Genomic DNA, 223,015 nt, shown 5'->3' on the forward strand with positions numbered 1-223,015 from the left:
GCAGGGCACCGGGTTCCTCGGCGAGCACGCCGATGAGGTCTACCACCTCGACAAGGACGACGACCTGTACCTCGTCGGAACCAGCGAGGTCGCGCTCGCCGGGTACCACAAGGACGAGATCGTCGACCTGGCCGCCGGCGCCCTGCGCTACGCCGGCTGGTCGACCTGCTACCGCCGGGAGGCGGGTTCGTACGGCAAGGACACCCGCGGCATCATCCGCGTGCACCAGTTCAACAAGCTGGAGATGTTCGTCTACACCGATCCCGCGGATGCCGAGGCTGAGCACCTGCGCCTCGTCGCGCTGCAGGAGGAGATGCTGACCTCCCTCGGGCTGTCGTACCGTGTCATCGACGTCGCCGCGGGCGACCTCGGCTCGAGCGCCGCGCGCAAGTACGACATCGAGGCGTGGGTGCCGACGCAGAACGCCTTCCGCGAGCTGACCTCGACGTCGAACTGTACGACGTTCCAGGCGCGCCGGCTGGATGTGCGGCACCGTCCCGCGACGGACGGGGCCACGGGCAAGACGGAGCACGTCGCGACGCTGAACGGCACTCTCGCCACCACACGATGGATCGTCGCGCTGCTCGAGACCCACCAGCAGGAGGACGGATCCGTCCGCGTGCCGGAGGTGCTGCGGCCGTACCTGGGCGGGCTGGGAGTGCTCGAGCCGGTGGGCCGGAGCGCAACCGCGCAGGACGCGAAGTGAGCTCTCCCTGGCTCGTCGGGCTCGACGTCGACGGCACGATCATCCTGCAGGACGAGACGATGAGCCCCGGAGTGCCGGAGGCCGTCGCACGCGTGCGCGACGCCGGCCATGTGGTCACGATCGCGACCGGGCGCAGCTGGGCGGCGACCGAGCGCTGGGTCGATGAGCTCGAGATCGCCGCCGACTACGTCGTCTGCTCGAACGGCGCGGTCACGATGCGCCGCGTCACCGACGGCTGGGAGCGCTGGCACGTCGAGACGTTCGACCCCCGTCAGGTGCTGGAGCTGCTCACCGAACGCCTTCCCGAGGCCCACTACATGGTCGAGCTCGGCGATGGCACGCGGCTGTTCACGGGCGAGGTCGGCGACTGGACGCTCGAGGGCGGTCGCCAGGTGGAGATCGACGAGCTCGGCGCACTGCCGGTCTCGCGCGTCGTCGTGGTCTCGCCGGGGCACGATGAGGAGGACTTCCACCGCATCGTGACCGAGACCGGCCTCAACGAGGTCTCCTACGCGATCGGCTGGACCGCCTGGCTCGACATCGCGCCGCAGGGCGTCGACAAGGGCAGCGCGCTGGCGCGCGTGCACGCCGAACTCGGCATCGACGGCGGCAAGACGCTCGTCGTCGGCGACGGACGCAACGACGTCGGCATGTTCGAGTGGGCGCGTGGGCTCGGAGGACGCGCAGTCGCCATGGGGCAGGCGCCCGATGAGGTGAAGGATGCCGCCGGCGAGGTCACCGGAATCGTCGAGGACGGCGGCCTCGCGGACGCCCTCGACTCGCTGCTCGGGTATCCAGGGCTCGCCCAGGTCAGGGCGGGAGAATGAAAGCGGCTAGACTCGACCACTGATCGGCGGATTCATCCGTCGAGGAGGGTTGTCCGAGCGGCCGATGGAGCTGGTCTTGAAAACCAGTGGGCAGAGATGTCTCGTGGGTTCGAATCCCACACCCTCCGCAGAAGTGCTGGAGGCACCCTCCGCGTTTGAAAGGCACTGAGTGAGCGAGAAGATCCGTCGCCGTAGGACCGTGGCGCGCCACGGTCAGCTGCGGACCCCGGGCCCGATCAGCCAGCTGCTGAAGATCCTCGGCGTCGCGCTCGCCGTCGTGCTGGTGAGCGGCATCAGCGTCGGCGCATTCGTCGTCAGCGACCTGTACGGCACGGCCACGGCGGATGCCGTTGAACTCGACGGGCAGAAGTCGGTCCCGCCGGACATCAGCGAGTACGAGGGCGGCTTCGACCTTCTGCTGGTCGGCACCGACAGCTGCGAGGAGGAGTACGCCCACCTGTTCGGCAACCGCTGCTCCGGATCGGATGCCGGGGGCACTCTCAATGACGTGAACATCCTCATGCACGTCTCGGAGGAGCCCCGCCGGATCACTGCGGTGAGCTTCCCGCGCGATCTGATGCTGCCGATCCCCGAGTGCACTCGCGAAGACGGCAGCACGACCTCCGCGATGAGCAAGCAGCCGCTCAACACCGCATACAGCTATGGCGGGCTGAACTGCGTCGCCACGACCGTCTCCGCGCTGACCGGCCAGGACATCGAGTTCGCGGGAGCAGTCACCTTCGGCGGGGTGATCGAGATCACCGATGCGATCGGCGGCGTGGATGTCTGCCTCGCCAGCCCGATCCAGGATTACCACACCGGCCTCAACATGGATGCCGGCACCCACACCGTTTCCGGTCTGAAAGCTCTGCAGTTCCTGCGGACCCGTCACGGCGTCGGTGACGGCAGCGACCTCGGACGCATCGGCAACCAGCAGCAGTACATGTCGAGCCTCGCCCGCAAGCTCATCAGCGGCGAGGTGCTCGGCAACGTGCCGGTCATGCTGCGACTCGCTCACACCGCGCTGAGCAACCTCGAGGCCAGCACGTCGCTGACCAACCCGATGACGATCGTGCAGGTCGGCCTCGCGGTGAAGGATGTGCCGTTCGAGGACATCGTGTTCCTGCAGTATCCGACGTTCACAGACCCTGACAACGCCAACAAGGTCGTGCCGGATTCGGCGTCGGCCCTGGCGATGTGGGATGCGATCAACGCGAACCAGCAGCTGCAGGTCACGCATGAGAACACGGCGAACGACGGTGTCGTCGTGAAGGACGAGGCCTCCACCGAACCCCCGGAGGAGACCACGGAACCCGCCGCGCCGACCGAGGGCACTGAGGGCACTGAGGGCACCGAGACCCCTGCGCCGACCGAGGGCGTCACGCAACTCCCCGACTCGATCAGGGGAAACTCCGCGGCGCAGCAGACCTGCTCCAACGGCAACGTCCGCCAGTAGCGCGGACGGCGGCTCCCGCTCGGAGACGCCGGTCACGCAGGTGAGGTGAACTCGATCTCGGCGTTCTCGTCGTTCAGGACGATCACCGGCGTGAGAGGCGAGAGCCCGGCGGCGATGATCTTCGCCGTGTCGAAGCGTAGCAGGGGTGTGCCCGCGGTGACGTGAGCGTCCTTCTCGACCAGGGTCTCGAAGCCGTCGCCATCCATCTTCACCGTGTCGACGCCGACGTGGATGAGCAGCTCCGTGCCATCATCGAGCCGCAGCGCGACCGCATGGCTGGTCGGGAACACGCCCTCCACGACGCCATCCGCCGGGGCGATCACGAGGTCGCCGCTCGGGCGGATCGCGATCCCCGGGCCCATGATGCCCTCGGAGAACGTGGCATCCGGAACGTCGGCGAGAGGGACGATCGCGCCCTGAAGCGGTTGACGCACCCTGATCCTTCGACCGGTGGCGGGGGTTGGCGGCGCCTCGGTGAGCACCGCGGCGGCGGGTCCGGCGGGCGGGCCGGGGACGGGCTCGGCCGTGCCGGAGATCAGCCGTTCCATGGCATCCTTCACGAACTGCACGTTCAGGCCGTAGACGACCTGAACCGCGCGGCCGCCCGACTTCATCGTGCCCGCCGCTCCCGCGCGCTTGAGGGCTGCGGCATCCACCTTGTTGACGTCGGCGACCTCAAGACGCAGGCGCGTCGCGCAGTTCTCCAGCTCGGTGATGTTCTCCTTGCCTCCGAGCGCATCCAGGAAACGGCTGGCGGTCGCGAGGTAGGCGTCGTCGGGGCCCGAGGACGCGGCATCCATCGCATCGATCTCGTCGTCCTCGCGACCCGGCGTCTTCAGGTTGAAGCGCTTGATCACGAAGTAGAAGACGACGAAGTAGATGACGAACCAGAACGCGCCCAGCACGAGGATGAGCCAGGGATTCTGGGCCATCGGATTCGCCCAGCCCAGTACGAGGTCGATGAAGCCGCCGGAGAAGCCGAAGCCCATCCGCACGGGGAGGATCGCGGCGATCGCCATCGAGATGCCCATGAAGATCGCGTGGATGAGGTAGAGCAGCGGTGCGAGGAACATGAAGGCGAACTCGAGCGGCTCGGTCACGCCGACGAAGAACGACGAGATCGCGCCGGAGAGCAGGATGCCGTAGGCGATCTTCTTGCGCTTGGTCTTCGCCGTCAGATACATCGCGAGAGCCGCTCCCGGCAGGCCGAACATCATGACGGGGAAGAAGCCGGTCATGTACTGGCCGGTCACCCCGTAGGTCCCCTCGCCGGCCAGGAAATTGTTCAGGTCGTTGATGCCGGCGACGTCGAACCAGAACACCGAGTTCAGGGCATGGTGCAGGCCGACCGGGATCAGGAGCCGGTTGAGGAAGCCGTAGATGCCGGTGCCGACGGGGCCGAGGGTGACGATCCACTCACCGAAGGTGACCAGCCCGCCGTAGACGAACGGCCAGAGGAAGAAGAGCACGATCGCCAGGACGAGCGAGATGCCCGCCGTGACGATCGCGACGGAGCGCTTCCCGGAGAAGAACGACAGCGCGTCGGGCAGCTTGGTGTCCTTGAACCGGTCGTAGCACCACGCGCCGATCAGACCGCAGACGATGCCGACGAAGACGTTCTGCACCTTCAGGAACGCGGGATCGACCTCGTTGACGTCTCCAGCTCCGGTCAGCAGAGCCACGGTTTCGGGCTTCAGCAGCGTCGTCACCGTCAGCCAGGAGACGAGCCCTGCGAGGGCCGCGGTGCCGTCGGACTTGGTCGCCATGCCGAACGCGATGCCGACGGCGAACAGCAGCGCCATGTTGTCGAGCAGCGCGCCACCGGCCGCGCTCAGGAACGCCGAGGCGATGTTGTCGCCGGCGGCGGATTGGATCCAGTAGCCGATGCCGGACAGGATCGCCGCCACGGGGAGGACGGCGACCGGCAGCATGATCGACCGGCCCAGTCTCTGCAAGAACTTCATCTGACATCTCCTCGTCGAGAGCGGATTCCGTCGGGTCACGATACTCCCCGGCGGGCGCGAACGGGTGCTGCGCTCCGGATCTGTGGATGAATCGGGCGTTTGCGTGATCACGCAAGTTCTTGCGTACACTTGCCCCATGTCGAAGCGACTGGCAGAGGTGGCGCGCAAGGTCGGGGTGAGCGAGGCGACCGTGAGCCGCGTGCTGAATGAGAAGCCCGGCGTCTCCGAGGGGACGCGGCAGGCGGTCCTGACCGCACTCGACATCCTCGGCTATGAGCGGCCCACCAAGCTGCGCGGGGAGCGCGCCAGGCTCGTCGGCCTCGTGCTGCCCGAGCTGCAGAACCCGATCTTCCCCGCGCTCGCCGAGATCGTCGGAGGAGCGCTCACCCAGAACGGCTACACGCCTCTGCTGTGCACCCAGAACGCGGGCGGCGTGACCGAGGCCGACTACGTCGACCTTCTGCTGGCCCAGCAGGTGTCCGGCGTGATCTTCCTCGGCGGCAACTATACCCAGGCCGAAGCGCCGCACGCGCACTATGAACGGTTGCGCCAGGTGAAGCTGCCCACCGTGCTGGTCAACGCCCGCATCCCCGGGCTCGCGTTCCCCACGGTCTCGACGGACGACGCCGCAGCGGCGGAGCAGGCGGTGCTGCACGTGCACCAGCTGGGGCATCGCAGGATCGGGATGCTCCTCGGACCCACCGATCACCTCCCTTCGCAGCGCAAGCTGGACGCTGCGCGGCCGCTGCTGAAGAAGCTCGGTTCACCGCTCGAGGACGACATGGTCGTGCGCGGACTGTACTCGCTCGAGTCGGGGCAAGCCGGAGCGTCTCGCCTGATCGCCGCCGGGGCGACGGCGATCGTCTGCGCGAGCGACCCGATCGCGCTCGGGGCTGTGCGCGCGGCGCGCCGCGCGGGCCTGCGCGTTCCGGAGGACATCAGCGTCGTCGGCTTCGACGACTCCGCGCTGATGAGCTGCACCGAGCCACCGCTCACGACCGTGCGGCAGCCGATCGAGTCGATGGGCCGCACGGTCATCGAACTGCTGCTGTCGCAGATCGCCGGCACCAGCGAGAGCGGCGACGAGCTGCTGTTCGAGCCCGAGCTGGTGTTGCGCGCGTCCACGGCTCCGGTCGTCTGACGCCCTCACCACCACGCGGCGCGCCTTTCGGCGGGTCGCCGTTCGTGTGCCGTGGGCAGATCCAAAAATTGCAGCAAATAATAAAGATCTTGCGTTAGACCATTCGAGAAGCTACATTTCAAATCACCGAACGCACCGACGCTGAGGAGAGATGTGGACACCGAGGTCCTGACGAGCACGAGCGCTCGAACCGTTGTCATGCCGACCGACGCCGGATGGTGGCGGGACGCCGTCATCTATCAGCTCTACGTCCGCAGCTTCGCGGACGGCGACGGCGACGGCACGGGCGACCTCGCCGGTGTGCGCACCCGCCTCGGCTACCTCAAGGATCTCGGCGTCGACGCGATCTGGTTCAACCCCTGGTATCCGAGCCCGCTCGCCGACGGGGGCTATGACGTGCAGGACTACCGCGACATCGATCCGCGCTTCGGCACCCTCGCGCAGGCGGAGCACCTCATCGAAGAGGCCCTCGCCCTCGGCATCCGCTCGATCATCGACATCGTCCCGAACCACGTCTCCGACCGGCACGAGTGGTTCCAGCAGGCGCTGGCCGCCGGTCCCGGCAGCCCGGAACGGGAGCGGTTCTGGTTCCACCCGGGCCGGGGCGCGAACGGCGACGTGATCCCGACGGACTGGGTCTCCAGCTTCCAGGGCGAGACCTGGACCCGCACGACCGAGCCCGACGGGACGCCGGGGGAGTGGTATCTGCACCTGTTCACACCCGAGCAGCCGGACCTCAACTGGAACCACCCCGATGTCCGGCGTGAGCACGAGGACATCCTGCGATTCTGGTTCGACCGCGGCGTCGCGGGCGTCCGGATCGACTCCGCCGCGCTGCCCGTGAAGGATCCGGCGCTCCCCTTGCTTCCGGCCGCGCCGGCCGCGCCCGGCGAGCACCCCCACCTCGACCGCGACGGGCTGCACGACATCTACCGCGGCTGGCGCGCGGTGGCCGACGAGTACGAAGGCGAACGCGTGCTGGTCGGGGAGGTCTGGCTCGACGACGCCGAGCGCTTCGCCCGCTACCTCCGCCCTGACGAGATGCACACCGCGTTCAACTTCGACTTCATGACCCAGCCGTGGAGTGCGGCGGCGATGCGCGCATCGATCACCCGTACGCTTGCCGAGCACGCGCCGGTCGGAGCACCGGCGACCTGGGTGCTCTCCAACCACGACATCACGCGACCGGTCACGCGGTACGGACGCGCCGACTCCGGCTTCGCGTTCGATCGCAAGCGCTTCGGCACGCCGAGCGATCTGGAGCGCGGTACGCGGCGCGCTCGGGCGGCGGCGCTGCTCGTGGCGGCGCTGCCGGGAAGCCTCTACATCTATCAGGGCGACGAGCTCGGGCTCCCCGAGGTCGAGGTTCCGCGCGACGCCATCGAGGACCCGATGCACTTCCGTTCAGGCGGTGTCGATCCAGGGCGCGAAGGATGCCGCGTGCCCCTGCCATGGTCGGGAGACGCCTCGCCGTACGGATTCGGCGGCACGCCGTGGCTGCCCCAGCCGGCGGACTGGGCGAGCCTCAGCGCCGAGGCGCAGTCGGCGGATCCGGCATCCATGCTGAACCTCTACCGCGATGCCCTGCGCATCCGGCGGGAGCGTGACGATCTGCGCGGCGGAATGGCGTGGCTCGACCTCGGCGCCGATGTTCTGGCGTTCCGCCGCGGGGAGGCGACGATCAGCATGACGAACCTCGGCGCCGTCGCCGTGCCGCTGCCAGCGCACCGCTCCGTGATCCTCTCCAGCAGCGCGCTCGACGGCGCGACGCTGCCACCGGACTCCACGATCTGGCTCGCCCTCTGAGCCGGACGACGCAAGGAGAGCGTCCGCGCCGCGGTCGCCGACACACAGCACGAAAGGACCAGACAATGACGTTCATGATCCGACGGACCGCCCTCGGTGCGGTCGCGATGACATCGGCCGTGGCGCTGCTCGCCGGCTGCGCGGGCGCGGCCGACGATCCCGCCGAGGCCGATGGTCCGGTGACGATCCAGGTCGCGATCGATGCCGGCCTCGAGCCGGAGGCCAGGGAGACGTTCGACGCGCGCGTGGCCGAGTTCGAGGACGCGAACCCCGACGTCACCGTCGAGGCGCAGGAGTACACCTGGACCGGGACCACGTTCGCGGCCGAGCTCGCGGGCGGCACGCTGCCCGACGTGTTCCCGATCCCCTTCACGGACGGACGCGGGCTCATCGAGCGCGAGCAGATCGCCGACATCAGCGGCCTCGTCGCGGAGCTGCCCTACGCCGACCAGTTCAACCCGAACGTCGCCCAGGCGGGCGAGGACGCCGACGGCGACATGTGGGCCGTGCCGATCGCCGCGTACGGGCAGGGACTGCATTACAACCGCACGCTGTTCGAGGAGGCGGGCCTGGACCCCGACCAGCCGCCGACCAGCTGGGACGAGGTGCGCGAGTACGCGAAGAAGATCGCGGATGCCACCGGTCAGGCCGGCTACGCGACGATGACCTCCGGCAACACCGGCGGGTGGATCCTCACGACGACCGTGAACGCCTTCGGCGGGCGCACCGAGGACGCGGAGGGATCCGCGCCCGTGATCGACTCGGACGAGGTGGCGGAGGTGCTCGAGTATCTGCACGGGCTGCGCTGGGAAGACAACGCGATGGGGTCGAACTTCCTCTACGACTGGGGCACCATTAACCAGGACTTCGCGGCCGGACGGATCGGCATGTACATCTCCGGTGGCGGCAACTACCCGAACCTCGTGACCCAGAACGCGCTGAACCCGGACGACTACGGCCTGACGGTCCTGCCGCTGGAAGGCGCCGACCCCGGCGTGCTCGGCGGGGGAACGCTCGCGGCGGTCAATCCCAAGGCGACGGATGCCGAGCAGGCCGCCGCGGTCAGCTGGATCGATTTCTACTACATGGGCAAGATCACGAACGAGGAGGCCGCGAAGACCTCGGCGGAGCTGTCCGCGTCGCTGGATCAGCCTGTGGGGGCGCCGGAGCTGCCGGTGTTCGACCAGGAGCTGTTCGACCAGAACCGCGAGTGGATCTCTGAGTTCATCAACGTGCCGGTCGAGCAGATGGCGCCGTACACGGACCAGATCTTCGACCAGGCGATCCTGCCGGAGCCGCGCACGGCGACGCAGGAGGTGTACGCCGTGCTCGACATGGTCGTGCAGGCCGTGCTCACCGATGAGAACGCCGACATCGCCGCGCTCCTCGCCGACGCCCAGGCGCAGGCCGAGGGCATCTACGCCCAGGCCGAGTGATCGCTCGATGACGCAGATATCGCCCGTGTCGACGCCGCCGCGCGCCCCCGCGGCGGCGTCGACGATCGAGCAGTCCGCCGCGCCGAGTCCGAGGACCGCGCGGCGGACTCGGAAGTGGCTCGGCGGGGGCGGCGTGAGCACATTCGTCTTCCTGCTTCCGCTGCTGTTCAGCTTCGTGCTCTTCTCCTGGAAGCCGATCGTGGACTCCGCGGTGATGGCCTTCCAGAAGACGAACCTCATCACCGAGCCGGAGTGGGTGTGGTTCGACAACTTCGGTCGTGTGCTGGCCGACCCGCTGCTCGGCACCGCCGTGGTCAACACGCTGTACTTCGCCCTGCTCGCGCTGCTGCTCGGCTACCCCATCCCGCTCGCGGTCGCCGTGCTGATGAGCGAGGTGCGCAAGCGCCGCGGGCTCTACAGCGCGCTGGCGTACCTTCCAGTCGTCGTGCCGCCGGTGGTGTCGGCGCTGCTGTGGAAGTTCTTCTACGACGCATCTCCCACCGGGGTCTTCAACACGATCCTCGGATGGTTCGGTGCGGGTCCGCTGCCGTGGCTGCAGGACCAGGCGAGTGCGATGCCGTCGCTCGTGCTGTTCGCCACCTGGTCGGCGGCCGGAGGAACGATCATCATCTACCTGGCCGCCCTCGTCGGGGTTGCGCCGGAGCTCTACGACGCGGCCGAGGTCGACGGGGCAGGGGTGTGGCGGAAGGTGTGGCACGTCACGATGCCGCAGCTGCGCGGCGTGCTGCTCGTCACGTTCATCCTGCAGATCATCGGGACCGCGCAGGTGTTCCTGGAGCCGTTCCTGTTCACGGGCGGAGGACCGGCGAACTCGACCATGACCGTGCTGCTGCTCATCTACAAGTATGCGTTCCAGAACAGCCTCGGCGGCGACTACGGCGCCGCCACAGCGCTCAGCATCATGCTCGCGATCGTGCTGGCGATCTTCTCGGTGATCTACTTCCGTCTCACGCGCAGCTGGAGCACGTCATGAGTGCGGATCGCGGCATCCTGTCGTCCGCCGACTGGCGGCGTCCTCGTGTCCGTGCGGCGACGCGGGCGAGCCATGTCATCCTCCTCGTCTCGCTCTTCGTCGTGGGGTTGGGGCCGATCCTGTGGCTGGCGAAGTCGGCGATCACGCCGACGCAGGACACCCTGCGCACGCCGCTGGCGCTGTGGCCGAACGGGATGGACTGGGAGAACCTCATCACCGCCTGGTCGCGGGTGGAGATCGACCGGTTCTTCCTCAATACGGTCATCATCGCCGCCGGCGTGTGGGCAGTGCAGGTGCTCGTCGCGACGACCGCCGGTTACGCGCTCTCGGTGCTCCGGCCGCGCTACGGGAAGATCGTCGTCGCGCTGGTTCTGGCGACGCTGTTCGTGCCGAGCATCGTGCTGCTGGTGCCGCTGTACCTCACCATCGTCGATCCGCCGCTGCTCGGCGAGTCGATGATCAACACGTTCTGGGCGGTCTGGCTGCCGGCTGGCGCGAACGCGTTCAACGTGCTGCTGGTCATGCGATTCTTCGACTCGCTGCCGCGCGAGGTGTTCGAAGCCGCACGGATGGACGGTGCCGGCAACTACCGGATGTTCTGGTCCATCGTGCTGCCGATGTCGAAGCCGATCATCGGTGTGGTGTCGGTCTTCGCGGTGATCGGGGCGTGGAAGGACTTCCTCTGGCCGATGCTCGTCCTGCCCGACCCCGCGATCCAGCCGCTGTCGGTGCGGCTGCCCGCGCTGCAGCAGTTCATCGAGCTCGACGTGTTCCTCGCCGCTCTCGCGATCTCGACCGTGATCCCGATCGCGCTGTTCCTGGTCTTCCAGCGGCTTTTCCTCAACGGCGCCGGGATGGGTGGCGCGGTGAAGGGGTGAGTGGCGGTACTCCGCTCAGCGCGGGTCGAAGCGCACCGGCTCGTGCGTGCGGGCGACGAGGTTCCGCAGCTCCTCGAGGGTTGCGGGAGCGGCGCCGAGCGCACGCGCCTGCACGAGCACGTTGCCGAGCGCCGTCGCCTCGACGGGGCCGGCGAGCACCGGGAGCCCTGTGCGGTCGGCGGTCGCCTGGCAGAGCAGGCGGTTCAGAGACCCGCCCCCGACGAGGTGGATGCTGTCGAGCTCGCGCTCCGAGAGCTCAGCGGCCGTCTGCACGGCATCCGCGAACGCGACGGCGATGCTCTCCACGATTGTGCGGGCGAATGCGGGTCTGCCCTGCGGCACGGAGGATCCCTGCGCGCTCAGCACCGCCGCGATGCGCGCCGGCATGTCGCCCGGAGCGCTCAGCGACCGGTCGTTCGCGTCGAACAGCGCGATCTCACCCGTGACGGATGCCGCCGCATCCAGCAGCTCGGGCAGGTCGATCGTCACGCCATCCTCCGCCTCCCAGGCCCGAACCGTCTCACTGAGGAGCCAGAGACCGGTGACATTGTGCAGGAAACGGTAGCGGCCGTCGACGCCCAGTTCATGCGTGAAGTTCGCCTCGCGCGCGGCATCCGTCAGCACTGGCTCGGTGAGCTCCACGCCCACCAGGCCCCACGTCCCGCACGAGATGTAAGCCGAATCCGGCGAGGAGAGCGGCACGGCGACGACGGCGGATGCCGTGTCGTGCGAGCCGACCGCGATCACGGGAAGGTCCCTGCCGATCTGTGCAGCCAGCTCGGGGCGCAGCGTTCCGATCACCGTTCCGGGGTCGGCGAGCTCGGGCAGCAGGGCCGTATCGATGCCGAGGCGTTCGGCGAGTGCGAAATCCCACTCGCCGGTCTCGACCCCGAGCAGCCCCGTCGTCGACGCGTTCGTGCGCTCGGCGACGCTCGCACCGGTGAGGAGGTAGGCGATCAGGTCCGGAATGAGGAGGGCGGTGTCGGCATCCTTCATGCGCTCGTCGACGCGGTACTGGTACAGGGTGTTGAACGGCAGGAACTGCAGTCCGTTGCGCTGGTAGAGCTCTTCGAAGGGGGCGATCTCGTGCACCTCGGCGACGCTTGGCGCCGTGCGCTCGTCACGGTAGTGGAACGGCTGGACGAGCAGCTCTCCGCCCCGCAGCAGGCCGTAGTCGACGGCCCAGGAGTCGATGCCGATGCTCTCGATCGCCGGCTCCCGGCGCACGGCCTCAGCGAGGCCTTCGACGATGTGCCCGTAGAGGGCATCGAAGTCCCAGTGGAGACCGTCCTCGCGCTCCACCGGTCCGTTCGGGAACCGCGAGACGAGCTCGAGGTCGAGTGTGTCCGGGCCGACGCGGCCGATCATGACGCGGCCACTGGTGGCGCCGAGGTCGACGGCCGCGACGGCGCGGGGGGATTCGCCGTGTGATGCGGTTTCGACTCGTCGCTGCGCTCCTCGCTCAACCCGTTTCGTCTCGCTTCGCTCGCTCAACGACCCGTGGGGGGAAGACGCGTCATTCGTCATCGCAGGAACGCGGCGGCGACGCCAGAATCGACCGGGATGTGCAGTCCGGTCGTGCGGGACAGCTCGGGTCCGGTCAGCACGTACACGGCATCCGCGACGTTCTCGGGCACGACCTCGCGCTTGAGGATCGTGCGGTTCGCGTAGAACTGTCCGAGGTCCTCTTCGGCGACGCCGTAGGTGGCGGCGCGGTTCGCGCCCCAGCCGGAGGCGAAGATGCCCGAGCCGCGCACGACGCCGTCGGGGTTGATGCCGTTGACGCGGATGCCGTGCTCGCCGAGCTCGACGGCCAGCAGTCGCACCTGGTGCGCCTGGTCGGCCTTGGTCGCCGAGTAGGCGATGTTGTTCGGGCCGGCGAAGACGGAGTTCTTCGACGAGATGTAGATGATGTCGCCGCCGAGCTTCTGGTCGATGAGCACCCGTGCGGCGGCCTTGGAGACGAAGAAGGAACCCTTCGCCATGACGTCGTGCTGCAGGTCCCAGTCCTTCTCGGTGGTCTCGAGCAGCGGCTTCGACAGCGAGAGGCCGGCGTTGTTGACGACGAGGTCGACGCCGCCGAAGGCGAGGACGGCCTCGTTCAGCGCGGCTTGCACGGCGCCGGCATCCGCGACGTTCGCGGCGACGCCGATCGCGACGTCCGTGCTGCCGAGTTCGGCGGCTGCGGCCTGCGCCTTCTCCAGGTCGAGGTCGGCGACGACGACGCAGGCGCCCTCGGCGGCGAGGCGGGTGGCGATGGCCTTGCCGATGCCGGAGGCGGCACCAGTGACGAACGCGATGCGCCCCTGGTGTGACTTGGGCTTCGGCATCCGCTGCAGCTTCGCCTCCTCGAGCGCCCAGTACTCGATGTTGAACTTCTCGGCATCCGAGATGGGGGAGTAGGTCGACAGCGCCTCGGCGCTGCGCATGACGTTGATCGCGTTGACGTAGAACTCGCCTGCCACGCGAGCGGTCTGCTTGTTCGCGCCGTAGGAGTACATGCCCACGCCCGGCACCAGCACGATCAGCGGGTCCGCGCCGCGGATCGCGGGGGACTCGTCGGTCGCGTGCGCGTCGTAGTAGGCCTGGTAGTCGGCGCGGTACTCGGTGTGCAGCTCATGCAGGCGCGCGATCTGCTCGTCCAGCGTCGCCGTGGCCGGCAGATCGAGGATCAGCGGCTTGACCTTGGTGCGCAGAAAGTGGTCGGGGCAGCTCGTGCCGAGGGCTGCGAGGCCGGGGGCCTTCTCGGATGCCAGGAAGTCGAGGACGACGTCGGAGTCGGTGAAGTGGCCGACCATGGGCTTGTCGGTGGAGGCGATTCCGCGGATCGTGCCGGCCAGCGCTGCCGCACGCTCACGACGCTCGGCCTCGGGCAGGGCTTCGAAACCGGCGCGGATGCCGCCGAACGGGTCTGCCTTGCCGTTCTCGGCGATGTAGGCGGCTGCCGTGTCGATGATCCACAGCGAGTTCGCCTCGGCCTTCTCCGAGGTGTCGCCCCAGGCGGTGATGCCGTGGCCGCCGAGGATGCATCCGATCGCCTGCGGGTTCTTCGCCTTGATCGCGGCGATGTCGAGGCCCAGCTGGAAGCCGGGGCGGCGCCACGGCACCCACACGACCTTGTCGCCGAAGATCTTCGCGGTCAGCTCCTCGCCATCGGCCGCCGTCGCGATCGCGATGCCGGAGTCGGGGTGCAGGTGGTCGACGTGCGCGGCATCCACCAGCCCGTGCATGGCGGTGTCGATCGAGGGCGCGGCCCCGCCCTTGCCATGCAGGCAGTAATCGAACGCGGCGACCATCTCGTCTTCGCGCTCGATGCCCGGGTAGACGTCGACGAGCGCGCGCATGCGGTCCAGGCGCAGAACCGCGAGGCCCTGCTCCTTCAGCGTGCCGAGGTCTCCGCCGGAGCCCTTGACCCACATCAGCTCGACCGGCTGACCGGTGACCGGATCGATCTCCGTACCTTTGGCGGAGGTGTTGCCGCCGGCGTAGTTCGTGTTCTTGGGGTCGGAGCCCAGGCGGTTCGAGCGCTCGATGAGGGCTGCAGCGGTGTGGTTGGTCATCTCAGTCGTCTTTCGTGTATGGAAGGTCACGCAACGGTGGTGGTCTCGGCAGAAGCGCCGTAGCGCTCCTGCTCGATCTGCTCGAGGGTCTTGCCCTCGGTCTTGGGCGCCCAGATCGTGCCGATCAGCAGTGCGGCCACGAGCAGGCCGATGATCAGCATCCCGAGCGGGGCGAGGCCCCAGCTGGTCAGCAGCACGGGGAAGACGAGACTCAGCAGCCCCACCATCACGCGGGCGAGCATGAACAGCATCCCCTGGGCGCTGGCGCGGTACTTCGTCGCGAACAGCTCGGCGGTCCACAGCCCATAGAACGCCTGCGCGCCGAGACCGGCGGAGATGCCCCATGCGACGGCGAAGAACAGCAGCGAGCCGAGTCCGGGAGGGGCGAAGACGAGCACGACCCAGGCGATGACGCCCAGCAGGGCACCGCCGAAGTACAGCCAGCGCCGGCTGACGCGGTCGCCGTAGCGCATGAATCCGAAGTAGGTCGCGGCGGCGGTGAGGGTCCACACCAGCACCTGGAGCAGGTTCTGCTGCATCGGGTCGTGGAGGCCGGCAGCGTCGTAGACGCGCGGCTGGAAGATGCCGGCCTGTCCCGCGACGGTGTTCCACAGACCGTAGACGCCGAGCAGGAAGAGGAGCGCGCCGAGGTTGCGGCGATCGGACAGTAGCCCGCGCATCCCGGAGAACATCGAGACCTTGACGCCGTTGGCTCGATCCGATTCGCGCTGTTCCTTCCACCGCGTCGACTCCGGAAGGCCGCGTCGCACCCACCAGGTGACGGCTGCGATGACGAAGAGATGGAAGAAGATGATGCGGGATCCGACGATGCCGAGCGGGCCGAGCACCACGGCGAGAAGGAAGCCTATGGCCGGGCCGATCGACCAGGCCAGCTGAGCGGTGCCGACGTGCGCTGCGCGCTGCTCGCTGGGCGCCTCCTCGGCGATGTAGGTCCAGGATGCCGGGACGCCGGCACCGACCGCGATGCCCATGAGGATGACGCCGATGAGCAGCACAGCGAAGTTCGGCGAGAACGTCACCATCAACGCCCCGATCATGAACAGGATCAGGTCGTACGTGTAGATGAACTTGCGGCCGAGGCGGTCGCAGAGCGGGCCGCCGATCGCCGCGCCGATCGCGGCGCCGAAAGCGTTCGCGCTCAGGGCGGCGACGAGGCCGACGGCGGCGTCGTCGAACCCGAACTCCCCCTGCCACAGAGTCAGGCTCGTGGCGAGGGCGATGATCGCGCCGGCTTCGATGTAGTTCGACATCGCGACGGCGATGGTGGCCTTCCAGGCCGTCAGCGGACGCTTGCTTGTTGTGGTGTTGCTCATGGCTCTTCCTCGAATCCGTTCGCTCGTTCGGCGCTTATGCGCCCCAGCCGGCCTGGACGCCGCCGACCCGCTCCGCGGCGATCATCTGCTGGTATCCGGATGCCGCGTACGCGGCCATCGGGTCTGCAGCGAGGCCGCGCGACTCGCGCCACTCGGCCAGTGCCGGGCGCACGTCGGTGTAGAAGGCGTCCATGAACACGGCGTTGGCCGCGAGAACGTCGCCCGAGCGCTGGGCTGCGGTGAGAGCATCCTTGTCGACCAGCAGCGCACGCGCGGTCATCTCCTGGACGTTCAGCACCGAGCGGATCTGGCCGGGGATCTTGTCCTCGACGTTGTGGCACTGGTCGAGCATGAACGCCACGTCGGGGTTGTTGAGGCCGCCGCCGCGGACGACCTCGAACAGGATGCGGAACAGCTGGAACGGGTCAGCGGCGCCCACGATCAGGTCGTCGTCGGCGTAGAAGCGCGAGTTGAAGTCGAACGAGCCGAGCTTGCCCAGGCGCAGCAGCTGCATGACGATGAACTCGATGTTCGTGCCGGGGGCGTGGTGGCCGGTGTCCAGGCACACCATCGCCTTGTCGCCGAGTGCGCTGACCTGGGCGTAGGAGGTTCCCCAGTCCGGAACGTCGGTGTGGTAGAACGCCGGCTCGAAGAACTTGTACTCGAGCACGAGGCGCTGGTCGTCGCCGAGGCGCGCATAGATCTTCTGCAGCGACTCCTGCAGACGGTCCTGACGGCCGCGCAGATCGGCCTGGCCGGGGTAGTTGGAGCCCTCGGCGAGCCAGATCTTCAGGTCGCGCGAGCCTGTGGCATCCATCACGTCGATGCAGGCGAGGTGGTGGTCGATCGCCTTCTGGCGGATCGCGGCGTCCTCGTGGGTGAGGGCGCCGAACTTGTAGTCGTCGTCCTGGAAAGTGTTGGAGTTGACGGTGCCGAGCGAGACGCCGTGATCCTCGGCGTGCTTGCGCAGGTCGTCGAAGTCGGCCATGTCCCACGGGATGTGGAGCGCCACGACCGGTGCCAGGGCGGTGTGCTTGTGCACCTGCGCGGCATCCGCGATCTTCTCGAACGGGTCGCGCGGCGTGCCGGGCGTGCCGAACACCTTGAAACGGGTGCCCGAGTTCCCGAATGCCCAGGAGGGGAGCTCGATGGACTGCTTCTCGAGTTCCGCGAGGATTTCGGGGGTGAGAATGCTCATGGTCATTCGCTTTCGTCGTCGGATGCGGTGGCGGAGAGCTGCTCCGCGAGGTTGAAGACTTCGTTGAGAGGGGTGGCTGCCTGGTCGGGGCGACCGTCGAGGCCGACGAAGAAGCGGCTCATCTCGGCTTCCCAGCGCGTGGCTATCTCGGACTGCGCGAGGTACGCCTGAGCGGCCTCGTCGTCATCGGTCTCGTAGTAACCGATCAGGGTGCCGCCCTCTCCGAGGAAGAGGGAGTAGTTGCGTCGGCCGGCGGTAGCGATCTCGGCGAGCATCTCGGGCCAGACGGGGGAGTGCCACTCCAGGTACTCGTCCAGCAGGTCTGGTCGAACCTGCAGTTGGAAGCAGACGCGATGCGGTGTGGTCATCTTTGACGGACTCCTTGGCCGACGCGGATGCTGTGTGGCGGCATCCCTGGTGAATCGTTTCAAGGGTAGGCCGGGTCACGATCGCGCGCAAGTCGCGCCGGAGGCGTGAGCGGCGCGGTGGATGCCGTACACTCACGGTCAGCATGCAGTTGAGGAGGCCGCAGTGGCAGTGAGTGTGCGGGATGTCGCCGCCGCGGCATCCGTGTCTGTCGGCACGGTCTCGAACGTCCTGAACCAGCCCGACAAGGTCGCCGCGGTCACCGTCGCGCGGGTGCAGGCCGCGATCGAGGAACTCGGGTTCGTCCGCAACGACGCTGCTCGCCAGCTCCGCGCCGGTAGGAGTCGCAGCATCGGCATGGTCGTGCTCGACGCGGGCAACCCGTTCTTCGCGGCTGTCGCGCGCGGAGCGGAGGCGCGGGCAGAGCAGGACGGGCTGTCGGTGCTGCTCGGCAACAGCGATGAGAACGCGGCTCGGGAGGGCACCTATCTGGACCTGTTTCGCGAACAGCGGGTCAACGGCGTGCTCCTCACGCCGGCGGCACTCGTCGAGGAGCCCTTGCTGCGGCTGAGGCGGGCCGGAATTCCGGTGGTGCTCGTCGACCATGAGAGCGAGGACGCCATCACCTGCTCGGTAGCCGTCGATGACGTCGAGGGCGGGTACCTCGCGGCCGCGCATCTGCTGGAGCAGGGCCGGCGGAGGCTGCTGTTCCTCGGGGGCCCATCGTCGCTCGCGCAAGTCGCCCATCGCCTGGAGGGCGCACGTCGCGCGGTGACCGACGTGCCGGATGCCGTGCTCGAAGTGGTCGAGATGCCCGCGCTGACCGTGCTGAACGGTCGCGCCGCGGGTGAGGCCATCGCCGAGCGGGCGCCGGAGACGCGGCCGGATGCGATCTTCGCGGCGAACGATCTGCTGGCGGTGGGCCTGCTGCAGGGGCTCTCGATCTTCGGTTCCGTCCGCGTCCCGGAGGACATCGCCCTGATCGGCTACGACGACATCGACTTCGCGGCCTCCACGGTGGTGCCGCTCAGCTCGATCCGTCAGCCCGCCGAGCTCATCGGGCGCACCGCAGTGGAGCTGCTGCTCAAATCGATCGATGACCCGGCTGGCGCGTACGAGCGCCGAGTGCGCTTCCGGCCGGAGCTCGTCGTGCGCGAATCCACCGCCGGTTCCGGTGATTCGTTCGCAGCTGGCGCGAGCGGTTATGATGGCTGAGTGCATCCGCGCGCATTGCGCCGGATGCCTGGAGACGTCGCATAGTCAGGCCTAGTGCACCACCCTGCTAAGGTGGAGTCCCCTCACGGGGACCGAGGGTTCAAATCCCTCCGTCTCCGCAAAAAATCCCTGTTCAGGGTTCAGATCCCAAATCCTGGTGGATCGCTCGGGTCGCTCGGCGGGGCCGATTCTGGGCCCCAAGTGTACGTGGAGTGTACGCGATTTTGAGATTTGCTCTCCGCGGCCGCGAGCCGGTCCACGAAATCGCGGCGCTGCCCCTCGCCCAGTACGTGCGCGTATGTGGTGAGAACTGTCCTAGCCTCGTCGCCGAGATACTCTGCGACCTCGTTGATCGGCGTGCCCAGTCTCAGCCATGTTGAAGCGGCGAAGTGCCGAAGCGCGTGCCGGCGGAACCCGAGCGGAAACTTGCGTACCAGGTTGGCGGAGAACTGTCCGCCGAGCTGGTTAGTGAAGACATAGCTGCTAGTTGATTTTCCGGCGGCGTGAGCGTGGAAGATCTCGATCGCTCGCGGGGATAACGGGATCGATCGAGTGCCGCGCCAGGACTTTGGGGCCTTTTCCGCATACCCATCCGAGTGGGAACGTCCAACGTTGAGCTGTGTCAGCCCGTGCTCGCTGAGCCAGCTCACGCGCGCGGCTCGTGCTTCACCCCACCGGATACCGGTGAGGGACATGAACTCGAAGACGTCGGCGATATCAGACCGTCGCTCGCGGAGCAGGGCCAGTGTGGACGCGACCTGCTGCGGCGTAGGGATCTCGCCGAGACTGAGCGTTCGCTGCGCGGCCGTGCCGAGCTCCGGGATCTTCTTCATCGTCCGGACAGGATGAGGCTGGCGAAGCAAATCATGTTCAGCGGCGTACGTGAACAGGGCGCTGAGCGTCGTCCGCGCTCGCGCGACTGTTGCCGGGGCCTTTCCTGATTGCAGCTCGGCAACCAGATGCTCACGGACGTCTTCCGACTGGATCGACGACACCGGTCGGACTAAGAGTCGCTTCGACAGCGCGGCGAGGTTGTGGTTGTCCGTGTCGATCGTGTGCGGATTGCCGCTCGCGCGTGCGCGCTGGAACATCGCCACCAGTTCGCCCAAGCTGATCGACTTCGTCGGCGGCAGCGGGCGACCGGTGGTAAGCAAGTGCTTCTGCTCTCGTTCCCATGCCTCGGCTTCGCTCTTTCGATGGAAGGTCTTGGTGACGACTTGGACATTTCCGACCTTGACCCGGGCGAGGTATCTCGTCTTGCCCGCACTCGTCTTTCGCGTTTCGACACTCATGTCACGATGCCGGCGAGGCGCTCGACGTCGATCCGGCGATAGATGCGCTTGTGCTCAGTGATGTGCACTGGTGGCACGGGAGCTTTGCCATCGACGGCGAGGTGACGCAGCGTCGTGCGGTGGATGCCGAGGAGCAGTGCCGCTTCCTCTTCGGAATAGAACAGCGGGGCGAGCGCCGTGGTAGGTGTGGCGTCTGTCTCGGTGAGTTGGGTGTTATCCATCTGCCTGGCGGCCGACGTTGTACGTCATGCCCTCCAGGCGTCCCGCGTCGCGGGCCTTCCTGATCCAGTCGGATGCCGTGCGGTGCGGGATATCGAGCTCGACCTGTACGGCACGAACGGGTGGTGTGCCAGAAAGTGCGGCGGCGCCGTAGAGGATCTCGATGACCTCCATGCGCTCGTCCTTCGTCCCGCGCTTCACTGCTGCGGCTGCCATCCAGGGCGGGATGATCCTGCCTTCCGTAGAGGTGAGATCCGCGATCGAGGTCCAGCCCGCGTCGGGCTCGTCAGTGATCCGTACGGCGATGCAGTGCGGGATCGCGGCCTGGAGGATCGCGACGGACGCGGTGCGTCGCAGTGCCTGCTGATCGAAGTCGTCACGTGTCGCGCGGTTGATGATCGCGGTGACGATGTAACGGCCCTCGTTCGCGTTGTAATGCGCCTCGATTGTTGTCTCCACGCCGGCGTCGTCGTCGGTGGTTGTAGCGACGAATGCGGGGGCTATGCGCAGCGCGGACCCGACGGGCTGCGTTGCGGAGTGCCACGTCATCGTCTTGCCCTCGAGATTGTTCACGTCGACCTTCACCCCCTTAGTTTGTCTTACCGCGCCGGAGATTCGCAGATCCTTCTTGCCAAGTGTACGACTAAGGCGTTTACTTGTGTCAATACCCAGTTTCTATTCGCAAGATGGGGCGGCAATCATGACGGAACTGAGGATCATCTCTGCGGTGAACCAAAAGGGCGGGATGGGAAAGACAACGGTCACGATGCAACTTGCAGCTGCTCTGTCGCGCCGGCGCCGCGTACTCGTCGTCGACGTCGACCCCCAGCAGTCGACGGTGTGGTGGGCGGAGAACGCCGACCGCCGCCTTCCGTTCGACTTCGCCGGCAGGCAACATCCGAATGTGTTGGCGCGGCTGGAGCATCTCTCTGGCGACTACGACTTCGTGATCGTGGACACGCCCGGGAGCCTGGACGATCCGCGCACGCTCGATGTCGTCGTCGATGCGTCGCACCTCGTGATCGTGCCACTTGCGCCGGAACCACTCGCCGTCGAGCCGACGATGCGAACGATTGAGCGCGTGATCGAGCCCCGCGCTACCCGCTTCGAGGTGCTGCTCAATCGCATCGATCCTCGCGTGCGCGGCCAGCTGCACACGTGGACCCACCTGCTGGACGTCACGCTCGGCGTGCCCCGCTTCGACGCGTATCTCCGCCAGTACAAGACCCAGGCGGATGCACCGGTGCTCGGCAGCCTCGTGACGACGGTTCGGGACAACCGAAGAACGCAGGGAGCGATCTGGGACGTGACCCGTCTCGGGTACGAGGTTACGGAGCGGCTCAGTCCGCAACTTCAAGGGGCGTGGTGAGCCATGGCGCACGTGGACCTGGGTGCGAGGCTCACTGAGACGCGCGAGCGATTGCGACGTCAGGAGGGCGGACGGGAAGAGCCGACCGCGAAGTTCGCGCGTCTCACGCGGAAGGAGACGCGCGTTCGTGAGGACCAGTACGTCGATCTCTCACATCTGGCACGAGCCCTCATGCGAGACCGCGTCTCGCGCCGGGAACGGATCACCGAGAACACGCTGATCCGCGTCGCCATCGACCTGCTCCTCGCGCACCGTGATCAGCTTCGCGGCTCTGACGAGGGCGAGCTCCGCCGTTCGATGATGCCCGAAGTTCCGGAATTCCGGAGTTCGGCGGTTGCGGAGACTGGAACATCCGGCGTCCCGGACTCTCGAACGACGGATGCCCCAAACTCTCGACGTTCGGGCATCACAAACTCGCCGACTTTCGGACCTCGGAACTACGAGCCTCCGGAACCTGCCGGGTCCCGATACGGGAGGCGATTATGACGCAGGTCACCGTGTACTCGACCGGGCCCACGTGCCAGCGCTGCCGGCTCACGTGCCAGCGGCTCGACGCGCTCGGCATCCGGTACGACCTCGTGGACATCCACGATGAGCACAACGCCGCAGTCCGCAGGTTCCTGGTGGACGAGCTCGGATATCGTGAAGCGCCGATCGTCCAGGCGGGGGACTCGCGATGGGCCGGCTTCCGGCCGGATCTCATCGACGGCGTCGCTCGCGGGCTGGGCATCTCGTAGGTCCGAGACGAGAGTGAGAGGTGGGCAGCCCTGCCGGCTGCAAGAGGGTAGCGGACGGCACCCCGCTCCGTGCCGCGCTTTCGCGGCATATCCTCCCTCGCAGCGCTCAGTCCGGTATTCCACGACGCGGCACTGCGCGGCGCACCGTCCACTAGGAGTCGGCAGCTATCCGGCCGGGGCAGGAGTGCGGTCAGCTCAGCGCGAGATCGATGTCCCCGGCGTAGATGGGGTGACGACCGGCGCTGCGACATCAGGCGAGTCGTGACGGTCAGCGCGCTGCCTGAGCGCTGCGAGGCTCGATCGCAGGGAGGCCAGCTGGATGGGCACGACCTCGGATTCCGGCGGCACTGGAAGGTCGGGCACGACCTCCCGGATTGCGATCTCGTGGAGCTCGATGAGCGATTCGAGAGCAGCATCGGGAAGCGTGTGGAGCGATCGGGCGTAGTCGGTCATGTGGCGCAACTCGCTCAGCCATTGCGTCGCCTCGAGAGCGGTCATTTTCTCAGAACTCGCGGTGCGGAACGCGGCGGAAGCGTTTGGCATCGCGGATGCGTCTGCGCGGTCGGCGTCGAGTATCGTCTGTCCTCGACGACCGATCACCGTGAGGCGGTCAACGGCCGAGCCAGCTGCGGATGCTGCAACAAGCGCGTCGACATCGGCTATGTGCCGATCGTGCTCCGCCGGCGTGACGATATGAGATGCCTGGCGTCGCTGCATTCGTCGCAAGCCTCGCGAGCTGGTTGAGAGCAGGCTCTCGTCTCGACGCGTCGCAACGACGACGAAGTGCACCTGATAGCCGGAGTCGGTGAACCGCTGCGCAACGGCAAGTGCAGTCTCCGGTGAGCGAAAGGCGCCGTCGAGCAGCAGTGAGTATCGGCTGGTTCGCGCGTGGGCAATGCATGCCTGTAACCACAAGGCTGTGGCCTGCGACAGATCCTGCTGACCGACGGCAGAAGTGCGGAAGCCCGGGTCGAGGTAGCGCGGATGGAACGCTTGAAGCTCCTCACTCGAGACAGGGACGAGCTCACCACGGTGCGCGCGGCGTAACTGCGCGATTGCTCGTCCGGCGCCCGCCCCCGGAGCTCCCGCGAGCATGACAAGCGTTGGATGTGGGCTGGGCTGGATGCCGCCGAACACCGATCCCAGAACGAGCGACTCGCGGGCGGCCATCGGCTCTTGCGCGTCAGTCATGCGAAGGCCCTGCTTCCTCGCGCAACTCAGCTAGTTTCATGGCGACTTCGCCGCGATCGAAACCGTCGACATCGTTCAGCTCGGAGCGAAGCTGTGCGATCCGGTCGGCGATCTGCTCATCCTGACCGTCATCGGACGCGAGCAGATCCGCGACGGCAAGACGCGCCTCGTCGCGTAGGGCGTCGTAGAGCGCCGCATCATTCGCTCGCCAGAGCGAGGGGCGCTGGGGCATGTCGACTCCTCGTCTCGAGCTTACCAACGGTCCCGATGTCCGACGGACCTGCGGGAGCCAACGTGTCGCGTTGGCTCTCCACTGACTGGGGGCAATCGCTCTCGTTGAGTCGTTGTCACGGTTGTTTGAGCAGGTGTGCTCATCGTGCGAGCACGGTCTTCGATCGGTTTCCCTAATAGTGCCAGCGATGGCTCGTTCAGGAGTTGCGATCCATGGGGCGAATGACGTAATCTGAAGGAGCTCCGCACCGCGGAGTGGGGTTCGACAAGTTCGAACCAAGGGTATCTAGTAGCGACGCGTGGCTACAACCAGAGTCATTGGACCGTGAGCTCAACTCAAGTATTGCTCTGGCGCGCGACCCGTTTAGATATCGTTCGGTCCAACTAAATACTCAAAGTGTGCCCTAGGGACTTGCTCCTAGGGCACACTCGTATTTTGGCTGGTCACTGCCGAGGTCGGCTCGCTCGCAGGATGCTGAGCGCGACAGAACGGCGGTTCTTGCTCAGACCGCGAGAGTTTGTTGCCCGCAAGTAATTGCGCCGTGCGTTGCCGTTGGGCTGCGCGGCCAACCAGCGATAGATGCTCGGCCCAAATGCTTCGAGTTGACGATGACTCACGTTGGACGAGCGCACGACGGCCAGGACGACGCGTGTGGACGTTCTGGCGGTCGGATTCTGTCCTAGCCAGGACTGGACCAAGGACAAGGCTGTTGCAACCCGATCTCCGCGGAGTCCAGCCCAATCGATGAGCTCCACATAGAGGTAAGCCGTCGTCCAGTGCTCATTCTGAGCCTGAAGCCAACGCTCGACGTGATTCCAGAGGATTTCTTCGTGGACCCGGCTTGTCTCAACACGGAGCAGCGGTTGAAGAAGAAAAGTGGCATCTCGATGCTCACCGAACCGGTCTAGCCACCGTGAGACGCATGCCCAGAGCGTCGACAACTGCGCGTCATCAAGAATGTCCACCGAAGCGATTAGCCCGAGAAGGTGTCGCGAGTCGAGGCGAGCCGCGAGCGTTCCGAATCTCTCCGCAGCGAAAGGCCAGATGATCTTGAGCGCGATCGACGAGATTCGGGGGGAACTGAATGCTGCAAAAATCAGCTGTCTGATCTTGGCGTCGTGCTGATGGGCACTCAGCCATTCTTGGATACGCTCCCAGAGTTCTGTGGTTTGTGAGTCGGTTAGGTGACGGTACTCGACAAGCGCTATGAGCGAGTAGATGAGATGACGCTCACGAGTGAATCGCGTAAGCCAGGACGCGAGGTGCACCCAACCACTGTCGGGGATGCCCTCATCGGCGGCAGGGTTGCGTAAGACGGCTTGTAGGACGTATCCGCCGAATATGCCATTGTCCGTTGCCAGGAACTGCGAAGCCGCAGACCAGATCGCGCGTCGCATCGTCTCGGTTGTAGACCGATCGGCCAGTTCCTGAATCAGCTGGCCTGTTTCGTAGTCGGACGCAAGCTGCGGTGACTGTATGCAGTGCGTGAGCGCTGCCTCCGCGCGCCCAAGGGAGGCGGACGGGGTGGCGGGAAGCGCTGCGATCAACGTTCGCGCTAGACGGACGCTAGGTTGACCGTCGGGTGTCTGCTCGAGCCAAATGGTGGCACGGCCAACTATCTCCTCAGCATGGTCCTCCAGGATTGTTGGAGACTGCAACATCTTGCGAAGAAGGTGAGCCGCCGCCCCCGAGGAGCTTGTAGGTCCGTCGAGCCAATCGATCGCACGATCCCAGATGGTGCTAGGCAGTGCCCTTCCCGTAGTGGTTACGTACTCGACCGAGGCTTGAAGTACATAAGGCACCGAATCAGCTACGGTTCCATGCTTAAGCCATTTGAAGATCAGGTCGAACAGACGAGTCGCCCGAGCTGCGTCAAGAGCCTCCCATCTGAGCGCTGCCTGGAAGAGATGGCTGCCAGTGGAACCCGAGGCATGGAGAGGAAGCCATTTTTCGACGCACTCCCATAGGACTGCTGCAACACCTTCGCCGAGATAGCCCCATTTAAGGGCATCACTGAGCACGAGTCCGGCATCGAATCTATTTCCATGCTGCAGCAGCCACCTGCGGATGTGTGGCCAGATCCTTGGAGCGACGGGATCATCCTTTGGGCGGTCTCGCAGTGCCGCGCGTAGTACCCAACCCGAGTTCTCAGAATCCGTCGTTACAGCGAGCCAGGAGTCGACGAGATTCCAGATCCTCTCGGACCACGTTCGATGCGCCTGCTCCCATGCAATGAGCGGTTTCAGTAGGAATGAGGTGGCCTTGCTCCCGAGGTTAGCGGCCACCCAGCTCTCGACCGAGACGATCACAAACTCGTGGCGGTCTTGCTCAAGTCGCTTCGTCTTAAGCAGGCTCTCAAGTACGTATACGGCAGGAGGTTCCGTGCCGCGGGCTGACAACCAGTCAGCAACTAGCGGCCAGAGATCTGAGTCGAAGTCGCTGCTAGCGTTCTCGCTGCCGAGGAGCGACTCCAGTGCAAACGCTCCATCGATGTGGTGAGGGCGAGCCTGTATCCACGCGATGGTCAGACCCCAGGCATGGTCCCAGAGCTGCCGCGAGCGTTGCCGAAGCTCTGTCCGATCAACCACTGCGCTCAAGAGATGTATCGCGTGCTCGGTCTCCCCGAATGACTCTAGCCAACCTCGGATATAGTCACTGCACGTAGTCAGGTCCGAAGCTGAGAGCTCCGGGCGCCTGAGTAGGCGGCGCAAGGTGAAGTCGGCGGATACCTCGCCCCACCGCGGCTCTAGAGACTGAAGCGCTACGGACACTAGAGTCTCGCTGTCGACGGACGAGACGTCTTTCCGGGTGAGACACGCATTCATGACGAACTCGTCCACTGAACTACCCTGTTGGACGATCCATGCGACGGCTCGATCCGAGATGCTTGGAGAAACATCTTTCTCCAAGGATCTACACGCGACGAGCAAAGGCTCGGCTGCGAGCGGTGAATTCTCCACCGCTCCAAGCAACGAAGACCCAAGCGCGACCCAGCGACTCGTGAGGTCGTTCGACCAGAGCTCCGACTCCAGGATCTGCGCAGCAACTCGCGCGCTCCCAGCGGTATCCGCGCGAAGTGGCTCGGCGATTGCTTCGCTGGACTGCATAAGCCAGTGGGTCGCTCGAGATCGTAGCTCCACGATCGGCAGGTCCTGCGCGACGCGTTCGTCCAGGACGCGTTCGAGTGACGCAATCACGTTCGCGAACGGAGCGGGAGAGTTTAGGGCGGTTCTCAAGACCGTCGCGAGAGCCGACTCCCGAACGATCCCAGTGCTGTGGTGTAGCACGGCAGCTTCGAGGATCTTGTCCACGACAACGTCGTGTGCAGACGAGAGCTGGTGGTCCACGTCGATAAGCCAGCCAAGTTGACGTAGACGCTCGAGCGTGACTGCCACCAGTTCGCGGGATGCTCCTTCAACTGCGCACAGAGCGGTCTCGAGTAGAGCATCGGCGCTGGCGGGTGCCGACGCGAGGCAGACAGCCGCGACGAGCATGTGTGAGGGCAGTTCTTCGCCTGCGCTCGCTTGAGTAGGAAGTATGTCGTCCTCGAGCAGGCGGTCATCGAGCCAGGAGGCGATGTCTTCGGACACGAGCGCCGCAGGGAGATCGCCAGTTGTGACTACTTGCGCTTCCACGACTTGGCCGAGAAGGACGGCAAGAATTGGCCGATGGCTGCCCGTCAGGTCGAGCACCGTAGCGGCTCCGAACTTCGTCGTGGCCGACGGTGCAATCTCTCTAACGATCGCGAGGCAGACGTCTCTTGCGTCTTGCTCCGTGGGCGCCAGAAAGACCCTGCTGAAGCGGCTCATCCCGGCGTCATGCCTGTGACGCAGTTCCCATCCGGTACGACTCGTTGCCAGCAGTCTGAGGCGCGGTGAGCTCGAAGCCGCGTTCGCGATCTCTGTCAATGCGAGTAGGTCGAGCTCCCGCGCGAGATTGAGATAGTCGAGCAGTAGCAACACCGGCGCTGCTGCGGGGTCTCGCACGCGCTCGCTTATGGTGTCCGCGACGCGGGCCGCGTTGCCGCCCCGGACGTGTATGACGTCCCACCCAGATTCTGCAGCAATATCTCCCACCTCGAGGAGCGTTCGCGTCTTGCCGACCCCTCCGTGCCCGACGAGCAGCACTGAGCCCGTGCCGCCCTCGCTCAGCGACGACCATAGCGAATCTGGGCTCCACGGGGTGCCCTGTGGCGGCCTAACAAACCGAAGGTCCTCTGATGTCAGCCGGGACCGATACCCGCGCAACGAGGCGATGACCTCGTCATGATAGAGAAGCGACGACGGTAGGGGGCCACGACGTGCAGGAACTTCGATCTGCGCATGTACGCCTAATGCTTCGAGGGCGGTCGGAATTGCGATGGCATACAAGACATTCGCGAAGCCGGACGAACGTCCTCGCGCCGTTGCGGGTTGCTGTTCAACAAGGACGGCAACCGCCGAGTTGTCATCGTCGGCCGTGACGGCCGCGCCGGAGTATCCATGGAAGTCTTGGAGCGTTTGGTCCACCCGGAGTTGAAGGGCTGGCACCGAACGCCCGTACGCGTTTCTACGACTCCGGCGTACGGACGTGATGGTTCCGGTCAGATCGGGCCGCGCATCGCCCGGGGTAGCTTCCAGATGCCAGAGCTCCGCGGGGGAAGGTCTCCTTACGGGCGATACATCGAAGTCGCCGTCGACGTGCAGGATCGCGACGTCCAGATCGGCATCTCGTCGCGTGAAGATCACGGCGACGCGGGGTTCGTCGAGACCAAGTGAAACGCCGAGATCACCAGGCTGTGTATCGCCGACTACATGGCCTGCGGTGAGGAGGATGCGCGGAGCTACACAGATCGCCCGGCCGACCGGCCGTCCGCCGCGATAGACCTGCACGTGGCTAGCTCGAGGGGAGCCGAGGGGAGAAAGTGACGGATACTTCGAAGCTCGCTTCCGCGGCGATCGAGGAGATGATTACTGAACCCTCATAACCTAGCGATACTCCGAACGTTGCTTCGACCGACGCGAGATGCCATCCATCCGGGGTGGGAAGTTCGGGCAGGCTCTTCGCTAATGTGGCGACGCCAGCCTTAACTCCGCGTTGCACGTCGTCGATGCGCCCGGTAAGCCGCTCGATCGTGGAGTCCTCGGAGATGAGTCTTCCCTCCGCGTTGGTTGGGCGGACTTCGATGAGAACAGCTGTGTCCTCAGTGGCATTTTGGTTCTCTGCTCCCATTCGACTGACTCTAGCTCAAAGCCGAAATCACAGCCGCTCGCAAACGAACCGGTGAGCGGCGGCAACACTTCTGACTTGCAAGGGACACGAACAATGCACGCAGGCACTTTCTGTGAATCATCTGGCGTGTTAGGCAAACTCGGCGTACTCTGATGGCGTGCGAGGAGGACTCGAGCGCTGGAAACGTGGCGTCGGCTCGCGAGGAGTCGGCCAGGCGATGGACTACGCCTTGCGTGGCTCATGCGATTCCCATCTCCGATCTGCGGGCGCGACGGCCCTCGACGCCTACAGCGGTGTCGGCGACGCCACTGTCACACGGTTCACTGCCGAGCCCGGAGCCATCGAGCGCGATGAGCTCAACGCCGAGCAGCTCGCTCAGTGGATCGACGGCTGCGACCCAGCGTCGGGGGAGCGGCGCGGTCGTCAACTGGACTCCCCACACGCCGACCTGGTGCTAGACAGTACTGTCAATGCGCCGAAGTCGTTCAGCATTGCCGCGCTGATTCATCCGGAGCTCGCCGGCGAGTTCGAGGCGCTGCAGGATCGGCTTCGGGATCAGATCATTTCGACATGGCAGGTGGAGCTCAACGCGCGTCGGGGGGCCGGCGGGCGTGTCCGGGAGCAGCTCGCACGTATCGAAGTGGTGGAGCTGCAGCATCGCCGGTCGCGGGCGTTGGACCCACACATCCATCGTCATCTTTGGCTGGGGGTGAAGGTCCGAGGCGTTGACGGGAAGTGGTCGAACGTCGACTCGCGGGTGGCGATGCGTGTGCAGAACCTCGTGAACGCGGAAGGGGATCTCGCCGCGCGCACGGACCCGGCATGGGTGGCCGCGCTCGCTCGACACGGATACACGCTCGACGAGGATGGTGAGATCTCGCAGCTTGCGCATCTGGTGCGTCCGTTGTCGCGGCGGGCGAATCAGATCGAGGCGAACCGTGCCGTGGAGCTGGCGAAGTGGCGCGCCGCGCACCCGGGGGAGGAACCGAGTCACGATGTGCTGCAAAGAATCGACCGGTACGCGTGGGCCACGGGCCGACCGGTGAAACCGCACGACCTTGACGAGGGCGAATGGTCCCGGATTGTCACTGACGAGCTCGTACGCCTCGACCCGCATGTGCTCGACCGTCGTGTCCCCGTGTTCGCGCCACACAAGAGTCCGGAGGCTGTCGACAGAGGGCTGCTCGCTCGACGTGCCGTGGCAGATGCGGACGAGCGCTCGAAATCGAGCAACGGCCGCTTCAGCCTCCTCGACATCCGGGCCGGCGCCACACGCGCAGTCGCAGCCTCAGGCGTGACCGGTGACCGCGAGACTCTGCAGAGCCTCATTGATGACGTCGCATGGCGGGCGCTCGCGCACACCCGGGATCTGCTCCCCGATGCGTCAGGCAAGCCCGCTCACGTGAAGGCTTTCGTGACGAACCAGTTCGCGACGTTGAAGACCGAACTAGGCGAACGACTCTCGAGCCTCAGCATCGAAGGCGGGAGCGCGCCAGACGATCCACGCCATAGGGGCCGCACCCATCCACTGCTGCAGGGGAGCGGACTGGACCCTACGCAGTCCGCCGCGGCGACGGCCGTCGCCAGCACCCGTCGACTGGTCACGGTGACGGGACCGGCCGGCACCGGCAAGACGACTTTGCTGCGTGCGGCGCGCACCGTGCTGGAAGCAGAAGGCCGGCACATGCTGATCGTCGCCCCGACTCGGAAGGCGGCCGCGGTTGCCAGCCGCGAGGTCCGCACGGCCGGAACGAGCGTTCATGCGTTGCTCGCCGATCACGGATGGCGGTGGCGGAAAGACGATGCCGGGGCAGACGTCTGGTGGCGGCTGCACCCCGGTCAGCGCGACCCAGCGACCGGCGCGATCTTCCGAGGCCCACGACACCTGCCCCTGGACCCCCACGTGCGCATCGTCGTGGACGAGGCCGGGATGCTCGATCTGCACGCCGCCAACGCGCTCACGACGCTCGCCCTCGAGACCGGTGCCGGCATCGCCCTTGTCGGAGATCCACATCAAGCGACCCCGGTCGGGCACGCCGGCGCGATGGCGCTGGCCGAGCGTCGCGCCGGCACGACGGTGGAACTCTCCGGCGTGCACCGGTTCGAGGATCCCATGTACGCCGCATTGACGTTGTGCCTGCGGTCACCTCGGTCATCGGAGGATGCGGCGAACATCGCCGCCGAGCTGCAGCGGACAGGCCACGTTCGACGAGTCGATGATGCACTGGCCGCTCGCGACGCGCTCGTCGACGGATATTTGACGCGGCAGAGACACTCTCGAACGGTCGCGATTGTCACCGCGACGAACGAGGAAGCAGCCGACGTCAACGAGGCGATCCAGGAACAACGACTCGCCCGTGGTGAGATCGGCCTCGACCGGATCGCGGTGGGAAGTGACGAGCAGCGCATCCTCGAGGGGGACGTGGTCCAAACCCGCCGTAACGACCGCCTCGCCGGGATTGAGAACCGGGCCATTTGGATCGTCAGACGCATCGGTCCCGCTGCCCTTGAACTCCAGCGAGCGGACGACGCATCCGACATCCGCATGGTCACACGTGACTACGCCGCGGAACACGTTCACCTCGCCTATGCGACCACGGTGCACGGCATCCAGGGCGAGACTACCGACGCCGCCCTTGTCGGGCCCGGCGTCGACGCATCCGGACTGTATGTGGGCCTGACTCGTGGGCGTCGCCACAATGAAGCCATCGTGATCGCCTCAACGGACGCCGCAGCGCGGAAGATCGTCGCCGAGGAGATGCTGCGCGGCCTACCCGAACCGGATCTTGACGACGCCTCCCACGCTGCTCACCAGGACCTCGCCCGTGCGGCCCGCGACACCGACACCGACACGGACACCGCAGCAGACAACCACACGCACGCCCTGCGCGCGCCGAACGGAGAGGCAGCGGGGGAGAGAAGCTATCGCCGGCTGATCGCGCAGGTGGCGGCCTGGATCCTCGCCGCGCGCACGGCCTTGCTCCAGGCAACTGTCGCGGCCGCCGCCAACGACGCGCTTCTTCACGCCCGGCCCGCGCGCGACGATATCCCTCGTCACATCGAGCTCCCGCCGCAATCGCGTGAGGAGCTGGAGGAGCGGCTGCACCAGTACGAGCGTCTCGCAGCGGATCTCGAGTACGGGCGTGCCGTGTCTCCGCTGGACCGCAGGCGTGACGAAAGAGGCGACCCACGACTCGCGCCCGCCGCCCCGTATGCGACATCGATCGAAAGAGGAATCTGATGAAACTGGAAGACGCAGACCTGCTCCTACAGAGGGTCGCAACCATCGCGATCATGTACTACCCGGGGCTTCCCGCCGACGCCCCGGAGTACAAGCTCGACGATGACATCGACTGGTGCCTCGACGAGACTCCGCCCGGTGATGTATCCGCCGAGCTCCGCGATCTCATCGGGCGCACCGTCGTGGATCCAACGGCCCACCGCGAAGCCTTGACCGCGCTGGTCTACGGCAAGGTCCCCGACACGGATAACCCGGACTGATGTCCCATGGCCGCGAAAAGCGAAGAAGCGATCGCTCGGGCGAGAGCCCGGGCGAAGGCGTGGCGAGAAGCCAATCCCGAGCGGGTGGCGGCGTGGGGCAAGCAATATCGCGAAGCACACTCCGAGAAGATCGATGAGCAGAGACGGGCATGGCGGGACGGCAACCGTGAACAGATCGCGAGCCAACGGAAGGCTGCACGAGAAGCGAATCCCGAACGCGATCGTGAGACACAGCGTCGTGCCCGAGAGCGCCGACGCTCCCGCGAGCTCCGGCGTCTCGCGCACAACGCGCACAGCCGGCTCATGCGCGAGAGGGATCCGGAGGCGGCTCGCGAGCGCAGTCGGCGTTTCCGGGAGGAGCATCCGGACAAAGTTCGTGAGTATCAGCGTCGATACCGTGAACGACACCCAGAGCGCGCACGACAGAACCAAGCAATGGCCGCGCAACGGCATCGCGACGCGAACGCCGAAGCGATCCGGGAACGCCAACGATCCGCAGCAGCCGAGCGTCGGCAACAGCGGCCCGACGCATATCGCCAGTGGTATGAGCGCAACCTCGAGGAACAGCGCGCCCGCGGCCGAGAAGCATCCCGACTGCGCAGCCGACTAAAGAAAGCAGGGCTCCCCCCACGCAACATCCATCGCGCCTACGCGGCCGACCGGCGGGCCAACGACGCCGCGGCTGACAGGTACTTTCGGCGAGAACGCTCCGTTGAGGAGCTTGCGGTGATCGCTACGGAGCTCGAGCAGCGAGGAAACCTGCGCCTTCCGCGGTCAGTCAGGGAACTGCGACGCGATCTGATGGACGGTCCGCTCCCGGCCGCGTACTACCTGCAACAGTCGGTGGAGAATCGAGATCCTCGAGATGAGTCCGGCGACTTCACGTCGCAGCGGTATCTGACGGCATTGAAGCGGATGCGGAACCGGGAACTTGAGGCACTGCGAGAACAACACGAGCAAGGTCTCCAGAACATCCACGCCCAGCGTCCGCAGATCTACGAGCACCTGCAGCTACGGCGGCGCGCAGCGCTCAGAGAAGAGATCCAGATGGACTCGATTGCCCGAGTGGCCAGAGGGCTCAAACCGTATGACATCGACCACGAACTGCGAGTGCGACTGGACAAGGAGGTCACGCCCGTCGTCAATGCAAAACTCACCGAAGTGAAGGAGCATACGCTGCAACGGGTCGACGAGATACTTGCACGCTACGGGGAGGTTTCCGACCCGGCGGCGCCTTACCGGGCGCCGGGGGCGACACCAACGTCGGGGCCTGGCCTGCGGTGACGCCGATAGGTCTCGACGCGTGGTGCAGAAGGCTGCATCTCCCGTATGTCCTGAGGGTCGTTAGTCTGAAGCGCATGGGACTGTTCCGAAACGACCCACAGCGAGTACGACTCGAGTCGCAGGATGTTGAACTGAAAGCAACTCGGGCGCCGTGGAGCCTGTGGACCGACAGTTTCGGCAAGCTCGCCATTCGCGCGATCCAGATCATCGTCGTGGTCATCGTCGCGGTCGCGATCATCTTTGCGTTTCAGCAGCTCACGCTCGTTACGATTCCGCTCATGATCGCGCTGATCTTGGCGTGCGCATTCAATCCCGTGATGAGTTGGATGCGACAGCGCGGGGTGCCGTCGCTCCTGGCGACGGTGATCACACTTCTCGGGATCCTCGTGATCTTGGGGGCACTTGGTTGGCTGATCGTGTGGGCGGTTCGGGATCAGTGGGACGAGCTGTACTCCCAGGCGGAGGAAGGCTTCCAGCATCTACTCGCATGGCTGCAGACTTTGCCGTTCGATTTCCTCCAGCCCGATCAGATCGATGAGTGGGTCGACACGCTGGTCGGATTCCTGACCAGCGCCCAGTTCGGCTCAGGTGCCATCGCCGGCGTGAGCGCCGTCGCCAGCTTCGTCACCGGCCTCGTGCTGATGGTGACTGTCCTGTTCTTCTTTCTGAAGGACGGACCGCAGATGTGGGAGTTCTTGCTGCGCCCGTTCCAGGGTCAAAGCTACGTGCGAGCCCGCCGCGTCGGGGACAAGACCGTGAGCACCCTCGGCTCTTACGTGCGCGGCACCGCGACCGTCGCGGCCGTGGACGCTGTCGGGATCCTCATCGGCCTGCTCATCCTGCAGGTACCCCTCGCCATCCCTCTCGCTGTTCTGGTCTTCCTCCTCGCGTTCATCCCCATCGTCGGTGCGACAGTCGCCGGAATTCTCGCCGCGCTCGTAGCGCTGGTGGCCAATGGATGGGTGAACGCCCTCATCGTGGTCGGCATCGTGGTACTCGTCAACCAGCTGGAGGGCAACTTCCTGCAGCCCTTCCTGATGGGACGATCGATGCGGCTGCACGCGTTCGTCATCCTCGTCGCGCTGACAGTCGGAACAGTGCTCGGCGGAATCGTAGGGGCCGTTCTCGCCGTGCCGATCACCGCCGCCCTGTGGGGCGTGATCAAGGTCTGGGACGGACCGCAGCTCCCCGCACGCTGGGCTCGGCCGAAACAACCTGCAAACAGCTGAAGCGGAGACTGACCCCAACTTCTCGCCAGACTTGAGGTGGGAAGGCCTCGGGGCCTGGCATGCGCTGACGCCGACAGGTTTCGATGCTCGAAGGACCGAACCTGTGGCCTGAAGTCACGGCGTTGGCGGCGCGAGTACTTGTCACGTCTGCGAACGTGTCCCGGTGAGCCTACGGAGCGCGGATCCACGTTGCCCATGACGCGATGCAGATCAAGAGCTCCCATTGCCAAGCCGTGGTCGATCTTGCCGACGAGGATCACGAATGCCGCCTTCAGGAATCTCACGCTCGTACTCGTGCCAGCTCGGCCCAGTGCGTCGTCGCGCGCGGCGTCAGCATCCCCCGCTTCATCTGCCAGGACGGCCCGGGCCGGAACCCGCCGTAGCCGAGCCCCAGTGCATCCTTGCCGGCCTTCTTCTGCACGCCGTCGACGAGCGCCGCTATCCCGGCGTCCTCGTGTGGCTGTCGAAACGGCTCCAGCGGCAGATGCACGCCGGCCGGTAGGAGATCCGTGAGCATGAGTCCAGCGCGCGCGTAGCGCGTGCCGTCCTCGATCTGGTTGAGCAGTTGATGAGCTGCGCGCGTCAGCTCGACAGGATCGGCCGTGGGGAACGGGAGGCGGACCCGCACGCTCGGATAGTGCTTCTGCTCGGTCCAGTGGCTCGTGCCCGCGAAGGCGTCGACGCTGCGGGCGACCTGCGAGTGCCGTACCAGGCGCGCGGCGGCCTGCTGTGCATAGACCGATAGTGCCTGACGGATGCCGTCTCGTGTCGTGACTTTCTCCGAGAACGATCGCGACACGATGAGCTGATCCTTCTTGCCCGTTCGATCCTCTTCCGTGCCGATGCATGCGACTCCGCGCAGCTCCAGGGCCGTGCGCATCACCACGACGTTGAACCATTTCCGCGCCTGTACCGGATCGACCGTCGCCAGGTCCCAGATCGAGCGGACCCCGTACCCGTTCAGCCGCCGCTCCAGGCGGCCGGCGATGCCCCAGACCCCCGAGACAGGCAACGCCTCCATGAGCCGCTGTCGCCAGTCCGGTCGGGTCGCCGGCCAGACGCACACGCCGTCGAACACATCGATCTTCTTGGCCGTCCGATTCGCGAGCTTCGCCAGCGTGCGCGTCGGCGCGATCCCGACGCACACCGGTACGCCGATGAGGCGGCGCAGCGTGTCTCTGATATCGCGGCCGACGCGCGTCATGGCCTCCACGTCCGCCGCGGTGCGACGATCCACCGACAGGAATGCTTCGTCGATCGAGTACACGTCCAGCTCGTGCGTGAATCGGTCCAGGACCTCTACTGGTAGCACCGATTGTTGCTGAGTCGCGTATTCATCAGATGTCGACTGCTGTTTCGCCTTGTGGCGGAGGCTGATGCATCCGGCGATTGATCAGCCTGTGCTGTACAGTTCAGTGCATGCTGACTATTGCTTCTCGACTCGACGTCATGAACCGGCTCGGCCGGGCCATGGCGGATCCGACGCGTTCCCGGATCCTGATGACCCTGCTCGAGGGACCGAGCTACCCGGCGGTGCTCTCGCGTGAGCTGGAGCTGACTCGCTCGAACGTGTCGAACCACCTCACCTGCCTGCGCGACTGCGGCATCGTGGTCGCTGAGCCGGAGGGTCGCCAGACTAGGTATGAGATCGCTGATCCGCACCTCGCGGCCGCTCTCATCGCGCTGGTGGATGTGACTCTGGCTGTCGACGAGCACGCTCCGTGCGTGGACTCGTCGTGCACCTTTCCGGGTTGCTGCGGAGCGGGAGCAGACGCGTGAGCGCGGCATGCGGCTGCGAGCACGAGCCGACGACCACGGCAGTCGATGAGAGCGAGGAGAAGGAGCGGCCCTGGTGGAGGGACCGCGGGATCATGGTGCCGGTCTTCTCCGGTGTCGCGTTCCTCGCTGGTCTGATCCTTGAGTGGTCCGGCATGGAGATCCCGGCACTGGTGCTGTTCTGGGTCGGCTTGCTGCTGGGCGCGTCGACGTTCACGCCGGGCGCGATCCGGAAGCTGTTCAAGGGCAAGCTGGGCATCGGGCTGCTGATGACGATCAGCGCGGTCGGCGCAGTCGTCCTCGGCTACGTCGAAGAGGCTGCGGCGCTGGCGTTCCTCTACTCGATCGCAGAGGCGCTGGAGGACAAGGCGATGGACCGCGCCCGCGGCGGGCTGCGAGCGCTGCTGAAGCTGGTCCCCGACACCGCGACCGTGCGCCGCGACGGCGCTTCGGTGGAGATTGCGGCGAAGGACCTCGCGGTCGGGCAGGTCATGGTGGTTCGTCCCGGCGAGCGGATCGCGACCGACGGAGTCGTCCGTGCGGGGCGCTCCAGCCTGGACACCTCGGCGATCACGGGCGAGTCGATCCCGGTCGAGGTCGAGCCCGGCGACGCCGTGTCGGCCGGCGCGATCAACAGCGCCGGTGCGCTGGAGGTCGAGACGACGGCGGCGGGCACCGACAACTCGCTCACGACCATCGTGGAGCTGGTGGAGCAGGCGCAGGCGGAGAAGGGCGAGCGAGCGCGCCTCGCGGACCGGATCGCGCGCCCGCTGGTCCCGGGCGTGCTGGTCCTCGCGGCCCTGGTCGCCCTGGTCGGCTCGCTGTTCGGGGACCCGGAGCTGTGGATCACCCGAGCCCTCGTCGTCCTCGTCGCCGCCTCCCCGTGCGCGCTGGCGATCTCGGTGCCGCTGACGGTGGTCGCGGCGATCGGCGCGGCGAGCAAGTTCGGCGTGATCATCAAGTCCGGCGCGGTGTTCGAGCGCTTCGGCACGGTCCGCCACGTCGCCGTCGACAAGACCGGCACCCTCACCCGCAACGAGCCCGCCGTCACCGCGGTCCTCGCCGCGGACGGCGTGACCGACGCCCAGGCGCTGGCCTGGGCGGCCGCGCTGGAGCAGCACAGCACGCACCCGCTGGCCGCGGCGATCACCGCCGCAGCCCCCGGAGCCCAGGCTGCGGAGGGCGTGACCGAGCAGGCCGGGCACGGCATCGAGGGCAAGATCGACGGGACTCGGATCACCGTCGGCAGCCCCCGCTGGCTCGACGCCGGGGTGCTCGGCGACCAGGTCGCGGGCCTGGAGGAGCAGGGCATGACCGTTGTGATCGTGCACCGCGACGGGGCCCCTGTCGCCGCGATCGGCGTCCGCGACGAGCTGCGTCCCGAGGTCCCCGAAGTGGTGCGGACTCTCGCGGCGCAGGGCGTCGGGGTGACGATGCTCACCGGCGACAACGCCCGCACGGCACGGGCGCTGGCAGCGCAGGCCGGTATCAGCGACGTGCGCGCGGAACTGCGTCCCGAAGACAAAGCGACCGCGATCGGGGAGCTGTCAAAGGCGGGGTCGGTTGCAATGATCGGCGACGGCATCAACGACGCCCCCGCTCTGGCCGCCGCGGACATCGGCATCGCGATGGGCGCGACCGGCTCGGACGCGGCGATCGAGTCCGCCGACGTCGCGTTCACCGGCCACGACCTCCGCCTCATCCCGCGCGCGTTCGACCACGCCCGCCGCGGACGCCGCATCATCAACCAGAACATCGTCCTGTCGCTGCTGATCATCACCGCGCTGCTGCCGCTCGCGCTGTTCGGCGTCCTCGGACTCGCCGCTGTGGTGCTGGTCCACGAGATCGCCGAGGTCGTCGTGATCCTCAACGGACTCCGCGCCGCCCGCACGCGTACCCCACGGCTGGAGAGCTGATGCTTGCGACCATCGGCTCAGCGATCGGCTTGTTTGCTGCGACCAACATCGATGACATCGTCGTGCTGACCGTGCTGTTCCTGGCCTCCAGCCGAGGGAAGCCGCGACCGTGGCAGATCGTCGCAGGCCAGTACCTCGGGTTCATCACCCTCGTCGTGATCAGCGTGATCGCCGCGCTCGGCCTGACCATCGTCCCCGACGAATGGGTGGGCTTCCTCGGCCTGATCCCGCTCGGCATCGGCATCTGGACCCTCGTGCGGGGCCTGCGACGCAACGGTGACGACGATGACGACGACGAGAAGATCACCGCGGTCGGGCTGTGGGGCGTCGCCGGGATCACGATCGCCAACGGGGCCGACAACATCTCCCTCTACACGCCGATCTTCCGCACCAGTTCGCCCGGCGACGTCGTCGTCATGATCGCGGTGTTCCTCGTCCTCGTCGCCGTCTGGTGCGCTGCTGGACGCCTGATCGGAACCCACAAGGCCGTCACCGAAACGCTTGAACGCGTCGAGCACTGGCTCGTACCCGTCGTGTTCATCGGCCTGGGCCTGTTCATCCTGATCGATTCCGGCGTCATCGTCCGCCTCGTCGAGGTCCTCGCATGACCCCGGACGCGGCTGCCGATGCTGAGCTGACGTCGGGAGAGCGGCAGCAGAGGGGGCGTTGGCGGCTCACGGCGGGGGCACTCGCGCTCGGCGGGCTCGTCCTCCTGATCGATCAGGGGACGAAGGCATGGGCGGAGGCCACGCTCACAGTAAGTGAGCGCCTCCCGCTGATCGGCGACCTGCTGGGCCTGCAACTCGCTTACAACCCCGGCGCGGCGTTCTCCTTCGGTGAGGGTTCCACCTGGGTGTTCGCGCTGGTGGCCGTCGCGGCCACCGTCACCGCGATCGTGTTCGCGTTCCGTGTCCGACACCCCGGGTGGGCGATCGTGATCGGCGCGCTTGGCGGGGCCGCCGCCTCCCACGCCGGCGACAGGCTTTTCCGTGCTCCAGGGTTCGCCCAGGGGCACGTCGTGGACTTCCTCGCCTACGGGAACTGGTTCATCGGGAACGTCGCCGACGTCGTGATCGTCACCGCCGCGATCGCCGGAGCGCTTCTGATGATCCGCGGCAACGAGAACTGAGAGGACCATCATGGAGATCATCCTGCAGTATTTCAACGGCTGCCCCAACTGGGAGGTGCTCGACCAGCGGCTCGCTGAAGTAGTCAACGACCGATCCGATGTCAGGGTCATACGTCAGCTGGTCGAGACCCCCGAGGACGCCGTGCGCCTCGGGTTCCACGGCTCCCCAACCGTGCTCGTCGACGGCATCGACCCGTTCGCCGACGAGCGTACCCACGTCGGGCTCGCCTGCCGGATGTTCCGCACGCCAGCTGGGATCGCCGGGTCGCCGACCGTCGAGCAGTTGCGCGAAGCGATTTCCGGCCCGGGCGCTGACGTGTGATGCTCGTTCAGGCGTGGTCGGAACGGAGTGCCGGATAGTCGGACCAGTCACCGCCGGCGAGACGCGACCATGCGGCGGCGGACGAGGTCGTGATGCCGAGGAGATCCGAGACGATCCGGGGATGCATTTGCCGGGTGAGCTCGATGAGCGCTGTGGTGCGTGCGCTTCCCGCGAGCAGGCCTTCGGCGCGAAGACGACGGCTCAGCGGGCCCGGGGTGAGGTGATTGCCTGGGTTCCGGCCGGGGAACAGCCATCCTTCAGGATGGTGCTTCGCGGCGTCGGCGAGATCGCTGATGGCGTCGCCAAGGATCTCGGGGAGCCCGATCGGCTCGGCCCCGACGGTCAGCGTGACGGGCCGCGAGCTCGTATCGATCTGTGTCCGGGTGATCGTGACGATGCGGGTCAGCTGGATGCCGTAGAGCAGTACGAGGAGCCCGGCTGCCCGGGTCTTCGGGTCCATGCCGGCATCCGACAGGAACTTGCGAGCCATCTGCCATCGGTGGTCGGAGGCGTAGCTTCGCCCTTCGAGGCGATGGGCTCGGAACTCGACTCGGAGGGTGCTCATCCGGTGCCGTCGTAGCCAGCGAGTGAATGGTGCCAGCGCGTCACGCTGGCTCGGTGAATCAGTCAGATATGCGTCGAGCCGGCGCTGCGGATAGGTTGCCAGCGTCTCTTGCTGTGACCGAATCTCTCGAAGAAGCGCGGCGCAGTACTTCAGCGCGGCCCGTTGCCTTTGGAAGCCAGCGGCTGGACTCGAGGTGACGTCCCGTGGAGTGGTGGAGGTTCCGGCAGGGTCGCCCGCGTCGTAGACGTGGGTGAGCCATCGTGCGATGGTCAGTGAGAAGTACCGATCAAAGTTCTCTCTCACAGGAAGACACAAAGCACGATGGCTCTAGACCAGTCTGCCCTCCTCGAGCTGCTCGGGGAACTGAAACTCACCGATGTCACCGACCGGATCCGCGTCGCGACCGAAGCGCTCTACCAGGAGCTGATCGACGCGGAAGCGGCCGCGTTCATCGGCGCCGCCCCCTTCGAACGCACCCCGGACCGTGTGACGCAACGCAACGGCACCCGTCCCCGCACGCTCACGACGACAGCGGGCGAGTTGGAATTGCGGATCCCGAAGCTGCGACAGGGATCGTTCTTCCCGTCGTTGTTGGAGCGGCGCCGTCGCGTTGATCAGGCGCTGTTCGCGGTCGTGATGGAGGCGTATGTTCACGGCGTCTCCACCCGCAAGGTCGATGATCTGGTGAAGGCGCTCGGCGCGGACACCGGGATCTCGAAGTCCGAGGTGTCGCGGATCTGCGCGAACCTGGACGAGGACGTTGCCGCGTTCCGCGACCGGCCCCTCGCGGACACTTCCTACCCGTATGTGTTCCTCGACGCGACCTACTGCAAAGCCCGCGTCGGCCGGCGCGTGGTCTCCCAGGCGGTCGTCGTCGCGATCGGTGTCGCCGCCGACGGGCGCCGGGAAGTGCTCGGGTTCGAGGTCGGAGAAACAGAATCACAGCCGTTCTGGACGACGTTCCTGCGGTCATTGAAGGCTCGAGGGCTCGGCGGGGTCAAGCTGGTGATCTCCGACGCTCACACCGGCCTGATCTCCGCGATCGAGACGGTGTTCGCTGGCGCCAGCTGGCAACGCTGCCGGGTCCATTTCATGCGCAACGTGCTCTCGAACGTCCCGAAAGCGTCCGGTCCGATGGTCGCGTCGATCATCCGCACGATCTTCGCCCAACCCGACACCGAGCACGTGTTCGCACAGTTCCACGAGGTCGTGCGCATGCTGACCCGCTCACATCCGAAGATCGCGGACATGCTCGAAGACGCGAAGGACGACATCCTCGCGTTCTGCGGATTCCCACAGCAGCACTGGCGGCAGATCTGGTCCACGAACCCGCTCGAGCGGGTCAACAAGGAGATCAAACGACGCACCGACGTCGTCGGCACCTTCCCCAACCCCGCCGCGCTCCTGCGCCTCGCCGGGCACGTGCTGATCGAGCAGCACGACGAATGGGACGGCGCAGACCGCCGCTACTTCTCCGAACACTCCATGAAACTCCTCACCGCCATCGACGAGGAGGTGGCCATCCCAGAACTCAACGCGGCATAATCACAGAAGCTGATCCCGCACGGTGTCGAGAAACTCCACCATTCAGCGGGACGTCACCGGACTCGATGTACTGCGGGGTACCGCTCGGAAAGCCCGGGTGGACCGGAGGAGCTCCCAGGTGCAGTACCGGCGCAGGACCAGCCGGTCCTCGGCATGTTCGATGCCCGCCAACCATCCATCGAGCCAGTGGTCGAAGCGCGTGCCTTCGACATCGATCTCCGGAAGCACTCCTGAGCGGACCAGAAGCGAGAGGAGGAACGCTACCGACTGTCCCGACCGGGCTCGGGTGATGATCGCCTCGGCGGTGAGTGGCAGGGTTCCGTCCGCGATCTCGCGGAGCACCATCGCGCACTTGCTCTTGTGCATCCAGCGTTCGAGCGATGCGGCTTTGCTGTGGTGCGTGAGCAGATAGTCCGCAAGGGGGTGGAGGTCCGCGCGGATCTCTCCCGCGTCGTCGGCGAGCAACTGCTGGATCGCGACGGGCCGGCGGCACTCGACGCAGAGATGATGCTTGCGGATCTCCTCGATCGAGCCACACCCAGGGCAGGCCATCGTCACCGGAGCGCCCGCGCAGTCGGCGCAGACCTTCTGACCGTTCATGAAACCGGTCAAGAACACCCTGCGCCCGCACTCGGGACAGGGCTGCGGTCTACGCATCGCGTAATAGCAGCGTGCGCATACCCGTCGCCCGTCAAGGTGGGAGGCGACCCGGCCAGGTTCTCCGCAGAGACCGCAGGTCTTGATCGGTGCGGTATAACAGGCCAGGCAGACGAGTTCCGGGCGGCGGACGATGATGGTCGCGTGCTGCCTGCACCGCGAGCAGTCACCGAACGATCGAGGGTCGGCTCGCCAGCATTCGCGGCAGAAGCGCTGTCCGTCGATCGTGCGCTGCACGGGTCGGACCCGGCCACAGGAAGCGCAGGAGACGGACCTGGCGTTCCGCTCGCAACGAGAGCAGTGCCGACCACCGCTCGGCGTCTTGTGGGGCATTCTCACCGAGCGGCCGCAGGACTCGCACGTCGGCAGCACTACCCGGTCTGCTCCTTCTTCTACCAGCGCGCGGGCCAGATCCTGGACGGTCACAGGCACATTCGCATGCCGCCCCTCGAGGACCCCAGGCTGCTTGATCAGCGCGAGCTCAAGAAGCCGCTGCGTGAGGGGCACTGGCGCAACCGAATGCACGATCTCAGCGAGACGCTCGGGCAAGATCTCGGGAACGAGGGGACGCACGAGGTCGATAACTTCCGTGACTCTCGGCTGCTGCGGAGGCTTGGCCACCGTGGCTACTTCGTACGCGGACGGCGGATGGTTGCGCGGACAGGACGGAGATCACCGATCGACCCGCGCGTCGCTTCCTCGCCCACGGCCACCGGGGTCGATGCCTCTCGGCGAGCGATTGTCACGAGATCGTCGAGTGAGCACTCCAGCGCATCGCACAACGCCGCCAACACGTCGAGACGCACCCGCTGAGGCGGTTGCGTCACCAGCCGATACACCTGCTCCCTGGACAGGTCGATCCCGCGTTCCTCGAGCAGTGGCTTCAGCTTGGAGGTCTGGAAGATCCCGCGCGAAGCCATCACTCTGCGGAGATTCCATCCGGTGTCGAGCTCAACGGTCATCAGCTTCTCCTTCGATGAGGGCCTTCAGTGCTTCCGCGAGCACCCGGTTCTTGTAGTCCGAACTGACGGAGGCGTAGATCGAGGTCGTCGAGGCGTGCATGTGCCCGACCTGCTCCTGGACGAATCGATCGGCATAGCCGAACTCCAGCAAATGCGTGACGTAGGAATGCCGGAGGCTGTGCAGCGTCAGATCCTTCGACAGGCCAGCCTCGTCCCGCAGCTCCGCGAACCTCCGGTCGAGATACCCGGCGGACAGACGCGTGCGACGCTCGGTCACCCAGAGCGCGTCAAGGTCAACTCCGGGCGCGAAGCGTTCCCGGGCCTGCTCGAGCCATTGCTGCATGCCCGGCACCCACCAGTCGAACTCCGGCACCAGCAGCACCGTCCGCCGCCGCGGCGCACCACCTCCTGCAGCCTTCGCCCACCGCACGTGTATCGCGCCGTAACGCCCCCACTGGCGCATCTTTGCGTTGTGGTGCAGGTCGACGGTGTCGAGCATCACCGCCTCCGTGCGGCGCAACCCGAACGCGTAGACCGTCTTCAGCAGTTGTGCGTCACGCAACGCCCCGAGAGCGCCCTTCCGGCCCGACGCCACGAGCAGCTCGACGCGAGCGTCGGCGGTGTCGAACAGGCGCTCGATCTCGTCGTACGTGAACGGGCGGCGTTTCCCGTCCCCCTCGAACTCAAACCGGTGCGCGACCGTGTTCCACGGCAGACACACCTGGGACGGGACCTCACCGAACTCCCGGTCGCAGATCACCGCAGATGGTGGATGCAGTACGTCGCGACACCCCACACCTGGAGGTCGCTCAGCTCGGGCACAACGATGTCCGGGTGCTGCGCGTTTTCCGCCCGCAGGACCACGCCGGCCGGCGTGAGCTCCAAGCGCTTGACGGTCAGCTCCCCGTCAAGGACGGCCACGATAACGTCGCCGTGCTGCGGGAGCTTTGACCGGTCGACCAGCAGCTCATCCCCATCGCTGATGCCGGCACCGGTCATGGAATGCCCGGACGCGCGGACGATGAACGTCGCCGCCTGATCGTCGACGAGCATGTTCGTGAGGTCTATCGGGCCGTCGTAGTAGTCCTGCGCGGGAGAGGGGAACCCACACGCGACCGCGACCGGCGCGGCCATGATGGTCGCCACCGTGTCCGCATCGATCAGACGTGGCAGAGTCGCCAGCATCCCCGCCTCCCAAGCAATGAACATACAACCGATACTCCAGTATGCGCATTCTGTTCTAGCTTCGAAGATTTACCTGATGAGTGGGCAGGGAGTCGGGCGCGTCGCTACCTCACATTCGTGACCTCAGCGACCGGCACTTCGGGCCGCGCGCGCAGGTATCGGACGGCGTGACGAAACGAGCTGCCGGTGATGGCGGTGTCGGCGGATATCTCGACCACGAGCGGCTGTACAAGCGTGAGCTGCACCGATTCCCCGCGGGCCCGACTGAACCGGTCGACCGCGACAGGCTTCACGGACGCCGGCCACGGGTGCGTACCCGTCGGAGCCTCCAGCAGCTTGCCGAGCGTCCCTGATGCCGCAGCCGAAAGCGATGTAGAGCGGCCGACGATCCGCAGCTCCCCATCGATAGGCAGGCCGAGGACCAGTTCTCGAGGGCGGCCGCGTGATCCGATGACCGCGCCGCAGATCACGTCCAGAGTGTCACGATGCTTCACCTTCACCCACACGCGATCGCCACCCCTATAGGGCTGCGCTGCGCCCTTCACGACGAGCCCTTCAACGCCGGAAGGTGTCAGCGCCTCGAACCACTGGGCGGCCTCGACGGCATCCGCCGTCACGGGGGAGAGGTTCAGCGGCGGCGACCAGCCCGTCGCTAACTCTTCAAGCAGCATCCGCCGATCATCCAACGCCAGATCCCGGGCCTCGCGATCCGCGATCGCGAGGACGTCGAAAGCGACATACGACGCCGGTTCCAGCCGAGCCAGCGTGGCCGCTCTCGCCGCCCCAGCGCTTGTGCGGCGCAGCAGCGCATCGAAATCGAGACGGCCGTCGATCCACACGACGGCCTCGCCGTCCAGGACGACACCGGCTGGTAGCTGCGCCGCCGCAGCTACCAGTTCCGGGAAACCGCGGGTGAGGTTTTCCCTTGCCTCGACCACAGGGTTACCGCGTCGTCATCGACGACGAGCAGCATGCGGAACCCGTCCCACTTCGGTTCATACCGGGCGCCGCCGGGAAGTGAGTCGGCCGCAGGTAGTGACATGGCCGGCCGAGCTAACGCCACCCCCAGGGGCGGCCGCAGCTCGGCCGGCCCTGGGGCATATCAGCCCTTCACGTCGCGAGGATCATTGCCGTAGCTGTTGCGCTCGGCAATCTGCCCGCTCTCGTTCTTGATGATGTGCTCAACCTTGCGGCTTCGAGCGAGGTCGCGACCGGCGTCGATCGCCTCTTCCTTCGTGCGATGCGCGCCACCTTCGTTCGATGCAGCGCCGGTCACGCGGTTGTGCCACGCGCCGTCCTGGTGGAAGGTCTCAACGTCTCCAGTTGGCATGTTGCCTCCGATCGGTAATTGAGATCCCATCTTCACAACTGTGCACCTGCGCCAACAGCCCCTTGCCGAGTGGGTGCGCGCGCCGTTATCGGGGACTACTCGGCAAAGGGCAGGATCACTTGGCCAGTCTGCCCGTCCGATCAATCTGCCGTAAACGATCGTTTTTGACCGCGTCGCGCGGAGTGCGTCAAAACGTCCGCCGGAAACGTGGATCAAAACCGTCTTGCGGCAGACGTTTTCGGCGTGTTTTCCGGCTGCTCGCGAGCGCGAATTTCTACCGAGGGTCTACGGAGTCGATCGCATCTGTCATCGCGGCGAGGAAGCCGGTGATGTGCCGGTGTTGGCTTGGGGTGAGTTTCATCGCGGCGGCGTACATGCGGAGGTGCATGCCGTTCAGCGTGTCGCGGACCTCGGCATCGGCCGTCTCGGTGGCGCGGATCGATGCGCTGCGGTTGATCGCGAAGCCGGCGACGCGTTCGACGCGTCCGTCGCGCTGAAGCTTGTCCGCGAGTGCGTTCGTGTCGGCGGTCGTGATGCCGAGGTAGTGGGCGAGCTCGGCGGGTCGTGCGGTTCGATCCGCGCGGCGGAGGAGGAAGCGTAGAGCGAGCATCTCGTCTTCGGCCATCGACATCGCTTCTCGCGTGCGGCGGCGCATGGCGACCTCTGCGGCCCGGTAGGTGCGCAACGCTTCGAGGGTCTGGCGGGCGAGGGCTTTCGGCTCGGAGATCTCGTCTTGCCAGTAGGTGCGCGGTAGCGCGGGGGTCGGCGCCGCGGCGGGGAGTGGTTGCGTGGCCTCGGGGTCGAGGGGTCTGACGTCGGTCATGCCAGGGATAGGAAGAGCTTTTCGAGCTCGTCCGGGGTGCTGACGCCGTCGGCATCGGGATCAGTCATGCAGTCGCGAAGTGCCGTCGAGATGACGAGGAAGCCCGCCCGGTCGAGGGCTTTGGAGACGGCGGCGAGCTGCTGCACAACGTCACGGCAGTGCGCGTCGCTTTCCACGGCAGTGATGACCGCTGCGAGCTGGCCCTGAGCGCGCTTGAGACGGTTGACCACCTTCCGCTTGGCCTCGGCGTCGTGGGCAAACGGCTCAGTGGTGATCTCGGTTGCGCTCATTCTCGTTCCTTCCGTGGAGTTGACAATCACGATACCCCCTGGGGTATGCTGAGTCCACCCCGGACTGATACCCCCAGGGGTATTACAGATTGAGGATCACATGTGCAGAGCAACAAAGTGCCGGACCTGCGGGAAGACCACGTGGGCGGGATGCGGACAGCATGTCGCAGCCGTCCGCAAGAGCGTGCCCGCATCGGACTGGTGTAACGGCAACCACACCCGCGGCGAGGTCCAGGCCGCGCAGTCGCAGCGTGGTGGGTTCTTCTCCCGCCTGTTCGGGAAGTGACGGGCATGGCCACGATCGATCTGACCGGCGAGACCTTCGGCGGCACGGTTGCGAGCGAAGGCATCGTCCTCGTCGACTTCTGGGCGGCTTGGTGCGGGCCCTGCCGGGCGTTCGCCCCCGTGTTCGAGGCCGCGTCAGAGCGCCACCCCGACGTCGTCTTTGCGAAGGTCGACACCGAAGCGGAGGTCGGGCTCGCCACGGCGAACCGCATCACCTCCATTCCCACGCTCATGGTCATCCGTGACGGCGTCTTGGTTTACAAGCAGCCCGGCGCTCTCCCCGAACCTCAGCTCGAGCTCCTGATCAGCAAGGCCCGCGAGCTCGACATGGATGACGTGCGCCGGCAAATCGCCGAATCCCCCACCGCCGCCTGAAAAGGACCCCCTATGTGCGCACAGATCACCTGCTCAACCTGCGGTAAGCCCACCTGGGCCGGCTGCGGACAGCACATCGAACAAGCCCTCGCGGGCATCCCCAACGACGAGCGCTGCAGCTGCGCTCACTGACAGCGACCGAAAGCAGACCCATGCTCCTCGAACGTCTCTATGACGACGACCTCGCCCACGCCAGCTACGTCATCGGATGCCAGCGCACCGGTGAAGCGATCGTCGTCGACCCGCGCCGTGATGTGCAGGTCTACCTCGACCTCGCCGCGAAGAACGGCATGACCATCACTGCGGTCACCGAAACCCATATCCACGCGGACTACCTCTCCGGCACCCGCGAGCTCGCGGCCCGCACCGGAGCGACGATGTACGTCTCCGGCGAAGGTGGCCCTGACTGGCAGTACGGCTCCGGGTTCCAGGACGCCACCCGGATGATGCACGGCCACCGCATCGCTATCGGGAACATCACCATCGAGGCGGTCCACACTCCCGGGCACACCCCCGAGCACCTGTCCTTCCTCATCACCGACGGCGCCGCCTCCTCGGAGCCGGGCTACGTCCTCACGGGAGACTTCGTATTCGTCGGTGACGTCGGACGTCCTGACCTGCTCGATGAGGCCGCCAGCGGTGTCGATAGCCGGTTCGACGGTGCGCGCGACCTGTTCGCCAGCCTCCGCGACCAGTTCCTCACCCTGCCCGACTATGTGCAGGTTCTCCCGGCTCACGGCTCAGGGTCTGCGTGCGGCAAAGCCCTCGGCGCGGTCCCCAGCTCGACGGTCGGCTACGAACGCCGCTTCGCGTGGTGGGCGCCCTACCTCGAGGCCGGCGACGAGCAGGGCTTCATCGACGCGCTGCTGAACGATCAACCTGACGCGCACGCGTACTTCGCGCGCATGAAGCGGCAGAATCGTGTCGGCCCGGCCCTGCGCGGCCAGCTCGCCCCGCTCACCGAGTACTCCGCGCCCGAGCTTCGCGCCGGCATCGAGGCGGACCGGGTGATCGTGGTCGACACGCGCCACCACTCCCTTGTCCACGAGGGCACCGTGCCGGGCGCGCTGAACGTCCCCGGGGTCGCGAAGGCAGCCAGTTACGGCGCGTGGGTCTACAACCCCGAGGCCGAAACCCGCCCGCTTGTGCTGCTCATCGACTCAGCGAACACCGCAGCCCAGTTCCGGGACCACTTGCTGCGTGTCGGCATCGACCAGGTCGACGGGTTCATCACCACCCTCGAAGGCCTGCCCACGGTGCAGCCCAAGATGATCGCCCCGACCGACCTTGACCAGGTCGACGCGGCGCTTCTCCTCGACGTCCGCAACCGCACCGAGTACAACGCCGGACACATCCCCGACGCCGTGCAGCTCTCCGGAGGCCGAGCACTCTGGCACGCCGACGAACTGCCGGCCGGGAAGATTCTGACCTACTGCCAGAGCGGCGTCCGCAACAGCGTCGTCGCCAGCGCCCTCCGCCGCGCCGGGCACGACGTCATCGAAATCGAAGGCAGCTACAACGCCTGGGTCGCAGCCACCGCACCTCAGACCGCCCCGGCCTGACCAAGCTCGGGAGCTCGAGTGGATACGTTCATCGTCATCGCCATGATCCTCGCGGTCCTGGTCGGTGTCGCACTCGGGCTCCTCGGTGGCGGGGGCTCCATCCTTACCGTCCCCATCTTCACCCTCGTCCTCGGCATCGGAACGAGAGAGGCGATCGTCTCCTCCCTCTTCGTTGTTGCCGTCACCAGCGTGGTTTCCACCGCATTCCGCGTCCGTAGACGCGAGGTGCTGTGGAGGGTCGCTGCGGTCTTCGCGGCGACCGGTCTGCTCGGGGGAGTGGCGGGCGGGATGGTCGGCCGGTTCTTTCCGGAACCTGTGCTCACCGGCCTGTTCGCGGCGATCATGATCGTCACCGCGATCGCCATGATGCGGCGCCGACGAGAGCCCACCGAACCTCGTCAGACGCGGCCGATCACGCGAGCGATTCGAACGGTCGCCACCGGACTTGGTGTGGGCGTGCTCACGGGAGCCCTGGGCGCAGGCGGCGGGTTCCTCATCGTCCCCGCGCTCACCTTCCTTGGCCTCCCCATTGCCGCGGCCGTAGGGACATCGCTCCTGGTCATCGCCGTGAACTCTTCCGCTGGCTTCCTCACGCAGATCAGTGCCGTGGCCATCCAATGGCCCACCGTCGTCACCTTCACCGCCCTCGCCCTCGCCGGGTCATTCATCGGTCTAGCGCTCTCGCGCCGCCTCCCCTCCTCCGGCATCCGCACCGGGTTTGCGGTCCTCGTGCTGGCCGTGGGGCTGACCATGCTCACCACCCTCATCGTCCAAACCCTCTCCTCCTGACCGCCACAGAAAGCCCTCCATGCCCAACGCGTCCGACGCCGCGCCCCGCACAGGGGAACACGTCGACGGATACGAGGTGCCCGTCCTCAACGAGCACGCCATCCGTATCGCCGCCGGCATCCTCCTTGCCGCGGGCATCACCGCACTCACCATCACGCTCGCCTCGGACAACATCAGGCCGTTACAGACATTCGGGATGTTCTTCCTTCTCGACATGACCACCCGGATCCTCATCAGTAACCGGCTGTCCCTCACCCTCGCCCTCGGATGGGCGCTGACGCGCCGCCGCCGGCCTTACTGGGTCGGTGCGCCGCAGAAAGCCTTCGCGTGGTGGCTCGCACTCGGTCTCGCTGCCCTCTCTTGCCTAACCATGAGTGCCGGAATCGTCCCGTTCGCCGTGACCCTCGGCCTGTGTGGGATCTGCTTCACCCTCCTCTTTCTGGAAGCCGTTCTTGGATGGTGCGCGGGATGCGCACTGCACCAACGCTTCAGCCGGAAACCCACCCGCCACTGCGCCAACGGCGCCTGCGACCGATAACCACCACACCTCCACGAAAGGACGCACATGCGCCGCCTCGCCCTCACCACCCTCACCGTCATCGCCGCGATCACCCTCACGTCCTGCGCCGGCACATCCCCACCGCAGAACGACGTCGACCCCAGTGCGGTCATCATCGACGTGCGCACCCCCGCCGAGCACGCCAGTGGACACCTCGACGGCGCTCTCCTGCTGGATGTCACCGCAGGCGAGCTGCAAGCTGCACTGCCCGACCTCGACCCGGAAGCCGCCTACCTCATCTACTGCCGGTCGGGTAACCGCGCAGGCGCCGCAATCGATCTGATGAAGCAAGCCGGCTTCACCGACCTCCGCAACCTCGGCTCCCTCGAAGACGCTGCCAATGCGACGGGACTCCCCATCGTCCAGCCCTAAAACGTACGCGCTCGTCCCCCCGCGAGCGCGTACCCCGCGCGCCTCGCGCGCGCCCCGCGTCGCTTGAGCTCGTCTCGTGACGCACAGTCCGGGCGGGTCGCCCCCACGGCCCGCCCGGACTGCTCAATTTATGCTCCCGCACGGGATGACGCACACAACAGCGAGATACGTCGGGCTCAGGAGCTGCGTGATCGGCCTGGCCATCGTTGCGATAGCGAGGGCTGCGGTGAGAACTATCGGGAGGAAGGTGAGCGTGATGGCCACCGTCGCGTCGCCTCTACCTGTGGCGGAAAAGATCGGCGAACTGATCATCACGGCGGCGATCGCAGCGGCCGCGTAGATGGCCACATAACCGACGCCAACTAGCGCTCGCACAAGCCGCGCTCCCTGTGGGCGTGGTGGGACAGGCTCCGAGTGAACGTGACTCACTGGATTACCGCGCTCCGCTGTCCCCGCCATGGGCACCACTATCTCAGGTCGTGCTTCATGGGTGATTACGGCGTGATGCGCCGACTTCTCGGAACGGCTGGCGAGATGCTCGAGTACGCCTCGGCCCTGGGGCCGCGTCGTTCTCGTCGTGAACAGTTGTCACTTGCGGGTCGAGAGTGGGCCCGGCGGAGACGCACCCCGATCGTTATCTAGTGTGACGAAACGGTTCGGGTCGGTGCGGACATGAACTGAGTGTTCAGACACGATGGGAGCGCTCATGAAGATGATGTCCGACGACGAGTTGATCGGCGCCCTGCGGGCGGCCGACCCCGCATCGCTGGCGACCGTCTCCGACGGTGATGCGCTTCGGGCGGTGCGCCGCGCACGTCGCGAACGTAAGCGGCCACGCTGGGGGCTGATCACGGGGGCGATCGCTGCAACGCTTGTGCTGGGGATCCCCGCCGGTGCGGCTGCGGCAGGTTTCATGGCGCGGACGGGATGGTTCGGATCCCCGAACCCCGGCGACCATCGCGATCACTGCATCAGCGCTGAGGTCACCGAGTATGACTGTGGCGATGAGTGGATCGACCTGAGTGCGCCCGATCTCGACAAGGTCGTCGCATCGGTCTATCCCACGTGGATGCCGCTCGCGCCGGGAGTCACCCGCGAGGACCTGACCGCACGTGTCATCGGCATTTCGTCCGCTGACGCACTCACCCCGGTCACGTCGCTCCGACGTACCTACGAGTCGGAGTCATACAAGGATTGGCTGACCGCGTGGATCGCCGCGAATGACCGCGGTGACACCGCCGCGCAGGAGACCGCGTCTCGTGTCATCACGGAAGCAGCTGACTGGCCCGCGATCGTAGCAACTGACGGTGGCCGGATAACAGACATCATGCGAGCGTTTGCAGAGCGGATCGCAGCTGGCGACCGGGGAGCGGCACAGGCCGCGGCGGAATACGAGGGAGCTCCCGGGTGGGACGGAATCGACCGCCACGAGCTCACGGATGAGATTTTCGACGAGGTCTATGGGGACGGCCGATGACCGCGGCCAGAGCAGCCGGAAGCGAGCTGACGTCACCTGCTGATCAGTTTGCGAACGATGAGACCGTCGACTCCGCCAAGATTGGGGATCGGGCATTCGAGGAAGCAGTCGCGCCCCTCGTCCCGTTGCTTCTGAGGTACTTCGCTCGGCGCGTGACACCGACGGACGATGCCGCAGACTGCACGTCGGAGACACTCGCTGCGCTGTGGAAGCATCGCTCACGACTCCCGGCGGTAGATGACGAGCGTCGGGCGTGGGCGTACGGGATTGCTCGCAAGGTGCTCTCGAACCACCATCGCGGCAGAGCTCGTCGAGACCGGGCGGACGAGGCCCTGCGGGCCGCGGCCGCGGTGACATCAGTCGAGGACGTTCCGGATGAGGCGTTCATCGCGGCCGAGGCTTTGAAGCTCCTTCCCACACGCGATCAAGAACTCGTCCGGCTCGTTGTGTGGGAGGAGCTGTCGATCGCCGCCGCAGGAAGAGTGATGGGCGTCAATCCGGGGACGGCCCGCACCCGGTATGCGCGCGCACTCGGCAAACTCCGCCTCGCCTACAGGGCAATCGACTCATGACAGGCTGAGTTCCTGCCGAAAACGATCGTTATCGGCAGCCCCGCCGACGTCGACGACCAAGTGCACGACACGCCGAGAAATGACCCGCCGAAACCCCCTGCCGAAACCCAACCGCGCCGAAACATCGGCGGTACCGTTTTCGGCATGGCACACGAAGTCGGCTACGCCTGAGTCTCCAAGCGCGAGCAGAACCGCGCCCGTAGTGGCTCGCCTGTCTCGAGTACCTGCGTCCGGGGGTAGCCTCAAAGTGCGCCGCGTCGACCGTCTCGCTGGCAGTAAGCACATCCCGATCGAGACGTTGCAGGAGCTCGACGCCCGACAGGTGAACATCGTCAGCCTCACCGAGCCGACGATCGACACCGCGACACCGATGGGTCGCGTCCTCTACGGCATCGTCGCAGTGTTTGCGCAGCTCCGCGTCGACACCATCCGAGACAACACAACCCGCGGCCTGGATTACGCCCGCAGCCAGGGCCGCGTCGGCGGCCGGCCAAGCGTCACCATACCCGAGCGGATCGGAACAGCCGAGCGCATGCGGGCCGAGCAGTACAGCTGGGCGAGCATCTCCCGCGTGCTGGGAGTCGGAGCCACCAGCGTGCGCCGAGCCCTCAACCGATAACGGTATCTATCACCCCTGATAGAATGGCCTATCGGAGGTGGCCGCCATGACGATCGCGGAGGTTCCGCCCGAGGCGCGTGCGGCAGTGCTCGCGCGCCGCCGGAAGGAGATGGTCGAGCTGGACTACCGGCGCGAGCTGCGCCGCCTGGATCAGCACGGATACAGTCAGCGGGAGATTGCCAAGTGGCTCGGGATCGCGCAGCCGTCGGTGCTCAGCGCGCTCCGCACCGCGGCGAAGGTGACGATGCCGCTGGACGGATTCTCCGGCGCGACCCCCTACGAGATTTGCCAGCGCTACGCCGCCGATTTCATTGACCGGGCGAAGCTCGTCGACGAGCTCACGCGATTCCCCTACGTGAAGGGCGTGCAGACGGACGGGTATGACTCGCTGATCGTCGACCCGGACGGCACCTGGTCGGAGGTCGGAGACGCCGTACGCCGCGGGCTCATCGAGGACGAGGTCTACGAGGAAGTCTTCAACCGCCGACACGGTATCGCGGTGGCTCGTGCAGAGCACGCCGACACCTAGGCCACCGCGGCTCCTGCGCAGCGCCCCGATACCACTCTCCACAGCCCGTCAGGATTCCCTGTTGGGTAGTGGCGCAGTGTCCGGTTTGGCTGTGCTCGTTCAGGTTTCATTCGGTCGCGGATCCGCCGTCTCTCTTGGGGACGGTGAGGGTCGGCATCCGGGCACCTTCCTCTACTGGATTTCCTTCAGGGCTGAGTTGTGCGTACAACCAGGCCGGCTGCGACGAGCTCCTCGACCGCTGCGTGGATGTCCTTCGAGTCCTCGAACGCGTCCTCGAACGGGTTGAGTGGCTGACCTTGTTTCGAGAGCACTAGGGCATACAGTCCCTTGGCCGTGAGCGAGAGAGTCGGGTCGTTGAGGACGGCGTCGGGAATGGCCGAGTCGTTGGGGTCATCGCTTACCGGGCGCGGGCCGTATGCGGCGATCCATTCTTCGGCGTCTGGCATGGGCTTAGGGTACTGGTCGGCCGTTGGGATGTCATTGGTAAGCGGACGGGAGTACGATGACTCCCGTCCGCTTGGCTTGGTTGTTCAGCGGGTGACTCCGGTTCCGGCGTACGAGGCCGGTGCTGCTACCGGCCCCGAAGCGTCTGCTGCGGGGCCGTTAGCTTTTGGGGCGCGGTTGATGGTCGCGTCGGTGAACCGCAGGGATGCGCCGACGTTGTCGGCGACGACGTCGCGGGTCTCGCGTGTCTGGCCGCTGTCCTTGTCGGTGTAGGTGCCGAAGCGGAGGTCTCCGACGACGATCGCGGCGTCGCCCTTGTGGAGCGAGTCGGTCACGTGGCGGGCCTGCTGGTTGAACACGACGACCCGGTGAAAGACTGTGCCGGCGTCTTCCCATCGTCCGGTGTCCTCGTTGAGGCGGCGGTCGTTGACGGCGAGTGAGAAGCGGGCGTACTCGTTGCCTGATTCTCCGGTGCCGTGTTCCGGGTCGGCGGTGAGGTTGCCCTCCAGCGTGACCGGGATCTTGGTGGTCATCTTCGTTTTCCTTTCGTCGTGGACACCTGGTGGTGTCCTCATTGTGCGTGGGCCTGGCTGGTCCACGCCGTCCATTCCTGCTCGTCAGTGACGTCCGTCCAGGTGCGGGGTTTGGCGGGTTTGTGTCCGTTGTTGCATCCGCCCCCGTATGCCCTCGCGAGTCGGGGGGTGGCGATGGCGAGTCGTTCGTGCCAGCCGATGGGGCCGAATCCGGCGTCGCTGGAGTCGAACGCGGCGACGTGTGCGGTGTGGAGGGCGGAGAGTTCTTCGACGAGGTGGCTGTGCTTCCACCAGCAGGTGGGGACGACGCTGAGGGGGAGGTTGTAGCGGACCGTGAGCCACTCGACCCACGTCCGCAGAACGTTCCACCGCTCGGCGGCTTCGCCGGCTGTGAGCTCGCGCCAGTTGGTGACGAGCCCGCCGATCGGGGCGGATCCGCCGTACCGGGAGCGCGGGTCGAAGCCGCTGAGTTCCTGGGCGAGGAGCGCATCGACGTCTGCCGGGTCGAACTCGCTCATGATGCGTCCTTCACCGGGCGGAGCTTCACCTGCAGTACTTGCAGGGCGTGCATCGTTGCCTGCCGGCGTGTGCGGTGGGCGGCAAGAATGATGTCGCGATCGATCAGACGATGGAGCAGGTCGTGGCAGTACGGGTGGAGGGCGATGAGGTCATCATCGTCCTCCCACGCCTGCCACTCACCCCGGACGATCCGCACCCCGCGGTAGTCGAGATGGTGCAACTCGAGCTGCGTCTTCGTCCCGGCGATGTCGCATGCCGCGCATGGCACCTGGCCGGTGTTGGTGTGGTCGCGGAACCAGCGCTCTCGTCTGGCGAACCAGGCCCGGGAGCGGAGGAACTCGTCTCGGTACAGGTTTTTCAGGCCTGTGCGTCGTCTGTTGCTCATTCGTCGCTCACCGCCTCTGCCTGTTCGACTGGGTCCGCAGCCTGCGGCGGTGGCGGGGGCGCGGTGAATACGGCTTGCTGTTGTTGTTCGGTGTGGCGTTTGCCGTGCTGGATCTCGCGCGCATCGCGCCGTTCGTCCCAGCCGGTGAGGTCGAGGAGCACACCCCGGCGGTTGCGGTAGGCGAGGAGGCCGAGGGTTTGCGGCATCCGCCGGATCTCGTCGACCGACATCAGCGGCAACCGTTCTTGACGTTCGCTGGTGTGGTGACCGGTCTGGTCGCTGTCCCAGGACCGTTCGGTGCGCCGGGCATCGCGCGTGCCGAGCAGCGCTTCAACGTCCCGGAGGTGGGCGACGTGGGATGCGCCGCCGAGGAGGACTTTGGCGGTGGCTGCGGCCCAGATGGTGTCGGCTTCTGCGCGGGACCATGCTGTTTCTGCTTGGGAGAGGGCTTGGAGGACCACGAAGGTGCAGATGCCGCGGCCGCCGCCGTCGGCCATGACGCGGGGGAGGGCGCCCCAGCGGAACATGTTCGCGATCTCGTCGAGGATCAAGCCCAGCGGGTGCGCGAGCCGCGACCCGGGTGAGGCGAGCGCGCGTATGCGTGCGACCTCGACTATGTCATCCAGTAGCGCCCCGAGGAACCCGCCCATCGCGGACGCGCCGGAGGAAGACCCGACTAGGTAGAGCGTGTTCGCGGCGTCGAGGAACTCTTTCGGGTCGAAGACGGGATCGCCGCGGCCGGGCATCAGCGCGGCACGGATCTGTGGGACGGCGAGCGGGGCGACGGCGCCTTGGACGCCGAACCAGATCGAGGAGACGAGCTTCTCGTCCCCGCTGATGGTGGCTTCGAGGTTGTCGCCCCATCCGGGTGCTCCGTCGGAGCGGAGCACGTCGACGGCGGTACGGGCAAGGGCCGGGCTGGATCCCCAGTCATAGATGTCTTCGATGGTGCGGTCGCCGACGGCGGCGGCGTGGAGGAGCCGGGCGAGGACGACGCCGGAGGCTTGCGCCCATTCTCCGTTCGTGGTCGAGGCGCCCAGCGCGGTGCCGGTGATGATGGCATTGCCGCGCTGCATCGCCACGAGGGGATCTTCGCATCCGGCCAGCGGGCTGACCCGGAGTGGGTGGCGGATGCCGGAGAGTCCTTGGGGGTCGAAGACGTGGGTCTGGCCGCGGTGCTGGCGCATGTGCATTGTCGCGGTGAGGTTGTCGTTCGTGGTCGAGGTGGTGATGAGCGGGCCTGACCAGTCGAGGATCGCGGAGATGAGGACCCGGTATCCCTTGCCGGACCGGGGCGGGCCTTCGAGGGCGACGGAGTCTTCGATGGACACGTACACGTCTCGGCCGCGGGAGCGTCCGACCCGCCACCCCACATCCGTGGGCTTCGGGTGTTCCAGGTCGGGACGGAGCTGCCGGGCGCGACGCAGCACGGCGCGGGCGGAGAGGTGCTGGCGGATCTCGGATGCTGGCGCGAATCCGGGCCGGGTGCGCAGGTCGGCGATGAACGCCCGGTCCGATTCCCGGTACCGGCGGTAGAGAACGTACACCGAGACCCCGAGAGCTGTGAGCAGCAGTACCGCGAGAAGGTCGGCGACGCGGATCTGCCACACAGGCAGAGCGCACCCGGCGAGCCGGTACTGGGCCGGGTCGCCGGTGACGGCGAGGAGGAGGCCGGAGAACAGGCTGTTCGCTTCGGGCCGGACGCCGCACACCACCTGGGTGATGGATTCTGCGATGAAGGTGAAGGCAAGCGCCAGGATGAACGTTGCCGCCACGAGGACGGCGAGTGCCTTGCCGAACCAGCTGCTGTTCATAATGGTGTCCTGTTCAGTCCAACCCGGTTGCGACAGCTGCCGCGACGCGAAGCCAGGCGTCCTGCGTGGCCCGGCCGAGCGCGTCGAACCGCAACTGGCCGCTCTTGAGCGCCGGGTCGAACGGGATGGTCTCGACGACCCGTACCTGGTCCGAAAATCCGGCGGCGATGGTGTTGGTGGCGCGGCGGGAGCCTGATTCGGGGGTGGTGACGACCACGACGGCGTTCGTCGCCAATGCCGCCGAGTGCCGGTCACGCTGCCGCAGCGCGTCCAGGAGCAGGGAGGCGGACTCGGCGGACTCGGGGGAGGGGAGGGTGGGGATGACGAGTTGGTGTGAGTTGTCGACCATCCGGAGCCACCGGTCGGCGGACTCATCGTTGCCGGAGTCGAACACGGTGAGCCGGTAGTAGTGCACGGCGACCTGCAGCAGTAGGTCAAACTCGTCCTTCTCGATGCGCTGATGCGCGGCCAGCAGTTCCGGGTTGGAGCGGAGGACGTCGTAGCGATCGTCGGGCTGGTGATGCACGAACCGGGAGATATCGGAGACGGATGCGGTCGCGGCGAGGAGGTCGCGGGCTGCGGGGAGGAGGTCGCGGATCGTGGTGTCATAGAGCCCCTGCTCGGTGCGCCAGCCCAGCGTTCCGCGAGTGTCGTTGTTGTCCCAGGCGAGGACGTTGCCACCGCCGTATCGGGCGAAAACCGCCGCGACCATCGCGGACGTCATGGTCTTGCCGACACCGCCTTTGCCGTTGGCGACCGCGATGTTCCGATACCCGGCCCAATGCCGAGACACCCGACCGATCGCTTCGCGCCGTCGCTGCTGCGTCTTCGTCTCGGCGATCACGATGCCGGCGCGTGCGGCGAGTCCTCGCCATCCGATGCTCGCCTTTGGCGCGTCGCCGGCAGAGCGGATGAACGAATGTCGCGAACCCGAGGCATCCACTTCGGTGTTGACGTCGTACGGCTCAACTGGGGGAACGACAGGCTCCGGCTCCGCCACCTCGGGCGTGGTGGTCGCCGGCGCCATGTCGACTGGGGCGGCGGTGATGTCACCGGTTGCGCTGATGAGGAGGCGATGGTCACCGCGGTCCCCAGATGTGACCAGTTCGAGGGCGGTTCCGGTGCGCCTAGCTTCGTCGGTCGCGCGGCGCACGACGATGTGGCGGATGTCCTCGCCCGTGGTCGCGGAGATGGGTTCTGCGTCACCGTTGGGGGCGATGAAGGTGGCGTTCGGGCCGGTGACGGTCGCGTATGCGCGGGGTGTGGTGTCGGTGGTCATTGCAGTTCCTTCTGGGCGGTCAGCCATCCGTCGACCGAGGTGTCGTCGGGCCAGAGCGAGTCGACGACCGGGTTGTCGAGGTTGCGGAACTCGTCGTCGTAGCGGCTGTCGAGATCCATGGCGTCATCGGTCTTGAAGAGGTCGTACTCCCACTCGGTCGAGGTGGCGAACGCATCCACCAGGTAGGAGAACTGTCCGACGTAGGCGAGGAACTCGCCTTTGCGCAGTTGCCGGGCCATGGCGGCGTGCGCGGGTGGGATGCTCAGGCGCTGTTGGATGCTGGTGCCTTCTTGCTGGTTGATCCGGAAGATGAACTTGTTCTCGATATCGCCGGCGATCGAGTAAGCGAGGTTGCGTTCTTGAGAATCCGCTTCACCGACAGCGTCCAGATCGCCCATCTTGTGCAGGATCACGATGTTGCTGATTCCGTAGTGACGAGAAAGCTTCAACCACTGCTGATACATCTGCAACGACGCGAGCGAGGTCATGTCGCGCCACCCTTCCTCGCGAATGACATAGCGGGTTCGGCGTGCGCCGCGATCGGAGATCACGGCCTGATTCCACGCGGTCGTGCAGATCTGCGACAGCTGCGCGACCAGATCCCCCCGAGCGAACAACTCCGAGGTATCGACGACGACGATCGGGGCCGCATCATCGAAGCTCACGGTCGATTCGTCTTCGAAGAGCCCGGAGAGATCGCCGTTGACGAACCTGCGCAGGACGAAGCTGGGCTGGATGGCGCCCTGCGCAAGATGCCGATCCTGGTCGGTCTCCCGTGCCAGCGAGGTCAGTTCGACGTACACCCCGCGCAGGGTCGGCCGGTCGTTCGTGTGGACGATGCAGCGCTCGAGCGCTTCGAGGAGAGCGGCGTGCTCGACGGCGGTGAGGTGTGAGGCGGGGAGGGCGGCTTCCACGAGAGAGGTCAGGACGGTGATCCGGCGCTGCTTCACCATCTGCTCGTGCTGCTCGTTCGTGACACCGGTGCGACGCGGGCCCCGGTCGAGCGGGTTCAGGCGAGTGTCGTAGGCGCCACCGAGCCGGATGACGTTCCCGCCGGGGATCGCCTCGGCGACGGTGACCCATTCGCCTTTCGGGTCGGAGGGCACCACTGCTTGGTGCCCGAACGCCATCGACCGGGTCACGAGGGTCTTGATGACCGCGCTCTTCCCGGCCCGATAGGCACCGAGCACCAGGACGTTGGTCGAGAACGAACCGCGGTCGGTGCTGTCCGCGTAGGTCTCCCAGGGCGAGAAGTGCCAGAGCGAGTCGGCGTTGAGGTCCACACCGACGATCGGGCCCCGGTGCCCGAGTCCCGCGTCGGCGACGAACGGGTAGATGCCGGCGATGTGCTGCGAGGTCGCCTGATGGGGCGGAATCTGCAACGGGGCGAGGTTCCAATACCCGCCCTCGGCCAGTCCGGGGCCGAACGGGCCCGGAACAGCCGGCTCTGGGAGCCCGCGACCGCGGCGCGTGACCGGCGGCGGGGCATCGTGTCGCTCGTGGCGCGCGCTCTCCCTGCGGAGTGCGCGGCGTTCCCTTCGGGAGAGACCGTCGGGTTCGAAGACGAGGCCGCGCCGGGTCATTTCATCCCCAGGCCGATCGGGATCGCGTTGACCATGAGGGCTTCGGCTTGCTGGCAGTACAGGATCTGCGCTTCCATCTCGGCTTGTGCGAGAGCATTCCGCATTCCGGCCAGCGCCTGGTCGAGTTGCTCCTCATCGGGAGCGGTCACGGTGAGGTACCCTCCGTAGCGGAACTCTCCGTGACCGGCGACGAGTTCCTGCTCTTCCTTCTCCAGCGCCAGCCAGTCGGCGTCGTCGGCGGCGTTGCCGTCCGTGCCTCGTTTCGCGCGGAGCTTCTCGTTCCCGCGCCACACCTTCTTCTCATCCCGCACCCGCTTGAGTGCCTGCTTCAACGGGACCGGGGTAAGGACGAGGGAGAGGATGTGCGTGACGGCTTCCCCGGTGTGCGGGTGCCGAGCGAACACCAGAGGAGAGATGAAGCCGACGTGGGCATCAGATCGTGGCCATTCGTGGATCCACATCGTCGTATGCACACCGGAGTCGGTGCGAACCAACCGGTTGGAACCGGCCGGCTCCTCGAGGTACATCGGCCCGATCGCGAGCGGATCCACACCGAAGAGACTCTCGGTGCGGTTTTGCACGTTGGCAGCGAACTCGGGGTCGAACGCGATCCGTGCGAGGGCGGCGATCTCGCGCGGTGACAGCCAGGCGCGGACGTTGATCCTCGCGGTGGTCAGTGCATCGGCGAGGGTGCGGGTTTCGACGAGCGCGAGAGCTTGGGCACCGGTGCGGCCGCCGCCGAGTGCCCTGACCTGCGTGCCGAGGGCGACGAGATCGAGCGTGAACGTCAGGTAATTGCGATGCGCGACGGCAAACCGCTCGGAATCGTTCATGACGCGCTCATAATTCGCCGCCACAGGGGAGGTGCGATCGAGCACTCGATGCTCCGTGACAGTGTCGTAGTGCTCTCGTGCGCTGCGAATCGTCGTCGGCAGCGTTCGCTCCTGCAAGGTGATGCGCTTGACGCCGGGCCGCTGCGTGAACGATGCCAGGACTCGCGACCACTGCTGCGCGAGATCGAGGCGCTCGGGAGCGTTGTGCATGAGGAACCCTTGAACCTCGAGCTCCGCGGTCACCGAGACGGTGCGGCCTCGCGGGTCGTACACGCACGCGATCCCTTCGACGTTCCACAACTGGACTGACGCGCGCACGCCGGGCAGGTTCAACGTGCCGACCACATGGACATGCTCGGGACGGAAGACCTGTGTCGTGGCGCCCGTCGCGTGACGCGTCTGCTTCATCACCCACAGGCCGAACATCTTCGGTGCAGACAGCCCGTGGACGGTGATCACCGCGGCGATCCCGAGTGCCAGGTAGAGCGGGGCCGCGTAGAGAAGCCCGACCGGGCCGAATCGGTTGGTGAAGATCAGCACGATGACCGCTGCCGCGGCGATGCAGCCGAGCTGCCAGCCGTCCATGCCCAGGACGATCCCCTGGCGTGAGCGGCCAGGAAGCCGGACCGGGCGCTCTTCATTCAATGCAGCGGTCATGGCGTCTTCCTCTCAGGACGCGAAGATGCCGGCGTTGCCGACGGCGTGGGACGGGATGCGGCCGGCGCGCCGCTTGAGACGGGCTTCGCGCTCGGCGCGGTACGGCTCCGTGCTGGGCTGCCGGCCCCGGTGGGACGCTGCGTGCTGGAACGGGACGGCTTGGCCGCGGTTGCGGATGCGGCGCCGCGGGCGGCTCCTGCTGCGGGGATTCCGGCGGGCATGCCAGCCAATCGTGACGGCATCCGACCAGCAGAGCGCGCCGCGCTCGTGGCGACCCGGCCCGCAGAGCTGCCGATGCGCGAGCCGATGCTGTCGGTGGCCGATGCCCCGACGAAACTGAACAGGCCAAAAACCGCCAGGGGCGCGAATGCGGCGAGGACGAGACCGACGAGGAGGGGCCAGGACTGCGGGTCCCAGATGCTCTCAACATCGGCCAGCCCGTTCACGATCAACGCGACGAACCCGTTCGTCAACGGCCCCGCTAACAGCAGGGCAACTGTCGCTGAGATGTATCGGACGACCCATTGCGGACCGACGGTCTTCACGGGGAACAGCATCCACGCGACCGGGCCCACGGCGATCAACGCGGCCAGCGCGATGTTCCGAAATGCGAACACGAGCATCAGCAGCAACATCGCCAACAGCAAGAGCCCGTGGATGAGGAACGCGAAGAAGTAGTTGGCCTGACCACCCGCCCACATCACTTTCTGCAGATCCTGGAACAGCGTGATCGGGCCGTCCCGGTTCATGACGTACCAGGTCAGATCATCGATCGCGTTCAAGAGATGCCCGATGCCCCACAGGGTCAGGGGGACGGCGGGGATAGCGATGAAGGTGCGCACGATGGCACCGACAAGTTCATCCCGGCTACCGGAGACGATCGCCGCCGCGATCGCCCAGACCATCGCGCCGAAGAGCACAGCGAGGACCGCCCACTGCCAGAAAGACCATTCGCCAACCGCTGCCGTCCACAGCACTGTGGTGGTGTCGAACCGCATGTTCGCCGCGACCAGCAGCATGACCGCGGTCGTGCCCATCGCCATGCCGCGGCCAGCGTTCTCGAACGTGACGCAGACCACGTCGCCGACGCTGCACCCGTACTCGACTACGAGCGCTTTGCCGCCGGCTTCTTGAATCGTCCGCACATGACCCTCGTAGGTGGTGCAGACTGTGGCGCGGATACCATCCATGAGGACGCCTCGGAAACACTGCTGTGGCTTGACGTCGCTGCCGTTCGTGGGCGTGCACGACACTTGACCGGAAGTTTCCTTGCAGAGGACCGGGTACGCGGGCGACGACCATGATTGCCCGGTGACGGGAATCAGAACTCTGGCGGGTGCGGTCTCGGCCATGGTGGTCACACGATCATGAGTGCCTGCGTGGGCAGGGGCCAGCGCGCACACTGCTGCCAGGAGCCCGAGGAGGACTCCCGCGATGGCTGTGCGCGTGCGGTACATCAGAACCCGAAGTCGAAATTGACGAACCAGGCAAACAATCCGTTCGCCGCGCCCAGGACGGCGGCGGCGATGAAGATCCACAGGATGTTCTCGCCCGCCCACGTGCGGACACGGTCGGAGGCCAACCCGCGAAAGCTGAGCGCCGCGCCGGCGACGACCAGCATGATGAAGACCACGATCATCGCGCCGGCAAGGACGTAGGAGGCGATGACCTGTAACCCTTGGAAGAACGGGGCGGAGAAGTCCGGATTGATATCTGGGACGTCGACGGTGAATGGACTGTGCACGATGATCTCTCTTTCGGTCTCACTTCAGGGGCAGGCCGAGCGCGGTCATGAACGGCTCGGGATCGATCGCGACTCCGTCGCGCTGGACTTCGTAATGCAGGTGGCAGCCGAAGGATCTACCGGTGTTGCCTTCGGACCCCACCGGATCACCTGCCACGACGGCATCTCCGACAGCGACGCGAATTGAGTCCCATTGCATGTGCCCATACAGGGTCACGAGGCCCCCGCCGTGATCGATGCGGACGGTGTTGCCCCAGCCGTAGAACTCACCGGCAGTGATGACGGTTCCGAGGCCGGCGGCGTGGATGGTGGTTCCACAGCCCTGAGCCATGTCATACCCCTGATGGTCCGTAGAGCAGTAGGAGCATCCGGCAACGGGGTTGTAGCCGTACCCGCGACCCTTGAAGTAATCGCCTGCAAGCGGGTAGCCCCAATCTCCGCTGGTAGCCGGAACCATGGCGGTAGCAGCTGCGGCTGGGGTGATGGAAGAGCCGGCCAGTGCCAACGGGATCATCGCCAACGGAGCGAGGGCGAACAGGCCAAGCAGCGCCACCGCCGCGAACAATATGACCACTATCCGACGTCCGGTCCTCGATCGCGCGAGGGCCGTGACGGCGAAAGCAGGAACGCCCACGTCAGGGCTCCATGGGCTCCGGGAAGTAACGCACGACCTTGCAATCGCCCGATTGCTGCGACGACCCCGGCGTCGGCACCGAACCCTCACCACAGAGCACCTGCACGCTGACCCGCACGGTCTCGTCATAAGCGTGCTCAGAGCCGTCACCAGAAACGCGCACGAACGTCAACGTCACATCTGCCGTGCCGATACGCATGTCACCACTGGGATCCTCAGGCACGTCGACGAAGCCGATATCGCCGACAACGGATGCCGATACGCGGCCTTCCTCTTGGCTGAGCGAGTCCCACTCTGGCTCCGGGAGAACTACCGACTGCCGCAGCTCGAGTTGTGCCGCTTCCATCTCTTCCTGCTGGTCGGCGGACGATGTGTACCGGGTGTCCGGGGTGAACCAGGTGTCGAGGTAAGTGAGCCATTCCTCTCGCTCGCCCAGCTGTGTGTCGAATGTGGACGCTGCCTCGAGGGCTCGCCGAATGTATAGTTCCGGATCGGTCGTGATCGGTTCAGGAACCCACCCGACCTCCGCCACATTGGGGTCTACTACATCGCCCGTTGTAGCCGGCGGCGAGGTCTCCGGTGGGGCCGAGGGGGTGATTGCCGGCGGTGACGTCGGGTCGTCTACCGGCGGGGTGAGCATGGCGTTCACGAAGATCGCGATAAGGCCAGCAAGCAGGATTGCTCCGCCGATCAGAGCCCAAAGAAGGCCCCGTTGACGTGTGCGCTCCCTGGCCATGATGGTCAGCCCTCCCGAAGCATCAGGATGGCGGCGTAGCCGGGACTGCACTGCACCGGCGAACGCCGCAGTGACGAACTGGACGTTACTCCGGTCCGCTTTCGCATGTCTGTAGGCCGTTTGGGGGACAAGATGCCCCCGCGCCCGCTACTTGCGCCGCTCGGCGACATTGACCTAAGCATGATGTGAACGGTACACCCATCCACTCTGGAAGTAAACGGGTAATCAATTCGGTTCCTAGTAGATGTGTGAGCAGCTACGGCTCACAATGGAGACATGCCCAAATATGCACGCCCGGTGGACGGTGAAGGAGCCGAGGGGCCACTCGCCGTCCTCGGGAACATGGTCAAAGCGGGCATTATCCGACAAGTGCGCCGTACGCCGAACGTCGGGCGCAAGGCGATCGCCGACGCGCTGGAGGTGGCGCCGACCACCATCGTCCCGTACCTCGGTGAATTGGAGGCGGCGGGCCTCTTGTTGGCTGATCCGCCCAAGGCCGTGCGGAAGCGTGGGGAGTGGGTCGTCTACCGCGTCAATGATGAGGCTGTCACGGAGTTGTATCTGCGACTGGGGCAAGAAATCGGGGAGATCTAGCTAGCTGTTCTTCCCACTGACATTGTGGACGCGGTCGATGGGTGATTGGCCTCCGAGAGCGGTATGGGGTCTTCACATGCTCGCCGAGCGTGGCGTTGAACAAGTGTGAGCGGTAGCAGCACGCCGTTGTCGGTGAGTGCCCGCAGCACGGTGATCCCAAGGTTGGCGAAGTAAGCATCCGCGCGTTCCCAGAACCCCGCAGCGGTCTCCTTGCGCTCGTCGTCGAGGATCTCGGAATAGACCACCCTCGAATGGTCATCGATCGCTGGATGCAGGAAGGTATGGCCCATATTGGACCTTCTTTTCTTCCCCTTCACCTTGCCCAAGGTGCGCCAGCCACCACCAGCAGGGATGCGGCCGAGCTTCTTCACATCGACGTGGACCAGATCCCCGGGATTCGCGTGCTCGTAACGCACCGGCCTGGGCTTGCGAACTCTGATCCCGGTGTCCAGATCTATGTGTCCCCGCAGCGGCACCCGGTAGCGGGCCAGGACCTTCGGCACCGTCGATTGTGGCAGGTGCAGGTGATATGCGATCCGATGCGGACCCCACCGGCGTGTGACTCGCAGCCCGATGATCCGCCGCTCCGTCCGCGCCGGCGTCCGATTCGGTGACCTGCGCGGACGCGAAGAGTGATCCTGCAACGCCGCCTGCCCGCCGGTCCGGTAGCGGGAGACCCACTTCGACACCGTGCCCCGAGCGACTTGGAACCGTTCCGCAGCACGCGCGTGAGACCATCCGTCATCGACGACAGCGCGGACCAGCGCAAGCCGACCGGCAGGAGTGAGCTTGGCATTGGCATGGGTAACGTAAGACACGAGGACCTCCGTGGACTCGATCAGGTGTGGTTACCCATATCGATACCGGAGGTCCTCACCTCATTCCATCAGCCCACGCTGCCCACAACCTCTGTGGGAAGAACAGACGGCGACGCGCTGACGGTCATCGCTGAGAACGATCAGGAGATCTCCGGCGTCGCGCACGTCTTCGCTCTCGCGGGTTCCGACTCGATACGAGCATCTTGCGCGAGGTACGCGTCAACCTAGACGGGTCGCTGGACGCCGTTGCCGGGATCGCGTCGGAGATCGACCCGAACATCCACTCCTGCGGATCCGTCGGAGCCACGGGTGCGCGTCAGCTGGCGCAGCCCGAGCAGGGACTGTTCCTCGTCGGCGGGAAGTCCTACGGCCGTGCCCCCACGTTCCTCGCGCTTACCGGGTACGAGCAGGTGCGCAGCGTCGCGGCGCACCTCGCCGGCGACCATGAGGCCGCCGAGCGCAACGAGCTCGTGCTTCCCGACACTGGAGTCTGCGGGCGTGCCGACGGCTTCGACAGTGAGGGCGCCAGCTGTTGCGGCACACCGTCGGTGCTGCAGATCGGGGCCCGTCCCGTCAGGGTCGACTGACTTGGCTCCGGAGAGGGCGGTTTCCCTTGGGAGCCGCCCTCTTGGTGTGTCCAGGTGAAGAATCGGTGAACTGTCCCGCCCCTGATTGCGCCTTGCTTTGATGAATGTCAATATAGAGACATGTCGAATCAAGAGGTTGGGTTGGTCATCGTCGGATCCGGCCCCGCGGGTTTCACGGCCGCGATCTACGCGGCCCGGGCGAACCTGTCCCCGGTGGTGATCGCCGGCTCAGTAACAACTGGTGGTGCGCTGATGACGACGACGGAGGTGGAGAACTTCCCCGGCTTCATCGCCGGCGTGCAGGGTCCGGAGCTGATGGAGTCGATGCGCCAGCAGGCCGAGCGGTTCGGCGCCCGCATCCTCCTCGACGACGCGGTTCACGTCGATCTCGATGGGGGAGTCAAGACAGTCGAGACCGGCGCCGGCGAGACATTCCGCGCCCGTGCCGTGATCCTCGCCATGGGCTCCGCCTACCGCAAGCTCGGCCTCCCTGACGAAGAGCGCCTGACCGGCCGCGGGGTTTCCTGGTGTGCCACGTGCGATGGGTTCTTCTTCCGCGAGCAGGAGATCATGGTCGTCGGCGGCGGCGACTCCGCGATGGAGGAGGCCCTGTTCCTCACCCGCTTCGCATCGAAGGTGACCGTCGTGCACCGCCGCGGCGAGTTCCGCGCATCGAAGATCATGGCGCAGCGTGTGCTCGATCACCCGAAGATCGAGGTCGCGTGGAACAGCGAGGTCGCACGCCTCAACGGGGCCGAGAAGCTCGAGTCCGTGATCCTTCGTGACACCGTCACCGGTGCGGAGCGGGAGTTGCCTGCGACCGGGCTCTTCATCGCCATCGGCCACGACCCGCGCTCCGAGCTCGTCACGGGAATTGTCGACACCGATGCTGCAGGCTTCGTGCTCGTGGACCACCCCTCGACCCGGACGAACCTTTCCGGCGTCTTCGCGGCCGGAGACCTGGTCGATCACACGTATCGCCAGGCCATTACTGCGGCAGGTACCGGCTGTGCTGCAGCGCAAGACGCTCAGCACTTCCTCGCCGCGCTGGAGAACGATGCAGCCCATTCGGCCGAGGTCGACGCCCTGACCGAGGCCGAGGAGGTCTTCGCATGAGCACCCTCACCGCCGTCACCGACGCCACGTTCCAGGACGAGGTCCTCGGCTCCGACATCCCTGTCGTGGTGGACATCTGGGCCACCTGGTGCGGTCCGTGCCGTCAGGTCGCTCCGCTGCTCGAGCAGCTGGCGGCCGAGTACGACGGGCGCGTGAAGATCGTCAAGGTCGACGCCGACCAGAATCCCGACACGGTCACTGCCGCCGGCGTCACGTCGATCCCCACCCTCGGGTTCTACCGGGACGGTGCCCGAACGGACATCCTCATCGGCGCGCACCCGAAGCCGGTCATCGCCGAGAAGATCGAGGCGCTGCTGTCATGACCACCGCAACTGTCGCTTCTGCTCCCGTCGCGGTCCGGCGCCTGTCCACCCTCGATAAGTGGCTGCCGTTGTGGATCGGGCTCGCTATGGTCGCGGGTCTCCTTCTCGGCCGGTTCGTCCCTGCCCTATCGGACCTGCTCGGCCACCTCGAGGTCGGTGGCATTTCGGTGCCCATCGGGCTCGGGCTGCTGGTGATGATGTACCCGGTGCTCGCGAAGGTCCGCTACGACAAAGTCGCCGCCGTCACCGGCGACAAGAAGCTGCTGGTCTCCTCGTTGGTGCTGAACTGGGTTGCAGGTCCCGCGGTGATGTTCGCCCTCGCGTGGAGCTTTCTCCCGGACCTGCCCGAGTACCGCACTGGGCTGATCATCGTCGGCCTCGCACGATGCATCGCCATGGTCGTCATCTGGAACGACCTCGCCTGCGGCGACCGCGAAGCGACCGCCGTGCTCGTCGCCATCAACTCGGTGTTCCAGGTCGTCGCGTTCTCGCTGCTGGGCTGGTTTTACCTGACCGTCCTGCCCGGCTGGCTGGGCCTGGATACCCAGGGGGTCGAGATCTCCGTCTGGCAGATCGCGCTGAACGTGCTGGTCTTCCTTGGCGTGCCACTCGTGGCGGGTTTCGCGTCCCGGTGGATCGGTGAGAAGCGTCGCGGCCGGGCCTGGTACGAGAAGAAGTTCCTCCCCGTGATCAGTCCGTGGGCGCTGTACGGGCTGCTGTTCACCATTGTGCTGCTGTTCGCGCTGCAGGGCGACGCGGTCCTGTCCAAGCCGCTCGACGTCGGCCGGATCGCGCTGCCGTTGCTGGCCTACTTCGGGTTGATGTGGTTCGCCGGGCTCCTGCTCGGCAAGGTCCTGGGGCTGAACTACGCCCGCTCCACGTCGCTGGCGTTCACGGCCGCTGGCAACAACTTCGAGCTGGCCATCGCGGTCGCTATCGGCACTTTCGGTGCCGCATCCGGGCAGGCTCTCGCAGGGGTCGTCGGCCCCCTCATCGAGGTCCCTGTTCTCGTCGGTCTCGTCTACGTCTCCCTCTGGGCAGCACGCGCCTGGTTCCACACCGATCCGTACACCGGCGAGAGGATCCCGTCATGAACGTCACGCTCGCGGATCCCGCGGACGTCTGCAGTCCCGTTCCCACTCACGCCATCGGTCAGGAGGCGGCATCCGCCGTCTCCATGACTCTGAAGGCCCTCTCGGACCCGCTGCGCCTGCGCATGCTCTCCGCCATCGCCTCCGACCCGCGCGGCGAGTCCTGCGTGTGCGACCTCGCCGAGCTCGCCGACGTGTCCCAGCCCACCGTTTCCCACCACCTCAAGGTGCTCAAAGACGTCGACGTCCTCACGTCCGAGCGCCGCGGGACGTGGGTCTGGTACCGCATCAACCCGGGCCGCCGCGGTGCCGTCACCGCGTTGCTGGACTCGTTCGCACCGGCGACCATGACCGAGCCCGGCATGGACAGCGACTCCGGTGGCCGCGTAGACCACCCCGACTTCGATGCCCGGATCACCCACCTCGCCGATGAGCTCGCTGCGGAGGTTCCCGATCTCGCCCCGGAGGCCGTGCTGAGCATCGTTCGTGAGTCCTACACGTCGCTCGCCCGCACGGCGAAGGTCACCGGCGCCCTCGTCCCGCTCACCGAGCGTTTCGCCCGTCAGCGTCTCGCGGACTTCACCCGCGACCGCGACCAGTCGGTGCCGCAGGTGCTGTTCGTTTGCGTCGCCAACGCCGGCCGCTCCCAGATGGCAGCGGCCCTTGTCAACCAGATCGCCGGCGGCAAGGTCATCGCCCGCTCCGCGGGCTCGAGCCCCGCCGAGGTCATCCACCCCCACGTGCGCTCGATCCTCGCCGAGATCGAAGGAGATGCCGCGGTCGAGCGGTTCCCCAAGCCCCTCACCGACGACGCCGTCCGCGCCGCCGACGTAGTGATCACGATGGGCTGCGGCGACGTCTGCCCGATCATCCCCGGCGTCCGCTACGACGACTGGGCCGTCGGCGACCCCGCCCTCGCCTCCCGCGAAGGCGTCGAAGCCATCCGCGACGACATCGAAGACCGCGTCCGCGCCCTCGTCAACCAGCTCACCACTGACCGCCACCCACAGGAGTCCTCATGACCGACACCGCCAAGCCCTCCGTCCTCTTCGTCTGCGTGCACAACGCTGGCCGCTCGCAGATGGCCGCCGGATTCCTCCGAGACATCGCCGGCGACCGCATCGAAGTCCGCTCCGCAGGCTCTATGCCCGCCGAGCAGATCAACCCCATCGCCGTGGAAGCGATGGGCGAGCTTGGCATCGACATCACCGCCGAGCAGCCCAAGATCCTGACCACCGAGGCCGTGCAGGCCTCCGACGTCGTCATCACCATGGGATGCGGCGACGCCTGCCCATTCTTTCCGGGCAAGCGCTACGAGGACTGGAAGCTCGACGACCCCGCCGGCCAGGGCATCGATGCCGTCCGACCGATCCGCGACGGCATTCGCGCCCGCATCGAGAAGCTGGTCGCCGAGCTGATCTGATCCAGATCGGCCGGCGAATAGTTCCCCGCGGAGTACTTCCTTCCGCCGACAGCGACTCAATGACAATGTGGTTGCCGACGACGGAACCGCTCCAGATCGTCATTCGTCGCGATGGCATTCACGCTCGGCCGCCCGGTGGAAGTCGGGGACGGGACGATTCTGTGAGTCCTCGGGTGTCGTGGCGAGCCCGTTGCGTTCGATGTCGTCGATGAGCCACTCCATTTCAAGGATCTCTCGGCGTTGAGCTTCGCTAATCTCGATGGCGAGTTGGCAGACTCGGAGGTCCTGAATTTGTGCTCTTTCGGATCGGGTGATCGCCAGGGAGTGGTGGGGAATCATGGCCCGCATGTACGCAGTGTCGTCTACAGTGATTTGGCTGCGGTCGAGCGCAACGCCGCCTCCGAGCAGGAGCACGCTGATGATGACAACAGCGATATTCGCCTTGGCGTTCTTGTACATGTTCAGCATCCAGGCGAGCATGACGAGCCCCATGGCGCCGCCCATGGTGAGGGCCATGAACACGCGGCTTTCGCTGAAGCGGATGTGTCCCCATTCCCATACTCCAGCGAACATCGTCCAATACATCACGACCATGCCGGTGAGGATCATCGCCGCGAATCGCAGGTACATCTTCAGCGATCCGTGCTTCTTGTCCTCCGTTTGTCGTTGGCTTCCTTCATGGGCGTCCTGTGACATGTGATTCACCTGTTCGTCTGGATTGGTTGCGCGTCGCGCTGTCGACGAGCGTCCGGTTCAGAGGGTCGCGAGGAGCGTGGCGCACGCGTCTTCGCATCGCCGGCAGGCCGCCGCACACACGGTGCAATGTTCGTGCATCGTGTGCTGCTCGCACTCGTCGGCGCAACTTGCGCACGCGGTGCGGCACGCTTCCAGCGTTGCCCGGGTGAGGTTGGCGTCGTAGCCGGTGTGTCGGGACAGGATGCGCGCGGTGGTGTCGCAGAGATCGGCGCAGTCCAGGTTCGTGCGGATGCACTTCGTGAGCTCTGAGACCATCTCCTCGCTCAGACACGCATCCGCGCATGCTGTGCACGATTGGGCGCATTCCATGCAGGCCTCGATACATTCCACGAGCGCCTTCTGGTCGACCTGCCCGAGGTCCTTCGGATAGGTGCGGAGCATTTCTGCCGCGACAGTCATGATCGAATCCTCTCGTCGTCCTGGAGCTCTCAAACTACGATCGCGGTGTCGCCTGCGGCACCCCGTTGAATACCCCGGGAGGGCATGGTAGCTCCGGCCCCGCGACGCGTGCCTCAACGTTCACGGTTGGTGTCTGGTCGATCCGTCCCCGCGGCCGGGCGAGGGGGCTTTCGCAGGACCAGCGCCACGGCACCGATGACCATGATCAGCGCGACGTCGTAGCTGGCTACCGTGTAGGTCCACCAGGTGCCCTCGGCCCACCGGGCATCACTCAACAGGTGCGTCAGCGCGAGGACCGGCCCGGTGGTCAGGAGCATGTACCCGAGTCGGATGAGTCGTCGATGCGTTCGGACAGGATCGAGCGGGTGGGTTCCATCGCGGGTCATCGGAAGATCACTCCAATGGTGAGGAAGCTGGCGGTGGCGAGGAGGGCGACAGCGATCGTCGCGGCTGTGATGAAGAACGTGAGATTCCGCAGAGGGTTCTTGGGCTCATCCATGAGAGGTCCTTGAGCGCGGGGGGGTGTCAGTATCCGCTCTTATCGGGCGGGGCTGAGGACGGTCGTATCGTCTGTGGTGATCTCGACGATGCCGCGGTCGTCGACGAGGATGATGCGCTCGTCGATGACGGTGAGTGCTTGCACGGCGCCGCGCAGCGATTCCAACTTCTGCCAAGGACCGTTCTCGTCCTGTGACCACAGGACCCCGTCCGTACCGGCACCAACAAGGGTGCCGTCCGTGCGCGCTTCCAGAGCGTACAGAACAGGGGCCGCGTCGACGGGCGTGAAGGTGTTGCCGCCGTCGGTGCTGAGGAGGATGCCTTCTTCGGCTGCGGCGTACACGCCGGATTCGGTGGCGGCGAGATCAGCGGCGCCGAGGGGTGCACGCTCTGTCCAGGTGCTTCCGTCGTCGGTGCTGGTGAGTAGGTTCACCTGGCTGGAAGGGATGCCGTACAGGACGCCGTCTGGTCCTGCGGTCAGGACGTGGAAGTCGGTGGTCCCGTTGAGAGCGATCGGGGACCAGGAGTTCCCGTAGTCGTCGCTGCGGATGATGCCGAGGTTCGGGGCTCCCAGTTCATCCGGGGTGTCTTCCCCGGGGTGTCCGGACGCGAACAGCGTGTCTTTCCAGGCGGTGAATCCCATGGCGTCGAAATCGTGTCCGCCGATCGGGCCGGAGATCTTCCCGCCGGGGTCGAGGGTGAAGATGCCGTTGTGTGTGGCGATGAGCAGGTCATCGCCGCGTGGGTCTTCGGCGATGCCGTGGATGTGGTCGATGCGGGGTGCCGGATCGGGGTTTCCGAGCGGTGTTGCGGTGCAGCCGGTGGCGATGACGGCGAGGGCCGTCACAGTGGTAGTGGCGAGAAGAGGTGAGCGTTTCATGATGGCTTCCGGTGGCGGCCGCGGGACGGCCTGGCTTTGCGGCGCGCGGCAGGAGCGCACCGACATGTAATGGATGTCGAGGGCGTGGCAGAGAGGTGGCAGGTAAGGGCGGGCCGAATGGTTCTCGGCCCGCCCGGGTCGGGTCCTAGAGCTGTTCCAGGAGTTCCTGCATTGTGGCGATCTCTGCGGTCTGATCGTCGATCACTTGCTGGGCGAGGTCGAGGACGTCCGGGTTCTGCGCGTCGTCAAGGGCAGTTTGCGCCATGTCGACGGCACCTTCGTGGTGCACGATCATCTGTTCGAGGAACAGACGGCTGGCCTCGGCGGCGTCTGCGTTCTCCAGCAGGGTCATGTCTTCTTCGGACATCATGCTGTCGTCACCGCCCATTGACCCATGGTCCATGCCGGCCATGGAGTCAGGGTCGTAGTCCACGCCCCAGTCTTCGAGCCATCCGAGCATCTTGTCGATTTCGGGCCTCTGCGCTGCTTTGATCTGTTCGGCGAGTTCGACCACGCGTGGGTCTGCCCCGTCCTTGGCGAGCAAGATGTCGGCCATCTCGATGGCCTGTTGGTGATGCGGGATCATCATCGTGACGAACATCTCGTCCGCCTCAGTCGCCTGTGAGGTCGACGACGACTGCGACGGGGAGGTGGTCTCGCTGGACGGTGCGGTGCTGTTGTCCGCGCAGCCGCTGAGCGCTAGCGCGAGTGTCAGGATGCCGGTGCTGACAGCGAGGGGGAGTTTCTTGTTCATGATTGTTCCTTCGATAAGTCGTATGAGGGTTCGCAAATAACGGCGCCAGGCGGCGCCACGAGACCGACCGCTTGGGTCGGCGGCGACTACTCAGGTGCGACTTATCGAAAGGAACGTGAGCGAGGGAGCTCGCGGAAGGACACCTGTGGCATCCCACTTCACCAGGCTCATCGCTCGGTGAAGGGGCAGGCCGCGACCGTGGATCAGCGTCGGAGGAAGCAGTAGCAGGAGGCCGGCGAGTAGCGCGAGCACGCAGGCCGTCAGCATGTCGTTGTGGCCCTGGCCGGGCCCGGTGCTTACGTGACAGGGCCCATCGCAGGCGGTGCCCACGCTGTCGGGGCTGCCCATCAGGTCAGTGACGTGCTCATCGCCGGCTGCGGATGTTGAGTGGGTGAGCCCGGGTGATCCGTGCCCGGCTGGTTCGGCGGTGAAGGTGTGCATCGCCAGCAGCCCGACGATGACCATGAGCGTGGCCGCGCCGAGCATCAACACCGCGCGCAGCGACAGCTGCGGGCGTGTGGTGCGAAACGCGACTTGCATGCGTTGATCCTCCGTCCTGCTCAGGATGCTAACACCGCGGACTATGCGCCTCTTCGGGTGACGAACTGACCTCGTTCGCGAATACGGGAAATGGCCGCAAGGCATTTTACTCATCGTACCCGGAATACCCCCTAGGGGTATATGGTTTGGGTGTGAGACGCACCGTCCGTACCGATCGCGAGAAAGAGGAACGCCACATGTCCGACTCCATCATGGGATCCTGCTGCGGCCACAAGCCTGGCACCGTCGCTGCCGACGGACGCAAGGATCTTCTCGCCCGATCGGCGGACGAGTACGCCGAATGCCCCGTCATGGTGGGCAGCGCCGTCGTAAAGGCGGACGCGGAAGCCGCCGGTTTGTTCCGCGATTACGACGGCAACCGGTACTACTTCTGCTGCGCCGGATGCGGTCCCGCATTCGACGCTGACCCGGCCAGATACGCCACCGCCGCCGTCTGAGACGGCGACACTAGCGTGCCGGCTGCAGCATTTGGCCTGCACGGTTCATCAACTCCGAGGAGGATATGTCCATGAGCACCCCGCACAATGGCGGCGCGGAGCACGCACACGCCGATCACGATCATGTGGCGCACGGCCATACCCCGTCGAACCCTGCCGCGGTGACCGCGACAGCGCACGGTTCGCAGACGGACCATCGTGCAGTGCCGCATGAGCATGGCGAGTCGATGTCGCACGAGGGCCACAGCGCAACGTCCGGCCACGGTGGGCACGGCGGTCATGCGGGACATGGCGACCACGTCGGTCAGTTCCGGCGGCTGTTCTGGATCATGCTCGTTCTGGCCGTCCCCACCGTCGCGCTCTCCGGCATGTTCTCGATGATCCTCGGCTACGCCCTCCCCGACGTCCCCGGTCTTTCGTGGGTGTCGCCCGTGCTGGGCACGGTCATGTACGTCTGGGGTGGCAAGCCGTTCCTCGTTGGGGCGGTCAGTGAGCTTCGCTCTCGCCAGCCGGGGATGATGCTGCTTATCGGCCTGGCGATCACGGTCGCGTTCGTCGCCTCCTGGGGTGCGACCCTGGGCATCGTGCACCATGAGCTCGATTTCTGGTGGGAACTCGCCCTTCTCATCGTCATCATGCTGTTGGGGCACTGGATCGAGATGCGCTCTCTCGCTCAGACCACGTCCGCTCTCGACTCTCTCGCTGCGCTCCTGCCGGACGAGGCGGAACGTGTGGAGGGCGACCAGGTCGTCACGGTCTCACCTGCCGAGCTCGTCGTCGGCGATGTCGTGGTCGTGCGGCCCGGCGCAAGCGTCCCCGCGGACGGACGCATCGTCGATGGACACGCATCGATGGACGAGTCGATGGTCACTGGCGAATCCCGCACCGTGGAGCGCAGCATCGGTGACCAGGTCACGGCAGGAACTGTCGCCACCGACTCGGGGCTTCGGGTCGAGATCACCGCGACCGGTGATGACACGACCCTGGCCGGCATCCAACGCCTGGTGACGGAGGCGCAGAGTTCCTCTTCCCGCGCGCAGCGCCTCGCCGACACGGCTGCCGCGTGGTTGTTCTGGTTCGCTCTGGGCGCTGCAGCGATCACGGCGATCGTGTGGACGCTCATCGGGGCTCCCGACGCTGCTGTCATCCGCACGATCACGGTGCTGGTCATCGCTTGCCCGCATGCCTTGGGCCTGGCCATTCCGCTGGTCGTCTCGATTGCCACAGAACGCGCCGCGCGCGGGGGCGTGCTCGTCAAGGATCGCCTGGCGCTGGAGAGCATGCGCACGGTCGACACGGTGCTGTTCGACAAGACCGGCACCCTCACCAAGGGTGAACCTGTCGTCTCCGAAGTCTCCGCCGTCGACGGCACCAACCCCGACCGCGTTCTCGCGCTGGCCGCAGCCGCCGAAGCCGACAGCGAGCACCCACTTGCGAGGGCCATCGTCCGCGCGGCCGACGACAAGCAGCTCACCGTCCCACGCAGCGCCGACTTCACGTCGTCACCCGCCGTGGGCGTCACCGCGACCGTCGAGGGAACAACCATCCGGGTCGGCGGACCGCACCTGCTCTCCGAGGAGAGCGCGAGCGAACTCGCGATCGCCGATCGGTGGCGTGCAGACGGTGCCATCATCCTCCACGTCACCCAGGACGGCCGCGTTCTCGGAGCCCTGAAGCTCGCTGACGAGGTGCGCTCGGAATCCCGCGAAGCCGTCGACGCCCTTCACGCGCTCGGCGTTCAGGTCGTGATGATCACCGGCGACGCTGCATCCGTCGCACACACCGTCGCCGAGGAACTGGGCATCGACCGCGTCTTCGCCGGGGTCCGCCCCGAGGACAAAGCCGCCAAGGTCCAGGAGCTCCAAAACGAGGACCGGAAGGTCGCGATGGTCGGTGACGGCGTCAACGACGCCCCTGCCCTCGCGCAGGCCGACGTCGGGCTCGCGATCGGCGCCGGCACAGATGTCGCGATCGCCTCAGCCGGCGTCATCCTCGCCAGCGACGACCCTCGCTCGGTGCTCTCCGTGATCGAACTGTCACGGGCCTCGTACCGGAAGATGAAGCAGAACCTGTGGTGGGCCGCCGGCTACAACCTCATCTCCGTGCCCCTCGCCGCCGGCATCCTCGCCCCCATCGGATTCGTGCTGCCGATGTCGGTCGGAGCGATTCTCATGTCGTTGTCCACGATCGTCGTCGCCCTCAACGCACAGCTGTTGCGCCGACTCGATCTGCGGCCCGATACCACGACCCGCGCCATCCTGAATCGATGACGACACCCGCCCGGAGATCCAGATGACTGTTGCTGCCGACCCCACAACGTCCTGCGACCACGGCGACCACGGGTACATCACTGACAAAGCCCGCTATCTCGCCCGTCTCAAGCGCATCGAAGGACAATCACGCGGTATCCACCGCATGGTCGAGGACGAGAAGTATTGCATCGACATCCTCACTCAGATCTCCGCGCTGACCAGCGCCTTGCAAAGCGTTGCCGTCGGACTTCTCGAAGACCACCTGCGTCACTGTGTGGCAGATGCCGCTCGCGCCGGCGGGGACATCGCTGAAGAGAAAGTGCGTGAGGCGTCTCAGGCGATCGCGCGCCTGGTGCGCTGAACCGCGCTTCAGATCAGTTCTGATTGGTCTGATGAAGCCCAGAACGGTTCACGCTTCCGCGCGCCTGTACTCAAAGACACCGTCCGGACCCTGAGCGTCAAGGAGGTCATAGAGCACGCCATCGTGATCGATGCTGGGCTTGGGTTGCCCATCGGGCTGGAGCGGGCAGAGGACGGATTCGCCCTCATCGGCCGCCGCCTCATCGTCGTGCAGAACCGCGATATACGTTTCGATCGACATACCGCCACGCTACCTGCGGCACAGCGCATTTTCCTGGTGCTCTGTGCGGTGATGAGACCAACCACCGCAGCTTCGCATGCCCAGCACATCGGGCGGACCTCCGCCAGGGGGTCGGTGAATTCTTAGTGCTCGTGCGAGTCGTACTCGCCGTGCTCATGGTCGTCTTCAAGGAGCATCCCTACGGTGGTCGCGCAGGCGTCGCCGCGCCAGGCTTCGATGCCCTCGCGGATCGCGAAGCCCGCAATGACGAGACCCGCGATCGCGTCGGCCCACCACCAGCCGAACAGGCTGTTGAGCACGAGCCCGATGAGCACCGCGGCGGACAGGTACGTGCAGATGAGGGTCTGCTTCGAGTCCGCGACTGCCGTCGCCGAACCGAGTTCGCGGCCGGCGCGACGTTCCGCGAACGAGAGGAAGGGCATGGTCGCCACGCTGAGCGCGGTCATGACGATGCCGAGCGTCGAATGCTCGACATCTGTCTGAGTGAGCAGGGCCAGAGCAGAGGAGACGATGACGTATGCGGCGAGGGCGAAGAAAGCTATTGCAATGACGCGCAGCGTCCCCTGCTCCCACCGCTCTGGATCGCGGCGTGTGAATTGCCACGCGACGGCTGCCGCCGAGAGGACTTCGATGGTGGAGTCGAGGCCGAATCCGATGAGCGCGGTCGAGGACGCGATTGAGCCAGCCGAGATGGCAACGATCGCTTCGACGATGTTGTAGACAATCGTTGCGGTGACGATCCACCGGACACGCCGCTGGAGGACAATGCGGCGCTCGTTGCCGGGCCGAGCCTCGGTGGCGCTCATGCGCAGGTGCAGTTCTCTCCGCCACAGCAGTCGGGGTCGACGAACAAGACAACGCGCATCAGTTCGTCGAGGGCCGGGGCGAGGTGGGTATCGGCCAGCCGGTACCAAGTGCGCCGGCCGTCCGGGATTGCCTCGACCAGTCCGCAGCCGCGCAGGCATGCAAGCTGGTTCGACATGACCTGCCGCGAGACGCCTAGAGCATCCGCGAGGTCTGACGGGTATGCAGGAGCTTCCCGCAACGCCAACAGGACGCCAGCGCGGGTCGGATCAGACAGCGCGTGGCCGAGCCGCGCGACCGCTGCGGTGTGCGTCGCGGACGCGAGAGCAGTAGGCATGTTCAATACGATACATGTTTTCATGAATTAAACGAACCGTGAACTGATACCGCTCCGGGCATCCGGTCGGCGTGCGTGCGTCTCAGCTGATCTCTTCGTCCAGTTCCCGACGATTCTGACGAGTCGGGTGGAAGGTGTGGATGTTGACGAGCGCGGGAACACCGGTGAGATCGCTGGGGCCGGCCATCGTCTTGAGGATTTCGGCGGTGACCTCGGCGTCGTTTGCTTCTCCGACCCAGACCGGTGACTCGCCAGCGTTTCGGCCGTCCGCATCAGGAATGATGACGACGACGTTGGAGTGCTCGCACGCATCGAGACATCTGCTGACTGTGACAGCGGTGTTCGTGCCAGCGGCGTTTCTGATCTCGCGAAGCTGTGCAGCGTGGTCAGTGTCGGGGTGCTTGCGCCGGCTGCCGCAGTCGCCGCCTCGGCACACCACGACGATCATCTGATCTTGGTTTGTCGCCTGCGATCGTCGTTGCTTCTTTGCCATCTCACTACCACCTCGGTTTTAGGACCAAGCGAAGACGTGGGAGGCCGAAGTCCCGGGTTGGTTTCCGCGCGAGTCCGCGGCAGGCCTCCTTGCCGTTGATGAAGCGCCCGCCGGAACCAGCGAGGATGGGGAGTACCCGTTCGGACACCAGCATTACTTTCGCGTCCTCGTGGTGTCGGGCTTTCCGCCCTGAGAGGTTGGCTGCCTGGCACGCCGCTCGGAGCCTTGCAGGATCTTCACTCTGGCGAAAACAAGCGCGGACGCTGCGGCCACGATGGCGATCAGGGCCAGGGCGAGTGCCGCGCTGGAAAGGCTGGCAGCGCCGAGCCAGCCCGCGATCGGATAGGTGATCAGGAAGCAGGCGTGGGAGAGGGCGAACTGAGCCGTGTAGACGAGGTTCCGGTTCGCGGGCGTAGAGGCATCGGCGAGAAGCCGCGATGAGGGTGTGTTCACCAGGGATGTTCCCATGCCCAGCACCACCCAGGTGCCCAGCAGTGCGATCCAGCCTGACCCGGTCTTCGCAGAGACGGCGGTGACGATGACTGCCGCAAGGAGGCCGACGACGATGAGGATTGTTCCGATGATCATCGTGCGGATCACACCGATCCGCACAACCACCCAGGGGATGTTCACCGCGACCACGAGCGAGCCGATGCCGTAACAGGCCAACGCAAGCGCGAGAGCGGCGTCGTCAAGATGGAAGACCCCGCGGGCGTACACCACCGAGTTCACGAGCACGATCGCGGTGCCGGCCGCGACGACAATGTTGGTCAACATCAGAAAGCGGAGCGTTGACGTGCGGGCGAACACTTTTGCTCCCATCGGGAGTCGCTGCCAGAACGATGTCCAGGGCTCGTCATCGGATCGGACCGGCAGCCGGGAAAGCAGCACGAGGGCCGCCGAGCACGCGAATCCGATGGCAGTGCCGACGAACAGGTTGTTGTAACTGACCAGTGTCAGCAGCGCCGCGGCGATCGTCGGGCTCACCAGCGCCTCGAGGTCATAGGCGAGTCGCGACAGCGATAGAGCACGCGTGTAGTCGTTCGGTTCGGGCAGAACCGCGGGAATCAGGGACTGAAACGCCGGGGTGAAAGTCGCAGACGCGGACTGCAGCACGAAGACCAGCACGTAGATCTGCCACGCTTCCGTGACAAACGGCAACAGCAGGGCGATCACCAGCCGCACCCCGTCGGCTGTCACGAGCACCGCCTTCTTCGGCAACCGGTCAACCACTGCCGCGATCAGGGGCGCGACGCCGACATAGGCGACCATTTTGATCGTCAGCGCCGTGCCGAGCACGGACCCAGCGGCATCCCCCGCGATATCGAACGCGAGCAGCCCCAGGGCGACCGTGAGAAGCCCCGTGCCCAACAGGGCGATCACCTGCGCGGAGAACAGCTTCGCATAGGTGGCGTTGCGCAGAACGCGTAGCATCAGCGCAGGTCCTCCGGTGACGGGTGCTCCCCACGGTGGTGGGGAGGGTCGTTGCTCAGCGAGTGCTGTGCTTGGAAGATCGCGTCCGCCACCAGCTGCCGGGCGTGCTCGTTCGCGAGCCGGTAGAACACCTTCGTGCCCTCCTGCCGCGCCAGCACAATCCGCGCCAGGCGGAGCTTCGCTAGATGCTGCGAGACAGCAGCCGGGGACTTGTCGACGATATCGGCGAGGTGGTTCACCGAAAGCTCCTCATCCCGCAACGCAAGAATGATCCGCACCCGCGTCGCATCCGCAAGCATCGAGAACACCTCGGCGGCCAGCTCGACATAACTGCTCTCCACCGACAACGAACACTTAGTATCTGCATGCATACGCAGATTATTACATATTAATCAGGCCGAGCTACCGAACATCTCGGCCCGATCGTCAACGTATCGATCGAGAACTTGCTTGGCAGGACTTCACGTGTCGGGCATGAGGAACTCACGCAGATAGTTCCCTCCGGAGTACTTCCTTCCGCCGACAAAACAGACGAACTTGTCGACGACCGTCGTCATCGTCGAGGCGGACGGGCAGATCGCCGGACTAATCGGAGTGAGAGACGAGCTGCGCCAGCCCAGGCGTGAGCAAACTCGCCACGACGCGACCGTGTCACCCGATCTGAAGGGTAACCTTTGCGCCTGCGAGACTGCGCCCTGCCCGCGTCAACGTGGATGCGGCTGATATTATTGTCCAGACATGAACCCGACGGTTAGCAAACGCGCGAAGGCGTTGCTCTCCGAGACATCACTGATAACGAAGATCATTACCGGGATCGGGTTGTCACTGATCCTGATGCTCGGAGCGTGGTCGGGAGAGAATCACGAGTCCGAGACATCTATCCTGACTATCTCGGTCGACATTGCGTCGACGCCTACACAAGACACGTACTCCGCAGAAGTCCCCATCCCAGGTGCTGCGGTCGATGACGGAGTCATCCTCGGTGTAGCAGGATGTCTGCTCGGTATCGCCTGTTGCTTCCTCATGTTTGTTATCGCGCGTGCGCTCTCCGTCCGAGTGCCTCTGCGCGCCTTGGTTTGTCTGCCTCGCATGCGTGCGCCCTCTCTTGCGACGGGTAGACCTTTCACCGCGCCTCTTTCGCTGACGCAGCTCTCTCTGTCACGCACCTGAACACACTCCGCACAGCGCCATCTTCCTTGTGATGGCGCTCACCCGGCTGTTGTTGCCGGGATCCGTGTCCTTTTGTGTGTGTTTGGAGTGTCTGTGAAGAATTTTGTGAAGGCCGCTCTCGCCTCCGTTGCGCTTGTGGTCGTACTGCTCGTGGGAGTGCTGATCTACGTCCTTGTCAGCCAGAACAATGCGACGCCCGTCGCTGAAGGCGGCGAGAACCCGCAGGTGATACGAGAAAGCTCACATGTCCTCGACGACGGAGGCGAGGGGGCGGTGACAGTGGTGGAGTTTCTGGACTTCGAATGCGAAGCTTGCGGCGCGTTCTACCCGATCGTTGAGGACCTCCGTGAAAAGTACGACGGCGAGATCACCTACGTGGTCCGCTACTTCCCCTTGCCTGGTCATTTCAACTCCAAGAACGCGGCGATCGCCGCCGAGGCGGCCGCGCAGCAGGACCGGTTTGAGGATATGTACCACCGGTTGTTCGAAACACAAACGCAGTGGGGCGAGGCACAGGATTCACGCGCCGATCTCTTCCGAAGTTTCGCTGAGGAGCTCGGGTTGGATATGGCGGCCTTCGATGAAGCTGTCGCGAACCCTGCAACGGCGGACCGGGTCGAGCTGGATGTCAATGAAGGCGATCGACTCGGAGTCAGCAGCACTCCCACGTTCTTCGTCGACGGTGAACCCGTCACCCTCGAGAAGTGGGACGACCTTGAGAACAGCATCGAGTCAGCGGTGAATGGTGATCTGTGATGGCGCGGACACTATCGCACCGACGGGTCATCATCGTGGGCTCCGGACAGGCCGGATTGGCCGTTGCCGCCGCGCTGAAGGCTCAGGGCCTGGAGCCACAGAGGGACTTCGCCGTCATCGACGCGGCACCTCAGGGACATCGCAGCTGGGCGAACCGATGGCATTCCATGGTGCTTCTCAGCGACGCACGTCACAGCGCCCTACCTGCGTTCCCTTTTCCCGGAGACCAGAGCCGTTACCCGCGCGCCGATGAGATGCTCGACTACCTGGCATCGGTGGAAGCTGAACTCGGTGTAAGAACCGCGTGGGGAGTGCAAGCCCAAGAGGTGACGCAGATTGGCGTAGGCTTCACCCTTCACCTGTCGACATCCAGCGGGGATATCCAAACGCGCAACGTCGTCTGCGCCACCGGTGCCGCCACGGTGCCGCGCATCCCGGCATGGTCGCGGACGATGCTAGTCCCAGGCCTCGTACTCCACTCCAGCGAGTACGAATACCCCGCGCAGATCCCGCCAGGCAGCGTACTGATCGTCGGCGGAGGCAACAGCGGTGTCCAGCTCGCCGAAGAACTCTGCAGCTCTCATGACGTCACACTCTCGTCGCGGACACGACGTCGATATCGGGCACGGGAGCAGTACGCGTCGGCAGCCGGCCCGATGGTGCCGTGGCTGTCACGCGTACGACGCCCTGAGCCAGTTTTCGGAGACCATTCTCGCCTTCCCCCGGGGATCGTGCGGGCGCCAGCCGTCGTAGATGCAGGTGGTGCGTCGGTGACGTTCGCCGACGGATCGCAGATGGAGCCGACGTCAGTGATCCTTGCCACCGGATACGCGCCCGGAGATTCTTGGCTCCCCGAACAGCCGTCGCACAAACTTCCGCGCACGAAAACCAACGTGCCTGGCCTGTTCGTCGCCGGGATGCCCAGCCACAGCGTGCGGGGAGCCGACACGATCACCGGAGCGTGGCGAGACGCGCTCACCATCGCCCACCAGATCACCGACCGCCCTTGAAGGAATACCGATCATGACGGAAGTAGGTCACAGCCACGGGACCGGAAATGCCACCCCCCGCAAACGCCTGATTATCGCGTTCTCGATTACCGCGTCGTTCTTCGTCGTCGAGGTTATCGGCGCGGTTATCACGGGCAGTCTCGCGCTGCTCGTGGACGCGGCGCACATGCTCACCGATGTCATCGGACTCGCGATGGCCGTCACCGCCGCACATCTGATGAACCGGCCACCTACTTCCCGCTACACGTTCGGACTGCGGCGCACGGAAGTACTCGGCGCTCTCGCGCAAGCCACGCTGCTACTCGGCGTCGGCCTCTTCGCGCTCGTCGAAGGTGTGAGGCGACTGTTCGAGCCTCCGGAGATCGCGTCAGGCAGCCTGCTGTTCTTCGGCATCGTCGGACTGGTCGCCAATATCGCATCCCTGCTTGTCCTTGTGGGCGGACGCGGGCAGAACCTCAACATGCGTGCCGCGTTCCTCGAAGTCGTCAACGACGCCCTCGGATCCGTCGCCGTCATCGCCAGTGCGATCCTCATCGCGCTCTTGGGCTGGTACCAAGCGGACGCGGTAGCCGGCGTTCTAATCGCCTTACTCATCATCCCGCGCACCGTCATCCTGTTGCGCGCTTCCGGCCGAATGCTCCTGGAATCCGCTCCTCAGGGCCTCGACCTTGACGAGGTCCGACGACACATCCTCGAGCTCCCGCACGTGGTTGCCGTTCACGACCTGCACGCGACGCAGGTATCGACAGATCTTCCCACGCTGAGTGCTCATGTCGTCGTCGACACCGCAGCGACCATGCAGGACTCCGCTGCGCTGCTGACAAAGCTCCAGGAATGCGTCACCGAGCATTTCACCGTCAGCATCGAACACTCCACATTCCAGATCGAACCCGAATCGCTCCCCGGAGAACACCTCACTCATGAGTAAAAAACACTCAGCACCCGTCGCTGGCCTGGCCACACTGCTCATCGCCCTCGGCAGCGTGCTCGGCATCTCTACCCCCGCCGCAGCGCACGACGATTTCGTTTCCTCTTATCCACAAGCGGACACCACAATTAAGGGCTCTCCGGATGAGATCACGCTGAGCTTCAGCGGAGCGCTCACGGATATGGAAGACGCGTCCGTCATCGAGGTGCTCGACCAGCAGGGAGCAAATGTCGCAATCGATGCTCCGGGTATCAGCGGCACGTCGATCACTCAGCACCTCACGCCAGAGGCCGCCACGGGCGTGTTCACCGTGCGCTGGAAGGTCGTTTCCGCCGATGGGCATCCCGTCAGCGGCGAGTACACGTACACCGTGGAGCCCATGACCATCGGCTCCGGCGCCGACACAACAGAAGGTGTGAGCGCCAGTCCTTCGCCCTCCGAAGAACCGCCGACTGAAGCTTCTGCTTCCCCCACTGAAACGACGAAGGAATACGGCGGCGCCCCCTCCGGTGGCGGGGCATTCGAATTCCTCCCCGCTCTCGTCCTGAGCGCCCTCGCCATCATCCTCGGCGGCGGCGTCTTCGGCGTACTCCTGATGGGTCGTCAACGCCGCCAACGAGACCGAGGAGCCAAAGCCGCAAAGGATGCCCGCGATGACGCGTAGCCGTCTACGTCGATTCGCCGCGGCTCTCATCGTCGCTGCCGGCGTCGTCGTGGTGGACCAGGGATCGAAGGCTCTGGCTGTCAGCGAGCTGGGCCAATACGGACGTACACCTCTTCTGGGCGACGTTCTTGGTCTTCGATTGGCGTTCAACCCCGGCGCAATCTTCTCATTCGGCTCCAGCGCCACTGGACTCATCACGCTCATCGGAATTGCGGCGACGGCCTTTCTGTTCGTTGCAGCTGCGCGAACTCGGAACAGAGGGTCGGCCATCGGATTCGGGTTCATCTTGGGAGGTGCGGTCGGCAACCTCATCGACCGGCTCTTCGCGCCGCCTGCGTTTGGCAGGGGCCATGTTACGGACTTCCTCGCCTATGGGGACCTCTTCATCGGCAATCTCGCCGACGTCGCTCTCGGTGTCGGCGCTGTCCTCCTTGTGGTCGCCGGCCTTCGAAGGAGTGGCCGACGCACCACGCAACCAGACCTGACTATGAACGGGTACCCGTCAGTAGAGGAGACGGTGAGCTGACCATGAACCGGGGAACACCAGCCCCTTCCCGATATCAGAGAAACGCCCTCGCGCCGAGCCTCATCGCGGCAGCCATCTTGTTCCTCGCCCCGGCGCTGATCCTTGCGGACTGGGCGCCCCTGGTCCAGTTTGTGGCATCCATCTTTGCGTTGATCGTTGCCTGGTTCGCCATGCAGGCGCGACACTGGTGGTGGATTCCGGTGTTCGTAGCCATCGCAGTGATCTGGAACCCCGTGGCGCCCTTTCCCTTCTCCGGGCCGGTATGGACAACGGTCCAACCCGCCGCGGCCGTCGTCTTCATCGTTGCCGGTGCGACCATCAGGACGATTCGACAATGAACCGAAAACTGCTCTCCGTTGCAGCGACTCGCTGCCGTTCTTGCCACAGGACTCGAACATGACCCTCGGGATCATCAAGCCCCCCGACGAGAACCCCGACATCACGTTCATCGTCTACAGCGGAGGTTTGGGAGTTTACGACGGAACCCTGCGATCCGTTTACGTACTGGACATCACTGGGCTGAGTCAGCACACCGGTGATAACAGGGGGCCTGGAACCCTGGAACTCACTCCGGGATCGACCGCCGACCTTCCGAACTGCTGGGGCACCGTCACCTGGGAGATCGCCTTTCCGGAGAATCCTGTGAAGCGCTTCGCGTCGCTGCAAACGCAACGCGACCCATCCGCTGGCGGGGTGCTTGCATTCGCACTCCTCGCGACACTGGGACTTTTCGCTGGGCTGCTGGTTCCGCGTCGGCGTCTCTGGGTGAAGGCACGGGTCGTGCCGGACGGTGTTGGCATCGAGTACGCCGAACTCGCGCGGGGTGAGGGTCCCGCGCCGACATGCGTTGTCACGAAATTCGCCACACGGCGCACGTCCGCTACCACCGCAGGCGATGCCTTCTCTTTGGGTCCGGTGCGATGAACGATTGGACCCCTGACGTACCTCCCACTCTTGAGACGCTGATCGCGCCAACAGCAACACCGTTTCCCGTGCTGCCCCTCATTGCGGTGCTGCTCGCGGTCGTGTATCTGGTTGGAGCGCTCAGGCTGTGGGTGAAAGGTCGACGGTGGCCGCTCTGGCGGACCATCAGCTTCCTTCTCGGCTGCGTCCTCCTCGCCGCCGTCACCGGCCTCGGGGTTGAGGCATACGGGTACGCAATGGTGTCCGTCTTCATGTTCCAGCAGCTCACACTGATGATGACGGTGCCGCCGCTGTTGGTCCTCGGTTCACCGGGAAACCTGCTGCTGCGAGCGACCCCGCATCGCGGCATCGGACGCATTGTCCTCCAATGCGCGCACATCGGGTTGCGGAGTCGCGCTGGGAGATGGGCGCTCAGTCCCTGGTGCACCGTGCCGCTCTACCTGCTGGCGTTCTATGGGCTCTACCTGGCGGGCTCTGCCGACATCATTCTCGCGCTGACCGGCGGGCACATCGCGCTCGAGGTCGCATTCCTCGTCGCTGGAGTTCTGTTCACCATTCCTGTGCTGTCCTCCGATCCGCTGCCCATCAGGATGGGCCACGGCGGACGTGCACTCGATGTCTTCGCGGAGGCCGCACTTCATGCGTTTTTCGGAGTGTTTCTGATGATGGGGAGCACGATTCTCGTCGGCTCCTTCGTCTCCTCGACCGAGATTCTCGGCATCGACCCGCTCGAGGACCAACGTCTCGCCGGTGGGCTCGCGTGGTCGTACGGTGAGGCGCCTACAGTGCTGATGTTGATATACGTCATGCACAGGTGGTTTCGTGACGATACGGCTACCGCTGCTGCCGCAGATCGGTACGTCGACGCGCACGGCAATGCAGAACTCGATGCCTACAACCAATACCTGAACAAGCTGAGCTCCGGTGACGTTGAACGCTGACTCTTCGATGGTTCACCTGGCGCAGCGAGAGCGGCGACCCTCCCCACGTGGGGCTGCGCCGCGAATCATCCCGCCGACGTTGCCACTTCGCTTCGCGGTGGTCGCGGCGCTCCTTGCCGGCACGTCCTTGGACCTCGCCTACCCCGAAATCGGCTGGTGGCCGGTTGCTTTCGTGAGCGTGACGGTCGCGCTCTGGACGCTGCGAGGGCGTTCGCTCCCGGCCGCGTTCCTTGTTTCGCTCCTCTTCGGTGCGTCTTTCTATTTCACACACCTCGTGTGGGTGTCGAAGTTCCTGGGGCCGGTACCCTGGGTGGCACTGGCGGGCCTGGAATCGATGCTGTTCGGCGCCGGTGGCGTCTTGATCGCTCTCGCGTACCGGCTCGCCCTCTCCTCGCGAGGTCTCTCAACGGTCGCACCAGCAATGGTGGCCGGCCTCTGGGTGCTGCGAGAAACCGTGATGGGCAGCTGGCCATACGGTGGCTTCCCCTGGGCGCGGACAGGTCTCACTCTCGTTGACAGTCCCTTCGTCGCCGCCGCCTCATGGGTTGGCACGACAGGGCTGTCCTTCCTGATGGTGTTTATCTGCGCGAGCGTCCTACAGGCATTGAGTCAGCGTCGACGGCGAGGGTCGATTCCCGCCGTGCTGGTTGTACTCCTTACCGTGCTCATCCCGCTGTTCCCCACAGAGCAAGTCGGGACCATGAGGATCGGGTGGGTGCAAGGCAACGGCCCGAGTGGCTATTTCGACGCCAAATCTGCTGGAGCCATCCTCGACGCGCAGGAAGCGGCGAGTACCCCGCTGGCCGGACGCCAGATGGATCTTCTTGTATGGCCTGAGGGATCCGTCGATTCTGACCCGCTCCGCGACGCGGAGACCGCCGCCAGGCTTGACCGACTCGTCCGCGACATGGGAGCACCCGCGTTGGCGAACGCAGCAACACAGCGTGAGGGGCACACATTCAACACCTCACTGCTGTGGGGAGGGGACGGTCCGGTGCAACTCCACGACAAAACCAACCCGGTGCCGTTCGGTGAGTATGTTCCAGATCGATGGTTCTATGAAGCCGTCGCTCCCGACCTCATCGGCCTGATCCAGCGGGAGTACACCCCGGGTTCAAATGCACCTGTCATGGACGTCGCAAACATGCGCATCGGATTGGCGATCTGCTTCGACGTGATCTACGACGACGTCATCCGAGAAAGCGCGATGGCCGGAGCGCAGCTATACGTGTTCCAGACGAACAACGCCGACTTCCGAGGAACGGACGAGAACCTGCAACAACTGGCTACCGCACGCATGCGTGCCATCGAGACCGGTCGGACGGTCGTGAACGTCTCCACCACGGGCACCAGCCAGATCATCCGTAACGACGGAACGGTGCTCTCGGAACTATCCGTGGACACAACCGGAGCGCAGATCAGCGAAGTGCCCCGCCACACCGGCATCACCCCCGCAGTGGCACTGATGCCGTGGATCGGCCCAGTCCTCGGCGGCGCAAGCCTGTTGGCGCTGCTGATTGCCACCTTTGCCCTGCGCCACACTCGCAATACCGGCGGCGCAAGCCGCGAACGGAACAACCTATGAAAACTACGACTCGGCTCCTTATCGCCTCCGCCGCCGCAGCGGTGATGGTGGGACTCAGCGGCTGCGCATCCACGATCCATATGGAACCGGCGGTGGAAGCCAATGACCCGCTGTGTGCGGAAGTTACCGTGCGTCTTCCGGACTCAGTTGGCGATCAAAGCCGCGTCTGGACGGACGCTCAGGCGACAGCTGCGTGGGGAACGCCTAGCAGCGTACTCATCACCTGCGGCCTGGAGCCGCCTGCCCCTACAACACAGCAGTGCGTCAGCCTGAGCGGCGTGGACTGGATCGTTGACGAATCCGAGACGCCCAAGCTGCGCCTGACAACGTACGGACGGGAGCCTGCCGTGCAGGTGTACGTGGACACGACGATCCTGTCTGCTGACAGTGTCCTTCAATCGCTGGCCGGAGCCGTCCAGCAACTGCCGAAGACTAGCGAGTGCACAACGCCAGCCGCCCAAGAGGACGACGCACAGGGCGGGGAAAGTACACCGTGAGTCCGGCTTTCCTCCGCCTGACCGGGCCGACGATCCTGCTCGTCGCCGCAATCATCGCCACCGCCATCGCACTGATGATCGGCGGCGGCGCGGACCCCCGCTTCACCAACGACCCAGGTGCTCTGGTGCGCTGGGGCCTTCCGTTCGCCAAGCTGTTCGTGAACGTGTCTGGCGCGGTAATGGCCGGAGCTCTCGTACTCACACTATTCGGACTCGCAGCCGGTACGAAGCCATTCAATATCGCGCTCGACGTCGCTTCCACAGGTGCTGCGGTACTCACCGTGGCAAGCGGGGCGGTCGCGTTCCTCACATTCCTGTCATCCTTCAACCCGCAAGTCAGCCTCGGATCAGAGTTCGGCGCGCAACTGGGACGCTTCCTTCTGGACACCGAGCTCGGGCGAGCATGGCTCATTACCGCCGTCCTGGCCGCTGCCGTCACAGTGCTCACATTTGCCGTGCGCGGGTACGGCGCCGTGCTCATCACTGCGCTGCTGGCCCTCATCAGCCTGGTACCCATGGCGACGCAAGGACACTCCGGCGACCTCGCCAATCACGACACCGCCGTCATGTCCCTCGTCCTACACGTCGTCTCGGCCGCCGTGTGGCTCGGTGGGTTGACGCTTCTTGTCGTCGTTCGCCCCGTCGTCCCGCAAACCTCCCTCGAAGACCTCCTCCTCAGATACTCGACGCTCGCGCTGGTCGCCTTCATCATCGTCGCCGTCTCGGGATACGCACGTGCACTCACAGCAATCGGACGATGGGAAGACCTGGCAACTCCGTATGGCTTCATCCTGCTCACGAAGATCGTCACTCTGCTGGCCATGGGTGTCCTTGGGGCGCTCTACCGGCGTCGCCTCATCGCGAAAGCTGGCGCAGGACGCGACATGTTCTGGGTATTCGTGTGTATCGAGCTGGCATTCATGGGGATTGCGAGTGGGGCGGCTGCCGCGCTTGCGCGAACGGCGGCGCCGGCCGACACGGCGCCCGTAGCAAAAACGACGGCCGCGGAGATCCTCACTGATGCGCCCGTGCCGCCCGACCTCACCGTAGAGCGCTGGTTCACCGCATGGAGTCCCGATCTCCTGTGGGTGTTCGTGGCCGCGTTCGGAGTGTTCTTCTACATGGCGGGCGTCCGGCGTCTCCGAAGCGAGCAACCTTGGCCCATGCTCCGCATCGTGAGTTGGATCGCCGCCATGGCGCTGCTCTTGTGGACGACCAGCGGCCCGATCGCCGTCTACGGCGACTATCTGATCAGCATGCGCCTTCTGTTGCTTGCCTTGTTGAGCCTCGTCATACCCCTTCTGCTTTCATCTGCGGCACCTCTCACTCTCGCGATCGCCGCCATCCGTCCACGAAAGGATGAAAGCCGAGGTATACGGGAGTGGATACTTCAGGCAGCCGAAAGCCCCGTGGCGCGACTGGCGTTGCACCCGGTCTTCGCCGCGACGTTGTTCGCTGGCTCGTTGTGGGTGGTCCATTACACCGACTTGTTGCGCTGGTCGCTGTATGACCAACTCGGCTACGAATGGCTGATCACCCATCTGCTCCTGACGGGGTGCGTGCTTGTCGCCGCGCTTTTCCGCACAGAAGAGTCGGCACCCCAACTCTCGCGCCAATGGCTGCTCAGCACGCTTATCGCGTTGACCCTGGTGTCCGCGCTGTTCGCCGTTGCCATCATTACCCGATCCGACCTCATGGTGTCGGAGTGGTTCGGCGCGATGGGCCGCACGTGGGGACTCACCCCGATGCAGGACCAGGCCGTCGGCGGAATCATTGCGCTGTCCATAGGAGGAACGCTTGCGGCACTAACAGCCGTAATGGTCATCCGCTGGAAGCACAGTAACCCGCGCACCGACACCGACGTCTTACAAGTCTCACGAAAGGACATTCACGCATGACTGCACGAAAAGCCCCCTGGTCTGCTGGAGCCATCATCGCCCTCGCTGCGTTGTCGGCCATCAGTGGCCCCACCCCGGCAGCCTTCGCGCATGACAACCTGCTGGAAGCCTCACCAGCTGCGGATGAGACCGTCACGGAGCTCGACGAGGTCATCCTCACCTTCAGCGGTGAGCTCGTCGATTTCAGCCGAGCAAGCTTCGCGCAGATACAGGACCCCGATGGGCTGTTCTATGAATCCACCTGCTCCACGATCGACCGCAACATCCTCTCAACCGCTGTGGAGCTCGGCGAACCAGGCATCTACTCCGTGGTGTGGAACGCCGTGTCCAGTGACGGACATCCCATCTCCGAGGGATACGAATTCACTTACGCACCGTCGGGCGACGTCGAGCCGGCTCTCGGCTGGGATCTACCGGCGTGTGGGAACGAGGACAGCCGCGCACAACCCGGAGCATCGGCTCCCGAGCCGACGACAGACACAGATGTCACAGCAAGCCCCGAAGCCTCGCCTTCGGCACTCCCGGATCAGGGAGACGAATCCGTGGGCATCGTGATCCCAATAATCATCGGAGCGGTCATTGTGGGCGTTGGAATCGTGTCAATTTCGCTCATGGTGGGCCAGATCCGAAAACGACGTGCCCGAGATTGAGCTTGAGGGATGCCACCGGTCATGGAAGAAGACACCTCCAGCGTGGGACGGCTCGTGAAGTGGCGATGGCGTCGTGGCCTCACAGTGGACTCTGGGTGAAAGCGCGGACGAGCTCTATTGGCGTGCATGTCGAGTACGCCGGGCCTCGCCCGAGGGGGAGACCCGCACGGCAGAGCGCGGTCGACGGGCTCGCGACCCGCCACGTGGCTGCACTGAGTGCGGCGAAAACTCGGGAGGACTCGGCGTGAACATCGAGTCGAAACGAAAGAAGTCAACTTTGGACGAACAATATGAGTCACCTGGAGGCGAACTGCACCCAGCTCTTCTGACTCGCCGCTGTCGCCGCCTCGACGCAACCCGGCGACAAAAGATGAGCCCCCGCCGCGAGCCGAGAGCCTCCACAGGAAGGCCGCGACTCTTCGCGGCGGTCAAACGGATGACGCGGACGATGACGATCCTCACAGCGGTGAGCGGACTGATCACCGCCTTCGCGCTGCCGTCATACGCCGCCATGCCTACGGACATCGAAAATCAGACTCTTCAACAGATCGGGGCAACTGCTGCGCAATCCCTGGTCGTCGCCTCAGATGTGTCGGTTCCCCCGCTCATACGGGGGAGTTTTTCGGCAACCACGCCAGAGGAGATCGCGCAGAAGAAGGCGGCCGAGGCTGCCTCCACACGTGCCAACGCCCAGCTCGCCACTGCCCGGTTCGAATTCAGCATGGTGACGCCAGGCAGCGGTGTCGTGCGCTGGCCCCTGGGTGGTCCCTTCACCTTGGGTGACGGCTTCGGCGCTCGAGGTGGGGTGCACATGGGCACGGATATGCTGGCCGCCGGCGGCACCCCGGTCTTCGCTTCCGTCGACGGTGTCGTGAGAATCTCGCAGGACAGCTACTCCGCTTATGGTGTGGCGGTCGTGCTGGAATCGGTCGTGAATGGCCAGCGGGTCCGAACGATTTACCCGCACATGCAAACCGGGAGCCGACAAGTCGCCGTCGGACAAAAGGTCTCCGCCGGGCAGCTGATCGGATTGGTCGGCAGCACGGGCCGCTCTACCGCGAACCACCTGCACTTCGAGGTGTACATCGAGGGAACCGCCGTAGATTCACTGGCCTGGCTTCAAGCGAACGCGGGCTGACTCATGTCTACCCCGAACCGCCTCGATCGATAGGGCGATCTCGCTATGAACGGAACCGACACGCTCTCCCTCGTCGGCATCTCGCTGCTGCTGGTCTGGGCGGCGATCGCCCACCTACTGTTCGCGTTCGTCGCCTACAGCGTCGACCTCTCCCTACGCGACCGCTTCTTCGGGTGCCGTCAGCAGATCGCCCGTCGGAATCAACCGATTGGGCGAAGCCATCGCAACGAGCACCTGACCGGCGCATCCCTATCGTCAGTCACCACGAAGCCCCTGCTCTGGCGGGTCAGATTGCGAGCGCGCGTCGCGTCGATCCACGCAAGCCATCGTCATCAGATTGGGTACGTCTTCGTCTAAGAAGACTCAGACGTAGACGCCTCGGGCCTCCATGAACCGGACCGGATTGGTGTACCCGCCGTTGATGTAGACCTCGAAGTGCAGGTGGCAGCCGAAGGAACGCCCGGTGTCACCGGCGTAGGCGATGACCTGACCGGAGCTCACCCATTGACCGCTGCGAACGATGATGCCGCCGGGCTTGATGTGCGCGTACCCGGTGCTGACGCCTCCGCCGTGTTGGATTCGGATGTAGTTGCCATAGTTTCCGTTCGGTCCGGCGTAGTCGACGGTGCCGGAGTTTGCGGCGTAGATCGCTGCGCCGCACCCGTTGGCGAGGTCTGCGCCGTAGTGGTAGCTCGACGAGCAGCCCTGAGAGCCACAGATCGGAGTACGCGGACCGTAGCTTGAGCTCCGAGCGCCGCCATGAGGGCGCACCCAGCCGGGGGATCCTCCTGCCCCGCCGCCTCCGCTGTTCCCGCCAGCGTTGGCCGCGGCTTCGGCGGCTTCGCGTGCGCGGCGCGCCTTCTCCTCTGCGGCGCGGGCGGCAACCCCGGCTTGGTAGTCAGACACGGTCTGGGTGGTGGTGTCTTTCAGGGCGGCGAGCTGAGCCTTCATCGTTTCGAGGTTCGCGGCCTGCTCGTCGAGCGCAACCTGTGCTGCCGCTGCCGCGTCCTGTGCTGCGACCATTTTCTGTTCAGCGACCTGCTGCAGGCGGTCGCGCTCGTCGCGGCCAACTTTCGCTTGGTCAGTCAACGATTGAGCGGAGTTGCGCGCCGAGATCGCCTCATCGTAGACCGACTGGTTGTACTCGAGAAGCTTGTCCATGGTGCCCAAACGCGAGAGCAATTCGTCAGCATTGGCCGCTGAGCCGGCAAAGAAGAGCTTGAGAACAGTGTCGTCACCGCCGTCGCGATAGAGCTGGGCTGCGACCTGACCCGCCTTGCGGGCCGAAGCATCCGCAATCTCGGCCTGCTCGTCGGCCTGCGATTGCAGGCTCTCAGCCTCGGTGATCGAGGCGAAATACTCCTGCTGTGCGGTGTAGAACTCATCTGATGCCGTTTTGGCGGCAGCTTGCGTCTCGGCGACCTTCTGCGTCAGGGACTGGATCAGCCCGTTGATACGGGTGATCTCAGCGGTCTTGGCGGCTTCGTTGTTCTTGGCTCGTTGCACGTCGTCCCAGCTGGGATACGACGCGGCGTACGCGACCGAGATACCGGAACTGAAGCCGAATGCGGCGAGGGCGGCGACGCCGAGGACTCCGAGCCCGAACGCTCCGCGTCGGCTCACGTCCTTCTTCCAAAGGGAGTCGCGTTCGGCGAGTGTAGGTGCACAGCCGCACTCCTCGGCTGCTGCTGCCACAGGATCCTTCGTCTTCTCGTTCACACAGCCCCTTCTGTCGGTCCTACAGGTTCACAAGAACGACCGGTCTCGCAGATATGCGTGGGAGCGGAGATCGCTTCAGCCCATGCTGACGTGTCCATCGTGCTTTGGAATGCCAGCGGCACAACGTCGCTCGCCCTCGATGCTCGATATTCACCGAGCATCACTGACACCAATACATTTGGCAGTCGCACCATCCAGCCCGACCTCTCGTCATCGTGACCGATTCTTCTGATCGATCTGTTCGAGATAGGCGTTGTACGCTTCCAGCTCGGCGTCTTCTTGGGACTCGTTCAAGCGTGCACGGCGACGATCGCGTGAATGCCAACGGGAGAGGCAGACGATGAGCACAATGAGCAGCGGCAGCTCGGCATAGGTCCACAGCAGCATCCCGCCGATGGCTTGGTCGTAAGCCGGATCCACCCCTTGCTGCGGGGTTGTGTACGCGGCGAGCAGCGGGGTGCCCGCTCGGATCAGGATGAGCCCGAGAACGGCGTGAATCTGTATCTCCACGAAGATGTCGACGAGCCGCGCCGGAAACGAGGGCGCCCTCGGAAGCGGGTCCGAGGACCACAGCGGCACGGCTGCAACGATGCCCGCAACCAAAAAGAAGGCGAGGAGGAGGTCGGCTCCGACCCGTGTCGCCATCACCAAGCTGATGAGGTCCGTTAGGTAGAGGGCAGGGAACACCGCGAGAGCGATCACGATGGGCATGAGTGGGTGCAGCAGCGCACGCGCCCATCGCGATCGGAGCCCGGCGTGAGCCGCCCGCAAGACGAGACGTCCTGCTCCGTGGTGCGGGGTGCTGCGGAGCAGGAGACGACCGGGAGAACCGGCGATGAGAAGCGGGGGGATGACGGTCATCGCCGTGATCTGCTGGAACATCAACGCGGTGAGCGAGACGCTCGCGTAACGGTTCACGCCGAACGTGGCGATCATGAACATCAGCGCACAGCCGAGGACGAATGCGATCGTCCTCGGCACGGCCCACCGCCTGCGGTGCGTCCACATCCAGATCGCACCGTGCACATACCACCCGCACAGCAGCAATGCCGCCACCGCGACGATGGGAGAAGCGCCTGTGGGGTCGAAACGGAACCATTCAGGGAAGAAGGGAAGGATCGCGTCAGTCAACACACCGTCTCCTTGGCTCGTTCGCGGTGATTGTTGTCCGGACAAGGGCGAGCGGGAGCCGCTCGTGAGCGTCGCGAAGAACCAGCGGGCGACCCCTCATCAGCTCCACGGTCCCGTCCTCCGTCCTAAATAAGGGAGACTGTGCGTTCTCAGTCTTCGTAGGCGGATGAGAAGCGTTTGGCGGGCGCTTCGATCCCTTCCAGTTGTGCCACCTGGACCTACGTTGTTTGGGGGTGTGGGATTGGTGTTCATGACCTGGCCGCCCTGACGGTCGTACTGGGAAGTGAGCGTTTGCAAGATCTTCAGAGCCCTGAGTACGAGTGCAGGCCGGGGATGAAGACGTTCACGATGGCGTAGTTGAAGATGACGGCGAGGAAACCGATGATCGCCAGCCACGCGGAACGTGTACCACGCCATCCTCGGGTGGCTCGTGCATGGATGTATCCGGCGTAGATGACCCAGATGATGAATGTCCACACTTCTTTCGTGTCCCATCCCCAATATCGACCCCAGGATCGCTCCGCCCAGATGGAGCCGGCAATGAGGGTGAAGGTCCAGAAGACGAAACCGATCACGGTTGTGAAGTAGGTGAGATTCTCCAGTTTCATGGCGTCGGGCAGTGTCTTCAACAGCGCAAGCGACTTCTTACCTGCTTCGCGTCTGGCTTGCAGCAGCTGGACAATTGCGAGTCCGGCTCCGATGGCGAAAAGCGCGGTTCCCAGGGACGCGACGATGACGTGGATGACGAGCCAATAGGAGTCCAGCGCCGGCGGTAGCGGCTTCACCGGAACGTAGTAATTGACGCTACCGACGCCCAATGTGATCAGGGTGAACCCCGTGATGTAGACCCCCAGAAACTTCAGGTTCTGCCACCACTGTATGACGATGAAGACGCCGCTGATAAGGGCGGACGAGATCAGCGCGAATTCGTACATGTTCGCCCAGGGCACGAAGCCCTGTGCCATCCCGCGCAGTACAACTCCCGCGGCGTGGAACACCCAGCCGAGCACGACGAGCGAGAAGGCGATCCGCTCGAACTTGTAGCTCGACGGTTGGTGCGGGGGATCGGTTTGTTGGAGGGTGGCGAGGGCTCCTTGGGCGTCGCTATGTCGACGCTGTGAGTCCACGCTGACGGGTGCCAGTTTGCGGGTGGATCGTTTCGCCATGTCGATCGCGAACATCACGAACGCGAGCGTGTAGATGCCCATCGCGGTGTACACCGTGAGGAGTGAGTATTCATCGAGTATGAGGGTCATGGGGTGTCCTTGATGTTGAGTTGTTGGCGGTGTCGTTTCTGGAGGTCGTTGACGGCAGGTTCAAGGCCCGGGTCATACCCGCGTGCAAGACCGGCGTACTCCAACCGCACCACCCCTGAGCTCTCAATGGCTTTCACCCATACCCGGCGACGAGGGATGAACAAGGCGGTCAGGAGCCCGCCGAGAGAGAGCAGAGCGAATGCGAGCACCCACCCTCGCGATGGGTCATAGGTGATGTCGAAAGTAGCGAACCGCAGGACGCTGTCTGCATAGTCTTTCGCCGTGGATGGGTCGGGGTTCGCGTCCTCGAAGGTGACCGTTCCCAGCCCGTTGGGGAGTGGTGCTGTCTCGCCCGGGCGGAGCTTGATCGCCTCGGTACCGGTGTTCCCTCCGGCCACCTGGGTCATCCCGTCGACGTCGAGTTGGTACACGTTGCGGGGAATGCCGTCGTCGAGGCCCAGGTCGCCCGTGTACACGTTGAGGGTTAGCAGTGGGTTGAGAAGGTCCGCGTGTATCGAGGTCAGTGCACCGGTGGAGAGTTCCCCCGCAGTGGGATAGAAAAACCCGATCATGCCGATCTGTTGCGGCAGTGCGTCGGGCGCTTTGATGAAACCCATCGAGGTGAGATTGGCATCCTGAGGTAGGAAGGGGACGGTGTCGGTGAAGGCCACATTCCCTTCACCGTCCGTCACTGTGATGCGAGGTGCGTAGCCGTTGCCGAGTAAGAAGACGTCTGAGCCGAACAGAGGCAGAGGCTGATTGACTTTGACGGTGCCGCGGGAGACCGGTTCTCCTGGGATGGAGATGGAGACGTCCGCGGTGTAGTCGATGGGGAACCCTAACGCGTTGACGTTCTCCTGCTCATACTCGACGGAAAAATCCTCCAGCACCATCTGAAACGGCGGCAGCATGCTCTCATCGAAAAACCGCCCAGGAGTGAAGCTTGAATAGTCACTCAGGACATTCACGAAAGGTTGTCCTTCGACGATGACTCGCTGACCGGTGTATGTGAAGCCTCCACCGATCCCTACTGCGAAGAGCACGCCGATCAACGCCGTGTGGAACACGAGGTTGCCAGTTTCCCGCAGGTAGCCTCGTTCGGCCGACACGGATAGGTTCGGCCCGTCAAACACGCGGACGCGGTAGCCACTCTTGCGCAGGAGGGCGCGTGCGGACTCGATAGCAGTGGCCGCATCCGTGTCCGTCGATTCCACGGAACTGAACCCGGCCAGACGTTCCAGCCGCGCCGGTGTCTTCGGCGGGGGTGTCCGCAGTGCTCTGAAGTGGTGAGCGGTGCGCGGGATGACGCATCCGATCAGGGATAGGAACAGCAGCAGATAGATGCTGGAGAACCATATCGAGGTGAAGACATCGAACAGCTGCAGGGCATCGAGGATCGGAGCCAGATCAGGGTTGGTCTTGAAGTACTGAATGACTCCGTTCGGATCCGAACTGCGCTGTGGCACCAATGAGCCGGGGACAGCGGCGAGAGCCAGCAGCAGCAGCAGCAACAGCGCTGTTCGCATGCTTGTCAATTGACGCCAGAAGAACCGTAGGTACCCGCTCACACCGAGTGCCGGTTGCGTGATCTCGTCACGGTTGGGTGCGGGCGGCGGGGTGTCGATGTGGTCAGATGGCCGGGACAAAACCGCTGATCACCCCTCCCAGGCCTGACATCAGCGCTGTCCATAACCCGGAGACCATGACGATACCGACGAGGATCAGCAACACGCCACCAATGATGTTGATGATGCGAATGTGGCGTTTAAGCCAGCTCACTGACCCGGTCACCCAGTTCAGCCCCAGGGCGACCAGGAGGAACGGTATGCCGAGGCCGAGGCAGTAGACCGCGCCGAGCAGTGCGCCACGGGCGGGAGAGCCCCCGTTCAAGCTGAGCGCGAGAACAGCCGCCAGGGTCGGACCGATACATGGAGCCCAGCCCAGGCCGAAGACAATGCCCAAAAAGGGCGCACCTGCCAGGCCGGTCGCGACCTTCCAGCGGGGCTTGATCATGCGCTGCATCGACGTGAACATTCCGATGAAAACAAGGCCCATCAGGATGATGATCACGCCGGCAATGCGCGTGATCAGATCCATCCACGGCACCAACAACAGTCCCGCTGTCCCGAAGAGGAGTCCCAGCGTCACGAAGATCGCGCTGAAGCCGAGGATGAAAAGGAGCACGCCCAGCAGCATCCTCCGTCGGTCTGCGCGGCTGTCGTTGTCGCTGAGTCCGCCGACGTAGCCGAGATAGCCGGGGATCAGCGGTAATACGCACGGCGAGGCAAATGACACGAGCCCGGCGAGAAGTGCCAACGGGATGGCGATCAGTAGGCTCCCTGACACCACGATCTGATCGATCGTACCCATTACGGTTCCTCTGCAATGAGGTCGCTGATTATGGTGTCAAGTATCGAAGGTTCGTCGATAAGACCGATGAATCGGGCGGCAACGCGGCCCTGCTTGTCGAGAACCAACGTCGTCGGCACCGCACTGGGTGGAGCGTGACCTGCAAACGCGAGCCGGACAGCCCCCGAGTTGGCATCGAGGATCGAGGGATACGTAATGTCGAAATTTCTCGCGAATGCGAGCGATGTCTCTGCTTGGTCGTAGACATTGACACCTAGGAAGCTGGCGCCAGCATCCTGATATTTGGCCGACAAAGCAGCAAGATCCGGAGCTTCAACTCGGCAGGGAGCGCACGCCGCGTACCAAAAGTTGACCACCAGCACCTCGCCGGCATAATCACTGCTGGACACCAGGTTGCCCTCATCTGTGGTGCCATCGAACGCAACGGTCTCGCCGCGATCGCCCGGCGCGAATTCGGAGATGGTGCCATCCGCAGACGCGTAGCCTGTGTCGGCGATCTCCGCGTACTGTTCGGCCAGTGGGTCGGCGGCGCAGCCCGATAGCAACAACGTGGCCGCCACAACCGTTGCGATAGAAACGGGAACGATTCTCAATGTCTCTCCAGCGTGAACGGTGATTCTTTGGTGCTCATGTTTGGTGCGCGGCATGACCGTCACCAAAGAGCTGCGCGACGCAGCCCAGTAAAGAACGCGCCAGATATTCACATCGCTCGATCGAGCAGACGTGAATGCGCGTCAGCGCAGGAATCAGGTTCGGCTGATGGAGAGAAGAACCAATGACGGACGGATCAGCCGAGTCAGCGGCACCGCAGCAGAAACGACGGGTGACATACGGAGCTGCGTCGCGACCCAAGAATGCTTACGACCGCTGCCGAGGTAGAGGCGGAGGAGAGCCAACACCAGAATGCAGCACCCGATCAGCGCTGCACACACGCCAGCCGTGATCAAAGCAGGTGATGCAATGACGGACGCTTCAAGTACCTGGCCAAAAATCATCTTCGAGGAATCGGAGGTCGCAGCCGCGGAATCTGCGCTAGAGGACGATGCGGTTGTTGCCAGTGTGCTTGTGATGGCGCTCTCTGCGGCGGAGGCTGAAGCCGCATGCGGCAGAGCGGAGGCGCCTACCACTGAGACGAGCGCCAGCAACGCTGCTGCCGTGATCTTGAGCATCAACGTCCGCATAGCGCTCCTTCCGGATCACGGCACTTCGCCAAGCGCACCAAGCTCAGGATAACCCAACCGGGTTATCCTGCCATGCGTCTGAGCGAGTACGGGCGAACTTGAGAACCCGACACGACACCGTCACGGGAATCCCCGCGTCGGCGAGCTCCAGCAACGAGCGGGTACGTCATTTTGGGGAGCCGCCGAGTTTCAGGTTCGTTTACGACAGATACGCGCCGCACGCCGCAGGACCTCGTTCTCCTGCTCGAGCAACCGGATCCGCTTCTTAACTCGCGAGCCTCCGCCGCCTCCGCGGCCTCCGCGGCGGTCTGGCCGGGACGGTTACCGTCATCGGCATCGGCCTGGCAGAGCCAGTTCTGCAACGTCGCTTCGGTGATGCTGAGATCACCGGCGATCTGCTTGATGGTGACACCGCTCTCGCGGCTGCGAGCTTCCGCGACGACGTCCTCGCGGAATTCTCTGGGATAAGGACCGGGCATGATGACAGCCTCGCCGCCAGCGCCTCCCGACGCTAACGATCAGTCGTCACCGATTCGTTCCTCACGCCCATCACTCCAAAGAAACCGAGTCGCGCAAGGCTTCCAAGCTGTCCAGGCAACACCTGATCGCTCAAGTGGAGAGTTTTGTGGACTCGTTCTACGAAGACGGGCGGAATTGGACAGGAAGATTCTCGCGATCAGGTCCGGGCGCAGAGGCGTTGAGGCAGAGCCGTCTGCTTCCGAGAACGTGTTTCGTAACCTCGGCTGGCTCGCACCCAGGTGACCGGCTACCAGGCGCATTACCGTGCCCATCAAGTGTCCGAAAAGTGTCCGGAGCGTCCGGAGAACGGCGATCTTGACGAGTAGTGTGGCGCCTCACGTGCGTGACGAGTCGAGCTCGCAGAAGCTCCGAAGGCTGCAGAACCACGCGGTTGTCAAGCGAGAGTACGAAACGGCGTCATCAGAGCCATCGTGGACGAAGGCATGGAGATTCACCCTGCTAAGGTGGAGTCCCCTCACGGGGACCGAGGGTTCAAATCCCTCCGTCTCCGCCATTAAATCCCTGGTCAGAGGCGTTTCGTTCACGCGCCGCCGCGAGCTCTCGTGCCCACAGATCGAGCACGGCTTCGTCTGTGTATCGCTCTGCCGTGCGCCGGGCTGCCTGGCGCATCTGTGTGAGGTGGGCCTGTGGCATCCGTTGCAGCTTCAGGATCGCGCGGGCGAGACCGGCGATGTTGCCGGTGGTGACGAGGAAGCCGTTGCGGCGGTTCTCGATGAGATCTGCGGGTCCGTAGCGGATGTTGTAGGCGATGGGGATGCAGCCGGCGCCCATCGCCTCGAGGAGCACCAGACCGAAGCCCTCCGAGCGTGAGGTGAGAAGCAGGAAAGACGCTTGCTCGAACTGGTCGCGTGCACTGGCCTGGTAGCCGTGGACTCGCACCGCGTCGGTCGCGCCGGCACTGATGATGAGTTCGTCGATAGCGGCCCGTCTCGGCCCGTTGCCGTAGATGTCGAGCGTCACGTTTCGGTCGAATCGGCGCGCGAGCAGCGCGGCGCGTACCGCGTGGGTTGGGCGCTTGAGGCCTGACAAGGCCCCGAGCAGGATGCCTCGGCCCACGGGTCGTTCGTGGTCGAACGGCGCCGGTAATGACCGGCTGTTCGGGATGACGCAGAGGTTCGGACGGCTCCCGAAGCGCAGCTGCACATCGCGGCGCTGCCGTTCGGTGAGGAAGACCACTGCGTCATACTGGTCGAGGTGGCGGATCACCTCCGCGCGCGAGGGGCGGAGTCTGCCCCACGGTCCGATGTTCCCAGCCAGATGGGAGCCGTGCACGACGGTTACGGTCGTGCGGTCCGGGCGCCGGTACGAACGAAGAAAACGAGAAACCGGTTTGCTGTCGGCGATGAGGAAGCACGCTCCGTCGCCGGTGGTGAGCCGGTCGAGCCAGTAGCGGTACAGCGACCAGGTGGTGCCCCATGATCGCACTGGTTCCCCACGGCGATCGCAGATCACGACGGATCGTCCGCCGAGCGTTCCGCGCTGGTCGGTGTCCTGTCGGTTGCTCGCGAGCAGAGACCCGTCTGCACGATAGTGGTCGGTCTGCAGGACCGTCTTCCCGTCCGATGCCAGCCTGACCCGGTGAAGCTCACGGGCCTCGCGGTACTCCGAGCGATATGCCGGATCCGTCGCGAGTGGGGTGAAGGCGCGTTCGGGCGATCCCACGGGGTTCTTCGCCCGGGGAACATCGTTTTCACGCAACCAGTCCCAGAGGTTGACCAGGTGCATCGCATCGACGAACTCGCCGCGCTCGCGGAGCTTGTCCTCGATGCGCGGATAGTCGACGCGGTCGTCGAACGTCAGCACGTCCACCGAGACACCGGGGAGTTTGGCGAATGCGCGCGATCGGTGCAGCATCGCGCTCGTGAGTCCACCGATCTCGTCGGGGATGGTCCACGCGAGCGTGAACTGCCGACCATGGGGCAGTGACGTCGTCGTCATGAGGTGAGGATAGCCGCAGCGAGCCGACGCTCGCTCACCATGCGCGATCCGGCACGCCCTCCGTATGTCAACCCCCTCGTCGTGCACGTAGAGGCGTCAATACCGTGAGCGTTGATGGCGATTGCACGGCCCACGCCTACCGAACGAAGGAGCCAGCATGAGTACTCGAGCCAACTCGGTCAACGGAGACCGCCCGTTCGCGGAGACCCCGCTTCAGAAGACCGCACTCATCATCGGAATCGTTTTCCTCGTCGTCGGAATAGCAGGATTCATTCCCGGCCTGACGACGAAAATGGAGACCATGCAGTTCGCCGGGCACATGTCCGAGGCGATGCTGTTGGGCATCTTCCAGGTATCCATCCTCCACAACATCGTGCACCTGCTGTTCGGAGTAGCCGGTATCGTCTGCGCGATGCGGGTGATGGCCTCACGGTGGTATCTGATCGGCGGAGGTGTGGTCTATCTTGTGTTGTGGTTGTACGGCCTGTTCGTCCCCGGAGACCACGCAGCGAACTTCGTGCCGCTCAACACCGCCGATAACTGGTTGCACCTGGGCCTCGCCGCCGGCATGATCCTGCTCGGAATCTTCGTCGCGCCGAGTCTTACCGGAACTCGTGGACGCACTGATCGGGTCAACCCCGCCTGACGTAGAGCGCCAGAACCCGGGACGCCTTCCGCACGTGCCTCGGAGGTGGTGCCACGTGACAACGCTCAGCACACGCGTCCGCAGACCGTTGTCGCTCATGGTCATCGCTGCGCTGACCACGAGCGCACTTGTCGCGTGCACCACACCCGGCGACGAGCCGGTCCCCAGCGCATCCGAGACCAGCGCATCCGAAACCGGCGGAGCCTCCGCGGCGCCATCGTCCGTCGAGGTCGTCGCACGCGGACTGGATGCCCCGTGGTCGATCGCGTTCCACGACGAGACCCCTCTGCTGAGCGAACGCGACTCCGGTCGAATGCTCGAACTAGCCGCTGACGGCACTCCACGCGAGGTCGGAGTGATCGACGCGGCGGTCCCGGGCGGCGAAGGCGGCCTGCTCGGCATCGCCGTTCACGAGGAGCACCTGTACGCGTATTACACCGCCAGCGGAGACAACCGGCTTGAGCGGTACGAACTGACCGGTGATCCGGGCGCGCTGGGTCTCGGGCCGCGAGAGGTGCTCCTCGAGGGGCTCCCCTCCGCCGGCGTCCACAACGGCGGGCGGATCGCGTTCGGCCCCGACGGCATGCTCTACGTCACCGTGGGCGATGCCGGCGATCGTTCCAGCGCCCAGGACGTGGAAAGCCTCTCCGGCAAGATCCTCCGGCTCACTCCCGACGGCGAGGTGCCAGAGGACAACCCCATCGACGGTTCTCCCGTCTACAGCTACGGACACCGGAACCCGCAGGGCCTGGCCTGGGCCGAGGACGGCACGATGTACGCCTCGGAGTTCGGCCAGGACACCTGGGACGAGCTCAACGTCATCGAGGCCGGCGGCAACTACGGCTGGCCCGAGGTCGAGGGCATCGCCGAGGAGGACGGGTACATCGATCCCGTCCAGCAGTGGGCGCCCGCAGACGCCAGCCCCAGCGGCATGGCCGTCGCGGAGGGCTCCATCTGGATCGCGAACCTGCGCGGCGAACGCCTCCGTGAAGTGCCGCTCGACGATCTCGCCGACTCGACCGAGCACCACGTGGGCGAGTACGGGCGGCTGCGCGACGCGACCGTGGCACCTGACGGGTCGCTGTGGGTGTTGACCAACAACACCGACGGCCGCGGCGAACCCGGCCCCGACGACGACCGCATCCTGCGGATCGTGCCCTGATCGCGAAGACCGAAGCGAGCGGCAGACGTCACCCGTCCAGCGTCCAGGGGATCTCCGTCACGCGCAGGCGTGCCGCGCCGTAAGGCAGCATCGTGATCATCCGGCGTTCCCCGTCAGCCTGCACCGGACTGGCGGGCGGAGGCGCGGCAGCGCCGTGCTCGAGAGTCCAGCCGGCGACCGGCCGAGCGACCGCCTCGAGCCGCAGCGGAGCGCCTTCCGGCGTGAACGGCTCCGCTCCGTTCGGGCGACGCACGAGTTCGGTCGCCGGCACGGATGCTGCGCCGTCGCGCACCAGCGCGAGATTCCAGTCTCCGGCAGGCAGCACCTCCCACGACTCATGGGGCGGTTCGCCGCCGATCACGCGCCAGTCCTCCTCGACCGCGGCGGCGAACACGATCGGGCCGCGGGTGAGAGTCACGGCATCGCCGAACCGACGGTGGGCCTCGACCTCGGCATCCCACGCCACCGTGATCCGGTGGTGGCCGCGCCAGGTTCGATCGAGCGTCAGCTGACTCCCGGGCGCCGGCGAGATCGGGTCGTCGGCGTCGATCCTGATCTGCGCATCGCGCGCCCACGCGGGGATGCGCAGGTGCAGCGGGAAGCTCGCCTCGCCATCGACGGCGAGTTCGATCACCACCTGGTCATCGAACGGGTACTGACCGATCACCGCGACGTGGATGCCGATGCCTCCGAGTACCGTGTCGATCTCGCAGGGCGCATACGAGAGAGCCGCCAGGCCGCCATCGTCGCTGCGCATCCATAGCCGGGCGGCGAACTTCGACCAGCCCTGGTGCCGGTTCGCCGTGCAGCATCCGAAGTGCGGGGCCAGCCCGAACGTGTTGGATTCGGGTCCGTTGTTCGTGTACACCCGGTCTTCCGTGACATGACAGATCACCTGATTCGCCTGCTGGTCGTACTGGTGACCCCGCTCGTCCGATCGCGCGCTCGCGGGGAGCGCGTTGAACGCCACGCGCTCCAGGCGGTCGGCGACGTCTTCGTCGAGGCCCCACGTCTCCAGAGCCGTCTCCAGCGAGAACATGTACTCCACGACCGTGCAGGTCTCGGTGCCCTGCGAAGGGTTCAGGCCGGCAAGGTGCTCATCGCTGGTGAACACGCCGGTCGCCTGGCCGTGATACCGGTCGAGCTGCTCCAGCATCGACGAGAACGCCTCGCGCAGCTGCGGGTCACCGCTGACGCGCCACCAGACCGGCATCGCCTTCAAGCCCATGGCGATATTCACGCCGTGGGTGACGAGGAAGTCGTCGTTCATCCAGACGCCGGCCGATGCATCGCGGAATCCATGGAGCACGGCATCCGTCACCTTCTCGCGATACGGGAAGTCCTGCGCGTACCGATCCCAGGCGTAACCCTGACTGCGCACGAGCTCCGCGACCTCGAGCAGCGAAGGATCCGTCGTGCGCTCGTACAGCGCGAGGATCGAGACCACGAGGTCTGCCCATCGCACCCGTCCCCATTCATGCAGGGGATGCCGGGTGAGCACCTGCCGGATGCGTTCGACGAGCCGCAGCGCGGCCGGGACGATTCGCTCGTCACCTGTCGCGGACTCGTACTGCAGCAGCGCCTTCAGCGCGATCATGCGCGGCCAGACGTCGAAGCCACCGAAGTCGGCATGGTGCAGGTCGGAGGGATCGCCGTCGATCGGTCCGATCCAGCCGTCTTCCGTCTGGTGCTCGAGGATGTGGTCGATCCATCGCTCGACCTTCTGAATGAGCCGTGCGTCACCGGTGAGGAACGCGAGCGGGACCATCGCGTCGAGCCAGTAGGGGCCGCGCTCCCACCCTTCCGCTGAGCCGCCGATCCAGGCGCTGTCGCGAACGTCGGGCCAGAACTCGTCGAGCGTGCCGCCCATCCCGCTGAGCTGACTCTCGAGGCGCGCTCGCAGCCAGCCCGTCGGTCGCAGCTGGCCGAGCCCCAGCGGTGCCAGTACCGGCGTGGTCGTCGTGAATGGGGCAGGGGATGTCGTCATTGAGGACCTCGGCAGCTGGCGCTGGCGCCGGCGCGCCTGCGTGAAATCGATTTCAGCTCATCGTAGTGCGAGTCGATTCCTCACTACAAGACCGCATTCCCTACTTCGCCGCTTCGCCGATAGCGGATGTGCGTGGCGAGCGGGGAGTGCAGCACCTCGACGGGCTCCATGCCCAGAGCGAGGATGCCGTCGAAGATCCGCTCGCCGGATCCGAGCAGTACGGGAGCGATGTCGAGCGTGAGCTCGTCCACGACGCCGGCGGCCAGCGCCTGCCGCACGGTCGATGCGCCGCCGGCGATGTCCACTCCGTCGTCGCCGGCCGTCTCGCGCGCACGCGCGTACGCCGCGTCGAAGCCGTCGGTGATGAAATGGAAGGTCGTGCCTCCCTCCATCTCGATCGGGTCGTGCGGGTGATGGGTGAGCACGAAAACCGGCGCATGGTAGGGCGGCTCCGCGCCCCACCAGCCGCGCCAATCCTCGTCCCAGTCGCCGCGTACCGGGCCGAACATGTTGCGTCCCATGACGTACGCGCCGCGCGGACGCATGAGCCAGCCCGTCGCGATGGCATCGGCCTCGTTCGCTCGTGCGTCGCCGATGTGCCAGCGGTGGAGTTCGATGCCGCGCTTGCCGAGCGGATCCTCTCGGCTCTGGTCTGGACCCGCGACGAAGCCGTCGAGCGAGATCGACATGTGGCAGGTGGTGTCGGGCATGAACGACTCTTTCTGATGTTCGGTGGGTGTGTGAGCGCTCATTCCTGGAGCGCGTTCTCCGACGGAGTCACAGGCGGCGCGAGTTTGCGGATCCCGATGAACGACACGATGCCGCCCGCGGCCATCAGCGCTGCAGTCACCCAGGCGGCGCTGTGGAAACCGCTGAGGTCGAGTGTGCCGCCGACGATCGTCGACAGCATCGCGACGACGATGAGCCCGGCGACGCGGGAGATCGCGTTGTTGACGGCGGATGCGATGCCGGAGTGGTTCTCATCGATCGCGCCGAGCACCGCGGAGGTGAGCGGTGCGACGGTGAGGGAGAGCCCGAGTCCGAGAACGATCATCGATGGCAGCACCTGCCACCAGTAGCTGAAGTCCTCGGCCACGGTGAGAAGAAGGAGGGCGCCGGCGGCCATCAGCAGCGGGCCGGCGGTCATGAACAGTCGTGGGCCGAGCCTTCCCGCCCACGCGCCGGCCTGGGAACTGAGCAGGATCATGAGGATCGTGATCGGCAGACTCGCCAGCCCTGCTGCCGTCGCGGGGAGGCCCGCGCCCTCCTGCAGGTAGACGCCGATGACGAAGCCGTTGAGCGAGAGCGCGGCGTAGACGAACAGTGTGGCGAGGTTGCCCCAGGCGAAGTTGCGGGCGCTGAAGAGGGACAGCGGCATCAGCGGAGCGGGCGAGTAACGCTGGCGCACCAGGAAGCCGAGGAACAGCGCGACGCCCACCACGCCCGGCACCCAGATAGCGGGCGAGCCCCACCCGAGATTCGGCTGCTCGATGAGGGCGAACACGAGGGCGCCGAGTCCGAAGGCGCACAGCATCCCGCTCCACCAGTCCACACGCGCACCGCGCGGATGATCGGGAAGGTCCAGCCGAGCGAGCAGGACCAGCGTGATGCCGATCGGGATGACGTTGATCAGGAACACGAATCGCCAGGACAGCAGGTCGACGAACAGCCCGCCGAGGAGCGGACCGGCGATCTGGGCGCCGGTGGTGAAGGCGGTCCAGACGCCGATCGCGCGGGACTGCAGCTCGCCGCGCATGGTCGCCATGATCAGGGCGAGCGAGCTCGGTACGAGCAGCGCACCGGCAGCACCCTGGAGGGCGCGGGCGATGATGAGGGTGAGCGGCTCCGGCGCCGCGGCCACTGCCACTGACGCGATGCCGAACGCGATGAGTCCGATGCGCATGATGCGCACGCGGCCGTATGCGTCGGAGAGCGTTCCGGCGAGCAGGATGAGCGCGCTGAGCGTGATGAGATATGCGTCGACAACCCACTGCTGAGTCGTGATGCCGCCGCCGAGCTCATCCCTGATGGCCGGCAGCGCGACGGTGACGACGGTGCCGTCGAGGAACGTCACGAACGATGCGAGGACGGCGATGGTGATGACGAGCCGCTGCATGGGGGAGAAGGCTGACACGGTGACGAGACTACGCCCGATCGCAGGTCGCGAAGACGTGTCCGTCCGCACCCGCCGGTAGCAGGTCGCGGTCGCGCAGGACCATGGATGCCGGCGACGCCGGATCCGCGCACATCTCCGCAAACGGTCGCGGCAGCTGATCGGTGTACTCGATGTCGATCACGTGCGCGCCGTACACGTCCGCATACGCGTCGCACTCCTCGTAGGCCGCACACTCCTCGACCACGGCGAAATCGAACCCCGCACGTTCGTGCAGCGCGACGGCATCCTCCGCAGCGTTCTTCTGCCCGACCGCCAGTCCGGCGGCGTGCGCCGCGTCGACCAGTTCGGCTGCGAGGGCCAGGTTGTCGTCGAGCTCCAGTGCTCCGCCGGAGCGCGTGTATGAATCGAGGTTGTCGAACTCCACTGCGTCGAAGCCGTCGGCCGCGCATCCGGTGATCCACGGAGTGACCATCGCCGCGATCCGCTCGCGCTTCTCGTCCGTCGAGGTGTCCACCAGCACCTCGTCCGGCCAATCCGGGTCGAACACCGGGGCGCCGCCGGCGTGCAGCAGCAGGTCCTGCGGCCAGCTGCCGAGCTCTCCGGGCTGGGTCTGGAACGCGTTCACGTAGCAGATCGAGTAGACGCCGTCGGCGGCTTCGGCGCCGCGATCGCGCCCCACGATCTCGACGCCGTCCGCCGGCGCGTAAGCGCCTCCGAGCTGGTAGTCGGGTGCGGCACCGGCCGGCGGCAGCGCGATGGATGCAACGTCACCGGCGCCTGTGCCATCGGCGGTGGCGGCGCATCCGCTCATCATGAGCAGCATCGCCGCGCCTGCGGCAGCGCGGCCAAGCGTCATCTTCTTCACCAGGCAATCGTCCCGCATGATGGCCGGCCGCCGTGCACGGGACACATCCCGACCCTGCAGGCGTGGGTTCTCGATCCATATGCGTGACCGGCGCTCTCCCGCACACTGGCGTGGATCAGATCCGCCCAGGGAGGAACGAAGCGTCATGGAGTCATTCGAGGTCGCCGTCGTCGGCATGGGAGCGCTCGGCAGCGCAGCCGCGTACCATCTTGCCCGTCGCGGGGCGAAGGTCGTCGCCTTCGAGCAGTACGACCTCGGTCACGTGCGCGGCGCGTCGCACGACACATCGCGGATCGTGCGGACGTCCTACGGCGCATCCCAGTACGTGCGCCTGGCCCAGTCCGCCTACCGTGACTGGGCCGATCTCGAGGCGGAGTCCGGCGAGCGACTTCTCACGGTCACAGGCGGCGTGATCTTCCTGCCCGTCGCAGGTCCGTACTCGGCATCCGACTTCACCGCGGCACTGGATGAGTGCGGCGTCCCTCACGAACTGCTCAGCCCCGCAGAGGTTCGGGACCGCTGGCCCCAGTTCCAGGTTCCCGAGGGCGTCGAGACCGTCTACACGGCCGACACCGGAATCGCTCACGCCGCCCGCACAGTGGCCACTCTGCAGATGCGGGCGCGCGTGCACGGCGCCGATGTCCGCGACCGCACGGCCGTCGAGGCGCTCATCCCGGATGGGGATGCAGTGATCGTGCGCACCGCGAACGGGGAGGTCCGTGCGAACAAGGTCGTCGTCGCGGCGGATGCCTGGACCAACGAACTCCTCGAGCCTCTCGGTGCCGCCATCCCGCTGGACGTCATGCAGGAACAGGTGACGTACTTCCACACTCCGGCCCCCGAGGTGCATGATGCGGAGCGCTTCCCCGTCTGGATCTGGGAGGACGACGAGTGCTACTACGGCTTCCCGACCTACGGCGAGCCGACGATCAAGGCGGCTCGCGATGTGTCCTTCAACCGGATGACACCGGCGGAGCGCACCTATGTGCCGTCTCCCGAGCTCACCGCTCAGCTCGGCGACTTCGTGCACGGGCTGATCCCGGCCGCCGGCGCGGAGATGCGCACGGTGACGTGCCAGTACGCGCTCACCCCCGACCGCCGCTTCATCCTCAGCCCACTGCAGGAGCATCCCGACATCATCGTGGCGCTCGCCGCAGGCCACGGATTCAAGTTCACGCCGGCCATCGGGCGCATCCTCGCCGAGCTCGCACTGGACGGTGAGTCCACCGATGACATCTCCGGATTCGCGGCGCCGGCGCCGGCATCCCTGAGCTGAGTTCACCATGCGTGTCCAACGGCGCGGCGACAACGCCCACGAATGGGAGCTCTACAAGGGCAGGGCCCGCATCGGGATCGAGTGGTACTTCAAGGAGACGACGGACCTGCCGATCTCGGTGATGCTCTACCACCTCGAGCCGGGAGCCGAGGAGGGGCAGCATTTCCATCTCGAAGGCGTCGGCGACAGCTGCTCGCCGGGCAGTTCGGATGAGATGTACGTCGTCACCACGGGCGAGGTCGTCATCTCATCGGACGACGATCAACGCATCCTGCGCGCCGGCGACGCCTTCTACGCGCGGCAGGGCGTGCGTCACGGCGTGCGCAACGAGTCGGATGCTCCGGCAGAGCTGCTCCTCGTCTTCGGGCCGCGCGGTCCCCACGCCTTCCCGCAGACCGGCGAGGAGGTATTCGACGTCGAAGCGGATCGCTGACCTTTCAGCGACGTTGGAGCCGCTCCCGCAGCTCGTCGAGGCGCACGGCGATGCCCAGGCGGAACATGCGCTCGTCCTCCCGCCAATCAGCCCCCAGCACGTGATCGAGCCGGTCGAGTCGCTGCAGAATCGTGTTCGTGTGGAAGTTCAGCGCCCTCGCCGTACGCGTCGGGCTGGCATTGTTCCGCACGAATGCGCGCAGTGTACCGAGCAGGTCGGCGCCCCGCTCGGCGTCGTACGTCCGCACGGCGCCGATCGTGTCGCGCAGGAACGCTCCGAGTGCGTGCGAATCCGTGTCGAGGATCGCCGAGTAGGGCAGGAACTCGTCGACCTGCACGGTCATGCCGGTGATCTCCAGCGCGGTGAGCAGCCGCGCGGTGCGCATCGCGGACACGAACGCATCCGGCAGCGCGGCCGTCGCCGAGCGCGGGACGACGAGGGAGACCGGATGCCGGATCGCCGCCTCCACGTGTGTGCGCAGGCGCTCGGGCTCGGGCTCGAGAGCATCCTGTGCGGAGGAGTACGCCACGACGATGAACCCGCGGTGTTCGCCGACCAGGGTGCGCTCGTCGAGATGCCGGCTGAGGGCACGCGCGGCAGCAGTCTGCTGATCCCCGGGAACGGCCAGGAGCAGCAGGGTGTCGAGCAACTGGAGATCGACGCCGAGACGGCGCGCCCGCCGCTCGACATCCGATCGCCGCTCTGGGACGTCGTCGAGGAGATCGGTGATCAGCTCGCTGCGCACCCTTTGATCGGCACCGGATGCCGCCTCCTGCTGGAGTTCGAGCAGGGCGCCCACCTGCGCTGCCCGCTCGACCGTGCGGAAGTCCACAGCTCCGAGTTCGAACTCCCCGTCGCCGAGCAGCATCGCCCCGAAGTGCCGCTTGCCGGCGCTGAGCGCGGCGACGGCGCGCACGCCCGAACCGGCGACGGCGACGCAGTGCCCTGAACGGCGGCTCTCGGCGATGGCGTCGTGGATCGCGGCATCCGGTTCCAGCATGCCGGGCGCCAGGGGGAGCCCTGCAGCGGCGATGATCTGATCGTGGTCGTCGAGGATCGCCACGGCGCGGCCGAGCGCCGAGGCGAGCGTCTCGGCGACCGGGCCGAATCCTCCGCCGGCGAGCACCGCCTGGACGAGCTCCTGGTGGACCGTGTTGGCACGGTCGCGCTCGACGAGGTGCGCTGTCAGGCTCTGCAGGTTCCGGCGGCTGGCATCCTCGGATTCCTGAAGGCTGCGCAGCGTCTGAGTCGTCTGCAGAATGACGGACGCGTGGTCTGCCAGTGCCGAGAGCAGCGAGACCTCCTCGGGAGAGAAGGACTTCTCCGCGCGATTGCCCACGAACAGCACGCCGAGCACGTCATCGCTGGTGAGCATCGGGACGCCGAGCATCGACACGAGTCCCTCTGCGGAGACGGCCTCGTCGACGCCGGAGTCGTGCCTCTCCTTCGTATACGACGAGTAGTCGGAGACCCACTGAGGTGACCGCGATTCGACCACCGCGCTCACGAGTCCCCGCCCGGGCGGAACGCGAAGTGAGGGCAGGGACGCGCTCACCGACCCGCTCGTCTCCCGCACCCGCAGTTCACGGGTGTCGGGGTCGAACTCGGACAGGTAGGCGAGATCGGCGCCCATCATCTCGTGTGCGCGCTGGACGAGCCGCACCAGCACGGCGTCGCTGTCACGGAGCTCTGCGAGTTCCCGAGCGCTGGAGAACAGAGCCGACAGCTCGTGCTCTCGCCGACGAAGCCGTGACAGCTCCCGCTGCGAGCGGTGCACGCTATCGGCGATCTCGGCAGCCTGGTTCTCGGACGCTCCGATGCGGCGCACGCATCGCTGACGTCGGTCGGGCCGACGGACTCAGCATCGTAGGCGGCGTTCAGAAGGACCGTGATCGCTTCGGAATCGTCGCGCATCCGGGCTCCTTCCTCGTGAGGTCGCGCCTGGGTTCGCACGACTCCCGTGTCGAGCATGTCACGTTCTGCGAGCACCACGAGAGGCCTCAGCGCTGCTCCTCTGCGCGGCGAGCGGTGCGCAGCAGCGCCTGCGCGAGATCGGGCCACAGCTCGTGGGGGATGAGGTGTCCCATGTCGGGCTGCACCTGCAATTCCGATCCTGCGATCGCCTCGGCGATGTCGACCGCCGAGAACCAGTGCAGCACGTCGTCCTCGCGGCCATGGAACACCAGCGTCGGCACGGTCACCTTCCGCAGATCCTCGAGTCGCTCCGGCGCGCGGCGCAGGGCCGCCCACTGACGTGCGTAGCCCTCGGGCGCGTAGCCGCGGTCGTAGGCCTCGCCCGCCTTCGCGATGTGCCATTGCACCTGCGGGTCGTATCGGCCTCGCGGCGCGGAGGTCACCGCCGCCTCCGCGAAGGCCACGGCTTGCTCACGCGTCACACGCACTGGAGCCGCGAGCAGCTCGGGGCGCTCCCCGTGCAGCACGTACCGCGGGCTGCGCCCGGGGATCGTCGACAGCAATCCGAGACTGCGGACGCGTTGGGGATGCCGGATCGCCACCGTCTGCGCCATCATCCCGCCCATGGAATGCCCGGCCATATGCGCCGAGTCCACGCCGAGCTCGTCGAGGATGCGCACGATGTCGTCGCCCATGTCTGCCAGGTCGTAGCCGCCGTCGACGTCTTCCTCGCCGCCGAAGCGCTCGGAGAACCCGGTGTCGCGGTTGTCGAAGCGGACGACGCGCAGACCGCCGTCGGTGAGGTGTGCGATGAACTCCTCGTCCCAGCTCAGCAACTGGGCTCCGCCGCCCGAGACGAGCACGAGCAGCGGATCCGCCTCGGAGCCGAACACCTCGTAGTAGAGCCGGACTGGGGCGGACTCGGTGTAGGGCATCGGGGCCTCCTCGGGGCTCGCGTCGTCGCTGCGTCCTGCGAGTCTAGATCTGCGCTGTCGACGGAGGAGTGTGTCCTTCTCATATACCCGCATGCGTTCAATGAGCGATCCATCCATCGTCGCTCGCGGATCCCGCTTCTAGTGTCGACGGTGACCCGCAGCGCCGAGGACCCGGCGTCTGCCCACTAAGGAAGGTGGCCGATGCCGACCAACAGCCGAATCTCAGGTCTGCGCGACCACACCCCGCAGGAGCGGCTCGCGCTCGTCGCCGAGGGCGCAGGTCTCGAAGCGAGTGCTCTCGATGCGCTCGGCACCGAGAGCGGGCTGTCGCTCGCGCAGGCAGACCACATCATCGAGAACGTCGTGGGACTGATCGGCGTCCCCGTCGGGGTCGCCACGAACTTCACCATCGACGGCACCGATCGGCTGATCCCGATGGCCACCGAGGAGCCCAGCGTCGTCGCGGCGGCCTCGAACGCAGCACGCATGGCGCGCGACCACGGCGGCTTCACCACCTCGTACACCGGCGACGTCATGATCGCGCAGATCCAGGTGCTCGACGCGGTCGATCCGCACGGCACGCGCTTCGCACTGCTGGAGGCGCGTGACGAGGTCCTGGCGCTGGCCAACGAGCAGGATCCGATGCTGGTCTCGCTCGGCGGCGGCGCCTTCGACATCTCGGTGCGGGTTCTGCCCACACGGGCCGGCGCTCAGGTCATCGTGCATCTGCATGTGGACGTTCGGGACGCCATGGGGGCGAACGCCGTGAACACGATGGCCGAGGCGATCGCTCCGCGCATCGCCGAGATCGCCGGCACCAGAACCCTCCTGCGCATCCTCACCAACAAGGCCGACCTTCGTCTCACCCGCGCCCGGGCCGTCTTCGACGCCGAACTCCTCGGCGGTGCGCAGGTCGCGGACGACATCGTCGCCGCCAGCGCCTTCGCCGAGGCCGATCCATACCGCGCGGCCACGCACAACAAGGGAATCATGAACGGCATCACCGCCGTCGTCCTCGCCACCGGGAACGACACCCGCGCTGTCGAAGCCGGATGCCATTCCCACGCCGCCCGCACGGGACGGTACTCGGCGCTGTCGCAGTTCGAGAAGGATGCCGACGGCAATCTCGTCGGGACCCTCGAGGTTCCGCTAGCGGTCGGCCTCGTGGGCGGAGCGACCCGCGCGCACCCGACCGCACAGGCATCCGTGAAGCTCCTGGGTGTCGAGACCGCCCGCGAACTGGCAAGCGTCATCGCCGCCGTGGGGCTCGCGCAGAATCTCGCCGCGTGCCGTGCGCTCGCCGCCGAGGGCATCCAGCGCGGGCACATGACGCTGCACGCCCGCACGGTCGCGGCCAGCGCCGGTGCCGACGTCGACGAGATCGGCGAGGTCGCCGCACGCATCGTGGCCGACCGGAAGATCCGAGTGGAGCACGCCCGCGAGATCCTGGCCGAGCTGCGTGCAGGGCGGGGCTCGGTATGACATTCGCCGAGCCCTCGCCGCGCGCGCAGACAGAGGAAGGGCTGCCCGCGCGGGTCACCGTGTACGAGGTGGGGCCACGGGACGGCCTGCAGGCCGAGACCGACATCATTCCCACGCGCGTCAAGGCTGAGCTGTGCCGCCGGCTGTACGCGGCGGGCTCCCGCGATCTCGAACTGACGAGTTTCGTCCCGCCGGCCTGGATCCCGCAGCTGGCCGATGCCGCCGAGGTCGTCGGCGGCGTCGAGGTTCCTACCGGTGCGAGGGCCGTCGCCCTGGTCCCGAATCTCAAAGGGCTCGAGCGCGCCGTCGGCGCCGGCATCCGCGAGGTCGCCGTGGTCGTCAGCGCCACCGAGTCCTTCGCCGAGGCGAACCTCAACAACACCCGATCCGGCGCCATCGACCGAGCCGTGGAGGTCATTGAGGCGGCGACCGCCGACGGCATCCCGGTCCGCGGTTACGTCTCGATGGCGTTCGGCGACCCGTGGGAGGGCGAGGTCGACATCCAGGCGGTGCTGCAGGCCGCCACCGCTCTGCACGAGGCCGGCAGCCGGACCATCGCCCTCGGCGACACGATCGGCGTCGCGACCCCCGGCTTGACCACCCGCGTGGTGGAGGAGGTGATGGCCGCCGGCATCCCGGTCTCCGATCTCGCCCTGCACCTGCACGACACCTACGGCCAGTCCCTCGCCAACGTCCACGCCGCTCTGCGGCTCGGCGTCGCGGAGTTCGACGCCGCGGTCGGAGGCCTCGGTCGCTGCCCGTACGCGAAGGGCGCGACCGGTAACCTCGCCACAGAGGACCTGGTGTGGATGCTGCACGGGCTGGGCATCGAGACCGGACTGGATCTCGGCGCACTCGCGGCCACCACGCTCTGGCTCTCCCGCATCCGCGGCATCCCCGCGCCGTCGAACGTGGCACGCGCGCTCGCCGCCGCCGGCGCATCCGAAACCACAAAGGAGGCAGCATCCGCATGACTGACATGTCGCTCCCCGCGCCCGGTGCGCTCGACGGCGTCACGGTTCTCGACCTGTCCCGTGTGCTCGCCGGCCCCTACGCCGCCCAGATGCTCGCTGATCTCGGCGCCATGGTGATCAAGATCGAGAACCCGCGCGATCCCGACGTCTCGCGCGGGTTCCCTCCGTATCTCACCGACGGCGACGAGGAGTTCAGCGCCTATTACGCGCAGTACAACCGCGGCAAGCTCGGCGTCGGCCTCGACCTCGCGAGCGACGAGGGCAAGGAGGTCCTCAAGGACCTCGTGCGAAACGCCGACGTCCTGGTCGAGAACTTCCGCCCCGGCACCATGGCCAAGCTCGGCGTCGGCTACGACGTGCTGCGGGAGATCAACCCGAAGCTCGTCTACACCGCGATCTCCGGCTACGGCCAGACGGGTTCGCGCAGTCGCCGTCCGGCCTTCGACAACACCGCGCAGGCCGCCGGCGGACTGTGGTCGATGAGCGGCTACCCCGGCCAGCCGCCGGTGCGCGTCGGCGTGACGATCGGCGACCTCTCGGCCACACTGTTCGCCGTGGTCGGCACGCTCGCCGCGCTCCGTCACGCCGAGGCGACCGGTGTCGGGCAGCTCGTCGACGTCGCGCAGGTCGACAGCATCATGGCGCTCACCGAGACCGCGGTGGTCGACTACACGGTCGGCGGCAAGGTGGCGGAGCCCGCCGGCAATCAGCACTCCTGGGTCAAACCGTACGAGCTGTTCGACTGCGCGGACGGTCAGGTGTTCTTCGGCGCGTACACCGACAAGCTCTGGAACGCCGCCTGCGACCTGTTCGGCACGCCGGAGGTCAAGGCCGACCCCGAGATCGACACGATGCGCAAACGCCTGGACCCCGAGGTCTACGAGCGCAAGGTCAAGCCGATCGTGGTCGACTGGCTCGCCGGGTACACGAAGGCCGAACTCGAGCAGATGGCCGGCGACGTCGTGCCGCTCACGGCGATCAAGACGATCGGCGAGGTCGTCGACGACCCGGGCACCGCCGAGCGCGACATGATCGTGGAGGCCGACTACGGCGACCTGGGGATGCTGCGCATGTTCGGACAGCCCATCAAGCTCTCCGCGACCCCCGCGACTCCGGCACGCACGGCGAACCGGCTCGCCGAGCACGCGGACCAGGTGCTCGCCGACCTCGCCGGATACGACGCCGCCCGCATCGCCGAGCTGCGCGCGGCGGGTGTGCTGCCGTGAGTGTCGTGCGCACCTCGGTCGTCGACGAGGACACCGTCGAGGTCTACCGCGGCACGTTCGCCGCCGAGGAGCGGCGACGGGATGCCGGTGACGAGCTGCCTTCCGCATGGGAGGGCGTGCTCTTCCCGTTCACGGCAGCGCTCGCCGATCTGCGGCCGGACGGCACGCCAGCGCGGGACGGCGTGATCCCCGAGATCGATCTGCCGCGGCGCATGTACGCGGGGGAGAGCACCGAGTTTCTCGGGCCGATCCGGCTCGGAGACGAGGTCACCCAGACGACGACGCTCGGGAAGGTCGTCGAGAAGAGCGGCTCCAGCGGACGGCTCGTGTTCGTCGACGTCGAGCGGGAGTACGCGGTCGCAGGTGAGACGGCGATCCGCAGCGTGTGGCACGACGTCTTCCTCGAGCAGACGGATGCGGATGCGCCCGCACGCCCGCCGAGGACAGACCCGGATGCCGCGGCATTCGCCGAATGGATCGATGAGCTCGAGCTCGACGCCCGCCAGCTGTTCCGCTTCTCGGCGCTCACCTTCAACACGCATCTCATCCACTACGACCGGGCCTGGGCGCGCGAGGTCGAAGGATTGCCCGACCTGCTCGTGCACGGGCCGCTCACCCGCATCCTGCTCATGGATGCCGTCCGCAGGCATTCCCCTGGTCGCAGGCCTGTGCGACTCGACGTCCGCGCGATCGCGCCGGTGCTCGTCGACCGGCCGCTGCGCATCGCCGGCACGGATGGCGACGGCGTGACGAGGGCGACGCTGCTGGATGCCGACGACGCCGTCCTCGCGACCGCGGAGGTCGATTGGGAGTGAGAGACGTATTTCATGCGGGTCGTTGAGCGGAGGCGCGTAGCGCCGAAGACGAAACGGGCTGAGCGACCGGAGGAAGTCGAAGCCTTCGCTACCGGCCTTCCTTTCGACTCGCCTGCGGCTCGCTCAAGGCGTTTCGTCTCGCTGCGCTCGCTCAACGACCCGCAAGAACGTCCGGAAGCGGACTCCGCCTCAGCGCGGCCAATGAGCCGCGAGGGCATCGGCCAGCGCCGTCAGCACTGCGCCGATGGCGGCGCCGTCGCGCGAGGACGACCGCGTGGCGGCGAAGATCTCGCGCACCGGGTCACCGGGCAGCTGAAGCAGCCGCACCGGGGAGCGCTCGCCGGTCCAGATCAGGTCCGGCAGCATGGCTGCGGCGTGGCCCGCCGCAGCCAGTCGCGCATGCGCAGTGAGATCCGTCGCCTCGAACCGCACATCGGGTTCGAAGCCCGCCGCCCGGCACTGCTGCACCGCCCACTGCCGCACGACGGCACCCTCCGGCTCCATCGCCCACGCCGCGTCTTCCAGGTCGGCGAGCTCTCTCGCCGGCGAATCCGGCGGCACCACGAGCCTCACCGGATCGCGGCCGATCAGCGTGCGCTCGATGCCGGGCTGGAGTTCTCGCGTGTACCCCGGGTACTGCTCGGCGACTACGAGATCGAAGGCGTGCGCCTGCAGCTCGAACAGGGCCTCCTCGGGCGGCATCTCGGCCATCTCCAGCCGCAGTCCCGGTTCGCGCTCGGCGAGGAGCGTGAGCGCCGCGGGGACGAGGGCTTCGGCCGCGGTCGGCATCACCGCGATGCGCACGATGGCCGGGGCGTCCTGCGAGATCGACAGCTCGGCCCGAGCCGTCTCATCGAGCTCCAGAGCCCTGGCGGCGTGCGCGGCCAGTACCCGCCCCTGCGCCGTCAGACGCACCCGACGACCGTCGGGTTCGAGCAGCGCGACGCCCGCCTCCCGCTCCAGCAGTGCGAGCTGCTGAGACACGGTGGACGGGCTGTAGGAGAGCGCGCGGGCCACGTCGGCGATGGTGCCGCGCAGAGCCAGCTCGTGCAGCAGGCGCAGTCGTCGCAGCTCGAACATCGACCATCCTCAATTCATCGACAGAACCGAATGGTATCTATCGTAAAGGCTCGCTTTTCACGAACAAAGGCGAGGCTTCACACTGAGACCAGGTCGCGCGGCTCCGCCGCGCTCTCGAGTGAGGAAGCACGATGACCCAGACGACCGACGCAGCCACCGGCCACGCCGAACTCTCCGCTCTCGCCGACGACGCGGTGGCCCTCGTGAAACGCTGGCTCGAAGAGAGCCGCGAGGTGCCCACCGACACCGCGGCGAAGCGTCTCGCCGGCGTTCTCAGCGACCCGAACGGCCTCGACTTCACGGTCGGTTTCGTCGACGGCGTCGTGCGCCCCGAAGACCTCAGGGTCGCCGCACACAACCTGCGCGACCTCGCCCCGCTCACCCCGAAGTTCCTGCCCGCCGCGCTGCGCGGCCTCGTCCGGCTCGGCGGCGCGCTCGCACCGGCCTTCCCCGGCATCGTCGTGCCGATCAGCCGCAAGGTGCTGCGCGGAATGGTCCGCCACCTCATCGTCGACGCGACCGATGCGAAGCTCGGCACCGCGATCCGCCGCATCCGATCCGATGAGGGCGTGCACCTGAACATCAACCTGCTCGGGGAGGCGATCCTCGGCGAGGACGAGGCCGCCCGCCGCCTGGCCGGGACCCGCCGCCTACTCGAGCGCGACGACGTCGACTACGTCTCGATCAAGGTGTCCTCGACGGTCGCCCCGCACAGCCCTTGGGCGTTCGACGAGGCCGTCCATCACGCCGCCACGGCGCTCGTCCCGCTGTTCCGCATCGCGAAGGAGCGCGGGAAGAAGTTCATCAACCTCGACATGGAGGAGTACAAGGACCTCGATCTCACCATCGCGGTGTTCACGAGCATCCTGGACCGCGAGGAGTTCCGCGACCTCTCCGCCGGAATCGTGCTGCAGGCCTACCTGCCCGACGCGCTCGGCGCGATGATCCGCCTGCAGGAATGGTCCGCCGCGCGCGTGGCCGCCGGGGGAGCTGCGATCAAGGTGCGCGTCGTCAAGGGCGCGAACCTGCCGATGGAGCGGGTCGACGCCGAGACCCACGGCTGGGAGCTGGCGACCTGGCACAGCAAGGAGGCCTCGGATGCCTCGTACAAGGCCGTGCTCGACTATGCGCTGCGCCCCGAGCACGTGCAGAACGTGCGCATCGGCGTCGCCGGTCACAACCTGTTCGACATCGCGCTGGCCTGGCTGCTGGCGAACCGGCGTGGCGTGACGGACGGGATCGAGTTCGAGATGCTGCTGGGCATGGCGACCGCGCAGGCGACCGTCATCCGCCGCACCGTCGGATCGCTGCTGCTCTACACGCCCGTCGTCCACCCCACCGAGTTCGACGTCGCGATCGCCTACCTGATCCGCCGCCTCGAAGAGGGCGCGTCGACCGAGAACTTCATGTCCGCCGTCTTCGACCTCGACGAGGACCCCGCGCTGTTCGCACGCGAGCGTGACCGCTTCCTCGCCTCGATCGCGTCGATGCCAGCCGAAGTCCCCGCCCCGAACCGCACTCAGGATCGCGGCGCACCCGCGGTCGCATCGGCCACGGACGCCTTCGAGAACACCCCTGACACCGACCCGAGCCTGGCCGCGAACCGCGCCTGGGCCGACGGCATCCGCTCGCGCATGGCGGACTCGATCCTCGGCGACGAGACCGTCGCGAGCAACACGCTCTCGGATGCCGCCGCGGTGGATGCCGTGATCGCCCGCGCCGTCACGGCGGGCGAGAGCTGGCGTGCACTGGGAGCGCACGGCCGCGCCGCGATCCTGCACCGCGCCGGCGAGGTGCTCGAGCAGCGCCGCGCCGACCTGCTCGAGGTGATGGGCTCCGAAGCCGGCAAGGTGATCGAACAGGGCGACCCGGAGGTCTCCGAGGCGATCGACTTCGCGCATTACTACGCCGAGAGTGCGAAGCGCATGGAGAACCTCGACGGAGCGACCCACAAGCCGGTCGGCCTCACCGTCGTGACACCGCCGTGGAACTTCCCGGTCGCGATCCCCGCGGGATCCACGCTGTCGGCGCTCGCCGCCGGATCCCCGGTGATCATCAAGCCGGCACGTCAGGCCCGCCGCTCCGGAGCCGTCATGATCGAAGCGCTCTGGGAGGCCGGAGTACCGCGCGACGTGCTGCAGTACGTCCAGCTCGACGGACGCGAGCTCGGTCAGAAGCTCATCAGCGACCCCGCCGTGGAGCGCGTGGTGCTCACGGGCGGCTACGAGACCGCAGAACTGTTCCGCAGCTTCCGCCCCGACCTGCCGCTGCTGGCCGAGACGAGCGGCAAGAACGCCATCATCGTCACCCCCAGCGCCGACCTCGACCTCGCCGCCAAGGACGTCGCCTACTCGGCCTTCGGCCACGCAGGGCAGAAGTGCTCCGCGGCATCCCTCGTCATCCTCGTCGGCTCCGTCGCGACGAGCGAGCGGTTCCGCCGCCAGCTCATCGACGCCGTCGGCTCCTATCCGGTCGGTCAGCCGTGGGACGGCTCCAGCCGCATCGGGCCGCTCATCGGACCGGCCGAGGGCAAACTGCTGCACGCGCTGATCTCGCTCGAGCCCGGTGAGCGCTGGATCATCGAGCCGCAAAAGCTCGACGAGGCAGGGCAGCTGTGGCGCCCCGGCATCCGTGAGGGCGTCGCCGCCGGCAGTCCGTACCACCTGACCGAGTACTTCGGCCCCGTGCTCGGCATCATGACGGCCAAGACGCTCGACGAGGCGATCGGCATGGTCAACGCGATCGACTACGGCCTCACCAGCGGACTGCACTCCCTCGACGAGGACGAGATCGCGCAGTGGCTCGCCGGCGTCCAGGCCGGGAACCTCTACGTCAACCGCGGAACCACCGGTGCCATCGTGCAGCGCCAGCCGTTCGGCGGCTGGAAGAAGGCGGCCGTCGGGACCGGAACCAAGGCCGGCGGTCCGAACTACCTCATCGGCCTGTCCGACTGGGAGGATGCTCCCGTCACCGCCGATGCGCCCGCCGACGCCGTCTCGCGTGGCGCGCTCGCCGCGGCAAAAGATGCCGGAGCCGACGTCGCCTGGCTGCAGGGCGCGCTCTCGACCGATGTCGCTGCCTGGTCAGACGAGTTCGGCGCCGTGCGCGATGTGACGGCGCTCGAGACCGAGCAGAACGCGCTGCGCTACGACGCCGTGCCGGTAACGATCCGTCTCGAGCAGGCCGCGCCCGCAGAGGCGATCCGCGTGATCGCGGCAGGAGTCCGAACGGGTGCGCGGCTCAGCGTCAGCACCGCTGAAGAGCTGCCGGCATCGATTCGCTCCTGGCTGAGCGAGCTGGCCGTCGGCGTCGCCGTCGAGGACGAGAAGGGCTGGGGTGCGCGCGCCGCGCGACTGGCGGAGTCCGGCGGGCGCATCCGCCTGGTCGGTGGCGACGCCCGGGCAGTCGCCGGTCACACCGGCGGCTCGCCCGCTGTCGCGATCTACGCAGGCCCCGTGGTGTCGGCCGGCCGGATCGAACTGCTGCCCTACCTGCGCGAGCAGGCCGTGTCGGTCTCGTCACACCGCTTCGGCACCCCGCACCGCTACGAGATCGCCGCCCTCACCTCCTAGGAGACATCGATGAGACCCAACCCCGACTACGCGTTCGACGACGCCGAGGGAATCCGCGCGCTCGTGCGCGAGAACCCGTGGGCGACGATCGTCAGCTTCGTGCCGGGGAAGGGCCTGGTCTCGTCGCACTACCCGATCCTGCTCGACGAGGATGCCGACGACATCGCGATCGTCAGCCACGTCGGCCGGCCCGACGAGCGCCTCCACGAACTCGGCCGTCACGAGGCGATGGTGATCGTGTACGGCCCGCAGGGGTACGTCTCGCCCAGCTGGTACGGCACCTCACCGGCCGTGCCGACCTGGAACTTCGCCACAGCTCACCTGTACGGCACGCCGGAGCTCCTCTCCGACGAGGAGAACCTGCAGGTGCTCGAGCGCCTCGTCGCTCATTTCGAGAACCCGCTGCCCGAGCCGTATCTGATGAACCGGACGCTCGAGAACGCCGATTACGCCGCTCGCATCGTGCACGGCACGGTGGGGTTCCGGATGCGGGTCGACCGCTTCGAGGCCAAGGAGAAGATGAGCCAGGACAAGCCGGCCGAGGTGGTCGAGCGGGTCATCGAAGCGCTCAACGCGCCCGGGCCGTACGAGAACCCGCGGCTCGCGGCGCGGATGTCGCATGTGCACGGGCGGGAGGAGGCCGTATGACCACGTTCGTCGGCGTCGCAGACCTCGTCCGGTGGGTCTCGCGCACCGGAGCCGAGCGGATCATGGCCGAGATGTCGGAGACCATCGAGGCCGACTTCCGCCGCTGGGAGTCGTTCGACAAGACCGAGCGAATCGCGAATCACACCCCGTTCGGGGTCATCGAGCTCATGCCGATCAGCGATCCGGACGTCTACGCGTTCAAGTACGTCAACGGGCATCCGTTCAATCCCGCCCGCGGGTATCAGACCGTCACGGCCTTCGGCGTCCTCGCCGACGTCCACAACGGGTATCCCGTATTCCTCTCCGAGATGACCGTCCTCACGGCACTGCGCACTGCGGCGACCTCCGCCATGGTCGCGCGCCATCTCGCCCGGCCCGACTCCCGCGTCATGGCCATGATCGGCGCCGGCAGCCAGGCCGAGTTCCAGGCGCTGGCGTTCCGCGCCGTCCTCGGCATCGAGACCCTGCGGATCTTCGACGTGGATGCGGCCGCCACGGAGAAGTTCGTCCGCAATCTCCGCCCGCTCGGCTTCGACATCACGGTCTGCGACTCGTCGTCGCAGGCGGCGTCCGGTGCGGACATCGTCACGACGTGCACCGCCGACAAGGCCGTCGCCGAGGTGCTGAAGGATGCCGACGTGACGCCCGGCATGCACATCAACACGATCGGAGGCGACTGCCCTGGCAAGACGGAGCTCGATCCGCGCATCCTCGAGCGCGGTCCGGTGTTCGTCGAGTACGCGCCGCAGACCCGCATCGAGGGCGAGATCCAGAACGTCGCCGCCGACTTTCCTGTCACCGAGTTCTGGCGGGTGCTCGCCGGCACGGCCCCAGGTCGCACATCGCCGGAAGAGGTGACGATCTTCGACTCGGTCGGCTTCGCCATCGAGGACTTCTCGGCGCTGCGGCATCTGCGCGCCGATGTGGCCGGCACCGATCTCGCTCATGAGATCGACCTCGTCGCAGCTCCCGACGACCCGAAGGACCTCTTCGGCTTCGCCACCGCTCCCGTCCCCGTCGCCTGACGTTCCGCCGCCTGAGAGAATCGAGCATCATGACCGCCCCCTCGCCCCTCACGCTGCGCGGCGCTCGCCGCTACGGCGAGACGGAGACCATCGACATCGTTCTGCGCGACGGCGTGATCGCCGAGATCGGGCCCTCGGGAACGGTCGAGCCCGACGGCGAGATCGTCGACGCATCCGGGCGCTGGATCGGGCCGGGCCTGTGGGACGCGCACGTGCATTTCACGCAGCACGTGATCCGTCGCAGCCGGGTGGACCTGACCGCCACCAGCAGCGCCGCCGACGTGCTGTCCACCGCCCGCCGTGCGCTCGACGCGGGGCACCCGCTGCTCAACGGCATGCTCATGGGCTACGGCTTCCGCGACGGACTCTGGGAGGACCCCGCCTCCCTCGCCGCGATCGAGGCGGCGATACCCGAGGTGCCCGTCGTCCTCGTCAGCGGCGACCTGCACTGCGGCTGGATGAACCGCGCGGCTGCCGCGCGTCTGGGCGTCGACCTCGATGAGACCGGTCTGCTGCGCGAGGGACCCTGGATCGAGCTGCACCACGGGCTTGACCAGACCGACGCACTGCCGCTGGCGGGGTACCGCGAAGCGGCGGATGCCGCGGCGTCGCGCGGGGTCGTCGGGGTCGTCGAGTTCGAGAGCGCCGACAACGTCTCGCTGTGGCGCTCGCGTGTGCGCGACGGCATCACCGGCCTGCGCGTGGAGGCCGCCGTCTGGCCCGACCGGCTGGAAGAGGTCATCGCAGCCGGGTGGCGCACCGGAGACCCGATCGACGAGCAGGGGCTCGTGACCTTCGGCCGGCTCAAGGTCGTGGTGGACGGATCGCTCAACACACGTACCGCGTGGTGCTGGGACCCGTACCCGGGCATGGATCCGTCCCATCCGCTCGCATGTGGCATGGAGAGCGTCCCGGTCTCCGAGCTTCGACGGCTGCTCGTGCGCGCCCGCGAGGCCGGCATCGGCGCCGCGGTGCACGCGATCGGCGACCGCGCCAACAGCGAGGTCCTCGACACATTCGCCGAACTCGGCATGCCCGGCGTGATCGAGCACGCGCAGCTGGTGCGCGAAGACGACTTCGCCCGCTTCGCCGAACTCGGACTGGTCGCCAGCGTGCAGCCCGAGCACGCCATGGACGACCGCGACATCGCCGACCACCACTGGGCCGGCCGCACCGGCCGTGCCTTCGCGTTCGGCTCCCTTCACCGTGCCGGCGCCGAGCTGAGGCTCGGATCGGACGCCCCGGTCGCGCCCCTGGACCCGTGGATCTCGATCGCCGCAGCCACCGCCCGCAGTCGTGACGACCGAGAGGCCTGGCATCCGGAGCAGCGGGTTCCGCTGAAGGTCGCGCTCGCGGCATCCACTCGCTCGACGCTCGAAGTCGGACAGCCGGCGGACCTCGTGATCACAGGTCGCGACCCGTACGCGTCCGATCGAGACGAGCTGCGCACGATGCCGGTGGCGGCGACGCTGCTGGGCGGCCGGTTCACGCACCGGGACATCTGAGGAAGGCCATGGGCACGCAGCTGTTCACGAACGCGAAGGTGTTCACGGGGACGGGGGAGGACGACTTCGCCTCCGCGTTCCGCATCCGCGACGGCGTCGTCGACTGGGTCGGAGACGCCGGTGACGTCAGCGGTGAGGATGCCGTCGACCTCGGCGGACGCACCGTGCTGCCCGGCCTGATCGACAGTCACACGCATCCCGCACTCATGGCGGGGACCGCCGCGGCAGCGGAGTGCTTCCCGCCTTCGGTGACCTCGGTGGAGGATCTCGTCGACGTCCTGCGCGCGCATGGCGCCGCGGTGACGGCGCCCGGAGCCTGGGTCCTCGGCCGCGGGTTCGACGACACGAAGTTCCCCGGACGCCGGATGCCGACGGCTGCCGATCTCGATCGGGTCTCGACCGAACGCCCGGTGCTCGTGTGGCGCTGCGACGCGCACTCGGCCGTGTGCAACACGAAGGCGCTGGAGATCGCCGGCATCACGGCATCCACTCCCGACCCTGCGGGCGCCCGGTTCGAGCGTGACGCCGATGGCTCGCCGAACGGAGTGCTCACCGAGATCGCCGCCGTCGCCGCGGTCACGGCCTTCATCCCCGCACCCACCCGGGACGAGCAGATCGATGCGCTCGTCGCGATCGGAGAAGAGCTCGCCTCGCGCGGCATCGTCGCCGTGTGCGACCTGCTCTCCACGCGCATCGACGAGCCGCTCGACACCTTCCGTGCGGCAGCCGGCCGCGGTCTGCGCACCAGGGTGGCGCTGTACCCGGGCTGGGATCCGGAGCATCCGCTCGCCGACCTCGCCCCCGCGGACAAAGAGGGGCAGATGCGGATCGCGGGCGTCAAGGTCGTCCTCGACGGCGCCTACTCGAACCGCACCGCGTGGGTGCACGAGCCGTATCCGGAGTCCTGCGATCACGGCCTTCGCCTCGTTGACGACACGGACGTGCTCGCCGCGGGGGAGTGGGCGCGCCGCAACGGCGTGCAGCTGGCGGTCCACGCGATGGGGGATCAGGCTCTCGATCGCGTCGTCGAGCTCTTCGCCGACGACGAGCCGTGGCTCACCGGCATCCCGTCGGTGCGCATCGAGCACGCGACGATCGTGAGCGACGATTACGTGCGCCGGCTGCGCGAAGCGCGCATGACCTTCGGCATCGCGACGCACACCGTGTTCTTCTTCGCCGAGTACGACGGCTACGAGACGGCGCTGCGGGCCGAGCAGATCACGGACGCCTACCCGATCGCGCGGCTGTACGCCGGCGTCGAGGCGCTCGCGCTGTCGAGCGACCGGCCGGCGACGGCATGGAGCGGAGCGGACGACGTGATGCTCTCGATCGAGGCGGCGGTGCGTCGGCGCACGTACAACGGCGTCGACTTCGGCCCTGCAGCGGCGATCACGGCCCCGCAGGCGCTGATGCTGTATACCGGCAGGGCGCGGATGCTGTCGCCGCTCGAGCACGTCGGCGAGATCGCGCCCGGGTTCGACGGCAGCTTCGCCGTGCTCGAACGCGACGTGTTCACGGTGCAGGCGGACGAGATCGCGCAGGTGCGCGTCGCAGAGACCTGGATCCGCGGCGAGCAGGTCTTCGTTTCCAGAAGGAACGCACCATGACGGCGGGGGAACCGTATCGCCCTCTCGCAGGCATCCGGGTGATCGACTTCACCCGACTGCTCGCGGGCCCCTACGCGACCATGACACTCGCCGAACTCGGCGCGGACGTCATCAAGGTCGAGCAACCCGAGATCGGCGACGAGACGCGGCACTGGGGCCCGCCGTTCATCCACGGTGCGAGTGCTTACTTCCATGCGATCAACCGCGGAAAACGCAGCATCGCGCTCGATCTCACGCGGCCGGCCGACCAGGAGATCGCGGATCGGCTGATCGGTACCGCCGACGTCGTCGTCGAGAGCTTTCGCCCCGGCGTCGCGGACCGGCTGGGCATCGGCGCCGAGCGCATGAGGGGGCGGCATCCGCGTCTCGTCTACGCGTCGATCAGCGGCTTCTCGCAGACCGGCCCCCTCGCCGCCGAACCCGGCACCGCCGTGACGGTCGAGGCGGAATCCGGCCTCATGCACGTCACCGGCTACGAGGGCGCAGACCCGGTGCGATCCGGCGTCGCGATGGTCGACATCGCCACGGGGATGTCGATGATCAACGGCGTGCTCGCCGCGCTCCTCGAACGGGAGCGCACCGGTCAGGGGCGCAAGCTCGAGTTCTCGCTGTTCGCCACGGCGATCAGCTCGCTGGGCACGGTCATCGCTGCGACGTCCGCGGGCGGTCCGCCGTCGAAGCCCTGGGGCAGCTCGCATCCGTCGATCGTGCCGTACCGCTCCTTCGCGGCATCCGATGGGCACGTCGTGCTCGGCGCCACGAACGATGCGATGTTCTCACGGCTCGTCGCGGCACTCGACCTGGCGGACACGCTCGGCGACGAACGCTGGAGAAGCAACCGGGAGCGCGTCGCCGGACGCGACGAGCTGGAGGCGATCGTCGGCGCACGTGTGGCGGCGCTTTCGCTGGACGAGGTCGTCGAGCGGCTCAAGGCCGCCAGGGTGCTCGTCGCACGCGTGCGCACCCCTGAGGAAGCAGCGCACGGCGCGCATGCGGCGTCCCTCGGTCTGGTCTTCGACGACGACGGGGTCTCCATCGCCCGCTCCGCGCTCGGCACCAACGGCACGCCCCGGCTCGACCGCGCGCCGGCTCTGGACGAGCACGGCGCGACCTTGCGCGCGGAATCCGCCATTTGAAAGGGGGAAGTCGTCGGGAATCCACGCGGATGACCGGCAACTTCCTCCTTTCGTGCGTCAGTCGGACCGATCAGCCGGCTCCGAGCAGGCGCACCCTGCAGGCGAGCTCCACAGCGAAGCGCACGTCCGGGTCGTCGAGATCGATGCCGAGCAGCTCGCGGATCTGGCGCATGCGGTAGCCGACGCCGTTCGGGTGCAGCATGAGCTCACGGCCGGTGTGCACGAGCGAACCCTCGTGCGCGAGATACGACTGCAGCGTGCGCACGGCGGTCAGCGCCCGATCCGTGCCCAGCTCGTCGAGCGGGCGCAGGATGTCGTGCAGCAGATCGCGGCTGATCGGCGATGCATAGACGTCCAGGAGCACGCGCCGCAGACCGGTCACGTCCGTGAGCTCCACGCCGCCGAGGCGCCCGGCGGCGATCGCCGATTCGGCGGCGATCCGGGCTTCCGCGGCGGATTGCCGCAACCCGGTGGCCCCGAGCTGCGGCGTTCCCAGCCCGACTGTGTACTCCCACCCGCTGCCCGCGAGCAGATGGGCGTGCTCCTTGATGCGCACGGCGACCTCACGCACTCGGCGCTGGTGGTCCGGGGCGCCGTGCTCCTCCGTGCACACGAGCATCAGATCGTCCTGCAGGAACGCGAAATGCCACATCTCCGACCGCTCCTCGACGAGCTGGAGCGCGAACAACTCGAGGGCCGGCTGGACGGTGCGGGGCGCACGATCGTGCACCGCGGAGGGATTGGCGGGAGCGAGCCACGCGACGACATGAGAGAGCTGCAGTGGGAGCCCCAGGTGGGCCGCTCGTCCGACGAATCCCTCCACGCGGGAGGAGTCGGTGAGCACGAGCTCGATCAGCAGGTCCGCTCGCGACTGCGTCGGCGCGAAGCGGTCGCGGCTCTGACGCTGGGCAGCACGCGAGAGCAGGGCTGCGACGACTGGAATCGCGACGTCCGTGGCCGGGTCCGGCGATGCGGCCGCGAGACGGCCGATCGGCACCTCCCCGATGCAGACCGCATCCTTGGAGGTCCACTGCACGGTCGGATCCTCGACGATCGACAGCGTCGTGCCGAGCGCGCGCGATGCCGCAGCGAGGATGCCGTCGCTGGAGGCATCATCGCCGGCAGCTGCTTCGGTGGCGCGTTCGACGGCCTGCGCACCGCGCATCATCGCCTCCGAAGCCCCGCCGGCCACTGCGCGGTCTATCGCCTTGGCGAGTTCTGCGGCGTCGGCACCCGGCGCGCAGAACACCGGAACGCCGCCGCGCGCGGCGAGCGCCGACGCCGTCTCGGCGAGGGTGAGATCGATCGTGAACACGATGCCGGCGAGGCGCCGGGCACTTGCGCGGCGCAGTGCGACGTCGACGCGGAACGGGGCCGGCTGCTCTTCACCGGTCAGGATCACCAGCGCTCCGGCGGGAACCGCGTCCAACCGGTCGAGCGAGCCGAGATCCACTCGGTCGATCGAGCGATCGTCGATCGGGCCGGCCAGGTGCCGCAGACCGAGACGTTCGGCCGCTGTACCGAGATCTCGAACCAGGTACTGTGCCACGAGCACAGTCTGACATGAAACAGTGGATTGAAGGAACATTGTCCGCCTGTAGGACCCTCCGTAACGTGGGGGCATGGCAAAGACATCCCCGCCGGCACGGGTCGGCGAGCACATCACCGAGATAACCCCCGACGACATCACAGCTCTCGGCGTCGGCACGGCGATCTTCGGCACCGGCGGCGGCGGCGAGGTCTACAGCGCGCAGACCATGGTCGAGCGGGAGCTCAGGGAACACGGATCGGTGCCCCTGGTGTCCGTCCACGATCTGGGTCCGGAAGACGTCGTGATCCTGATGTCCGGCATCGGGGCCCCGACCGTCGGCATCGAGATGCTGTCCTCGAAGGGGCAGATTCACGCTCTGCTCGAAGAGGCCGAGCGCCTCATCGGCCGCCCTGTCACGACGTTGATGGCCGCAGAGATCGGCGGCAGCAACGGCGTGCGCCCCATCGGCTGGGCGGCGAGACTCGGGCTGCAGGTGCTCGACGCCGACGGCATGGGACGCGCCTTCCCGGACGCCGCGATGATGGCCATGAACGTCGCGGGCGTGCACTGCGACTGGGCGGTGCAGAGTGACGTCGTCGGCAACATCGCGGTCATGAAGACGGTGGATCTGCACTGGCTCGAGCGGCACGCCCGCGCTCTCACCGTCGCGAGCGGATCGATCTGCATCGGGGCGCACTACCCGATGACCGCCGAGACCGTGCGCGGCGCCGTCATCGAAGGAACGGTGAGCGCGGCGATCCGGGTGGGCCACGCACTCCTGAACGCGTCGGACCCTGTCGCGGCGGTCGCTGCCGAGCTCGACGCCCGAGTGCTGCTGAGCGGCAAGATCACCGATCTCGATCGCCGCACCGTCGGCGGGTTCGTCCGCGGCTCCGTCACGATCACGGGAACAGGCGACGACCGCGGACGGCTGCAGCGTCTGGAACTTCAGAACGAGAACCTCCTCGTCCTCGAGGACGGCGAAGTCCTCGTCAGCGTGCCCGACCTCATCACGATCATCGACGCGGAGACCGGTCACGCCATCACGACCGAGATGCTCCGCTTCGGACAGCGCGTCTCCGTCCTCGCCTGGCCCTGCGATCCGATCTGGCGCACGCCTCGCGGGCTCGAGCTGGCGGGGCCGGCGGCCTTCGGCTACGACCTTCCCTACACGCCCTTCGAAGGAGCAGCCCGATGAGCGCCCGCGATCTCTCCCTCGGCGTCGACGTCGGCGGCACGAACACCGATGCCGTCATCCTCGACGGCGCCGGCGCTGTCCTCGCGCACACGAAGCAGCCGACGAGCGACGACGTCACCGGCGGCATCCGCGCGAGCATCGCCGACGTGCTCGCGGCGATCGGCGCGGACCGCAGCCGCGTCTCGCGCGTCATGCTGGGCACCACCCATGCGACGAATGCCATCGTCCAGCGGCGCCGGCTCGACAGGGTCGCGATGATCAGGCTGGGAGCCCCTGCGGCGACGGAGTACCCGCCGCTGACGGGCTGGCCGCAGGATCTCGTCGACATGGTGCTGGCGGACTCCGCCATGCTCGGCGGCGGGCACATGGTCGACGGCACGCCGATCTCGCCGCTCGACCGGGACGGCGTGCTGCGCTTCGTCGACGGGCTCGACCATTTCGACGCGATCGCGGTCGCCGGCATCTTCAGCCCCTCCTCTCCCGAGCAGGAACTGGAGGTCGCAGAACTGCTGCGCGGGCACCTCGGCCCGGACGCCCGAGTGTTCCTCAGCCAGGACATCGGACCCACAGGCCTCCTCGAGCGCGAGAACGCCACCCTGCTCAACGCCGCGCTCTACAGCGTCGCGAGCTCGGTCACCGAAGCGCTCGTCACGGTCGTCGCCGAGGAGGGTCTCGACGCGGTCACGTTCTTCGCGCAGAACGACGGCACGCTGATGTCGCTCGACTACGCCACGCAGTACCCCGTACTCACCATCGGATCCGGACCGGCCAACTCGATCCGGGGCGCGGCATACCTGTCCGGTCACGACGACGCGATCGTCATCGATGTCGGCGGTACCACCAGCGATCTCGGTGTCGTCGTCGGCGGGTTCCCCCGCGAATCCACTCTGCCGCGCGAGATCGGCGGCGTGCGGACGAACTTCCGGATGCCGGATGTGCTGTCCGTCGGCATCGGCGGCGGGACCATCGTCGACGTGGTCACGGGACGCGTGGGCCCGGAGTCGGTCGGCTATCGCATCAACCGGGAGGGGCTGCTCTTCGGCGGATCGACGCCCACGCTCACGGATGCTGCGGCGCTCGCCGGCAGTCCGGTCGCAGGCAGGCGCCTGCCCGCGATGTCCGGGGCGACTTCACGGGCGCTCGAGCGTGCACTGGAGGTCGTCGCAGATCGACTCGACCAGGCCGTCGAGCGGCTGTCGCTCGGACGGGTCGACATTCCGCTGGTGGTCGTCGGCGGCGGAGGCTTCCTCGTGCCCGACCGCCTCCCCAGCGCCGGAGAGATCCTGCGACCCGACCATGGCGGCGTTGCCAACGCCGTCGGAGCCGCCATCTCCCTCGCCGGCGGACGCGCCGATCACATGGCGTCGATGGAGGACCGCGAGGACGCCATCGCCCAGGCGTCCGAGGCGGCCATCGCCAAGGCGATCCAAGCCGGTGCGGATCCGCTGGAGGTGTCCGTCGTCGAGATCCTCGAGACGCACGTGCCCTACACCGCTCGCCCGACCGTGAACGTGAGCGTGAAGGCGGCCGGTCCGCTCGCCACTCTCACCGCCGACGTGACCGTCGGCTGACCCTCGCACCACCACCCGAATGAGGAGATTGCAATGAAACGCAGTATCGCAGTACCGGTTGGCGCCGGACTCGTCGTCCTCGCGATGACACTGGCGTCATGCTCGGGGTCCACCGACAGCGGATCGCCCGATGACGGCGACTACGTCTCCGGGGGAACCTTCCGTCAGGCACTTTTCCCCGAGGTAGGCAGCATCATCCCGATGAGCGCCACGCAGCCGCAGGAGATCCAGATCGTCACCTACGCCTACGAGACGCTGATCTACACGGACAAGGAGGGCGAGGACTTCCCCTGGCTCGCGGAGTCGTGGGAACTCGGTGACGACGGCACCTCGGTGACGTTCGAGCTCAAGGACGGCGTGACCTTCCACGACGGCACGGAGTTCACAGCGGAGGTCGCGGCGGCGAACATCAATTTCCACGCCGATCCGGCCAATACGACGACGATGGCGGATGTGCTGCCCGCCGGCATCAACGCCACCGGAAGCGGGTTGACGCTGGAAGTGTCCGCCGATGCATCCGACCCGTTCCTGGCCAGCATCCTCGGCAGCATTCCGATGGTCGCCGAAGCAGGGCTGGCCGACCCGAGCAGCCTCGAGGCCGCGTCCAACGGCACGGGGCTCTTCGAGCTCACCGACGTCGGAGCGGATCTGTACACGTTCGAGGCCCGCGACGATTACACCTGGGGACCGGATGGCGTGACCTCCGAGACCGAGGGCCTGCCGGACACGCTGGAGATCAGCGTCGTCACAGACACGTCCACGCGGGCGAACCTGATGCTGTCCGGGGAGGTCAACGCCGCGGCTGTCGAGGGGCCCGATCAGGACCGCATCGAGGCGGCCGGCCACGAGTTCGCCGGGACCATCAATCCGATCGGCCAGATGCTCTTCAACGAGCGGGAAGACCGCCCGACGCACGATCCGCTGGTACGCGAGGCCCTGATCCTCGGGTTCAACCACGAGGACACCGCTGAGGTCGTCTCCGGCGGGCGGCCAGAGGAGCTGACGTCCTGGATCACCGACGCCCCGTTCACGTGCTACCGCGAGGAGCCGATCTGGAATCGTCCCGCGTCAGACCCCGAACGTGCCGCCGAACTGCTCGACGAGGCGGGATGGACCGAGGGCTCCGACGGGAAGCGCAGCAAGGACGGTCAGCCGCTCGACATCAACTTCATCTACGACGCGACCTCCACCGCGCACTCGTCTGCGGCCGAGCTCGTGGCGGAGGACTGGGAAGGACTGGGCATCACGACGAACCTGATCGCGATGGACGGCGCCGGCTGGTCGGAGTACCTGTACGAGACGTTCGACTACGACACCGGCTGGATCCAGATCGGCGTCGGCAGCCCGGTCACGCAGGATCTGTTCTACGGCGGGGCCTTCCCCGAGGACGGCGGCCTGAACTTCATGGGCGTCTCGGACGAGGAGTACAACGGCTTCGCAGACCAGGCCCGCGCATCGGCCGACGCGGATGAGGCGTGCGGCTACTGGGAGGAGGCAGAGAAGGTCGTGGTGGAGAACTTCCACACCTTCCTGCTCACGGGAACGATCCGGCCGACGTACATGTCGGGCGCGACCTTCGAGATCACCGACTATCTGCAGCCGGTGACGATCCGCATGACGGAGTGAGCAGGCGGCGATGACCACGACACAGGCTCGAGAGAACCGGCCGCCGGCGACGGCGCGACTGCTTCAGCTGCGAGAGCTGCAGCAGCGGCGATCGCCGCGCACCGATTTCGCCATCCGAAGGATCGGGCGATTGATCGTGAGCCTGCTCGTCGTGATCCTCGCGGCCTTCTTCCTCATCCATTTCGTGCCGGGCGATCCGGTCCGCGCGGCTCTCGGCCCGACCGCTCCGGTGAGCCTGGTCGAGAGCACCCGCGCAGACCTCGGGCTCGACAAGTCCGTCCCGCAGCAGCTCCTCGACTATCTCGGGGGTCTGCTGCGGGGCGACCTCGGCACCTCGATCCAGTCCGGGCTGTCGGTCACCGGCACGATCGTGTCTCGCTTCCCCACGACACTCAGCCTCGCAGCCCTCGGCTTCGCCGTCGCGGTGATCGGCGCGCTCCCGATCGGCATGGGCGCCGCTCTGCTGGCGAGGACGGGGCGAGGGCGAGCCGCGAACAGCGGCATATCGGGGTTGCTGGGCGTGCTGATCGCCGTGCCCGACTTCCTGCTCTCGGTCGGCCTGATCGCCCTGTTCAGCATGTGGCTGGGGCTGTTCCCGCCGGCCGGCTGGGGCGACATCGACAACGCCGTCCTGCCAGTGCTCGGTCTCGCTCTCGGCCCGATGGCGTACCTGGCGCGGATCGTGCAGGTCGAGATGATCCGCGTCCTGGATTCGACGTACATCGCCACAGCCCGTGCGAAGCGTCTGCCCCAGCGACTGATCCTGCTGCGACATGCCCTGCCGAACATCATCACGGCGACGCTGACGGTCGGCGGGCTCCTGCTGTCCGGCCTGGTGGCGGGAACGGTCATCATCGAGACCGTGTTCGCCATCCCCGGGACCGGCAGCACGCTGGTCTCGGCGGTCGGCACCAAGGACTATCCGATGGTGCAGGGCATGGTGCTCGTCTACGCGACGATGGTGCTCGCCGTGAACCTCGTCGTCGATCTGATCCTCATCACGATCGATCCGCGCACCACGATCGCAGAAGGGTGAGCCCGAGATGACGACGTTCGTTCCGCGCAATCCGCAAGCGCCGCTCACGGGCGGTGCGACCTCGAAGCCGCGCCGCCGTTCACGCTGGATGAGCCTCAGCGGCGTCGCCGCCCTCGTCGGCATCGCCGTGCTGCTGACGATCGCAGTCATCGGGCCGGACGTCTGGACTCAGGCGGCGACGGAGCGCAACATCGCGGAGCGCTGGGCCTCCGCGAGCCTTGAGCATCCGTTCGGCACGGATGACATCGGACGCGACATCTTCGCCCGTGTCATGGTCGCCACCCGGCTGTCGCTGCTGCTGACGATCGGCGCGACGGCGATGCTCGTCGGTGGCGGGCTCATCATCGGTCTCACAGCGGCGATCCTGCCGAGGCCTGCGCGTCGCTCCCTCATCTGGGTGATGGACATGCTGCTGGCCTTCCCCTGGCTGCTGCTGGTGCTGTTCTTCACAGTGATCTGGGACGCCTCGGCGACGGGAGCGATGCTCGCGATCGGTCTGGCGGGGATCCCCAGCATCACGCGCCTGGTCTACAACATGGCCTCCTCCGTGTCCGATCAGGATTACGTGCGCGCCGCCCGCGTCGTCGGGGTGGGGCCGGTCGGCATCATGTTCAAGCACGTGCTGCCGAACATCGCCAATCCGCTGCTCGTGCAGTCGGCGGCATCGGCGAGCGTCACTCTGCTGTCGTTCGCCGCACTGTCCTTCCTCGGGCTCGGCGTCCAAGCGCCCGAGTATGACTGGGGGCGGCTGCTGAACGAGGGGCTCGGTCATCTGTACACCAACCCGATGGCGGCGGTCGGGCCGGGCATCGCGATCGTCTTCGCCGGTCTGGTGTTCACGATGGTCGCCGAGGCGATCGCTGATCAGCCGGGCCAGGGAGTCCGCGCGGTGGCGCGAACAGGACGCGGCGCAGCGCTGGCCGGGCTCGGGTCGCGCCGCGGCACCCCACCGGCCGCGGCTCGTGGAGGCGACGCAGCGCCGCTTGCAGAGGTGCGGCAGCTGCGCGTCGCCTTCCCCGACGGTGACGGGGGTGTCGTGGAACGGGTGCGCGGTGTCGACCTGAGCGTCGGAGCGGGAGAGATCGTCGGAATCGTCGGCGAGTCCGGGTCGGGAAAGTCGCTGACGGCGATGGCGCTGGCCGGTCTTCTGGATGCCCCCGCGATCGTCACAGCGGAGGAGCGGCGCTTCGACGACATCGATATGGCGGCCCGGCTGGGCCCTGCCGCCCGGAAGCGGCTCGGCGTCGAACTCGGCGTGATCTTCCAAGATCCGCTCACGTCGCTGAATCCGGCGCTCACCATCGGTCGCCAGCTCACCGAGGTGCCGCAGCAGCATCTCGGCATGAGCCGTTCCGAGGCTCGCAAGCGTGCTGTGGACGGATTGGATGCCGTCGGCATCCCGAACCCCGCCGAGCGCCTCCGCGACTATCCGCACCAGTTCTCCGGCGGAATGCGCCAGCGCGCCATGATCGGCATGGCGCTGACGGGGCACCCGCGCCTCATCATCGCCGACGAGCCGACCACGGCCCTCGATGTGACAGTCCAGCGGCAGGTGCTCGGCGTGCTGCGCCGCGCGCAGCGCGCGACCGGGGCCGGCATCGTCTTCATCTCGCACGACATCGCCCTCGTCTCGGGGTTCTGCGACCGCGTCGTGGTGATGAAGGACGGTGAGATCGTCGAGCAGCTCGATGCCGCGCGCATCAAGGAGCAGGCGACGCATCCGTACACGAGAGGGCTGATCGCGTGTCTGCCCGACATGCACTCCGACCGCACCCGACCGCTTCCGGTCATCGGCGACGAGTTGCCGGCCGAACCCGCTCCCGCACCCGTGGAGGTGTCGCTGTGAACGCACTCGAGATCGAAGACCTGCAGATCAGGTACGGACGCCGTGAGGTCGTGTCCGGAGTGTCCCTCGCGATTCCCGCCGGGCGGACACTGGGGCTGGTCGGCGAGTCCGGTTCAGGGAAGTCCACCGTCGCCAATGCCGCCGTCGGGCTGGCGCCGATCCACGCCGGCGACATCCGCGTGCACGGCGTGAGCTCGGTCGGACGACGCCGCTCGGCCAGGACTGCTCGCCGTCGCATCCAGATGGTGTTCCAGGACCCCTTCTCGTCCCTGGATCCGAAGATGCCGATCGGCGAATCCATCGCCGAGGGGCTCAAAGCCGCCGAACATGACATGTCCCGCGCCGCACGTCGCGATCGAGTCGCCGAGCTGCTGGAGCAGGTCGGTATGGACCCGGGGCGCGCGGATGAGCTGCCGAAGTCGTTCTCCGGCGGTCAGCGCCAGCGGATCACGATCGCCAGAGCGCTCGCCGGTGAGCCCGAGATCCTCATCGCCGATGAGGTCACGAGCGCCCTCGACGTCTCCGTGCAGTCCACGGTGCTGAACCTGCTGCGTGACCTGCAGCAGCGCCTGGGGCTGACGATGCTGTTCATCTCTCACAACCTTGCGGTCGTCCGGTACGTCAGCGATGACATCGCCGTGATGCGCAACGGGCACATCGTCGAATACGGGCCGACGGATGAGCTGCTCGCCGACCCTGCTGAGCCGTACACGCGGGAGTTGCTGGAAGCAGTCCCGGTGCTGGGCGAGCGCATGGTGCTCAGCGCTTGATCCGCTCAGCGACTGATCCGTTAAGCGGCTGCGAACGGGAGAGGACGTTGACGTGACGACACGTTTCGAGGCTGCGGGCCTGCTCGACGACCTGGTCGCCGTGCGGCGTGAACTGCACACCGCCGTGGAGATCGGGCTCGAGCTGCCTCGCACGCAGGCCATCCTGCTGCGCGAGCTGGCGGGCCTCGGGCTGGAGGTCAGCACCGGGCGTTCGCTGTCGTCGGTGACCGCGGTACTCCGCGGCGGGATGCCGGGCCCGGTCGTGCTGCTTCGCGCCGATATGGACGGTCTTCCCGTGACCGAGGCCACCGGCCTGGTCTTCGCGTCCACCTCCGGTGCCATGCACGCCTGCGGCCATGATCTGCACATGGCAGGGCTCCTCGGTGCAGTGCGGCTTCTCACCGCCCGACAGGCAGAGCTTCCCGGCACCGTCGTCTTCATGTTCCAGCCGGGTGAGGAAGGCCAGGCCGGAGGCCGCATCATGCTCGAGGAGGGTGTGCTGGAGGCGGCGGGGGAGCGGCCGGTCGCCGCCTTCGCGATCCATGTGGAGTGCACTGTTCCGCGCGGCGAGCTCGTCACCCGGGCAGGATCGATGATGGCCAGCGCCAGTGCGCTGCGCATGACTCTGCGCGGAACCGGAGGCCACGCGGCGTTCCCGCAGAACGCGATCGATCCGGTCCCGGTGGCTGCACAGCTCATCCTCGCCGTTCAGGCTTTCAGCGCACGGCGGCTGCCGGCCACCGATCAGGCGGTGATCTCGATCACGCGGCTCTCCAGCGATTCGGCTGCCAGCAACGTGCTGGCGGCGGAGGTGCACCTGGAGGCCAACATCCGCACGCTGTCCAAGGCGACGCTCGAGATCATCCGCACCCAGCTGCCCGTGATGCTGACCGGTATCGCCGAGGCGAACGGATGCACACTCGAGGCCGAGTTCATCGCGTCGTACCCGGTGACCTACAACGACCCTGGCGAGACGGCTTTCGCGCTGACGGTCCTCGATGAGCTGGTCGGCGCTGAGCGGGTGACCCGGCTGGAGGCGCCCTCGATGGCCTCGGAGGACTTCTCGTACGTGCTCGAGGAGGTGCCGGGAACGCTCGTGTTCCTGGGCGCGGCGCCCGATGAAGGATCGGGGCCGTTGCACTCCGAGCACGCGGTCTTCGACGACGGCGTGCTGGGGCTGCAGGCATCCGTGCTCGCCGAGCTCGCCTGGCGGCGCCTGGAGCGAGCGTGACGTGCGTCCGATCGGCGGGTAAACTCGCCCCGTGCTGTTCTGTGTGAGCGCCCCTCAGGCGCGGAAGGCGGTCGCAGGCGCATCGCGCGCCGGCGGCAGAGGCTGAGCATCGGCCGGAGGCGGATCCCCGTCCCCGGCAGATCGTCGTACCCGGCATCCATCTGAGCGATGCCGGCTCATCCTCGAGTCTGAACAGAGAGCATCATCATGCGTCCCCTCACCGAGCGCGACATCCGCGCATCCTTCATCAACGCCTCCCGCAAGGAGGTCTCCTCCCTGACTCTGCCGTCCGGCTTCGTCGAGATCGACTTCGATCGGCTCGACTTCCTGGGCTGGTCGGATCAGAAGTTCGCCCGCCGCGCCTATGTGGTCACCGAGGTCGACGGCGTGCTCACCGGCGCGCTTCTCCAACGTGCGGAGCAGCGCGTGCTCGCTCGAGCCCAGTGCTCGTGGTGCGATGACGTCACGCTCCGAAACGACGTGCAGTTCTTCTCCGCCCGCAAGGCCGGTGCCGCCGGGCGCAACGGCGACACCATCGGCACGCTCGCGTGCGCCGAGTTCGGGTGCTCGCACAACGTCCGGCTGCTGCCGCCGCTCGCCTACGAGGGCTTCGATCGAGAGGCCGCACGGGATCAGCGCATCGAGCGGCTCGGCGAGAACGTCAGGGCGTTCCTGCGCGCAGTCGCCGACTGAGCCCTCACTGTTGAGCGGAGGCTGCGGCCTTTCCCTGCGGGTCGTTGAGCGAAGGCGGCGGAGCCGCCGAGACGAAACGCGTTGAGCGACGAGCGCAGCGAGGAATCGAAGCGTACCTTCGGCCCCAGCTCAGCTCAGCTCATCGCGCACGGCCAGCACGCCGCTGAGCGCCTCCGCGTACGAGGTGCTCAGCGGCGACAGCCCGAGGCGGATGCCGTCGGGGAAGCGGAAGTCCGGGATCACGCCGTCCGCCCACAGCCGCTTCGTCACCTCGGCGAAGTCGGGGTGGCCGATCGTGACGTGTCCGCCGCGGAGCGCGGCATCCCTCGGGCTGAGCAGCCGCACGCCGAGCGGTGTCAGCTCCTCGTCGACGGCGCGCACGACGAGGTCGGTGAGCGCCTTCGACTTCTCCCGCACGGCGGCGATGGTCGCCTCCTCGATCAGGTCGAGCATGCCCTGCATGGCCAGCATCCCGAGCACCGGTGGGGTGCCGCTGATGAACTGACGGATGCCGGCGGCCGGCGCGTACGCGGAGCCCATCGCGAACACGTCGCCTGCGCCCATCCATCCCTGGATGGGCTGGCGCAGCAGGCCGTGGTGGCGCGCGTTCACATAGGCGAATGCGGGGGCGCCCGGACCGCCGTTGAGGTACTTGTAGGTGCATCCGACGGCGAGGTCGACGCCGCATTCGTCGAGCTCGACCGGGATCACGCCCACCGAGTGGCACAGATCCCACAGCATGAGCGCTCCCGCGTGGTGCACGGCATCCGTGATCGCCCTCATGTCGGCGAGCGCCCCGGAGCGATAGTCGACGTGGCTGAGGACGACGAGAGCGGTGCTCTCGGACAGAGCGGCTTCGACGTCGGCGAGCTGCACGCCGGCGACCGGGTCGGGGCTGATCCACCGCAGCGTCAGCCCGCGCTCTGCCGCGATGCCCTCGGCGATGAACCGGTCGGTGGGGAAGTTGCCCTCCTCGATCACGATCTCCGATCGGTCTGGAGATGCATCGACCGCCGCGCGCATCAGCTTGTACAGCAGCACCGTGGTGGAGTCGGCGACGACCGTCTGACCCGCCGCCGCGCCTATCGCGACCCGGCCGATGCGGTCGCCGAGCTGGATCGGCAACTCCATCCACTGCTCGTCCCACGAGCGGATCAGTCGCGTTCCCCAGTCCTCGCGCACGAACGCGGCGAGGCGATCCGGCAGCTCCCGCAGCGGACGGCCCAGCGAGTTGCCGTCGAGGTACGCGCTGACACCTGCGGCCGGGACGAACGCATCGAGGTGCGCGGCGAGCGGATCGCGGGCGTCGAGGTCGCGGGCTTCGGCGGGCAGATCGGACATTCAGGCCTCCAGATCGGCGGGAGTGAGGGGACGTGCCAGCAGAGGATCGAACGCGTCGCCGGGAAGGAAGAGCCACGGCTCACCTGTCAGAGGGGCGAGGGCGCGCAGCAGATCCTCGCCGTCGATCCCGGCTTCGCGGAGCGCTGCGATCTCGTGAGGATTCAGCCCCGCCGGGGTGGAGCCGTTGCCCATGTCGGTCCCGTACAGCACGGTCCCGCCCGCCTCGTAGAACCGGCGGACGTTGTCGACCGCGATCTCGTAGGCCTCATCGCCGTGGATCGCGAGGGTGGAGACCCATTCCGCGGATTCCGCCTGCAGATCGATCTCGGGCTCGGTCAGCCGCTCGGTGAACGGCGCATGGGCGAGCCTGGTCGCGCCCATGCGGACCACCCGCTGCGCCTCGCCCGCGCCTTCCGCGTGCGCGACGACGGGCATCCCGCTCGCCGCGCTCAGCCTGACGATCTCCCGGAACAGCTCATCCGTGAACACCGGCCCCGCCGTGCTGTTGCCGGCGACCTTGATGCAGGAGGCGCCGGCATCCTTCATCTCGGCGACCGCGCGGGCCGCGGCATCCGCATCGGCGATCTCCCGCACCGAACCCGTCGGTGCCCACGAGCGGTCGGAGGGGTAGCCGCCGGGCGGGGTGAGGAACGCCCCCGCGAAGGCGATCTCGACGCCGCGCTCGTCCCACTCCGGAGACGTCGCGGCTGCGGCCAGCACCTCCGGGTTCCCACCGAGGTCGATGACCCGACCGAGCACCGATCCCGCCAGGCCGGAGGGATCGATGAGCTGCACATGCACGTGATGGTCGGTGAATGCGCCGGTGATGAAGCCGCCGGGCACACGGCGCACCCCCCGCATCACGCTCCGATCTCGGTGCGCACCGTATACAGCTCGGGGAAGAAGGTCAGCTCGAGCGCCCGCTGCAGGAACCCGACGCCGCTCGACCCGCCGGTACCCGGCTTCATCCCGATCGTGCGGGTGACGGTCTTCAGGTGGCGGAAGCGCCAGAACTGGAAGTTGTCCTCCAGGTCGACGAGATCCTCGCAGGCCTCGTAGAGATCCCAGTGGGTGTGCGGATGCTCGTAGATCTCGCGGATCGCCGGCACGAGCGAGGGGTGCGGTCGGTACGGCTCGCGGACGTCGCGCTCGAGGATCTCGGCCGGGATCGGGATGCCGCGCCGCGACGCGTACCGCAGGAACTCGTCGTACAGCGTCGGTCGCTCGAACTCGGTCGTCAGAAGCGCGAGGTTCGCCGGGTGATCGCGGAACACCGACAGCATCCGCTCGTTCTTGTTGCCGAGCGCGAACTCCACCGCCCGGTACTGCACCGACTGGAATCCGGATGAGTTGCCCAGTGCCCCGCGGAACTGCGCGTACTCGGTCGGTGTGAGGGTCGCCAGCACCGACCACTGCTGCGTCATGACATCTTGGATGCGCTTGACGCGCGCCACGCGCTTGAGCGCCTCGCGCAGGTCGTCGCTCGCCAACAGGTCGCGAGCCGATGACAGCTCGTGCAGCAGCTGCTTGAGCCACAGCTCGGTGGTCTGATGCTGGATGATGAACAGCATCTCGTCGTGGTGCTGGGGCTCGCTCACAGGGTGCTGAGCGGAGAGCAGCCGGTCGAGACCGAGGTACGAACCGTAGGTCATGCGACCGGAGAGGTCGGTGACGATCGTGTCCTCCAGCGCCCGCTGGTTGTCCGCGGAGCCGCCGGTGGAGTCGTCCGTCGAGTCAGTGCCCATGACTCCCGAGGATATCCCGAGCGATCGGTCCGGCGTCAGGGCTGAGTGGTGTGTGCAGCCAGGAAGTCGATCGTCTGCTGCAGTGCGGCCTGCGCATCCGGCATGTCGAGGTGGAACTGGTACTCGTGCGGCAGTTCCGGTTCGTGCGCTGCCGGCCAGAACAGTGTCGTCACATCCACGCCGAGCGCCTCCAGGCGCTTGGCCATCGGGATCGACTGCAGCCAGGTCAGCCCGTCGCCGTTGCCGCCGGAGATGTACGTGGTGGGGAAGTCGGCCGTGACCCAGTCGATCGTCGACATCGTCGATCCGGTGGCGCCCTCGGCCCAGGTCCGGTCGCCGGCGTACGCCCACATCGCCGACTTCAGTCCCCAACCCCCGATGCCGTCCAGGGCCGCGAGCGCGGCGAGGTCGTAGACGCCGCAGTTGAGCACCGTCGCGACGACCTGGTCGGCATCCAGCGCCGGTTCGACGGACATGATCTCGGCGTAGGCCGGGTTCGTCATGATGGTCGCCATCTGACTGGCCAGCTGGCCTCCGGCGGAATCCCCCGCGAGCACGATCTGCGAGGGATCGACATTGAGATCTTCGGCGTTCGCGTCGATGTACGCGAGCGCCTGATTGATCTGGCCGACGGCGGTCGGATACTTGCCTTCCGGGCCGATCGTGTAGTTGACCGCGATGGTCGTGTACCCCTCGGTGGCGAGGATGCGCATGTACGGGTCGACGTTCTCCTTCGAGCCCGAGATCCAGGCACCGCCGTGGATCCACACGATCGTCGGCAGCGGGTCGGTGGCGGATGCGGGGGTGAAGACGTCCATGGTCGTATCGGCGCCGTCGTCACCGTAGGAGACGTCGAGCGTCTCGGTGAGCTCGATGTCGGGGACATGCTTGTCCATCTCCGCAGCCGTCGCGTCACCGCCTTGGGTGAACACGGCACGGATCACCATCGCGGAGGGCCACGGCGTGATGGCTCCGACCGCCGCCACGACGAGCACGATCGCGATGAGGATGCCGACCGTGATCTTCGTCTTGTGCCATCGGCGATGCTTCGGCTCGGCGGAAGTCTCGTCGTTCACGTGCGCGCTCATGTAGGCCCCTCCGGGAATCAGTGTGGCAGAGCCGAGTGAGGCTGTGCCCGTTCGGGTCGCACTTCTCGCCGGTGTGGCACGGGCAAAACGGCAGAAACAGCGACCCGAATGCTCTTGCGCCTCACTCTGCGATGAGCCCGTGGACCAAGCGGTCAAGTCCGTAATCGAAGGCCTCATCGACGTCGCCCCCCAGGCGGAAGGCACCGGCCAGCTCCATCTGCAGGAAGCCGGTCGCCCACGCGGTGAACAGGCGCGCAGCCTCGAGGGCGTCATCGTCGCCGACGAGGGCACGCGCTGCGCGGAGGACCGGTGCCGCCGCGCGCTCGAGCGTGTCGAGCGGTGCGGATGCCGTGAACATCAGCCGGAACCCCTCCGGATGTCGGTGCGCATAGTCCCGCAACGCTTCCGCGAGCCCAATCAGCTCCCCGCGAGATCGCATTCCGCGGCCGAGATCGACGGAGTTTCCGGGCGTTTGAGCCGCGGAATGCAATCTCGCGCCGGCGTCGAGCCGGTCGGTGAGTTCGTCGATGGTCGCTTCGGCCACCGCGGTCAGAAGGGCATCCCGGTTGCGGATGCGCTTGTACAGGGACGGTGCGCGCACGCCGACGCGAGTGGCGACGGCCTGCATCGTCAGCCCGGCGGGCCCGTCGGATTCGAGGATCTCGCGGCCCGCCGCGACGATCGCGGCCTTCGAAGTGCGCTCGGGTGTCGGCATCCATACCTCCATGGCTATTGACATTAGCCATGATAGCTACGTATCGTAGCCATGACAACCGGAAGGACTGCCATGAAGCTCGCACCGCACCTGCACCGACTGGGCAACGATCTCGTTGCGTCGTACCTCATCGACCTGCCCGAGGGCATCACTCTCGTCGATGCCGGCTTGCCAGGGCACTGGAGTGACCTGCAACGCGAACTCGAGGCCATCGGCCGTCCGCTCTCCGATGTGCGTGGGCTCGTTCTCACCCACGGCGACAGCGACCACATCGGCTTCGCCGAGCGGCTGCGGCAGGAGATCGGCGTGCCGGTGTTCATCCATGCCGCGGACACGCACCGCGTCCGTACCGGCGAGAAGCCGAAGACGCCGATGGGGCCCGCGCGCATCGGCCCCGTGCTGGGATTCTTCGCCTACGGGCTGCGCAAGAACGCGATGCGCACGCGGTACGTGCAGGACATCGTCGAGGTCGCAGACGGTGACGTGCTGGACCTGCCCGGCACACCGGTGGTGATCGGGATGCCGGGGCATTCGCCCGGCAGCATCGCCGTGCACGTTCCGTCGGTGGATGCCGTGTTCGTCGGCGATGCGCTCACCACCCGCCATGTCCTCACCGGTCGCGAGGGCGCCCAGCCCGCACCGTTCACGGATGAACCCGCAGAGGCGATGGCATCCCTCGACCGGCTCGCCGGGCTGACGGCATCCTGGGTGCTGCCGGGGCACGGCGCTCCCTGGCAGGGTTCTCCCGCCGGCATCGCCGCCGCCGTCCGCGCGGGTTGACGCGTCCGCCAGTAGCCGCGGGTCGTTGAGAGCCCTTCGACTCGCTGCGCTCGCTCAGGAACCGCTACGCGAGACGAAACGGGTGAGCGCCCTTCGACTCGCTGCGCTCACTCAGGAACCGCTTCGCGAGTCGAAGCCTTCCGGAAGGCGATGGCTTCGACTTCGGCGCTTCGCGCCTGCGCTCAACCCGTTTCGTCTGCGCGGCCTCCGGCCGCTTCGCTCAACGACCAGAGGCGCGACGCCTCGCGAGCACCTCGGCGGTCGTCGCCAGCGTGATCTGCGGCGGGTACAGGCCCATCACGTGCACGGCGGCGGCGTGGTTCTCGGCCGTCGAACCCGCACACGCGTCGGTCGCGACGGTCACGTGAGCGCCGGCATCCGCCGCGACCAGCGCCGTCGAGAGCACGCAGCAGTCCGTCGAGACGCCGGCGAGAACGATGCGGCCGCCATGGCCGACGATCGACTCCAGCTCCGGGCCCCACTTCCCGAACGCCGGCAGGTCGAGGGTCGCCCGGGGCGACAAACCCGCGGCATCCGGAACCAGGTCGAACAGGGCGTCCGTCGGCGGCTGATCCGCGAACGGCCAGGCCGCGAAGTAGTCGCCCCACGACGTCGACCGATCGGCGGTCGGCATCCAGCGGGTCACGATCACGCGCTCGCCGAATGCGTCGGCGAGCGACCGGATCCGCGGCATTGCCTGCGCGAAGAACGGCGAACCCCAGGCGGAATCGGCCGAGGCGAAGATGTTCTGCGGGTCGATGACGACCAGCCACGCCTCATCGACGACCACCGGGAGCGGGTTGCTCACGCTTCCTGCTGCCGGATCTTCGCGGCCCGCGCGAACCAGGTCACCAGGAACGACAGCGCCAGGGCGACGAAGACTCCGAGGTTCGCGTACGCCCACTCGCCGTCCCGGCCGCCGATGAGGAACAGCAGGTAGCCCTGCCAGTTGTTCCAGGCGGCCTCCGCGGCGAAGTTGTTCACCACGAGCCCCCAGCCGATGACGGAGGCGACGATCATCGTGATGATCGAGGTCCAGTCCCACGCTCCGTAGCGGCCGCTCGCGTCGAACAGGGCGTCCTCGTCGTAGTCCTTCCTGCGGCGCAGGATGTCGGCGATCAGGATTCCGGCCCACGACGCCAGCGGAACGCCGAGCGTGATGAGGAAGGACTGGAACGGCCCCAGGAAGTCGGTCGCGAAGAACACCACCCAGATCGTGCCGAGCGTCAGGATGACGCCGTCGATCGCCGCTGCGGACGGGCGGGGGATCCGGATCCCGAGGCTGATCAGCGTCAGCCCCGAGGAGTAGATGCCGAGCACGGCGCCGGAGACCAGGGCCAGCACGGCCGTGAGTAGGAACGGCACGAGCACCCAGATCGGCAGCAGCGTGGCAAGCGCGCCGATAGGGTCGGCGCCGACCGCCGCCATCAGCTCATCGTCGGATCCGGCCAGCAGCAGACCGAACACCACGAGAAGCACGGGGGCGATCGCCCCGCCGAACGTGTTCCAGAAGACGATCGCGCCGTCGGACGCGGTGCGCTTCTGATACCGCGACCAGTCCGCTGCGATGTTGATCCAGCCCAGGCCGAAGCCGGTCATCACCATCACCAGTGCGCCGATCACGGCGCCGATGCCGCCGGCGGGTCGCGCCATGACGGCCTCGAAGTCGATGTGCGGGATGGTCAGGATGACGTAGAGGATCGTGACGACGCCGGTGATCCACGTCAGAACCGACTGCATCTTCATGATCGTGTGGTAGCCGAGAACGGATGCTGCGACGATGAGCGCCGCGACCACCACGGTCGCGATGATCTTCAGCGCGACGCTGTCGCCGTCCCCACCGAGCTGCGTGATGACGGTGGCCGTGGCGAGCACCGCCATGATCGCCAGGAACGTCTCCCAGCCGATCGAGGTCAGCCAGGACACGATGCCGGGCACCTTCTGCCCGTGCACCCCGAAGGCCGCGCGCGAGAGAACCATGGTCGGCGCCGAGCCGCGCTTGCCGGCGATCGCGATCAGTCCGCACAGCGCGAACGACACGATGATGCCGATGACCGACACCAGCGTCGCCTGCCAGAACGAGACTCCGAACCCGAGCACGAACGATCCGTACGACATGCCGAACACCGACACGTTCGCCGCGAACCACGGCCAGAACAGGTCGCGCGGCTTCGCCGTCCGCTCGGACTCGGGGATGATCTCGATGCCGGCGCGCTCGATCAGCGCTGGGCCCGCTGCGATCTTCTCTGACATGCCCCCATATTGGCACTAGGCGGAGCTGAGCAGCACCACTGCCAGGGTCGCGCCGACCAGACCGGCGATCTGACCGCGCGTGCAGCGCTCGCGTAGGACGAAGACCCCGAGCAGCACGGGAATCGCCGGGTAGAGCGAAGCCAGGGTGACGGCGATCGACAGCAACTCCTCGCGGGTCGCGAGGAGGTACAGCGTGAGGCCGATGGCCGCTCCCGCGCCGATCAACAGTGCCTTCGCCGTGTCGGGCCACGTGAACGGCCGCACGCGGCGGATGGGCAGCACCGTTGGCGTCAGAACCACCACGGCGGCGATCCGGCCTGCCGCCACCGCCCACAGACCGCTCTCGGGACCCGCCAAGCCCAACCCGATGTACTGCACCGTCACACCCGCGCTCGCGATGAGCCCGTCACGCACCGCACCCGGCTGCGCGCCGTCCGTGCTCCGACCACGGGAGACGAGCCACAGCGCCGGGAGCATGACGATGAAACCCACCCATGCAAGAACTGAGGGCTGTTCGCCGAGGAACAGGACACCGGCGAGAACTGACAGCGCGACGCCGGTGACGGCGCTGATCGGCAGCACGGTGCTCATCGCGCCGCGCGAGAGTCCTCGGTTGAGGAAGAGCATCGTGACTGCGCTCCCGATCCCGGAGAGCGCACCCCATGACAGATCGGTCGCCTCCACACGTTCGGCCGGTACGATCATCGCGAGGACGAGCGCGCACACCAGACCGCCGATCTGGCCCACCCAGGCGACGAAGGCGTAGTGGACCCGTCGTGACAGGATGCCGCCGGCGAAGTCGACGATGCCGTAGGCGACAGCGGAGGCGAGTGCGAGACCGATTCCCACTGCATCCTCCTGCTGTCGGCGCGAAAGCGAGCGTCAGGCCGAGAAGAAGGCCTCCGCGACGCGGGTCAGGTCGTACAGGTCGCTGACGCCGGCGAGCTCGCGGGCCGAGTGCATCGACAGGATCGGGATGCCGACGTCCACCGTGCGGATGCCCAGACGCGTGGCCGTGATCGGGCCGATCGTCGAGCCGCACGGCACGGTGTTGTTCGAGACGAACTCCTGCGAAGCGACCCCCGCCGTGGCGCACCAGTGCGTCCAGGCGGCGGAGCCGACGGCATCGGTCGCATACCGCTGGTTGGCGTTGATCTTCAGGATCGGCCCGGATCCCAGCAGCGGTTGCACCACCGGGTCGTGCTTGAAGACGTAGTTGGGGTGCACCGAGTGGCCGACATCGCTGGAGAGGTGCCAGGATGCCGCGAACGCGCGGCGCTGCTCGGTGGCGTCCGCTCCGAGACCGGCGTAGACACGCGACAGGATGTCTTCGAGGAACGGGCCGGCCGCACCGGAGCGCGAGGCGGAACCGAGCTCCTCGTGGTCGAACGCGGCGAGGACGGCGATGTGGTCCGAGCCCTTCGAAGCGCCGGCCAATGCGACGACGCCGGCATGAACGGAGGCCAGGTCGTCCAGGCGTCCGCTCGCGAAGAAGGCGTCGTCCTTGCCGAAGACGGCACCGCGCGCGGAATCCGCGACGACGGCGTCGAAGCCGCGGACGTCGGCGGCGTTCACGCCCGCAGACGACGCCAGCTCGCCGAGCAGGTCCTCCTCAAGGGGGTCGCCGAGCCCCCACACCGGCTGGGTCTGCTGCTGCTTGTCGAGCGTGAGCGCCTTGTTCGCCTCGCGGTCGAGGTGGACGGCGAGCTGGGGCAGGCGCAGCAGGGCGCCGGTGTCGGCGAGCACGACGCGGCCGTCGGCGAGCGCGAGCCGGCCGGCGAGGCGGAGCTCCCGATCGAGCCACGAGTTCAGGAGAGGGCCGCCGTAGATCTCGACCCCGGCCTGGAGCCAGCCGCGTGACCCGGTCGTCGGCTGCGGCTTGAGCTTGAAACCGGGCGAGTCGGTGTGCGCACCGAAGATCTGCGCGGGCGTCGTGGGCGCAGCATCCTTCGGCACCGCCCACGCGATGACAGCGCCGTCGCGCACCACGACGAAGCGACCGCCCGGTTGCGCGGGCCATTCATCCTGTTCGTCGAGACGCATGAATCCGGCATCCTCGAGGCGGCGGGCCACCTCGGCAGCGGCGTGGTAGCTCGAAGGGGAGGCAGCGACGAAGTCGGCGAGATCCTCGGCGTGGGAGAGTGCTGCGGCGGTGACGACCATGGGTTCGATCGTATCCGCGACCGACGGACCCTGTGCGTTCGCACCCGTCCCTGCGGCGTTCACACCATGGTGTTAGGGTGTCGCTCGACAGTGCCTAGGGTTCCGGGGCTCACGCCCGACTGGTCCGAGCGGCACCACGACTCGTCTTCGCAGACGGTCGTCATCTGACAGGACAAAAGCCCGGAGGAGCCCGTTCGTCGCGCCCGCCGACGGACAGAAGGCTCCCATGTCCGCACTCGCTCTCGTCCTCGTCTTCTCCGCCGCCGTCACGCACGCCGTGTGGAACATCATCGCTCACGGCATCAGTCGCGCCGGCATCCCGTTCCTGTGGTGCGGGGCCGTAGCCGGCGCCGTCATCTGGGGCGCCGCGATCCCGTTCACCGGCGGCATGGGCGAGAGCGACTGGACCGGCTTCCTGATCGGCGTCGGCATCTCGGGCGTTCTGCACGTGGCCTACATGCTGGTGCTCCAGCACGGCTACCGCGTCGGCAACCTCTCCACCGTGTACGCGACAGCGCGGGGGAGCGGACCGTTCCTCGCCGTGATCGCCGCCATCGTGCTGCTGGGCGAGCGGCCTTCCGGCTGGGCGCTCGCCGGGGTGCTGGCGATCGTCGCCGGGGTGGTCGCGCTCGGACTCGTCGACCGTGCACCGCGAGGCGAGCGGCAGCGCGGGCTGGACCCGTCGATCGTCTTCGGACTCTTGACGGGTGTCGCGATCGCCACTTACACGATCTGGGACACCCACGCCGTTCGCGAGTGGCATCTCGCCCCCGTGCCGTACATGGTCGGCACCTGCGTCATGGAGATCGTCGTGTACTCGGTGATGCTGCATCGCCGGTGGCGCGAGACCGTCGCCTTCGCCCGGTACCAGTGGCGCCGCGTGCTCGTCTTCGGATTCCTCTCGCCGCTGTCGTACATCCTCATCCTCGTCGCGGTGACGATCGCACCGGTCGCGCTCGTCGCGCCGCTGCGCGAGGTGAGCGTCGTGCTGGTGAGCCTGTTCGGCGTCTTCGCGCTGAAGGAGAGCCGCCCCGCCGCGAGGCTGGCGGCTTCGGGAGTGGTGGTGGCAGGTATCGTCCTGCTCGCTGGATGACCGCGCCGGTCAGCGGAAGTTGACGAGCCCCGCCTGCGCGGCGGTCACGAGGATCTGCACACGGTCGCGCAGGTGCCACTTCGACATGATGCGCCCCAGGTGGGCCTTGACGGTGCCTTCCGAGACGATGAGCGCCCGTGCGATCTCGGCGTTCGACATGCCCTGCGCGAGGCACTGCAGCACTTCGCCTTCGCGGTCGGTGAGGGTCTCCAGCTCGTCGGCGCCCACTCCTGTCGGCGCCTCATCGCGGACGTGCTTGATGAGCAGCGACGCGATGGATGGCGAAAGGGAACTCGCGCCGCTGTACACCTCGCGAACCGCGGCGAGGATGCTGGCGGCACTCGAGTCCTTGAGCATGTAGCCGGATGCGCCTGCACTCAGCATGGGCAGCACCGTGTCGCTGCCGTCGAGGGTGGTCACCGCGAGGACTCGCACATCGGGCCAGCGTTCCGCGATCGCCGCGGTGGCCTCGATGCCGTTCATCTCGGGCATCTGAACATCCATCATCACGACGTCGGGGCGGTCGCCCTCGATGAAGGAGATCGCCTCGAGGCCGGTCTCGGCCTCGCCGATCACATCGACCTCAGGATCGCGCGCGACGAAGTGCGCCAGCGCGGTGCGGACCAGAGGGTCGTCGTCGACGATGAGAACGCGGATTTGCGGCATGGGGGAAGCCTAATGGCGGGCAGTGCTGCCCATGGTGGCGGTATAGACGTTTGGCTATTAAAGAGTGAACGGTAGTCAGATGTGCACGTGTGGCATTGCCGAGAGGATGAATACAGACATCCGACGAAAGACCTTATGAGGCGGTGAACTACATGACTATTTGGGAGCAGCTTGCGCGCGCCTTCGGCATCATTCGCTAGGATACCTGGCGAATAGGAGATACGGAAGATATGGCTTTTGGCCCGCCGGTTCGAGAAGAACCCAGCATTCTCCGCATGACGCGATCAGAATCGCTTGGCGTTCTCGAGCGCATCGCGATCCTCGTTGTGATCGGTGTCCTCGTAGCAGTCGACATCTTCAACTTCTTCCTCGCCTCCGACGTCGATCCCTTCGTCACCGTGCTCAGCGTGGCGACGACATCGACCTTCGCACTTTTTCTGTGGTCGCCATGGGTGGCAACCGCCTCGTTGGGGGTGGTGTTCATCCTGTCGTTCTTCACAGGAACGCAGTTCAGCGTCATCTTCGCCGCCGCCGTCGCGGCGGGGCTTGTGATGAGGCTCGGTACGACCGCCCTCCTGCTGTCATACCTCGGTGGATTCTTCGTCGCCACTGCTGTCGTCGCTTTCAGCGATCTGACGGTTCCGGTGAACGTGGGTGTCAACCTCATCATCGCTACCGTGGCAGGCGCGATCGGCTTCGCACTGCGCGTGGCCTCCGCGCGAGGTCACCGGCTGGAAGAGCAGCTTGTGATCCAGGCCGAACAGGAACGCGAAGCAGTACTCGCCGAGCGGCGGTGGATCGCAGGCGAGCTTCACGACAGCATCGCCCACCACCTCACCGTCGTCGCACTGCACGTGCAGATGCTCGACGATCCTGAGATCAGCCGTGATTCGCAGGAGGCGATACGAGCGGCCGCCAAGAAAGCGATGGCCGATCTGCGTTTCGTCATCGAACTCGCCGACGACGGACCACGCAACTCGGCCGTGCAGACCGGCGACCTCGCCGAAGCCGTGGACGAGGCGCGATCCGAGATCGAATCCGCAGGGCATCCGGTGGTCAGCGGCGGCGACCCGCGCGACGAGCGCCTGCCTCGCGTCGCCGAGATCGTCCTGGCGCGAATCGTCCGCGAGTCGGCGACGAACATCCTCAAGCACGCCGGAGCGGGCGAAGTCAGCATCCGGCTCGACGTCGACGACGATTCGGCTGCGCTCTCGATCCACAGTCCCCTTCCGGCGACTCCACGGCGGGATCTTCCCTCCAGTGGCACCGGTCTCAACCGCATGGCGGAACGCGTGATCGGCGCGAGCGGTGAGTTCAGCGCCGAGGCAGTGGACGGTCAGTGGCGCGTTTCTGCACGGCTGCCGATCACATAGGCGCCGGCTCTGCGGCCCGATCTGGACGAAAGTCCACCACAGTGTCGACGTTCGTAGCTTATGACTTGCAATGACAAGTTCTAGCGTCGAAGTACCCCAGAAATAGCGTCCCCAGCGCTGACCGCGGGCGTGAGAGATCTGATCGCCACGCTCGCGGTTTTTTCTGCCCGCGAAACCGCGTTTTTTGCCCGCGAAGCCGTGTTCCGGCCGCTCGTTCAGCGTGCGTTCACCCGCTGAGAGTCCGGTGGAATGTCGGGTGAACGCGAGGGAAACTCTCCCGGGTTCGGCGGGGGACCGCAGGTGTCGGGTGCGACAGTGGATCTCAATCCCTCGCACCGAAAGAGCATCATGACGCGGCATTCCGTGGCCTCAGACACAGCCGATCTGGTCGTCGTCGGCGCCGGCATCGTCGGCCTCGGCGCCGCATACGCCGCCGCGCGTCGTGGCCTGCGTGTGATCGTCGTCGATCGCACGGCAGGGCCGATCGGTGCGACGATCCGCAACTTCGGCCACCTCTGCATCGGTGCACAGACCGGCCTTGCCCGCGAGTTCGCAGACACCGCACGGGAGACGTGGCTGCGCCTGGCGACGGATGCCGGATTCTGGCTGCGCGAATCCGGAACCCTGATCGCTGCACGCCAGGGTGACGAGCTCGCCGTGCTCGAGCGCGCGTCTGCCGACGGCGGGGTTCGGATGCTGACGGCCGAGGAGCTGCGGCGCCATGCCCCGCTGCGCGCGGATGCCGTCGTCGGCGGCGCGCGCATCGCGTCCGACCTGCAGACCGACCCGCGCGAAGCCGCCAGCGCGATCGTGCGGCATCTGGTCGCACTCGGCGTCGAGTTCCGCTTCCGCACCGCCGTCACAGCGGTGTCCGGCATCCGCGTCGAGACCACGCGCGGTGCGATCGACGCCGGCAGGGTCGTCGTCGCCATCAATCACGACCTCGATCAGCTCCTCCCTGACCTCGCCGAGCGGGTCGGCGTTGTCCGCTGTGCCCTCGACATGATGAGGGTGAGCGCGACGATGCCGCGCACGCTCGATGCGCCGCTCCTCACGGGGTGGTCGCTGCTGCGCTACGGCCGGTTCGGCAGTTACCGCGAGACCACCGCACTGCGTGAGCGGATGCACGCTGAGCGGCCCGACCTCGCCGCCCTCGATCTGAACCAGATGTACACCCAGTTGCCGGACGGCTCGCTCATCCTCGGCGACTCGCACAGCCGCGGCATCCAGCCCGCTCCGTTCCAGCCGGAAGCCGCCTTCGATGCCTTTCTCGAAGAGGCGCGGGCGCTGTTCGAGATGGAAGGCATCCGCGTCATCGAACGCTGGCAGGGCGTATACGCATCCGGGCCGGACGAGTTCCTCATCGAGGAGCCGGAACCGGGCTTGCACGTCATCGCCGCGACCACCGGCATCGGCATGACCTGCGGCCTCGGCCTTGCCGAGCACACGCTTCGAACCGCAATCGAGCGGGCACCGCAGCCCGCGCAAGGAGGAGAATCATGACCGCCATCGAACTCGTCGTCCTCGACATGGCAGGAACGACCGTCCGCGATGACGGCGTGGTGGAGCAGGCGTTCCAGCGCGCGGCCGAACGCACCGGCGTCGCAGATCGGATGCCGTGGCCGGACGCGCTGCAGTACGTCCGCGACACCATGGGGATGTCGAAGATCGATGTCTTCACGCACCTCGCCGGCGGAGACGTCGCGGCGGCCGCCGCCGCGACCGCGGCGTTCGAGGGCGCATACTCCGACATCATCGCCGAACAGGGCGCCCTGGAGATCCCCGGTGCCGCCGAGGCGATCGCCGGACTCCGCGATGCCGGGCTCAAGGTTGCCCTCACCACTGGATTCGCGCCCGTGACCCGCGACGCGCTGATCGACGCGCTCGGTTGGCGCGACCTCATCGACCTCGCGCTCTCACCGGTGGACGCGGGCCGTGGCCGGCCGGCTCCCGACCTCGTGCTGACCGCGCTGCTGCGCACCGGCACGTCCTCCGTGCGGGCCGTAGCCGTCGTCGGCGACACCAGCAGCGACGTCGAATCTGGACGCCGGGCCGGGGCCGGATTCGTCGCCGGCGTCCTCAGCGGCGCGCACGACCGCGATGCACTCGCCGGCGCGGATGCCGTGCTGGACGACGTCACATCGCTGCCGGCGGCACTCGTCGAGCGCAACCTCGTCGCCCGCGCTCTCGTAGCACGGACGCCGTGACATGCGTGTGCTGGCGCCGCATGAAGAACGGCACGACGTCAATCTGAGACCCGCGGCCACCGCGAAGGTGTGGCTCGGCTCGGGCCAGGAGCACGAGACGGTTGCCGTGCCCGGGGTAGCCCTCGGCCACAGCGATGCTCTGGTCGCGATCGAGCTTTCGACGATCTGCGGATCGGATGTGCACACCGTCGCCGGTCACCGCTCAGCACCGGCCCCGCTGGTGCTGGGCCACGAGAGCGTCGGGCGGATCATCGCCCTCGGCGAGCACGGCGTGAAGGCGGTCGATGGCACGGATCTGCGCATCGGCGACCGCGTGGTGTGGTCGGTCACAGTGTCCTGCGGCACGTGCGACCGCTGTGCCGCGGGGCACGCGCAGAAGTGCCGGACGCTCGCCAAGTACGGTCACGAGCGGATCGGTCCGCGCTGGGAGCTGACCGGAGGGTTCGCCAGCCACGTCCACCTGCGCGCCGGTACGGCGATCGTGCGCGTACCCGAGGCGCTGCCCTCTGCCGTGCTCGCACCGGCGTCGTGTGCGACGGCGACCGCATGGGCGGCCGTGAGCCGCGGATCTGCGGGGCGCCTGCTCGAGGGCGTTCGCGTGCTCGTCTACGGCGCCGGACTCGTCGGGCTGTCGGCAGTCGCGATCGCGGCGGATGCCGGCGCTCGGGTCACTGTCATCGACCCCTCGGCACAGCGGAGGGCGTTCGCCGAGCGGTTCGGGGGGAACGCGGCGACGGCGGCGACGGAACCTGCGGACATCGTGATCGAGGCATCCGGTCACGCCGTCGCCGACGCGATCGCCGCGGCGGACGTCGGCGGCACGGTCGTGCTCGTCGGCAGCGTCTTCCCGGCCGACCCCGTGCCCTTCGACGCTGAGGATGCCGTGCGGCGCCTGCTCACGATCACCGGCGTTCACAACTACACGGGCCGGGAGCTGGCGGCTGCGGCGGGATTCCTCACCGGTACAGGACGCGCCTATCCCTTCGCCGAGGTCGTCGGCGAGGTCTTCGCGCTCGACGAGGTGGATGCGGCGATCGCCGCGGCATCCGCACCAGGAGCGCCGTTGCGCGTCGCGATCAACCCGCGTTGACCCTCTCGAACTCATCGCCTGAGGGCGTCCGCGTCGTCTGAGCGAGGATCGGCACCAGCCGAGCGGCGGCGAGGAGCGCAGCGGAGGCGAGCGTCGCCAGAGCGAGGCCGGGCTGCGCGATCGTGGCAGCAGCGAGGAGCACACCAGCCATGATCCACAAGAGGCGGAGTACGGACCCGCGGTGCATCGGCGCGACGACCGCGAGGATCAGGCCGGCGATCGCGAGCAGCGCACCGATGCCGACATTGATCGCCCAGACGCTCAGCCAGGTCTCACCAGTCGGCAGCGGATCGGTGCGGGGGAGGGTGGCCGCACTGAGCCAGCCGGCCGACCACAGCAGCGGCACAAAACCCAGGATCGTGAGCGTCGTGCGCCGAGTGCCCTCGCGCGATGCGCCGAGCAACACGAGGATCCCGGTCAGCAGTGCGACGGCCGATCCGGACAGGAGCGCGAGGCCGGGGAAGATGTAGCCGATGCCGTCGGAGCACATCCAAGCACCGGCGGCCTCTCCCTCGGTGCCGTAGGAACACCCGACGTGGAGCTGTTCGCGCAGCATCCCGACCGCGCCCAGCGATGAGAACAGCGCGAGGAACCCGCCCGCGATGAGAATCAGCAGGCGCGCTGTGAACGACGGGTCGGTGTGGCGCAAGGTCGGCGCGCTGGTGAGCTGACGGGCGGCGGCACGAGCGACGGAGATGTGCAGAACTGTCGTCACCGCCGCCGTGACGACCATCGGCACGAAGTAGTAGCCGCGGGTCAGCACCCAGGACGCGAAAGCGGCGAGTGCGATCGATGCCGCCCCTGAGATCGCGAGGGCCCGAAGGGTGGACGCGGTCAGGGTCGATGCGAGCAGGGTCAGTCCCATCGACACGACACCGATCAGCAGACCGAATCCGCCCATCAGTGAAAGAGAGAAGACGCTCAGCGGCACCCCGAGCATGATGCCGTAGACGACTGCGGCGATCACACCGCACAGTCCACCCACCGCGACGGGCACCCACGCCGTGCGCCGTGCACCGGCGGCGATCCGAGTCGATGTCACTCGTCGAACCTATCGCGGCCCGCACGATTGGACGAGGGTGTCCCGTAGGGCGCACGCTGGGTACGTGGCCTCGACTTCGTCCTCTCGTCCCGCCGTCGGTGTGGCGCTCGTCATCGGATCGTGTCTGTCGCTGCCGTTCGGCGCGGCCATCGCCGCACAGCTCTTCCCCGCGCTCGGCGCGTGGGGTGTCACGTCGCTCCGGATCGGGCTCGCGGCGCTGATCCTGCTCATCGTGGTTCGCCCGCGGATTCGCGGCTGGAGCAGGCAGCAGTGGCTCGCGGCGGCGCTGTTCGGAGTGTCACTGGCCGGAATGAACGGGTTCTTCTACTCCGGGATAGAGCGCGTGCCGCTCGGACCTGCGGTCGCGATCGAGTTCCTCGGGCCGCTGATCCTGGCGGCCGTGCTCACCCGCCGCCTGGTGGACGGCGTCTGGGTCGCGGTCGCGCTCGTGGGCATGGGGCTGCTCGGGCTCGACGGGATGCTCGAGGCCGAACCGCTCGACCTCCTCGGCGTCGTCTTCATCCTCTTCGCCGCCGGGTTCTGGGTGTTCTACATCCGGATGAGCGCCAGGGTCGGCGAATCCATCCCCGGCAGCGGCGGTCTCGTGGTCGGGCTGCTCGTCGCGTCCGTTCTGCTGCTACCCGTCGGCATCCCGACGGTTGCGACCGCCAGCGGCGACATGATGCTGCTTCTGCTGGCCCTTCTCACTGCCGTGCTGTCGTCTGTGATCCCCTACAGCTTCGAACTCGCCGCCCTCCGGCGCCTGCCGCAGCGTGTGTTCGGCGTGCTGCTCAGCCTGGAGCCCGCGTTCGCGACGCTTGCAGGCTGGCTGGTCCTCGGCCAGTCGGCGACGCCGCTGAAGCTCGCCGCGGTCGCCCTCGTCGTCGCAGCGAGCGTGGGCACGGCGCTAGGCGTGCGTCGCGAGAAGCGCCGCGCGGACGACGACAGCGGTCCCGACGAACCGCCCGCAGTTTTCACCGGAACGATCCCGATCGTTCCGAACTGACGCACCTCACGCGGGCACCGAAAGCGGATAGCGACGGCGCAGGACCATCCGCTGCGCGAGCGTCCACGCCACGGTGACCGTCAGATACAGCGCCGCCGCGAGCGGCACGAACACCGCGAACACCGCCGTCAGGTAGTGCAGGGCGCTCATCATGCGCAGCATCGCGGGGGAGGAGAGCGGCGAATCGTCGACGGGCGTCGGACGGAACACGCGCCTCGTGATCTCGGCGACGACGATCATGATCGCGATGAGTGCCGCGTACACCAGCAGTGTCGGCAGCGAGAACGGGCCGCCGAACACCATGTGCACGAGACTCGTGCCCAGCGATGCCCCGAACAGCTCGTGCGTGAGCAACTCGTTCGCGTGGCCCGCGATCTCGGCGTGCAGGAACAGCGTGTAGAGGATGCCGATCACCGGAGCCTGCAACAGCACGGGCAGGCATCCTGCGAACGGGGACGTGTTCTCGTCCTTGTACAGCTGCATGGTCTCGCGCTGCAGGCGCTCGGGGTTCTTCTTGTGCCGCTTCTGCAGTTCGCGGAGCTTCGGCGCGAGGCGGGCGCGCGTCTGCTCGGCCTTCGCCTGCGAGATGCCGACGGGGATGAGGAGAGCGCGGACGAGAAGGGTGACGAGGATGACGGCGGCAGCGGCGGCCGCCGTACCCGCGAGAGGTTCGAGCGCTGCGGAGAGCGCGGTCAGGGCGCCGTAGGCGGCGTCCAGGATCGCCGCGATCGGCGGGAAGGCATAGATGTCCAAGGGGGTGTCCGTTTCTGAGTGTCGGGAGGGTCGGCGAGCCGCGTTCCCGTCACGAACGGACGGTTACACGGCGGGCACGACTCCCGGCGCCCTGGGACGAGGATGGCCGGCGGCATCCGGATCGCTCTGCGAGAGCAGAGTCGACGGATCGATGGCGCGCAGCGGATGCGGGGCCGAACCCCCGCCTGCCTGCACGATGCCGAGCGTGATCGCGACCACGAGCGCGGCGACCGTCAGCAGGGCGACGGCGAGGGTGAGGGCGGCGAGGTCGAGTGACGCCAGATCAGGCATCGCGACCAGCCCGAGCGCAGACAGCATGAGCCGCATCAGCTGCTCGATCCCGTCCGCCATGTCACAGACAGTACCAGCGGTGGGCTGAGGCGTAGCTTGGGAGCATGAGTGATCTGCGCGACATCCTCGGCGTTCGGCATCCGATCCTCCTCGGCGCGTTCGGCGGTCTGTCATCAGTGACACTGACGGCGGCGGTGAGCGAGGCCGGCGGTCTCGGCGCCTACGGGCTGTACGGCTACGACGGTGATCGCGTCCGCTCGACGGCGGCCGACCTGCGCGAGGCGACCGATAAACCCTTCGCGCTGAACATCTGGCTGCCGACCGGTGACGAAGTCGAGCCCGGCCCACAGCACACGGTGTTCGCGCAGGTGCTGGAGCCCTTCTATGCCGCGGTCGGCGTCGAGGTGCCGCACCGCCCTGAGCATTACGTTCCGACGCTGGAAGAGCAGCTGGACGCGATCTGGGATGCTGCACCCGCCGCCCTCAGCGTCGTGTACGGCGTGCCGTCGGCGGAGGTGGTCGAGGAGGCGCACGGTCGCGGCATCCGGGTCATCGGCACCGCCACCACCGTCGCCGAGGCGGTCGCTCTGGAAGCGGGCGGCGTCGACGTGATCATCGCCTCGGGTGCGGAAGCTGCGGGACACCGCGTTTCCTTCCTGCGCCCGGCGGAAGAATCGCTGGTGGGTACGTTCGCCCTCGTGCCGCAGGTGGCGGATGCCGTCGGCATCCCCGTCGTCGCGGCCGGCGGCATCGCCGACCGGCGTGGTGTCGCGGCGGCCCTCGCGCTGGGCGCATCAGGCGTCCAGGTCGGCACGGCGTTCCTGGCGACGCGGGAGTCCGCGGCCAACGACGCCCACCGCGCGGCGATCCGTGCGACCGCGGCCGACGAGAGCGTGCTGACCCGCGCCATGAGCGGCCGTCTCGCACGCGGTGCCCGCAACCGTGCCGTGCGCGCGATCGAGGCGAGCGGCACGATCGCGCCGTTCCCGATGCAGAACTGGCTCACCGGGAGGTTCCGCAGTGCGGCCGGCGAGCAGAACCTCGGCGAGCTGCAGTCCCTCTGGCTCGGACAGGCCGCGCCCCTCGCGACGCGGGACACCGCGGCCGAGGTGTTCGCGGAGCTTCTGGCCGGATTGTGAGCATGTTCTAGGCTGGATGACCGCGGCTGTCCGGTCGTACCACCGATCCGAGGAGCATCCGTCGTGATCCGATATCCCTCTCCAGCCCGCACGCGTCTTCGCGCGCTCGGGCGCACCGCAGGTGCCTTGGCACTGAGCGCGTTCGTCGCGGCCGGCGTCCTGCTCGGCATGACCGCGCCGGCCACAGCCGCCGAAGACAGCGGCGAGACCTACGTGATCGGCACCGACACGACGTTCGCGCCGTTCGAGTTCACGGATGCCGATGGCGAGCTGGTCGGCATCGACATGGACCTTCTCCGCGCGATCGCCGAGGACCAGGGCTTCGAGGTCGAGATCCGTCAGCTCGGCTTCGACGCCGCCGTGCAGGCGCTGCAGTCCAACCAGGTCGATGCCGTCATGGCGGGCATGTCCATCACAGACGAGCGCAAGCAGACGTTCGACTTCAGCGACCCGTACTTCACCAGCGGCATCCAGCTCGGTGTTCTCGAGGCGAGCGACATCCAGTCCCTGGACGACCTCGATGGCAAGACCGTCGCGGTCAAGACCGGTACGCAGGGGCAGACCTTCGCGGACGACAACAAGGACGAGTACGGTTTCCGTGTCACGCCGTACCAGGACACGACCGACATGGTGGATGCCGTCAAGGCCGGCCAGGCCGTCGGCTACTTCGAGGACTTCCCGGTCCTCGCGTACGGCATCCAGCAGGGGTCGGGCTTCCGCCTCGTCGGCGAGCCGGAACTCGGCGGCGAGTACGGGTTCGCGGTGAACAAGGGCATGAACCCCGAACTGCTCGAGATGTTCAACGCGGGCCTCGGCAACGTCCAGGAGTCCGGCGAGTACGACGAGATCGTCGACCGCTACCTCGGCGGCGGAGAGCAGTCGACGCAGCCGACCGACATCATCTCGGTCGCCGTCCAGTACTGGCCGGCGCTGATGGAGGGTCTGTGGCTCACGATCCTCTCGACGATCGTCGCGATCGTCGCCGCGTTCATCCTCGGCATCGTGTTCGGGTTCGGTCGCATCTCGAAGTTCTTCCCGTTCCGGTGGATCGCGACCGCGTACGTGTACGTGTTCCGCGGCACCCCGATCCTCGTGCAGGCGTTCTTCGTGTTCTTCGCGGTCCCGCAGCTGTTCCCCGGCCTTACGTTCAACCCGTTCGTCGCCGGTGCGATCACGCTGTCTCTCAACACCGGCGCGTACATGACCGAGATCATCCGCGGCGGCATCCAGGCCGTCGACCCCGGCCAGAACGAAGCCTCGCGCTCACTCGGACTCGGGCACTGGAAGACGATGCAGAAGGTCGTGCTGCCGCAGGCGTTCCGCATCATGATCCCCTCGTTCGTGAACCAGGGCATCATCACGCTGAAGGACACCTCGCTCATCAGCGTCATCGGCCTCGCCGAACTCACGTTCCAGTCGCGGCAGATCATCGCCTCGACCTACCTGTCGGCGCAGGTGCTGACCATCGTCGCCATTATCTACTTCGTCGTGATCACGCTGCTGACGCTGCTCGCGAACCGCCTGGAGAGGAAGTTCAACGCATGAGCAAGATCGACGTCCGCGACCTGCACAAGTCGTTCGGAAGCAACGAGGTCCTCAAGGGCATCGACCTCACGGTGGCCGACGGCGAGGTCGTGGCGGTCATCGGTCCGTCGGGCTCCGGCAAGTCGACGCTGCTGCGCTGCCTGAACAAGCTCGAGGAGGCGACATCCGGCCAGGTGGTCATCGACGGCGTCGATCTCACCGACAAGAGCGTCAAGCTCGACGAGGTGCGTCAGCGCATCGGCATGGTGTTCCAGCACTTCAACCTGTTCCCGCACATGACGGTGACGGAGAACATCACGCTGGCTCCGATCGAACTCGGCCGGCTCTCCAAGTCCGCGGCGCGTGAGCGCGCGCTCGCGCTGCTGGAGCGCGTGGGCCTGTCGGAGAAGGCGGATGCCAAGCCGGCATCCCTCTCGGGTGGTCAGAAGCAGCGCGTGGCGATCGCCCGCGCGCTCGCCATGGACCCCGAGATCATGCTGTTCGACGAGGCCACCAGTGCCCTCGATCCCGAGATGGTCGGCGAGGTTCTGCAGGTCATCCGCGACCTGGCGGAGGGCGGCATGACGATGGTGCTCGTGACGCACGAGATGGGCTTCGCGCGCGAGGTCTCCGACCGCACGGTGTTCATGGACGACGGCGTCGTCGTCGAGGAGTCGACCCCCGCCGAGCTGTTCGGCGCGCCACAGCACGAGCGGACGAAGGACTTCCTCTCGAAGGTCCTCTGACACCGCGCGCGGCGTGCGCCGCGCCTACAGGATGACGGTCGAGCGGCCGTGCACGATCACGCGGTCCTCCGCGTGCCACTGCACGGCGCGGGCGAGCACCAGGCGCTCGACGTCGGCGCCGCGGCTCTGTAGCTCGGCGGCCGACTCGGAGTGCGTGACGCGCGTGACGTCCTGCTCGATGATCGGTCCCTCGTCGAGGTCGGCGGTCGCGTAGTGCGCCGTCGCGCCGATGAGCTTCACGCCGCGCTCCTTGGCCCGTGCGTACGGGTTCGCACCGATGAACGCGGGCAGGAACGAGTGGTGGATGTTGATGACCGGAGCGCCGATGCGCTCGATGAAGTCGTCGGTGAGGATCTGCATGTAGCGGGCGAGCACGACGAGATCGACGTTGCCCTGCAGCAGCTCGAGCTGGCGCGCCTCCATGGTCGCCTTCGCCTCGGGTTCGGAGCCGCCGGGGATGTGCACGAACGGTACGCCGAACGAGCGGACCGACTCGGCGAGGTCGGGGTGGTTCGAGACGACCATGGTGATGTCGACGTCGAGCTGTCCGCGCTGCTGGCGCCACAGGAGCTCCATCAGGCAGTGGTCGTACTTCGACACGAATATCGCGACCCGCTTGCGGCGTGAGGTGTCGTGCAGCGACCAGTCCATGCCGAACCTCTCGGCCACCTCTTCGATCGACGCCTCCAGCGCCGGACGGGAGGCTGCTAGCCCGGGAAGGTGGATCACGGTGCGCTGGAAGAAGCGCCCGCCCTCGGCATCCGTCGAATGCTGATCGAGCGAGATGATGTTCGCGCCGTGCTGAGCGAGGACGTTCGCGACGGCGGCGACGATCCCGGGCTGGTCATCGCAGGCGATGAGCAGGCGTGCGGTATCGGTCTGAGACATGGATGCTCCTTGCAGGGGTGTGCATCGATTCTGCCGCGTCCGCGGCGACGGTGACGAATCGGGAGCGCGAGTAGCCTGAATCCGTGACTTCCGCCGCCGAACTGCTCGCCGATGCGCGCGGCGCGCTCGCGGGCGTCCCGAAGGAGGGACTCGGCGAGGACCGCTCCTCGCGCTGGCGCGGCGAGCGGATCGTGCGCGTCGGGGAGGCCTGGCACGTCGGGGTGCTGCTGCTCACCGACGACCGGACGCTCGCCACGGCGGAGGTGCTGCGCGCGGCCGATCCCGGCCGCCGCGGGTACACGGCGGAGTCGGCACGCGAGCGCGCAGCCCGGCGCCAGATGGCACTGCGCGGCGGATTCGGGGAGGGCGAGGTCGTGCACGTCGGCTGGACGGTGATCGACGTGGATGCCGTCGACGCCGGCGGCTCTTCGGGACCGCTCGCCATGCGTGGCGGTGTGCCCATGGTGCGGTGGTCGAACGCCAGTGCCTACCTGCCGCTCGAGGCGTACCTCCGCGAGCGGATCGAGCTGCTGCGGGGGTGAGGCTCCTTCGACTCGCCTCCGGCTCGCTCAGGACGTTTCGTCTCGCTGCGCTCGCTCAACGACCCGCAAACGGGATCTTCCCCGCGGGTTGTTGAGCGGAGGCGGCGCAGCGGCCGGAGAAGAAACGGGTTGAGCGAGCGTCAGCGAGTCGAAACCGCCGCCGCCCTGAGCCTCTCCGCGAACCGCCGCAGCAGGTCCGTACCCGTGACGGATGCCGCCAGCACGCGCTCGGCCGTCAGGTCGTACTCGCGCGGGTCGAAGTAGCCGGTGGTCCGGTAGTACGCCATCCGATCCACGAAGTCCTGCGGCGTGACCTCGGGGTGGAACTGCGTCGCATACAGCCGGTCTCCGACCCGATAGGCCTGCACAGGGCAGTCGTCGTTCGCGGCGAGCAGCACGGCTCCGGGCGGCGGTTCGATCGAGCCCTCTTTGTGGGCCGTGAGGACGGACATCGACGGCGCGGACGGACCGAAGATCGGATCATCCGAGGCCGCCGCGGTGATCCGGATGCTCGTCGCGCGCGTCGACTCCGGCACCGCGGTACCAACCGTGCCACCCAGCATCCGCGTCACGACGCCGATGCCGTAGCAGGTGAAGAACGCCGAGAGGGGGCCGTCGGCGGCATTCTGAGCCAGCGTCTCGAGATCATTCTCGACCCGTCGCTGCAGATCGCCGCGCTCCTCGGCTGTGACGTTGAACGGCGAGCCTCCGACCACGACTCCGTCGTATCGATCGGCGACGGCGACATCCAGCGGCCTGTCGAGCAGGTCCCACCGGTCGAGCACGGGTACGCCGAGCGCACGCCGGAATGATCGGTGCTCGGCATCCGCTGCACCCTGCTCCGGCCTCACGCAGACGTACAGGATCGAGGCCACCAGAGAATTCTATTCGCCCGCTCGGGAATATCGTCCGGTGGCGAGCGTTGAACTTGAGCGTAGTACACTCAACTTCGTACTTGAGTGAAGCACGCTCAACTTTCAGGAGGACAAAGTGCCCAACGACTTCAGCGATACCGGCGCAGGTTCGTTCGACGATTTCCTTGCCCGGTATCTCGCGGGCGAACAGGCCCGGCAGGCCCGATCCATCGACCTCAGCCGGTTCCTCACCGCGCGCACCCAGCAGATCCTGCAGCGCGCCGGCCGGTTCGCCCTCGAACGCGGCCAGACCGAACTCGACGCCCTCCATGTGCTGCGCATGATCGTCGAGGACGACGCGGTCGTGCGTGCTGTCGAGAACATCGGTGTGCGGCCGGCGGAGATCGTCAACGCGGTCGAGGCACGCCTGCCGCTGCCGGGCGAGGCGACCGGAGCGGCCGCCGCCACTATCACGCCGAGCGCGAGCCGCGCGCTCTTCCATGCCTACCAGGTGGCACGTTCGGCCGGTGCGACCTACATCGATCCGGAGCACCTGTTCTTCGCGCTGGTGCTCGGCCAGGACGTGCCCGCAGGTCAGGTCCTCGCCCGCGCCGGCGTCACCGCCGAGGCCCTCACGCAGGGCGCTCGCGAGCACGTCACCGCCCCGGTCGGCGGTGAGAGCCCCGACACCGAGGCGCCGGCATCCGACTCGCCCATGCTCGACAAGTTCGGGATCGATCTCACCGCGCGTGCCCGCGAGGGCGCGCTCGACCCGGTGATCGGCCGCAGCGACGAGATCGAGCAGACCATCGAGATCCTCAGCCGCCGCACCAAGAACAACCCGGTGCTGATCGGCGCGGCGGGCGTCGGCAAGACCGCGATCGTCGACGGCATCGCCCAGGCGATCGTCGACGGGGCCGTACCTGCGCAGCTATCGGGGCGCCGAATCATCGCGCTCGACCTGCCCGCCATGCTGGCCGGCACCCGCTACCGCGGTGACTTCGAGGAGCGTCTCACCCAGACGATGGACGAGATCTCCGCGCACAAGGACGAGGTGATCGTCTTCATCGACGAGGTGCACACGGTTGTGGGCGCCGGCGGTGCCGGTGACGGCGGCATGGATGCCGGAAACATCCTCAAGCCCCGCCTCGCACGCGGCGACCTGCACATGGTGGGAGCGACGACCCTCAAGGAGTACCGCCAGATCGAGAAGGATCCGGCCCTCGAGCGCCGCTTTCAGCCGGTGAAGGTCGATGAGCCCTCCGCCGAGGATGCCGTCCGCATTCTCGAGGGGCTGAAGGACGCGTATCAGCAGCACCACGCCGTCACGTACACGGATGCAGCTCTCCGCGCCGCCGTGGCGATGAGTGCCCGCTACCTGCGTGACCGCGTGCTGCCAGACAAGGCGATCGACCTGATCGACCAGGCCGGCGCCCGCCTGCGGCTGAAGCTCGGTCTCCCCGAGGACCCCTCAGCGCTGCTGGCGGAACTCGCCGACCTCGAATCGCGCAAGAACGCCGCGGTGACCTCCGAGCAGTACGAGGAGGCCTCTCGGCTGCGCGACGAGATCACGGCGGTTCAGGAGCGGATCGACGCGGCATCCGCAGGCCGCACCGCCGACGCCGAGGCGATCGTCGACGAGCGCGAGATCGCCGAGGTGATCGCGCGCGCCACCGGCATCCCGGCCAGCCGCCTCACCGAGGGCGAGCGCGAGCGTCTCGCCGATCTCGAGGCCGAGCTGCACGCACGGGTGATCGGTCAGGACGATGCCGTGACCGCGGTGGCACGCGCCGTGCGCCGCAGCCGCACCGGAATGGGCGACGCCCGCCGCCCGGTGGGATCGTTCCTGTTCCTCGGCCCGACCGGCGTCGGAAAGACCGAGCTGGCGAAGGCACTCGCCGACCGCCTGTTCGATGACGAGAACGCCGTGATCCGCTTCGACATGAGCGAGTTCGGCGAGCGGCACACCGTCTCGCGGCTCGTCGGCGCCCCTCCGGGATACGTCGGCTACGACGAGGCGGGGCAGCTCACCGAGCGCGTTCGCCGCAATCCGTACTCGATCGTGCTGTTCGACGAGATCGAGAAGGCGCATCCCGACGTGTTCAACCTGCTGCTGCAGGTGCTCGACGACGGACGGCTCACCGACGGTCAGGGCCGCACGGTCGACTTCCGCAACACGGTGATCGTGATGACCTCGAACGTCGGCTCGGAGCTCCTCGCCTCGCGTTCCGGAGCGCTCGGGTTCGTCTCATCGCAGGATGCCGCCGCGAACGGCTTCGCGTCGATGAAGGATCTGCGTGACCGGGTGATGGGCAAGCTCCGCGAGGCCATGCGCCCGGAGTTCCTGAACCGGATCGACGAGATCGTGCTGTTCCAGAAGCTGTCGCGCGAGGAGCTCGGGCGCATCGTGCGGCTGATGCTGCAGGCGACGTCGGCGCGGCTGGCGGAGCGCTCGGTCACGATCGATGTGACCGACGCTGCGGTCGAATGGCTCGGCGCGCACGGCTACGAGCCGGAGTACGGCGCACGGCCGCTGCGTCGGCTGATCCAGCGCGAGGTCGACGACCGCGTCGCGGACCTGCTGGTGTCCGGGGCGCTCGCCGACGGCGGCGCTGTGCTGGTGGATGCCGGAGCCGAGGGGCTCACGGTCGAGGTGCCGGTTCTCGTCTAGCGCCCCCTACCGGGACGAGTTCGCGGTCCGCCCGCGGACGATCCCGATGAATGTCTCGACGTCCTCCGTCGTGCGATCTCGCATCCATGCGAGCGCGACGGAGGACGTCGGCGCATCCAGGAGAGGGCGGTAGTCGACGTCCTTGCGCTGATGCAGGCGCGCCAGCGACATGGGGACGACGACGATTCCCACGCCCGTGGCGACCGTGGCGATGGCATCCGCCGTCGTCTCGAGCGGCGAGAAACTCGGCGCGACCGTCGGCAGGTCCAGCGGGCCGAGCACATCATCGAGCGGAGTGATCAGGACTTCGCCGGCGAGGTCGTCGGCGGTCAGCTCGTCGGCGGCCATGAGGTGCGACTCGGCGGATGCCACCACGACCGGCACCTCGTCGTACAGCGGGATCACGTGCAGATCATCGACGTCGTCCATCGGACGGCGCACGAGCGCAGCATCCAGCTCTTCCACCGCCGTACGCTGGTCGGCGAACTCGATCGGCACCAGCTCGAGGGGGACTCGCGGCATCCGCTGCTTCCAGGTGTCGATCCACTTGCCCGGCGTCGCGCCGGGGACTGCGCCCAGCCGGAATGTGCGGGGGGCGGACGTGCGCGATGCCATGCGTTCAGGCTACTCGGCTGTTCATGTCGAGTTCACGCCCCGGTCAGGGTCTCTATGCGCTCCAGTCGCTCGGCGGTCGTTAGCTCGTCCCGTCGGCCGTTCTGCCGATCAATCACCCTGCACCCGCACCTTCGAAAGGTTCCCCCATGCAGTCCACCCTCAAGCGCGGTCTCGCGATCGCCGCCGGCCTCACCCTCGCCTTCGGCCTCTCGGCCTGTGCCGCGGACACCGCTGACAGCACCACCGATGGCGCAGCCGCCGAAGGCACCTTCGCCTCGGGCGACTCCGACACGCTGGTCTTCGCCGTTCTGCCCGACCACGAGGGCGCCGACCAGGACGCTCAGCCGATCGCCGACTGGATCGCCGAGATCACGGGCAAGAACGTCGAGTTCTTCCAGGCGACCGACTACACCGCCGTCGTGCAGGGCCTCGCCGCCGACCAGATCGACATCGCGCAGATCTCGGCCTTCACGTACTACCAGTCGCAGAACGCCGGCGCGGACATCGTCCCGATCGGCGCGCAGATCACCCAGGAGGGTGCCGAGCCCGGCTACTTCTCCGTCGCCGTCAAGAACCCGGCTGCCACCGACGTGACCTCGCTCGAGGACTTCGCCGACCGTCCGGTCTGCTTCGTCAACCCCACCTCCACCTCGGGCTTCGCGGTTCCGATGGGCGGCCTGCTCGAGGCCGGCGTGACCGTCTCCGAGGACAACCGCTTCTTCGGCGAGGAGCACGACCTCAACGCCAAGAAGGTCGCTGAGGGCACCGACTGCCAGGTCGGATTCGCACAGGACATCGACGCCGACCCGCTGATCGAGTCGGGTGAGCTCGAGGAGGTCCAGCGCGTGCAGGTTCCCGCTGCCCCCATCGTCATGCAGGCCGCTCTCCCGCAGGATGTCCAGGACCAGCTCGTCGAGGCCCTCGCCGACAGCACCCAGTCCGACCTCACCGACGCCGGCGTCGAGCTCAACGAGTTCCTCACCGACGGCTGGTTCGGCTTCGGCGCGGTCGACGACGCGTACTACGACCTGATCCGCACCCTGTGCACCGAGATCGCCGACGAGGTCGAGGCCTGCCGGGCCTGACGCACCATCACCTGACCGACACGCACAGCCAGGAGCATTGACATGACGAACAGCGACACCTCCGCCGTCCGGATCACGGATCTGGGAAAGACCTATCCCGGAGCCGCCGCCCCGGCTCTCTCGGAGGTGTCGCTGTCCGTCGAACGCGGCGAGATCGTCGTCCTGCTCGGGCTCTCGGGCTCGGGCAAGTCGACGCTCCTGCGGCACGTCAACGGGCTTGAAATCCCCACCGAGGGATCGGTCGTCGCGCTCGGCGAGTCGGTGTCAGAGCTGAGCGGCCGTGCACTGCGTGCAGTGCGCGGCCGCATCGGCTTCATCTTCCAGCAGTTCGAGCTCGTCGGGGCCCTCACGGTGCTCGAGAACGTGCTCACCGGCGGGCTGGCGACGCTCCGCGGCCCGCGTGTGGGCATCTTCACCTACCCGCGGGCGCTGCGCGAGAAGGCGCTCGGCCATCTCGACCGCGTGGGCCTGCTCGAGTTCGCGTATCAGCGGGCCGACCAGCTTTCGGGCGGACAGCAGCAGCGCGTCGCGATCGCCCGCGCACTTATGCAGGACCCTGAGATCCTCCTCGCCGATGAACCGGTGGCATCCCTCGACCCCGAGTCCAGCAGCCAGGTCATGGCGCTGATCCGCGAGATCGCCGCCGAGCGGTCCCTCACCGTCATCTGCTCCCTGCACCAGGTCGACCTGGCGCTCGGCTGGGGAGACCGCATCGTCGGCCTGCGCGCCGGCCGCGTCGTGCTCGACACGCACACGGAAGGCCTCAGCCGCGAAGAGGTCATGGAGATCTACGGCCGCGTCGCCACCACGACCGGCGAGATCGAGGCGCTCGAGGACGAGCTCGCCGAGGCACGCGAGCAGGTCCGCAATCAGGAGGCGCAGCGCGCTGCGCGCGGACGGCTCGCCGAGGACTTCGCGAACGAGGAGCCCGCGTGACCACTCTCGCCGAGCGCCCCGCCGCTCTCGCAGAGCGGGTCGCACGTGTACCGCGCCCAGCGCCGCGACTGTCGACCGTCGTCTCATACGGCGTCATCATCGCCATCTTCGCGCTCGGGGTCTGGTCGTTCATCGGCCTCGACTACAGCCTGAAGAGCCTGGACACCACCGGCAAGAACATCACCCGCTTCCTCAGCATGGCCACCCCCATGCAGTGGCCGGGCTGGGAGGTCGCCGGAGAGCGTCAGGCCGACGGCACCACGACCTATGTGACCACCTGGGTCGGCTTCGCGCCGATCTGGGAGATGTTCCTGACGATCGTCATCACCCTGGCGCTGGTGGTCGCCGGAACCGCGCTCGCCGCGGTGCTCTCGGTGCCGGTGGCCTACGGCGCCGCCCGCAACACCACGCCGCACGGCGTCGTGCTGGCCGTCTGCCGCGGAATCGGCGTCATCGCCCGCGCGATTCCGGACGTCGTGTTCGTCGTGATCTTCGCGTTCCTGTGGTTCAACTCCGGAACGCTTCCGGCGATCGTCGCCATCGGCCTGCACTCGGTCGGCATGATCTCGAAGATGTTCGCCGACGCGATCGAGCAGATCGACGAAGGTCCGCGTCTGGCGATCCGCTCCGCGGGCGGGTCGAAGGCGCAGGAGTTCTGGTCGGGGGTCGTGCCGCAGGTGCTGCCCGCCTGGGTCGCCGTCACCCTGCACCGCGCCGACATCAACCTGCGCGGCACCGTCATCCTCGGTGTCGTCGGCGTGATCGGCATCGGCTACGAGCTCGACGAGGCGCTGCACGGCGGCCCCGCCGGCATGCGTCGCGTCATCCCGCTCGTGGTCATCATCATCGTGCTGTGCGTGCTGTTCGAGATCGTCTCCTCGCTGCTGCGCACCCGCCTGCTCGGCGTCCAGCCGACCGGCAAGGGGCTCGGCGACACGGTCGCCCGCGCTGTCTCGCGCAAGAACGCCTCCGCCGAAGGCGCGACGAGCACCGGTGCCATCAGGACGCTGGATCGCAACACGCGCATCGAGGCGGCCATGCACCGGCCGTGGGACCGGAACCGCATCGGCAACACCCTGTGGATCTGGCTGGGCATCGCCGTCGTGGTCGCGGCGTTCATCTACACGGCGCCCGACGTGACGAAGATGTTCACCCCGTCGTGGAACGAGATCGTCGACCCTGAGCGCGACCGCGCGATCTGGCCGCCGCACTTCGGCAGCCGCAGCGTGGCCGACGTGATGGCGGCGGTGGTGACGACGATCCAGATCGCTTTCGCCGCGACGCTGATGGGGGCGATCATCTCCGCAGTCGTCGGTCCGCTCTCGGCGCGCAATGTGGCACCGAACAGCTGGGTCCGCAACACCTTCCGCGGCATCGCGCTGTTCATCCGTGCGATCCCCGACCTCGTCGTGGCGATCCTGTTCATCATCGCGGCGGGCATCGGCCCGCAGGCCGGCGCGCTCGCCCTCGGAATTGGCGGCGTCGGGCTGCTCGCCAAGCTCATCGGCGATTCGATGGAGGAGGTGCCGAACGGCCCCGAGCGCGCGCTCGCAGCCGGCGGCAGCACCCGCATGCAGGTCTTCTTCTCATCGACGATGCCGATGTCGGTGCCCGCGATGGTCAGCCACCTGATGTACCTGCTCGAGCAGAACATCCGCTCGGCGACGCTGCTCGGCATCGTCGGCGCGGGCGGCATCGGCTTCCTGCTGCTGAACGCCCTGCAGGGGCGGCACTTCGATGAGGTGCTCGCCTACGTCCTGGTCATCATCGCGATGGTCGTGCTGGTCGAGACCGCGTCGATCCTGATCCGCCGCGCGCTGAAGTAGAGCCCTGATCCCGCGGGTCGTTGAGCGAGCCGAAACGGCGTGAGCGCGCCGATCCCGCGGGTCGTTGAGCGAGCCGAAGGCGAGACGAAACGGCTTGAGCGAGCGAAGCGAGTCGAAAGCTCGCTCCTCACCTCAGGCCGCCAACCACAGCCCCCTGCGGTCGGTGGCGATGCGGAGCCCCGCGGCGACGGTCTCGTCGTCGCCGATACGGGCGCCACGCGCGATTCGGGCGCCGGCGCCGATGTCGGTGCGGACTCCGATGTGGGCGCCGTCGCCGACGGCTGCACCCTCTCCGATGTGCGCGTGCGCGTCGATGTACGCGTTCTCGCCGATCACGGCATCCGGTTCGACCCACGCTCCGCGGATCACTCGTGCCCCCGCGCCCACGCGGGCGCCGGGTTCGATATAGGCGCCGACCTCGACAACGGCCTTCGGATGCACCTTCGCGCCGTGCGCGACAAGGCCACGGCCGTTGACGTGCTTGCGATAACGCAGCGTCGTGCCCTGGTCGTCCTCGATATCGATGTAGTTCTTACCCAAGATTCCTCCCAGTCCGGACATCTCCGGATATATCAACAACCATGGAAGGGCCGGTTTCATTCCCGAACGGGGATGCAGGGTGCCCGGGGCGTCAGCGCTGGCAGTTCGGGCACCAGAAGGTGACGCGTTCGCGGGTCGGGTCGGCGCCCTGCTGGCCGCGCCGGATCAGCGTGCCGCATCGCCGGCACGGCCGGTTCGCACGGCCGTACACCCAGGTCGTCCGCCCCGGCAGATTGACTCCCGTGAAGGTGCGGTCCGTGCGTTCGCGGTTGGCGCGGATCGTGCGCGCGCCGAGCTCCACGAGCGCTGTCGTGTCGACCTCCGCCGCCGGCGTGGTCGGCAGGATGCCGCGAAGGAACAGCAGCTCGGCGGCGTACTCGTTCCCGAAACCGGCGACGTTGCGCTGATCGAGCAGGGCGACGTGGATGCTGCGCGTGTCGGCGCTCAGGCGGTCTGCGGCCCTCGCGGCATCCCAGTCGCCGGAGAGCGGATCGGGGCCGAGATATCCGACGAGTTGCTCCTCGTCGCGGGTCGGGATCAGTTCGATGTCGGCGATGTCGACGCCGACGGCCTCGCGATCGGTGGTGCCGACGATCGCGCGCACCTTGAACGCCGGATGCCGCCATTTCTCGCCCCGGCGGTAGAGGTGCCATGCACCATCCATGCGCAGATGAGAATGCAGCGTGTGCTCGCCGATGCGCAGCAGCAGGTGCTTTCCGCGGGCGGTGCATCCGTGGATCATGGCGCCGGTGAGATCCGCGGTCGCCGCCTGCGGGACGCGCAGGTCGAACCGGGTCACCTCGTGCCCCGCGAGGGCCTCGTCCAGCCGCCGTGCGGTGCGGAAGACCGTGTCGCCCTCAGGCACGCGGCAGCCCGGGCGGAGGTGGCGGCGGCGGTGGCGCGTCGGAGGCCGGCGCGGGAGGGGCCGCAGCTGGTTGCTTCGACGCGTGGTTGGCGACGCTCTGCGACCCCTGCGTGAGTGGCGCGCTCGGCTCCGTTCCGGGAGGGGCCGCAGATGGCTGCTTCGGCGCGGAGTTGGCGACCATTTGCGACCCCAGCGGGTTGAGCCGCGCGGGGTTCGCCCGCCGCAACAGATCGTGGGCGAGGAGCGTCGACCCGGCGACCGCCGCGGGCATCGTCACGATCGCGCCCAACGGCACGAGGAAGCACAGCTGAGTCGCCACTCCGAACCCGATGACGCGAGCACGGCCTGCGCGCAGCATCCCGGATCGCGAGTATCCGGTGAGGCCGCGCGCGTCGAAGGCGCGGCCTGTGAGCTCGCGGGCGAGGACGCGACCGTTCAGCAGCACGCCGATGATGGATGCCGCGATCCCGCCGGCCACGGGGATGAATCCGATCAGCAGCGTGAGAAGCGCGACCAGGAGTCCGAGGGCGACGAGTCGGATGCCCTCGCCGACCGTAGACCAGAAGCCGGTCTCACCGGTCGGCTCCTCGCCGAGGGATCGCTCGACGCCTCGCCAGATCCGCTGGTAGAAGGGGTCGCCGATCGTCAGCGTGAGAGCGGTGAAGACCGCGGCGGCGAGGGCGAGCGAGGCGACGAGGAGAACGGCGCCGAGGCCGAATCGCAGCACACCCTGCCACGGTGCGCTCCAGTCGTCCGCGAAGGGCGTCATCCAGTCGGTGATCGGGCCCAGCCAGATCACGAGCGGTGCGAGCGCGGCCAGCAGCACCAGCCACGCGATGAACGCCGGGATGAGGCCCAGCGCCAGGAGCCGCGTGTGCGACTTCCACATCCCGAACCCGCGCAGCAGCGTTCCCACACCGGCGAAGAACTCTCGGAACATGATCAGATGGCCTTCCGCAGTGCGTAGCCGCGCGGGGTCGGCACGAAACCGGCTTCCTGCAGGGCCGTGGCGAAACTCGTGCCGTAAATCGGCTCGCCATTGATCTTCTCGACAGTGAGCGTCTCGAGCCGGCGGGCGCGTGAGGTCGCGACGAGATCGGACGCCGCGGCGCGCAGCGCCTCCGGATCGTCGTCGAACGCCAGCACCGTGCGTCCGCCCCGTTCGAGGTAGAGCACCAGCTGGCCGTCGACGAGCACGACGAGTCCGCCGGCCTTTCGGCCTGGACGGTGCGAGACGCCCTCGCGCCGCGGCCACGCGAGCGCGGCGCCGTACGGGTTCGCAGGATCGGTCGCGGCGAGCGTGATCGACCGGAGGGGAGCGGGATCGGGCAGATTCGCGAAGGTGCGGAGGCGGTCGACGGTCGTGGATGCCGCGAACTGCGCGGCCCCGAGCTTCTCGATGACGTAGCCGCGCCGGCAGTGTCCGGCTTCTTCGAACCCCGCGAGGATGCGGTACGCCTGCGCGAACCCGCCGGGTGTGCCCTCGGACTGTACGGCGCCGCGGGTGACGACGCCGTAGCGGTCGAGCAGGAGGCCTGCTGAGACCGTCGCGCGGCGGGATGCCGTGGCCGACGCTCCTGCCGGGCCTGCGGTGGGAAGCAGCGACCAGCGCCCGCCCGTGACGGTGGGCCGCGACGGCTGTCCGGAGAAGGACACGCCGCGGAAGGTCCGCGCGCGCGGCGCGCGCCGCACAGACTTGTGCGCCTGCGACCCTCCCGCCAGAAGCGTGCGAACCGGAGCGAACGTGTCGTTGGTGACGTGCCCCGACCAGGTTAGGTTCCAGAGGGCTTCGAGCACGGACTGCTCGTTCTCTGCCCCCGCCATCTCCTTCAGCTGCGCGGCGAAGTACGCGCCGCCGCGTTCGAGTACGGCGATCAGTGCGCGCTCGAGCGAATCCGGTGCGATCTCGGTGTCGAGCTCCGGCAGCGTGAAGGGGGCGAGATCGGCGGGATGCAGCGACACCCAGCCGTCGCGCCCGGGAAGCGTTCCGTGCCCGGCCCAGATGACCTCGCCGCTCGAGGTGAGCTCGTCCAGCAGCGCGGGGGAGTAATTGCGCACCCGCGACGGCAGCACCAGCGACTCCCACGCGCTTGCGGGAATCGGCACCCCGGCGAGCTGCTCGATCACGGCCAGCACGCCGTCGACGCCTTCGAGCGGCCGGGTGAGGTGCTGCCAGTCCGGCAGGAAGCGGGCGTAAGCCTCGGGTGCGACCGGTTCGACGCTGCCGCGGATCGCCGCGAGCGAGCGCATCCGCAGCCGCCGGAGCACCTCGGTGTCGCACCACTCGCTCTCCGATGCGGCTCCGGATGCCTCGGGCAGGAAGTACCCGCTCGTCACCCGCCCTGACTGCTCGAGACGCTGAAGCGTGTGGCGTGCGACGGCGGTGCCAAGGCCGAATCGGGTGGCGACGGCATCCGTCGTGAACGGACCGTGCGTGCGCGCGTGCCGTGAGATGAGGTCGCCGAGCGGATCGGCGACCGGTTCGAGGAACGCGACCGGGATGCCGGTGGGCAGCGCCGCTCCCAGCGCGTCGCGGAGGCGCGCGGCATCCTCGATGGCGGCGACCCGGGAGGAGCCCGCGATCGTGACCGGGATGGCGCGGCGGGCGGCGATCAGGGCGTCGAGGTGGGTCTGGGCTTCAGGGACGGCTTCGACTCGGACGCCTCCGCCGCCCTCGCTCAACCCGTTTCGTCTCGCCTCCGGCTCGCTCAACGAACCGCGGGGGGACGCATCCGGCTGCGGGGGGACGTCCAACCGGGCGGCGACTTCGGCGGCGTCGAGCGGGCCGAGCGTGCGCAGCAGATCGGCGACGCCCTCGAGCCCGCGCGCACGGCGATCCGGATCCAGCCGCTGCGCCTCGCGCTCGAACTGCGCGATGACGTCGGGGTCGAGGAGCTCGCGCATCTCGACAGTGCCGAGCAACTCGCCCAGCAGTGCGGGATCCACCGAGAGCGCCGCGGCCCTCCGCTCGGCCAGCGGTGAGTCGCCCTCGTACATGAACGCGCCGACGTATCCGAACAGCAGGTCACGCGCGTACGGCGAGGGCTGCGCGGGCTCGGTCTCCACGAGCCGCACCCGGCGCTCCGCGATCGCGGTCGTGAGGCGACGCAGCGACGGCAGGTCGTAGACGTCCTGCAGCACCTCCCGCAGGGTCTCCAGGATCACCGGGAAGGTCGGATGGCGCCTCGCGACCTCGAGCAGCTGCGCGGAGCGCTGCCGCTGCTGCCACAGCGGCGTCCGCTTGTTCGGGTTCATGCGAGGCATGAGCAGCGCGCGTGCCGCGCACTCGCGGAACCGGGAGGCGAAGAGGGCGGACCCACCGACTTCTTCGGTGACGATGTGCTCCATCTCGTCAGCGTCGAAAACGAACAGCTCCGCGCCCGGCGGCTCGGCATCGGCATCCGGCACGCGCACGATGATGCCATCGTCGCTCGCCACGGCCGATCCTTCGACGCCCAGACGCTCGCGGACCCGCGCGTTGATGGCCAGCGCCCATGGCGCATGCACTTTCATGCCGTAGGGGGAATGCAGGATCACGCGCCAGTCGCCGACTTCGTCGCGACCTCGTTCGACCGTGAGATTGCGGTCGGTGGGGAGGGTGCCGGTGGCCTCGCGCTGCTCCTTCAGATGCGCGAGGAGGTTCGCGCGCGCCTGTTCGTCGAGGCCGGCGTCGATGAGGCGTTGTGCGGCCTTCTCAGGTGGCGCGGCATCCACTTCCCGCGAGAACTTGCCGAGCGCCTCGCCGAGCTCATAGGGCCGGCCGATTCCGTCGCCGTGCCAGAACGGCACCTTGCCCGGTTGTCCGTATGCGGGGATCACATTCACCCGATCGTGGGTGATCTCGGCGATGCGCCAGCTCGTCGTCCCGAGCGTGAAGACGTCGCCCACGCGAGACTCGTAGACCATCTCCTCGTCGAGTTCGCCGACGCGGCGGCCTGCGCCCTCGCCGGCGACGAACACCCCGAACAGTCCGCGGTCGGGGATCGTGCCGCCGCTGGTGACCGCGATCCGCTGCGCGCCCGGGCGGCCGGTGAGGGTGCCGGCATCCCGGTCCCAGACCAGACGCGGGCGCAGCTCGGCGAACTCGTCGGACGGGAATCGCCCCGCGAGCAGATCGAGCGTCGCCTCGTACGCCGAGCGCGGCAGCGACTGGAACGGTGCCGACCGGCGCACGGTTTCGAACCACTCCTCGACGCTGATCGCGTCGAGCGCACACGCTGCGACGGTCTGCTGGGCGAGGATGTCGAGCGGATTGCGCGGCACGGCGATCGCTTCGATCTGGCCGGCCAGCATCCGCTCGGTGACGATCGCGGTGTGCAGCACGTCGCCGCGATGCTTGGGGAAGAGCGCCGCGCGGCTCACCTCACCGACCTGATGGCCGGCGCGGCCCACGCGCTGCAGGCCGGATGCCGCGGACGGCGGAGCCTCGACCTGGATGACGAGATCGACGGCACCCATGTCGATGCCGAGCTCGAGGCTGCTGGTGGCGACGACGCAGCGCAGGATGCCGGATTTCAACTCCTCCTCGACGAGCGCGCGCTGCTCCTTCGACACCGAGCCGTGGTGCGCCTTGGCGAGTACGGGGTCGGCGCCTGCGGTCGAGCCGGCCTGGGCCATCATCTGGGCAGGAGGCGCGGAAGAGTCGGGGAGCGGAACACCGATCCGCTCGGAGTAGATCTCGTTGAGCCGTCCGGTCAGACGCTCGGCGAGGCGCCTGGAGTTGGAGAAGACGATCGTCGAGTTGTTCTCGAGGATGCGGTCGACGATGGCCTCTTCGACGTGCGGCCACACCGAGCCGGTGACCTCGGTGTACTCGGCATCCACATCGTCATCGGACGGCACCCCCGGTGGCGGGGGCGGGTTCGTCATGTCCTCCATCGGGACGGATACGGAGAGCTCGAACGTCTTCGATGCCTTGGGCGCGACGATCTCTACCGGCGCGGATCCGCCCAGGAACCGCGCCACCTCGTCGATGGGCCGCACGGTCGCCGACAGGCCGATGCGCTGCGCCGGCGCGTCGGCACCCGCTGCCCGCCGCAGGGCGTCGAGGCGCTCCAGGCTCACGGCGAGATGGGCGCCGCGCTTGGTCGCCGCGACCGCGTGCACCTCGTCGATGATCACGGTGTGCACGCCGCGCAGGGTCTCGCCGGCTCGGCTGGTGAGCATGAGATACAGAGACTCGGGCGTCGTGATGAGGATGTCGGGCGGGTTCGAGACGAGCTTGCGGCGATCGCTCGAAGTGGTGTCTCCCGAACGCACCCCGACGGTCACGCCCGGCGCATCGATTCCCAGCCGGCGGGCGGACTGGCCGATACCCACGAGAGGCGAGCGGAGGTTGCGCTCGACGTCGACGCCGAGCGCCTTGAGCGGCGAGATGTACAGGATGCGAGTGCCGGTGGCGTCCGCGGCATCCGTCTTCTCGCGGAACACGCTGTCGATCGCCCACAGGAACGCCGACAGCGTCTTGCCCGACCCGGTCGGGGCGACCACGAGTGCGTGCTTGCCCGCCGAGATGGCTTCCCATGCACCGGCCTGCGCGTTGGTGGGCGCGGCGAACGCACCCCGGAACCAGTCCTGAGTTGCCGGGGTGAAGCGGTCGAGCACATCGCTCATCTCTCCATCATCGTGCAGGCATCCGACATGCGCTCTCGACAATGTCGGTGCGCGGGTGGATGGTGGTGTCATGGCTGACCACACGACGAACTACCAGGGCACCTTCATCGCGGTCTCCGAGGACTGTCCGATCGAACACGGCGCAGAACCGCCGATCGCGGAGAACCTGTCGATCGCGGCGCTCCACTACCGCCTCATCGCAGAGAAGCCGTATGGACGCACATCCGACGACGTCATCTTCGAGACGCACGCGCTGCGCAAGGGCATCGACCCCGGCGACGCAGCGGCCAGGGCGGAGTTCTTCTCGAAGGGGCAGCCATGCCTGCGGTCCTCGCCTCTCGGCAAGCGATACGGCTGGGGCACGCATCACGATGCGGAGGGCCGCGTCGCCCTGGTGCCGCGAGATTCGGAGGAGTACGCGGCGTTCGTCGCCGATCCCTCCCTCGCGCACACCAGGGCGATGCGCAGCAGCCGGGCCAAGTAGCCTCACACGGTCTCGCGCGGGTCGCTCAGTCGGCCATCGCTGTCGAGTTCGAGGATGAGATCGAGGTCCAGTCGGTGGAGGAACGCATCATCATGGCTGACGACGAGCACCGCTCCCCGGTAGGCGCGCAGCGCCTCGACGACCTGATCGACAGTGTCGAGGTCGAGGTTGTTGGTCGGCTCGTCGAGCACCACGAGGTGCGGGGCGGGGTCGGCCAGCAGCAGCGTCGCCAGCGCCGTGCGGAAGCGCTCGCCGCCGGACAGCGTGCTGACGGGCCGATCCGTCGTGTCGCCGCGGATGAGGAACCTGGCGAGCCGGTTGCGCAGCTCCTTCTCCGGGATCGCGGGTGCGGCAAGCGCCACGTTCTCGATGACCGATCGCGTGTCGTCGAGCCCATCGATCCGCTGCGGCAAGTAGCCGATGCGGTCGGTGTGCGCGTGCGCCTCGAGCGCTTCGCCCGCATCACTCCGGAGATTCTCCGGTTCTGAAGGATTCGCCGCCGAATCGGTGCGGATACGCGAGAATTCTCCGGAGTCGTGCGGGGCGGCGGAGGCGACCAGCCGCCGCAGCAGCGTCGTCTTCCCGACGCCGTTACGGCCGATGAGCGCCACGCGCTCCGGTCCCTGGATCACCCACGACCGCTCGGCATCGCTGATCGTCGCGATGCGCCGACCGCGCGCCACACCGGGATCGGGCAGCTCGATCTTCATCGAGGCGTCCCCACGCACGCGATGACCTGCCGCGTCCAGAGCGTCACGAGCTTCGGCCTCCTTCTCGGCGACCTCGGTGCGCAGCCTGCCGGCCGACACCTGCGCGGCCATCTTCCGCCCGTTCGCGATGATCTTCGGAACCCGCTTCTCGACGAACGCCTTGTTCGCAACGCGAGCGCGTCCGGCGAGCTTCGTCTCGGCTTCGATGCGCTGGCGCTTCTCCTTCTTGAGCGCCTGCTTCGCGTCGCGCTCGGCCTGGCGGGCGGCGTTCTGCTCGGCATCCAGCCACGTCCGCCACTCCGAATACGGACCGCCGAACACGCTGAGCGTCTCGGCGTACAGCTCTGCCGTGTCATCCATCAGCTCCAGCAGGGAGACATCGTGGCTCACGACGATGAGCGTGCCCTTCCAGGCGCGCACCATCGCGGCGAGCTTGGCTCTCGCGTCACGATCGAGATTGTTGGTCGGTTCGTCGAGGAGAGTGATCGGTGCGCGTCGCAGGCGGATGCCGGCGATGGCGACGAGCACGGCTTCGCCGCCCGACAATTCCCCGACGCGGCGGTCGAGGAACGACGGATCGAGACCGGCTTCAGCGAGGGCGACCTCGGCACGCGCTTCGATGTCCCAGTCGTCGCCGACTGCGTCGAAGCGGGCCGGGTCGACGTCACCCATGGCGATGGCGCGGACAGCATCCAGCGCCGGGGCGATGCCGAGGAGCTCGGCGACCCGGCGGTCCGTGTCGAGAGTGAGTTGCTGCGGCAGGTACGCGACCTCGCCGGTCGTCGAGATGGTGCCCGACTTCGGAGTGAGGTCGCCGGCGACCAGCCGCAGCAGTGTGGACTTGCCTGAGCCGTTTCGTCCGACGAGGCCGGTGCGGCCGGTGCCGAACGACCCGGTGACGTCGTCGAGCGCGGTCGAGCCGTCCGGCCAGGTGAAGGTGAGTCGGTCGAGGGTGACCGAGGAACGAGTGGTCGGTGTTGACATGCGTGTCTCCGGGGTGTGCGTATGCACTGACACCGGTCGCGGTCCGTGGGGACGCTGGGAAGAGCGCCGAGAAGCCGGAGGCGAAACCGTACTAGGAAGGGTCGTGTCAGCGCGCGGGAAGATGGGCGCGGAGGCGACGACTCAGATCAATGAACTTCCAAACACGGCGGACAGGACTCGACGATGCTACCCGGGCGTGTCGCGTGGCGCAACCGTCGGGCGTGTCGCGATATCCGTCGAGAGGCGGATGCCGCCACCGCCGCGACGACGTACCGTGGGGGTATGGCCGACAACGACATGAGCAGCAGCGAGGCGCGTCAGCGCGCCAGCTGGGGCATCGGCATCGCTCTGGGGATGGGTGTCGGAGTCGCGATGGGCTCGGCTCTGGACAACATGGGACTCGGCATCTCCATCGGAGTCGCGATCGGAATCGCATTCGCCCTCGCTTTCGGGGCCGCCGGCCGGCGGAAGCCGCCGGAGAGCGGCACTGACGCGGCGACTGACGGCCCCGACATCGACGGTTCGGACGATGCCGCGTCTGAACGCGACGCCTCTCATGACGACGCACGCCCGGATGCCGACCCGAATGGCCCCGGCTCAGTCCGCTGAACCGTCCCGCCACTTCTCCAGGAAGACCCGCACGTCCTGCAGCTCGTCTTCGGAGACGCTGTGCGTGAGCCCGGGGTACACGCGACCGGTGAGGTCGGAGTGATCGGGCAGCCACTGCGCAGTGTGGTCGATCAGCACCTGCGGGATGACGTCGTCGTGGGTCCCGCGCCCCCAGAACACCCGCGGTCGGGACGCGCGCAGCTCCTCATCGTCGGGAAGGTCGCCGGGGGTGGCGTAGCCGCTGAGCGCGACGATCGCACCGAAGCGCGCGGCATCCAATCTCATCGCCTGCAGCGAGACAGCGGCACCCTGCGAGAAGCCGAGCAACGCGATCCGCGGAGCGTCGGCGGCCGCGACGTCAAGCCACCCAAACAGCGCGTGGGCGGCTGCGGTCACGGAATCCGGATGCCGGCTCTCCATGCCCTCGATCGGGTACCACGAGCGCCCGGGCGAAGGCCACGGCGGCGTGAGGGGCGCGGCGACGGATGCCACGGCGATCCCGTCCGGCAGGAACGGGACCAGGCCGAACAGGTCGTTCTCGTCGGAGCCGTAGCCGTGCAGCATCACCAGCAGCGGCAGCCCGTCGCGATCTCCGGGAGTCCAACGGGTGGCATCCGCATCGATCATCAGGGAGTCGCTCACACTGCCATCCTGCCAGCGGACACCGACACTGGTAGAAATGGAGCATGGCGGTGCGAACACCTGACCCAGACCCCGACGGCGAGGACGACGACCTCTCGCAGTTCAGCGAGCTGCCCGCCGACGCGAACAATCCGGGCTGGCTGAGCGAGTTCGAACTCGCTGAAGCGCGCCGTCGGCTGCCGATGCTCTACGTCGAGGCGATTCCCGTGCGCACCGACGGGACGGGCCAGGTCACCGAGCTCGGCATCCTGCTCCGATCCACGCCGCTGGGCGAGATGACGCGCACGATCGTGTCCGGGCGAGTGCGGTTCGGGGAGACCGTCCGCGATGCGCTGTTCCGGCACATCGAGAACGATCTCGGTCCCATGGCGTTCCCGCTGCTCCCTCCGCAGCCGCTGCCGTTCACGGTGGCCGAGTACTTCCCGCTTCCCGGCGTCAGCGCCTTTCACGACGACCGGCAGCACGCTGTGTCGCTGGCGTTCGTCGTGCCGGTGACGGGCACATGCGAACCGCGCCAGGATGCTCTCGAGGTCACCTGGTTCTCCCCGGAGGAAGCGGCATCAGACCCAGTCTCGGCCGAGATGGAGGGTGGCCGCGGCACGCTGATCCGCAACGCGCTCGCCAGCCTCGGCCTGCTGCGGTAGCCCGCGCGCCTCCCCGCCGGGCCGCCCAAGCGAGGCGCGTCGACGCCCCCTCTTGCCGCCGAAGCCCCCAGCTGCAGACGTCTGCGGCTGGGGGCGTCGATGCTGAGAGGGGGCGTCGATGACGGTCGCCTCCAGAAGCGCGGACGTCAGCCGGCGGTCACGCCACCGTCGGCCACGAATTCCGAGCCCGTCGCGAAGCTGGCATCGTCGCTGGCGACGAAGGTGATCAGCGCCGCGATCTCCTCGGGCTTGCCGAGGCGGCCCATCGGGGTGCCCGCGATCAGCATGTCGCGGTCGGTGTCGCCGAGGATCGGGGTGTCGATGAAACCGGGGTGCACCGAGTTCACGCGCACGCCCTCCTTGGCCCAGCCGAGGGCGGTGGTCTTGGTCAGCAGCCGCACAGCGCCCTTGGCGGCGTGGTAGGCGGGGCTGACGCCGGAGCCGACGATGCCGTACATCGAGCTGGTGTTCACGACCGAGCCGTTGCCACTCTTCTTGAGTGCCTCGGCCGCAGCCTTCATACCGAGGAAGACGCTGGTCTGAGTGACAGCGACGACCTTGTCCCAGGTGGCCTTGGTGGTGACCTCGATGGGCTCGTTGTCGCCGATGCCGGCGTTGTTGATGAGGATGTTCAGGCCGCCGAAGGTCTCGATGGTCTTGGCGATCGCAGCATCCCAGCCGGCCTCGTCGGTGACGTCGAGGTGGATGAAGAGCGCCTTGCCGCCGTCTTTCTCGATCTCCGCGACGGCCTGAGCGCCGAGGTCGTCCTGCACGTCGGCGATCACGACCGCTCCGCCCTCGGATGCGATGCGCTGTGCCGTCGCCTTGCCGATTCCGCTTGCGCCGCCCGTGACCAGGGCGACGCGTCCATCGAAACGAGTCATGATCTCCTCTTTCCTTGTGGGATCGACCCGGCGGGTGTCGGGCCGTGTCTTCGGTACAACACGGCGCGTCAGCTTATATTCCGATGAATACAGTTCAGGCGATGGTCAGGCGGCCGATCTCGGCGATGAATGCGTCGACATCGGACTCCTGAGTGTCGAAGCTGCACATCCAGCGGACCTCGCGGCGCGCGGCATCCCAGTCGTAGAAGCGGAACGACTCGCGCAGCCGGTCGGCGACGCCCTCGGGGAGCGTCGCGAAGATGCCGTTGACCTGGGTCGGCTGCGTGAACTCGACGCCGCGGATGCTGCCGTCGGCCAGGCCCGCCTCGACGCCGGAGCGCAGGCGCGCGGCCATCGCGTTGGAGTGCCGGGCGTTGCGCAGCCACAGGTCGCCCTCGAGCAGCGCGATCAGCTGCGCAGAGACGAAGCGCATCTTGGATGCCAGCTGCATCGAGTACTTGCGGCCGTAGACGAGCCCCTCGGAAGCTTCGGCGTTCAGCACCACGATGGCCTCGCCGAGCATGGCGCCGTTCTTCGTTCCGCCGAAGCTGAGCACGTCGACGCCGGCATCGCGCGTGAAGGCGCGGACCGGGACGTCGAGCGCCGCAGTGGCGTTAGCGATGCGCGAGCCGTCCATGTGCAGCCGCATCCCGTGGCCGTGCGCGTGATCGGCGAGGGCGCGGATCTCCGAGGCGGTGTAGAGGGTGCCGAGCTCTGTGGACTGCGTGATCGAGACGACCAGCGGCTGCGCGCGGTGCTCGTCGCCCCAGCCCCACGCCTCGCGGTCGACGAGCTCAGGAGTGAGCTTGCCGTTCTCGGTCGGAACGGTGAGCAACTTCATGCCGCCCATGCGCTCGGGCGCGCCACCCTCGTCGACGTTGATGTGAGCGGTGGATGCCGCGATCACCGCGCCCCAGCGCGGCAGCATCGACTGCAGCCCGACGACGTTCGCACCGGTGCCGTTGAAGACCGGGAACGCCTGGATGCCGTCGCCGAAGTGCCCCCGGAACACCTCCTGCAGCCGCTCGGTGTACTGATCCTCGCCATAGGCGATCTGGTGACCGTCGTTCGCGGCGGCGATCGCCGCCAGGACCTCAGGATGGATGCCGGAGTAGTTGTCCGACGCGAATCCCCGGATCGCGGGGTCATGCAGAGTGCTCACCGAAACAGCCTATGTCGGATGTCGGCGGCGGCGCCTACTCTTTTACTCATGCCGCGCACCGCCGCGAGAACTGCTTTCGCCAACGTCCTGATCAACACGCTCATCGCCAATGTGACGACGAGCTTCCTGTGGTTCGCGCTGACGTTCTGGGTGTACATCGAGACCCGGTCGGTGCTCGCCACGGGCATCATCGGCGGCGCGTACATGCTCTTCGTCGCCCTGTTCGCGATGGTGTTCGGCACTGTCGTCGACCGCCACCGCAAACATGCGGTGATGCTGCTCTCGAGCGTCGTCTCGGCGGTCGCGTTCGCTGCCGCAGGCGTGCTCTACCTCTTCTTCACGGAAGATCAGCTGCTGGACCTCGGGGCGCCCTGGTTCTGGGTGTTCGCGGCCATCATCCTGTTCGGCGGCGTCATCGAGCAGCTGCGCAACATCGCGCTCTCGACCACGGTGACCCTGCTCATCGAGGAGGAGAAACGGGCCAACGCCAACGGCCTGGTCGGCACGGTGCAGGGCATCGCCTTCCTGGTGACCAGCGTCTTCTCCGGGCTGTCGATCGGGTTCCTCGGTATGGGATGGACGCTGATCATCGCGATCGTCGCCATGGGCGTCAGCTTCGTGCATCTGCTCTTCATCCGGATCCCCGAAACCGAGCCGGTGCCCGATCCGGATTCGTCGGGCGCGCTCGACTTCCGCGGAAGCGTGCAGGCGATCCGGCTCGCACCGGGGCTGTTCGCGCTGATCATCTTCTCGACGTTCAACAACCTCATCGGCGGCGTCTACATGGCGCTGATGGATCCGTACGGCCTGACGCTGTTCAACGCCCAGCTGTGGGGCATCGCCCTGGCATTCGCATCGACGGGGTTCCTGATCGGCGGGGCACTGGTGGCGAAGTTCGGACTCGGCAAGCGGCCGGTGCGCACGATGCTGCTGGTCGTGATCGCGATGGGGCTGCTCGGTGCCGTCTTCATGCTGCGCGAGTGGTGGCCGCTGTACGTCGTCGGCATGTGGTTCTACATGATGCTCGTGCCGCCGGTCGAGGCTGCCGAGCAGACCGTGATCCAGAAGGTCGTCCCGTTCCAGCGGCAGGGCCGCGTGTTCGGAACGGCGGCGGCGCTGGAGGCGAGCGCGGCTCCCATCACGGCGTTCCTGATCGCCCCGATCGCAGAGTTCCTCATCATCCCGTACATGGACAGCGCCGACGGCCAGCAGCAGTGGGGGTGGCTGCTCGGCGAGGGCGATGCGCGCGGTATCGCCCTCGTGTGTCTGTTCGCCGGGCTCGTCATGGTGGTTGCGGCGGGCCTGGCGTTCTTCACCCGCTCCTACCGCAAGCTCACGCTGCTGTACGAGAAGGCGCCGGAGCAAGAGATCCCGGACGAAACGGCCACGGGTGCACGGCCGCCCGTTCCCGGCATCCCACCGGAACAGCGCGGCTGAAGCAGGTTTCGACGCGCTGCGCGCGCTCAACCCGTTTCGTCTTCGGAGCCTTCGGCTCTTCCACTCAACGCCCCGCAGAGCGTAAGCCCGAACGCCCTGGGCCGCCCCGCGGGTCGTTGAGCGAGCGGAGCGAGACGAAACGGGCTGAGCGAGCCGAAGGCGAGTCGAAGCCGCACCGGTCCGGACAGCAGACTCCCGCTCAGAGGTCGACGACGCGATCGTTGAGTTCTTCCGCCGCGTGATCCCACAGCCCGACGACGGCCGCAGCGAGCGCCTCCGGTTCCAGCGCCTTCGCCCGGAACACCACGGATGCCGCGCGCAGAGGCTCACCGGCATCCCGAGCGCTCTTCGCGAACCCGTGCGCCACCGCCCGCGCCCAGGCTTCGCTCGCGGCCTTGACCGCCGCATAGTTCGCGCCTCCCGCGAGGGGACGGACGACTGCTGTGGATGACACGATCGCGAACCGTCCGGCATCCGACGTCTGCAGCAGCGCATCGAAGCCGCGCGAGGTCGCCCGCACGGCCTCGAACGCCGGCAGGAGGGCGGCGAAGTCCGCATCGGACTGCCCGGCGAGTCCGCCGCCTCCCCGCCATCCGCCGACGAGCGGGAACACCCCGTCGACGGCCCCGAGCGCCCCAGCAAGTCTGTGCATGTCATCGAGCGAGGTCGCATCGGCGACGAGCGTCTCCGCCCCGGCATCCCGCAGCGCATCGAGACGCTCCGTCGACCGCCCGGTCGCAACCACGCGGGCGCCGGCATCCACCAGCGCCCGCGCGACCGCATTCCCCGCCGCGCTCGTTCCCCCGGCGAGCACGACCGTGCGTCCCTCAGCAGTCATGGCGCGCGCCGCGTTCACTCATCCGAGGCACGGATCCCGGACGTCGACTCGATCACCGGCCGCATCTTCTTCTCCAGCGCCTCGAAGAACATCGACAGGGGGAACTCGTCGTCCAGCACCGCGTCGGTGTATCCCTTCGGAGCGCCCGCCAGCACCTCGTCCGTCAGCCCGCGTGCCCAGACGGATGCCGGGTTCGGCGTCAGTACCGAGCTCACGAGGGAGTAAGCCGCCAGCCAGTGCGCCGTCTTCGGTCGGTCGATCGACCGCCAGTACAACTCGTCGATCGCCTCGCCGAGGGCGATCACGGCATCCGGAACACCGTCCCAGTCGAACGTGAGCCGCGTGTCGGTCCAGTGCAGAACGCCGCGCTGGTGCAGCCAGGCGAACAGCAGCTGCCCGCCCAGTCCGTCGTAGTTGCGTACGCGCGAGCCGGTGATCGCGAACCGGAAGATCCGATCGAAGATGACCGCGTACTGCACGAGCCCGGCGTGCTCGAGCATCTCCTGCTCGGCTTCCGACAGCACCTCCGCGGCGCGCAGCCGCTTCTCGATGGCCACCGACTCGCGGAACGCCGTGAGATCGCAGCGCAGCTCTTCGAGCGAGTACAGGAAGTACGGCATCCGCTGCTTGATCATGAACGGGTCGAACGGCAGGTCGCCGCGCATGTGGGTGCGGTCGTGGATGATGTCCCACATCACGAACGTCTTCTCCGTGAGGTCCTGGTCATCCAGCATCCGCGCTGCCTCCTCGGGCAGCTCGAGCTTGGTGATTCCTGACGCCGCGCGTACGACGCGCCGGTAGCGGGCCGCCTCGCGATCCTGGAAGATCGCCCCCCACGTGAACGGCGGTATCTCGCGCATCGCCACGGTCTCGGGGAACAGCACAGCCGAGTTCGTGTCGTAACCGGGCGTGAAGTCGATCAGCCGCAGCGAGACGAACAGCTTGTTGCCGTAGTCGCCGGCCTCGAGCTCGCCGATGAACTCCGGCCAGATCGCCTGCACGATGAGCGCCTCGACCAGCCGATCCGGCGAGCCGTTCTGGGTGTACATCGGGAAGACGACGAGGTGTCGGATGCCGTCGACGCGGTGCTGCTGGGGCTGGAAAGCCATCAGCGAGTCGAGGAAGTCCGGCACCTCGAAGCCGCCGGACGACCAGCGCTCGAAGTCCGCGACGGACGCGGCGAGATACTCGGCGTCGTGCGGGAAGGCGGGAGACAGGGCACGGATGCCGGCGGTGATCACGGCGACGTGGCCGCGGGCGGCTTCATGGTCGTCCGCCGAGGGGATCGACCCGTCCTTCACCTGCAGCTTGCGGATCGCGATCGCGGCGTCCTTCAGCATCCGCCACGCGGCACTGTTCTCGGCGGTTGCGGCGTCCTCCACGACCTCGGGCTCGCCGATGATGGCAGTGTTCTGAAGGGGAGTGGACATCGGGACCTCCGATCGTGGACTCAGCGGAAAATATCCGGCCAAACAGTGAGTACGCCGATATTCTTCCACCTATGGAGGATGCTGTCGACCGCCGGATCATCGCTGAGATCTCCCGCGACGCCCGCGCGACGCTGGCGCAGCTGTCGGACGCCGTCGGGCTGTCGACGTCGGCCGTGCAGTCGCGGCTGCGCAGACTGGAATCGCGCGGGGTCATCACCGGCTATCGGCCGGTGCTGGATGCCGAGGCGCTGGGGAAGCCCCTGTCGGCGTTCATCGAGATCACCCCGCTCGATCCTGGTCAGCCCGACAACGCTCCCGAGCTGCTCGAGCACCTCGTGGAGATCGAGGCGTGCCACTCGATCGCGGGCAACGCGAGCTACATGCTGTTCGTCAGGGTCGCGTCGCCGCGTGCACTGGAGCAGCTCGTCGGCGACATCCGCGGCATAGCGAACGTCAGCACGCGCACGACCGTCGTCCTGCAGACGTACTACGAGAACCGGCCGATCGCGGTCGAGGAGTAGTCAAAGCACCGCTCCCACCATCGCCTCGCCGAGCGGGGTGCGCAGGTGCAGCATCCGTGCGCCATCGCGCTCGCTGGCGATGAGGCCGGCGTCGCGCAGCACCGTGAGGTGATGGGATGCCGTCGACACGGCGATCCCAGCATCCAGAGCGACCTGCGAGGTGGTGCGCGCGACGCCCGCCCCGAGCAGGATCTCGGCACGCGCCGGTCCCAGCAGTGCGCCCAGCGCAGTGGCGACATCGGCGGCCTCTCGCGACCACCCCGCTGTGACTCCGCGCGCGGGGTAGAACAGCGTCGGCTGCGCCGGCTGCTCCGTGAGCACCATGCATCCCCACGACGACATCACCGACGGCACGAGCACGAGTCCACTCCCGCGGCAATCCACCTGTTCACTGTGTCTGCGCAGGCGCACCCGCACGGCGCCCGCGCCCCAGCTGACGTTCGGGTGCAACCCGTTCGCCATGCCGGAGATCCCCGAGGTCGCGATCGTCCGCGAGCGCACCGCGATATCCGCGCGCAGCAGGCGATCGAGCTGTGGCCAGACCGGCGCCACCGCGGCATCCCAGACGTCCTGCCACGCATCCGCGATCATCGCCCGCGCTTGTGCGGGATGCTCCTGCATCTCCAGCAGCGCACTCTGACGAGAGCCGCTCGATCGCAGCACCATCTTCCCGAAGTCGACTCGCATCGGGTCCAGCTGCGCCGAGCGCAAGGCCTCGAGTTCGGTAGCCGGCGTCATGTCCCAGCTGGGGGTCGCGGTGAGGAAGTCCGGCAGGTAGCCGTCGTCGCCGACCACGGCGGCGAGCAGGCGGAAGCTCTCGCGCGGCAGCCGGTCGCGCGTGTTGCGCAGCCAACCCCACTGCAGCGGGTGCTGCTGAGGGCGCAGCAGCACCCGCACGGCGTGGGCCAGTTCGTGCCCCGGGGAGACGCCGAAGCGCACGGACTGGATGTCGCCGGGACTGAGGACGAACTCGACGCGATGGTCCGGGTGCTCCGCCCCCTCGGTAGGGCGCCCCGCCGTCATGTTTCGAACCACATCGAAACTCTAGGGTGCGGTCGCGACGGTGTCGAGACTGGACGCATGAGCACCGCATCCCTGTCAGACGGAATCGTCACCGCTGCGGAGACCCGTATCGGAACCGGCCGCACGCGCCGGTTCGTCGGCGCCGAGCACGACGCGGACATCTCGTACTTCTTCGTCGAGAATCAGCCGGGCGAAGGCCCGGGCCTGCACTGGCATCCCTACTCCGAGACGTGGGTCGTCGTCGAGGGCGCCGTGCAGATCCGCCGCGGCGACGACGTCCTGATCGCCGAAACCGGCGACACCGCGACCGTTCCGCCGCGCGTCGTGCACGGCTTCACCAACATCGGCGCGGGAACGCTGCGCATCCTCTGCATCCACGCATCCGCCGAGATCATCCAGACCTTCATCGACTGACCGAAACCAGGAGAACCATGTCTTTTCAGGCCTACCTCGACGCCGTCGAGACCAAGAGCGGGCTCACCCCGCGCCAGCTCGTCGACCTCGCACGCGAGAAGGGGTTCGACGAGACCACCAAGGCGACGCCCATCCTCGAATGGCTCAAGACCGACTACGACCTCGGGCGTGGTCACGGCATGGCCATGGTGCATGTGATCACCAAGGGTGCGACAATCGATGCCAAGCACGTCGGCTCCGGTGGCACTCACGGGGATGCGAGTGACACCCTGTGGCTCGACGGCAAGGACAGCAATCCGACTCGGTGACGCGCACCTGGGAGGGCCGCATGATCAGTCGCAAAGAACCCCGGCTGCTGTCGGGCGGAAACCCTCAGATTCCCAAGGGTGATGGTGACGGGCCGGTACAGGACTACATCGCGGCGATGCCCGAATGGAAACACGACATAGGCAGACGCCTCGACGACCTCATCGTGAAGAGCCTCCCCGACGTCCGGAAAGCGGTGAAGTGGAATCAGCCGCACTACGGCACCGACGGTGAGACCTGGCTCGTTTCGTTTCGCTGCTACACCGACTACGTGCAAGTGCAGTTCCTCAAAGGAACCTCGCTCACGCCGGTGCCTCCGAAGGCCTCGAAACACGACGAGGTGCGCTATCTCGACATCCGCGAGGAAGACGAGGTGGATGAGGACCAGATCCGTTCCTGGATCGAGCAGTCCGGCACGCTGCCCGGGGCGAAGATGTGACGCACCTCCGCGACTAAGCTTTCCCTTCGTGGCAGCATCCTCGAAGCGCAAGGCGTCGACCCCGAAGCGGAAGCCCGTACGCACCAGCGGCAACCCCGCGAAGCGACCGATCGTCGAGGCGCCACCGATCACCGCCCGCGACTGGATCGGCGCCGCGCGCCTGCGCACGCTGCCGCTCGCGGTCGCCCCCGTTGTCATCGGCACCGGGGCGGCGCAGCTGGTCGATCCCGAGCTGCACTGGGTCATCGCCCTCGCCTGCCTGGCCGTCGCCGTGCTGCTGCAGATCGGCGTGAACTTCACCAACGACTACAGCGACGGCATCCGCGGCACCGACGCCCACCGGGTCGGGCCCGCCCGCCTGACGGCATCGGGCCGGGTGAACCCCAGGACCGTGCTGATGATCGGCCTGTCCTTCTTCGCGCTCGCCGCGCTGGTCGGGCTCACGATCGTGATCCGCACCGGACAGTGGTGGATGCTGGCGGTCGGCGCCGCATGCATCGTCGCCGCCTGGTTCTACACCGGCGGCAAGCGCCCCTACGGATACTTCGGGCTCGGCGAGGTCTTCGTCTTCATCTTCTTCGGGCTCGTGCCCGTGTTAGGCACCACGTGGGTGCAGGCGTTCCAGCTGCCTCCGGAGGCGTGGCTCGGCGCGGTCGCCGCGGGACTGTTCGGCTGCGCGGTGCTCCTGGCCAACAACCTGCGCGACATCGATCAGGACCGCGAGGTCGGCAAGCGCACGCTCACCGTGATGATCGGACGACGGGCCACCCGGGCGGTGTACACCCTGTTCATGCTCGTGCCGTTCGGCATCGCCGCGTTCATCGCGCTGCTGTACCCGATCGCGTGGCTCGCGCTGATGGCTCTGCTCGGCGGCATCCCCGCGATCGTCATCGTGTGGTCGTACCGTCAGGCCCGCGAGCTCGTCGTCGCGCTCGGGCTCACGTCGCTCACGGCGCTCGCGTACGCGGGCGCGCTGTACTGGGCGTTCGTCGGCTGAACTCAGCCCTCCCGCGGAGCGCGGGTCTCGTCGTTCGCCGAATCGAGCGCGGCATCCTCGGCGTCGGCATCCTCGGCCGCGACGCTCTGCCGGCCGACCCCGCGCGCCTCGCGGCGCTCGTGGATCTCGGCGGATGCTCCGGACAGCGGCCGGCGCAGGAACAGGATCGACAGGCTCATGCCGATGAGCGCGGCGAAGATGGCGGTCAGCCACCAGAGCTCGCGCATGATCGGGAAGAAGAACCACATGATCGCCAGGGGTACGAGGAACGCCAGCAGGCGCAGCACGGTGTAGGTGACAATGGGCGGGATCTTCACTTCTCCAGTGTAAGTCGGGCGGCTGTGCGGACGCCGCGCGAAGGCGAGACGACCGCACAGCGGAACTCAGCTGCTGCGCCTGATCGCCCGAACGCCGACGAGCAGGCCCACGATGCACACCGCCAGCGCGGACACCCAGCCCCATGCGACCGTGGCCGCGCCGAAGTCACCCGCGATCAGCGCGCGCTCGGCCTGGACGACCCAGTTGACGGGGTTGATCGAGGAGACCACCCGCATCCATCCCGGTCCGTCGTCCAGCGGGAGCAGCATCCCGGACAGGATCAACAGCGGGAAGATCAGCGACTGCTGCACGCCCCAGAACAGCCACTCGCGGTCCTTGGTCGCTAGCGCCAGCGCATAGGACAGAGAGCCGAGCCCGACGCCGAACACCGCGAGGAGTGCCAGTCCGGCCGTCAGCCCGAGCGGATCGGCGGTGAACCCGAACGGCAAGGCGATCACCACGATGATCACCGACTGGATCACGATCGGCGCCACCTCTTTCAGCGCGCGGCCGATCAGCAGCGACGACCGTGCGAGGGGTGCGACGAGCGTGCGCTCGTGCGAACCCGTCATCATCTCGTACTGCAGGTTCGATCCGGTCGCGCCGGTGCCGAACAGCACGATCATCACGAGGACGCCGGGCACGAACCACTGCAGCGTCGCGCTCGCGGGGGCTCCGGATCCGCTGATGAGCAGGGGCGCGAACAGCCCGAGGAAGACGAGCGGCTGCAGCAGGCTGAAGATCAGCGTGAACGGGTCGCGCAGAACGGGCTTGAGTTCCCGGGTCAGCACATTCCAGGTGTCACGTGCGACGTTGGGCCGGACGAGCCTGTCGGCGGTGCTCATGAGAGTGCTCCTGTCGTGGTGGATGCCGCCTCCGGCGACGTTTCGGCCGGATCGCCGTCTTCTCCTTCGCCGGCCTCGCGAAGGGTGCGTCCGGTGAGTGCGAGGAAGACGTCATCCAGCGTGGGAGGGACACCGGTGGCGCTGCGCACCGAGATGCCGGCGGCATCCAGGGCTCGGACGAGCTCCGGCAGCAGGCGGCTCCCCTCCGGTGCGGCGAAGGACAGCACGCTGCCGTCGAGCGTGACCTCCACCGGCCTCAAGCGCGTGATCACCTCTCGTGCATCGGCTGCCTGGGCAGCATCCGCGAAGCCGAACGTCAGCAGGTCTCCGGCGAGTGTCGCCTTGAGCGCATCGGCGGTGTCGTCGGCGATCATGCGTCCGCGATCCATGACCATGACGCGTTCGGCGTAGCGGTCGGCCTCTTCGAGATAGTGCGTCGTGAGGAAGACCGTGGTGCCGTGCTGCGCTCGCAGCTTGAGGATGTGCTCCCAGAGGTTCGCGCGGCTCTGCGGGTCGAGGCCCGTCGACGGTTCGTCGAGGAAGAGCAGCGGGGGCGCGTGCATCAGACCGAGCGCGACATCGAGTCTGCGCTTCTGTCCGCCGCTGAGCTGCTGCACAGCGCGATTCGCGAACGTGCCGAGGTCGAGCGATTCGATCAGTTCGTCGGCCCGACGGATGCTGTCGCGCCGGGACATCCCGTAGAAGGCGCCCTGGCTCAGCAGCTCGTCGCGCGCTCGCTGGGAGAAGCTGCCGCTGGTCAGCTGGCCGACGTAGCCGATCCGTGCGCGGACGCCGGCGGCATCCGATCGGATGTCGTGACCCACCACGCGAGCCGAGCCCGACGTCGGCGGGATGAGGGTGGTCAACATGCGGAGGCTGGTCGACTTGCCTGCGCCGTTGGGCCCGAGGAACGCGACGAGTTCGCCGCGGCGGGCTGTGAAGGTGAGGTCGCTGACAGCGGTGACCTTGGCCTTCTTCGCAGTGAAGACCTTCGTCAGGCCCCCGGCTTGGATGATGTTCTCGTTTGCCATGAGATGAGGGTAGGAACAGATGCGGACAGATTCGGTCCGCATGATCTGGCAATCTTGACCTCATGATGGATACGACATCTCGGGCGCTCGCACTGCTCAATCTGCTGCAGACGCACCGCCACTGGTCGGGGGCCGAGCTCGCTCGCCGGCTCGCGGTCACCGAGCGCACCGTGCGCCGGGACGTCGACCGGCTGCGCGATCTCGGCTATCGAGTCGAGTCCGCGCCGGGCCTCTCCGGCGGATACCGACTGGAGGCGGGCAGCGCGGTGCCGCCGCTGCTGCTCACCGACGATGAGGCGGTCGTCATGGCGATCGGCCTCCGGGCCACGGCCAACCAGCAGCTTGTCGGCGGACTCGAGGTCTCGCTCACCGCCCTGGCCAAGCTCGAACAGGTGCTGCCGCCCGCCTTGCGCAGGCGGGTGAACGCGCTGGCCGCGTCAGTGCAGCCGACGCGCGTCGGTGAGCTGCCGGTGATCTCACCGGACGTCCTCGGCGAACTCGCCCTGGCATCGCGCGACGGTGAACGGGTGCGGCTGCGGTACACCGATCGGAACGGCGTGGAGTCGGTCCGCCGCGTCGAGCCTCACGTGCTCGCTCCCGCCGATCGGAACTGGTATCTGCTGGGCTGGGACCTGGATCGCGACGACTGGCGCACCTTCCGCGTCGACCGGATCGCGAGCGTCGAACACGCCAGGGTGCTGTTCGCCAGGCGGGACATCTCCGAGGAGGAGGTCGCCGAGCGGATCCTGATCGCGACGTCGTGGTCGCCGCAGAAGATCGAGACGGACGTCGTGATGGAGATCCCGCTGTCGCAGATGGAGGAGCACTTCGGGGTGTGGGCGCAGGGGGCGACCGCGGAGGACGCCGCGCGGACGCGCTGGCCGATCGGCGGACCGGACTGGCGGGACGCGCTGTACGGGATGCTGTGGATCCCCGCGGGCGTCGAATACGCCACGGATTTCCCCGAACCTCATCGGTCGGAACTCCGGGAGGTTCTGGCGCGGATGCTGCGTGCGCTGGACGCGCCGCCCCCTGAGCCGCGTCACACGACGTCATCCGACGTCGCACGGTGAGATACCGGAAATCCATCCTGGTCAGAATCATCACGGCCCGGTAACGTCGGTGTCATCGCGGCGATCCGGGTGGCCCCGGGCTTCAGCTCATACCTGATGGTGTTGCGGGTTCGACTCCCGCCGTCGCGTCCACTTCGCATCGGCTCCGACTACTGGGCGCCGACTTCCGACCCTCCGGGCAGTATCTCGCGCAGCAGGTCGTCGAGAGTGACGACCCCGATGAGACGGCCCTCGTCGACGATGGTCGCGAGTTGAACGCGGTCGCGGCGCATACGCGCCAGCGCCTCGAATGCCGGGACTTCAGGAGAGATGACCAGCGGTCGCCGAGTGATCTCGGCGACCTTCGCGTCGGGGGCGGCGGCGAGCGTGTCGCGGACGTGCGCGACACCGCAGTCGGGTCCCGTCCCGACGAGGATCCGAAGATGGCCGGATGCTGCCGCGACCGCCTGCATCTCTGCGACGGTGGCCGTCGACGGCACGGAGGTCGGCGCGTCATCCGTGCGGACGATCTCGCCCACGGTCAGCGTGCCGAGCGCGATGGCGCGATTGATCGGCTCGGAGTAGTGCGCCTCGAGGGCGCCGGCCTTACGTGAGTGGGCGACGAGTTCCCTGATCGTATCGACATCCTGCCCGCCGGCAGCCGCCTTCTCGACGGGCTCGACACCGGACGCCTTCACGAGCCGGTTGGCGAGGTGGTTGATCCACAGGAGGAAGGGACGCAACGGCCAGGTCAGCGCACGCGCGAGCACGCTCGTAGCCTTCGCCGCGGTCTCCGGGTGCGCGATCGCCCACGACTTCGGCGCCATCTCACCGATCACGAGATGAAGGAAGGTGACCACGATCAGCGCGAGCATGAACGCGATGATGTCGGCGAGGACGTACGGCAGGCCCCACTGCTCGAAGGTCGGCGAGAGCGCGTAGTCGATCGCCGGCTTCGTGATCGCGCCGAGCAGGAACGTGCACGCTGTGATCCCGAGCTGGGCGAACGCGAGCATGACAGTGAGCTCATTCATGCCGCGCAACGCCGCCCGCGCGGATGCGCTGCTAGCGGCTTCCTCTTCGAGACGGTGGCGTCGCGCCGCGAGAAGGGAGAACTCGACGATCACGAAGAACGCACTGGCCACGATCAGTGCGGTCGTGATGAGTGTGACCAGCCACCAGCTCATCGGGCCCTCTTCTCGGTGTCGTCCTCGACCGGTGCGATTTCGGCATCCTCGTCGGGGTGGCGCTCGTGCAGGCGGACCGCGAGCTGGGAGGGGACGTGGCGTTCGATCTCGACGACCACGATGTCGAGCCACCGCTCGATGTGGATGCCCTGAACGGTCTCGGACGGCTTCTCGGGGATGTCGATCCGGACGGTCGCGCCCTCAGATGGGAGGTCGCCGTGCTCTCGGATGACGAGGCCGGCGATCGTCTCGGTGTCGTCGTCGGAGAGGTCGTGACCGACGAGTCGCTCGACTTCGTCGACGTGCACGTCGCCTGGCAGCGTCCAGGAGGCGGTGCCGATGACCGTGACCTCGTGCACGTCGAAGTCGTGCTCGTCGGAGAGCTCACCCACGACCTCCTCGGTGAGATCTTCGATCGTGAGGATGCCGTCGAAGTTCCCGTACTCGTCGACGACGCACGCGAGTTCGTTGCGGGTCTGGCGCATACGATCGAGCGCCACCGGCAGCAGCATCGATGTGGGGAGCACCACAGCCTCGCGCATCACCGTCGCGACCGGCGCGTCGTCGGCCGGCTGCTGCCGCAGCAGATCGACGAGCTCGACGACGCCGACGGGCGTGTCCTCATCGCCGATCACGGGGTAGCGAGTGTGACCGGTCGACATCATCGCCTTGACCTCTGCGACGGTGGTGTCTGGAGCGACCGAGTCGATCTGCGAACGCGGCACCATCGCATGCTCGACGTCGCGTTGGGGGAAGTCGAGAATGCGGTCGATCATCACCGACAGGTCGTCGGGCAAGTCACCGCTGACGCGCGACTCCTCGATGATGGCTTCGAGGTCGCGCGCGGTCGCGCTCTCATCCACGTCTTCGAGCGGCTCGATGCGCAGCAGACGCAGCAGCGCGTTGGCCGCTTTGTCGAACACGGTGATCAGCCAACCGAACAGCATCAGGTAGATCCGCGTGGGTACTGCAAGCGCACGAGCAAGCGGTTCCGGACTCGCGATCGCGAGATTCTTCGGATAGAGCTCGCCGAAGATCATCGTCACGATCGTCGCGAGCAGCAGCGCACCGGTGGTTCCGATCAGCACTGAGACGGCGGGGTCGATACCCACACCGCCGAGGAGCGTGCCGATCGACTCGCCGATCAACGGCTCGGCGACGTAGCCGATGAGCAGGCCGGTCACTGTGATGCCGAGCTGTGCCCCCGACAGCATGAAGGACGTGCGCTTGGTGATCGCCAGCACGCGCTGCGCCTGCTGGTCGCCCTTCTCGGACTTCGCTGCGATACGAGCCCGGTCGACGGACATGTAGGCGAACTCCTGCGCGACGAAGAATCCGCACGCGACGATGATCGCCAGCGTCACCAGGATGCCCAGCAGAAGCGTGAGCAACGCCTCGAGCATCAGATCTCACCCCCTCGCACAATGAGGGGGTACGGTGATCGACCCTCCTGGTCGGTGGAGGTGCGCGGGTGGCTCACGGGGTTTCTCTCTCGTGGGTCAGACAGGTGGTCAAGACGTTACGGCTGATTCCTATGGATCCTCCTTGAGACCTGTCCCCATCCGTTCGCACACGGGAAGCCGTAACCGTATAACCCGCTTAGACTGGAGACGTGGCGAGAGTACTGATCGTCGGGGGCTTCCTGGCCCTCGTCTTCTGGGTGTTCAGCATCGTCGACTGCGCAGTGCAGCCGGCGACGCGGCACCGCGGCGTGCCCAAGGGCGCCTGGATCGCCATCGTCGTCCTCATCCCCGTGCTCGGCGGCATCCTCTGGTTCGTGATCGGCCGGCGTCGCCGCAGCGACCAGGAGAGCATGCGGTCCGTGGCGCCCGATGACGACCCCGAGTTCCTCCGCAGCCTCGGCAAGACCGAGCAGGACGAGCGGATCCGCCGCCTGGAAGAGGAGCTCGCTCGCCTCGACGACGAGACCGACGGCCCCGCCGCCGACTCGCGTTCATGAGCCCATCCCCGGCTGCGGATGCCGCGGCATCCCTTCTCACGGAACTCGCAGCCTCTGGCCTCCGCGACGTCGTGATCTCGCCGGGATCGCGATCCCAGGCCCTCGCGCTCGCCGCCACGCACCTCGCCCGGCAAGGCGTCGTCCGCGTGCACGTGCGCATCGACGAGCGTGTCGCGGGGTTCACGGCCCTCGGACTCGCCCGCGAGACGCGCGTCCCCGCCGCGGTCATCTGCACCTCCGGCACGGCTGCCGCGAACCTGCTGCCGGCGACGATGGAGGCATTTCACGCCGGCGTCCCGCTGCTGCTGCTGACCGCCGACCGTCCGCCCGAGCTGCGCGGCGTCGGCGCCAACCAGGCGACGATCCAGCCCGGCCTCTTCGATGCGTTCGTGCGCTGGCAGCATGATGCACCCGTCCCGGGCGACGGCAGCTGGGACGGACTGGCGGCCCGGGCGGTCGCCGCCGCGATGGGGGCGGATGCCGCGCCCGCAGTCCTTTCCGGCGTCGCCGGTCCCGTGCACCTGAACCTCCCCATGCGCGAACCGCTGTCGAGCGCGCTCCCGCCGGACTTCGCCGCCACCGCCGGGCCCGCGCCCGCACCGGAAGCCGGTGAGCCGGTGCTCCTGGAACGCGGCCCGCGCACGGTCGTCGTCGCCGGAGCCGACGCCGGCCCCGCAGCCGAGGAGATCTCGCACACCGCGTCCTGGCCGCTGATCGCCGAGATCGTCAGCGGAGCGCGCTTCGGCCGGTACGTGGTGCACGGCTACCGCCGGCACCTGCGCGACGAGAGCCTCGGCGGACGCATCGAGCGCGTGATCGTGCTCGGTCACCCCACGCTCAGCCGCGAGGTCACAGCGCTCCTGAAGCGCGACGACGTCGAGATCGTCGCCGTCCGATCCGGCGGCGAGGCGCTGAACCTCAACGGGCGCACGCGTGCCGCGGCATCCGTCACCGTCGGCGGCGGGGACGCCGATCGCGCGTGGCTCGGCGAGTGGATGCGGGCATCCGCAGCATCCGTCGTCGATCTCAGCGAGAACGCCCCCGACCAGGACGGTCTGCACTCCGCCGACCTCGCCGCGCGCCGCGACGCGATGCGCGCCGAGCTGGAGGCCGTCCGCCGTCCGCTCGACCGCGAACTGCTCGTCGACGCCGTGTGGCGGGCGACCTGGCCGCACGACCGGTTGATGTTCGGCTCATCCCGGCTCGTCCGGGTGGCCGACGCCGTCCTCGGCGGCAAGAAGGTGCCCGTGCATGCGAGCCGCGGACTTGCGGGCATCGACGGCACGATCGCCACCGCGACGGGCATCGCGGTCGCCAGTCAGGCCGACGGGGCGGCCGGCGTCACACGCGTGCTGCTCGGCGATCTCGCCTTTCTGCACGACGTCGGCGCGCTGCTGCTGCCGCCCGACGAGCAGGAACCGCGCATCCAGGTCATCGTCGGCAATGACGGCGGGGGAACGATCTTCGACGGGCTCGAGGTCGCGGCATCCGCCCCTCGTGCCGATCTCGACCGCGTCTTCTACACGCCGCACACCGCCGACATCGAGCAGCTCGCGCGCGCCTACGGCTGGGACCACCAGCGCATCACGACGCGAGCCGCGCTCGACCAGGCGCTCACCTCACCCGTGACGGGGCGGCAGATCATCGAGGTGCCGCTGTCGCGGTAGGGTTCTCGCAGCGTCGCGTGTCGGTGGCAGACCGTGTCAGGCATGGAGGCGCCGAACCGAGGGAGGTCGACGATGCTCTCGTCACACCCTTCGTCCGCGCGTGACTGAGCGCGAGACGAGCAGGCTCACCGCCTGGAGCGCCGAGTTGCGGCGCGTGCACGCCCGGCTCAGGGAGGCCCTGAGAGTGACCAGGGACGCCGTGGCCGCGGGGGCGCCGCGGGTCGCCGCGGCACGAGAGCTGCTGCTGTACTGTCATGGTTTCTGCGCAGCTCTGGACCAGCATCATCGGAGCGAGGACCATGTGCTGTTTCCCGCGATCGGAGCGGCCCATCCCGAGCTCGCGCCGGTGTTGCGGGCGCTCGAGCAGGACCACTCGATGATCGCCCACCTGCTGGGTGGGTTGCAGGCCGCGGTGGATTCGCAGGCGCCGCCGGAGGAGCTCGATCGGCACCTGGAGGGGATCGCGGCGATCATGGAGAGCCACTTCCGCTACGAGGAGCGCCAGCTGCTGGTCGTCCTCGAGACGCTGGACCTGACGGCAGCGGCCGGCGAGGCGCTCGGAGACCTCTGACTCTCGCGCGATCGTGCGTGCGGCGGCAGGATGTATCCATGGGCAACCGACGCTGGACGGACGCGGCGACCGCGTTGCTTCGGGTGGGCGAGGATTTTCGGCTCTCGAACGTCGACGCCGGCAGCCACCCCGGCTACGACGGCGACAAGAAGGCCGGCGCGAAGGACCTCGCCGAGGGCATCGAGGTGCTGGGCGAACTGCAGGAGCGCCTGTTCGCCGTCGGTCGCGTCGGCGACGCAAGGGATGCGGTGCTGCTCGTGCTGCAGGCGATGGACACCGCGGGCAAGGGCGGCATCGTGCGCCACGTCGTCGGCGGCGTCGATCCGCAGGGCGTCGAGCTCGCGGCGTTCAAGGCCCCGACCGATGAGGAGCTCGCGCACGACTTCCTCTGGCGCGTCGAGAAGCGGCTGCCGCAACCGGGATTCATCGGTGTGTTCGACCGCTCGCACTACGAGGACGTGCTGATCGCCAAGGTGCGCTCACTGGCCTCGGCGGAGGAGATCGAGCGCCGTTACGACGCCATCAACGAGTTCGAAGCGCGCGTCGCGGCATCCGGCACCCGCATCGTCAAGGTCATGCTGCACATCTCGCCCGAAGAGCAGAAGGAACGACTGATGGAGCGCCTCGAGCGCCCGGACAAGTACTGGAAGTACAACCCCGGCGACGTCGACGAGCGGATGCTGTGGCCGCAGTACATGGCCGCGTACCAGGCGGTCTTCGACCGCACGTCGACCCAGCACGCGCCCTGGTACGTGGTGCCCGCGGACAGCAAGTGGTACGCGCGGCTCGCCGTGCAGGAGCTGCTGCTCGCCGCGCTCGAGGACATCGACCCGCAGTGGCCGCCCGCCGACTTCGACGTCGAGGCCGAGAAGGAGCGTCTCGCGGCGAGCTGAGGAGGCTTCGACGCGAAGTCAGCCCCTCACACCAGCACCTTCACGCCAGTGCATCCACCAGCGGGCGGAACTTCACCCGCGTCTCCAGCAGCTCGGTCTCCGGGTCGCTCGCGGCGACGATGCCCGCGCCGGCGTACGCGGTGACGCTGATCGCATCCGGTGACGGAGTGAACTGCGCACAGCGCAGCGCGATCGCCCACTCGCCGTTGCCGTCGCCGTCGATCCATCCCACCGGTCCGGCGTAGCGACCTCGGTCGAACGGCTCGATCTCGCGGATCGCCGCGACGGCGGCAGGCGTCGGCGTTCCGGCGACCGCCGCGGTCGGATGCAGTGCCCCCACGAGGTCCAGAGCCGATCCGCTGTCGGACAGCTCGCCCTCCACATCCGTGGCGAGGTGGAACAGGTTCGGCAGCTTCAGCATGAACGGCTGCTCGCTCGACGCCATGGCCCGCACGTGCGGCCGCAGCGACTCCAGCAGGCTCTGCACCGCGTACTCGTGCTCGTCGATGTCCTTGGTGCTCGACGCGAGATGCGCGGATGCCGCGGCATCCTGATCGGCATCCGCACCGCGTCCGATCGTCCCGGCCAGCACGCGTGCGGTGACGGTGCGCTCCTGCACGGTGACGAGGGTCTCAGGACTCGCGCCGATGAGGCCGTCCACGGCGAAGGTCCAGGTGTCCGGGTAGCCGGTCGACAGGGCGCGCACGAGCCGGCGCAGGTCGGAACCGGCGGGAATCGTGCCCGCCAGGTCGCGGGCGAGCACGATCTTGCTGACCTCGCCGCTGCCGATGCGACTCAGTGCCGTCCGCACCGACGCCTGGTATCCCTCAGGCGACTGGGCGCCGGGTCCGACGGTGCCGGCCCAGTGCGGACCGTACGCGCATGGCTCGATCGTGGCGTCCGGCAGATCCTGCGGCAGTTCTTCACCGGCGTGTGCGATCCGGGTGATCCAACCGCGTCCCTGGTGCTTGCCGAGGATGATCGACGGGACGATCAGGATGCTGTCCGCCGCAGAGCCCTCGTCGAAGGTGAGCGTGCCGAACCCGACCAGTCCGGTGCCCGGCAGCTGCACGGGATCGTCGACTTCGGCGCTCGCCGCGAGCTCGCGCCAGGCATCCGCGATGATCGCGCTGCGCAGTGTTCCCTCGCGTGAAGAGACCCGAATGGATGCCGGTGATCCGCTGCCGACCGCTACGATGCCGTCGCCGCGGCGCAGCCAGGCGAGCGGCTGATCGGGGTCGGCGTACGCCAGCAGATCCTCGACCGGATCGAACTCGCGGGTCTGCACGATCAGGCGGTTGGTCACCCGTCCAGAATAGTTCGCCGCCCAGGCAGGAGATGACGCGCGGGTCTAGGCTTGCCGCGTGAATCGACGCCCCGCACCCGGCACCGAGATGGTCTTCCAGTGGCGCAAGTGGGACGGCTCGCCGCACTGGCGCCACGAATGCGTCTATCTCGGCGCAGACGAGTGGGGTGACTGGGTCGGCCAACCGCTCGGGTGGCACAGCATCCGGCCCGGCGCGGAGTTCTATGCCGCGGCTCCCAACGTCACCCTCGTGCCGCCGTCCGGCGAGTTCGCGCTCACCATCAACCGCGACCACCCGTTCGGCATGCGCATCTACATCGATCTCGGCTGGGATGTGCGCTGGTCCGATGACCCGCTGATGGCGACCGGCATCGACATGGACCTCGACGTCATCCGACTCGAGCGCGATCGGGATCCTGCTGACGGACCGAGCGGCACGTGGGTCGACGACCGTGATGAATGGGCGGAGCACAGCATCCGCTACGACTATCCGTCAGACATCACGACCCGTCTCGAAGCCCTCACACTCGATCTCGAGACGCGCGTGCGCGCGCAGGAGGCCCCGTTCGACGACGCAACCGCCGATGCGTGGCTCGATCGCCTGGAGGTGCTCGGCCTGCACAGATCTAGACTGGATGGATGAGCCAGCCCAATCGCGCAGACCTCGGTAAGGACCCGCAGCGCGTCAGCGGCATGTTCGACCAGGTCGCGGCCGGATACGACCGCACCAACACCGTCATGACGTTCGGCAACGACGCGTTCTGGCGGGCGGCGACCACCCGCGCAGTGGCCCCGCAGCGCTACGAGCGCATCCTCGATCTCGCGGCGGGCACGGCATCCTCATCGGCTTCCCTCGCCACCAGCGGCGCGGACGTCGTCGCGGCCGACTTCTCGCCCGGGATGCTGGCTGAGGGAAAGCGCCGGCACGGCCACCTGCCGAACCTCTCGTTCGTCCAGGCCGACGCCATGAACCTGCCGTTCGGCGATGAGGAGTTCGACGCCGTGACGATGTCGTACGGCCTTCGCAACGTGCAGCAGCCGAAGAAGGCGCTCGCCGAGCTGTTCCGCGTCACCAAGCCCGGTGGTCGCCTGGTGATCAACGAGTTCTCGACGCCTCCGGGAAAGGCTTTCCGCGGCTTGTACCGCTTCTACAACGCGCAGGTGCTGCCGCGAATCGCGCGCGTCGCCGGCACGAACGCAGACGCCTACGAGTACCTGGGCGAGTCGATCCGCGACTGGCCGGATCAGAAGCGACTCTCGGCCTGGATCCGCGAGGCCGGCTGGACCGATGTCGCCTACCGCAATCTGTCCTTCGGCATCGTCGCGCTGCATCGTGCGACCAAGCCCGCGACTGCGGCGACAGCGTCCGCAGCGGCGACGAACCCCGAGTGAGCCACAGGTAGGGTGGGAACCGTGACTTCGAGCCCCGCTGCCCCGGGTTCGCGCCTCGCGAGCCGTCTCGGCTTCAGCGACCGCGTGTTCATCGGGCCCGCCGCCCGGCGCGTCGCCCGGCAGATCGAGGACGGGCTCGACCTCGTCGAGGGTGGCCTCGCCGAAGAGCTGCACGTCGCAGACTCGATCGCCGACGCTTCAGCCCGTTATCTCTACGAGGCCGGTGGCAAGCGCATCCGGCCCGTGCTCACGCTGCTGACCGCGCAGCTCGGCGAGGGGAACATCCCCGCGGTCATCGACATCGCCAAGGCACTCGAGATGACCCACCTCGGCTCGCTGTACCACGACGACGTGATGGACGGGGCCGACCGCCGGCGAGGCGTGCCCGCCGCACACGCGGTGTGGGGCAACAGCGTCGCCATCCTCACCGGCGACATCCTCTTCTCCCGCGCCAGCCAGCTCATGGCCCGTTACGGCGACCGGGCGATCCGGCTGCAGGCCGACACCTTCGAGCGGCTCGTCATGGGGCAGCTGCACGAGACGGTCGGCGCGCAGGACGGCGACGACCCGATCGCGTTCTACATCCAGGTGCTGGCCGACAAGACAGGATCCCTCATCGCCGCGGCGACGCAGGGCGGCGCGATCTTCTCGAACGCTCCGGCGGAGTACGAGGAACCGCTGCGCGTCTACGGCGAGAAGGTCGGCGTGGCCTTCCAGCTGCTCGACGACGTGATCGACCTCTCCGCCGACCCCGCCGAGACCGGCAAGGTTCCCGGCACCGATCTCCGCGCTGGCGTGCCGACGATGCCGTACCTGCTGCTCAAGGCCGAGCGGGATGCCGCCTCCGCCGAGCTCGCCGCTCGCATCGACGACGGTGTGACGCGCATCGCCGAGGGGGCCGACCCCGTCATCCTCGATCAGCCGCTGGCCGAGCTGCGCGACCATGCCGTCACACAGAAGACGCTCGACCTCGCGCGCACCTGGACCAGCGACGCCATCGCGGCGCTCGCGCCACTGCCCAAGGGCACGGTGCGAGAGGCGCTGATGCGCTTCGCCGAATCTCTCGCAGACCGCAGCAGCTGAGCATCCGCTCGCCGCAGCATCCGAAAGGACACCCATGACCAAGCTCAGGCTGGCCATCGTCGGGGCAGGCCCGGCAGGCATCTACGCCGCAGACATCCTGCTCAAGACCGAGCGTTCGTTCGACGTGTCGATCGACCTGTTCGAGCAGCTGCCCGCGCCCTACGGGCTGGTCCGCTACGGCGTCGCCCCCGACCATCCGCGCATCAAGGGCGTCATCAACGCGCTGCGCGACGTGCTCGACCGCGGCGACATCCGCATCTTCGGCAACGTGCGCTTCGGTGAGGACATCACGCTCGCCGACCTCAAGAAGCACTACAACGCGGTGATCTTCGCCACCGGCGCCATCCGTGACACCGACCTCGACATCCCGGGGATCGACGCGGAAGGCTCCTACGGAGCCGCGGACTTCGTGAGCTGGTTCGACGGCCACCCCGATGTGCCGCGCGAGTGGACGCTGGATGCCGAATCGGTCGCCGTGCTAGGAAACGGCAACGTCGCCCTCGACGTTGCCCGCATCCTCGCGAAGCACGCCGAGGACCTGCTGCCGACCGAGATCCCCGACAACGTCCACGCCGGCCTCGAGGCCTCCAAGGTCACCGACGTGCACGTGTTCGGGCGCCGTGGCCCCGCGCAGGTGAAGTTCACCCCGCTCGAGCTGCGCGAGCTCGGCGAGCTGCGCGACGTCGACATGGTCGTCTACGACGAGGACTTCGACTACGACGAGGCGTCGAAGGATGCCGTCGCCAGCAACAAGCAGGTCAAGGTCATCGACCGCGTGCTGCAGCAGTGGCGCACGCGTCCGTCGGCGAACAACGCCGGGGGAGAGGCGAGCCGCCGTCTGCACCTGCACTTCTGGGCGAAGCCGGTAGAGATCAAGAAGGATGCCGACGGCAGGGTCGCCGCGATCGTCTACGAGCGCACGCAGCCCGACGGTTCTGGCGGAATGAAGGGCACGGGCGAGCTGCGCGAGATTGCGATCGGCCAGATGTACCGGGCGGTCGGATACTTCGGCTCCCCGCTGAAGGACGTGCCGTTCGACAAGAAGCACGGCGTGATCCCGAACCACGAGGGCCAGGTGCTCGCGAAGGACTCCAACCAGCGGGTGCCCGGTATCTACGCCACGGGCTGGATCAAGCGCGGACCGGTCGGCCTCATCGGCCACACCAAGTCCGATGCCATGGAGACCGTGCAGCACCTCGTCAATGACCAGGGCTCCTGGTGGCAGCCGGAGCATCCGGAGGAATCGGCGATCCCCGCGCTGCTCGAGTCGCGCGGCATCCAGTGGACCGACCTCGAGGGGTGGCACCGGCTCGACCAGCACGAGGTCGCCCTGGGCGAGCCGCACGAGCGCGCACGCGTCAAGGTCGTCCCGCGCGACGAGATGGTGCGCATCTCCCGCGGCGAGTGACCCGCTCGCGCCCACTCCTCCCTGCGGGTCGTTGATCGAAGGCGCGCAGCGCCGAAGCGATGTACTGAGCGAGCGGAGCGAGTCGAAGCGTTCCGCCCGCGGCTAGGCTGACGCCATGACCTCGTGGGTGCCCGACGTCCTCGGAGACGAGTTCGAGCAGCAGACGCTGCCGCTCGGTGAGGACCTCGAGGGCGAGATCGTCGCGACCCTCGTGCGTGCACTGCCCGAAGCGCCACCGCCCGCGCCGACCGCGTGGGGACGCGTCGTGCGGCGGGTGCAGGGGAAGCCGCTCGTCGATCCGCCACCGCTGCTCGACGGGGTCGATGTGCTCTACGTGCACGGGTGGTCGGACTACTTCTTCCAGAAGCGACTGGCGCGGTTCTGGACCTCGCGCGGGGCGCGCTTCTTCGCGCTCGACCTGCGCAAGTACGGCCGGAGCCTGCGCGAGGGGCAGACCCCCGGATACATCGCCGACCTCGCGACGTACGACGAGGACATCGGCGCGGCGCTCGCGGTGATCGGGGCGGATGCCGCGGGTGGGCGGCGCCTGGTTCTCATGGGGCATTCGACCGGCGGGCTGGTGCTGAGCCTGTGGGCGTCCCGGCATCCGGATGCCGCGGACGCCGTCATCCTGAACTCGCCGTGGCTGGAGTTCCAGCTCGCGCCGCTGCGCGCCGCGATCGCCCCGATGGTGGAGCTGCAGGCGCGGTTGCGACCGCTGGATGCCGCCCCGCAGATCGATCTCGGCTTCTACGCCCGCGCGCAGGCTGCTGTCGCCGATCCCGACGACCTGATGGAGACGAACGCGCTGTGGCGTCCTGTGCCGGCGATGCCGGTGCACGCGGGTTGGCTGCGGGCGATCCTGCACGGACACCGCACCGTGGCCGAAGGGCTGTCGATCCAGGTGCCGGTATGCGTGCTGCTGTCGGCGAAGTCCGCTCTGCCCACGCGCTGGTCGGACGATCTCACGTCAGCCGACACTGTGCTCGTCGTCGAGGACATCGCCCAGCGCGCGCTCAAACTCGGGTCGTCCGTCACCGTGGAGCGGATCGACGGCGCCCTGCACGACGTCTTCCTTTCACGGAAACAGGCTCGCGACGATGCCTACGCGCGGCTCGACCGCTGGGTCACCGGGTGGGTGGCGGCTACCGGTAGTTGATGAACTGCAAATCGATGTCGAGGTCGGAGCCCTTGAGCAGAGCGATCACGGACTGCAGGTCGTCGCGGCTCTTGGACTGCACGCGCAGCTCGTCGCCCTGGATCTGGCTCTTCACGCCCTTGGGGCCCTCGTCACGGATGATCTTGCCGATCTTCTTCGCGTTCTCCGAGGAGATGCCGTCCTTCAGCGTCGAGACGATACGGAACTCCTTGCCGCTGGCGAAGGGATCGCCCGACTCGAGGCTCTTGAGCGAGATGCCGCGCTTGATGAGCTTGGACTGGAACACGTCGAGGACGGCCTTGGCCCGCTCCTCGGTGCCCGCCTTGATGAGAACGGACTCGCCGCTCCACTCGATCGAAGCGCCGGTGCCCTTGAAGTCGTAGCGCTGCTCGACCTCTTTGCGGGCCTGATTGAGGGCGTTCTCCGCCTCTTGGTGGTCGACCTTGCTGACGATGTCGAACGATGAGTCTGCCATGGCGCCATCCTACCCAGTCGCGTTTCTCAGAGTGATCTTGGAAGCGCTTCCACTAGCCCTGATGCCGGGCGTCGTTGTGTCACAGCTTGATATCGGCCGCTTCAGGCATTGCCTTAATGGAGCAGAGCGTTGCATACTGTAAGCGCTTGCAGTTCTGCGGGCACCAAACGCATCAAGAGAGGCAACACCAATGAAGGTGAACAAGAGGGGCATCGTCGCGTTCGGCGCCATCGCCGCCGTTTCCACGCTCACGCTCGCAGGCTGCGCCGCCGGTGGGGCCGACAACAGTGAGGGTGGCGACCAGGCCACCGATTCTTCGCTCGTCGTCTGGGTGGACGCAGAGCGAGTCGACGCCGTTCAGGGCGCGGCTGACGCCTACGAGGAGAAGACCGGCGTCGCAGTCGAGATCGTCGGCAAGGACGTCGACACGATCAAGGACGACTACATCCAGCAGGTTCCGACCGGCAAGGGCCCGGACATCACCATGGGCGCGCATGACTGGCTGGGCGAGCTGTCCACCAACGGCGTCGTCGCCCCGCTCGAGCTCGGCGACTCGGCATCCGACTACCTCGACGTCGCACTCCAGGCGTCGACATACGACGGCACCGTCTACATGCTCCCGTACGCCGTCGAGAACATCGCCGTGCTGCGCAATGCGGACGTCGTCCCCGAGCCCGCCTCGAGCTTCGATGACATGATCGCCAAGGGCAAGGCCGCCGGCCTCGACCAGCCGTTCGTCGTCGAGCAGGGTGCCGAGGGCAACCCCTACCACCTGTATCCGTTCCAGACCGCGTTCGGAGCCCCGGTGTTCGGCACCGACGCGTCCGGCAGCTACGACCCGGCCGACCTGCAGCTCGGCAGCGAGGGCGGCACGAAGTTCGCCGACTGGCTCGGTGCCCAGGGTGCCGCGGGCGTCCTCAACACCGACATCGACGGTGAGATCGCCAAGCAGCAGTTCATCGACGGCGACGCGGCCTTCTGGCTGACCGGTCCGTGGAACGTCGGCGCTGCCGTCGACGCCGGCATCAACGTCGAGATCGACCCGGTGCCGAGCCCGACCGACCAGGTCGCCTCGCCGTTCGCCGGAGTGAAGGGATTCTTCGTGAGCTCCGAGTCGGACAACAAGGTCGCCGCGAACGATTTCCTGGTGAACTACCTCGGCACTGAAGATGTCCAGCTCGCCCTGTTCGAGGCGGGTAACATCCTCCCGGCCCTCACCGCAGCGGCCGACACCGCAGCATCCGACCCTGTCATCGCCGGCTTCCAGGCCGTCGGCGCTGACGCAGTCCCGATGCCGGCCATCCCGGCCATGGGCGCTGTCTGGCAGTTCTGGGGCATCGCCGAGGCCGCCATCATCAACGGTGCGGATCCTGCGGCGACGTGGCAGAAGCTGGCCGACGACGTGGCCGCAGCCATCAAGTAATACAGTTCGTTCTGTCGGGGCGGGTGCGCACGCGCCCGCCCCGACAGTGTGATGACGGGATGAAGATGAGCGACACCACCGCGACGGAGCAGACCCCGCCGCCCACCAGGCGCCAGCGCCAGGCCGCGCAGATCGCCGAGGCCGCGTCAGGGCATATCGGCTGGATGCTGTTGAAGATCGTGCTTCTCGCGATCGTCGACGCGGTCGCCCTCTACGCCGTGTTCGTGCTGTTCACGCACCGCGAGTGGGTCGTGCTCGCACTGGTCGTGCTCGTCACGGCATTCGTCAACTACGTCTACTTCTCCCGCAAGGCGATCCCGGCGAAGTACCTCACGCCGGGCGTGATCTTCCTCGTCGTCTTCCAGGTGTTCACACTGCTGTACACCGGCTACATCGGCTTCACGAACTACGGCACCGGCCACAACGGTTCGAAGGACCAGGCGGTCGCAGCGCTCATGCGTTCCGCGCAGGAGCGGGTCGAGGACTCGCCCGTCTTCCCGGTGACCGTCGTGGAGCAGCTCGGCACGCTCGGTCTGGTCGTCACCGACCCCGCAGACGGCGACGTCAGCGTCGGCACGGACGTCCAGCCGCTCGCAGACGTCGACGGCGCGACGATCGAGGGCGGCAAGGCCGTCGCCGTCGACGGCTGGAACACGCTCAGCTTCGCCCAGGTACTCGCACGCTCCAACGAGATCGAGCAGCTCTCGGTCGCCTACAGCGACGACCCGAACGACGGCGCCATTCGCACCCCGGACGGCCAGAACGGCTACCTGTACGTCTCGACGCTCGAGTACGACGAGGCAGCCGGCACCATGACCGACACCGACTCCGGCACGGTCTACGAAGACATCGGCACCGGTGCCTTCACCTCGGCCGATGGCGAGGAGCTGCTGCCCGGCTGGCAGATCACGGTCGGCTTCGACAACTTCGTCCGCGCCGTCACCGACGAATCGATCCGCGGACCACTCATCTCGGTGACTATCTGGACGTTCGTGTTCGCCCTGATCTCGGTCGCATCGACGTTCTTCCTCGGCCTCCTGCTGGCACTCGTCTTCAACAACACCAGGATGCGATTCCGCAACGGCTACCGCATCCTGCTCATCCTCCCGTACGCCTTCCCGGCCTTCCTCTCGGCGCTGGTCTGGGCGGGCATGATGAACGAGAGCTTCGGCTTCATCAACCAGGTGCTGTTCGGCGGAGCATCCATCCCCTGGCTGACAGACCCGGTCCTCGCGAAGGTCTCGGTCCTCATCGTCAATCTCTGGCTCGGCTTCCCGTACATGTTCCTGGTCTGCATGGGGGCGCTGCAGGGCATCCCGGAAGAGGTCAATGAGGCCGGCGTCATGGACGGCGCGAATCCGTGGCAGATCTTCCGGCAGATCAAGCTGCCGCTGCTGCTGGTGACCGTCGCGCCGCTGCTGATCTCGTCGTTCGCGTTCAACTTCAACAACTTCAACCTGATCTACATGCTCACCAACGGCGGGCCGCGCTTCACCGACGTGTCCATCCCCGTCGGCCACACCGACATCCTGATCTCGATGGTCTACAAGGTGGCCTTCACCGGCCAGACGCGTGACTACGGCCTCGCGTCGGCGTTCACGATCATCATCTTCATCGTGGTGGCCGTGATCTCGATCGTGAGCTTCCGCAAGACCAAGGCGCTCGAGGAGCTGAACTGATGACCACGACATCGTCCTCACCCGTCCGGCGCCGCTCGTTCGGCGCCTGGTTCGCCGACACCGGATGGCGTCACGTCGTGGCGGTGGTGGTGAGCATCTTCGCGCTGTTCCCGCTCCTGTACGTGCTCTCCGCATCGCTCAACCCGAACGGCACGCTGACCGGCTCGAACCAGCTGTTCTCGGCGATCGGCATCGACAGCTACGTGCGCATCCTCACCGACCCCAAGAACCCGTACGCGATGTGGTTCCTCAACACGCTCGTCATCGCGGTCGTCACGGGGCTCGCCACGGTGTTCATCGGCGCCTGCGCGGCATATGCCTTCTCGCGCATGCGGTTCGCCGGCCGCCGCGTCGGACTCGTCACGATCGTCGTCGTGCAGATGTTCCCCCAGCTGCTCGCCGTCGTCGCGATCTTCCTGCTCATGTCGACGCTGGGGGACTGGTTCCCCGCCATCGGCCTGAACACGCACACGGGCCTGATCCTCGTCTACCTCGGCGGTGCGCTGGGCGTGAACACCTACCTCATGTACGGGTTCTTCAACACGATCCCGAAGGAACTCGATGAGGCCGCCCGCATCGACGGGGCAGGACACGCCCGGATCTTCTTCACGATCATCCTCCGCCTGGTCGCCCCGATCCTCGCCGTGGTGGGACTGCTGAGCTTCATCGGCACGGTGAATGAGTACGTCGTCGCCAGCGTCATGCTCATCGACCCCGAGCAGCAGACCCTCGTCGTCGGCCTCACCAAGCTCGTCTCCAACCCGCGCTATGCGGACTGGTCGGCGTTCTCGGCCGGTGCCGTGATGGCCGCGATCCCCGTCATGATCCTGTTCCTCTTCCTGCAGAAGTACATCGTCGGCGGGCTCACCGCAGGAGCCACCAAGGGCTGAGCGCGTCGCAGCGCGTGTCCACCCCGGCTGCGTGCGATCCCGGTCGTACGCTGGAGGCATGGCACGGGCAGACGGAAGCAACGTGGCGGTGAGCTGGATCGCGCGCGTACTGTGCGTGGGCGTGATCGGCGCGCTGCTGTGGTTCGCCATGCCCATGATGCCGGGCTTCGCGGAGTTCGTCGGCGAGACGCTGCGCATCGTCGCACCCGCAACCCCCTGATCCCACTCCGTGCGGTGAATGCGGGTCCGGCGACACGTCGGCACGCCTCCATGAGCGCGTCTGCGGGCGGCGATATCCTCGCAGTGCACATATCCGACGAGAGGCGCCCACCATGAGTGACCCCGAGGTTCCCCAGCACGAGCAGAAGTCCGACGTCGACGACGTCGTCGACAGCGCCAACGCCGGACTCGCGGAGGCGGAGGCCGCGCGCGGCGACGCCCCTGGGCGTAACGACCGTCCGGCGGGCGACGAGGTCGACCCCGATCTCGCCGCTTTCGAAGCCGCTGAGCAGGAGCACCCCGGCACCTTCGCCGCGCCGGAGCCGCGCGAACCCGCCGCGTCCGACGCTCCTGACGCGTTCGGCACCGACAGCTACGGCACCGACGCGAACGGCGCCGACTCGACCCGCGCCGACGCGTACGGCGCTGAGACGCCGGATGCCGTCACCACGGATGCCGCGGCCGACAGCGTCTTCGACCGGCATGCCTCCGACCCGTCCATCGCAGACAGCGCCTACCTCGCGCCGGCGACCGACGACACCGAGACGCGCGTCGTGCCGTCCGAGCCCATCCCGTCCGAGTACGACGCCTCCGAGCCATTCGTGCCGGCGGCGGTCGTGGCGGCACCCGTCTCGCAGCACCAGCCGATCTTCGTGCAGGCGCCGGAGCCCCCGCGCGAGCGCGGCAACCGGGGAACCGCCGGAGCGATCGGCCTGCTCGCCACCCTCGCGTTCGCGATCCTGTACCTCGGCACGTCGCTCGGGCTGGGCGCACTCGCAGGCGACATCACCGGCGAGAACATCGGCGAGGCGGCTCTCACGCCGCTGACGACTTGGGGCTTCTGGGTTCCGGTCGTCGTCTTCTTCATCGGGTTCTGGCTGCTCGGGGCCATCATCAACCGAGGCCGCTGGGGCCTGTGGGTCGTCTTCGGCATCATCGTCGGCCTGTTCGCCTACGCCGGTCACATCCTGGGCCAGCTGTTCGAAGCGCCGTTCTGGCTGCTCACCGCGCGACAGGGTGCAGACCTCGTCGGCGGCGAACTGCTCGCCCCGCTCGCCATCGCCGCGTTCGTCTTCGGTCGCGAGCTGACCATCTGGTTCGGCGCGTGGGTCGCCCGCAGCGGTGCCCGCAAGACCGAGCTCAACGAAGAGGCGCAGCGCGAGTACGAGCGCACTCTCGAAGCCGGCCCGACGCTCTCGAGGTAACACGGAGATGTCATCGCCAGACCCCCGCAGCCCTGAACCCGCGGGGGTCTCGGCCGTTCTGGCGACGGTGATGACCACCATCGGATTCTTCGCGCTGGCAGTGTTCGGGCTCGGCGCACTGAGCGTGGTGACCGATGCCGACATCATCTCCGTTCCAGGTCTCGGCCAGGCCCCCGGCATCGTGGGCATGATCGTCGCTATCGCGGCGTATGCCGGCATCCTGTGGCTCGCGGTGCGCATCGGGCACCCGCGTTTCCGTTCGGTCTGGGTGATCGCGATCGCCACGGCGCTCGCGCACCTGCTCGCGGTCGGCGTGACTGCCCTCATCGTGACCGGCGAGTTCGTCACCGCGCTGGCCGCCATGGGCGATCTCATCACCGGGGGAGCGAGCGTCGTCGTGCTCGTCGTCGCAGCCATCGCCGGGTGGGCTGGCGTCGCGCTGCGGCGCACCCGCGCGAGCCGGCCGCGCTGGCCGTGGGAGCGCGACGAACACGACGTGTGACGAGGCGGATGCCGCAAATCTTCTGTGTTCGCGCGTATGACCGTACGCTTTAGGTGTGGAGCGGTCGCTAGAGACGCAGGTCGACCAGGCTGTCGAGGCCTGGCTGCGCTGGGTGCCGCGCTGGGAGCCCGCCACTCACAGGGGACGCGTCGCGCCCTGCCGCCGCTGCCTCGGCTCGCCGATCCTCTCCGCCGTCGGGATCGGATCCAACGTGCCGCACGGCGTGCAGCACGGCCTCTCGACCCGCATCAAGACCGTCGTGGACCACGCCGTCGCCGAGTACACCGCCCGTAACCTGCCGATGCTCCAGGCGGAGCTCGATCAGCAGGCCGCCCGCAACCGCGCGCGCAGCTATCGGCCGTCCGAGGACCTCGCGCCGGAGTACGAGGGCATGCCGCTCGACCCGGATCCGGTGCCGGGGGCGCCGTTCCTGTTCACGATCGCCGGGCTCGCGGACGACGAATCCGGCGAGCTGCCTCCGCTGCCGCCCCTGTCCGACGAGGCGAAGGCGGCCCTGCGTCAGGAGGTCGCGCTCGCCGACGAGTACGCGAACATGATCGGCCGTGAGATCTGCGGGATGCTGATGAGGCACCGCCTCGCCGTGCAGGCTGTGATCTCGCAGTACGTCGAACCGCAGATCGAGGCGCTGCTCGAAGAGCTCACTCAGGCGCTGGACTCCCCATTCGATCCTGAGATGCCGTAGCACAGGGGTTCGCCTCATTTGACCGCTTGCGTTACGCGGGATTACACTTGATCAGGTGTGTGCACGTCTCGGCGTGCCTGCACACGGGCTCCGGTCCATACCGGTCAGCCCCCACGGCATACCCATCACACCAAAAGCGCGTCTGATCAGGCGTGCCGGTGGGTCATGATGTGAAACCCATCACGCTGTCACCGTGCAGCACTATGAGGAGAGAACGTGCCAACCATTCAGCAGTTGGTTCGCAAGGGTCGCTCGCCCAAGGTCACCAAGACCAAGGCGCCCGCCCTGAAGTCGAACCCCCAGCAGGCCGGGGTATGCACCCGCGTCTACACCACCACCCCGAAGAAGCCGAACTCGGCGATGCGCAAGGTCGCTCGTGTGAAGCTCCGCAACGGCACCGAGGTCACCGCCTACATCCCCGGTGAGGGCCACAACCTGCAGGAGCACTCGCTGGTGCTCGTCCGCGGTGGTCGTGTGAAGGACCTCCCCGGTGTGCGTTACAAGATCGTCCGCGGCGCCCTGGACACCCAGGCAGTCAAGAACCGTAAGCAGGCTCGTTCCCGCTACGGCGCGAAGAAGGGTTGAGTTAGATGCCTCGTAAGGGTCCCGCCCCCAAGCGCCCCGTCGTCAACGACCCCGTATACGGCGCGCCGATCGTCACCTCGCTGGTGAACAAGATCCTCGTCGACGGCAAGAAGTCGCTGGCCGAGTCGATCGTCTACGGTGCCCTCCGCGGTGTCGAGGCGAAGAACGGTCAGGATGCCGTCGCCACCCTCAAGAAGGCGCTCGACAACGTGCGCCCCACCCTTGAGGTCCGCAGCCGCCGCGTCGGTGGCTCGACCTACCAGGTGCCGGTCGAGGTCAAGCCTCACCGCGCCAACACGCTCGCCCTGCGCTGGCTCGTCAGCTACGCCAAGGGCCGTCGCGAGAAGACCATGACCGAGCGCCTCCAGAACGAGATCCTGGATGCCTCGAACGGCCTGGGCGCTGCAGTCAAGCGCCGTGAGGACACTCACAAGATGGCCGAGTCGAACCGCGCGTTCGCACACTACCGCTGGTAAACAGCTCGCCCGCCCCGGCCGCGTGGCCGGGGCGGGCACCCCACTCTCTTCGCAGTCTCACTGCTAGACAGAAAAGGACACTCCTGTGGCACAAGACGTGCTCACCGACCTGAGCAAGGTCCGCAACATCGGCATCATGGCGCACATCGATGCCGGCAAGACCACCACCACCGAGCGCATCCTGTTCTACACGGGCGTGAACCACAAGCTGGGCGAGACGCACGACGGCGCCTCGACCACCGACTGGATGGAGCAGGAGAAGGAGCGCGGCATCACGATCACGTCTGCCGCCGTGACCTGCTTCTGGAACAACAACCAGATCAACATCATCGACACCCCCGGTCACGTGGACTTCACGGTCGAGGTGGAGCGCTCGCTCCGCGTCCTCGACGGTGCAGTCGCCGTCTTCGACGGCAAGGAGGGCGTCGAGCCCCAGTCCGAGACCGTGTGGCGTCAGGCTGACAAGTACAACGTCCCGCGCATCTGCTTCGTCAACAAGATGGACAAGCTCGGCGCCGACTTCTACTTCACCGTCGACACCATCATCAAGCGTCTGGGCGCCAAGCCGCTCGTTCTGCAGCTGCCGATCGGTGCCGAGAACGACTTCGTCGGCGTCGTCGACCTCATCGAGATGCGCGCCCTGGTGTGGCCCGGTGACTCCAAGGGTGACGTGACGATGGGTGCCTCCTACGAGGTGCAGGAGATTCCTGCAGACCTCAAGGACAAGGCCGCCGAGTACCGCCAGCAGCTGCTGGAGACGGTCGCCGAGACCGACGACGCGCTGCTCGAGAAGTTCTTCGGCGGCGAGGAGCTCACGATCCCCGAGATCAAGGGCGCCATCCGCAAGATGGTCGTCGGCAACGAGATCTACCCGGTCCTGTGCGGCTCGGCGTTCAAGAACCGCGGCGTGCAGCCGATGCTGGATGCCGTCGTCGACTACCTCCCCAACCCCCTCGACGTCGGTGCCATCGAGGCGCACGACCCCAAGGACGAGGAGAAGGTCATCGAGCGTCGTCCCGACGCCAACGACCCGTTCTCGGCTCTCGCGTTCAAGGTCGCCGTGCACCCGTTCTTCGGTCGCCTGACCTACGTGCGCGTGTACTCGGGTCACCTCGACTCGGGTTCCGCCGTGGTCAACTCGACCAAAGGCAAGAAGGAGCGCATCGGGAAGATCTTCCAGATGCACGCCAACAAGGAGAACCCGGTCGACTCGCTCACCGCGGGCAACATCTACGCCGTCATCGGCCTGAAGGACACCACCACCGGTGACACCCTCGCCGACCCGGCCGCCCCGGTCGTCCTCGAGTCGATGACGTTCCCGGAGCCGGTGATCGAGGTCGCCATCGAGCCGAAGACCAAGGCCGACCAGGAGAAGCTGGGTCTCGCGATCCAGAAGCTCGCTGAGGAGGACCCGACCTTCCGCACGGAGCTCAACCCCGAGACCGGTCAGACGACCATCAAGGGCATGGGCGAACTGCACCTCGACATCCTCGTCGACCGCATGAAGCGCGAGTTCCGCGTCGAGGCGAACGTCGGCAAGCCCCAGGTGGCCTACCGCGAGACGATCAAGAAGGCCGTCGAGAAGCACGACTACACCCACAAGAAGCAGACGGGTGGTTCTGGACAGTTCGCGAAGATCCAGTTCAACATCGAGCCGCTCGAGGTCACGGCCGACAAGACGTACGAGTTCGTCAACTCGGTCACCGGTGGTCGTATCCCGCGTGAGTACATCGGCTCGATCGATGCCGGCTTCCAGGACGCGATGAACGTCGGCGTGCTCGCCGGCTACCCGATGGTGGGCGTCAAGGCGACCATCGTCGACGGTGCGGCGCACGACGTCGACTCGTCGGAGATGGCGTTCAAGATCGCCGGCTCGATGGGCTTCAAGGAGGCCGCGCGCCGTGCGAACCCCGTGCTGCTCGAGCCGCTGATGGCCGTCGAGGTGCGTACGCCCGAGGAGTACATGGGCGACGTCATCGGCGACCTGAACTCGCGTCGTGGACAGATCCAGTCGATGGAGGATGCCACCGGCATCAAGATCGTCCGGGCTTCTGTTCCGCTGTCCGAGATGTTCGGCTACATCGGCGATCTGCGCTCGAAGACCTCTGGTCGCGCGGTGTACTCGATGGAGTTCGACTCGTACTCCGAGGTCCCCAGGGCCGTCGCAGACGAGATCATCCAGAAGACCAAGGGCGAGTAAGCCCTGAGCCCGACCGGCCCCTTCGCGGGGGCCGGTCGGACAACACACAACTTCACAAAGCCCTCTCTACTAAACTGAGAATCAAACCCCGTAGAGAACCGGTCACAATCCAGTGCCCGGCAATCTCTACACGAACGTCCTGAGGAGGACCCAGTGGCCAAGGCCAAGTTCGAGCGGACCAAGCCGCACGTGAACATCGGAACGATCGGTCACGTTGACCACGGCAAGACGACGCTGTCCGCAGCCATCTCCAAGGTGCTCGCTGACAAGTACCCGTCGGACACCAACGTGCAGCGTGACTTCGCTTCCATCGACTCGGCGCCGGAAGAGCGCCAGCGTGGTATCACGATCAACATCTCGCACATCGAGTACGAGACCCCCAAGCGCCACTACGCGCACGTTGACGCTCCGGGTCACGCCGACTACGTCAAGAACATGATCACCGGTGCTGCTCAGATGGACGGCGCCATCCTCGTGGTCGCCGCCACCGACGGCCCGATGGCTCAGACCCGTGAGCACGTTCTGCTCGCCAAGCAGGTCGGCGTTCCGTACCTGCTCGTCGCGCTGAACAAGTCCGACATGGTCGACGACGAGGAGATCCTGGAGCTCGTCGAGCTCGAGGTCCGCGAGCTGCTCGCAGGCCAGGGCTTCGACGAGGACGCTCCTGTCGTCAAGGTCTCGGCGCTGAAGGCGCTCGAGGGCGAAGAGAAGTGGGTCGACGCGATCCTCGAGCTCATGCAGGCTGTCGACGACAGCGTTCCGGACCCGGAGCGTGACCGCGACAAGCCGTTCCTCATGCCGATCGAGGACGTCTTCACCATCACCGGTCGTGGAACGGTCGTCACCGGCCGCGCCGAGCGTGGAACCCTCGCCATCAACTCCGAGGTCGAGATCGTCGGCATCCGCCCGACGCAGAAGACCACGGTCACCGGTATCGAGATGTTCCACAAGCAGCTCGACGAGGCATGGGCCGGCGAGAA

The 223,015-nt window shown here is 67.1% G+C and carries 221 protein-coding genes, 4 tRNA genes and 1 pseudogene (2 of these 226 only partly in view); 126 read left to right on the plus strand and 100 right to left on the minus strand.

The window, feature by feature from the left end; translation table 11 throughout:
• The 4 genes from serS to IM776_RS02455 form a co-directional block, all read left to right on the plus strand.
• Window positions 1–706: the 3' portion of a serine--tRNA ligase gene (serS, locus tag IM776_RS02440; RefSeq protein WP_194421496.1), read on the plus strand. Its footprint begins 602 nt before the window's first position; the window shows 706 of its 1,308 coding nt (coding positions 603–1,308); its start codon lies off the left edge, out of view; it ends in the stop codon at window positions 704–706.
• Window positions 703–1,533 carry an HAD family hydrolase gene (locus IM776_RS02445; protein WP_194421497.1) on the plus strand — a complete coding sequence of 277 codons (831 nt, stop codon included), beginning with the start codon at window positions 703–705 and terminating at the stop codon, window positions 1,531–1,533. Before serS ends, IM776_RS02445 begins: the two co-directional genes overlap by 4 nt.
• A 43-nt stretch (window positions 1,534–1,576) precedes the next feature.
• Window positions 1,577–1,661, plus strand: a tRNA-Ser gene (locus IM776_RS02450).
• Between the two features lie 41 nt (window positions 1,662–1,702).
• Window positions 1,703–2,989 carry an LCP family protein gene (locus IM776_RS02455; protein ID WP_194421498.1) on the plus strand — a complete coding sequence of 429 codons (1,287 nt, stop codon included), beginning with the start codon at window positions 1,703–1,705 and terminating at the stop codon, window positions 2,987–2,989.
• A 32-nt stretch (window positions 2,990–3,021) separates the two neighbouring features.
• Here IM776_RS02455 and nagE read toward each other — a convergent pair whose 3' ends face one another.
• Window positions 3,022–4,953: an N-acetylglucosamine-specific PTS transporter subunit IIBC gene (gene nagE / locus IM776_RS02460; RefSeq protein ID WP_194421499.1), complete on the minus strand. Its 1,932-nt coding sequence runs from the start codon at window positions 4,951–4,953 to the stop codon at window positions 3,022–3,024.
• A gap of 136 nt (window positions 4,954–5,089) precedes the next feature.
• On the opposite strand from nagE, the gene IM776_RS02465 reads away from it, so the two are divergent.
• The 5 genes from IM776_RS02465 (at window position 5,090) to IM776_RS02485 (ending at window position 11,208) form a co-directional block, all read left to right on the plus strand.
• Entirely contained in the window at window positions 5,090–6,094 is a 1,005-nt protein-coding gene (locus IM776_RS02465; RefSeq protein ID WP_194421500.1) for a LacI family DNA-binding transcriptional regulator, read from the plus strand.
• A gap of 198 nt (window positions 6,095–6,292) precedes the next feature.
• Entirely contained in the window at window positions 6,293–7,900 is a 1,608-nt protein-coding gene (locus IM776_RS02470; protein WP_194422473.1) for a glycoside hydrolase family 13 protein, read from the plus strand.
• A 74-nt stretch (window positions 7,901–7,974) separates the two neighbouring features.
• Window positions 7,975–9,336 (plus strand): ABC transporter substrate-binding protein, encoded by a 1,362-nt coding sequence (locus IM776_RS02475; RefSeq protein ID WP_228479871.1) that lies wholly within the window; start codon window positions 7,975–7,977, stop codon window positions 9,334–9,336.
• Window positions 9,337–9,343: 7 nt separating this feature from the next.
• Window positions 9,344–10,330, plus strand: coding sequence for a carbohydrate ABC transporter permease (locus IM776_RS02480; protein WP_194421502.1), 987 nt, complete (start codon window positions 9,344–9,346; stop codon window positions 10,328–10,330).
• Complete coding sequence (locus IM776_RS02485) at window positions 10,327–11,208, plus strand: carbohydrate ABC transporter permease (RefSeq protein WP_194421503.1); 882 nt, start codon at window positions 10,327–10,329, stop codon at window positions 11,206–11,208. Before IM776_RS02480 ends, IM776_RS02485 begins: the two co-directional genes overlap by 4 nt.
• Before the next feature lie 15 nt (window positions 11,209–11,223).
• Here IM776_RS02485 and IM776_RS02490 read toward each other — a convergent pair whose 3' ends face one another.
• From IM776_RS02490 to IM776_RS02510, 5 genes are all read right to left on the minus strand, one after another.
• Window positions 11,224–12,576: a rhamnulokinase gene (locus IM776_RS02490; RefSeq protein ID WP_228480010.1), complete on the minus strand. Its 1,353-nt coding sequence runs from the start codon at window positions 12,574–12,576 to the stop codon at window positions 11,224–11,226.
• 155 nt (window positions 12,577–12,731) lie between these two features.
• Window positions 12,732–14,768 carry a bifunctional aldolase/short-chain dehydrogenase gene (locus IM776_RS02495; protein WP_194421505.1) on the minus strand — a complete coding sequence of 679 codons (2,037 nt, stop codon included), beginning with the start codon at window positions 14,766–14,768 and terminating at the stop codon, window positions 12,732–12,734.
• A 26-nt stretch (window positions 14,769–14,794) separates the two neighbouring features.
• On the minus strand, window positions 14,795–16,102 hold the full coding sequence (locus tag IM776_RS02500) for an MFS transporter (RefSeq protein WP_228479872.1): 1,308 nt from the start codon (window positions 16,100–16,102) through the stop codon (window positions 14,795–14,797).
• A gap of 34 nt (window positions 16,103–16,136) precedes the next feature.
• Window positions 16,137–17,300 (minus strand): L-rhamnose isomerase, encoded by a 1,164-nt coding sequence (gene rhaI, locus IM776_RS02505; protein WP_194421506.1) that lies wholly within the window; start codon window positions 17,298–17,300, stop codon window positions 16,137–16,139.
• A gap of 2 nt (window positions 17,301–17,302) precedes the next feature.
• Entirely contained in the window at window positions 17,303–17,668 is a 366-nt protein-coding gene (locus IM776_RS02510) for an L-rhamnose mutarotase (protein WP_194421507.1), read from the minus strand.
• Window positions 17,669–17,831: 163 nt separating this feature from the next.
• Here IM776_RS02510 and IM776_RS02515 point away from each other — a divergent pair, with 163 nt between their 5' ends.
• Both IM776_RS02515 and IM776_RS02520 read left to right on the plus strand, forming a co-directional pair.
• Window positions 17,832–18,881, plus strand: a complete 1,050-nt coding sequence (locus IM776_RS02515) for a LacI family DNA-binding transcriptional regulator (RefSeq protein WP_228479873.1) — start codon at window positions 17,832–17,834, stop codon at window positions 18,879–18,881.
• Between the two features lie 30 nt (window positions 18,882–18,911).
• Window positions 18,912–19,000: transfer RNA gene (locus IM776_RS02520), tRNA-Ser, on the plus strand.
• 21 nt (window positions 19,001–19,021) lie between these two features.
• On the opposite strand, the gene IM776_RS02525 is transcribed toward IM776_RS02520, so the two are convergent.
• From IM776_RS02525 to IM776_RS02535, 3 genes are read right to left on the minus strand one after another with little or no spacing between them, the layout of a single operon-like run.
• Window positions 19,022–20,173: a tyrosine-type recombinase/integrase gene (locus IM776_RS02525; protein ID WP_194421509.1), complete on the minus strand. Its 1,152-nt coding sequence runs from the start codon at window positions 20,171–20,173 to the stop codon at window positions 19,022–19,024.
• Window positions 20,170–20,394, minus strand: a complete 225-nt coding sequence (locus tag IM776_RS02530; RefSeq protein WP_194421510.1) for a helix-turn-helix transcriptional regulator — start codon at window positions 20,392–20,394, stop codon at window positions 20,170–20,172. Before IM776_RS02530 ends, IM776_RS02525 begins: the two co-directional genes overlap by 4 nt.
• Window positions 20,387–20,977: a hypothetical protein gene (locus IM776_RS02535; RefSeq protein ID WP_228479874.1), complete on the minus strand. Its 591-nt coding sequence runs from the start codon at window positions 20,975–20,977 to the stop codon at window positions 20,387–20,389. The genes IM776_RS02530 and IM776_RS02535 overlap by 8 nt, the downstream gene beginning before the upstream one ends.
• Window positions 20,978–21,092: 115 nt before the next feature.
• On the opposite strand from IM776_RS02535, the gene IM776_RS02540 reads away from it, so the two are divergent.
• Together IM776_RS02540 and IM776_RS02545 are read left to right on the plus strand one after the other, a co-directional pair.
• The gene (locus tag IM776_RS02540; RefSeq protein ID WP_228480011.1) at window positions 21,093–21,761 is read left to right on the plus strand and encodes a ParA family protein; all 669 of its coding nucleotides are present in this window, start codon (window positions 21,093–21,095) and stop codon (window positions 21,759–21,761) included.
• Window positions 21,762–22,243: 482 nt separating this feature from the next.
• A complete protein-coding gene (locus tag IM776_RS02545; protein ID WP_194421512.1) occupies window positions 22,244–22,498 on the plus strand; it encodes a glutaredoxin family protein in 255 nt (84 codons plus the stop codon).
• Window positions 22,499–22,693: 195 nt separating this feature from the next.
• On the opposite strand, the gene IM776_RS02550 is transcribed toward IM776_RS02545, so the two are convergent.
• The 4 genes from IM776_RS02550 to IM776_RS02565 form a co-directional block, all read right to left on the minus strand.
• Window positions 22,694–23,689, minus strand: a complete 996-nt coding sequence (locus IM776_RS02550) for a zeta toxin family protein (RefSeq protein WP_194421513.1) — start codon at window positions 23,687–23,689, stop codon at window positions 22,694–22,696.
• The gene (locus tag IM776_RS02555) at window positions 23,682–23,921 is read right to left on the minus strand and encodes a hypothetical protein (RefSeq protein WP_194421514.1); all 240 of its coding nucleotides are present in this window, start codon (window positions 23,919–23,921) and stop codon (window positions 23,682–23,684) included. Before IM776_RS02555 ends, IM776_RS02550 begins: the two co-directional genes overlap by 8 nt.
• Before the next feature lie 443 nt (window positions 23,922–24,364).
• Window positions 24,365–28,792 (minus strand): S1 family peptidase, encoded by a 4,428-nt coding sequence (locus IM776_RS02560; protein ID WP_194421515.1) that lies wholly within the window; start codon window positions 28,790–28,792, stop codon window positions 24,365–24,367.
• Between the two features lie 4 nt (window positions 28,793–28,796).
• Entirely contained in the window at window positions 28,797–29,132 is a 336-nt protein-coding gene (locus tag IM776_RS02565) for a CU044_2847 family protein (RefSeq protein ID WP_194421516.1), read from the minus strand.
• A gap of 157 nt (window positions 29,133–29,289) precedes the next feature.
• On the opposite strand from IM776_RS02565, the gene IM776_RS02570 reads away from it, so the two are divergent.
• From IM776_RS02570 to IM776_RS02585, 4 genes are all read left to right on the plus strand, one after another.
• Window positions 29,290–32,373 (plus strand): AAA family ATPase, encoded by a 3,084-nt coding sequence (locus IM776_RS02570; protein ID WP_228479875.1) that lies wholly within the window; start codon window positions 29,290–29,292, stop codon window positions 32,371–32,373.
• Window positions 32,373–32,633, plus strand: a complete 261-nt coding sequence (locus IM776_RS02575; RefSeq protein WP_193597872.1) for a hypothetical protein — start codon at window positions 32,373–32,375, stop codon at window positions 32,631–32,633. Before IM776_RS02570 ends, IM776_RS02575 begins: the two co-directional genes overlap by 1 nt.
• Before the next feature lie 6 nt (window positions 32,634–32,639).
• Complete coding sequence (locus IM776_RS02580; protein ID WP_193597873.1) at window positions 32,640–33,917, plus strand: hypothetical protein; 1,278 nt, start codon at window positions 32,640–32,642, stop codon at window positions 33,915–33,917.
• Window positions 33,918–33,991: 74 nt separating this feature from the next.
• Window positions 33,992–35,146 (plus strand): AI-2E family transporter, encoded by a 1,155-nt coding sequence (locus IM776_RS02585; protein WP_193597874.1) that lies wholly within the window; start codon window positions 33,992–33,994, stop codon window positions 35,144–35,146.
• 280 nt (window positions 35,147–35,426) lie between these two features.
• On the opposite strand, the gene IM776_RS02590 is transcribed toward IM776_RS02585, so the two are convergent.
• On the minus strand, window positions 35,427–36,458 hold the full coding sequence (locus IM776_RS02590) for a DinB/UmuC family translesion DNA polymerase (RefSeq protein ID WP_194421517.1): 1,032 nt from the start codon (window positions 36,456–36,458) through the stop codon (window positions 35,427–35,429).
• Window positions 36,459–36,565: 107 nt separating this feature from the next.
• Here IM776_RS02590 and cmtR point away from each other — a divergent pair, with 107 nt between their 5' ends.
• Genes cmtR through IM776_RS02615 form a run of 5 tightly spaced genes read left to right on the plus strand, consistent with a single transcriptional unit; the run spans window position 36,566 to window position 40,289 of the window.
• On the plus strand, window positions 36,566–36,925 hold the full coding sequence (gene cmtR, locus IM776_RS02595; protein ID WP_194421518.1) for a Cd(II)/Pb(II)-sensing metalloregulatory transcriptional regulator CmtR: 360 nt from the start codon (window positions 36,566–36,568) through the stop codon (window positions 36,923–36,925).
• A complete protein-coding gene (locus tag IM776_RS02600; RefSeq protein ID WP_028707591.1) occupies window positions 36,922–38,838 on the plus strand; it encodes a heavy metal translocating P-type ATPase in 1,917 nt (638 codons plus the stop codon). The genes cmtR and IM776_RS02600 overlap by 4 nt, the downstream gene beginning before the upstream one ends.
• On the plus strand, window positions 38,838–39,446 hold the full coding sequence (locus IM776_RS02605; RefSeq protein ID WP_026936349.1) for a cadmium resistance transporter: 609 nt from the start codon (window positions 38,838–38,840) through the stop codon (window positions 39,444–39,446). The genes IM776_RS02600 and IM776_RS02605 overlap by 1 nt, the downstream gene beginning before the upstream one ends.
• Window positions 39,443–39,967 carry a signal peptidase II gene (locus tag IM776_RS02610; RefSeq protein ID WP_026936350.1) on the plus strand — a complete coding sequence of 175 codons (525 nt, stop codon included), beginning with the start codon at window positions 39,443–39,445 and terminating at the stop codon, window positions 39,965–39,967. Before IM776_RS02605 ends, IM776_RS02610 begins: the two co-directional genes overlap by 4 nt.
• Window positions 39,968–39,977: 10 nt before the next feature.
• On the plus strand, window positions 39,978–40,289 hold the full coding sequence (locus tag IM776_RS02615; RefSeq protein ID WP_026936351.1) for a thioredoxin domain-containing protein: 312 nt from the start codon (window positions 39,978–39,980) through the stop codon (window positions 40,287–40,289).
• Window positions 40,290–40,296: 7 nt separating this feature from the next.
• Here the strand turns inward: IM776_RS02615 and IM776_RS15835 are convergent, their stop codons facing one another.
• Window positions 40,297–40,779, minus strand: coding sequence for a hypothetical protein (locus tag IM776_RS15835; protein ID WP_228479876.1), 483 nt, complete (start codon window positions 40,777–40,779; stop codon window positions 40,297–40,299).
• Between the two features lie 396 nt (window positions 40,780–41,175).
• On the opposite strand from IM776_RS15835, the gene IM776_RS02625 reads away from it, so the two are divergent.
• Window positions 41,176–42,399, plus strand: a complete 1,224-nt coding sequence (locus tag IM776_RS02625; RefSeq protein ID WP_194421519.1) for an IS256 family transposase — start codon at window positions 41,176–41,178, stop codon at window positions 42,397–42,399.
• A gap of 42 nt (window positions 42,400–42,441) precedes the next feature.
• Here the strand turns inward: IM776_RS02625 and IM776_RS02630 are convergent, their stop codons facing one another.
• The 8 genes from IM776_RS02630 to IM776_RS02665 all read right to left on the minus strand — a co-directional run bounded on the left by IM776_RS02630 (window position 42,442) and on the right by IM776_RS02665 (window position 47,646).
• Window positions 42,442–43,011, minus strand: coding sequence for a hypothetical protein (locus IM776_RS02630; protein WP_228479877.1), 570 nt, complete (start codon window positions 43,009–43,011; stop codon window positions 42,442–42,444).
• A 671-nt stretch (window positions 43,012–43,682) separates the two neighbouring features.
• Window positions 43,683–44,018, minus strand: coding sequence for a helix-turn-helix domain-containing protein (locus IM776_RS02635; protein WP_026936353.1), 336 nt, complete (start codon window positions 44,016–44,018; stop codon window positions 43,683–43,685).
• The gene (locus IM776_RS02640; RefSeq protein ID WP_323741039.1) at window positions 44,008–44,778 is read right to left on the minus strand and encodes a tyrosine-type recombinase/integrase; all 771 of its coding nucleotides are present in this window, start codon (window positions 44,776–44,778) and stop codon (window positions 44,008–44,010) included. Before IM776_RS02640 ends, IM776_RS02635 begins: the two co-directional genes overlap by 11 nt.
• Window positions 44,775–45,203 (minus strand): LexA family protein, encoded by a 429-nt coding sequence (locus IM776_RS02645; RefSeq protein ID WP_193597886.1) that lies wholly within the window; start codon window positions 45,201–45,203, stop codon window positions 44,775–44,777. Before IM776_RS02645 ends, IM776_RS02640 begins: the two co-directional genes overlap by 4 nt.
• A 104-nt stretch (window positions 45,204–45,307) precedes the next feature.
• Window positions 45,308–46,141, minus strand: coding sequence for an ATP-dependent DNA ligase (locus tag IM776_RS02650; RefSeq protein WP_323741041.1), 834 nt, complete (start codon window positions 46,139–46,141; stop codon window positions 45,308–45,310).
• A gap of 164 nt (window positions 46,142–46,305) precedes the next feature.
• Window positions 46,306–46,563 (minus strand): DUF2188 domain-containing protein, encoded by a 258-nt coding sequence (locus IM776_RS02655; protein ID WP_228480012.1) that lies wholly within the window; start codon window positions 46,561–46,563, stop codon window positions 46,306–46,308.
• A gap of 244 nt (window positions 46,564–46,807) precedes the next feature.
• Window positions 46,808–47,356: a MarR family transcriptional regulator gene (locus tag IM776_RS02660; RefSeq protein WP_194421520.1), complete on the minus strand. Its 549-nt coding sequence runs from the start codon at window positions 47,354–47,356 to the stop codon at window positions 46,808–46,810.
• Window positions 47,353–47,646 (minus strand): metal-sensitive transcriptional regulator, encoded by a 294-nt coding sequence (locus IM776_RS02665; protein WP_194421521.1) that lies wholly within the window; start codon window positions 47,644–47,646, stop codon window positions 47,353–47,355. The genes IM776_RS02660 and IM776_RS02665 overlap by 4 nt, the downstream gene beginning before the upstream one ends.
• A gap of 100 nt (window positions 47,647–47,746) precedes the next feature.
• Here IM776_RS02665 and IM776_RS15840 point away from each other — a divergent pair, with 100 nt between their 5' ends.
• The 6 genes from IM776_RS15840 (at window position 47,747) to IM776_RS02690 (ending at window position 51,588) form a co-directional block, all read left to right on the plus strand.
• Window positions 47,747–47,932, plus strand: coding sequence for a hypothetical protein (locus IM776_RS15840; protein ID WP_228479879.1), 186 nt, complete (start codon window positions 47,747–47,749; stop codon window positions 47,930–47,932).
• Between the two features lie 5 nt (window positions 47,933–47,937).
• A complete protein-coding gene (locus IM776_RS02670; RefSeq protein WP_194421522.1) occupies window positions 47,938–48,306 on the plus strand; it encodes a thioredoxin family protein in 369 nt (122 codons plus the stop codon).
• Window positions 48,307–48,458: 152 nt separating this feature from the next.
• Entirely contained in the window at window positions 48,459–49,868 is a 1,410-nt protein-coding gene (locus IM776_RS02675; RefSeq protein ID WP_194421523.1) for an MBL fold metallo-hydrolase, read from the plus strand.
• Between the two features lie 18 nt (window positions 49,869–49,886).
• A complete protein-coding gene (locus IM776_RS02680) occupies window positions 49,887–50,657 on the plus strand; it encodes a sulfite exporter TauE/SafE family protein (RefSeq protein WP_194421524.1) in 771 nt (256 codons plus the stop codon).
• Window positions 50,658–50,676: 19 nt separating this feature from the next.
• On the plus strand, window positions 50,677–51,195 hold the full coding sequence (locus IM776_RS02685) for a DUF4395 domain-containing protein (RefSeq protein WP_194421525.1): 519 nt from the start codon (window positions 50,677–50,679) through the stop codon (window positions 51,193–51,195).
• Window positions 51,196–51,222: 27 nt separating this feature from the next.
• On the plus strand, window positions 51,223–51,588 hold the full coding sequence (locus IM776_RS02690) for a rhodanese-like domain-containing protein (RefSeq protein WP_194421526.1): 366 nt from the start codon (window positions 51,223–51,225) through the stop codon (window positions 51,586–51,588).
• Window positions 51,589–51,711: 123 nt separating this feature from the next.
• Here the strand turns inward: IM776_RS02690 and IM776_RS15845 are convergent, their stop codons facing one another.
• Window positions 51,712–51,936 carry a hypothetical protein gene (locus IM776_RS15845; protein ID WP_228479880.1) on the minus strand — a complete coding sequence of 75 codons (225 nt, stop codon included), beginning with the start codon at window positions 51,934–51,936 and terminating at the stop codon, window positions 51,712–51,714.
• Between the two features lie 358 nt (window positions 51,937–52,294).
• On the opposite strand from IM776_RS15845, the gene IM776_RS02700 reads away from it, so the two are divergent.
• The 4 genes from IM776_RS02700 (at window position 52,295) to IM776_RS02715 (ending at window position 54,785) form a co-directional block, all read left to right on the plus strand.
• On the plus strand, window positions 52,295–53,065 hold the full coding sequence (locus IM776_RS02700) for a hypothetical protein (protein WP_194421528.1): 771 nt from the start codon (window positions 52,295–52,297) through the stop codon (window positions 53,063–53,065).
• Entirely contained in the window at window positions 53,062–53,637 is a 576-nt protein-coding gene (locus IM776_RS02705) for an RNA polymerase sigma factor (protein WP_228479881.1), read from the plus strand. Before IM776_RS02700 ends, IM776_RS02705 begins: the two co-directional genes overlap by 4 nt.
• Window positions 53,638–53,884: 247 nt before the next feature.
• A complete protein-coding gene (locus IM776_RS02710; RefSeq protein ID WP_267237933.1) occupies window positions 53,885–54,256 on the plus strand; it encodes a recombinase family protein in 372 nt (123 codons plus the stop codon).
• Between the two features lie 46 nt (window positions 54,257–54,302).
• The gene (locus tag IM776_RS02715) at window positions 54,303–54,785 is read left to right on the plus strand and encodes a helix-turn-helix domain-containing protein (protein ID WP_147039228.1); all 483 of its coding nucleotides are present in this window, start codon (window positions 54,303–54,305) and stop codon (window positions 54,783–54,785) included.
• Between the two features lie 185 nt (window positions 54,786–54,970).
• Here IM776_RS02715 and IM776_RS02720 read toward each other — a convergent pair whose 3' ends face one another.
• The 12 genes from IM776_RS02720 to IM776_RS02775 form a co-directional block, all read right to left on the minus strand.
• A complete protein-coding gene (locus tag IM776_RS02720; RefSeq protein WP_194421530.1) occupies window positions 54,971–55,231 on the minus strand; it encodes a hypothetical protein in 261 nt (86 codons plus the stop codon).
• 84 nt (window positions 55,232–55,315) lie between these two features.
• The gene (locus IM776_RS02725) at window positions 55,316–55,762 is read right to left on the minus strand and encodes a single-stranded DNA-binding protein (RefSeq protein ID WP_194421531.1); all 447 of its coding nucleotides are present in this window, start codon (window positions 55,760–55,762) and stop codon (window positions 55,316–55,318) included.
• A 38-nt stretch (window positions 55,763–55,800) separates the two neighbouring features.
• The gene (locus IM776_RS02730; protein WP_194421532.1) at window positions 55,801–56,280 is read right to left on the minus strand and encodes a hypothetical protein; all 480 of its coding nucleotides are present in this window, start codon (window positions 56,278–56,280) and stop codon (window positions 55,801–55,803) included.
• Entirely contained in the window at window positions 56,277–56,666 is a 390-nt protein-coding gene (locus IM776_RS02735; RefSeq protein WP_194421533.1) for a hypothetical protein, read from the minus strand. The genes IM776_RS02730 and IM776_RS02735 overlap by 4 nt, the downstream gene beginning before the upstream one ends.
• Window positions 56,663–58,480 (minus strand): type IV secretory system conjugative DNA transfer family protein, encoded by a 1,818-nt coding sequence (locus tag IM776_RS02740; RefSeq protein ID WP_194421534.1) that lies wholly within the window; start codon window positions 58,478–58,480, stop codon window positions 56,663–56,665. The genes IM776_RS02735 and IM776_RS02740 overlap by 4 nt, the downstream gene beginning before the upstream one ends.
• A gap of 13 nt (window positions 58,481–58,493) precedes the next feature.
• Window positions 58,494–59,759: a MinD/ParA family ATP-binding protein gene (locus tag IM776_RS02745; RefSeq protein ID WP_194421535.1), complete on the minus strand. Its 1,266-nt coding sequence runs from the start codon at window positions 59,757–59,759 to the stop codon at window positions 58,494–58,496.
• Window positions 59,756–61,141, minus strand: a complete 1,386-nt coding sequence (locus IM776_RS02750; RefSeq protein WP_194421536.1) for an ATP-binding protein — start codon at window positions 61,139–61,141, stop codon at window positions 59,756–59,758. The genes IM776_RS02745 and IM776_RS02750 overlap by 4 nt, the downstream gene beginning before the upstream one ends.
• Before the next feature lie 197 nt (window positions 61,142–61,338).
• The gene (locus tag IM776_RS02755; RefSeq protein ID WP_194421537.1) at window positions 61,339–62,832 is read right to left on the minus strand and encodes an SCO6880 family protein; all 1,494 of its coding nucleotides are present in this window, start codon (window positions 62,830–62,832) and stop codon (window positions 61,339–61,341) included.
• Window positions 62,829–64,022: a hypothetical protein gene (locus IM776_RS02760; protein WP_228479883.1), complete on the minus strand. Its 1,194-nt coding sequence runs from the start codon at window positions 64,020–64,022 to the stop codon at window positions 62,829–62,831. The genes IM776_RS02755 and IM776_RS02760 overlap by 4 nt, the downstream gene beginning before the upstream one ends.
• Window positions 64,023–64,288: 266 nt before the next feature.
• Window positions 64,289–64,576 carry a hypothetical protein gene (locus IM776_RS02765; protein ID WP_194421539.1) on the minus strand — a complete coding sequence of 96 codons (288 nt, stop codon included), beginning with the start codon at window positions 64,574–64,576 and terminating at the stop codon, window positions 64,289–64,291.
• A 19-nt stretch (window positions 64,577–64,595) separates the two neighbouring features.
• Window positions 64,596–65,210, minus strand: a complete 615-nt coding sequence (locus IM776_RS02770; RefSeq protein ID WP_194421540.1) for a M23 family metallopeptidase — start codon at window positions 65,208–65,210, stop codon at window positions 64,596–64,598.
• Between the two features lies 1 nt (window position 65,211).
• Window positions 65,212–65,946, minus strand: a complete 735-nt coding sequence (locus tag IM776_RS02775) for a hypothetical protein (protein ID WP_194421541.1) — start codon at window positions 65,944–65,946, stop codon at window positions 65,212–65,214.
• A gap of 276 nt (window positions 65,947–66,222) precedes the next feature.
• On the opposite strand from IM776_RS02775, the gene IM776_RS02780 reads away from it, so the two are divergent.
• The gene (locus IM776_RS02780) at window positions 66,223–66,540 is read left to right on the plus strand and encodes an ArsR/SmtB family transcription factor (RefSeq protein WP_194421542.1); all 318 of its coding nucleotides are present in this window, start codon (window positions 66,223–66,225) and stop codon (window positions 66,538–66,540) included.
• 58 nt (window positions 66,541–66,598) lie between these two features.
• Here IM776_RS02780 and IM776_RS02785 read toward each other — a convergent pair.
• Window positions 66,599–67,358: pseudogene (locus IM776_RS02785) on the minus strand (helix-turn-helix domain-containing protein); the annotation flags it as partial.
• 203 nt (window positions 67,359–67,561) lie between these two features.
• Here IM776_RS02785 and IM776_RS02790 point away from each other — a divergent pair.
• The 6 genes from IM776_RS02790 to IM776_RS02815 all read left to right on the plus strand — a co-directional run bounded on the left by IM776_RS02790 (window position 67,562) and on the right by IM776_RS02815 (window position 71,898).
• Window positions 67,562–67,945, plus strand: a complete 384-nt coding sequence (locus IM776_RS02790; protein WP_323741045.1) for a hypothetical protein — start codon at window positions 67,562–67,564, stop codon at window positions 67,943–67,945.
• A gap of 120 nt (window positions 67,946–68,065) precedes the next feature.
• Window positions 68,066–69,061: a thioredoxin-disulfide reductase gene (gene trxB, locus IM776_RS02795; RefSeq protein ID WP_194421544.1), complete on the plus strand. Its 996-nt coding sequence runs from the start codon at window positions 68,066–68,068 to the stop codon at window positions 69,059–69,061.
• Window positions 69,058–69,384, plus strand: a complete 327-nt coding sequence (trxA, locus tag IM776_RS02800; RefSeq protein ID WP_194421545.1) for a thioredoxin — start codon at window positions 69,058–69,060, stop codon at window positions 69,382–69,384. Before trxB ends, trxA begins: the two co-directional genes overlap by 4 nt.
• Window positions 69,381–70,478 (plus strand): ACR3 family arsenite efflux transporter, encoded by a 1,098-nt coding sequence (gene arsB / locus IM776_RS02805; protein ID WP_194421546.1) that lies wholly within the window; start codon window positions 69,381–69,383, stop codon window positions 70,476–70,478. The genes trxA and arsB overlap by 4 nt, the downstream gene beginning before the upstream one ends.
• Entirely contained in the window at window positions 70,475–71,497 is a 1,023-nt protein-coding gene (locus tag IM776_RS02810; protein ID WP_194421547.1) for a metalloregulator ArsR/SmtB family transcription factor, read from the plus strand. The genes arsB and IM776_RS02810 overlap by 4 nt, the downstream gene beginning before the upstream one ends.
• Window positions 71,494–71,898: an arsenate reductase ArsC gene (locus tag IM776_RS02815; RefSeq protein WP_194421548.1), complete on the plus strand. Its 405-nt coding sequence runs from the start codon at window positions 71,494–71,496 to the stop codon at window positions 71,896–71,898. Before IM776_RS02810 ends, IM776_RS02815 begins: the two co-directional genes overlap by 4 nt.
• A gap of 99 nt (window positions 71,899–71,997) precedes the next feature.
• On the opposite strand, the gene IM776_RS02820 is transcribed toward IM776_RS02815, so the two are convergent.
• The 6 genes from IM776_RS02820 to IM776_RS02845 form a co-directional block, all read right to left on the minus strand.
• Entirely contained in the window at window positions 71,998–72,594 is a 597-nt protein-coding gene (locus tag IM776_RS02820; protein ID WP_194421549.1) for a DUF305 domain-containing protein, read from the minus strand.
• A 57-nt stretch (window positions 72,595–72,651) separates the two neighbouring features.
• Window positions 72,652–73,053, minus strand: coding sequence for a four-helix bundle copper-binding protein (locus tag IM776_RS02825; protein ID WP_194421550.1), 402 nt, complete (start codon window positions 73,051–73,053; stop codon window positions 72,652–72,654).
• A 113-nt stretch (window positions 73,054–73,166) separates the two neighbouring features.
• Window positions 73,167–73,370, minus strand: coding sequence for a hypothetical protein (locus IM776_RS02830; protein ID WP_194421551.1), 204 nt, complete (start codon window positions 73,368–73,370; stop codon window positions 73,167–73,169).
• A 221-nt stretch (window positions 73,371–73,591) separates the two neighbouring features.
• Window positions 73,592–74,398 (minus strand): F510_1955 family glycosylhydrolase, encoded by an 807-nt coding sequence (locus IM776_RS02835; protein ID WP_228479884.1) that lies wholly within the window; start codon window positions 74,396–74,398, stop codon window positions 73,592–73,594.
• Between the two features lie 178 nt (window positions 74,399–74,576).
• Window positions 74,577–75,185 carry a DUF305 domain-containing protein gene (locus IM776_RS02840; protein WP_194421553.1) on the minus strand — a complete coding sequence of 203 codons (609 nt, stop codon included), beginning with the start codon at window positions 75,183–75,185 and terminating at the stop codon, window positions 74,577–74,579.
• Window positions 75,186–75,275: 90 nt separating this feature from the next.
• Window positions 75,276–75,725 (minus strand): DUF6153 family protein, encoded by a 450-nt coding sequence (locus tag IM776_RS02845; protein WP_194421554.1) that lies wholly within the window; start codon window positions 75,723–75,725, stop codon window positions 75,276–75,278.
• A gap of 197 nt (window positions 75,726–75,922) precedes the next feature.
• On the opposite strand from IM776_RS02845, the gene IM776_RS02850 reads away from it, so the two are divergent.
• The 3 genes from IM776_RS02850 (at window position 75,923) to IM776_RS02860 (ending at window position 78,796) form a co-directional block, all read left to right on the plus strand.
• Window positions 75,923–76,183 (plus strand): YHS domain-containing protein, encoded by a 261-nt coding sequence (locus IM776_RS02850; RefSeq protein ID WP_194421555.1) that lies wholly within the window; start codon window positions 75,923–75,925, stop codon window positions 76,181–76,183.
• A gap of 71 nt (window positions 76,184–76,254) precedes the next feature.
• The gene (locus tag IM776_RS02855) at window positions 76,255–78,453 is read left to right on the plus strand and encodes a heavy metal translocating P-type ATPase (protein WP_422730932.1); all 2,199 of its coding nucleotides are present in this window, start codon (window positions 76,255–76,257) and stop codon (window positions 78,451–78,453) included.
• A gap of 22 nt (window positions 78,454–78,475) precedes the next feature.
• Entirely contained in the window at window positions 78,476–78,796 is a 321-nt protein-coding gene (locus tag IM776_RS02860; RefSeq protein WP_194421556.1) for a metal-sensitive transcriptional regulator, read from the plus strand.
• Between the two features lie 48 nt (window positions 78,797–78,844).
• Here IM776_RS02860 and IM776_RS02865 read toward each other — a convergent pair whose 3' ends face one another.
• The 6 genes from IM776_RS02865 to IM776_RS02890 form a co-directional block, all read right to left on the minus strand.
• Window positions 78,845–79,036, minus strand: a complete 192-nt coding sequence (locus IM776_RS02865) for a hypothetical protein (RefSeq protein WP_194421557.1) — start codon at window positions 79,034–79,036, stop codon at window positions 78,845–78,847.
• Window positions 79,037–79,158: 122 nt separating this feature from the next.
• Window positions 79,159–79,842, minus strand: coding sequence for a cation efflux transmembrane domain-containing protein (locus IM776_RS02870; RefSeq protein ID WP_194421558.1), 684 nt, complete (start codon window positions 79,840–79,842; stop codon window positions 79,159–79,161).
• Window positions 79,839–80,177 (minus strand): ArsR/SmtB family transcription factor, encoded by a 339-nt coding sequence (locus IM776_RS02875; protein ID WP_194421559.1) that lies wholly within the window; start codon window positions 80,175–80,177, stop codon window positions 79,839–79,841. Before IM776_RS02875 ends, IM776_RS02870 begins: the two co-directional genes overlap by 4 nt.
• An 82-nt stretch (window positions 80,178–80,259) precedes the next feature.
• Complete coding sequence (locus tag IM776_RS02880) at window positions 80,260–80,670, minus strand: (2Fe-2S) ferredoxin domain-containing protein (protein ID WP_194421560.1); 411 nt, start codon at window positions 80,668–80,670, stop codon at window positions 80,260–80,262.
• A 153-nt stretch (window positions 80,671–80,823) separates the two neighbouring features.
• Window positions 80,824–82,104 carry an MFS transporter gene (locus IM776_RS02885; protein WP_194421561.1) on the minus strand — a complete coding sequence of 427 codons (1,281 nt, stop codon included), beginning with the start codon at window positions 82,102–82,104 and terminating at the stop codon, window positions 80,824–80,826.
• Window positions 82,104–82,475, minus strand: coding sequence for an ArsR/SmtB family transcription factor (locus tag IM776_RS02890; protein WP_194421562.1), 372 nt, complete (start codon window positions 82,473–82,475; stop codon window positions 82,104–82,106). Before IM776_RS02890 ends, IM776_RS02885 begins: the two co-directional genes overlap by 1 nt.
• Before the next feature lie 892 nt (window positions 82,476–83,367).
• Between IM776_RS02890 and IM776_RS02895 the strand changes: the two genes are divergently transcribed.
• From IM776_RS02895 to IM776_RS02960, 14 genes are all read left to right on the plus strand, one after another.
• On the plus strand, window positions 83,368–84,030 hold the full coding sequence (locus IM776_RS02895; protein ID WP_194421563.1) for a DsbA family protein: 663 nt from the start codon (window positions 83,368–83,370) through the stop codon (window positions 84,028–84,030).
• On the plus strand, window positions 84,030–85,040 hold the full coding sequence (locus IM776_RS02900) for a flavin-containing monooxygenase (protein ID WP_194422479.1): 1,011 nt from the start codon (window positions 84,030–84,032) through the stop codon (window positions 85,038–85,040). The genes IM776_RS02895 and IM776_RS02900 overlap by 1 nt, the downstream gene beginning before the upstream one ends.
• A gap of 13 nt (window positions 85,041–85,053) precedes the next feature.
• Window positions 85,054–85,968: a cation diffusion facilitator family transporter gene (locus IM776_RS02905; RefSeq protein WP_194421564.1), complete on the plus strand. Its 915-nt coding sequence runs from the start codon at window positions 85,054–85,056 to the stop codon at window positions 85,966–85,968.
• Window positions 85,961–86,632 (plus strand): copper resistance CopC family protein, encoded by a 672-nt coding sequence (locus IM776_RS02910; RefSeq protein ID WP_194421565.1) that lies wholly within the window; start codon window positions 85,961–85,963, stop codon window positions 86,630–86,632. Before IM776_RS02905 ends, IM776_RS02910 begins: the two co-directional genes overlap by 8 nt.
• On the plus strand, window positions 86,622–87,158 hold the full coding sequence (gene lspA, locus IM776_RS02915; protein WP_194421566.1) for a signal peptidase II: 537 nt from the start codon (window positions 86,622–86,624) through the stop codon (window positions 87,156–87,158). The genes IM776_RS02910 and lspA overlap by 11 nt, the downstream gene beginning before the upstream one ends.
• Before the next feature lie 2 nt (window positions 87,159–87,160).
• Window positions 87,161–87,496, plus strand: coding sequence for a DUF6804 family protein (locus IM776_RS02920; RefSeq protein ID WP_194421567.1), 336 nt, complete (start codon window positions 87,161–87,163; stop codon window positions 87,494–87,496).
• Window positions 87,468–88,082, plus strand: coding sequence for a cytochrome c biogenesis ResB family protein (locus IM776_RS02925; protein ID WP_228479885.1), 615 nt, complete (start codon window positions 87,468–87,470; stop codon window positions 88,080–88,082). Before IM776_RS02920 ends, IM776_RS02925 begins: the two co-directional genes overlap by 29 nt.
• Complete coding sequence (locus IM776_RS02930; RefSeq protein ID WP_194421569.1) at window positions 88,079–89,023, plus strand: cytochrome c oxidase assembly protein; 945 nt, start codon at window positions 88,079–88,081, stop codon at window positions 89,021–89,023. Before IM776_RS02925 ends, IM776_RS02930 begins: the two co-directional genes overlap by 4 nt.
• Window positions 89,024–89,120: 97 nt before the next feature.
• On the plus strand, window positions 89,121–90,608 hold the full coding sequence (gene lnt, locus IM776_RS02935) for an apolipoprotein N-acyltransferase (RefSeq protein ID WP_228479886.1): 1,488 nt from the start codon (window positions 89,121–89,123) through the stop codon (window positions 90,606–90,608).
• An 80-nt stretch (window positions 90,609–90,688) separates the two neighbouring features.
• Window positions 90,689–91,105, plus strand: coding sequence for a DUF3515 family protein (locus tag IM776_RS02940; RefSeq protein WP_228480013.1), 417 nt, complete (start codon window positions 90,689–90,691; stop codon window positions 91,103–91,105).
• Window positions 91,102–93,003 (plus strand): bifunctional copper resistance protein CopD/cytochrome c oxidase assembly protein, encoded by a 1,902-nt coding sequence (locus tag IM776_RS02945; protein ID WP_194421571.1) that lies wholly within the window; start codon window positions 91,102–91,104, stop codon window positions 93,001–93,003. Before IM776_RS02940 ends, IM776_RS02945 begins: the two co-directional genes overlap by 4 nt.
• Window positions 93,000–93,653: a copper resistance CopC family protein gene (locus IM776_RS02950; protein WP_194421572.1), complete on the plus strand. Its 654-nt coding sequence runs from the start codon at window positions 93,000–93,002 to the stop codon at window positions 93,651–93,653. Before IM776_RS02945 ends, IM776_RS02950 begins: the two co-directional genes overlap by 4 nt.
• Window positions 93,654–94,101: 448 nt before the next feature.
• Window positions 94,102–94,791, plus strand: a complete 690-nt coding sequence (locus tag IM776_RS15920; protein ID WP_323741047.1) for a M23 family metallopeptidase — start codon at window positions 94,102–94,104, stop codon at window positions 94,789–94,791.
• Between the two features lie 45 nt (window positions 94,792–94,836).
• On the plus strand, window positions 94,837–95,148 hold the full coding sequence (locus IM776_RS02960) for a hypothetical protein (protein WP_194421573.1): 312 nt from the start codon (window positions 94,837–94,839) through the stop codon (window positions 95,146–95,148).
• Window positions 95,149–95,154: 6 nt separating this feature from the next.
• On the opposite strand, the gene IM776_RS02965 is transcribed toward IM776_RS02960, so the two are convergent.
• From IM776_RS02965 to IM776_RS15935, 8 genes are all read right to left on the minus strand, one after another.
• On the minus strand, window positions 95,155–96,510 hold the full coding sequence (locus tag IM776_RS02965; protein ID WP_194421574.1) for a M23 family metallopeptidase: 1,356 nt from the start codon (window positions 96,508–96,510) through the stop codon (window positions 95,155–95,157).
• A gap of 210 nt (window positions 96,511–96,720) precedes the next feature.
• On the minus strand, window positions 96,721–97,641 hold the full coding sequence (locus IM776_RS02970) for a cytochrome c oxidase assembly protein (protein ID WP_228479887.1): 921 nt from the start codon (window positions 97,639–97,641) through the stop codon (window positions 96,721–96,723).
• Between the two features lie 302 nt (window positions 97,642–97,943).
• Window positions 97,944–98,897, minus strand: a complete 954-nt coding sequence (ccsB, locus tag IM776_RS02975; RefSeq protein ID WP_194421576.1) for a c-type cytochrome biogenesis protein CcsB — start codon at window positions 98,895–98,897, stop codon at window positions 97,944–97,946.
• Window positions 98,894–100,423 (minus strand): cytochrome c biogenesis protein ResB, encoded by a 1,530-nt coding sequence (gene resB, locus IM776_RS02980; RefSeq protein ID WP_228479888.1) that lies wholly within the window; start codon window positions 100,421–100,423, stop codon window positions 98,894–98,896. The genes ccsB and resB overlap by 4 nt, the downstream gene beginning before the upstream one ends.
• Window positions 100,424–100,526: 103 nt before the next feature.
• Window positions 100,527–101,267 carry a cytochrome c biogenesis CcdA family protein gene (locus IM776_RS02985; RefSeq protein ID WP_194421578.1) on the minus strand — a complete coding sequence of 247 codons (741 nt, stop codon included), beginning with the start codon at window positions 101,265–101,267 and terminating at the stop codon, window positions 100,527–100,529.
• Complete coding sequence (locus tag IM776_RS02990; protein WP_228479889.1) at window positions 101,267–101,971, minus strand: TlpA family protein disulfide reductase; 705 nt, start codon at window positions 101,969–101,971, stop codon at window positions 101,267–101,269. Before IM776_RS02990 ends, IM776_RS02985 begins: the two co-directional genes overlap by 1 nt.
• 42 nt (window positions 101,972–102,013) lie before the next feature.
• Window positions 102,014–102,436 carry a hypothetical protein gene (locus IM776_RS02995; protein ID WP_194421579.1) on the minus strand — a complete coding sequence of 141 codons (423 nt, stop codon included), beginning with the start codon at window positions 102,434–102,436 and terminating at the stop codon, window positions 102,014–102,016.
• Window positions 102,437–102,510: 74 nt separating this feature from the next.
• Window positions 102,511–102,927: a transposase gene (locus IM776_RS15935; RefSeq protein ID WP_422730933.1), complete on the minus strand. Its 417-nt coding sequence runs from the start codon at window positions 102,925–102,927 to the stop codon at window positions 102,511–102,513.
• A gap of 471 nt (window positions 102,928–103,398) precedes the next feature.
• Between IM776_RS15935 and IM776_RS03005 the strand changes: the two genes are divergently transcribed.
• Window positions 103,399–103,481, plus strand: a tRNA-OTHER gene (locus IM776_RS03005).
• Here IM776_RS03005 and IM776_RS03010 read toward each other — a convergent pair.
• Entirely contained in the window at window positions 103,460–104,926 is a 1,467-nt protein-coding gene (locus IM776_RS03010; RefSeq protein ID WP_194421580.1) for a glycosyltransferase, read from the minus strand. The genes IM776_RS03005 and IM776_RS03010 overlap by 22 nt on opposite strands.
• A gap of 157 nt (window positions 104,927–105,083) precedes the next feature.
• Between IM776_RS03010 and IM776_RS03015 the strand changes: the two genes are divergently transcribed.
• Together IM776_RS03015 and IM776_RS03020 are read left to right on the plus strand one after the other, a co-directional pair.
• Window positions 105,084–105,572: a DUF4383 domain-containing protein gene (locus IM776_RS03015; RefSeq protein ID WP_194421581.1), complete on the plus strand. Its 489-nt coding sequence runs from the start codon at window positions 105,084–105,086 to the stop codon at window positions 105,570–105,572.
• A 97-nt stretch (window positions 105,573–105,669) separates the two neighbouring features.
• On the plus strand, window positions 105,670–106,734 hold the full coding sequence (locus IM776_RS03020) for a PQQ-dependent sugar dehydrogenase (RefSeq protein ID WP_194422483.1): 1,065 nt from the start codon (window positions 105,670–105,672) through the stop codon (window positions 106,732–106,734).
• A 28-nt stretch (window positions 106,735–106,762) separates the two neighbouring features.
• Here IM776_RS03020 and IM776_RS03025 read toward each other — a convergent pair whose 3' ends face one another.
• The 4 genes from IM776_RS03025 to IM776_RS03040 form a co-directional block, all read right to left on the minus strand.
• Window positions 106,763–108,721 (minus strand): beta-L-arabinofuranosidase domain-containing protein, encoded by a 1,959-nt coding sequence (locus tag IM776_RS03025; RefSeq protein ID WP_194421582.1) that lies wholly within the window; start codon window positions 108,719–108,721, stop codon window positions 106,763–106,765.
• 83 nt (window positions 108,722–108,804) lie between these two features.
• Window positions 108,805–109,431, minus strand: coding sequence for a dihydrofolate reductase family protein (locus IM776_RS03030; RefSeq protein ID WP_194421583.1), 627 nt, complete (start codon window positions 109,429–109,431; stop codon window positions 108,805–108,807).
• A gap of 38 nt (window positions 109,432–109,469) precedes the next feature.
• Entirely contained in the window at window positions 109,470–110,837 is a 1,368-nt protein-coding gene (locus tag IM776_RS03035) for an MFS transporter (protein WP_194422484.1), read from the minus strand.
• Window positions 110,838–110,865: 28 nt separating this feature from the next.
• On the minus strand, window positions 110,866–111,693 hold the full coding sequence (locus IM776_RS03040) for an endo alpha-1,4 polygalactosaminidase (RefSeq protein ID WP_194422485.1): 828 nt from the start codon (window positions 111,691–111,693) through the stop codon (window positions 110,866–110,868).
• 154 nt (window positions 111,694–111,847) lie between these two features.
• Between IM776_RS03040 and solA the strand changes: the two genes are divergently transcribed.
• Window positions 111,848–112,978 (plus strand): N-methyl-L-tryptophan oxidase, encoded by a 1,131-nt coding sequence (gene solA, locus IM776_RS03045; RefSeq protein ID WP_194421584.1) that lies wholly within the window; start codon window positions 111,848–111,850, stop codon window positions 112,976–112,978.
• A 7-nt stretch (window positions 112,979–112,985) separates the two neighbouring features.
• Window positions 112,986–113,411 carry a cupin domain-containing protein gene (locus tag IM776_RS03050; protein ID WP_194421585.1) on the plus strand — a complete coding sequence of 142 codons (426 nt, stop codon included), beginning with the start codon at window positions 112,986–112,988 and terminating at the stop codon, window positions 113,409–113,411.
• A 4-nt stretch (window positions 113,412–113,415) separates the two neighbouring features.
• Here IM776_RS03050 and IM776_RS03055 read toward each other — a convergent pair whose 3' ends face one another.
• A complete protein-coding gene (locus IM776_RS03055; protein ID WP_228479892.1) occupies window positions 113,416–115,239 on the minus strand; it encodes a GAF domain-containing protein in 1,824 nt (607 codons plus the stop codon).
• Between the two features lie 172 nt (window positions 115,240–115,411).
• Complete coding sequence (locus IM776_RS03060; RefSeq protein WP_194421586.1) at window positions 115,412–116,260, minus strand: alpha/beta fold hydrolase; 849 nt, start codon at window positions 116,258–116,260, stop codon at window positions 115,412–115,414.
• Between the two features lie 201 nt (window positions 116,261–116,461).
• Here IM776_RS03060 and IM776_RS03065 point away from each other — a divergent pair, with 201 nt between their 5' ends.
• From IM776_RS03065 to IM776_RS03080, 4 genes are read left to right on the plus strand one after another with little or no spacing between them, the layout of a single operon-like run.
• Window positions 116,462–117,742 carry a hydroxymethylglutaryl-CoA reductase, degradative gene (locus IM776_RS03065; protein WP_194421587.1) on the plus strand — a complete coding sequence of 427 codons (1,281 nt, stop codon included), beginning with the start codon at window positions 116,462–116,464 and terminating at the stop codon, window positions 117,740–117,742.
• Window positions 117,739–118,716 carry a hydroxymethylglutaryl-CoA lyase gene (locus tag IM776_RS03070; RefSeq protein WP_194421588.1) on the plus strand — a complete coding sequence of 326 codons (978 nt, stop codon included), beginning with the start codon at window positions 117,739–117,741 and terminating at the stop codon, window positions 118,714–118,716. Before IM776_RS03065 ends, IM776_RS03070 begins: the two co-directional genes overlap by 4 nt.
• On the plus strand, window positions 118,713–119,942 hold the full coding sequence (locus IM776_RS03075) for a CaiB/BaiF CoA transferase family protein (RefSeq protein WP_228479893.1): 1,230 nt from the start codon (window positions 118,713–118,715) through the stop codon (window positions 119,940–119,942). The genes IM776_RS03070 and IM776_RS03075 overlap by 4 nt, the downstream gene beginning before the upstream one ends.
• Window positions 119,939–120,757, plus strand: a complete 819-nt coding sequence (locus IM776_RS03080; protein WP_228479894.1) for an FAS1-like dehydratase domain-containing protein — start codon at window positions 119,939–119,941, stop codon at window positions 120,755–120,757. The genes IM776_RS03075 and IM776_RS03080 overlap by 4 nt, the downstream gene beginning before the upstream one ends.
• 189 nt (window positions 120,758–120,946) lie before the next feature.
• Here the strand turns inward: IM776_RS03080 and IM776_RS03085 are convergent, their stop codons facing one another.
• Window positions 120,947–121,837 (minus strand): LysR family transcriptional regulator, encoded by an 891-nt coding sequence (locus IM776_RS03085; RefSeq protein WP_194421589.1) that lies wholly within the window; start codon window positions 121,835–121,837, stop codon window positions 120,947–120,949.
• Between the two features lie 131 nt (window positions 121,838–121,968).
• Between IM776_RS03085 and IM776_RS03090 the strand changes: the two genes are divergently transcribed.
• Genes IM776_RS03090 through IM776_RS03115 form a run of 6 tightly spaced genes read left to right on the plus strand, consistent with a single transcriptional unit; the run spans window position 121,969 to window position 131,330 of the window.
• Complete coding sequence (locus tag IM776_RS03090) at window positions 121,969–125,409, plus strand: bifunctional proline dehydrogenase/L-glutamate gamma-semialdehyde dehydrogenase (RefSeq protein ID WP_194421590.1); 3,441 nt, start codon at window positions 121,969–121,971, stop codon at window positions 125,407–125,409.
• 9 nt (window positions 125,410–125,418) lie between these two features.
• Window positions 125,419–126,057, plus strand: coding sequence for an FMN-binding negative transcriptional regulator (locus IM776_RS03095; protein ID WP_194421591.1), 639 nt, complete (start codon window positions 125,419–125,421; stop codon window positions 126,055–126,057).
• Window positions 126,054–127,082: an ornithine cyclodeaminase gene (locus IM776_RS03100; protein ID WP_194421592.1), complete on the plus strand. Its 1,029-nt coding sequence runs from the start codon at window positions 126,054–126,056 to the stop codon at window positions 127,080–127,082. Before IM776_RS03095 ends, IM776_RS03100 begins: the two co-directional genes overlap by 4 nt.
• Window positions 127,083–127,111: 29 nt before the next feature.
• Complete coding sequence (locus IM776_RS03105) at window positions 127,112–128,587, plus strand: amidohydrolase (protein ID WP_194421593.1); 1,476 nt, start codon at window positions 127,112–127,114, stop codon at window positions 128,585–128,587.
• A gap of 8 nt (window positions 128,588–128,595) precedes the next feature.
• A complete protein-coding gene (locus IM776_RS03110) occupies window positions 128,596–130,194 on the plus strand; it encodes an amidohydrolase (protein WP_194421594.1) in 1,599 nt (532 codons plus the stop codon).
• Entirely contained in the window at window positions 130,191–131,330 is a 1,140-nt protein-coding gene (locus IM776_RS03115; protein ID WP_194421595.1) for a CaiB/BaiF CoA transferase family protein, read from the plus strand. The genes IM776_RS03110 and IM776_RS03115 overlap by 4 nt, the downstream gene beginning before the upstream one ends.
• A 70-nt stretch (window positions 131,331–131,400) precedes the next feature.
• Here IM776_RS03115 and IM776_RS03120 read toward each other — a convergent pair whose 3' ends face one another.
• On the minus strand, window positions 131,401–132,879 hold the full coding sequence (locus tag IM776_RS03120) for a PucR family transcriptional regulator (protein ID WP_228479895.1): 1,479 nt from the start codon (window positions 132,877–132,879) through the stop codon (window positions 131,401–131,403).
• A 73-nt stretch (window positions 132,880–132,952) separates the two neighbouring features.
• Between IM776_RS03120 and IM776_RS03125 the strand changes: the two genes are divergently transcribed.
• The 8 genes from IM776_RS03125 to IM776_RS03160 all read left to right on the plus strand — a co-directional run bounded on the left by IM776_RS03125 (window position 132,953) and on the right by IM776_RS03160 (window position 142,832).
• Window positions 132,953–134,059, plus strand: coding sequence for a DUF917 domain-containing protein (locus IM776_RS03125; protein ID WP_194421597.1), 1,107 nt, complete (start codon window positions 132,953–132,955; stop codon window positions 134,057–134,059).
• Entirely contained in the window at window positions 134,056–135,630 is a 1,575-nt protein-coding gene (locus tag IM776_RS03130; protein WP_194421598.1) for a hydantoinase/oxoprolinase N-terminal domain-containing protein, read from the plus strand. Before IM776_RS03125 ends, IM776_RS03130 begins: the two co-directional genes overlap by 4 nt.
• 33 nt (window positions 135,631–135,663) lie before the next feature.
• Entirely contained in the window at window positions 135,664–137,256 is a 1,593-nt protein-coding gene (locus IM776_RS03135; RefSeq protein ID WP_194421599.1) for an ABC transporter substrate-binding protein, read from the plus strand.
• Between the two features lie 10 nt (window positions 137,257–137,266).
• On the plus strand, window positions 137,267–138,292 hold the full coding sequence (locus IM776_RS03140) for an ABC transporter permease (protein ID WP_194421600.1): 1,026 nt from the start codon (window positions 137,267–137,269) through the stop codon (window positions 138,290–138,292).
• A 7-nt stretch (window positions 138,293–138,299) separates the two neighbouring features.
• Window positions 138,300–140,138, plus strand: a complete 1,839-nt coding sequence (locus IM776_RS03145) for a dipeptide/oligopeptide/nickel ABC transporter permease/ATP-binding protein (protein ID WP_194421601.1) — start codon at window positions 138,300–138,302, stop codon at window positions 140,136–140,138.
• On the plus strand, window positions 140,135–140,908 hold the full coding sequence (locus IM776_RS03150) for an ABC transporter ATP-binding protein (protein WP_194421602.1): 774 nt from the start codon (window positions 140,135–140,137) through the stop codon (window positions 140,906–140,908). The genes IM776_RS03145 and IM776_RS03150 overlap by 4 nt, the downstream gene beginning before the upstream one ends.
• Before the next feature lie 52 nt (window positions 140,909–140,960).
• Window positions 140,961–142,139 (plus strand): M20 metallopeptidase family protein, encoded by a 1,179-nt coding sequence (locus IM776_RS03155; protein ID WP_194421603.1) that lies wholly within the window; start codon window positions 140,961–140,963, stop codon window positions 142,137–142,139.
• A 207-nt stretch (window positions 142,140–142,346) separates the two neighbouring features.
• Complete coding sequence (locus IM776_RS03160; protein ID WP_194421604.1) at window positions 142,347–142,832, plus strand: FBP domain-containing protein; 486 nt, start codon at window positions 142,347–142,349, stop codon at window positions 142,830–142,832.
• A gap of 129 nt (window positions 142,833–142,961) precedes the next feature.
• Here the strand turns inward: IM776_RS03160 and IM776_RS03165 are convergent, their stop codons facing one another.
• From IM776_RS03165 to IM776_RS03185, 5 genes are all read right to left on the minus strand, one after another.
• The gene (locus IM776_RS03165) at window positions 142,962–144,173 is read right to left on the minus strand and encodes a kynureninase (RefSeq protein ID WP_194421605.1); all 1,212 of its coding nucleotides are present in this window, start codon (window positions 144,171–144,173) and stop codon (window positions 142,962–142,964) included.
• The gene (locus IM776_RS03170) at window positions 144,174–145,034 is read right to left on the minus strand and encodes an amidohydrolase family protein (RefSeq protein ID WP_228479896.1); all 861 of its coding nucleotides are present in this window, start codon (window positions 145,032–145,034) and stop codon (window positions 144,174–144,176) included.
• Window positions 145,034–145,918, minus strand: coding sequence for a tryptophan 2,3-dioxygenase (locus IM776_RS03175; RefSeq protein WP_194421607.1), 885 nt, complete (start codon window positions 145,916–145,918; stop codon window positions 145,034–145,036). The genes IM776_RS03170 and IM776_RS03175 overlap by 1 nt, the downstream gene beginning before the upstream one ends.
• A 35-nt stretch (window positions 145,919–145,953) precedes the next feature.
• Complete coding sequence (locus IM776_RS03180; RefSeq protein WP_194421608.1) at window positions 145,954–147,006, minus strand: alpha/beta hydrolase; 1,053 nt, start codon at window positions 147,004–147,006, stop codon at window positions 145,954–145,956.
• 121 nt (window positions 147,007–147,127) lie between these two features.
• Complete coding sequence (locus IM776_RS03185) at window positions 147,128–147,721, minus strand: TetR/AcrR family transcriptional regulator (RefSeq protein ID WP_194421609.1); 594 nt, start codon at window positions 147,719–147,721, stop codon at window positions 147,128–147,130.
• A 72-nt stretch (window positions 147,722–147,793) separates the two neighbouring features.
• On the opposite strand from IM776_RS03185, the gene IM776_RS03190 reads away from it, so the two are divergent.
• Window positions 147,794–148,501: an MBL fold metallo-hydrolase gene (locus IM776_RS03190; RefSeq protein ID WP_194421610.1), complete on the plus strand. Its 708-nt coding sequence runs from the start codon at window positions 147,794–147,796 to the stop codon at window positions 148,499–148,501.
• Between the two features lie 220 nt (window positions 148,502–148,721).
• On the opposite strand, the gene IM776_RS03195 is transcribed toward IM776_RS03190, so the two are convergent.
• The 4 genes from IM776_RS03195 to IM776_RS03210 are packed head-to-tail and all read right to left on the minus strand — an operon-like array spanning window position 148,722 to window position 152,917.
• Window positions 148,722–149,309 carry a cysteine hydrolase family protein gene (locus IM776_RS03195; RefSeq protein WP_194421611.1) on the minus strand — a complete coding sequence of 196 codons (588 nt, stop codon included), beginning with the start codon at window positions 149,307–149,309 and terminating at the stop codon, window positions 148,722–148,724.
• Complete coding sequence (locus IM776_RS03200) at window positions 149,306–150,754, minus strand: purine-cytosine permease family protein (protein WP_194421612.1); 1,449 nt, start codon at window positions 150,752–150,754, stop codon at window positions 149,306–149,308. Before IM776_RS03200 ends, IM776_RS03195 begins: the two co-directional genes overlap by 4 nt.
• Before the next feature lie 15 nt (window positions 150,755–150,769).
• The gene (locus IM776_RS03205; protein WP_194421613.1) at window positions 150,770–151,603 is read right to left on the minus strand and encodes an EamA family transporter; all 834 of its coding nucleotides are present in this window, start codon (window positions 151,601–151,603) and stop codon (window positions 150,770–150,772) included.
• 33 nt (window positions 151,604–151,636) lie between these two features.
• Window positions 151,637–152,917, minus strand: coding sequence for a M18 family aminopeptidase (locus tag IM776_RS03210; RefSeq protein ID WP_194421614.1), 1,281 nt, complete (start codon window positions 152,915–152,917; stop codon window positions 151,637–151,639).
• Between the two features lie 226 nt (window positions 152,918–153,143).
• Here IM776_RS03210 and IM776_RS03215 point away from each other — a divergent pair, with 226 nt between their 5' ends.
• Window positions 153,144–154,010 carry an EamA family transporter gene (locus IM776_RS03215; RefSeq protein ID WP_194421615.1) on the plus strand — a complete coding sequence of 289 codons (867 nt, stop codon included), beginning with the start codon at window positions 153,144–153,146 and terminating at the stop codon, window positions 154,008–154,010.
• A 9-nt stretch (window positions 154,011–154,019) separates the two neighbouring features.
• Here IM776_RS03215 and IM776_RS03220 read toward each other — a convergent pair whose 3' ends face one another.
• A complete protein-coding gene (locus tag IM776_RS03220; RefSeq protein ID WP_194421616.1) occupies window positions 154,020–154,676 on the minus strand; it encodes a response regulator in 657 nt (218 codons plus the stop codon).
• A 275-nt stretch (window positions 154,677–154,951) separates the two neighbouring features.
• On the opposite strand from IM776_RS03220, the gene IM776_RS03225 reads away from it, so the two are divergent.
• The 4 genes from IM776_RS03225 to IM776_RS03240 all read left to right on the plus strand — a co-directional run bounded on the left by IM776_RS03225 (window position 154,952) and on the right by IM776_RS03240 (window position 159,346).
• Window positions 154,952–156,049, plus strand: a complete 1,098-nt coding sequence (locus IM776_RS03225) for a sensor histidine kinase (RefSeq protein WP_194421617.1) — start codon at window positions 154,952–154,954, stop codon at window positions 156,047–156,049.
• Window positions 156,050–156,412: 363 nt separating this feature from the next.
• Window positions 156,413–157,552, plus strand: coding sequence for a TIGR03364 family FAD-dependent oxidoreductase (locus tag IM776_RS03230; protein WP_228479897.1), 1,140 nt, complete (start codon window positions 156,413–156,415; stop codon window positions 157,550–157,552).
• A complete protein-coding gene (locus tag IM776_RS03235) occupies window positions 157,546–158,256 on the plus strand; it encodes a phosphonatase-like hydrolase (RefSeq protein ID WP_228480014.1) in 711 nt (236 codons plus the stop codon). The genes IM776_RS03230 and IM776_RS03235 overlap by 7 nt, the downstream gene beginning before the upstream one ends.
• Before the next feature lies 1 nt (window position 158,257).
• The gene (locus tag IM776_RS03240) at window positions 158,258–159,346 is read left to right on the plus strand and encodes an alcohol dehydrogenase catalytic domain-containing protein (RefSeq protein WP_194421620.1); all 1,089 of its coding nucleotides are present in this window, start codon (window positions 158,258–158,260) and stop codon (window positions 159,344–159,346) included.
• On the opposite strand, the gene IM776_RS03245 is transcribed toward IM776_RS03240, so the two are convergent.
• Complete coding sequence (locus IM776_RS03245) at window positions 159,333–160,388, minus strand: hypothetical protein (protein ID WP_194421621.1); 1,056 nt, start codon at window positions 160,386–160,388, stop codon at window positions 159,333–159,335. The two genes, IM776_RS03240 and IM776_RS03245, sit on opposite strands and share 14 nt — an antisense overlap.
• A gap of 64 nt (window positions 160,389–160,452) precedes the next feature.
• Between IM776_RS03245 and IM776_RS03250 the strand changes: the two genes are divergently transcribed.
• Window positions 160,453–161,394 carry an EamA family transporter gene (locus IM776_RS03250; protein ID WP_194421622.1) on the plus strand — a complete coding sequence of 314 codons (942 nt, stop codon included), beginning with the start codon at window positions 160,453–160,455 and terminating at the stop codon, window positions 161,392–161,394.
• A gap of 6 nt (window positions 161,395–161,400) precedes the next feature.
• Here the strand turns inward: IM776_RS03250 and IM776_RS03255 are convergent, their stop codons facing one another.
• Entirely contained in the window at window positions 161,401–162,147 is a 747-nt protein-coding gene (locus IM776_RS03255; protein ID WP_194421623.1) for a YidC/Oxa1 family membrane protein insertase, read from the minus strand.
• 63 nt (window positions 162,148–162,210) lie between these two features.
• Window positions 162,211–162,498, minus strand: a complete 288-nt coding sequence (locus tag IM776_RS03260; protein WP_194421624.1) for a DUF6412 domain-containing protein — start codon at window positions 162,496–162,498, stop codon at window positions 162,211–162,213.
• Between the two features lie 44 nt (window positions 162,499–162,542).
• Here IM776_RS03260 and IM776_RS03265 point away from each other — a divergent pair, with 44 nt between their 5' ends.
• The 3 genes from IM776_RS03265 (at window position 162,543) to IM776_RS03275 (ending at window position 165,847) form a co-directional block, all read left to right on the plus strand.
• Complete coding sequence (locus tag IM776_RS03265; RefSeq protein ID WP_194421625.1) at window positions 162,543–163,577, plus strand: NAD(P)H-dependent flavin oxidoreductase; 1,035 nt, start codon at window positions 162,543–162,545, stop codon at window positions 163,575–163,577.
• A gap of 63 nt (window positions 163,578–163,640) precedes the next feature.
• Window positions 163,641–165,122 carry an amino acid ABC transporter substrate-binding protein/permease gene (locus IM776_RS03270; RefSeq protein WP_194421626.1) on the plus strand — a complete coding sequence of 494 codons (1,482 nt, stop codon included), beginning with the start codon at window positions 163,641–163,643 and terminating at the stop codon, window positions 165,120–165,122.
• A complete protein-coding gene (locus tag IM776_RS03275) occupies window positions 165,119–165,847 on the plus strand; it encodes an amino acid ABC transporter ATP-binding protein (protein ID WP_194421627.1) in 729 nt (242 codons plus the stop codon). Before IM776_RS03270 ends, IM776_RS03275 begins: the two co-directional genes overlap by 4 nt.
• A gap of 24 nt (window positions 165,848–165,871) precedes the next feature.
• Here IM776_RS03275 and purU read toward each other — a convergent pair whose 3' ends face one another.
• A complete protein-coding gene (gene purU / locus IM776_RS03280; RefSeq protein WP_194421628.1) occupies window positions 165,872–166,735 on the minus strand; it encodes a formyltetrahydrofolate deformylase in 864 nt (287 codons plus the stop codon).
• Between the two features lie 83 nt (window positions 166,736–166,818).
• On the opposite strand from purU, the gene IM776_RS03285 reads away from it, so the two are divergent.
• Window positions 166,819–167,277, plus strand: a complete 459-nt coding sequence (locus IM776_RS03285; protein ID WP_194421629.1) for a glutaminase — start codon at window positions 166,819–166,821, stop codon at window positions 167,275–167,277.
• Between the two features lie 140 nt (window positions 167,278–167,417).
• Here IM776_RS03285 and IM776_RS03290 read toward each other — a convergent pair whose 3' ends face one another.
• On the minus strand, window positions 167,418–168,152 hold the full coding sequence (locus tag IM776_RS03290) for a glutamine amidotransferase-related protein (protein WP_194421630.1): 735 nt from the start codon (window positions 168,150–168,152) through the stop codon (window positions 167,418–167,420).
• A gap of 115 nt (window positions 168,153–168,267) precedes the next feature.
• Here IM776_RS03290 and IM776_RS03295 point away from each other — a divergent pair, with 115 nt between their 5' ends.
• Entirely contained in the window at window positions 168,268–170,802 is a 2,535-nt protein-coding gene (locus IM776_RS03295) for an ATP-dependent Clp protease ATP-binding subunit (RefSeq protein WP_194421631.1), read from the plus strand.
• A gap of 6 nt (window positions 170,803–170,808) precedes the next feature.
• Here the strand turns inward: IM776_RS03295 and IM776_RS03300 are convergent, their stop codons facing one another.
• Entirely contained in the window at window positions 170,809–171,417 is a 609-nt protein-coding gene (locus IM776_RS03300; protein WP_194421632.1) for a LysR substrate-binding domain-containing protein, read from the minus strand.
• 146 nt (window positions 171,418–171,563) lie between these two features.
• Between IM776_RS03300 and IM776_RS03305 the strand changes: the two genes are divergently transcribed.
• The 3 genes from IM776_RS03305 to IM776_RS03315 are packed head-to-tail and all read left to right on the plus strand — an operon-like array spanning window position 171,564 to window position 175,264.
• Window positions 171,564–172,502, plus strand: a complete 939-nt coding sequence (locus tag IM776_RS03305; RefSeq protein ID WP_194421633.1) for a PhnD/SsuA/transferrin family substrate-binding protein — start codon at window positions 171,564–171,566, stop codon at window positions 172,500–172,502.
• A gap of 42 nt (window positions 172,503–172,544) precedes the next feature.
• Window positions 172,545–173,438, plus strand: coding sequence for a phosphonate ABC transporter ATP-binding protein (phnC, locus tag IM776_RS03310; protein WP_194421634.1), 894 nt, complete (start codon window positions 172,545–172,547; stop codon window positions 173,436–173,438).
• The gene (locus IM776_RS03315; protein WP_194421635.1) at window positions 173,435–175,264 is read left to right on the plus strand and encodes a PhnE/PtxC family ABC transporter permease; all 1,830 of its coding nucleotides are present in this window, start codon (window positions 173,435–173,437) and stop codon (window positions 175,262–175,264) included. The genes phnC and IM776_RS03315 overlap by 4 nt, the downstream gene beginning before the upstream one ends.
• Before the next feature lie 132 nt (window positions 175,265–175,396).
• On the opposite strand, the gene IM776_RS03320 is transcribed toward IM776_RS03315, so the two are convergent.
• The 4 genes from IM776_RS03320 to IM776_RS03335 form a co-directional block, all read right to left on the minus strand.
• Entirely contained in the window at window positions 175,397–175,804 is a 408-nt protein-coding gene (locus IM776_RS03320) for a transferase (protein WP_194421636.1), read from the minus strand.
• A gap of 91 nt (window positions 175,805–175,895) precedes the next feature.
• On the minus strand, window positions 175,896–176,669 hold the full coding sequence (locus IM776_RS03325) for a DNA-formamidopyrimidine glycosylase family protein (RefSeq protein ID WP_194421637.1): 774 nt from the start codon (window positions 176,667–176,669) through the stop codon (window positions 175,896–175,898).
• On the minus strand, window positions 176,662–177,609 hold the full coding sequence (locus tag IM776_RS03330; RefSeq protein ID WP_194421638.1) for an EI24 domain-containing protein: 948 nt from the start codon (window positions 177,607–177,609) through the stop codon (window positions 176,662–176,664). The genes IM776_RS03325 and IM776_RS03330 overlap by 8 nt, the downstream gene beginning before the upstream one ends.
• A 2-nt stretch (window positions 177,610–177,611) precedes the next feature.
• Entirely contained in the window at window positions 177,612–182,282 is a 4,671-nt protein-coding gene (locus IM776_RS03335; RefSeq protein WP_194421639.1) for an Lhr family ATP-dependent helicase, read from the minus strand.
• 70 nt (window positions 182,283–182,352) lie between these two features.
• Here IM776_RS03335 and IM776_RS03340 point away from each other — a divergent pair, with 70 nt between their 5' ends.
• Window positions 182,353–182,766 (plus strand): DUF6157 family protein, encoded by a 414-nt coding sequence (locus IM776_RS03340; protein ID WP_194421640.1) that lies wholly within the window; start codon window positions 182,353–182,355, stop codon window positions 182,764–182,766.
• A 2-nt stretch (window positions 182,767–182,768) separates the two neighbouring features.
• Here IM776_RS03340 and IM776_RS03345 read toward each other — a convergent pair whose 3' ends face one another.
• On the minus strand, window positions 182,769–184,460 hold the full coding sequence (locus IM776_RS03345; protein ID WP_194421641.1) for an ABC-F family ATP-binding cassette domain-containing protein: 1,692 nt from the start codon (window positions 184,458–184,460) through the stop codon (window positions 182,769–182,771).
• A gap of 282 nt (window positions 184,461–184,742) precedes the next feature.
• Here IM776_RS03345 and IM776_RS03350 point away from each other — a divergent pair, with 282 nt between their 5' ends.
• Window positions 184,743–185,069, plus strand: coding sequence for a glycine zipper domain-containing protein (locus tag IM776_RS03350; protein ID WP_194422696.1), 327 nt, complete (start codon window positions 184,743–184,745; stop codon window positions 185,067–185,069).
• Here IM776_RS03350 and IM776_RS03355 read toward each other — a convergent pair.
• Window positions 185,058–185,711, minus strand: a complete 654-nt coding sequence (locus IM776_RS03355) for an alpha/beta hydrolase (protein WP_228479898.1) — start codon at window positions 185,709–185,711, stop codon at window positions 185,058–185,060. The genes IM776_RS03350 and IM776_RS03355 overlap by 12 nt on opposite strands.
• Before the next feature lie 44 nt (window positions 185,712–185,755).
• Here IM776_RS03355 and IM776_RS03360 point away from each other — a divergent pair, with 44 nt between their 5' ends.
• The gene (locus IM776_RS03360; RefSeq protein ID WP_194421642.1) at window positions 185,756–186,355 is read left to right on the plus strand and encodes an NUDIX hydrolase family protein; all 600 of its coding nucleotides are present in this window, start codon (window positions 185,756–185,758) and stop codon (window positions 186,353–186,355) included.
• 146 nt (window positions 186,356–186,501) lie between these two features.
• Here the strand turns inward: IM776_RS03360 and IM776_RS03365 are convergent, their stop codons facing one another.
• Both IM776_RS03365 and IM776_RS03370 read right to left on the minus strand, forming a co-directional pair.
• Window positions 186,502–187,239, minus strand: coding sequence for an SDR family NAD(P)-dependent oxidoreductase (locus IM776_RS03365; RefSeq protein ID WP_194421643.1), 738 nt, complete (start codon window positions 187,237–187,239; stop codon window positions 186,502–186,504).
• A 94-nt stretch (window positions 187,240–187,333) separates the two neighbouring features.
• Window positions 187,334–188,401: a threonine aldolase family protein gene (locus IM776_RS03370; protein ID WP_194421644.1), complete on the minus strand. Its 1,068-nt coding sequence runs from the start codon at window positions 188,399–188,401 to the stop codon at window positions 187,334–187,336.
• A 48-nt stretch (window positions 188,402–188,449) separates the two neighbouring features.
• Between IM776_RS03370 and IM776_RS03375 the strand changes: the two genes are divergently transcribed.
• Window positions 188,450–189,838, plus strand: a complete 1,389-nt coding sequence (locus IM776_RS03375; protein WP_194421645.1) for an MFS transporter — start codon at window positions 188,450–188,452, stop codon at window positions 189,836–189,838.
• Between the two features lie 199 nt (window positions 189,839–190,037).
• Here IM776_RS03375 and IM776_RS03380 read toward each other — a convergent pair whose 3' ends face one another.
• Entirely contained in the window at window positions 190,038–190,676 is a 639-nt protein-coding gene (locus IM776_RS03380) for an SDR family NAD(P)-dependent oxidoreductase (RefSeq protein WP_194421646.1), read from the minus strand.
• Between the two features lie 14 nt (window positions 190,677–190,690).
• Entirely contained in the window at window positions 190,691–192,106 is a 1,416-nt protein-coding gene (locus tag IM776_RS03385) for a DUF6421 family protein (RefSeq protein ID WP_194421647.1), read from the minus strand.
• Window positions 192,107–192,177: 71 nt separating this feature from the next.
• Here IM776_RS03385 and IM776_RS03390 point away from each other — a divergent pair, with 71 nt between their 5' ends.
• On the plus strand, window positions 192,178–192,627 hold the full coding sequence (locus tag IM776_RS03390) for an Lrp/AsnC family transcriptional regulator (protein ID WP_194421648.1): 450 nt from the start codon (window positions 192,178–192,180) through the stop codon (window positions 192,625–192,627).
• On the opposite strand, the gene IM776_RS03395 is transcribed toward IM776_RS03390, so the two are convergent.
• Entirely contained in the window at window positions 192,628–193,662 is a 1,035-nt protein-coding gene (locus IM776_RS03395) for an ArsR/SmtB family transcription factor (protein ID WP_228479899.1), read from the minus strand.
• 45 nt (window positions 193,663–193,707) lie between these two features.
• Here IM776_RS03395 and IM776_RS03400 point away from each other — a divergent pair, with 45 nt between their 5' ends.
• From IM776_RS03400 to IM776_RS03415, 4 genes are read left to right on the plus strand one after another with little or no spacing between them, the layout of a single operon-like run.
• Complete coding sequence (locus IM776_RS03400) at window positions 193,708–194,064, plus strand: cupin domain-containing protein (protein WP_194421649.1); 357 nt, start codon at window positions 193,708–193,710, stop codon at window positions 194,062–194,064.
• Window positions 194,065–194,081: 17 nt separating this feature from the next.
• The gene (locus IM776_RS03405) at window positions 194,082–194,372 is read left to right on the plus strand and encodes a DUF4287 domain-containing protein (RefSeq protein ID WP_194421650.1); all 291 of its coding nucleotides are present in this window, start codon (window positions 194,082–194,084) and stop codon (window positions 194,370–194,372) included.
• A complete protein-coding gene (locus IM776_RS03410; protein ID WP_228479900.1) occupies window positions 194,369–194,809 on the plus strand; it encodes a DUF1801 domain-containing protein in 441 nt (146 codons plus the stop codon). Before IM776_RS03405 ends, IM776_RS03410 begins: the two co-directional genes overlap by 4 nt.
• Window positions 194,810–194,837: 28 nt before the next feature.
• Complete coding sequence (locus IM776_RS03415; protein ID WP_194421651.1) at window positions 194,838–195,806, plus strand: 1,4-dihydroxy-2-naphthoate polyprenyltransferase; 969 nt, start codon at window positions 194,838–194,840, stop codon at window positions 195,804–195,806.
• A 2-nt stretch (window positions 195,807–195,808) separates the two neighbouring features.
• On the opposite strand, the gene IM776_RS03420 is transcribed toward IM776_RS03415, so the two are convergent.
• The 3 genes from IM776_RS03420 to IM776_RS03430 all read right to left on the minus strand — a co-directional run bounded on the left by IM776_RS03420 (window position 195,809) and on the right by IM776_RS03430 (window position 198,000).
• Entirely contained in the window at window positions 195,809–196,123 is a 315-nt protein-coding gene (locus tag IM776_RS03420) for a DUF4229 domain-containing protein (protein ID WP_194421652.1), read from the minus strand.
• Between the two features lie 66 nt (window positions 196,124–196,189).
• On the minus strand, window positions 196,190–196,969 hold the full coding sequence (locus IM776_RS03425; protein ID WP_194421653.1) for an ABC transporter permease: 780 nt from the start codon (window positions 196,967–196,969) through the stop codon (window positions 196,190–196,192).
• On the minus strand, window positions 196,966–198,000 hold the full coding sequence (locus tag IM776_RS03430) for an ATP-binding cassette domain-containing protein (RefSeq protein WP_194421654.1): 1,035 nt from the start codon (window positions 197,998–198,000) through the stop codon (window positions 196,966–196,968). The genes IM776_RS03425 and IM776_RS03430 overlap by 4 nt, the downstream gene beginning before the upstream one ends.
• A gap of 62 nt (window positions 198,001–198,062) precedes the next feature.
• Here IM776_RS03430 and IM776_RS03435 point away from each other — a divergent pair, with 62 nt between their 5' ends.
• Window positions 198,063–199,073 carry a helix-turn-helix transcriptional regulator gene (locus tag IM776_RS03435; RefSeq protein WP_194421655.1) on the plus strand — a complete coding sequence of 337 codons (1,011 nt, stop codon included), beginning with the start codon at window positions 198,063–198,065 and terminating at the stop codon, window positions 199,071–199,073.
• 56 nt (window positions 199,074–199,129) lie between these two features.
• A tRNA-Met gene (locus IM776_RS03440) sits at window positions 199,130–199,205 on the plus strand.
• Between the two features lie 17 nt (window positions 199,206–199,222).
• Here IM776_RS03440 and IM776_RS03445 read toward each other — a convergent pair.
• Both IM776_RS03445 and IM776_RS03450 read right to left on the minus strand, forming a co-directional pair.
• Window positions 199,223–200,239: a CNNM domain-containing protein gene (locus IM776_RS03445; RefSeq protein WP_194421656.1), complete on the minus strand. Its 1,017-nt coding sequence runs from the start codon at window positions 200,237–200,239 to the stop codon at window positions 199,223–199,225.
• Complete coding sequence (locus IM776_RS03450) at window positions 200,236–201,642, minus strand: hemolysin family protein (protein WP_194421657.1); 1,407 nt, start codon at window positions 201,640–201,642, stop codon at window positions 200,236–200,238. Before IM776_RS03450 ends, IM776_RS03445 begins: the two co-directional genes overlap by 4 nt.
• A 209-nt stretch (window positions 201,643–201,851) precedes the next feature.
• Here IM776_RS03450 and IM776_RS03455 point away from each other — a divergent pair, with 209 nt between their 5' ends.
• From IM776_RS03455 to IM776_RS03470, 4 genes are all read left to right on the plus strand, one after another.
• A complete protein-coding gene (locus tag IM776_RS03455) occupies window positions 201,852–202,199 on the plus strand; it encodes a PLD nuclease N-terminal domain-containing protein (protein ID WP_194421658.1) in 348 nt (115 codons plus the stop codon).
• Complete coding sequence (gene menD / locus IM776_RS03460; protein ID WP_194421659.1) at window positions 202,196–203,866, plus strand: 2-succinyl-5-enolpyruvyl-6-hydroxy-3-cyclohexene-1-carboxylic-acid synthase; 1,671 nt, start codon at window positions 202,196–202,198, stop codon at window positions 203,864–203,866. Before IM776_RS03455 ends, menD begins: the two co-directional genes overlap by 4 nt.
• A 100-nt stretch (window positions 203,867–203,966) precedes the next feature.
• The gene (locus IM776_RS03465; protein WP_194421660.1) at window positions 203,967–204,437 is read left to right on the plus strand and encodes a hemerythrin domain-containing protein; all 471 of its coding nucleotides are present in this window, start codon (window positions 203,967–203,969) and stop codon (window positions 204,435–204,437) included.
• Window positions 204,438–204,475: 38 nt separating this feature from the next.
• Window positions 204,476–205,330: a polyphosphate kinase 2 family protein gene (locus IM776_RS03470; RefSeq protein WP_194421661.1), complete on the plus strand. Its 855-nt coding sequence runs from the start codon at window positions 204,476–204,478 to the stop codon at window positions 205,328–205,330.
• Between the two features lie 40 nt (window positions 205,331–205,370).
• Here the strand turns inward: IM776_RS03470 and IM776_RS03475 are convergent, their stop codons facing one another.
• Complete coding sequence (locus tag IM776_RS03475) at window positions 205,371–206,636, minus strand: isochorismate synthase (RefSeq protein WP_228479901.1); 1,266 nt, start codon at window positions 206,634–206,636, stop codon at window positions 205,371–205,373.
• Window positions 206,637–206,694: 58 nt separating this feature from the next.
• Here IM776_RS03475 and IM776_RS03480 point away from each other — a divergent pair, with 58 nt between their 5' ends.
• From IM776_RS03480 to IM776_RS03500, 5 genes are all read left to right on the plus strand, one after another.
• The gene (locus IM776_RS03480; RefSeq protein WP_228479902.1) at window positions 206,695–207,279 is read left to right on the plus strand and encodes a DUF402 domain-containing protein; all 585 of its coding nucleotides are present in this window, start codon (window positions 206,695–206,697) and stop codon (window positions 207,277–207,279) included.
• A complete protein-coding gene (locus IM776_RS03485) occupies window positions 207,276–208,028 on the plus strand; it encodes a ubiquinone/menaquinone biosynthesis methyltransferase (RefSeq protein ID WP_194421662.1) in 753 nt (250 codons plus the stop codon). Before IM776_RS03480 ends, IM776_RS03485 begins: the two co-directional genes overlap by 4 nt.
• A gap of 21 nt (window positions 208,029–208,049) precedes the next feature.
• Window positions 208,050–209,111: a polyprenyl synthetase family protein gene (locus IM776_RS03490; RefSeq protein ID WP_194421663.1), complete on the plus strand. Its 1,062-nt coding sequence runs from the start codon at window positions 208,050–208,052 to the stop codon at window positions 209,109–209,111.
• A 34-nt stretch (window positions 209,112–209,145) separates the two neighbouring features.
• The gene (locus IM776_RS03495; RefSeq protein ID WP_194421664.1) at window positions 209,146–210,519 is read left to right on the plus strand and encodes an FAD-dependent oxidoreductase; all 1,374 of its coding nucleotides are present in this window, start codon (window positions 209,146–209,148) and stop codon (window positions 210,517–210,519) included.
• A gap of 115 nt (window positions 210,520–210,634) precedes the next feature.
• On the plus strand, window positions 210,635–211,678 hold the full coding sequence (locus tag IM776_RS03500; protein ID WP_194421665.1) for an alpha/beta hydrolase: 1,044 nt from the start codon (window positions 210,635–210,637) through the stop codon (window positions 211,676–211,678).
• Here the strand turns inward: IM776_RS03500 and IM776_RS03505 are convergent.
• The gene (locus IM776_RS03505; RefSeq protein WP_194421666.1) at window positions 211,665–212,153 is read right to left on the minus strand and encodes a YajQ family cyclic di-GMP-binding protein; all 489 of its coding nucleotides are present in this window, start codon (window positions 212,151–212,153) and stop codon (window positions 211,665–211,667) included. The genes IM776_RS03500 and IM776_RS03505 overlap by 14 nt on opposite strands.
• 190 nt (window positions 212,154–212,343) lie before the next feature.
• Here IM776_RS03505 and IM776_RS03510 point away from each other — a divergent pair, with 190 nt between their 5' ends.
• From IM776_RS03510 to tuf, 11 genes are all read left to right on the plus strand, one after another.
• On the plus strand, window positions 212,344–213,576 hold the full coding sequence (locus IM776_RS03510; RefSeq protein ID WP_194421667.1) for a sugar ABC transporter substrate-binding protein: 1,233 nt from the start codon (window positions 212,344–212,346) through the stop codon (window positions 213,574–213,576).
• A gap of 65 nt (window positions 213,577–213,641) precedes the next feature.
• Complete coding sequence (locus tag IM776_RS03515) at window positions 213,642–215,255, plus strand: ABC transporter permease subunit (protein WP_194421668.1); 1,614 nt, start codon at window positions 213,642–213,644, stop codon at window positions 215,253–215,255.
• The gene (locus IM776_RS03520) at window positions 215,255–216,145 is read left to right on the plus strand and encodes a sugar ABC transporter permease (RefSeq protein ID WP_194421669.1); all 891 of its coding nucleotides are present in this window, start codon (window positions 215,255–215,257) and stop codon (window positions 216,143–216,145) included. The genes IM776_RS03515 and IM776_RS03520 overlap by 1 nt, the downstream gene beginning before the upstream one ends.
• A gap of 58 nt (window positions 216,146–216,203) precedes the next feature.
• Window positions 216,204–216,365 (plus strand): hypothetical protein, encoded by a 162-nt coding sequence (locus IM776_RS03525; RefSeq protein WP_194422697.1) that lies wholly within the window; start codon window positions 216,204–216,206, stop codon window positions 216,363–216,365.
• A gap of 112 nt (window positions 216,366–216,477) precedes the next feature.
• Complete coding sequence (locus tag IM776_RS03530) at window positions 216,478–217,569, plus strand: MFS transporter (protein ID WP_194421670.1); 1,092 nt, start codon at window positions 216,478–216,480, stop codon at window positions 217,567–217,569.
• Between the two features lie 70 nt (window positions 217,570–217,639).
• Window positions 217,640–218,071 (plus strand): hypothetical protein, encoded by a 432-nt coding sequence (locus IM776_RS03535; RefSeq protein WP_228479903.1) that lies wholly within the window; start codon window positions 217,640–217,642, stop codon window positions 218,069–218,071.
• A 55-nt stretch (window positions 218,072–218,126) separates the two neighbouring features.
• Window positions 218,127–218,774: a spermidine/putrescine ABC transporter substrate-binding protein gene (locus IM776_RS03540; RefSeq protein WP_194421671.1), complete on the plus strand. Its 648-nt coding sequence runs from the start codon at window positions 218,127–218,129 to the stop codon at window positions 218,772–218,774.
• 216 nt (window positions 218,775–218,990) lie between these two features.
• A complete protein-coding gene (gene rpsL / locus IM776_RS03545; protein WP_017201609.1) occupies window positions 218,991–219,359 on the plus strand; it encodes a 30S ribosomal protein S12 in 369 nt (122 codons plus the stop codon).
• Window positions 219,360–219,364: 5 nt separating this feature from the next.
• Window positions 219,365–219,835 (plus strand): 30S ribosomal protein S7, encoded by a 471-nt coding sequence (gene rpsG, locus IM776_RS03550; protein WP_017201608.1) that lies wholly within the window; start codon window positions 219,365–219,367, stop codon window positions 219,833–219,835.
• A gap of 85 nt (window positions 219,836–219,920) precedes the next feature.
• Window positions 219,921–222,035 carry an elongation factor G gene (fusA, locus tag IM776_RS03555; RefSeq protein WP_194421672.1) on the plus strand — a complete coding sequence of 705 codons (2,115 nt, stop codon included), beginning with the start codon at window positions 219,921–219,923 and terminating at the stop codon, window positions 222,033–222,035.
• 153 nt (window positions 222,036–222,188) lie between these two features.
• Window positions 222,189–223,015: the 5' portion of an elongation factor Tu gene (gene tuf / locus IM776_RS03560; RefSeq protein WP_194421673.1), read on the plus strand. 364 nt of this gene lie beyond the right edge of the window; only the first 827 of its 1,191 coding nucleotides appear in the window; the start codon lies at window positions 222,189–222,191; its stop codon lies off the right edge, out of view.

This window comes from Microbacterium abyssi, assembly GCF_015277895.1.
GTDB lineage: Bacteria > Actinomycetota > Actinomycetes > Actinomycetales > Microbacteriaceae > Microbacterium > Microbacterium abyssi.

What these genes read in the sequence shown, in the direction of transcription:
- IM776_RS03435 (WP_194421655.1), top strand. Translation starts at nt 198,063, where the DNA reads ATGATGGATACGACATCTCGGGCGCTCGCACTGCTCAATCTGCTGCAG.
- IM776_RS02720 (WP_194421530.1), bottom strand. Translation starts at nt 55,231, where the DNA reads ATGCCAGACGCCGAAGAATGGATCGCCGCATACGGCCCGCGCCCGGTA.
- IM776_RS02825 (WP_194421550.1), bottom strand. Translation starts at nt 73,053, where the DNA reads ATGACTGTCGCGGCAGAAATGCTCCGCACCTATCCGAAGGACCTCGGG.
- IM776_RS15835 (WP_228479876.1), bottom strand. Translation starts at nt 40,779, where the DNA reads ATGGCTCGCAAGTTCCTGTCGGATGCCGGCATGGACCCGAAGACCCGG.
- IM776_RS03535 (WP_228479903.1), top strand. Translation starts at nt 217,640, where the DNA reads ATGACCACCATCGGATTCTTCGCGCTGGCAGTGTTCGGGCTCGGCGCA.
- IM776_RS03215 (WP_194421615.1), top strand. Translation starts at nt 153,144, where the DNA reads ATGTCCGCACTCGCTCTCGTCCTCGTCTTCTCCGCCGCCGTCACGCAC.
- IM776_RS02960 (WP_194421573.1), top strand. Translation starts at nt 94,837, where the DNA reads ATGAACGGAACCGACACGCTCTCCCTCGTCGGCATCTCGCTGCTGCTG.
- IM776_RS02580 (WP_193597873.1), top strand. Translation starts at nt 32,640, where the DNA reads ATGGCCGCGAAAAGCGAAGAAGCGATCGCTCGGGCGAGAGCCCGGGCG.
- IM776_RS02860 (WP_194421556.1), top strand. Translation starts at nt 78,476, where the DNA reads ATGACTGTTGCTGCCGACCCCACAACGTCCTGCGACCACGGCGACCAC.
- IM776_RS03105 (WP_194421593.1), top strand. Translation starts at nt 127,112, where the DNA reads ATGACCGCCCCCTCGCCCCTCACGCTGCGCGGCGCTCGCCGCTACGGC.
- IM776_RS03100 (WP_194421592.1), top strand. Translation starts at nt 126,054, where the DNA reads ATGACCACGTTCGTCGGCGTCGCAGACCTCGTCCGGTGGGTCTCGCGC.
- IM776_RS02465 (WP_194421500.1), top strand. Translation starts at nt 5,090, where the DNA reads ATGTCGAAGCGACTGGCAGAGGTGGCGCGCAAGGTCGGGGTGAGCGAG.
- IM776_RS02545 (WP_194421512.1), top strand. Translation starts at nt 22,244, where the DNA reads ATGACGCAGGTCACCGTGTACTCGACCGGGCCCACGTGCCAGCGCTGC.
- IM776_RS02830 (WP_194421551.1), bottom strand. Translation starts at nt 73,370, where the DNA reads ATGCTCCTGACCACCGGGCCGGTCCTCGCGCTGACGCACCTGTTGAGT.
- IM776_RS03450 (WP_194421657.1), bottom strand. Translation starts at nt 201,642, where the DNA reads ATGCTCGAGGCGTTGCTCACGCTTCTGCTGGGCATCCTGGTGACGCTG.
- IM776_RS02745 (WP_194421535.1), bottom strand. Translation starts at nt 59,759, where the DNA reads ATGACCACCGACACCACACCCCGCGCATACGCGACCGTCACCGGCCCG.
- IM776_RS03485 (WP_194421662.1), top strand. Translation starts at nt 207,276, where the DNA reads ATGAGCCAGCCCAATCGCGCAGACCTCGGTAAGGACCCGCAGCGCGTC.
- IM776_RS03495 (WP_194421664.1), top strand. Translation starts at nt 209,146, where the DNA reads ATGACCAAGCTCAGGCTGGCCATCGTCGGGGCAGGCCCGGCAGGCATC.
- IM776_RS02660 (WP_194421520.1), bottom strand. Translation starts at nt 47,356, where the DNA reads ATGACCGACGTCAGACCCCTCGACCCCGAGGCCACGCAACCACTCCCC.
- IM776_RS03520 (WP_194421669.1), top strand. Translation starts at nt 215,255, where the DNA reads ATGACCACGACATCGTCCTCACCCGTCCGGCGCCGCTCGTTCGGCGCC.
- IM776_RS02880 (WP_194421560.1), bottom strand. Translation starts at nt 80,670, where the DNA reads ATGGCAAAGAAGCAACGACGATCGCAGGCGACAAACCAAGATCAGATG.
- IM776_RS02875 (WP_194421559.1), bottom strand. Translation starts at nt 80,177, where the DNA reads ATGCCTACTGCTCTCGCGTCCGCGACGCACACCGCAGCGGTCGCGCGG.
- IM776_RS02470 (WP_194422473.1), top strand. Translation starts at nt 6,293, where the DNA reads ATGCCGACCGACGCCGGATGGTGGCGGGACGCCGTCATCTATCAGCTC.
- IM776_RS02755 (WP_194421537.1), bottom strand. Translation starts at nt 62,832, where the DNA reads ATGACCGCTGCATTGAATGAAGAGCGCCCGGTCCGGCTTCCTGGCCGC.
- trxA (WP_194421545.1), top strand. Translation starts at nt 69,058, where the DNA reads ATGAGCACCCTCACCGCCGTCACCGACGCCACGTTCCAGGACGAGGTC.
- solA (WP_194421584.1), top strand. Translation starts at nt 111,848, where the DNA reads ATGGAGTCATTCGAGGTCGCCGTCGTCGGCATGGGAGCGCTCGGCAGC.
- IM776_RS02615 (WP_026936351.1), top strand. Translation starts at nt 39,978, where the DNA reads ATGGAGATCATCCTGCAGTATTTCAACGGCTGCCCCAACTGGGAGGTG.
- IM776_RS03365 (WP_194421643.1), bottom strand. Translation starts at nt 187,239, where the DNA reads ATGACTCGTTTCGATGGACGCGTCGCCCTGGTCACGGGCGGCGCAAGC.
- IM776_RS03180 (WP_194421608.1), bottom strand. Translation starts at nt 147,006, where the DNA reads ATGAGCGCGCACGTGAACGACGAGACTTCCGCCGAGCCGAAGCATCGC.
- IM776_RS03220 (WP_194421616.1), bottom strand. Translation starts at nt 154,676, where the DNA reads ATGCCGCAAATCCGCGTTCTCATCGTCGACGACGACCCTCTGGTCCGC.
- IM776_RS02610 (WP_026936350.1), top strand. Translation starts at nt 39,443, where the DNA reads ATGACCCCGGACGCGGCTGCCGATGCTGAGCTGACGTCGGGAGAGCGG.
- IM776_RS03515 (WP_194421668.1), top strand. Translation starts at nt 213,642, where the DNA reads ATGAGCGACACCACCGCGACGGAGCAGACCCCGCCGCCCACCAGGCGC.
- menD (WP_194421659.1), top strand. Translation starts at nt 202,196, where the DNA reads ATGAGCCCATCCCCGGCTGCGGATGCCGCGGCATCCCTTCTCACGGAA.
- IM776_RS02685 (WP_194421525.1), top strand. Translation starts at nt 50,677, where the DNA reads ATGCCCAACGCGTCCGACGCCGCGCCCCGCACAGGGGAACACGTCGAC.
- IM776_RS02775 (WP_194421541.1), bottom strand. Translation starts at nt 65,946, where the DNA reads ATGGCCAGGGAGCGCACACGTCAACGGGGCCTTCTTTGGGCTCTGATC.
- IM776_RS02655 (WP_228480012.1), bottom strand. Translation starts at nt 46,563, where the DNA reads ATGGGATCTCAATTACCGATCGGAGGCAACATGCCAACTGGAGACGTT.
- nagE (WP_194421499.1), bottom strand. Translation starts at nt 4,953, where the DNA reads ATGAAGTTCTTGCAGAGACTGGGCCGGTCGATCATGCTGCCGGTCGCC.
- trxB (WP_194421544.1), top strand. Translation starts at nt 68,066, where the DNA reads ATGTCGAATCAAGAGGTTGGGTTGGTCATCGTCGGATCCGGCCCCGCG.
- IM776_RS03390 (WP_194421648.1), top strand. Translation starts at nt 192,178, where the DNA reads ATGGAGGATGCTGTCGACCGCCGGATCATCGCTGAGATCTCCCGCGAC.
- IM776_RS02810 (WP_194421547.1), top strand. Translation starts at nt 70,475, where the DNA reads ATGAACGTCACGCTCGCGGATCCCGCGGACGTCTGCAGTCCCGTTCCC.
- IM776_RS02645 (WP_193597886.1), bottom strand. Translation starts at nt 45,203, where the DNA reads ATGCTGGCGACTCTGCCACGTCTGATCGATGCGGACACGGTGGCGACC.
- IM776_RS02905 (WP_194421564.1), top strand. Translation starts at nt 85,054, where the DNA reads ATGACGGAAGTAGGTCACAGCCACGGGACCGGAAATGCCACCCCCCGC.
- IM776_RS02575 (WP_193597872.1), top strand. Translation starts at nt 32,373, where the DNA reads ATGAAACTGGAAGACGCAGACCTGCTCCTACAGAGGGTCGCAACCATC.
- phnC (WP_194421634.1), top strand. Translation starts at nt 172,545, where the DNA reads ATGACGAACAGCGACACCTCCGCCGTCCGGATCACGGATCTGGGAAAG.
- IM776_RS02730 (WP_194421532.1), bottom strand. Translation starts at nt 56,280, where the DNA reads ATGAGCGAGTTCGACCCGGCAGACGTCGATGCGCTCCTCGCCCAGGAA.
- IM776_RS02525 (WP_194421509.1), bottom strand. Translation starts at nt 20,173, where the DNA reads ATGAGTGTCGAAACGCGAAAGACGAGTGCGGGCAAGACGAGATACCTC.
- IM776_RS02670 (WP_194421522.1), top strand. Translation starts at nt 47,938, where the DNA reads ATGGCCACGATCGATCTGACCGGCGAGACCTTCGGCGGCACGGTTGCG.
- IM776_RS02480 (WP_194421502.1), top strand. Translation starts at nt 9,344, where the DNA reads ATGACGCAGATATCGCCCGTGTCGACGCCGCCGCGCGCCCCCGCGGCG.
- IM776_RS03140 (WP_194421600.1), top strand. Translation starts at nt 137,267, where the DNA reads ATGACCACGACACAGGCTCGAGAGAACCGGCCGCCGGCGACGGCGCGA.
- IM776_RS03405 (WP_194421650.1), top strand. Translation starts at nt 194,082, where the DNA reads ATGTCTTTTCAGGCCTACCTCGACGCCGTCGAGACCAAGAGCGGGCTC.
- IM776_RS03525 (WP_194422697.1), top strand. Translation starts at nt 216,204, where the DNA reads ATGGCACGGGCAGACGGAAGCAACGTGGCGGTGAGCTGGATCGCGCGC.
- IM776_RS02625 (WP_194421519.1), top strand. Translation starts at nt 41,176, where the DNA reads ATGGCTCTAGACCAGTCTGCCCTCCTCGAGCTGCTCGGGGAACTGAAA.
- IM776_RS02850 (WP_194421555.1), top strand. Translation starts at nt 75,923, where the DNA reads ATGTCCGACTCCATCATGGGATCCTGCTGCGGCCACAAGCCTGGCACC.
- IM776_RS02690 (WP_194421526.1), top strand. Translation starts at nt 51,223, where the DNA reads ATGCGCCGCCTCGCCCTCACCACCCTCACCGTCATCGCCGCGATCACC.
- IM776_RS02985 (WP_194421578.1), bottom strand. Translation starts at nt 101,267, where the DNA reads ATGGGTACGATCGATCAGATCGTGGTGTCAGGGAGCCTACTGATCGCC.
- IM776_RS03065 (WP_194421587.1), top strand. Translation starts at nt 116,462, where the DNA reads ATGCCGACCAACAGCCGAATCTCAGGTCTGCGCGACCACACCCCGCAG.
- IM776_RS02735 (WP_194421533.1), bottom strand. Translation starts at nt 56,666, where the DNA reads ATGAGCAACAGACGACGCACAGGCCTGAAAAACCTGTACCGAGACGAG.
- IM776_RS02740 (WP_194421534.1), bottom strand. Translation starts at nt 58,480, where the DNA reads ATGAACAGCAGCTGGTTCGGCAAGGCACTCGCCGTCCTCGTGGCGGCA.
- IM776_RS03125 (WP_194421597.1), top strand. Translation starts at nt 132,953, where the DNA reads ATGGCAAAGACATCCCCGCCGGCACGGGTCGGCGAGCACATCACCGAG.
- IM776_RS03160 (WP_194421604.1), top strand. Translation starts at nt 142,347, where the DNA reads ATGCGTCCCCTCACCGAGCGCGACATCCGCGCATCCTTCATCAACGCC.
- IM776_RS02500 (WP_228479872.1), bottom strand. Translation starts at nt 16,102, where the DNA reads ATGAGCAACACCACAACAAGCAAGCGTCCGCTGACGGCCTGGAAGGCC.
- IM776_RS02920 (WP_194421567.1), top strand. Translation starts at nt 87,161, where the DNA reads ATGAACCGGGGAACACCAGCCCCTTCCCGATATCAGAGAAACGCCCTC.
- IM776_RS02675 (WP_194421523.1), top strand. Translation starts at nt 48,459, where the DNA reads ATGCTCCTCGAACGTCTCTATGACGACGACCTCGCCCACGCCAGCTAC.
- IM776_RS02605 (WP_026936349.1), top strand. Translation starts at nt 38,838, where the DNA reads ATGCTTGCGACCATCGGCTCAGCGATCGGCTTGTTTGCTGCGACCAAC.
- IM776_RS03015 (WP_194421581.1), top strand. Translation starts at nt 105,084, where the DNA reads ATGAGTACTCGAGCCAACTCGGTCAACGGAGACCGCCCGTTCGCGGAG.
- IM776_RS02910 (WP_194421565.1), top strand. Translation starts at nt 85,961, where the DNA reads ATGAGTAAAAAACACTCAGCACCCGTCGCTGGCCTGGCCACACTGCTC.
- IM776_RS03175 (WP_194421607.1), bottom strand. Translation starts at nt 145,918, where the DNA reads ATGGGCACTGACTCGACGGACGACTCCACCGGCGGCTCCGCGGACAAC.
- IM776_RS03350 (WP_194422696.1), top strand. Translation starts at nt 184,743, where the DNA reads ATGGCCGACAACGACATGAGCAGCAGCGAGGCGCGTCAGCGCGCCAGC.
- IM776_RS03185 (WP_194421609.1), bottom strand. Translation starts at nt 147,721, where the DNA reads ATGCCGACACCCGAGCGCACTTCGAAGGCCGCGATCGTCGCGGCGGGC.
- IM776_RS02900 (WP_194422479.1), top strand. Translation starts at nt 84,030, where the DNA reads ATGGCGCGGACACTATCGCACCGACGGGTCATCATCGTGGGCTCCGGA.
- IM776_RS02665 (WP_194421521.1), bottom strand. Translation starts at nt 47,646, where the DNA reads ATGAGCGCAACCGAGATCACCACTGAGCCGTTTGCCCACGACGCCGAG.
- IM776_RS02870 (WP_194421558.1), bottom strand. Translation starts at nt 79,842, where the DNA reads ATGAGCGCCACCGAGGCTCGGCCCGGCAACGAGCGCCGCATTGTCCTC.
- IM776_RS03030 (WP_194421583.1), bottom strand. Translation starts at nt 109,431, where the DNA reads ATGCCCGACACCACCTGCCACATGTCGATCTCGCTCGACGGCTTCGTC.
- IM776_RS03445 (WP_194421656.1), bottom strand. Translation starts at nt 200,239, where the DNA reads ATGAGCTGGTGGCTGGTCACACTCATCACGACCGCACTGATCGTGGCC.
- IM776_RS03070 (WP_194421588.1), top strand. Translation starts at nt 117,739, where the DNA reads ATGACATTCGCCGAGCCCTCGCCGCGCGCGCAGACAGAGGAAGGGCTG.
- IM776_RS02930 (WP_194421569.1), top strand. Translation starts at nt 88,079, where the DNA reads ATGAACGATTGGACCCCTGACGTACCTCCCACTCTTGAGACGCTGATC.
- IM776_RS02890 (WP_194421562.1), bottom strand. Translation starts at nt 82,475, where the DNA reads ATGCATGCAGATACTAAGTGTTCGTTGTCGGTGGAGAGCAGTTATGTC.
- IM776_RS03425 (WP_194421653.1), bottom strand. Translation starts at nt 196,969, where the DNA reads ATGAGCACCGCCGACAGGCTCGTCCGGCCCAACGTCGCACGTGACACC.
- IM776_RS03035 (WP_194422484.1), bottom strand. Translation starts at nt 110,837, where the DNA reads ATGCAGCGGCTCGTCATCACCATCGCCGTCCTCGCATCGTTCGTGACG.
- IM776_RS03375 (WP_194421645.1), top strand. Translation starts at nt 188,450, where the DNA reads ATGCCGCGCACCGCCGCGAGAACTGCTTTCGCCAACGTCCTGATCAAC.
- IM776_RS03025 (WP_194421582.1), bottom strand. Translation starts at nt 108,721, where the DNA reads ATGACGACATCCCCTGCCCCATTCACGACGACCACGCCGGTACTGGCA.
- lspA (WP_194421566.1), top strand. Translation starts at nt 86,622, where the DNA reads ATGACGCGTAGCCGTCTACGTCGATTCGCCGCGGCTCTCATCGTCGCT.
- cmtR (WP_194421518.1), top strand. Translation starts at nt 36,566, where the DNA reads ATGCTGACTATTGCTTCTCGACTCGACGTCATGAACCGGCTCGGCCGG.
- IM776_RS03110 (WP_194421594.1), top strand. Translation starts at nt 128,596, where the DNA reads ATGGGCACGCAGCTGTTCACGAACGCGAAGGTGTTCACGGGGACGGGG.
- IM776_RS03500 (WP_194421665.1), top strand. Translation starts at nt 210,635, where the DNA reads ATGACCTCGTGGGTGCCCGACGTCCTCGGAGACGAGTTCGAGCAGCAG.
- IM776_RS02995 (WP_194421579.1), bottom strand. Translation starts at nt 102,436, where the DNA reads ATGCTCAAGATCACGGCAGCAGCGTTGCTGGCGCTCGTCTCAGTGGTA.
- IM776_RS03145 (WP_194421601.1), top strand. Translation starts at nt 138,300, where the DNA reads ATGACGACGTTCGTTCCGCGCAATCCGCAAGCGCCGCTCACGGGCGGT.
- IM776_RS03260 (WP_194421624.1), bottom strand. Translation starts at nt 162,498, where the DNA reads ATGGCGGACGGGATCGAGCAGCTGATGCGGCTCATGCTGTCTGCGCTC.
- IM776_RS02855 (WP_422730932.1), top strand. Translation starts at nt 76,255, where the DNA reads ATGAGCACCCCGCACAATGGCGGCGCGGAGCACGCACACGCCGATCAC.
- IM776_RS02715 (WP_147039228.1), top strand. Translation starts at nt 54,303, where the DNA reads ATGACGATCGCGGAGGTTCCGCCCGAGGCGCGTGCGGCAGTGCTCGCG.
- IM776_RS03040 (WP_194422485.1), bottom strand. Translation starts at nt 111,693, where the DNA reads ATGACGCTTGGCCGCGCTGCCGCAGGCGCGGCGATGCTGCTCATGATG.
- IM776_RS03050 (WP_194421585.1), top strand. Translation starts at nt 112,986, where the DNA reads ATGCGTGTCCAACGGCGCGGCGACAACGCCCACGAATGGGAGCTCTAC.
- IM776_RS02725 (WP_194421531.1), bottom strand. Translation starts at nt 55,762, where the DNA reads ATGACCACCAAGATCCCGGTCACGCTGGAGGGCAACCTCACCGCCGAC.
- IM776_RS03240 (WP_194421620.1), top strand. Translation starts at nt 158,258, where the DNA reads ATGCGTGTGCTGGCGCCGCATGAAGAACGGCACGACGTCAATCTGAGA.
- IM776_RS03165 (WP_194421605.1), bottom strand. Translation starts at nt 144,173, where the DNA reads ATGTCCGATCTGCCCGCCGAAGCCCGCGACCTCGACGCCCGCGATCCG.
- IM776_RS03470 (WP_194421661.1), top strand. Translation starts at nt 204,476, where the DNA reads ATGGGCAACCGACGCTGGACGGACGCGGCGACCGCGTTGCTTCGGGTG.
- IM776_RS02845 (WP_194421554.1), bottom strand. Translation starts at nt 75,725, where the DNA reads ATGCAAGTCGCGTTTCGCACCACACGCCCGCAGCTGTCGCTGCGCGCG.
- IM776_RS03345 (WP_194421641.1), bottom strand. Translation starts at nt 184,460, where the DNA reads ATGTCAACACCGACCACTCGTTCCTCGGTCACCCTCGACCGACTCACC.
- IM776_RS03190 (WP_194421610.1), top strand. Translation starts at nt 147,794, where the DNA reads ATGAAGCTCGCACCGCACCTGCACCGACTGGGCAACGATCTCGTTGCG.
- IM776_RS03020 (WP_194422483.1), top strand. Translation starts at nt 105,670, where the DNA reads ATGGTCATCGCTGCGCTGACCACGAGCGCACTTGTCGCGTGCACCACA.
- IM776_RS03505 (WP_194421666.1), bottom strand. Translation starts at nt 212,153, where the DNA reads ATGGCAGACTCATCGTTCGACATCGTCAGCAAGGTCGACCACCAAGAG.
- IM776_RS02585 (WP_193597874.1), top strand. Translation starts at nt 33,992, where the DNA reads ATGGGACTGTTCCGAAACGACCCACAGCGAGTACGACTCGAGTCGCAG.
- IM776_RS02820 (WP_194421549.1), bottom strand. Translation starts at nt 72,594, where the DNA reads ATGTCACAGGACGCCCATGAAGGAAGCCAACGACAAACGGAGGACAAG.
- IM776_RS03305 (WP_194421633.1), top strand. Translation starts at nt 171,564, where the DNA reads ATGCAGTCCACCCTCAAGCGCGGTCTCGCGATCGCCGCCGGCCTCACC.
- IM776_RS03135 (WP_194421599.1), top strand. Translation starts at nt 135,664, where the DNA reads ATGAAACGCAGTATCGCAGTACCGGTTGGCGCCGGACTCGTCGTCCTC.
- IM776_RS02885 (WP_194421561.1), bottom strand. Translation starts at nt 82,104, where the DNA reads ATGCTACGCGTTCTGCGCAACGCCACCTATGCGAAGCTGTTCTCCGCG.
- IM776_RS03530 (WP_194421670.1), top strand. Translation starts at nt 216,478, where the DNA reads ATGAGTGACCCCGAGGTTCCCCAGCACGAGCAGAAGTCCGACGTCGAC.
- IM776_RS03360 (WP_194421642.1), top strand. Translation starts at nt 185,756, where the DNA reads ATGGCGGTGCGAACACCTGACCCAGACCCCGACGGCGAGGACGACGAC.
- IM776_RS03400 (WP_194421649.1), top strand. Translation starts at nt 193,708, where the DNA reads ATGAGCACCGCATCCCTGTCAGACGGAATCGTCACCGCTGCGGAGACC.
- IM776_RS03095 (WP_194421591.1), top strand. Translation starts at nt 125,419, where the DNA reads ATGAGACCCAACCCCGACTACGCGTTCGACGACGCCGAGGGAATCCGC.
- IM776_RS02950 (WP_194421572.1), top strand. Translation starts at nt 93,000, where the DNA reads ATGACTGCACGAAAAGCCCCCTGGTCTGCTGGAGCCATCATCGCCCTC.
- IM776_RS03265 (WP_194421625.1), top strand. Translation starts at nt 162,543, where the DNA reads ATGAGTGATCTGCGCGACATCCTCGGCGTTCGGCATCCGATCCTCCTC.
- IM776_RS03170 (WP_228479896.1), bottom strand. Translation starts at nt 145,034, where the DNA reads ATGCGGGGGGTGCGCCGTGTGCCCGGCGGCTTCATCACCGGCGCATTC.
- IM776_RS03210 (WP_194421614.1), bottom strand. Translation starts at nt 152,917, where the DNA reads ATGGTCGTCACCGCCGCAGCACTCTCCCACGCCGAGGATCTCGCCGAC.
- IM776_RS03075 (WP_228479893.1), top strand. Translation starts at nt 118,713, where the DNA reads ATGACTGACATGTCGCTCCCCGCGCCCGGTGCGCTCGACGGCGTCACG.
- IM776_RS03385 (WP_194421647.1), bottom strand. Translation starts at nt 192,106, where the DNA reads ATGTCCACTCCCCTTCAGAACACTGCCATCATCGGCGAGCCCGAGGTC.
- IM776_RS02510 (WP_194421507.1), bottom strand. Translation starts at nt 17,668, where the DNA reads ATGACCACACCGCATCGCGTCTGCTTCCAACTGCAGGTTCGACCAGAC.
- IM776_RS15935 (WP_422730933.1), bottom strand. Translation starts at nt 102,927, where the DNA reads ATGCCCGGTCCTTATCCCAGAGAATTCCGCGAGGACGTCGTCGCGGAA.
- IM776_RS03085 (WP_194421589.1), bottom strand. Translation starts at nt 121,837, where the DNA reads ATGTTCGAGCTGCGACGACTGCGCCTGCTGCACGAGCTGGCTCTGCGC.
- IM776_RS03300 (WP_194421632.1), bottom strand. Translation starts at nt 171,417, where the DNA reads ATGGCATCGCGCACGTCCGCCCCCCGCACATTCCGGCTGGGCGCAGTC.
- purU (WP_194421628.1), bottom strand. Translation starts at nt 166,735, where the DNA reads ATGTCTCAGACCGATACCGCACGCCTGCTCATCGCCTGCGATGACCAG.
- rpsG (WP_017201608.1), top strand. Translation starts at nt 219,365, where the DNA reads ATGCCTCGTAAGGGTCCCGCCCCCAAGCGCCCCGTCGTCAACGACCCC.
- IM776_RS15840 (WP_228479879.1), top strand. Translation starts at nt 47,747, where the DNA reads ATGTGCAGAGCAACAAAGTGCCGGACCTGCGGGAAGACCACGTGGGCG.
- IM776_RS02940 (WP_228480013.1), top strand. Translation starts at nt 90,689, where the DNA reads ATGGAACCGGCGGTGGAAGCCAATGACCCGCTGTGTGCGGAAGTTACC.
- IM776_RS02700 (WP_194421528.1), top strand. Translation starts at nt 52,295, where the DNA reads ATGAAGATGATGTCCGACGACGAGTTGATCGGCGCCCTGCGGGCGGCC.
- IM776_RS03090 (WP_194421590.1), top strand. Translation starts at nt 121,969, where the DNA reads ATGACCCAGACGACCGACGCAGCCACCGGCCACGCCGAACTCTCCGCT.
- IM776_RS03225 (WP_194421617.1), top strand. Translation starts at nt 154,952, where the DNA reads ATGACGCGATCAGAATCGCTTGGCGTTCTCGAGCGCATCGCGATCCTC.
- IM776_RS03130 (WP_194421598.1), top strand. Translation starts at nt 134,056, where the DNA reads ATGAGCGCCCGCGATCTCTCCCTCGGCGTCGACGTCGGCGGCACGAAC.
- IM776_RS02530 (WP_194421510.1), bottom strand. Translation starts at nt 20,394, where the DNA reads ATGGATAACACCCAACTCACCGAGACAGACGCCACACCTACCACGGCG.
- IM776_RS02495 (WP_194421505.1), bottom strand. Translation starts at nt 14,768, where the DNA reads ATGACCAACCACACCGCTGCAGCCCTCATCGAGCGCTCGAACCGCCTG.
- IM776_RS03115 (WP_194421595.1), top strand. Translation starts at nt 130,191, where the DNA reads ATGACGGCGGGGGAACCGTATCGCCCTCTCGCAGGCATCCGGGTGATC.
- IM776_RS02475 (WP_228479871.1), top strand. Translation starts at nt 7,975, where the DNA reads ATGATCCGACGGACCGCCCTCGGTGCGGTCGCGATGACATCGGCCGTG.
- IM776_RS03010 (WP_194421580.1), bottom strand. Translation starts at nt 104,926, where the DNA reads ATGACGACGACGTCACTGCCCCATGGTCGGCAGTTCACGCTCGCGTGG.
- IM776_RS02840 (WP_194421553.1), bottom strand. Translation starts at nt 75,185, where the DNA reads ATGAACAAGAAACTCCCCCTCGCTGTCAGCACCGGCATCCTGACACTC.
- IM776_RS03275 (WP_194421627.1), top strand. Translation starts at nt 165,119, where the DNA reads ATGAGCAAGATCGACGTCCGCGACCTGCACAAGTCGTTCGGAAGCAAC.
- IM776_RS03335 (WP_194421639.1), bottom strand. Translation starts at nt 182,282, where the DNA reads ATGAGCGATGTGCTCGACCGCTTCACCCCGGCAACTCAGGACTGGTTC.
- IM776_RS03060 (WP_194421586.1), bottom strand. Translation starts at nt 116,260, where the DNA reads ATGCCCTACACCGAGTCCGCCCCAGTCCGGCTCTACTACGAGGTGTTC.
- IM776_RS02780 (WP_194421542.1), top strand. Translation starts at nt 66,223, where the DNA reads ATGCCCAAATATGCACGCCCGGTGGACGGTGAAGGAGCCGAGGGGCCA.
- IM776_RS02760 (WP_228479883.1), bottom strand. Translation starts at nt 64,022, where the DNA reads ATGGATGGTATCCGCGCCACAGTCTGCACCACCTACGAGGGTCATGTG.
- IM776_RS02485 (WP_194421503.1), top strand. Translation starts at nt 10,327, where the DNA reads ATGAGTGCGGATCGCGGCATCCTGTCGTCCGCCGACTGGCGGCGTCCT.
- ccsB (WP_194421576.1), bottom strand. Translation starts at nt 98,897, where the DNA reads ATGACCCTCATACTCGATGAATACTCACTCCTCACGGTGTACACCGCG.
- IM776_RS02550 (WP_194421513.1), bottom strand. Translation starts at nt 23,689, where the DNA reads ATGACTGACGCGCAAGAGCCGATGGCCGCCCGCGAGTCGCTCGTTCTG.
- IM776_RS02635 (WP_026936353.1), bottom strand. Translation starts at nt 44,018, where the DNA reads ATGACCGTTGAGCTCGACACCGGATGGAATCTCCGCAGAGTGATGGCT.
- IM776_RS02705 (WP_228479881.1), top strand. Translation starts at nt 53,062, where the DNA reads ATGACCGCGGCCAGAGCAGCCGGAAGCGAGCTGACGTCACCTGCTGAT.
- IM776_RS02565 (WP_194421516.1), bottom strand. Translation starts at nt 29,132, where the DNA reads ATGGGAGCAGAGAACCAAAATGCCACTGAGGACACAGCTGTTCTCATC.
- IM776_RS03380 (WP_194421646.1), bottom strand. Translation starts at nt 190,676, where the DNA reads ATGACTGCTGAGGGACGCACGGTCGTGCTCGCCGGGGGAACGAGCGCG.
- resB (WP_228479888.1), bottom strand. Translation starts at nt 100,423, where the DNA reads ATGCGAACAGCGCTGTTGCTGCTGCTGCTGCTGGCTCTCGCCGCTGTC.
- IM776_RS02540 (WP_228480011.1), top strand. Translation starts at nt 21,093, where the DNA reads ATGACGGAACTGAGGATCATCTCTGCGGTGAACCAAAAGGGCGGGATG.
- IM776_RS02815 (WP_194421548.1), top strand. Translation starts at nt 71,494, where the DNA reads ATGACCGACACCGCCAAGCCCTCCGTCCTCTTCGTCTGCGTGCACAAC.
- arsB (WP_194421546.1), top strand. Translation starts at nt 69,381, where the DNA reads ATGACCACCGCAACTGTCGCTTCTGCTCCCGTCGCGGTCCGGCGCCTG.
- IM776_RS03200 (WP_194421612.1), bottom strand. Translation starts at nt 150,754, where the DNA reads ATGTCAGAGAAGATCGCAGCGGGCCCAGCGCTGATCGAGCGCGCCGGC.
- IM776_RS03510 (WP_194421667.1), top strand. Translation starts at nt 212,344, where the DNA reads ATGAAGGTGAACAAGAGGGGCATCGTCGCGTTCGGCGCCATCGCCGCC.
- IM776_RS02865 (WP_194421557.1), bottom strand. Translation starts at nt 79,036, where the DNA reads ATGTCGATCGAAACGTATATCGCGGTTCTGCACGACGATGAGGCGGCG.
- IM776_RS03340 (WP_194421640.1), top strand. Translation starts at nt 182,353, where the DNA reads ATGGCTGACCACACGACGAACTACCAGGGCACCTTCATCGCGGTCTCC.
- IM776_RS03330 (WP_194421638.1), bottom strand. Translation starts at nt 177,609, where the DNA reads ATGTTCCGAGAGTTCTTCGCCGGTGTGGGAACGCTGCTGCGCGGGTTC.
- IM776_RS03430 (WP_194421654.1), bottom strand. Translation starts at nt 198,000, where the DNA reads ATGGCAAACGAGAACATCATCCAAGCCGGGGGCCTGACGAAGGTCTTC.
- IM776_RS02555 (WP_194421514.1), bottom strand. Translation starts at nt 23,921, where the DNA reads ATGCCCCAGCGCCCCTCGCTCTGGCGAGCGAATGATGCGGCGCTCTAC.
- IM776_RS15920 (WP_323741047.1), top strand. Translation starts at nt 94,102, where the DNA reads ATGACGATCCTCACAGCGGTGAGCGGACTGATCACCGCCTTCGCGCTG.
- IM776_RS02490 (WP_228480010.1), bottom strand. Translation starts at nt 12,576, where the DNA reads ATGATCGGCCGCGTCGGCCCGGACACACTCGACCTCGAGCTCGTCTCG.
- rhaI (WP_194421506.1), bottom strand. Translation starts at nt 17,300, where the DNA reads ATGAGCATTCTCACCCCCGAAATCCTCGCGGAACTCGAGAAGCAGTCC.